The organism is Allorhizobium sp. GW101-3B10 (assembly GCF_059424725.1).
Genome location: NZ_JBWKZR010000001.1, coordinates 3811109 through 4015000, shown reverse-complemented (window position 1 = coordinate 4015000; position 203892 = coordinate 3811109). Strand labels below are relative to the sequence as shown.

The 203892-nt window shown below is 61.8% G+C and carries 171 protein-coding genes, 2 tRNA genes, 2 rRNA genes, 9 pseudogenes, 1 riboswitch and 1 other annotated feature (1 of these 186 running past the window's edge); of the genes and pseudogenes, 107 read left to right on the top strand and 77 right to left on the bottom strand.

Annotated elements, in window-relative coordinates; translation table 11 throughout:
* The 3 genes from AC07Y0_RS19825 to AC07Y0_RS19815 all read left to right on the top strand — a co-directional run.
* Positions 1-2248 (top strand): 23S ribosomal RNA (locus tag AC07Y0_RS19825) (it extends 554 nt beyond the left edge of the window).
* 237 nt (positions 2249-2485) lie between these two features.
* Positions 2486-2600: ribosomal RNA gene (gene rrf / locus AC07Y0_RS19820) — 5S ribosomal RNA — on the top strand.
* 194 nt (positions 2601-2794) lie between these two features.
* Positions 2795-2871 (top strand) — tRNA-Met (locus AC07Y0_RS19815).
* 229 nt (positions 2872-3100) lie between these two features.
* Here the strand turns inward: AC07Y0_RS19815 and AC07Y0_RS19810 are convergent.
* From AC07Y0_RS19810 to AC07Y0_RS19800, 3 genes and pseudogenes are all read right to left on the bottom strand, one after another.
* Positions 3101-4200 (bottom strand): IS3 family transposase gene (locus AC07Y0_RS19810; protein ID WP_498675171.1). Its coding sequence is split into 2 segments (ribosomal slippage): positions 3101-3948 and positions 3948-4200, totalling 1101 coding nucleotides; the frame shifts between segments, so codons are not numbered across the junction.
* 85 nt (positions 4201-4285) lie between these two features.
* Positions 4286-4718, bottom strand: a pseudogene (locus tag AC07Y0_RS19805) (transposase); the annotation flags it as partial.
* Positions 4319-4437 (bottom strand) — a sequence feature (AL1L pseudoknot). It overlaps the preceding pseudogene by 119 nt.
* 50 nt (positions 4719-4768) lie before the next feature.
* Positions 4769-5320 (bottom strand): TetR/AcrR family transcriptional regulator, encoded by a 552-nt coding sequence (locus tag AC07Y0_RS19800; protein WP_498679393.1) that lies wholly within the window; start codon positions 5318-5320, stop codon positions 4769-4771.
* A gap of 174 nt (positions 5321-5494) precedes the next feature.
* On the opposite strand from AC07Y0_RS19800, the gene AC07Y0_RS19795 reads away from it, so the two are divergent.
* The 4 genes from AC07Y0_RS19795 to AC07Y0_RS19780 all read left to right on the top strand — a co-directional run bounded on the left by AC07Y0_RS19795 (position 5495) and on the right by AC07Y0_RS19780 (position 11460).
* The gene (locus AC07Y0_RS19795) at positions 5495-6148 is read left to right on the top strand and encodes a DUF3313 domain-containing protein (protein ID WP_498679392.1); all 654 of its coding nucleotides are present in this window, start codon (positions 5495-5497) and stop codon (positions 6146-6148) included.
* A 95-nt stretch (positions 6149-6243) separates the two neighbouring features.
* Positions 6244-7311, top strand: coding sequence for an efflux RND transporter periplasmic adaptor subunit (locus tag AC07Y0_RS19790; protein WP_498680286.1), 1068 nt, complete (start codon positions 6244-6246; stop codon positions 7309-7311).
* 70 nt (positions 7312-7381) lie between these two features.
* Positions 7382-8404: an efflux RND transporter periplasmic adaptor subunit gene (locus AC07Y0_RS19785; RefSeq protein ID WP_498679391.1), complete on the top strand. Its 1023-nt coding sequence runs from the start codon at positions 7382-7384 to the stop codon at positions 8402-8404.
* On the top strand, positions 8401-11460 hold the full coding sequence (locus tag AC07Y0_RS19780; RefSeq protein WP_498679390.1) for an efflux RND transporter permease subunit: 3060 nt from the start codon (positions 8401-8403) through the stop codon (positions 11458-11460). Before AC07Y0_RS19785 ends, AC07Y0_RS19780 begins: the two co-directional genes overlap by 4 nt.
* Before the next feature lie 91 nt (positions 11461-11551).
* Here AC07Y0_RS19780 and AC07Y0_RS19775 read toward each other — a convergent pair whose 3' ends face one another.
* Positions 11552-12214, bottom strand: coding sequence for a GntR family transcriptional regulator (locus AC07Y0_RS19775; RefSeq protein WP_498679389.1), 663 nt, complete (start codon positions 12212-12214; stop codon positions 11552-11554).
* A gap of 107 nt (positions 12215-12321) precedes the next feature.
* Here AC07Y0_RS19775 and AC07Y0_RS19770 point away from each other — a divergent pair, with 107 nt between their 5' ends.
* The gene (locus tag AC07Y0_RS19770; RefSeq protein ID WP_498679388.1) at positions 12322-13785 is read left to right on the top strand and encodes an FAD-binding oxidoreductase; all 1464 of its coding nucleotides are present in this window, start codon (positions 12322-12324) and stop codon (positions 13783-13785) included.
* 57 nt (positions 13786-13842) lie between these two features.
* On the opposite strand, the gene AC07Y0_RS19765 is transcribed toward AC07Y0_RS19770, so the two are convergent.
* From AC07Y0_RS19765 to AC07Y0_RS19735, 7 genes are all read right to left on the bottom strand, one after another.
* Positions 13843-14883, bottom strand: a complete 1041-nt coding sequence (locus tag AC07Y0_RS19765) for an MBL fold metallo-hydrolase (protein ID WP_498679387.1) — start codon at positions 14881-14883, stop codon at positions 13843-13845.
* Between the two features lie 29 nt (positions 14884-14912).
* Entirely contained in the window at positions 14913-16544 is a 1632-nt protein-coding gene (locus tag AC07Y0_RS19760) for a thiamine pyrophosphate-dependent enzyme (RefSeq protein ID WP_498679386.1), read from the bottom strand.
* Positions 16545-16569: 25 nt separating this feature from the next.
* Positions 16570-17985, bottom strand: coding sequence for an aldehyde dehydrogenase family protein (locus AC07Y0_RS19755; RefSeq protein WP_498679385.1), 1416 nt, complete (start codon positions 17983-17985; stop codon positions 16570-16572).
* Positions 17986-18044: 59 nt separating this feature from the next.
* Positions 18045-18512, bottom strand: coding sequence for a DUF3237 domain-containing protein (locus AC07Y0_RS19750; RefSeq protein ID WP_498679384.1), 468 nt, complete (start codon positions 18510-18512; stop codon positions 18045-18047).
* A 10-nt stretch (positions 18513-18522) separates the two neighbouring features.
* Positions 18523-19821 (bottom strand): TRAP transporter large permease, encoded by a 1299-nt coding sequence (locus tag AC07Y0_RS19745; RefSeq protein WP_498679383.1) that lies wholly within the window; start codon positions 19819-19821, stop codon positions 18523-18525.
* Positions 19818-20306, bottom strand: a complete 489-nt coding sequence (locus AC07Y0_RS19740) for a TRAP transporter small permease (RefSeq protein ID WP_498679382.1) — start codon at positions 20304-20306, stop codon at positions 19818-19820. The genes AC07Y0_RS19745 and AC07Y0_RS19740 overlap by 4 nt, the downstream gene beginning before the upstream one ends.
* Positions 20307-20372: 66 nt before the next feature.
* Positions 20373-21407, bottom strand: a complete 1035-nt coding sequence (locus tag AC07Y0_RS19735) for a TRAP transporter substrate-binding protein (RefSeq protein WP_498679381.1) — start codon at positions 21405-21407, stop codon at positions 20373-20375.
* Positions 21408-22369: 962 nt separating this feature from the next.
* Between AC07Y0_RS19735 and AC07Y0_RS19730 the strand changes: the two genes are divergently transcribed.
* A complete protein-coding gene (locus AC07Y0_RS19730) occupies positions 22370-23443 on the top strand; it encodes an MBL fold metallo-hydrolase (RefSeq protein ID WP_498679380.1) in 1074 nt (357 codons plus the stop codon).
* A gap of 193 nt (positions 23444-23636) precedes the next feature.
* Here AC07Y0_RS19730 and AC07Y0_RS19725 read toward each other — a convergent pair whose 3' ends face one another.
* From AC07Y0_RS19725 to AC07Y0_RS19695, 7 genes are all read right to left on the bottom strand, one after another.
* A complete protein-coding gene (locus tag AC07Y0_RS19725) occupies positions 23637-24413 on the bottom strand; it encodes an SDR family oxidoreductase (RefSeq protein ID WP_498679379.1) in 777 nt (258 codons plus the stop codon).
* Between the two features lie 18 nt (positions 24414-24431).
* Positions 24432-25580 (bottom strand): galactonate dehydratase, encoded by a 1149-nt coding sequence (gene dgoD / locus AC07Y0_RS19720; RefSeq protein WP_498679378.1) that lies wholly within the window; start codon positions 25578-25580, stop codon positions 24432-24434.
* Between the two features lie 66 nt (positions 25581-25646).
* Positions 25647-27275 carry a GMC family oxidoreductase gene (locus AC07Y0_RS19715; protein WP_498679377.1) on the bottom strand — a complete coding sequence of 543 codons (1629 nt, stop codon included), beginning with the start codon at positions 27273-27275 and terminating at the stop codon, positions 25647-25649.
* A gap of 3 nt (positions 27276-27278) precedes the next feature.
* Complete coding sequence (locus AC07Y0_RS19710; RefSeq protein ID WP_498679376.1) at positions 27279-28217, bottom strand: aldose 1-epimerase; 939 nt, start codon at positions 28215-28217, stop codon at positions 27279-27281.
* A gap of 5 nt (positions 28218-28222) precedes the next feature.
* Positions 28223-29224: an ABC transporter permease gene (locus AC07Y0_RS19705; protein WP_498679375.1), complete on the bottom strand. Its 1002-nt coding sequence runs from the start codon at positions 29222-29224 to the stop codon at positions 28223-28225.
* Between the two features lie 12 nt (positions 29225-29236).
* Positions 29237-30763 (bottom strand): sugar ABC transporter ATP-binding protein, encoded by a 1527-nt coding sequence (locus AC07Y0_RS19700; protein WP_498679374.1) that lies wholly within the window; start codon positions 30761-30763, stop codon positions 29237-29239.
* Between the two features lie 121 nt (positions 30764-30884).
* Positions 30885-31835 (bottom strand): substrate-binding domain-containing protein, encoded by a 951-nt coding sequence (locus tag AC07Y0_RS19695; RefSeq protein ID WP_498680285.1) that lies wholly within the window; start codon positions 31833-31835, stop codon positions 30885-30887.
* 409 nt (positions 31836-32244) lie between these two features.
* Here AC07Y0_RS19695 and AC07Y0_RS19690 point away from each other — a divergent pair, with 409 nt between their 5' ends.
* Positions 32245-33009, top strand: coding sequence for a FadR/GntR family transcriptional regulator (locus AC07Y0_RS19690; protein ID WP_498679373.1), 765 nt, complete (start codon positions 32245-32247; stop codon positions 33007-33009).
* Between the two features lie 489 nt (positions 33010-33498).
* Here AC07Y0_RS19690 and AC07Y0_RS19685 read toward each other — a convergent pair whose 3' ends face one another.
* The 5 genes from AC07Y0_RS19685 to AC07Y0_RS19665 form a co-directional block, all read right to left on the bottom strand.
* Positions 33499-34284: an SDR family NAD(P)-dependent oxidoreductase gene (locus tag AC07Y0_RS19685; protein ID WP_498679372.1), complete on the bottom strand. Its 786-nt coding sequence runs from the start codon at positions 34282-34284 to the stop codon at positions 33499-33501.
* Positions 34285-34335: 51 nt separating this feature from the next.
* Positions 34336-35286 (bottom strand): sugar-binding transcriptional regulator, encoded by a 951-nt coding sequence (locus AC07Y0_RS19680; RefSeq protein WP_498679371.1) that lies wholly within the window; start codon positions 35284-35286, stop codon positions 34336-34338.
* 22 nt (positions 35287-35308) lie between these two features.
* Positions 35309-36775 carry an FGGY family carbohydrate kinase gene (locus AC07Y0_RS19675; protein WP_498680284.1) on the bottom strand — a complete coding sequence of 489 codons (1467 nt, stop codon included), beginning with the start codon at positions 36773-36775 and terminating at the stop codon, positions 35309-35311.
* A gap of 70 nt (positions 36776-36845) precedes the next feature.
* A complete protein-coding gene (locus AC07Y0_RS19670; protein ID WP_498679370.1) occupies positions 36846-37814 on the bottom strand; it encodes a transketolase family protein in 969 nt (322 codons plus the stop codon).
* A complete protein-coding gene (locus AC07Y0_RS19665) occupies positions 37814-38623 on the bottom strand; it encodes a transketolase (protein ID WP_498679369.1) in 810 nt (269 codons plus the stop codon). Before AC07Y0_RS19665 ends, AC07Y0_RS19670 begins: the two co-directional genes overlap by 1 nt.
* Positions 38624-38827: 204 nt before the next feature.
* On the opposite strand from AC07Y0_RS19665, the gene AC07Y0_RS19660 reads away from it, so the two are divergent.
* From AC07Y0_RS19660 to ribB, 5 genes are all read left to right on the top strand, one after another.
* Entirely contained in the window at positions 38828-39802 is a 975-nt protein-coding gene (locus AC07Y0_RS19660; protein WP_498679368.1) for an ABC transporter permease, read from the top strand.
* 118 nt (positions 39803-39920) lie between these two features.
* The gene (locus AC07Y0_RS19655; RefSeq protein WP_498679367.1) at positions 39921-40856 is read left to right on the top strand and encodes a substrate-binding domain-containing protein; all 936 of its coding nucleotides are present in this window, start codon (positions 39921-39923) and stop codon (positions 40854-40856) included.
* A gap of 21 nt (positions 40857-40877) precedes the next feature.
* Positions 40878-42371: a sugar ABC transporter ATP-binding protein gene (locus AC07Y0_RS19650; RefSeq protein WP_498679366.1), complete on the top strand. Its 1494-nt coding sequence runs from the start codon at positions 40878-40880 to the stop codon at positions 42369-42371.
* An 18-nt stretch (positions 42372-42389) separates the two neighbouring features.
* Positions 42390-43178: an SDR family oxidoreductase gene (locus tag AC07Y0_RS19645; protein ID WP_498679365.1), complete on the top strand. Its 789-nt coding sequence runs from the start codon at positions 42390-42392 to the stop codon at positions 43176-43178.
* Positions 43179-43342: 164 nt separating this feature from the next.
* A riboswitch (FMN riboswitch) is annotated at positions 43343-43487 on the top strand.
* Between the two features lie 114 nt (positions 43488-43601).
* Positions 43602-44237 carry a 3,4-dihydroxy-2-butanone-4-phosphate synthase gene (ribB, locus tag AC07Y0_RS19640; protein ID WP_498679364.1) on the top strand — a complete coding sequence of 212 codons (636 nt, stop codon included), beginning with the start codon at positions 43602-43604 and terminating at the stop codon, positions 44235-44237.
* Between the two features lie 541 nt (positions 44238-44778).
* On the opposite strand, the pseudogene AC07Y0_RS19635 reads toward ribB, so the two are convergent.
* Positions 44779-45212, bottom strand: a pseudogene (locus tag AC07Y0_RS19635) (transposase); the annotation flags it as partial.
* A 172-nt stretch (positions 45213-45384) separates the two neighbouring features.
* Here AC07Y0_RS19635 and rfbC point away from each other — a divergent pair.
* From rfbC to AC07Y0_RS19610, 5 genes and pseudogenes are all read left to right on the top strand, one after another.
* Positions 45385-45948, top strand: a complete 564-nt coding sequence (gene rfbC / locus AC07Y0_RS19630; RefSeq protein WP_498679363.1) for a dTDP-4-dehydrorhamnose 3,5-epimerase — start codon at positions 45385-45387, stop codon at positions 45946-45948.
* 8 nt (positions 45949-45956) lie between these two features.
* Positions 45957-47018 carry a dTDP-glucose 4,6-dehydratase gene (gene rfbB / locus AC07Y0_RS19625; protein ID WP_498679362.1) on the top strand — a complete coding sequence of 354 codons (1062 nt, stop codon included), beginning with the start codon at positions 45957-45959 and terminating at the stop codon, positions 47016-47018.
* The gene (gene rfbD, locus AC07Y0_RS19620; protein ID WP_498679361.1) at positions 47015-47923 is read left to right on the top strand and encodes a dTDP-4-dehydrorhamnose reductase; all 909 of its coding nucleotides are present in this window, start codon (positions 47015-47017) and stop codon (positions 47921-47923) included. The genes rfbB and rfbD overlap by 4 nt, the downstream gene beginning before the upstream one ends.
* A gap of 27 nt (positions 47924-47950) precedes the next feature.
* Entirely contained in the window at positions 47951-48823 is an 873-nt protein-coding gene (gene rfbA, locus AC07Y0_RS19615; protein WP_498679360.1) for a glucose-1-phosphate thymidylyltransferase RfbA, read from the top strand.
* A 310-nt stretch (positions 48824-49133) separates the two neighbouring features.
* Positions 49134-49941, top strand: a pseudogene (locus AC07Y0_RS19610) (IS5 family transposase).
* Positions 49942-49992: 51 nt separating this feature from the next.
* On the opposite strand, the gene AC07Y0_RS19605 reads toward AC07Y0_RS19610, so the two are convergent.
* Both AC07Y0_RS19605 and AC07Y0_RS19600 read right to left on the bottom strand, forming a co-directional pair.
* Positions 49993-51027: an NAD-dependent epimerase/dehydratase family protein gene (locus tag AC07Y0_RS19605; protein ID WP_498679359.1), complete on the bottom strand. Its 1035-nt coding sequence runs from the start codon at positions 51025-51027 to the stop codon at positions 49993-49995.
* A gap of 924 nt (positions 51028-51951) precedes the next feature.
* Positions 51952-52053 (bottom strand): annotated as a pseudogene (locus AC07Y0_RS19600) (IS6 family transposase); the annotation flags it as partial.
* Between the two features lie 223 nt (positions 52054-52276).
* On the opposite strand from AC07Y0_RS19600, the gene AC07Y0_RS19595 reads away from it, so the two are divergent.
* From AC07Y0_RS19595 to AC07Y0_RS19555, 9 genes are all read left to right on the top strand, one after another.
* Positions 52277-52951: an SGNH/GDSL hydrolase family protein gene (locus tag AC07Y0_RS19595; protein WP_498679358.1), complete on the top strand. Its 675-nt coding sequence runs from the start codon at positions 52277-52279 to the stop codon at positions 52949-52951.
* Between the two features lie 251 nt (positions 52952-53202).
* Positions 53203-54054, top strand: coding sequence for a class I SAM-dependent methyltransferase (locus tag AC07Y0_RS19590; protein WP_498679357.1), 852 nt, complete (start codon positions 53203-53205; stop codon positions 54052-54054).
* Between the two features lies 1 nt (position 54055).
* Complete coding sequence (locus AC07Y0_RS19585) at positions 54056-55105, top strand: hypothetical protein (RefSeq protein ID WP_498679356.1); 1050 nt, start codon at positions 54056-54058, stop codon at positions 55103-55105.
* Between the two features lie 18 nt (positions 55106-55123).
* Positions 55124-56386: a KpsE/RkpR family capsule polysaccharide export protein gene (locus tag AC07Y0_RS19580; protein WP_498679355.1), complete on the top strand. Its 1263-nt coding sequence runs from the start codon at positions 55124-55126 to the stop codon at positions 56384-56386.
* Between the two features lie 10 nt (positions 56387-56396).
* Positions 56397-57050, top strand: a complete 654-nt coding sequence (locus tag AC07Y0_RS19575; protein WP_498679354.1) for an ABC transporter ATP-binding protein — start codon at positions 56397-56399, stop codon at positions 57048-57050.
* A gap of 35 nt (positions 57051-57085) precedes the next feature.
* Entirely contained in the window at positions 57086-58348 is a 1263-nt protein-coding gene (locus tag AC07Y0_RS19570; protein WP_498679353.1) for a KpsE/RkpR family capsule polysaccharide export protein, read from the top strand.
* An 80-nt stretch (positions 58349-58428) separates the two neighbouring features.
* Positions 58429-59172 (top strand): ABC transporter permease, encoded by a 744-nt coding sequence (locus tag AC07Y0_RS19565; RefSeq protein WP_498679352.1) that lies wholly within the window; start codon positions 58429-58431, stop codon positions 59170-59172.
* Positions 59173-59177: 5 nt separating this feature from the next.
* The gene (locus AC07Y0_RS19560) at positions 59178-61361 is read left to right on the top strand and encodes a glycosyltransferase family 2 protein (RefSeq protein WP_498679351.1); all 2184 of its coding nucleotides are present in this window, start codon (positions 59178-59180) and stop codon (positions 61359-61361) included.
* Positions 61362-61829: 468 nt separating this feature from the next.
* Positions 61830-62929 (top strand): IS3 family transposase gene (locus tag AC07Y0_RS19555; protein ID WP_498675171.1). Its coding sequence is split into 2 segments (ribosomal slippage): positions 61830-62082 and positions 62082-62929, totalling 1101 coding nucleotides; the frame shifts between segments, so codons are not numbered across the junction.
* 582 nt (positions 62930-63511) lie between these two features.
* On the opposite strand, the gene AC07Y0_RS19550 is transcribed toward AC07Y0_RS19555, so the two are convergent.
* Positions 63512-64627 (bottom strand): IS110 family RNA-guided transposase, encoded by a 1116-nt coding sequence (locus AC07Y0_RS19550; RefSeq protein ID WP_498675509.1) that lies wholly within the window; start codon positions 64625-64627, stop codon positions 63512-63514.
* Positions 64628-65022: 395 nt separating this feature from the next.
* On the opposite strand from AC07Y0_RS19550, the gene minC reads away from it, so the two are divergent.
* The 3 genes from minC to minE are packed head-to-tail and all read left to right on the top strand — an operon-like array spanning position 65023 to position 66859.
* Positions 65023-65757: a septum site-determining protein MinC gene (gene minC / locus AC07Y0_RS19545; protein WP_498679350.1), complete on the top strand. Its 735-nt coding sequence runs from the start codon at positions 65023-65025 to the stop codon at positions 65755-65757.
* Positions 65758-65786: 29 nt separating this feature from the next.
* Positions 65787-66602, top strand: coding sequence for a septum site-determining protein MinD (gene minD, locus AC07Y0_RS19540; protein WP_028737575.1), 816 nt, complete (start codon positions 65787-65789; stop codon positions 66600-66602).
* Positions 66599-66859, top strand: a complete 261-nt coding sequence (gene minE / locus AC07Y0_RS19535; protein WP_498679349.1) for a cell division topological specificity factor MinE — start codon at positions 66599-66601, stop codon at positions 66857-66859. Before minD ends, minE begins: the two co-directional genes overlap by 4 nt.
* A 161-nt stretch (positions 66860-67020) precedes the next feature.
* On the opposite strand, the gene AC07Y0_RS19530 is transcribed toward minE, so the two are convergent.
* The 8 genes from AC07Y0_RS19530 to AC07Y0_RS19495 form a co-directional block, all read right to left on the bottom strand.
* Positions 67021-68412 carry a mannitol dehydrogenase family protein gene (locus AC07Y0_RS19530; protein WP_498679348.1) on the bottom strand — a complete coding sequence of 464 codons (1392 nt, stop codon included), beginning with the start codon at positions 68410-68412 and terminating at the stop codon, positions 67021-67023.
* A gap of 5 nt (positions 68413-68417) precedes the next feature.
* On the bottom strand, positions 68418-69614 hold the full coding sequence (gene uxuA, locus AC07Y0_RS19525; RefSeq protein WP_498679347.1) for a mannonate dehydratase: 1197 nt from the start codon (positions 69612-69614) through the stop codon (positions 68418-68420).
* Between the two features lie 12 nt (positions 69615-69626).
* Complete coding sequence (locus AC07Y0_RS19520; protein ID WP_498679346.1) at positions 69627-70688, bottom strand: L-idonate 5-dehydrogenase; 1062 nt, start codon at positions 70686-70688, stop codon at positions 69627-69629.
* 55 nt (positions 70689-70743) lie between these two features.
* Entirely contained in the window at positions 70744-72150 is a 1407-nt protein-coding gene (locus tag AC07Y0_RS19515; RefSeq protein ID WP_498679345.1) for a TRAP transporter large permease, read from the bottom strand.
* A 3-nt stretch (positions 72151-72153) separates the two neighbouring features.
* Positions 72154-72729: a TRAP transporter small permease gene (locus AC07Y0_RS19510; RefSeq protein WP_498679344.1), complete on the bottom strand. Its 576-nt coding sequence runs from the start codon at positions 72727-72729 to the stop codon at positions 72154-72156.
* A gap of 70 nt (positions 72730-72799) precedes the next feature.
* On the bottom strand, positions 72800-73774 hold the full coding sequence (locus tag AC07Y0_RS19505; protein ID WP_498679343.1) for a sialic acid TRAP transporter substrate-binding protein SiaP: 975 nt from the start codon (positions 73772-73774) through the stop codon (positions 72800-72802).
* 63 nt (positions 73775-73837) lie between these two features.
* A complete protein-coding gene (locus AC07Y0_RS19500; protein WP_498679342.1) occupies positions 73838-74551 on the bottom strand; it encodes a FadR/GntR family transcriptional regulator in 714 nt (237 codons plus the stop codon).
* A gap of 186 nt (positions 74552-74737) precedes the next feature.
* A complete protein-coding gene (locus AC07Y0_RS19495; RefSeq protein ID WP_498679341.1) occupies positions 74738-75775 on the bottom strand; it encodes a Gfo/Idh/MocA family protein in 1038 nt (345 codons plus the stop codon).
* Between the two features lie 234 nt (positions 75776-76009).
* Here AC07Y0_RS19495 and uxaC point away from each other — a divergent pair, with 234 nt between their 5' ends.
* From uxaC to paaZ, 16 genes are all read left to right on the top strand, one after another.
* Positions 76010-77416, top strand: a complete 1407-nt coding sequence (gene uxaC / locus AC07Y0_RS19490) for a glucuronate isomerase (protein ID WP_498679340.1) — start codon at positions 76010-76012, stop codon at positions 77414-77416.
* A 49-nt stretch (positions 77417-77465) separates the two neighbouring features.
* On the top strand, positions 77466-78443 hold the full coding sequence (locus AC07Y0_RS19485) for a TRAP transporter substrate-binding protein (protein WP_498679339.1): 978 nt from the start codon (positions 77466-77468) through the stop codon (positions 78441-78443).
* 127 nt (positions 78444-78570) lie between these two features.
* Positions 78571-79185 carry a TRAP transporter small permease gene (locus AC07Y0_RS19480; protein ID WP_498679338.1) on the top strand — a complete coding sequence of 205 codons (615 nt, stop codon included), beginning with the start codon at positions 78571-78573 and terminating at the stop codon, positions 79183-79185.
* Positions 79186-79188: 3 nt separating this feature from the next.
* Positions 79189-80469, top strand: a complete 1281-nt coding sequence (locus tag AC07Y0_RS19475) for a TRAP transporter large permease (protein WP_498679337.1) — start codon at positions 79189-79191, stop codon at positions 80467-80469.
* A gap of 9 nt (positions 80470-80478) precedes the next feature.
* Complete coding sequence (locus AC07Y0_RS19470) at positions 80479-81252, top strand: FadR/GntR family transcriptional regulator (protein WP_498679336.1); 774 nt, start codon at positions 80479-80481, stop codon at positions 81250-81252.
* A gap of 25 nt (positions 81253-81277) precedes the next feature.
* Positions 81278-82111, top strand: coding sequence for a 5-dehydro-4-deoxy-D-glucuronate isomerase (kduI, locus tag AC07Y0_RS19465; RefSeq protein WP_498679335.1), 834 nt, complete (start codon positions 81278-81280; stop codon positions 82109-82111).
* Complete coding sequence (gene kduD / locus AC07Y0_RS19460) at positions 82108-82869, top strand: 2-dehydro-3-deoxy-D-gluconate 5-dehydrogenase KduD (protein WP_498679334.1); 762 nt, start codon at positions 82108-82110, stop codon at positions 82867-82869. Before kduI ends, kduD begins: the two co-directional genes overlap by 4 nt.
* 2 nt (positions 82870-82871) lie before the next feature.
* Positions 82872-83216: a cupin domain-containing protein gene (locus AC07Y0_RS19455; RefSeq protein ID WP_498679333.1), complete on the top strand. Its 345-nt coding sequence runs from the start codon at positions 82872-82874 to the stop codon at positions 83214-83216.
* A 348-nt stretch (positions 83217-83564) separates the two neighbouring features.
* Positions 83565-84440, top strand: coding sequence for a PaaX family transcriptional regulator C-terminal domain-containing protein (locus AC07Y0_RS19450; protein ID WP_498679332.1), 876 nt, complete (start codon positions 83565-83567; stop codon positions 84438-84440).
* A gap of 172 nt (positions 84441-84612) precedes the next feature.
* Positions 84613-85818: a 3-oxoadipyl-CoA thiolase gene (pcaF, locus tag AC07Y0_RS19445; RefSeq protein ID WP_498679331.1), complete on the top strand. Its 1206-nt coding sequence runs from the start codon at positions 84613-84615 to the stop codon at positions 85816-85818.
* Positions 85819-85835: 17 nt separating this feature from the next.
* On the top strand, positions 85836-86834 hold the full coding sequence (paaA, locus tag AC07Y0_RS19440; protein ID WP_147181586.1) for a 1,2-phenylacetyl-CoA epoxidase subunit PaaA: 999 nt from the start codon (positions 85836-85838) through the stop codon (positions 86832-86834).
* Between the two features lie 63 nt (positions 86835-86897).
* Entirely contained in the window at positions 86898-87182 is a 285-nt protein-coding gene (gene paaB, locus AC07Y0_RS19435) for a 1,2-phenylacetyl-CoA epoxidase subunit PaaB (protein WP_028737551.1), read from the top strand.
* The gene (gene paaC / locus AC07Y0_RS19430; RefSeq protein ID WP_498679330.1) at positions 87182-87958 is read left to right on the top strand and encodes a 1,2-phenylacetyl-CoA epoxidase subunit PaaC; all 777 of its coding nucleotides are present in this window, start codon (positions 87182-87184) and stop codon (positions 87956-87958) included. Before paaB ends, paaC begins: the two co-directional genes overlap by 1 nt.
* 10 nt (positions 87959-87968) lie before the next feature.
* Positions 87969-88490: a 1,2-phenylacetyl-CoA epoxidase subunit PaaD gene (gene paaD, locus AC07Y0_RS19425; RefSeq protein WP_498679329.1), complete on the top strand. Its 522-nt coding sequence runs from the start codon at positions 87969-87971 to the stop codon at positions 88488-88490.
* Between the two features lie 20 nt (positions 88491-88510).
* Positions 88511-89587, top strand: a complete 1077-nt coding sequence (paaE, locus tag AC07Y0_RS19420) for a 1,2-phenylacetyl-CoA epoxidase subunit PaaE (RefSeq protein ID WP_498679328.1) — start codon at positions 88511-88513, stop codon at positions 89585-89587.
* 70 nt (positions 89588-89657) lie between these two features.
* Complete coding sequence (gene paaZ / locus AC07Y0_RS19415; protein WP_498679327.1) at positions 89658-91721, top strand: phenylacetic acid degradation bifunctional protein PaaZ; 2064 nt, start codon at positions 89658-89660, stop codon at positions 91719-91721.
* Positions 91722-91815: 94 nt separating this feature from the next.
* Here paaZ and AC07Y0_RS19410 read toward each other — a convergent pair whose 3' ends face one another.
* The 4 genes from AC07Y0_RS19410 to paaG all read right to left on the bottom strand — a co-directional run bounded on the left by AC07Y0_RS19410 (position 91816) and on the right by paaG (position 95079).
* The gene (locus AC07Y0_RS19410) at positions 91816-92415 is read right to left on the bottom strand and encodes a TetR/AcrR family transcriptional regulator (RefSeq protein WP_498679326.1); all 600 of its coding nucleotides are present in this window, start codon (positions 92413-92415) and stop codon (positions 91816-91818) included.
* Between the two features lie 97 nt (positions 92416-92512).
* On the bottom strand, positions 92513-93823 hold the full coding sequence (paaK, locus tag AC07Y0_RS19405) for a phenylacetate--CoA ligase PaaK (RefSeq protein ID WP_498679325.1): 1311 nt from the start codon (positions 93821-93823) through the stop codon (positions 92513-92515).
* 27 nt (positions 93824-93850) lie between these two features.
* Complete coding sequence (paaI, locus tag AC07Y0_RS19400; protein ID WP_498679324.1) at positions 93851-94288, bottom strand: hydroxyphenylacetyl-CoA thioesterase PaaI; 438 nt, start codon at positions 94286-94288, stop codon at positions 93851-93853.
* Positions 94285-95079, bottom strand: a complete 795-nt coding sequence (paaG, locus tag AC07Y0_RS19395) for a 2-(1,2-epoxy-1,2-dihydrophenyl)acetyl-CoA isomerase PaaG (RefSeq protein WP_498679323.1) — start codon at positions 95077-95079, stop codon at positions 94285-94287. Before paaG ends, paaI begins: the two co-directional genes overlap by 4 nt.
* 107 nt (positions 95080-95186) lie before the next feature.
* Between paaG and paaN the strand changes: the two genes are divergently transcribed.
* From paaN to AC07Y0_RS19320, 15 genes are all read left to right on the top strand, one after another.
* The gene (gene paaN / locus AC07Y0_RS19390; protein ID WP_498679322.1) at positions 95187-96839 is read left to right on the top strand and encodes a phenylacetic acid degradation protein PaaN; all 1653 of its coding nucleotides are present in this window, start codon (positions 95187-95189) and stop codon (positions 96837-96839) included.
* A gap of 38 nt (positions 96840-96877) precedes the next feature.
* Complete coding sequence (locus AC07Y0_RS19385; RefSeq protein WP_498679321.1) at positions 96878-98020, top strand: ABC transporter substrate-binding protein; 1143 nt, start codon at positions 96878-96880, stop codon at positions 98018-98020.
* Between the two features lie 101 nt (positions 98021-98121).
* Entirely contained in the window at positions 98122-98994 is an 873-nt protein-coding gene (locus AC07Y0_RS19380) for a branched-chain amino acid ABC transporter permease (protein ID WP_028737540.1), read from the top strand.
* Between the two features lie 2 nt (positions 98995-98996).
* Entirely contained in the window at positions 98997-99953 is a 957-nt protein-coding gene (locus tag AC07Y0_RS19375; RefSeq protein ID WP_498679320.1) for a branched-chain amino acid ABC transporter permease, read from the top strand.
* Positions 99950-100735: an ABC transporter ATP-binding protein gene (locus AC07Y0_RS19370; protein WP_498679319.1), complete on the top strand. Its 786-nt coding sequence runs from the start codon at positions 99950-99952 to the stop codon at positions 100733-100735. The genes AC07Y0_RS19375 and AC07Y0_RS19370 overlap by 4 nt, the downstream gene beginning before the upstream one ends.
* Positions 100722-101423, top strand: a complete 702-nt coding sequence (locus AC07Y0_RS19365) for an ABC transporter ATP-binding protein (protein WP_498679318.1) — start codon at positions 100722-100724, stop codon at positions 101421-101423. The genes AC07Y0_RS19370 and AC07Y0_RS19365 overlap by 14 nt, the downstream gene beginning before the upstream one ends.
* Before the next feature lie 6 nt (positions 101424-101429).
* A complete protein-coding gene (locus AC07Y0_RS19360; RefSeq protein WP_498679316.1) occupies positions 101430-103376 on the top strand; it encodes a 3-hydroxyacyl-CoA dehydrogenase NAD-binding domain-containing protein in 1947 nt (648 codons plus the stop codon).
* Positions 103377-103760: 384 nt separating this feature from the next.
* Positions 103761-104630 carry a MurR/RpiR family transcriptional regulator gene (locus AC07Y0_RS19355; RefSeq protein ID WP_498679315.1) on the top strand — a complete coding sequence of 290 codons (870 nt, stop codon included), beginning with the start codon at positions 103761-103763 and terminating at the stop codon, positions 104628-104630.
* Between the two features lie 53 nt (positions 104631-104683).
* Complete coding sequence (locus AC07Y0_RS19350; protein WP_498679313.1) at positions 104684-106270, top strand: ABC transporter substrate-binding protein; 1587 nt, start codon at positions 104684-104686, stop codon at positions 106268-106270.
* A gap of 19 nt (positions 106271-106289) precedes the next feature.
* Positions 106290-107219 carry an ABC transporter permease gene (locus AC07Y0_RS19345; RefSeq protein ID WP_498679312.1) on the top strand — a complete coding sequence of 310 codons (930 nt, stop codon included), beginning with the start codon at positions 106290-106292 and terminating at the stop codon, positions 107217-107219.
* The gene (locus AC07Y0_RS19340) at positions 107216-108079 is read left to right on the top strand and encodes an ABC transporter permease (RefSeq protein WP_498679311.1); all 864 of its coding nucleotides are present in this window, start codon (positions 107216-107218) and stop codon (positions 108077-108079) included. The genes AC07Y0_RS19345 and AC07Y0_RS19340 overlap by 4 nt, the downstream gene beginning before the upstream one ends.
* Positions 108079-109041, top strand: a complete 963-nt coding sequence (locus tag AC07Y0_RS19335; protein ID WP_498679310.1) for an ABC transporter ATP-binding protein — start codon at positions 108079-108081, stop codon at positions 109039-109041. Before AC07Y0_RS19340 ends, AC07Y0_RS19335 begins: the two co-directional genes overlap by 1 nt.
* Positions 109038-110030: an ABC transporter ATP-binding protein gene (locus AC07Y0_RS19330; protein ID WP_498679309.1), complete on the top strand. Its 993-nt coding sequence runs from the start codon at positions 109038-109040 to the stop codon at positions 110028-110030. The genes AC07Y0_RS19335 and AC07Y0_RS19330 overlap by 4 nt, the downstream gene beginning before the upstream one ends.
* Positions 110020-111510, top strand: coding sequence for a M81 family metallopeptidase (locus tag AC07Y0_RS19325; protein WP_498679308.1), 1491 nt, complete (start codon positions 110020-110022; stop codon positions 111508-111510). The genes AC07Y0_RS19330 and AC07Y0_RS19325 overlap by 11 nt, the downstream gene beginning before the upstream one ends.
* 23 nt (positions 111511-111533) lie before the next feature.
* Positions 111534-112661: an NAD(P)/FAD-dependent oxidoreductase gene (locus AC07Y0_RS19320; protein ID WP_498679307.1), complete on the top strand. Its 1128-nt coding sequence runs from the start codon at positions 111534-111536 to the stop codon at positions 112659-112661.
* A 397-nt stretch (positions 112662-113058) separates the two neighbouring features.
* Here the strand turns inward: AC07Y0_RS19320 and AC07Y0_RS19315 are convergent, their stop codons facing one another.
* From AC07Y0_RS19315 to AC07Y0_RS19290, 6 genes are all read right to left on the bottom strand, one after another.
* The gene (locus AC07Y0_RS19315; protein WP_498679306.1) at positions 113059-113898 is read right to left on the bottom strand and encodes a GNAT family N-acetyltransferase; all 840 of its coding nucleotides are present in this window, start codon (positions 113896-113898) and stop codon (positions 113059-113061) included.
* Complete coding sequence (locus AC07Y0_RS19310) at positions 113895-114641, bottom strand: aspartate/glutamate racemase family protein (protein ID WP_498679305.1); 747 nt, start codon at positions 114639-114641, stop codon at positions 113895-113897. Before AC07Y0_RS19310 ends, AC07Y0_RS19315 begins: the two co-directional genes overlap by 4 nt.
* On the bottom strand, positions 114641-115459 hold the full coding sequence (locus AC07Y0_RS19305) for an ABC transporter permease (RefSeq protein ID WP_498679304.1): 819 nt from the start codon (positions 115457-115459) through the stop codon (positions 114641-114643). The genes AC07Y0_RS19310 and AC07Y0_RS19305 overlap by 1 nt, the downstream gene beginning before the upstream one ends.
* A gap of 2 nt (positions 115460-115461) precedes the next feature.
* The gene (locus AC07Y0_RS19300; protein WP_498679303.1) at positions 115462-116367 is read right to left on the bottom strand and encodes an ABC transporter permease; all 906 of its coding nucleotides are present in this window, start codon (positions 116365-116367) and stop codon (positions 115462-115464) included.
* Between the two features lie 117 nt (positions 116368-116484).
* Positions 116485-117774, bottom strand: a complete 1290-nt coding sequence (locus AC07Y0_RS19295; RefSeq protein WP_498679302.1) for an ABC transporter substrate-binding protein — start codon at positions 117772-117774, stop codon at positions 116485-116487.
* Positions 117775-117810: 36 nt separating this feature from the next.
* On the bottom strand, positions 117811-118899 hold the full coding sequence (locus tag AC07Y0_RS19290) for an ABC transporter ATP-binding protein (RefSeq protein ID WP_498679301.1): 1089 nt from the start codon (positions 118897-118899) through the stop codon (positions 117811-117813).
* Between the two features lie 253 nt (positions 118900-119152).
* On the opposite strand from AC07Y0_RS19290, the gene AC07Y0_RS19285 reads away from it, so the two are divergent.
* The gene (locus AC07Y0_RS19285; protein WP_498679300.1) at positions 119153-119863 is read left to right on the top strand and encodes a GntR family transcriptional regulator; all 711 of its coding nucleotides are present in this window, start codon (positions 119153-119155) and stop codon (positions 119861-119863) included.
* A 154-nt stretch (positions 119864-120017) separates the two neighbouring features.
* Positions 120018-121877: a DNA helicase RecQ gene (gene recQ, locus AC07Y0_RS19280; RefSeq protein ID WP_498679299.1), complete on the top strand. Its 1860-nt coding sequence runs from the start codon at positions 120018-120020 to the stop codon at positions 121875-121877.
* 56 nt (positions 121878-121933) lie between these two features.
* Here recQ and AC07Y0_RS19275 read toward each other — a convergent pair whose 3' ends face one another.
* Entirely contained in the window at positions 121934-122344 is a 411-nt protein-coding gene (locus AC07Y0_RS19275; RefSeq protein ID WP_498679298.1) for an acyl-CoA thioesterase, read from the bottom strand.
* 109 nt (positions 122345-122453) lie between these two features.
* On the opposite strand from AC07Y0_RS19275, the gene AC07Y0_RS19270 reads away from it, so the two are divergent.
* The gene (locus AC07Y0_RS19270) at positions 122454-123407 is read left to right on the top strand and encodes a LysR family transcriptional regulator (protein ID WP_498679297.1); all 954 of its coding nucleotides are present in this window, start codon (positions 122454-122456) and stop codon (positions 123405-123407) included.
* A gap of 76 nt (positions 123408-123483) precedes the next feature.
* On the opposite strand, the gene AC07Y0_RS19265 is transcribed toward AC07Y0_RS19270, so the two are convergent.
* From AC07Y0_RS19265 to AC07Y0_RS19250, 4 genes and pseudogenes are all read right to left on the bottom strand, one after another.
* Positions 123484-124512: a histone deacetylase family protein gene (locus tag AC07Y0_RS19265; RefSeq protein WP_498679296.1), complete on the bottom strand. Its 1029-nt coding sequence runs from the start codon at positions 124510-124512 to the stop codon at positions 123484-123486.
* A 128-nt stretch (positions 124513-124640) separates the two neighbouring features.
* Positions 124641-125570 carry a 3,5-dioxohexanoate:acetyl-CoA acetone transferase gene (gene kce / locus AC07Y0_RS19260; protein WP_498679295.1) on the bottom strand — a complete coding sequence of 310 codons (930 nt, stop codon included), beginning with the start codon at positions 125568-125570 and terminating at the stop codon, positions 124641-124643.
* Between the two features lie 13 nt (positions 125571-125583).
* Complete coding sequence (locus AC07Y0_RS19255; RefSeq protein ID WP_498679294.1) at positions 125584-127227, bottom strand: N,N-dimethylformamidase beta subunit family domain-containing protein; 1644 nt, start codon at positions 127225-127227, stop codon at positions 125584-125586.
* Positions 127228-127242: 15 nt separating this feature from the next.
* A pseudogene (locus tag AC07Y0_RS19250) lies at positions 127243-127527 on the bottom strand (polar amino acid ABC transporter ATP-binding protein); the annotation flags it as partial.
* Between the two features lie 474 nt (positions 127528-128001).
* Here AC07Y0_RS19250 and AC07Y0_RS19245 point away from each other — a divergent pair.
* From AC07Y0_RS19245 to glpK, 11 genes are all read left to right on the top strand, one after another.
* A complete protein-coding gene (locus tag AC07Y0_RS19245) occupies positions 128002-128925 on the top strand; it encodes a sugar kinase (RefSeq protein WP_498679293.1) in 924 nt (307 codons plus the stop codon).
* Positions 128926-129081: 156 nt separating this feature from the next.
* A complete protein-coding gene (locus AC07Y0_RS19240; protein ID WP_498679292.1) occupies positions 129082-129366 on the top strand; it encodes a YARHG domain-containing protein in 285 nt (94 codons plus the stop codon).
* Positions 129367-129553: 187 nt separating this feature from the next.
* Positions 129554-130345, top strand: a complete 792-nt coding sequence (locus tag AC07Y0_RS19235; RefSeq protein ID WP_498679291.1) for a DeoR/GlpR family DNA-binding transcription regulator — start codon at positions 129554-129556, stop codon at positions 130343-130345.
* Between the two features lie 106 nt (positions 130346-130451).
* Positions 130452-131963, top strand: coding sequence for a glycerol-3-phosphate dehydrogenase (glpD, locus tag AC07Y0_RS19230; RefSeq protein WP_498679290.1), 1512 nt, complete (start codon positions 130452-130454; stop codon positions 131961-131963).
* A gap of 55 nt (positions 131964-132018) precedes the next feature.
* On the top strand, positions 132019-133095 hold the full coding sequence (locus AC07Y0_RS19225) for an ABC transporter ATP-binding protein (RefSeq protein WP_498679289.1): 1077 nt from the start codon (positions 132019-132021) through the stop codon (positions 133093-133095).
* Between the two features lie 12 nt (positions 133096-133107).
* A complete protein-coding gene (locus AC07Y0_RS19220; RefSeq protein WP_498679288.1) occupies positions 133108-134178 on the top strand; it encodes an ABC transporter ATP-binding protein in 1071 nt (356 codons plus the stop codon).
* A gap of 2 nt (positions 134179-134180) precedes the next feature.
* A complete protein-coding gene (locus AC07Y0_RS19215; RefSeq protein ID WP_498679287.1) occupies positions 134181-135050 on the top strand; it encodes a carbohydrate ABC transporter permease in 870 nt (289 codons plus the stop codon).
* 11 nt (positions 135051-135061) lie between these two features.
* Positions 135062-135874, top strand: a complete 813-nt coding sequence (locus tag AC07Y0_RS19210; protein WP_498679286.1) for a carbohydrate ABC transporter permease — start codon at positions 135062-135064, stop codon at positions 135872-135874.
* Between the two features lie 17 nt (positions 135875-135891).
* Entirely contained in the window at positions 135892-136173 is a 282-nt protein-coding gene (locus AC07Y0_RS19205) for a DUF2160 domain-containing protein (protein ID WP_115668935.1), read from the top strand.
* A gap of 80 nt (positions 136174-136253) precedes the next feature.
* Positions 136254-137975 carry an ABC transporter substrate-binding protein gene (locus AC07Y0_RS19200; protein WP_498679285.1) on the top strand — a complete coding sequence of 574 codons (1722 nt, stop codon included), beginning with the start codon at positions 136254-136256 and terminating at the stop codon, positions 137973-137975.
* Between the two features lie 77 nt (positions 137976-138052).
* Positions 138053-139549 carry a glycerol kinase GlpK gene (gene glpK, locus AC07Y0_RS19195; protein ID WP_498679284.1) on the top strand — a complete coding sequence of 499 codons (1497 nt, stop codon included), beginning with the start codon at positions 138053-138055 and terminating at the stop codon, positions 139547-139549.
* Between the two features lie 49 nt (positions 139550-139598).
* Here the strand turns inward: glpK and AC07Y0_RS19190 are convergent, their stop codons facing one another.
* From AC07Y0_RS19190 to AC07Y0_RS19130, 13 genes are all read right to left on the bottom strand, one after another.
* Entirely contained in the window at positions 139599-140057 is a 459-nt protein-coding gene (locus tag AC07Y0_RS19190) for an SRPBCC family protein (protein WP_498679283.1), read from the bottom strand.
* Positions 140058-140075: 18 nt separating this feature from the next.
* On the bottom strand, positions 140076-140909 hold the full coding sequence (locus AC07Y0_RS19185) for an XdhC family protein (RefSeq protein ID WP_498679282.1): 834 nt from the start codon (positions 140907-140909) through the stop codon (positions 140076-140078).
* Positions 140910-140920: 11 nt separating this feature from the next.
* Complete coding sequence (locus AC07Y0_RS19180) at positions 140921-142126, bottom strand: vWA domain-containing protein (RefSeq protein WP_498679281.1); 1206 nt, start codon at positions 142124-142126, stop codon at positions 140921-140923.
* Positions 142123-143001, bottom strand: a complete 879-nt coding sequence (locus AC07Y0_RS19175) for an AAA family ATPase (protein ID WP_498679280.1) — start codon at positions 142999-143001, stop codon at positions 142123-142125. The genes AC07Y0_RS19180 and AC07Y0_RS19175 overlap by 4 nt, the downstream gene beginning before the upstream one ends.
* Positions 143002-143222: 221 nt before the next feature.
* Positions 143223-145643 (bottom strand): aerobic carbon-monoxide dehydrogenase large subunit, encoded by a 2421-nt coding sequence (locus AC07Y0_RS19170; protein WP_498679279.1) that lies wholly within the window; start codon positions 145641-145643, stop codon positions 143223-143225.
* On the bottom strand, positions 145640-146140 hold the full coding sequence (locus tag AC07Y0_RS19165; protein WP_498679278.1) for a (2Fe-2S)-binding protein: 501 nt from the start codon (positions 146138-146140) through the stop codon (positions 145640-145642). Before AC07Y0_RS19165 ends, AC07Y0_RS19170 begins: the two co-directional genes overlap by 4 nt.
* Before the next feature lie 14 nt (positions 146141-146154).
* The gene (locus AC07Y0_RS19160) at positions 146155-147021 is read right to left on the bottom strand and encodes an FAD binding domain-containing protein (RefSeq protein WP_498679277.1); all 867 of its coding nucleotides are present in this window, start codon (positions 147019-147021) and stop codon (positions 146155-146157) included.
* 161 nt (positions 147022-147182) lie between these two features.
* On the bottom strand, positions 147183-148397 hold the full coding sequence (locus AC07Y0_RS19155) for an MHYT domain-containing protein (protein ID WP_498679276.1): 1215 nt from the start codon (positions 148395-148397) through the stop codon (positions 147183-147185).
* Positions 148398-148542: 145 nt separating this feature from the next.
* Complete coding sequence (locus tag AC07Y0_RS19150; protein ID WP_498679275.1) at positions 148543-150156, bottom strand: cisplatin damage response ATP-dependent DNA ligase; 1614 nt, start codon at positions 150154-150156, stop codon at positions 148543-148545.
* A gap of 6 nt (positions 150157-150162) precedes the next feature.
* Positions 150163-151173 carry a ligase-associated DNA damage response exonuclease gene (locus AC07Y0_RS19145; protein WP_498680283.1) on the bottom strand — a complete coding sequence of 337 codons (1011 nt, stop codon included), beginning with the start codon at positions 151171-151173 and terminating at the stop codon, positions 150163-150165.
* 45 nt (positions 151174-151218) lie between these two features.
* Positions 151219-151620 carry a DUF2177 family protein gene (locus AC07Y0_RS19140; protein WP_498679274.1) on the bottom strand — a complete coding sequence of 134 codons (402 nt, stop codon included), beginning with the start codon at positions 151618-151620 and terminating at the stop codon, positions 151219-151221.
* Positions 151621-151666: 46 nt separating this feature from the next.
* Positions 151667-152329, bottom strand: coding sequence for a ChrR family anti-sigma-E factor (locus AC07Y0_RS19135; RefSeq protein ID WP_498679273.1), 663 nt, complete (start codon positions 152327-152329; stop codon positions 151667-151669).
* Positions 152326-152898 (bottom strand): sigma-70 family RNA polymerase sigma factor, encoded by a 573-nt coding sequence (locus AC07Y0_RS19130; RefSeq protein WP_498679272.1) that lies wholly within the window; start codon positions 152896-152898, stop codon positions 152326-152328. Before AC07Y0_RS19130 ends, AC07Y0_RS19135 begins: the two co-directional genes overlap by 4 nt.
* A 227-nt stretch (positions 152899-153125) precedes the next feature.
* Between AC07Y0_RS19130 and AC07Y0_RS19125 the strand changes: the two genes are divergently transcribed.
* Genes AC07Y0_RS19125 through AC07Y0_RS19115 form a run of 3 tightly spaced genes read left to right on the top strand, consistent with a single transcriptional unit; the run spans position 153126 to position 156486 of the window.
* Positions 153126-154484 (top strand): NAD(P)/FAD-dependent oxidoreductase, encoded by a 1359-nt coding sequence (locus tag AC07Y0_RS19125; RefSeq protein ID WP_498679271.1) that lies wholly within the window; start codon positions 153126-153128, stop codon positions 154482-154484.
* Complete coding sequence (locus tag AC07Y0_RS19120) at positions 154481-155272, top strand: DUF1365 domain-containing protein (RefSeq protein ID WP_498679270.1); 792 nt, start codon at positions 154481-154483, stop codon at positions 155270-155272. The genes AC07Y0_RS19125 and AC07Y0_RS19120 overlap by 4 nt, the downstream gene beginning before the upstream one ends.
* Positions 155269-156486, top strand: coding sequence for a class I SAM-dependent methyltransferase (locus AC07Y0_RS19115; RefSeq protein ID WP_498679269.1), 1218 nt, complete (start codon positions 155269-155271; stop codon positions 156484-156486). Before AC07Y0_RS19120 ends, AC07Y0_RS19115 begins: the two co-directional genes overlap by 4 nt.
* 3 nt (positions 156487-156489) lie before the next feature.
* On the opposite strand, the gene AC07Y0_RS19110 is transcribed toward AC07Y0_RS19115, so the two are convergent.
* Together AC07Y0_RS19110 and AC07Y0_RS19105 are read right to left on the bottom strand one after the other, a co-directional pair.
* Positions 156490-157290, bottom strand: a complete 801-nt coding sequence (locus AC07Y0_RS19110) for an SDR family NAD(P)-dependent oxidoreductase (RefSeq protein WP_498679268.1) — start codon at positions 157288-157290, stop codon at positions 156490-156492.
* Between the two features lie 79 nt (positions 157291-157369).
* Positions 157370-158533 (bottom strand): dihydrodipicolinate synthase family protein, encoded by a 1164-nt coding sequence (locus AC07Y0_RS19105; RefSeq protein WP_498680282.1) that lies wholly within the window; start codon positions 158531-158533, stop codon positions 157370-157372.
* A 293-nt stretch (positions 158534-158826) separates the two neighbouring features.
* Between AC07Y0_RS19105 and AC07Y0_RS19100 the strand changes: the two genes are divergently transcribed.
* The 14 genes from AC07Y0_RS19100 to AC07Y0_RS19035 all read left to right on the top strand — a co-directional run bounded on the left by AC07Y0_RS19100 (position 158827) and on the right by AC07Y0_RS19035 (position 175062).
* Positions 158827-159906: a LacI family DNA-binding transcriptional regulator gene (locus AC07Y0_RS19100; protein WP_498679267.1), complete on the top strand. Its 1080-nt coding sequence runs from the start codon at positions 158827-158829 to the stop codon at positions 159904-159906.
* A gap of 48 nt (positions 159907-159954) precedes the next feature.
* Positions 159955-160956, top strand: coding sequence for a Gfo/Idh/MocA family protein (locus AC07Y0_RS19095; protein ID WP_498679266.1), 1002 nt, complete (start codon positions 159955-159957; stop codon positions 160954-160956).
* Positions 160957-160964: 8 nt separating this feature from the next.
* A complete protein-coding gene (locus AC07Y0_RS19090) occupies positions 160965-162575 on the top strand; it encodes an acyl CoA:acetate/3-ketoacid CoA transferase (RefSeq protein ID WP_498679265.1) in 1611 nt (536 codons plus the stop codon).
* Entirely contained in the window at positions 162568-163347 is a 780-nt protein-coding gene (locus AC07Y0_RS19085) for an enoyl-CoA hydratase/isomerase family protein (RefSeq protein WP_498679264.1), read from the top strand. The genes AC07Y0_RS19090 and AC07Y0_RS19085 overlap by 8 nt, the downstream gene beginning before the upstream one ends.
* Complete coding sequence (locus AC07Y0_RS19080) at positions 163341-164855, top strand: aldehyde dehydrogenase family protein (protein WP_498679263.1); 1515 nt, start codon at positions 163341-163343, stop codon at positions 164853-164855. Before AC07Y0_RS19085 ends, AC07Y0_RS19080 begins: the two co-directional genes overlap by 7 nt.
* A gap of 198 nt (positions 164856-165053) precedes the next feature.
* Complete coding sequence (locus AC07Y0_RS19075; protein ID WP_498679262.1) at positions 165054-166304, top strand: ABC transporter substrate-binding protein; 1251 nt, start codon at positions 165054-165056, stop codon at positions 166302-166304.
* Positions 166305-166482: 178 nt separating this feature from the next.
* Complete coding sequence (locus AC07Y0_RS19070; RefSeq protein ID WP_028737482.1) at positions 166483-167361, top strand: carbohydrate ABC transporter permease; 879 nt, start codon at positions 166483-166485, stop codon at positions 167359-167361.
* The gene (locus tag AC07Y0_RS19065; RefSeq protein ID WP_028737481.1) at positions 167361-168242 is read left to right on the top strand and encodes a carbohydrate ABC transporter permease; all 882 of its coding nucleotides are present in this window, start codon (positions 167361-167363) and stop codon (positions 168240-168242) included. The genes AC07Y0_RS19070 and AC07Y0_RS19065 overlap by 1 nt, the downstream gene beginning before the upstream one ends.
* A gap of 5 nt (positions 168243-168247) precedes the next feature.
* Complete coding sequence (locus tag AC07Y0_RS19060; RefSeq protein WP_498679261.1) at positions 168248-169363, top strand: ABC transporter ATP-binding protein; 1116 nt, start codon at positions 168248-168250, stop codon at positions 169361-169363.
* 8 nt (positions 169364-169371) lie between these two features.
* Positions 169372-170880 (top strand): FAD-dependent oxidoreductase, encoded by a 1509-nt coding sequence (locus tag AC07Y0_RS19055; protein ID WP_498679260.1) that lies wholly within the window; start codon positions 169372-169374, stop codon positions 170878-170880.
* A complete protein-coding gene (locus tag AC07Y0_RS19050) occupies positions 170877-171650 on the top strand; it encodes a 3-ketoacyl-ACP reductase (RefSeq protein WP_498679259.1) in 774 nt (257 codons plus the stop codon). The genes AC07Y0_RS19055 and AC07Y0_RS19050 overlap by 4 nt, the downstream gene beginning before the upstream one ends.
* A gap of 147 nt (positions 171651-171797) precedes the next feature.
* Positions 171798-173453, top strand: coding sequence for a GMC family oxidoreductase (locus tag AC07Y0_RS19045; RefSeq protein WP_498679258.1), 1656 nt, complete (start codon positions 171798-171800; stop codon positions 173451-173453).
* An 8-nt stretch (positions 173454-173461) separates the two neighbouring features.
* The gene (locus AC07Y0_RS19040; RefSeq protein WP_498679257.1) at positions 173462-173788 is read left to right on the top strand and encodes a Dabb family protein; all 327 of its coding nucleotides are present in this window, start codon (positions 173462-173464) and stop codon (positions 173786-173788) included.
* Positions 173785-175062, top strand: a complete 1278-nt coding sequence (locus AC07Y0_RS19035; RefSeq protein WP_498679256.1) for a glycerate kinase type-2 family protein — start codon at positions 173785-173787, stop codon at positions 175060-175062. Before AC07Y0_RS19040 ends, AC07Y0_RS19035 begins: the two co-directional genes overlap by 4 nt.
* Here the strand turns inward: AC07Y0_RS19035 and AC07Y0_RS19030 are convergent.
* Entirely contained in the window at positions 175059-176489 is a 1431-nt protein-coding gene (locus tag AC07Y0_RS19030; protein WP_498679255.1) for a phosphomannomutase, read from the bottom strand. The two genes, AC07Y0_RS19035 and AC07Y0_RS19030, sit on opposite strands and share 4 nt — an antisense overlap.
* A 141-nt stretch (positions 176490-176630) precedes the next feature.
* Positions 176631-177137: a GNAT family N-acetyltransferase gene (locus AC07Y0_RS19025; protein ID WP_498679254.1), complete on the bottom strand. Its 507-nt coding sequence runs from the start codon at positions 177135-177137 to the stop codon at positions 176631-176633.
* 680 nt (positions 177138-177817) lie between these two features.
* Between AC07Y0_RS19025 and AC07Y0_RS19020 the strand changes: the two genes are divergently transcribed.
* From AC07Y0_RS19020 to AC07Y0_RS19010, 3 genes are all read left to right on the top strand, one after another.
* Entirely contained in the window at positions 177818-179320 is a 1503-nt protein-coding gene (locus tag AC07Y0_RS19020) for an alkaline phosphatase family protein (protein WP_498679253.1), read from the top strand.
* A 110-nt stretch (positions 179321-179430) separates the two neighbouring features.
* Positions 179431-180057 (top strand): ribonuclease D, encoded by a 627-nt coding sequence (locus AC07Y0_RS19015; RefSeq protein WP_498679252.1) that lies wholly within the window; start codon positions 179431-179433, stop codon positions 180055-180057.
* Positions 180058-180150: 93 nt separating this feature from the next.
* A complete protein-coding gene (locus AC07Y0_RS19010) occupies positions 180151-181206 on the top strand; it encodes a hypothetical protein (protein WP_498679251.1) in 1056 nt (351 codons plus the stop codon).
* Between the two features lie 7 nt (positions 181207-181213).
* On the opposite strand, the gene AC07Y0_RS19005 is transcribed toward AC07Y0_RS19010, so the two are convergent.
* A complete protein-coding gene (locus tag AC07Y0_RS19005; RefSeq protein ID WP_498679250.1) occupies positions 181214-181549 on the bottom strand; it encodes a DUF6665 family protein in 336 nt (111 codons plus the stop codon).
* On the opposite strand from AC07Y0_RS19005, the gene AC07Y0_RS19000 reads away from it, so the two are divergent.
* On the top strand, positions 181509-182036 hold the full coding sequence (locus tag AC07Y0_RS19000; protein ID WP_498679249.1) for a hypothetical protein: 528 nt from the start codon (positions 181509-181511) through the stop codon (positions 182034-182036). The genes AC07Y0_RS19005 and AC07Y0_RS19000 overlap by 41 nt on opposite strands.
* Positions 182037-182039: 3 nt before the next feature.
* Here the strand turns inward: AC07Y0_RS19000 and AC07Y0_RS18995 are convergent, their stop codons facing one another.
* Positions 182040-183440, bottom strand: a complete 1401-nt coding sequence (locus tag AC07Y0_RS18995; protein ID WP_498679248.1) for a nicotinate phosphoribosyltransferase — start codon at positions 183438-183440, stop codon at positions 182040-182042.
* Positions 183441-183720: 280 nt separating this feature from the next.
* Between AC07Y0_RS18995 and AC07Y0_RS18990 the strand changes: the two genes are divergently transcribed.
* Positions 183721-185517, top strand: a complete 1797-nt coding sequence (locus tag AC07Y0_RS18990) for a hypothetical protein (protein WP_498679247.1) — start codon at positions 183721-183723, stop codon at positions 185515-185517.
* Positions 185518-185619: 102 nt separating this feature from the next.
* Here AC07Y0_RS18990 and rpsA read toward each other — a convergent pair whose 3' ends face one another.
* Together rpsA and cmk are read right to left on the bottom strand one after the other, a co-directional pair.
* Complete coding sequence (gene rpsA / locus AC07Y0_RS18985) at positions 185620-187323, bottom strand: 30S ribosomal protein S1 (protein WP_498679246.1); 1704 nt, start codon at positions 187321-187323, stop codon at positions 185620-185622.
* 159 nt (positions 187324-187482) lie between these two features.
* Positions 187483-188124, bottom strand: coding sequence for a (d)CMP kinase (cmk, locus tag AC07Y0_RS18980; protein ID WP_498679245.1), 642 nt, complete (start codon positions 188122-188124; stop codon positions 187483-187485).
* Positions 188125-188542: 418 nt separating this feature from the next.
* Here cmk and AC07Y0_RS18975 point away from each other — a divergent pair, with 418 nt between their 5' ends.
* The 5 genes from AC07Y0_RS18975 to cysN all read left to right on the top strand — a co-directional run bounded on the left by AC07Y0_RS18975 (position 188543) and on the right by cysN (position 193008).
* Entirely contained in the window at positions 188543-188929 is a 387-nt protein-coding gene (locus AC07Y0_RS18975; RefSeq protein WP_028737463.1) for a TIGR02300 family protein, read from the top strand.
* Between the two features lie 152 nt (positions 188930-189081).
* Positions 189082-189157: transfer RNA gene (locus tag AC07Y0_RS18970), tRNA-Ala, on the top strand.
* Between the two features lie 721 nt (positions 189158-189878).
* Positions 189879-190139: a hypothetical protein gene (locus tag AC07Y0_RS18965; protein WP_498679244.1), complete on the top strand. Its 261-nt coding sequence runs from the start codon at positions 189879-189881 to the stop codon at positions 190137-190139.
* Positions 190140-190219: 80 nt separating this feature from the next.
* Complete coding sequence (gene cysD / locus AC07Y0_RS18960) at positions 190220-191119, top strand: sulfate adenylyltransferase subunit CysD (protein WP_498679243.1); 900 nt, start codon at positions 190220-190222, stop codon at positions 191117-191119.
* A complete protein-coding gene (gene cysN / locus AC07Y0_RS18955) occupies positions 191119-193008 on the top strand; it encodes a sulfate adenylyltransferase subunit CysN (RefSeq protein ID WP_498679242.1) in 1890 nt (629 codons plus the stop codon). The genes cysD and cysN overlap by 1 nt, the downstream gene beginning before the upstream one ends.
* On the opposite strand, the gene AC07Y0_RS18950 is transcribed toward cysN, so the two are convergent.
* Both AC07Y0_RS18950 and AC07Y0_RS18945 read right to left on the bottom strand, forming a co-directional pair.
* Positions 193000-193356, bottom strand: a complete 357-nt coding sequence (locus AC07Y0_RS18950) for a transposase (protein ID WP_498679241.1) — start codon at positions 193354-193356, stop codon at positions 193000-193002. The genes cysN and AC07Y0_RS18950 overlap by 9 nt on opposite strands.
* 64 nt (positions 193357-193420) lie before the next feature.
* Positions 193421-193660: pseudogene (locus AC07Y0_RS18945) on the bottom strand (Tn3 family transposase); the annotation flags it as partial.
* Between the two features lie 137 nt (positions 193661-193797).
* On the opposite strand from AC07Y0_RS18945, the pseudogene AC07Y0_RS18940 reads away from it, so the two are divergent.
* The 3 genes and pseudogenes from AC07Y0_RS18940 to AC07Y0_RS18930 form a co-directional block, all read left to right on the top strand.
* Positions 193798-194242: pseudogene (locus AC07Y0_RS18940) on the top strand (IS5 family transposase); the annotation flags it as partial.
* A gap of 21 nt (positions 194243-194263) precedes the next feature.
* Positions 194264-194407: pseudogene (locus AC07Y0_RS18935) on the top strand (IS6 family transposase); the annotation flags it as partial.
* A 699-nt stretch (positions 194408-195106) separates the two neighbouring features.
* Positions 195107-200590 carry a glycosyltransferase gene (locus AC07Y0_RS18930; protein WP_498679240.1) on the top strand — a complete coding sequence of 1828 codons (5484 nt, stop codon included), beginning with the start codon at positions 195107-195109 and terminating at the stop codon, positions 200588-200590.
* Between the two features lie 90 nt (positions 200591-200680).
* Here AC07Y0_RS18930 and AC07Y0_RS18925 read toward each other — a convergent pair whose 3' ends face one another.
* The 4 genes and pseudogenes from AC07Y0_RS18925 to AC07Y0_RS18910 all read right to left on the bottom strand — a co-directional run bounded on the left by AC07Y0_RS18925 (position 200681) and on the right by AC07Y0_RS18910 (position 203878).
* Positions 200681-201175 (bottom strand): IS630 family transposase, encoded by a 495-nt coding sequence (locus AC07Y0_RS18925; protein ID WP_498680281.1) that lies wholly within the window; start codon positions 201173-201175, stop codon positions 200681-200683.
* A 6-nt stretch (positions 201176-201181) separates the two neighbouring features.
* Positions 201182-202281 (bottom strand): IS3 family transposase gene (locus tag AC07Y0_RS18920; RefSeq protein ID WP_498673386.1). Its coding sequence is split into 2 segments (ribosomal slippage): positions 201182-202029 and positions 202029-202281, totalling 1101 coding nucleotides; the frame shifts between segments, so codons are not numbered across the junction.
* 220 nt (positions 202282-202501) lie between these two features.
* A pseudogene (locus AC07Y0_RS18915) lies at positions 202502-202765 on the bottom strand (transposase); the annotation flags it as partial.
* 150 nt (positions 202766-202915) lie between these two features.
* Positions 202916-203878 (bottom strand): hypothetical protein, encoded by a 963-nt coding sequence (locus AC07Y0_RS18910; protein WP_498679239.1) that lies wholly within the window; start codon positions 203876-203878, stop codon positions 202916-202918.
* Positions 203879-203892 lie beyond the last annotated feature (14 nt).

Here is a 203892-nt window from a genome sequence, read left to right as displayed (position 1 = left end):
AAACCGGTTGCCTACAAACAGTCGGAGGGCGCAAGCCTGACGGCGTACCTTTTGTATAATGGGTCAACGACTTAGTGTAACTAGCAAGCTTAAGCCGGTAGGTGTAGGCGCAGCGAAAGCGAGTCTGAATAGGGCGACCATAGTTAGTTGCATTAGACCCGAAACCGAGTGATCTAGCCATGAGCAGGTTGAAGGTTGGGTAACACCAACTGGAGGACCGAACCCGCATCTGTTGCAATAGATTGGGATGACTTGTGGCTAGGGGTGAAAGGCCAATCAAACTCGGAAATAGCTGGTTCTCCGCGAAAACTATTTAGGTAGTGCGTCGACCGAATACCCTCGGGGGTAGAGCACTGGATGGGCTATGGGGACTCACCGTCTTACTGATCCTAACCAAACTCCGAATACCGAGGAGTACTAGTCGGCAGACACACGGCGGGTGCTAACGTCCGTCGTGAAGAGGGCAACAACCCTGACCTCCAGCTAAGGTCCCCAAGTCATGGCTAAGTGGGAAAGGATGTGAGGATCCCAAAACAACCAGGATGTTGGCTTAGAAGCAGCCATCATTTAAAGAAAGCGTAACAGCTCACTGGTCTAAATAAGGGTCTTTGCGCCGAAAATGTAACGGGGCTAAAGCCATGCACCGAAGCTGAGGATACGTCGCAAGACGTGTGGTAGCGGAGCGTTCCGTAAGCCTGTGAAGGGGTACCTGTGAGGGGCCCTGGAGGTATCGGAAGTGCGAATGTTGACATGAGTAACGATAAAGGGAGTGAGAGACTCCCTCGCCGAAAGACCAAGGGTTCCTGCTTAAAGTTAATCTGAGCAGGGTTAGCCGGCCCCTAAGATGAGGCAGAAATGCGTAGTCGATGGGAACCACGTTAATATTCGTGGGCCTGGTGGTAGTGACGGATCGCACAAATCGTACATTCTTATTGGATTGAATGTGCGGTGGAGCGGTTCCAGGAAATAGCTCCACCCTATAGACCGTACCCGAAACCGACACAGGTGGTCAGGTAGAGTATACCAAGGCGCTTGAGAGAACTATGCTGAAGGAACTCGGCAAATTGCACGCGTAACTTCGGAAGAAGCGTGACCCTTATGTACGCAAGTATGTGAGGGTGGCACAGACCAGGGGGTAGCGACTGTTTATCAAAAACACAGGGCTCTGCGAAGTCGCAAGACGACGTATAGGGTCTGACGCCTGCCCGGTGCTGGAAGGTTAAGAGGAGAGGTGCAAGCTTTGAATCGAAGCCCCAGTAAACGGCGGCCGTAACTATAACGGTCCTAAGGTAGCGAAATTCCTTGTCGGGTAAGTTCCGACCTGCACGAATGGCGTAACGACTTCCCCGCTGTCTCCAGCATAGACTCAGTGAAATTGAATTCCCCGTGAAGATGCGGGGTTCCTGCGGTCAGACGGAAAGACCCCGTGCACCTTTACTATAGCTTTACACTGGCATTCGTGTCGGCATGTGTAGGATAGGTGGTAGGCTTTGAAGCAGGGACGCCAGTTTCTGTGGAGCCATCCTTGAAATACCACCCTTATCGTCATGGATGTCTAACCGCGGTCCGTTATCCGGATCCGGGACAGTGTATGGTGGGTAGTTTGACTGGGGCGGTCGCCTCCGAAAGAGTAACGGAGGCGCGCGATGGTGGGCTCAGACCGGTCGGAAATCGGTCGTCGAGTGCAATGGCATAAGCCCGCCTGACTGCGAGACTGACAAGTCGAGCAGAGACGAAAGTCGGTCATAGTGATCCGGTGGTCCCGCGTGGAAGGGCCATCGCTCAACGGATAAAAGGTACGCCGGGGATAACAGGCTGATGACCCCCAAGAGTCCATATCGACGGGGTTGTTTGGCACCTCGATGTCGGCTCATCGCATCCTGGGGCTGGAGCAGGTCCCAAGGGTTTGGCTGTTCGCCAATTAAAGCGGTACGTGAGCTGGGTTCAGAACGTCGTGAGACAGTTCGGTCCCTATCTGCCGTGGGTGTAGGAATATTGACAGGATCTGTCCCTAGTACGAGAGGACCGGGATGGACATATCTCTGGTGGACCTGTTGTCGTGCCAACGGCATAGCAGGGTAGCTATATATGGAATGGATAACCGCTGAAGGCATCTAAGCGGGAAACCAACCTGAAAACGAGTGTTCCCTATCAGAGCCGTGGAAGACGACCACGTTGATAGGCCGGGTGTGGAAGTGCAGTAATGCATGAAGCTTACCGGTACTAATAGCTCGATTGGCTTGATCGTTCTCATTGACCATGCTCATCAGCGCGCCTCAAGGCGCGATGATGATGCTGTTCTTCTGTCCTGACGCTGTCGTGGCTTTGCCGCTTCGCTCCGGACGGGCCGCACCATCAGGTGCGACGGCCGCTTGGCCTTGCGGAGCTTCGCTCCGACGCCCGATCAGAAGAAAAAAGACGTGTTCACAAAAGACAAACGAGGCGAAAGCCTCTACCAGCTTCTCAATGTTTTGCCCTTAGCCGACCTGGTGGTCATGGCGGGGCGGCCGCACCCGTTCCCATTCCGAACACGGCCGTGAAACGCCCCAGCGCCAATGGTACTTCGTCTCAAGACGCGGGAGAGTAGGTCGCTGCCAGGTCTGCTAAGCGCAAAACAAACATCTTCTCATCACAACCAATCGGCCCTGCCGAAACCAAAGGGCCGCATCAAGCGGCCTTTTTGCATTCATACAATAACGCGGGGTGGAGCACCCCCAGCCGACCCGCAGAAGGCAAAAGCCTTCGAGGACCGGCAAAACATAAAACCGGCCAATGACCGGCGCTCGAACAATAACGCGGGGTGGAGCAGCCCGGTAGCTCGTCAGGCTCATAACCTGAAGGCCGCAGGTTCAAATCCTGCCCCCGCAACCAGTTCAAACATAAATCAATAACCGCCTCGGTCTAACCCGGGCGGTTTTTGCCGTTTAAGCCGGCCTAAGCTGGCAGGGAAGCAGGCCAGCGCACAGGCGAAGCTCCTCGGCTTCAGCCGTGGCACTGTCAATTATCTGCCTCGTCCAGTGCCTGATGGCGATCTTGCCCTGTGACCTGAGACCCACTTTCCCTCCAGTTTTCGGGAGAGTCTTGGGTTTTTAATCTGGCCTCATGCGGCCTGTTTTTCCATAGCCATTTTCATTGCGAACTCGCTGGGGGTGATATTGCCCAGCGACGAGTGGGGTCTGCTCCTGTTGTAATCCTCCTTCCATGCGTTGATGGCGGCTCGGGCCTGAGTGAGCGACGAGAACAGGGTCTCGTTGAGGCACTCGTCACGGAAGCTGCCGTTGAAGCTTTCGACGAAGCCGTTCTGCATCGGCTTGCCTGGGGCGATGTAGTGCCATTCGACCTTTGCTTCCTGGCACCATTTGAGGATGGCCATACTGGTCATCTCCGTGCCGTTGTCCGAGACAATCGTCCTCGGCTTTCCCCGTCTGGCGATGAGACTATCCAGTTCGCGGGCAAGCCGTGCCCCCGACAGGGATGTGTCGGCGACCAGGCACAGGCATTCACGGGTGAAGTCGTCGACCACCGCCAGAACACGGAACCGGCGGCCGTCGGTGAAGGCATCGCTGACGAAGTCCAGGCTCCAGCGCTCGCCCGGACGCGACGGCAGAGCCAAAGGACGTCTCGTCCCCAAGGCCCGCTTTCGGCCGCCGCGCTTGCGCACCGTCAGCTTCTCCTCCCGATAGAGACGTCGAAGCTTCTTCAGGTTCATGACGATCCCCTGCCGGTCGAGCATCACGTGGATACGGCGATAGCCGAAGCGACGACGCTCGGACGCCACCTTCTTCATCGCCTCGCGGATGGACGCATCGTCCGGCCGCACGCTCCGATATCGCATGCTCGAACGATCCACCGATAGAACCTCGCACGCCCGACGCTGGCTCACCCCGTGCTGCGCACAGACGTGAGCCACCGCATTCCGCTTCACATCGGGCGTCACCATTTTTTTGCAGCGACATCCTTCAGGATCGCATTGTCCAGCATGGCCTCGGCGAGCAGCTTCTTCAGCTTGGCGTTCTCGTCCTCGAGCGCCTTCAGCTTGCGGGCATCGGACACGTCCATGCCGCCGTACTTCGCCTTGTATTTGTAGAAGGTTGCATCCGAGATGCCGTGCCTGCGGCAGACATCGACTGTCTTCGCGCCCGCCTCCTGCTCCTTCAATATTCCGATGATCTGTTCTTCCGTGAACCGTGAACGCTTCATTCGTCCGTCTCCTTGATGTGACGGACTCTACCAAATTCTGGAGGAAGTTCAGGGTCTCAGGTCAGTGGGTCTCAGGTCACACGTCTAGGCGTTTGGCAACGTTCTCGTAGTAGGTTGATGGGGCAATCGGCAGCAGCCTGTGAGAAACGGCTCGACCCCGAACACCGAGCGGTGTTCGTCGATAAAGGAGATCAGCGCTTCAATGGGCGGTCGAGCTCCGCCATAGCGAAATATGCGGACGCTTTGCGCAGCATTTCATTGACCTGCCGAAGCTCGCGGTTCTCCCGCTCCAGAGCCCTCATCTTCTCGGCGACTTCGCTTGGGAGCCCAAGCCGGGAACCATCGTCCACTTCCGCCTTCTTCACCCATTCATTGAGCGTCTGCGCCGTGCAGCCGATCTTGGCGGCGATCGAGGAAACCGCTGCCCATCGCGAGGAATATTCGCCTTGGTGATCCAAAACCATCCGCACCGCACGGGCGCGGACTTCAGGTGAAAATTTGTTCGTCGTCTTGATCATATCGGCCCCATTTTCTCAGACGTTGGAGCCTCCGGCAAACCCGGCGCGGCTCAGTTGATCTCACAGGCATTCATCAAAAGCCTTTTCATAACGTTCGGCTCCGCGTTCCTGAGAGCATCCAACCCAACCACGTCGCGCAGGATCGCGAAGCCGAACAGCATCGACAATGTCAGTGCAACCTTCGCCTCAGATCCCTGACCAGCGGCTTTGACAAGCGGCGGGACAACCATCGAATTTGTGATGTCCCTGATAACAGTCGCGGCTTCGGGGCTGGACAAAGATCGCACAAAGATATCGATGAGGCGGAGTTCGCCCGGCGCCCGATTCCGCACCACCTGCTCAAACAGGCGGTCGAACTTGTCAGGCTCGACGTCGGACAGCACGGTGTCAGACGCTAGTGACACGCGCACACATTCCTCAAAGAGCTTTTCTTTCGAGCCAAAGCATCGGTGGACCCAGGCGACGTCAGCGCCCGCATCAGCCGCAATCTCCCGCAAACCCGTCGTCTCGTAGGACTGCGTTGAAAATCTCGCGGTCGCACATCGAAGAATACGGTCTCTTGCCGGCTCCTTTGGCGGAGACTTCTTTTGCCGTTCCCCCATAGCCCAAATCCTCCATTGCAGGTCCACACCCGCCGACCATTTTGAAGCTATCAACATCCGTTGACAATTCAAGTCAACAGATGTTGACAAATAGAGTCAACGGATGTTGACTTGATTAGTCCAGCATGTTTCTGAAGCCCCGGGCAAACGCCCAAAATGCCAGACGGAGTTGAAATGCGCGCCACCCTGCCATGGTTTCCGCTAGGAATGATGATGGTGCTGCTGAGCGCCTGCGCCACGGTCACGCCTCGGCCTACCAACCTCGCATCATCGGCACTGTTAAGGCCGACACGTGTCACGGATACGCCCTATCACTATCGTCGACCGGGCATCAATTTTACCACCTATGACAGCGTGTTGATGGCGCCTGTGAAGTCCGCGGTCGACTCGTCCTCGGCCTCGCTGCTGCCCGCTGAAGCGCTGCAGCTTACCGACGAGCTGCAGCGGCAGTTCACATCCGCCTTGTCGCAAAGATTCCGGATCGTCGCCGCGCCAGGATCAAGAACATTGATGGTGCAATTGACCCTGATTGATGCTCGCAAAAGCAATGCGGCTTTGTCGACAATAACGCATGCCCTGCCTGTCGGGATCGTCGTCAATGCAGGCGCTCAGATAGCAGGCAGGCACGGCACTTTCACCGGTTCGGTTGTCTACGCAGTCGAGGCTCGGGACGCCCAGAGTGGCGACATCCTCTACGCCGAGGTCGCTCATCGGAGTGCGGACGCTCTCAACATAGCCGCAGGTTTCACACCCTTGGCAGCAGCGAAAGCGGGCATCGAACATGGTGCCAGGAGCTTTGCCAAAGTCATGACGGAGAGTACACCGTGATAAAGCTCAATCGCCGCCGCGCGATGCGCCGTCCGGCGCCGCAATGTGATGGGCTCTCACCAAAGGTGCAACGCCACGGGCCTTTGCGAACCCGGTTGCGGCCGATGCTGCTGATGATGGCCATTCTGCCGCTGGCCGGCTGCGACCGGGAAGCGGGACAGGCCCAGACCCAGCCACAGCCACAGCCACAGCCGGTGCGAGCCGTCTCCGTGTCGGTAACCAATTACCAGCCTGTCGCGACGATTACCGGCGAGGTTCAAGCCCGCGTTCAGGCGGATCTTGCGTTTCGGGTCAGCGGCAAGGTGATCGAGCGGCGCATTGACGTTGGGGCGCATGTGAAGGCGGGCGACCTGCTCTTGCGACTGGACGATACAGAACAGCAGGCCGATGTGCAGATTGCCGAGGCCTCGCTGCGGGCGGCCCAGGCAGATGTGAAGCAGAAGACGCTGGCCTATCAGCGCTACCGGACACTTCTGGACACGCAGGCCATTGCGCAACAGGTGTTCGACCAGGCGCAGCAGCACCTGGCAACCAGCCAGGCAACGCTGGAATCTGCCGAAGCCACGCTCGCCTCCGCAAAGGACTCGCTCTCCTACACCACCTTGCGCGCCGATGCGGACGGCATCATCACGGCCCGAAATGTCGAGGTGGGTTCGGTGGTATCCGCAGCCCAGGCGGCACTCACCATCGCCCATGACGGGCCGCGGGACGCCGTCTTCAATGTCTATGAAGCGTTTTTCCTGAAGGGCGAACCCTCGCAGAATGTCGATGTCTGGGCGATAAGCGCGCCGACACAAAGGGCAAGTGCGGTCATTCGCGAAACCTCGCCGGTCATCGATCCGAACACCGGCACGATCCAGGTCAAGCTGACACTGCCGAACGAGGCGACATGGCCGCTTGGAACGCCGATCCTCGGCGCGTTCCTCGCCGCGCAGGACAAGGGCGCGGCTCTGCCCTGGAGCGCAATGTCCTCGCTGGACGGCAAGCCGGCAGTCTGGGTCATCGACAAGGAGAGCCGCACCGCAACCCTTCGGCCCATCAAGATCGCGCTCTACAGGTCTGGAGATTTCATCGTCGCCGATGGGCTTACGCCCGGCGATCTGGTGGTGACGGAAGGTGGCAAGATTATCAGGCCCAACGAAACGCTGACATGGGAGGGCTGATCCGTTGCATCACCATCGAAAATTGACCACCATCTCGCTCGCCGTCATGGCATTTCTCCTGCAATCGAGCATGCCGCGCGCCCAGGATGCAGAGGCACGCTCGGTTCTCTGGGTCACCGCGAGAGCCGAACACAGCGGCCTTCTCGATTTCGCCGGCAAGATCCAGCCCCGAGTGGAAGCCGATCTTGCCTTCCGGACGTTGGGGCGGGTCATCTCACGAAACGTCAGGCTGGGCGATATCGTGCGCAAGGGCGACATCCTGATGGCCCTCGATCCACTGGCCCTCAAGCTCTCCATGCGCAGTGCGGAAGCGGAAGTGCGCTCGGCGCAAGCACAGCTTCAGAATGCGCAGACCGTTGCTGAGAGAAACCAGATCCTGGTGACCAGCAAGAGTGCAAGCCAGGCCGATCTCGAAGTGGCAGAGCAGTCGCTGATTGCCGCGCAGGCGAACCTCGACCGGGCAAATTCCAGCCTCGACAAGGCGCGCGAGCAGCTAACCTATACGACGCTCAAAGCCGATTTCGATGGCGCCATCACCGCAACGGCTGCAAATGTCGGCCAGACCGTGGCTGTTGGCCAGACAGTGCTGACGCTGGCCGGCCTCGAACAGCGCGACGTCCTGGTCGATGTGCCGGAAGCACTGCTTACGCCCATCCGCGCAGCCCCCGATATTTCCGTGGAGCTGCAGCTTGACCCGACCATCTCGACGCGCGGAACCCTGCGGGAAATCGCACCGGAGGCGGATGCAACGACGCGCACCTATCGGGTCAAGATCGCTGTCGACCAGGCGCCACCCTCTTTCCGGCTTGGCTCAGTCGTCACGGTTCGCTTCTCGGCCGATGCCCAGTCAGAAGACATTCGCCTGCCGGTCTCCGCCGTCTTCGATGAGGACGACAAGCATTTTGTCTGGCTGATCGACACCGCCTCCAATGCCGTACGCAAGACCGAGATCGGCATCGCGTCGCCAGCAGGTCAAACTTTGCTCGTGACGGTCAAGTCTGGACTGTCGCTTGGCGACCGCGTCGTCGCCGCTGGCGTAGATCAGATCAAGGATGGGCAAATCGTCAAACTCGGACAGGAACGCCGCACGTGAACAAGTTCAATCTCTCGGACTGGGCGCTCGAGCATCGCTCCATCGTCTGGTACTTCATGATCGCCTTTTCGCTGGCCGGCATGTTTGCCTATCTGCAGCTTGGCCGCGAAGAAGACCCCTCCTTCACGGTCAAGACGATGGTCATCCAGGCGCAATGGCCGGGCGCCTCCGCCGAGGAAGTGACAGAGCAGGTCACCGACCGGATCGAGAAGAAGCTCCAGGAACTGGCCTCGCTCGATTATACGCGCAGCGTCACCCAGGCCGGCCAGACAACGGTCTTCGTCAACCTGCTGGCCTCGACAAAGGCAAAGGACGTTGCCCCGACATGGCTTGTCGTGCGCAACATGATCAGCGACATCCGCGGCAACTTCCCGACCGGCGTGCAAGGCCCCTTCTTCAATGACAAGTTCGGCGACGTTTACGGGAATATCTATGCCTTCACCTCCCGCGGCCTCAGCCAGCGCGAACTGCGCGATCGGGTCGAGGATGCCCGCACAAAAATCCTGGCTGTGCCCGATGTCGGCAAGGTGGATGTCATCGGCGCGCAAGACGAGGTCATCTATCTCGAATTCTCGCCGCAGAAACTGGCAGCGCTCGGCATCGACAGCTCGATCGTCATCTCCACCCTACAGGCCCAGAATGCCGTTACCCAATCCGGCATGATGCAATCGGGACCGGAGCGGATCGCGCTGCGCGTGGGCGGCAGCTTCACCTCGGAAGAGAGCCTGAAGGCCGTCAATCTGCGGGTCAATGACCGGTTCTTTCCGCTGACCGATGTTGCCGAGATCAGGCGCGGCTATGTCGATCCCGCGACATCGCTGTTCCGCTACAACGGCCAACCGGCCATTGGATTTGCTATCGGCATGAAGCCGGGGGCAAATCTGCTCGCCTTTGGCAATGCGCTGGATGCCAAGGTTGACCGGATCGCCCAGCAGATGCCGGTCGGCGTATCCATCTCGCATGTCTCCGATCAGCCGGCCGTGGTGGAAGAGGCTGTTTCCGGCTTTACCCGCGCATTGTTTGAGGCCGTCGTCATCGTTCTGGCCATCAGCTTCATCAGCCTTGGCATCCGGGCCGGCCTGGTCGTGGCCATTTCCATCCCCCTCGTTCTCGCCATCACCTTCCTGGTGATGCAGTATTCCGGCATTTCGCTGCAGCGCATCTCGCTTGGCGCGCTGATCATTGCGCTCGGCCTTCTGGTCGATGATGCGATGATCGCCGTCGAGATGATGATCGCCCGCATGGAAGTGGGCGACAGCCTGCGCAAGGCGGCAACCTATGTCTACACATCGACCGCCTTTCCCATGCTGACCGGTACCCTGGTTACCGTGGCAGGCTTCCTGCCGATTGCCTTCAACAGCAGCAGCGCCGGCGAATTCACCTTCACTTTGTTCGTGGTGCTGGCAACCTCCCTGCTTGCCTCCTGGGTGGTAGCCGTCGTCTTTACGCCGCTTCTCGGCGTCACGATCCTGCCGAAGACGCTCAAGAAGCATCACAATCACAAGGGGCGCATCGAACGGGTCTTTTCCGTCGCACTGCGTTTCTGCCTGCGCTGGCGCTGGCCGACGATCATCGCTACCCTTGCGCTGTTTGCGACATCCATCATTGGCCTGTCTGCGGTACAGCAGCAGTTCTTTCCCAGCTCCGACCGCCCGGAACTGATCATCGACTGGAACCTGCCGCAGAACAGCACGATTACTGAAACCGGCCGGCAGATGGCGAAATTCGAAACGGACAAGCTGGCCGGCAACCCGGATATCGATCACTGGTCAAGCTATGTCGGCCAGGGCGCACCGCGCTTCATCCTCTCCTACGATGTCCAGGACCCCTCGCCGGCGTTCGGGCAGACCGTGATCGTCACCAAGAGCCTGGAAGCCCGGGACCGGATCAGGACCGATCTGCAGGCTTATCTCAAGACAACTTTCCCCGGCACCGACGCCTTCGTGAAACTTCTCGATATCGGCCCGCCGGTCGGCAAACCTGTCCAGTATCGTCTTTCGGGGCCGGACCCCATTGAAGTGCGTGACCATGCCCTCAGGCTCGCAACCCTGATGGGTGAAGACCCGTCGCTTGCCAGCATCGTCATGGACTGGAATGAACCGGCCCGCGTCGTCAAGATGGAGGTCCTGCAGGATAAGGCCCGCGAACTCGGCGTCACCTCTCAGGATATCGCCAATGTCTTGAACGGTGTCGTGCAAGGCACCAACGTGACGCAGGTTCGCGATGGCATTTACCTCGTCAATGTCGTCGGGCGTGCGCAAGATAGCGACCGCTCGTCCGTCGACACACTGCTGAACCTGCAGATCCCCAACAGTTCCGGGCAGTCCATTCCGCTCTCGTCTGTCGCGACCTTCCACTACGATCTGGAACAGCCGAGCATTTCACGCCGCAACCGCATCCCGACCATCACGCTGAAGGCAGGCGTTGTCGGACCAAAGCAGCCGGCAACAGTGGTCAAAGAATTGCAGCCGAAGATCAATGCCTTCGTCAAGGAACTCCCGGACGACTACATCGTCGCGGTCGGCGGCGCAGTCGAGCAGAGCGCGCAATCGCAGGCGCCGATCATCCAGGTCGTGCCTGTCATGTTGTTTGTCATGGCAACCCTGTTGATGATCCAGTTGCAGAGCTTCCACCGGCTGTTTCTGGTGTTCTCGATTGCCCCCCTTGCGCTGGTCGGCGTGGTGGCCGCACTCGTGCTCAGCCGCGCACCGCTCGGTTTCGTCGCCATTCTGGGCATTCTGGCGCTGGTCGGCATCCTCATTCGCAATTCGGTCATCCTGATCGTGCAGATCGAGCATTTGCGGGGGGAAGGCGTGTCGCCTTTCAAGGCCGTGATCGAGGCGACCGAACACCGGATGCGGCCAATCATGCTGACCGCAGCAGCCGCCACGCTCGGCCTCATCCCGATTGCCCACGAAATCTTCTGGGGACCCATGGCCTATGCGATGATGGGAGGCATCGTCGTCGGAACCCTGCTCACGCTGCTGTTCCTGCCGGCCCTCTATGTGACCTGGTTCCGCATACTAGTCGAGGCAAATGAAACAACTTCCGCCTGATCGCTTCGTCAACCGGAAACAGCAGCCGGAACGTCAGATCTTCAGGAGGAAGAACACCTGTAGCGCTTCCGGGCATAGCCAGAACGGGTGATCAGCTATCGGCCATCGAGCGGGTAAAGTCCTCGTCGAGGCGGTGAATGTGCATCTCCAGCAACCGGCAGGCTTCACGGTGGTCCCCAGCCTCGCAGGCTGCAAAAATCTGGTGATGTTCAGCCATCGACCGCTTGGAATGCGAGCTCCCCGACTGGAACACATGGGTGCGTACGCCAATCACCAAGCCGATCGTGCGGGCATAGGCCAGTTCCAGCCGGCTGTTTGCGCAATGCGTCAGGAATGCAAGGTGAAATGCCATGTCATGGCGGGAATAGGCCTGCAGATCATTGGCTCGCAATGCTGTTTCCATGGCCTGCAGTGCTGCGCGCAAGCTGGCGAGCAATGCTTCCATCTGGCGTTCCAGCGACAGCGTCAGGGCTGCGGTTTCCAGAATAGAGCGATATTCGCAAAGTTCGCTCACATCGCGTGCGTCGGGCATGTACACGTAGCTGCCGCGCTTCGGATAGACCTCGACCAGCCCTTCCGTCTTCAGGATCGCCAGCGCCTGGGCGACGGGAGAGCGACTGACACCTAGCATGTCGGCTAGCCTTTGTTCGGAGAGCTTAGAGCCTAGCGGCAACTCGCCGCTCAGGATCGCTTCGCGAATGCGCGCGGTCGTCTCTTCGATCAGCGACTTCGGAATCTCGATTGCCTTCATCATTCCCCCACCCCAGTCCGAGGTTGCCTTGACAGTCACACTACCATGTAACATGTTACGTTCACCACAACGATCAGCCGACTGACAAGTGCCGGCACAAGAGGCCCTATATGACCGCTGCCATACAGTCGAACGAACGCCAGACGGATCATTCCGATTTTCTGACTGCCTGCCGACGCATCGTAGGCGACGGCAATGTCTTAACGGGAGAACAGTCCACCGCAAGCTATACTGTGGATTGGACAGGCAAATATAGAGGCAAGGCGCTGGCCGTCATCCGGCCTTCAACGACGCGGGATGTGGCGCAGGTGGTCAAGCTTTGTGCCGCACAAGATATCGCGATCGTACCGCAAAGCGGCAACACCGGCATTTGCGGCGGGGGTGTTCCATCGGATGGCCAGACCTCTGTCATCCTGTCCCTGTCACGCATGAACCACATCCGCTCCATCGATACCGGTGCCCGCACGGCAACGGTGGATGCCGGCGTGATCCTGGAGACGCTACAGAATGCCGTTCAGGAACACGACCTCATTTTCCCGCTGATGTTCGGCGCGCGCGGCAGCGCCATGATCGGCGGCAATCTGTCGACCAATGCCGGCGGCTCGAATGTCGTGCGCTATGGCAATACGCGCGACCTGTGCCTCGGCATCGAAGCCGTGCTCGCCGATGGCAGCATCGTCAACGGACTGACCGGGCTTCGCAAGGACAATACCGGCTATGATCTCAAGAACCTATTGATCGGCGCAGAAGGCACGCTTGGCATCATCACCGGCGCCGTGCTGAAGCTTTACCCGCAGCCGAAGGTGCGCGCCACGGCCTTTCTGTCGGCAGCATCGCTGTCGGCGGCGCTGGAGATCCTCAATATCGTTCAGGACAGGCTGGGCAATACGGTGGAAGCCTTCGAATATGTGCCGCAGCCGGTGGTCGAGATCATCCTCAAGCATGTCCCGCAAGTCCGCCAGCCCCTGGCCGATGCGGCCGAGGTCGGCATCCTGCTCGAAGTCGCGTCCAGCCGCATGGATGATGCACAGGAGGCAAGCGATGGTGGCAAGGCCCTGCAGGAAGGGCTGATGATCGTGCTTGCCGATCTCATGGAAACCGGACTGGTTCTGGATGCCATGTTTGCCACCTCCGACAGCCAGCGCGCCGCCCTCTGGAAATTGCGCGAATCCGTTCTCGAATCCATCAATGCCCATGGACCGGCCTATCACCTCGATGTGGCGCTGCCGCTCTCGCGTGTCGCCGATTTCGTGCGCATCATGGACGAGAAGGCCGCAGAGCTGGGTTTCCGCCCGTTGACCATCGGGCATCTGGGAGACGGCAACCTGCATTACGCCATCAGCGCGGCAGACCCGGCCAGCTGGGACAGCCTGCCGCTTGCGCAGATGACGGAATTTGCCTTTGACCTGCTCGGTGAACTCAACGGCTCCTTCAGCGCCGAACACGGCATCGGCCAGAGCAAGGCAGCACTTCTGAAGGCCCGCAAGGAGCCGGCGCAGGTTGCCATGATGCGCTCGATCAAGCAGGCGCTCGACCCGAAGAACATTCTCAATCCGGGCAAGATGCTCATCTGAAGAGGCAAAGGACCTGCCCGGACCAAACGGGTCCGGGCTGGTCGATCACAATAGTCTTTAGGCCTTCCAGACCTCGAACGTCGCCTTGGCGCTTTCGTTCATGACGGTCAGGGCCCGCACTGTCGTCTCGGTGCCGATGACGAAGGGATTGGCGCCACCCGTCTTCAGACGATCGATCTTGGCGACGGCCCCATCGAACAGGTCATGGTTGGAAATGAACACATCGACCGATTGCTGGCGGGCAAGCTCGCGCACGCGTTCCGTGGCATCGATATAGGTCTGGAGGCGCGGCAGGCGATCGGGACGCCGACCGAAGTTGAAAGCGGTTCCTCCCCAGAGCAGGGCGCGGTGGACCTTGCCCATGTCCATCACGTCAAAGGCCAATGAGATGGTTCCGGGCGTATGGCCGGGGGTCAGCAGAATGTCGATCTTCGTGTCGCCGAGCGCCACGACGCTGCCATCCACGACGGAGATATCGCGGGCGGGCGGGCGGCCCCAATCCGGCCGGTCGAATTCCAGACCGGTTTCCATCATCACCCAGTCGGCTTCCGACAGCACGACGCGGCTGCCATATTTGCCCTTCAGATAGCCGACGCCACCATAATGATCGCCATGGCCATGCGTGACAATGATTGTCTTGATGGTCGAGGGATCAAGCCCGAGGGTCTTCAGCCCGGCCTCGATGATGGTTTTCGCCTCGTCATCATTGTCCATCGCGTCGATGAGGATAATGCCGTCGGAGGTGGTGATCGCCCAGCAGCTTACCCATTTGTTGCCCACGAAATACAGGTTGTCGAACACCTTGGCCGGGGCTGGCGTCGGCATTTTCATCAGCTCGTCCGGGGCAACCGGCGGCAGGCCCGAAACCGGGGCCACGACATCGGCCAGCCGCAGATAGGACACGAGATCCTGTCCTGCCGCGGTCTTGGCAGCCTGAAGATGCGCTTCCGCCGCCGGAGACTGGGCCAGCGCCGTGTCTGGCACGTTGAGCGCCAGCATGGCGCAGCAGGCGCAGCCCAGCGTCAGGAATGTTCGGCGGTCAAGCGTGATTTCCTCGGCCTTGAAGCCGGATGATTTTGGTTTTCTGCCAAACAGCATGTCAAATCTCCTTGAGTATGAAGTGTGTATCAATCAGGCGCAGCCGGATGAATGAACGGCCAGGGTGATGTGTCCGCCCCGGTTGCGACAGGCACTTCGATCAGCGCCGGTGCATTGGATGCCAATGCGGCGCTCAATGCCGCTTCCAGTTCGTCCGGCGTTTCCACACGCATGGCTTCGACGCCGAAGCTCTGGGCCAGCGCCACGAAATCCGGGTTGACCAGATCGGCGCCGAGCAGCCTGTTGCCATAGACCTGGCTCTGGTCGCGCCGAACATTGCCATAGGCATTGTTGTTGAACACAACAGCCACGACATTGATGCCGAACTGCCTCGCGGTGGCCAGTTCCTGCACGCCAAACAGAAAACCGCCATCGCCGGAAATCGAAACGACCGCCTTGTCGGGATGCGCCACCTTGACGCCGAGTGCCGTATTGAAGCCGAAACCGAGATTGTCCTGATAGCCGCAGGTCACATACTGACGCGGTTCATAGACCGGAAAGCACATGCGGGCGGTGAAGCCGACCTGAGAAACTTCCTCGACAAAAAATCCGTCGCGCGGCAGTGCCCGGCGAATGGCTTTCAGGTAGCCTTCCTGCGGTTGAACGCCGGTCAGGGCTTCGGCGGCCTCGTCTTTCAGCGCACGGTATTCCGGCGTGCGGCTCTCGCGTTTGGAAAGCTTTGGTTCGAGCGCCGCAATGAGGGCTGCAAGCCCGGCCTTCGAATCCGTCACCAGCCCGAGATCCGGCTTCAGGCGCACCATTTCGGTCGGATCGATATCCAGCCGCAGCACCTTCAGCCCCTTGGGGAACCAGCGCCAGCGGAAATACTGAAGCTCCAGCCGGCTGCCGATGCCGATCAGGAGATCGCATTGGGGCCAGAACTTCCAGGCGGCCGGCGGCAGCATCGCCAGGTCATTGTCATCGCTGACAATACCTTTGCCGCTGCGATGGGCCGTGACCGGCGCCTGGAGAAGTTCGGCCAGCCGCAAGACCGCGGCACTTGCATCAATGGCGCCGGAACCGACCATGATCAGCGGGTTTTTCGCGCTGGCGATCATCTGCGCGGCTTTTTCCACCAAATCCGGGTCCGGGCGCGGCGGGGCCAAAGGCTCGGCGGCCACCGGCTCATGCGCCTCGATGCTCATGCCGAAGACATCCCACGGCGCTTCCACGCCAACCGGGCGTTTGCGACCGGAATGCATGACGGAAAAGGCCTGGCGCATCACCTCTGCCGCCTCGCTCGGGTGGTTGATCCGCTCGGCCCATTTCGTCAGGCCACGCAGCGTGCCCAGATGATCGGGAAGTTCATGCAACTGCCCGCGGCCCTGGCCGATCAGGTGCGACATGATATTGCCGGTGACGCAGAGCACCGGCGCATTGCCGCCGTAAGCCGTGCAGAGGGCAGCGCCGGAATTCAGAAGACCCGGCCCCGGCACGACCGTATAGACACCCGTGCGACCGGTGGATTTCGCATAGCCATAGGCCATGTAGCCGGCGCCCTGCTCATGGCGGGTATGGATGAAGCGGATCTTGCCGCCCTCACGCGCCAGCGCATCGTTGAAATCATACATATGCGCGCCGGGAATGCCGAACACGGTATCCACACCATTGGCAATCAACGACCTGGTCATCAGGTCTCCGGTTGTCAGTCTGGCCATCATATCTCCTTGCCCTACAATCGGGCGCTTACTTTGCAATGCTGAGGATCTGGACGCTGGTATATTCCTTCAAGCCTTCCGATCCGAATTCGACGCCGATACCCGATTGCTTGACGCCGCCCATCGGCACGGTCGGGTTCAGCACGCCATGCCGGTTGACCCAGCGGGTGCCGGCGTCGAGGCGTTTTGCCACGGCGGCGGCCTGCATCGCATCATTGCCCCAGACGCTGGCGCCAAGGCCAACCTCCAGCGCGTTGGCAGCCGTGATGGCCTCTTCGAGATCGCCGTATCGGATGAGCGGTATGACCGGTCCGAACTGCTCTTCCGCGACGACCCGCATGCCCGCCGTCGCATCCGCAATCACCGTCAGCGGGTAGATATAGCCGGGACCTTCGCTCGGCATGCCTCCGGTCAGGATACGGGCGCCCATGTCCCGCGCATCCTCCACCAAGGCGCAGACCTTGTCATATTGCATGCGGTTGGACAGAGGGCCGATCAGCGTGCTGGGGTCTGCGCCGTCACCGACGGGAACGCCTGACACATAGGCGGCCAGCGCACTCGCCACTCTCTCGTAATCGTCCTCATGCACATAGAGGCGTTTCAGGCAGGAGCAGGTCTGTCCGGCATTGATGAAAATGCCCCAGAACAGCGGCTCCATCAGCCTGGAGAGATCCGTGCCGGGCAGGATGATGCCCGCATCATTGCCACCGAGTTCCAGTGTCAGGCGCTTCAGCGTCGCGCCTGCACGCTCCATGATGCGCCGACCGGTGGCTGTAGAGCCGGTAAAGGCGATCTTGGCGATATCGGGATGGCTGGAAATGCGGTCACCGACATCCGCATCGCCCGTCACGACATTCAGCACGCCGGCCGGCAGGATGCCCGCCTCGTGGATCAACTCGACCAGACGCAGCGTTGAGACCGGAGTAAAGGGCGATGGCTTCATCACCACGGTGCAGCCGGAACGGATGGCCGGCATGATGTGCCAGATGGCAATCATCAGCGGCCAGTTCCACGGCGTGATGGAGGCCACCACGCCCAGCGGCACGCGGTGCAGTTCCACGCGCTCCTCGGCCGTATCGACCAGGGTTTCCACCGGCAGATCGAGTCCCTGGGTCACGCGCGTCCAGGCCACGCAACCACCAAGCTCGAACGGCGCGCCGGGGCCTGACTGCGGCTTGCCCTGTTCGGCTGTCACGAGAGCGGCAAGCTCGCCGCTGTTGGCTTCGATCAGATCGGCAAGCCGGCCAAGCGCGTCCCTGCGTGCCTCATCGGCAAGGCCGGACCAGAGGGGAAATGCCGCCTTGGCGGCAGAAACCGCCGCGTCGACATCGTCCGGTGTGCCCAGCGGGCATGCGGCGACAACGGCACCCGTTGCCGGATTGATCACATCGAAGCTCTGGGCCGTCGTCACCGGCTTTCCGGCAATGTAGAGGTGATAGGTCATGGTCATTCTCCCAAAATGGACGGGCGGCATAGGGCACACAGGTGAAAAACCGGTGCCGGCTACCGAAGAGCAAAAAGCGAGACGACGACCGGCGAGGCGAGACGCCGGCCACTGCCGATGAAGAGGGTGCGGTTGACCCAGCGATAGCGGTCGTCGCCGGTTTCCAGCCGCGCCTGTGTTCGCATGTAATAGGACGATGGATCCACGGCCTCGCCACGCGCCAGCGCGGCAAGCACGTCCGGCGGGCGGTGGCGATAACCGTAATTGCGGATTTCGATCGTCGCGCCATCATGGGTTTCCAGCCCATAGCGCGTGTCGAGTTCCGATAGGCCATCCGCCCAGCCGGTCTGCCAGTCGACACCGATGCCCAGCACCTGGCTGTTGAGCAGGGGCCCTTCGAAATGTCCGCCAACAATCGGCACGATGCGTCGCATGCCCTCGCGCCCCCGGCCCATCTCGCGGATGGGGCCAAGTTCGACATGAAGATCGCAGGCATGGTCCAGAACCGGTGGCGGATTGTGAATCATCACTATGCCCTCACCGCATCATCATCGGCAGAAACAGCACGATGGCCGGAAATGCCAGGAACAGAAACACTCGCAGCACATCCGCCATGACAAACGGAAGAATGCCGAAAATGATGTCTCTCTGGCTGACCTGCGGCGCCACATTCTGCACGACAAACAGGTTCATGCCGATCGGCGGCGTGATGAGGCCGATCTCGGCCACCGAGACGATGATGATGCCGAACCAGATGGGATCGTAGCCGAGGTTGATGACGATCGGATAGACGATCGGGATGGTCAGCAGGATCATGGACAGCGAATCCATGAAACATCCGAGGATCAGGTAGAAAACGATGATGAGGATCATGATCATCGTCGGCGACAGGCCGGACTGACTGATCCAGTCGCCGATCACCGTCGCAAGACCTGTGCCTTCGATGAAGAAATTGAACAGCGCCGCACCGATCAGGATCATGAACATCATGGCCGACGTCTTGGCGGTTTCCAGCGATGCCTCGATCATGCCGCTCATCGGCGTCTTCATGACGACGGCGAGGATGGCTGCGCAGAAGGCGCCGACGGCCGCAGCTTCCGTGGCCGAAAAGAAACCGGAATAGAGCCCGCCGATAACGATGACAAACAGCGAGATGGCCGCAACCACGGACTTGTCGAGCTTGGCCTTCGGTGCATCCTTGCGGCTGTTGACCGGCGGGGCAAGCTCCGGGTTGACCCGTACGGCGATGACGACAGCCGCAATGTAGAGAAAGGTCGCCAGCAAGCCGGGGAACAGGGCCGCGGCAAACAGCTGGCCGATCGAATTTTCAGTCAAAAGCGCATAGATGACCATCAGCACCGAGGGCGGAATGAGAACCCCGAGCGTGCCGGCAGCGGCCACGGAAGCGCCGGCAAGGCTTGGCCTATAGCCGGCGCGGATCATTTCCGGCACGGCGATGCGCCCCATGGTAGCCGCCGTTGCCAGGGACGAACCGCAGATGGCGCCGAAGATCGCGCAGGCACCGACAGAGGCCATGGCAAGACCGCCGCGAAACCGCCCGAACAACCCGTTCATCGCGCCGAACAGGCTGGACGACAGGCCCGCATGCGAGGAAAACACGCCCATGGCGACAAACAGCGGAATGACGGAGAGGCTATATGGAAACACCGCCTCGAAGGGCGCGGAACTGAGCACATAGATGGCGCCCCCCGTGCCGTTGATCAGCGCAAAACCCGCAACACCGGTGATCGCCATGGCGATACTGACGGGAACGCCGGCAAAGGTCAGCAGCATGGCAAAGACGAACCCGAGAAGTCCGATGACAGGCGTACTCATGCAACACCTGCCGGACCGGTGTTCTGTGCGGACAGCGCATCGACGATGTTGAAGCCGACGGCGAGCGTCGATACCAGCATGCCCAGCGCAAAGGGCAGCCAGTAAAGGCCCATGGGAAGCCCGATATTCATCGAGATATCACTGCTTTGCAGCATGTCGACGGCGGAGACCGAGGTATAGAAGGCAAGAAGCGCGCAAAATGCCAATGTGAGAAACAGAGCGACAATGGCGAGCATCCATTGGCTGTGCGGTGACAGCAGCGCCGAGACCAGATCCAGCGTCACATGCGCATTGACGCGGAAGGCGTAGGGCATGGCCAGAAATGCGCCGGACATGATGAAAAGCTGGACATAATCCACGGCGCCCAGAACACCGCTGGCGAACTGGCGCAAGACGACATCGGCAACGGTAATGCAGGTGGCAACAGCGAATGAACCAGCGCCCACAAGGGCGAGGTAACGGAATGCGGAATCAAAAATCCTCATGGGACAGCTTCTTCAATGGGGCAGGAACAAGAGCGGCACGGAGAGCATCCGTGCCGCCGGCGACCATTACTTCCGCGAGAGATACTCAGCTTCGAATTGCGGCACGAGCTGCAGCGCCCGCTGGTAGACTGCCTCCGCATCGGCGAAACCGTCCTGCTTCAGTGAAGCGAGATAGCTCACGATGACCGGTTTCATCGCCTCCTGCCAGGCGGCCTGTGCCGCAGCATCCGGCTCGATGATTTCGTTGCCGGCAGCCTTGGTCTGTTCCAGGCCCGGCTTGTCCCACTTGGCCCAGTAGTCACCGGCCTTCTTCACCAGCGGCTCGTAGGAGGCATCATCGATGCATTTGCGCTGTGCGTCGCTCAACGACTTGTATTTGTTCTCGTTCATCGCAAACCAGAAGGATGCGGCGTTGAGCTTCAGGTCCGACGAATAGTCCAGCACTTCGGCAAGCTTGAAGCCGGCAACGCCTTCCCAGGGAAAAATCGTGCCATCCGCCGTGCCTTTGGAGATCGCCTCATAGGTTTCTCCCGGCGGCAGGCCAACCGGCACGGCACCCAGTTCCTGCAACATCAGGGCAGCGGCCGGTGAGGGTGAACGGATGCGCATGCCCTTCAGATCTTCCGGCAGACGAACGGCCTTGCCCTTGGTGTGGATGAGCCCCGCCGCATGCGCGTGCAGGGCCAGCACCTGCAAGCCTTCATAGGGCTTGGAAATCGCGCCTTCTTTGTAAAGGGTCCAGAGTGTCATGGAATTGGCATAGGCGCTTTTCGACAGAAGCGGCGTATCGATAGCGGTGGCCTGCGTGAAGCGATTGCGTGGCAGATGGTTCAGGCCATGGGCCAAATCCACAAGCCCGGCGCGCAACTCGTCCTCGAGCTTCGTCACATTGCCGAGCTGCGTGCCGGCCGTATAAAATTCAAAGGTGATGTCACCGCCCGAGCATTTCGTGACCTGATCGGCCCAGCCGAGCGCGAAATCCTGGTGCGGACCAGAATTTGCACCCCAGAAATGCGCGAATTTTAGCTTGACTGGCGCGGCCTGGGCCAGGGTTGTCGTCAGCATCAAGGCGGCAAGGGCCGCAGTCAGTGTCAGCTTCATGGTTTTCCTCCCGAATGAAAAGTACCCCGTTTAAGGCAACTAACGATCCAGCAGCCTCCGTACCCGGATATGGCAATGCTTGCCGTCCACCGACTCTCGCAACTAACATGTTACATGTCAACCGACTCATGACCCAGTGAAATCACCCCTGCCCCTCAGTGAGGACGTCAATGAGCCTCGCATCCATTATGTCCTTGGTTACCGCGCTGAGCGAAGCTGCGACGACTTTCAACGCAGAGATGCAGTAGCTTGTTCTCACCCAGCCTGTCGCCCTCACGGCGCTGGCCGCGCCAGCGACCGCGCGATGTCAATGATCTCGTCACGCGCCACCGTCGGGGGCTTCCTTGTTCCAGGCAATCCCAAGCCTGATCCGAGATCGGTCCCCCTCACCTTCTTCAGGACGATATCGCGATCGGGAAGTTCAGCCGCCAGTTCCGGGGGCAAAACCCACACTCATACCGGGCGAATGAAGTCCAGGTTGACGCGTCCGCATCACAGCTGGCGAATGATGTCGCTGTTATAGCGCATTGGAGACATTCAGGCGGATGTCGGATGCTTCCAGCCAATGCGAGAGAGAAACACCGGCAATACACCAGTGTCGCCGGATAGATGGTGCCGATCATGAGCCCGCGCAACGTCTTGCCGGCAACCGCGCGCACGATCTCGGCCGATAGCTCCAGACCCTGCTGAGTTGGATCAATGGCACGACGTTCCCGCGGTCAGAACCACAGCCCGATTGGCGCCGGTGTGGATCACCGTCTCGCACCAGACCATTCGTCTCTAAGCGAGAATATTCGGTCGGCACATTGCCTACGAAACCTGTAGGCGGTCCGCCGGCCGGCTTGGCGACAAACCTGTTGCGGGCCTCGCAACGTCGTTGGCCCACGTCATTGAGCGATGGACAAAGATAGATACGCCTGACATGTTACATGGCAAATTCCATCCATTGTCAGGATACTGAAATGCATAATGATAAACAATGGATTACCGCTATAGCTGCGCTGGTGGTCTTTGGTCTGGACTTGCCTGCACGCGCGCAGGACAAGACGACACAGGACAGTCCTGCGATCAACATCCCTTTGCAAGCGGCAAGGCTTCTCGCTGGCAATGATCCGTCTCTGCGTCAGATTGAGAGATTGCAGTGCCATGAGCCCGGCGCGGACGGACGGCCGCTAACAACAAGTTCCTTTGATGAAACCGCCTTTGTGCCACCCACCCGGATCTTCGATAACCTCTATTACATTGGAAACTCAGGCACCGGCAGCTTTGTCGTGACCACATCGGACGGCTACATCATGATTGATTCCGGCTATGGCAATGGTCCGGAAACGCTGATCGTGCCGGGAATGAAGGCGCTTGGATTGGATCCGGCCCAGATCAAGTACATTTTGATCACCCATCCCGGTCCGGATCACCTTGGCGGCGCCAAGTACTTTCAGGAGGCCTATGGTACCCAGATCGTCATGACCGCATCGAACTGGGACAGTGTGCTCAATGCCCCGGCGGATTCCTGGATAAACAGTCATTTGCCGGGTGGTGAAAGCTATAAATTCTGGGTGGGGCCTCCAGCGCGCAGTTTGACGGCGCAGGATGGACAAACCCTGACGCTTGGCAGCACGACTGTGACGATGGTGGAGACACCGCGCGTGCCGGGAAGTGGTGCCTTGTCCTACATTCTTCCGGTGACGGACCATGGCCAGCCGCATATGTGGGCGACCTATGGTGCCACAGGCGCGCCGCCCACGCTTGAAGGGAAAAAGCTCTACCAACAATCGGTCAAACATCTGTTCACTTACATGGAGGCATTGAAAGTTGATTCGATGATCAGCAATCACCCCTTCGTTGATGGGTCCGTGGATCGCATGAAGGATCTTGCGTCGCGCAAACAGGGGGAAGCCAACCCCTTTGTGATTGGCACTGACGGGGCTAGACGATATGTCCAAATCCTCGGAAATTGCGCGGAAGTCTGGGTGGCGCGCAATGCGGCCGGCCTTGATGATCTAGGGCAGCCGCTCCAGCAGAAGACTACGCCCTGAGGGAGCACCCGCCGCGTGAAGGCTTCGCGGCTATGACCTTTATGGAACACCTTAGAAGCAGGCCATGGTGAGCATGGGGATGACGAGGCTCCCAGCTTGTCGGGATGGGTGATCTATGTGTTCTGGATGCTAGAGGTCCCAAACCTTGGTGCCGCGTTTTGGCCTCGCCGAGCGATTGCGTGGACACAGAGTTCTACGAATGCTGCTGCACGCTCAACCCGCCATCGATGGTCAGGCAGGTGGCGTTCATGAAGGGGCACTCGTCGGAAATCATGAACACGGCCGCCAGCGCGATCTCCTCAGGCGTTGCAATGCGACCGCCCGGATGCAGTTTCATCGTCTCGGCCTTCGCAGCCGCCGGATCGGCGAAGCTGTTCCAGTAGTCGATGACCTTCTGGGTCGCGACATAGCCCGGCGCAAGCGCGTTCACCCGCACGCCCTTCGCGGCATATTCCAGCCCGAGCGACTTCGTCATGCCGAGCAGCGCATGTTTTGCCAGCGGATAGGGAAATGTCTTCGGGATGATCGTGAAGGCGTGCGTCGACGCAATATTCAGGATGGCACCGCCGCCCGCTGCAATGAGACCGGGAAGAACCGCCTTCGTGCAGTTCCAGGCGCCCTTCAGGTTGATATCGAAACAGCGCTGCCATTCCTCGTCGCTGGTCTCCAGCGGATCATGGAAGACATTGACGCCGGCATTGTTGATCAGCGCATTGACCCGGCCGATGTCCGTTGCCGCCTGCGCCACGGCCGCCGATATTGCCGCGGCATCGGCAACATCGGCGGCAGCAAAGCTCAACGTGGCGCCGCCGTTCTGCAACGCCCGCGCCTCTATTTCCAGTAAGTCCGCATCGAGATCGATGAGAAACAGGCTTGCACCTTCCGCGGCACAGGCCTTGGCAATCGCCAGACCAATGCCTTGCGCGGCCCCCGTGATCATGATGCGCTTGTTCGTCAGCCGGCCTGTCATCGTCTCAATTCCTCTTCTTCACCACTCGGCAAGGCTGCCGTCTTCATGGCGCCAGATGGGATTGCGCCAGCGATGGCCTTCCTTGGCGCGCTCGATCACATAGGCCTCGTCCACGTCAATGCCGAGACCCGGCCCCTGCGGAATGGACACGAAGCCATCGGCATAGCGAAAGACATCCTTGTTGGAGATGTAGTCGAGGATGTCATTGCTCTTGTTGTAATGAATGCCGAGGCTCTGCTCCTGGATGAAGGCGTTGTAGCTGACGGCATCGACCTGCAGGCAGGCGGCAAGCGCAATCGGCCCCAGCGGACAATGGGGGGCGAGCGCCACATCATAGGCCTCCGCCATGGCTGCGATCTTGCGGCATTCGGTGATTCCGCCGGCATGCGAGAGATCAGGCTGGATGATGTCGACGAAGCCATCGGACAGAACCTGCTTGAAATCCCAGCGCGAATACAATCTTTCGCCCAAGGCAATCGGTATCGATGTGTGGTTGACGATGTCGCGTAGCGCTTCCCTGTTTTCCGAGAGGACCGGCTCTTCGATGAACAACAGCTTGTAGGGATCGAGTTCCTTTGCCAGCACTTTCGCCATCGGCTTGTGGACACGACCATGGAAATCGACGCCAATGCCGATATAGGGGCCAACCGCCTCGCGGATCGCCGCAACGCTCTGAACGGCCTTCTCCACCTTGTCATAACTGTCGACGATCTGCATTTCCTCGCAGCCATTCATCTTGATCGCCTTGAAGCCACGCGCAACCACCTCGCGGGCATTGTTGGCGACATCTGCCGGCCGGTCGCCCCCGACCCAGGAATAGACCTTGATCTTGTCGCGCACCTGGCCGCCCAGCAGCGAGTGGATGGACTGGCCGAGCGCCTTGCCCTTGATATCCCAAAGCGCCTGGTCGATGCCGGAAATCGCGCTCATATGCACGGCGCCGCCGCGGTAAAATCCGCCGCGATACATGACGTTCCAGTGATCCTCGATGAGAAAGGGGTCCTTGCCGATCAGATAGTCTTCCAGCTCATGGACTGCGGCCTGCACGGTCAGCGCACGCCCCTCGACCACCGGTTCGCCCCAGCCGACAATGCCCTCATCCGTCTCGACCTTCAGGAAAAGCCAGCGCGGCGGGACGATGTACGTGCTGAGTTTGGTAATTCTCATCGGCTCATGCCTTGTTGCTGGATGCAGACTGAAACGGTCTGGACGGATGCGCGCATTGTCCGGCCATCATGAGAGAAGGAGGTCGGCGGCCTTGGCGGCCGCGCCGAGAACCGCGGCATTGGTATTGCCGCTGACGATGGTAGGCATGATCGACGCATCGATGATCCGGAGGCGCTCGACGCCGCGCACTTTCAAATCGGGCGTCAGGACCGCGCCCTCATCCCCGTCATGGCCCATTTTGCACGTGCCGACTGGATGATACCCGGTCTTGACCGTGCGCCTGCAGTGATTGGCGATCGCCTCGTCGCTGGTGACATCAGTTCCGGGGAAGATCTCCTTGTCGATCAGCTCGCGCATCGGTGAGGCGACAAGCACCGAGCGGGCAAACCGGAAGCTGGCGATCGTCAGGCGCAGATCGTCCGGATGAGTGAATATCTGTGTATCGACCACCGGATTCGCCAAGGGATCGGCGGAAGCGAGCGTAACGCTGCCGCGCGCCTTGGGCCGCAACAGCAGCGAGTTGATGGTGACGCCATCGCCCGGATCGGTGCCCATGACGTCGCGGTCGAGATAGACGGTCGGAACACAGAACATCTGGATCGTCGGCTCGGCATTGTTGCCGTCCGGATCATAGAAGGCGCAGGTTTCAACACCGGTCGTTGTGACGGGACCCGTCTTGAACAGCAGATATTGCAGCCCCGCCTTGATCATCGGCCAGCCGCGATCGGCACCGTAATAGCCGAAGGAGCCTTTCGTGGTCGCCACGACCGGGCATTCATAGTGGTCCTGCAGGTTCCGGCCGACGCCCGGCAGAGAAACCGCCGTCCTGATCCCGTGGCGGGCAAGCTCGTCCTCTGGTCCGATCCCCGACAGCATCAGCAGTTTCGGCGTCTGATAGGCGCCGGCTGCAAGAATGACCTCGGCACCGGCAAGTGCCTGTTTCTTCGAGCCGTTCTGAAGATAGTCAACACCAACCGCCTTGCCATTGTCCATGAGGATGCGCGTCACGATCGCCTCCGTTTCGACGGTCAGCAGCGGATCGTTCATCACCGGCGCCAGAAAGGCATCGACCGCGCTGCAACGGCGGCGGGTTTCCCAGTCCATGGTGTGCTGCATGAAGCCGACACCGAACTGTTCGGCACCGTTGAAATCCGGATTAAATGGAATGCCCATAGACTGCAGGGTCTTGATATAGGTGCGCGTCATCGGGCTGGTGTGACCAAGATTGGAAATCTTCAGCGGGCCACCGACACCGTGAAATTCGCCCCCGAGATGATCATTGTCTTCCTGCGCCTTGAAATAGGGCAGAAGATCCCGATAGGACCAGGCACCGGTATTCACCGATCCCGGCCGGGTGACCGCCGCGTTCCAGCGATCATAATCGGCGGCCTGGCCGCGCATGTAGACCATGGCATTGACGGTGCTGCCGCCGCCCAGAACCTTGCCCTGCGGCACGATCGGACCACGACCGTTCAACTGCTCCTGCGGCTTGGTCTGATGCATGGACAAATAGGTGTCCTTGGCCAGAAACTTCATGTAACCGGCTGGAAAATGCATGATCGGGTTGGCCTTGCGCGGACCACGCTCCAGGATCAGCACGCGCGCCCTGCCCCTCGTAACCAGCTGGGCCGCCACGACGCAGGCGGAACTGCCGCCGCCGATAATGATATAGTCGTAAGTCTTTCCTGCAGCCATGTCTCAGTCTCCAGCCAACGCAAAGGCGGTGCTGTCTTCATTCAATAAAAGCGGAATGGCTTTGAGGCGGATACCGCCTTCGAGCGTCTCGCCCGGCGACAGGACTTTCAGGTCGCCGAGTTCCGGTAGCTGATGGCCGTTGGCCAGATGCGACATTGGTTCGAAACAGAAATAGTCCCGCTGGAAAGCCGGATCGAAGCTCGTGTCAGACACGAAGACGAAAGCATGGCGAAACAGCGGATCAGCCGTCAGGGAGAGCTTGACGCCACGCTCCGGCCAGGTGACTTCGGCTTCGCCGCACCACTCCTCAAAGCCGTTATTCACCCAATGATGCGGCAAACCCATCGGCTCACTGAAATCGACATCCCCTGGAATTGTGGTAGCTTCGCCGGGCAGCCAGTCCGCCACTTCCGTCCAGTATTTGCGCGCCGGCGCAAACAGCGTGGTCATCGGCGTCATCGGGAAATAGGGATGCCAGCCGAGGCCGAAGGGCAGCGCCTCCTCGCCCGTATTGGTGACGGATAAGCTGAGAGCCAGGGCATCATCCTCCTGCAGGGTGAAGCACTGTATCGCCGAATAACTATAGGGCGTCGTAGCACTGGCCGTCTGGTCAAAGGCAAGCGCGACGGACCGCGCATCCTGCCTTTCAATGCGCCACTCCCCCTGCCAGCCATCGCCATGCAGATAGTGCCTGTCCCAGTCCGTATTCGGCTCGAAGCGATAATCGCGCCCATCAAAACGAAATTGGTTGTCCTTCACCCGGTTACCGAACGGCACGAGCGGATAGCAACCCACCTGCAACGGCCCCGCATCATCGCCCGGCGCTTCCCGCAGGAGCGGCACGCGCGCACCCTCGCGCTCCCACCAGAAACCAAGAACGATGCCGCCCTTGGTGGAGATACGCGCTGACATGGTGCGGGTGTTCAGATCGACCATGGACATGGTCTTCACCCCTTGTTGCGCATGGCACTGCGCTTGATCGCCTGGATATTGGCGAGCACCGCGACGACGATGATGAGACCGCGCACGACCTGCTGGAAGAAGGGGTTGATGCCCAAAAGCACGAGGCCGTTTCCGATCAGCGTGATGACGAGCACGCCCAGCAGCGTGCCCAGCATGGAGCCGCGACCACCAGAAAGCGCCGTGCCGCCAACGACCACGGCTGCGATGACATCGAATTCGAGACCACTGGCCGCCGTTGCATTTCCCGATCCCAGGCGCGACAGGAGGAGGATGCCGGAAATGGCAGCCATGGCACCGGCAATGGCAAACAGGGCGACGCGGATACGGGCGACATTGATGCCGCTCAGGAACGCGGCATGCGGATTGCCGCCGATGGCAAATACCGAGCGACCAAACGCGGTCTTGCGGCTGACAAAGGCGAAGACGGCAAACAGCACCAGCATGACGATGGCCGCCGGCGGAACGCCGAGGATCGGCCGATCCAGCATATCGACGATATCGTTTCGGCCAATCGAAACCGGCAAGGCATCGGTGACGAACAGCGCCGTGCCGCGCAACGCACTCCAGAGGCCCAGCGTGCCGACAAAGGAGGGAACATCAAAATAAGCGCGCAGGATGCCGGCAATCGACGCCAGCGCCGCGCCGATGGCAATCGCGAAGACGAAGGCGGCGGGCGTCGGGACACCCCATTGCAGCAGATAGGCAAGCGCTACCGAGATGAAAGCCACCATCGGACCGACGCTCACGTCGATTTCGCCAGAAATGATGATCAGCGTTGCCGCCCAGGCTGCGATGCCAATCGTTGCCGCATCGCGCAGGATATTGATCTGGTTGTTGAATGTCATGAAGCCGCCGGCAGTCGCCGTAAAGACGATGTAAAGCAGGGCAATCGCGACGAAGAGGCTCACTTCGTTCATATGCTGCGCAAACCCGCCGCGTCGCCGCGGTGCGGATTGAAGCGTCGTGACTGCCTTTTCGAAGGACATGCGTATTCTCCGTCAATGACCGGCGATGCAGGCGGCCATGACGGCGTCCTGATCGATATCGGGCGATGTAAACTCTTCCTTCAGCGTGCCCTCGCGCAGCACGACGACACGGTCGCAGACAAGCGGCAGTTCTTCGATCTCGCTGGAGACGAAGATGATGCTGCGCCCTTCGGCGGCAAGCTGGCGGATGATGGCGTAGATCTGGGCCTTGGCCTCGACATCGACGCCACGCGTCGGCTCGTCGAGGAGAAGAATGCGGCTGTCGGCATGAACCCAGCGCCCGATGACGACTTTCTGCTGGTTGCCGCCAGACAGTGTACCGATCGGCGTATCGGTCTGCGCCGTTTTCACGTGAAGACGCTGAATGACCTTGCGGGTCGCATCGGCCATGCGCCGCGCCGACAGGACGCCATAGCTGCTGACGGCCGAGAAATCCGTGGAAACCGTGTTCTCATCGACGCCCAGAAGCGGCACAATGCCCTCTTCCTTGCGGCTTTCCGGCGTATAGCCGAAACCGGCATCGAGCATCTGGCGATAGTTCGGCCGCCTGGCAGGCTTGCCATCGACCATCACCGTGCCGGCATCAAAGCTGCGAACACCGATGATCGACTGCAGGAGTTCCGTGCGCCCGGAGCCCAGCAATCCGGCAATTCCCAAAACCTCGCCCTGGTGTAGCTTGAAGGAGATCGATGACAGCTTGGGCGGCAGGGAGAGGTCAGAGACTTCAAGAACGACGGTCTTTCGTGTCCTGGTTTCAAGAGGTGCGACCTGCCCGGCCTCCGAACCCAGCATAAGCCGGACGATGTCGCGGGTATCGGCACCGGCGACATCCATGGTGTCGATAATGCGTCCATCACGCATGACCGTCGCCGACCGGGCGATCTGACGGATCTCATTCATCCGGTGGCTGACATAGATGACAGCGATCCCCTCGCTGGCGATCCGCTTGACGGCAGTCATGACCTTTTCGGCTTCGGCGGCAGCCAGCGAACTGGTGGGCTCGTCGAGAATGACGAGTTTCGGCTTTCCAAGCAGCACGCGCGCGATTTCGAGCAATTGGCGTTCGGCGGGGCTGAGACCGGCCACAAGCCGTGAGGGCGACAGGTCGAGACCGAGCCTTGCCATGGCCTCCGCTGCCTGCGCTTCCATGTCGGCGTAACTCAGGACACCGGCCTTGGCTGGCCAACGCCCGAGAAACAGATTTTCGGCAAGAGACATGCCGGGTACGAGGCTGAGTTCCTGATAGACGACGCGCACGCCGAGTTCGAAGGATTCCTGTGCACGCGCTGACCCTGCCTGCGTGAGCTCCGCGCCGCCAATACGAACCGAGCCGGTGTCTGGAACTTCGGCACCTGTGAGCAAGCGGATAAGCGTGGATTTTCCGGCACCGTTTTTGCCGAGCAGAGCACGAACTTCACCAGCAGCGACGTCAAAGCTGACATTGTCGAGCGCCAGTACGCCGGGATAGCGCTTGGTACAGCCTTCGATCGAGGCGATAATCGCCCGGGCAGAGCCTTGGCTGGCCGCAGAATACGTCATGACTGAGCCTGTTCAGGAATTGATCGGCTAATACACTGGAAGAAAGGCCCGGCCAGCCGGACTAAAAGTCCGTCTGGCCGGGTAGGTCAAGCACATCGCCACACGAGCGACGCTTGGGAGATCAGGGGATGCCGTCAGCATGGGCTTCAAGCCATGCCTTGCCGGATTCCGACGTGCGATAGAGATCGATGTCATATGGCACCTTGATTTCAGCAGGAGCCTGCCCGTCGATCGACTTGATCGCCTGTGCGAGCGCCAGCTTGCCAAGGCCCTGGCCGGAGATATCGACGACGGCCTTGATGACTGTAAAGTCAACAAGCTCCTGGGCAATCTCGGCAGTCATGTCGCCACCGAAGACCACAGTCTTGCCAACGTGGCCTTGGCTTTTCACTGCCCGCGCTGCGCCCAGCGTGGCACCACCGGCTTCACCGAAGAAGGCATCGAGATCCGGATGGGACGACAGCATGGTACTGGCAACGGAGACGGCCTTGTCGAGCGTCGCGCCTTCCTGATTGTCAACGATCTTGGCGCCCGGCACCTTGGCCATCAGCGCCTCCTCGAAGCCCTTGCGACGAATGACGCAGACTTCGACGAATTCGCAGTTGAGGACGGCGATTTTCGGCGCATCCTTCTTTTCCGCAAGGAAGTAGTCGGCAGCCGCATCGCCCAGCTTGAAGCCAAAGTCATAGGGGTCGCCGACGGCATAGGCCGAGACGAATTCCTTCATGTCCTTTTCACCAAGGCAGGTGTTGTAGCAGACAACGGGAATGCCGGCGTCATGGGCGCGTTGAATCGCGCGGTATGACCCATCAGCCGAAACCGGCGAAACGATGATTGCCTGGACGCCCGCGGAAATCAGCGAGTCGATGAAGGATGACTCCTTGCCAACGTCACCTTGCGCATTGGTCTCGATGATATCGAGCCTTCGGCCCGCATCCGCAGCGCCGGTCTGGATGCCTTTGCGAACGCCGGCATAGAAGCCCTGCGCATCCATATAGATCGCACCCACCTTCAGGTCTTTATCCTGCGCCGAAACAGGCCCGGCAACCAGCCAAACGGCGCCGAGCGTCATTGCCGTCAAAGCGGCAGTCTTTATGAGCTTCATGTGCTCCTCCCAATGAAATCGAATTTCAAGATGCGCAACCGGGACCGGCGGCAATCCCGCGCCTCAAGCGGAACACATGCAAAATATCGTTCGTATTACCATTGTCAATATAAATAGGATTTATTTTTTTTCAACGACCGCAAGGCGCATGCCTTTCAGCTTGGGTCATCACTTGATGTTCAGCAGAACCTTTCCCATTAAACCCAATTTTTCAATATTTTGGATCGCAGAATGCTGGATGGAAATCCACGCGGCCGCCCACAAAACCTCTTGATATAAATAGTATTTATTTTAGAATGACCGCCATTGCGTCACCATGTGCGTCGATGGACGGACCTTTCGAGGTCGATCGCCAGGCCGACTAAAGGAGAATCGAATGACAGTTGCACGAACGGCGGGGATGGTGTCGGCCAACGGCTTTCCCATTGCCGACAGCGGCAAGCGAAGCGTTCGCGAAGCTCTGCTCCAGCAGCTCGTGGACATGATCGTTTCCGGTGAGATGGCTGAAGGATCGATTTTGCCCAACGAGACGGAACTGACCGAAAAATTCAACGTCAGCAGGACGACGTTGCGGGAAGCCATGCAATATCTGTCTGCGCTTGGCATTGTCCGCTCGCGCACCCGTGCTGGCACGACGATCCTGCCCAGGGAAAACTGGAATTATCTGGATCCGCTGGTGCTGGATGCCACGCTCAAATTCGGGGCCGACGAGCATTTTTACCTGTCGCTGATCGATGCCCGCCAGTTGCTGGAGCCCGCCGCCGCCGCCCAGGCAGCCGCCAATGCAACGGCACGCCAACTTTTCCAGATATCCAAGGCCTTCGAGGAAATGGTGGAGGCCAATGCGCGCGATACCGAAGAGTGGAGCCGCGCGGATCTCGACTTTCACACCGCCATCATCAATGCGAGTGGAAACTGGGTCTACCGGCAGTTTGCAACAGCAATACGCGCCGCATTGCTGGCCAGCTTCCGATTGACCAACCGCGCCAGCCAGTCCCATGAACAAGCCATCATCAAGCATCAGGATGTGCTGGAGGCCATCAGAATGCGTCAACCGGAAGCTGCTAAACATGCCATGGAGCAGCTTATTGGAGTTGCGCGAATCGAGATCGCCGAGGCTTTGCGAAACATTCGTTTGTGAGCCCCGGTAGCCAAGACACTGAGACGGTGGTTACCGAGTCCATCGCCTGACAAATGGCGTAGCGTGGAGCCCGAGAGTCTGCGTTTCCACGTTGCCCGCCTTGAAAGGATATGAACCATCGACCAGGTCGTGGGGATGTGCGAGGCGTTGAAACAACTAAACAAATTCCTCGGCGATCGACATAAAACGCAGCCGCTTCAGGAAGCCGGCCTGGCCCTGCTCCAGAGAGTGTTCCCAGCGCGGTTTGTAAAGAAGACAGATTCCGGGGCGCCAGGAGCTGTGTGGAAAGATAGCTGGGGACCCCGCGATCAATGACAGTTTCGGGGCCGGGGAGCGGAATGGCAAACTTAAGGAAGCAAAGCGGGATTGTCATCGTGCTCGGCAACCAGCAGACCGGCTATTCCAAGCCCACAACTGCGAAACGGCGCATCAGACCAGCCCCTTGGCATTGCGCTGTAAGACAGAACACTGCGCCTGCCGACGGTCTCTTCACGACATGATGAGCCCACCGTCGACGTTGATCGTCTGACCGGTGATGTAGGCAGCATCGGCAGACGCCAGGAAGGCGACGAGTGCGCCGACTTCGGCGGGCGTGCCGGCGCGGCCCATCGGGATGCCCTCGACCCATTCGGCCATCAGTTCGCCCGGGCCATAGTCGCCGAGCATCTTGCCCCAGACACGATCGTTATAGTCCCACATTTCGGTATGGATGATGCCGGGGCAGATCGCGTTGACAGTGATGCCTTCCTTCGCCAGTTCCTTGGCGAGGCTCTGGGTCAAACCGACAACGCCGAATTTCGACGCGGCATAATGGGGCGTGTAGATGAAACCCTGACGGGCCTGGCCGGATGCCGTGTTGATCAGGCGTCCGTTCGTGCCACTGGCGCGAAAGCGCGCGACCGCCTCCTGGCAGCAGAGGAAGACGCCCTTGGTGTTGACGTCGAGATTGAGGTCCCATTCGGACTCACTCAAATCCTCGATTTTCGCGATGGTGATCACACCGGCATTCTGTACCGAGACGCTCAGCGGTCCCAGGCGTGCTTCCGCCTCGGCATAGGCCTCCCGAACTGCGGAGGCCTTCGTAACGTCGAGTTGGAGTCCAAGGACTTGGGCGCCGGTCTCTCCGGCGAGCCGCAAGGCCACCTCGGCTGTATCAGCCTCAATCGCCGCAATCGCGACCTTCGCCCCCTCTTCGGCGAAACGCCGGGCAATGCCCAGCCCGATTCCCTTGTTGCCACCGGTGACGAAAACGGCCTGTCCGGAAAAACGCTGCATGGTCGACTCCTCCTGTTTGCAGTCGTTCCGACAATCCGCCCCTACGGAGCATCAGGCTGTCAGTCGCGCTGCCGTAAACTTGTCCGTGACGAAGACGTTTATGATGCCCATCCTGAGAGCACCTGCGATCGCCTCTGTCTTCGATTCGCCGCCGGCCAAGGCCATGACGCGATCGGCCTTGCGCAAATCCTCGAGCGAAATGCCGATGACCCGTTCGTTGAGCGGGGTCTCGACCGGCCTGCCCTCGCGGTCATAGAAGCGGAACGAAATCTCGCCGACGGCGCCGGCATCGTGCAGCATGGCCATTTCCTGGCGGGAGAAGACGTTGCCGGAGCGGGCCAGCAGTTCCGAGGGTTCGACGGCACCAATGCCGATGATCGCCAGCGTCAGACGGCCGAAGAGATCCATCGTGCCGCGGACCACGGGGTCGGCCAGCATTACCAGTTTCGCCTCCCGCGATGAGGTGATGCCCTGGACGAGGAGCAATCGCGGCTCGCCACCAGTCAGCTTCGCAAGCCGGGCGGTCAACTGGGTCGCATGCGTCTGGACCGAGGCCTCGCCCATGCCACCGAGGATCTGGACAATGTATTTGGCGCGGCCGGTCTTCAGCGGGTGGATATTGTCCACCATGCGCAGGATGGTCTGGCTCCAGCTTGAGACGCCGATGATTTCGTCCTGCTGCAGAGTGACCTCGACGAAATGCGCCGCCGCCTCGCCGATACGGGCCATGATCGCGCCGTCGCGATCCTCGGAACAGTCGATGACAATTGCCTCGGTCAGGCCGTAGCGTTCACGCAGAGCCGTTTCCAGGTCTGCGAAGGTTCCCGGTGGCGGAATGATCGTGGTGCGAACAATCCCTTCCATCTCGGCACGCTTCAACATCCGCGAAACGGTTGCCTGTGACATGTGCATGATCTCTGCGATTTCTGCCTGCCGCTTGCCCTCGGCGTGATACATCTGCGCGACGCGGGCGATAAGTCGAAGCTCGTTGAGTCGTCCCATGAACCCTCCAATGGGTGAATTTTTATTCACCCATAGATGAAGTCACGGGAACGGTCGAGCGGAAGATTGCGTCCTGCCAGGTGGCAAGACGTGTCGCGGTGTCCGTTGGCTTCGGCTCGAGCACCGCAGTCTTCCGGGGTAACGCCCTGACGGTGTCCAGACCATCCCAGAGACCGAGGGTGAGGCCCGCGAGATAGGCGGCCCCGAGCGCCGATGCTTCGGCGGCGTCACACTGGATCACCGGATGCCCCAGTGTGTCTGCAACGCACTGCATCAGGAAGCTATTCTTACTCGGTCCACCATCGACAAACAGGCGACCTAGCGCAGTCGGCGACTGGGCCGCCATGGCCTTGAACACGTCATGAACCTGGAAGGCGATCGAGTCGGTCACCGCACGCGCCATCTGCGCCCGTGTCGTGTTGAAGGTGATTCCGGAGAAGAGCGCCCGCGCATCGGCATGCCAATAGGGCGCACCGAGACCGACGAAGGCCGGGACGAAGCCTGGGCCCTGAGGTTCCGCCGTCTCGGCAAGCTCAATCAGCGTCTGCACGTCCGGCAGGCCGAGGATGTCCGCCATCCACGGCAGCGAGGCGGCCGAGACCAGAATGTTCCCCTCGAATGCGTAGGTAGGCTTGCCACCGAGCGACCAGGCGATCGTCGTGGTGATGCCGTTCTGCGGCGCTATGAAGTGCGGCAGGGTCGTCATGATCGATGAGCCGGTGCCGAAGGTGACCTTTCCGTCGCCGGGCGCAAAGGCACCATGACCGAAGAGAGCTGCGTGGCTATCTCCGATCGCTGCGGCGATCGGGATGCCGTCCGGCAGGCCGGGGACACCGAAGATTTCGCCAAATCGGCAGGCACTGTCGCGAACCTCCGGCAAGAATGCCTTCGGCACCCCGAACAGATCGCAGAGTTCGTCACTCCAGGCCGAGCGCGTCAGGTCGAGGAGCTGGCTGCGAGCCGCGTTCGAGGCGTCACAGGCGTGCACCCGTCCGCCTGTGAGCCGGTGGATCAGCCAGGAATCGATCGTACCGAGACGCACCTGCCGACCGCGAGGGGCACGGTCGAGCAGCCATCTCATCTTCGGTCCCGGGAACATCGGATCGATCGGCAAGCCGGTGAGCGCTTCGACGCGTGCGGAATGTCCGGCGGCATTGAGCTCGGCGCAGACGGGGGCGCTGCGGCGGCACTGCCAGCTGATGACCGGGCCGAGCGGCTCCCCGGTTTCACCGTCCCAGATGGTCACCGATTCACGCTGGTTGGAAATGGCAATCCCGGCAATGGTCGCGGCAGGCGCGGCGGCGAGACATGCGGCAATCGCCTCCAACACGGATCCCCAGACGCGCTCGGGGCTCTGTTCGACCCAGCCTGGCTGGGGATGGGAAATCCCGACGGGAGAAGTGCCGCGCGCCACGATCTCGCCCTCGGTCGAGACGAGCACGGCCTTCGAGTTGGTGGTTCCCTGGTCGATGGCGAGAATGGCGGTGATCATGTGGGCTCCGAATGCTGCAGGATGCCGCCCATCATCATGGCGGCATCCCAATATCTTTTGGCAGCTGTTAGCTGCGGCCGCTCTTACGCACCAGCAGTTCTTCCGCTGCCGTGGCCATCGCCTCGGGCGACATGCCGAATTCGTCGAGCAGGAACTCTGCCGATCCGGTCGGCGCGAAGATGCCCGGCACACCGAGGATCTTCATCGGCACGGGCGCCTCCGCCACGACGACTTCCGCCACGGCGGATCCGAGGCCACCATAGACCGAATGTTCCTCGGCCGTCAGGATCGCGCCCGTGTCGCGCGCGGCGGATACGATGCTGTCGACATCGATCGGACGCACGGTCGCCATGTTGAGAACACGCGCCTCGATACCGCGGGCGGAAAGGATTGCGGCAGCCTTCATCGCCCGGTGGGTCAGGGTGCCATTGGCAATCAGGGTCACGGCATCTCCGTCGCGCAGGCGGTTCGCCTTGCCCAGTTCGAAGACGTGGCCCGGCTGCAGCAGATCCGGAACACCCACGCGCGACAGCCGGAGAAAAACCGGCCCCTCGTAGCGGGCGGCCCATTCGACGGCCGCTGCCGTCTCGATCGAATCGCAGGGCGCAACTACCGGAAGATTGGGCAGCACCCGCATCCAGGCGAAGTCTTCGATCGAATGATGCGTCGGGCCCAGTTCGCCATAGGCCATGCCCGACGAGATGCCGACCAGTTTCACGTTGGCGTTCGAATAGGCGATGTCGGCCTTCACCTGCTCAAGCGAGCGACCGGTAAGAAAGCATGAAGCGCCGCAGACGAAAGGCAGGAGACCGCCGTTCGCAAGTCCGGCGCCGACGCCGACCATGTTCTGCTCGGCGATGCCGACATTGACCAGGCGTTCGGGCCATTTGGACTTGAAGCCGCCGAGTTTCGAGGAGCCGACGGAGTCATTGCACACGGCGACGACTTTCGAGTTTTCGGCACCCAGGCGCTCCAACACCGCCACGAAGGCGTCGCGGCAGTCATGCAGTTTTTCTGTGATGGTCACGGCGTTCATCAAAGCACCTCCGAGAGCTCGGCCAAGGCGATCTTGTATTGTTCGGCATTCGGCACCTTGTGATGCCAATCCACCTTGTCCTGCATGAAGGAAATCCCATGCCCCTTGTTCGTGTGGGCGACGATGCAATGCGGGCGAGCAGACCGATGCTGAAGTGCCGGGACGATTTCGGCCATCGCGTTGCCGTTGATTTCCGTGACATCCCAGCCGAAAGCCGAAAGCTTGGCGCCGAACGGCGCCATGTCGTTGGTGTCGCTCAGGGCGGCACCCTGCTGGAAACGGTTGTGGTCAATGATCAGGGTCAGGTTGTCGAGGCCGAACTGGGCGGCTGACGAAATCGCTTCCCAGTTGGAGCCCTCCTGCATCTCGCCGTCACCGGTCAGCACATAGGTGTGGTAGGCGGCGCCGGTGAGCTTGGCGGCCTTCGCCATCCCGACCGCGACCGGCAGGCCATGCCCGAGAGGCCCGGTGTTGGTCTCGACGCCCGGAACCTTGTTGCAGTTCGGATGTCCATTGAGACGCGAATGAGGCTTCAGGAAGGTTGATATCTCGTCCTCAGGAAAGAAGCCGCGTTTCGCGAGCGTCACGTAAAGTGCCAGGGCGACATGCCCCTTCGACAGCACGAAGCGGTCCCGTTCCGGGTGTTTGGGCTGATCGGGCCAGATTCTCAGAACCTGGAAAAACAGCGCCGTCAGGATGTCGATCGCCGACATCTCACCGCCGATATGGCCAGCGCCAGCTTCGTAAACCGCCTGAAGATCGCGCAGGCGTATCTGCCTCGCAATGCGGTCGAGATCATTTGGCTGCATGGAAACCTCATCGTGAATAAATATACCGTACGTCATATAATTGCATCTCATCTTCTCCTGTCAAGCCGGGCGCCGGGAATTAATTCTCGGACGCATCGAGAATCGACAGTTGACAGCCCAAGGATCCTTGCGATACGAATTTACACACAGTAGTGAATATTTATACCGTCGATCGACAAGCCGGTATCAGCATGGGAGGAGTGGATGTCGGTATCAGCGACAGACCAGGAGCGCGGCGCAGGTGCGAATGCCCTGTCGGCACTGAGGGGGACGACCGGCCCGTTGATCGGGCTCATCCTCCTGTGCATCTTTCTCTCGTTCGCCACCGACAAATTCATGTCGGCCCGTAACCTTCTCAACGTCCTCGACCAGATCACCGTCCTCGGCATCATGGCCGTGGGGATGACCATGGTGATCCTGATCGGCGGCATCGACCTGGCCGTTGGTTCGGTTCTCGCCCTGACGATGATGGTGATGGGCTATCTGGCCAATCAGGTGGGCCTTCCTTTACCCGTGGGCATCCTGATCGCCTTGGGAGTTGCAGCCGCAACGGGCGCAATATCCGGCATACTCATAACGGCGCTCGGGGTGCCGGCCTTCATCGCCACGCTTGCGATGATGTCGGTGGCGCGCGGCCTCGCCAACATGATCACCGACGGACAGCAGATCGTCGGCTTCCCCTCATGGTTCAGCCTCCTGGCCTATACCCGTTACGGCGGCTTCCTGACACTGACCGTGGCCGTGATGCTGGTCGTCTTCGTGCTCGGCTGGATCTATCTGCGCTACACCTCGGGCGGTCGCTCGCTCTACGCGATCGGCGGCAACCAGGAAGTCGCCCGACTCGCCGGCATCAGCGTCAGCCTCTACACGATCGGCGTCTATGTCGTCTCCGGTCTGCTTGCGGGTCTCGCGGGCGTGGTTCTCGCCATGCGCCTCGACTCGGTCCAGCCGACTGCCGGCGTCTCTTATGAACTCGACACCATTGCAGCCGTCGTCATCGGCGGAACGAGCCTCAGTGGAGGCAAAGGCGGCATTCTCGGAACCATCATCGGCGTCTTGATCATCGGCGTGCTGCGCAACGGCCTGAACCTTCTCGGGGTCTCGCCCTTCACGCAGGCCGTCGTCATCGGCGTCGTCATCGCACTCGCTGTCGCGGCTGAAGCCATCAAGAGGAAGTGACGCTTCGGCGACGCATCAGTTTGGCGGCAATGCCGCCAGTTCACCGCCGGGCAAATGCCAGGCAAACCTTCGGTCCTGCGATGGTAGCGGGGTCCCGAAACAACGGAGGAGATCTACCATGAAACTCAAGACCATGCTTCTGGCCGCCGCAGCGCTGGCGACGACTGCCCTGAACCCGCTCGGCGCGTCCGCCGAGGAGGTGAAGAAGATCGGGCTCGCCGTCTCGAACCTGCAGGCCGACTACTTCAACCAGATCAAGATCGGAGTCGAGGCCTATGCCAAGGAGAAGGGCATCGAGGTCATCACCGTTGACGCAAAGAACGACAGCGCGACCCAGGTCAGCCAGGTGCAGGACCTGTTGACGCAGGAAATCGACGCCTTCATCTATATTCCGGCTGGTGCTGCCGCTGCCGCCGTTCCAACGCGCCTTGCCAAGGAAGCAGGCATCCCGGTCGTCAACGTCGACCGCAATGCCGATGAAGCTCCCGGCGACACTTTCATCGCGACCGACAACGCCACCTCGGCTTATGAAGTCTGCAAGCACATCATCGGCCTTGCCGGTGGCAAGGGCAAAATGCTGATGATCCACGGCCAGAAGGGCACGACGCCGGAAGTCGAGCGTACCAAGGGCTGCCAGAAGGCGATCGGCGAAAACGCCGGCGTCGAACTCGTCGCCGAGCAGTGGAGCGAGCAGTGGTCGCAGGCCGAGGGCCTAAACATCGGCCAGAACCTGCTCCAGGCCCATCCGGACGTTTCGCTGATCTTCGCCCAGGCTGATGGTCTCGCACTCGGTGCTGCGCAGGCCGTGAAGGTGTCCGGCGTCTCGCAGCGCGTCTATGTCGGCGGCTTCGACGGCGACACGACGGCCCTGCCGATCCTTGCCCAGGGCGGCTTTGACGCGACCGCGACGCAGCAGGTCCGGGGCATCGGCCGTCTGGCCGTTGACAGTGCCATCAAGCTCGCAGCCGGCGAGAAGCTCCCAGCCGAACAGTTGCTTCCGGGCTTCCTGACCACGCCGGAAAACGCTGCAAAGTTCGTCGCCGAGCATCCCTGATCACGACCGGAAGACAGCGCCATGACTGCCAATGACCTGCCTCCCATCCTCTCGCTCCGGCAGATCCGCAAGGTCTACGGATCGCTCGAGGTCCTGCACGGCATCGACCTCGATGTGAGAGCGGGTGAAGTCGTGGCGCTGCTGGGTGAAAACGGTGCCGGAAAATCGACCCTTTCGCGGATCATTTCCGGCGCCGTTGAGCCTACCTCAGGCCAGATGACATGGTTCGGCGCGCCGTACGCGCCGGCCACCCCACGCGCCGCCATGGATGCGGGCGTCGGCATGATCCATCAGGAACTGAAGCTCCTGCCGCAATTGTCCATCGCCGAGAATGTCTTTGTCGGTCGCTACCTGACCAAGGGTGGACGCGTCGATCGCCAGGCCATGGAGGAACGGGCCCATGCCGGTCTCCAACGGCTCGGGCTCGACGTTTCACCGCGCCGTTTGGTCGAGGGATTGTCGACCGCCAAGCAACAACTGATCGAAATCGCCAAGGCAATGACCCTGAATGCCCGGTTGCTCGTTCTCGACGAGCCGACCGCCGCCTTGGGGGGCGAAGAGACCCAGCTTCTCTTCAGGCAGATCGAGCGCCTGAAGGCCGACGGCGTCGGCATCATCTACATATCCCACCGCTTGGAAGAGATCCGGCAGATCGCCGACCGCATCGTGGTGATGCGCGACGGCGCCAAGGTACAGGAATTCGATCGCGGCGACGTACCCGTCCGCACCATCGTCGAGGCCATGGTCGGCCGGTCGCTGGACCGGATGTTTCCGGCCGTCCCTGTTCCCGGTGAAGATGTCATGCTCGAGGTCCGCGGCCTCTCGTCCCCATCCGGGACGTTTCGCAATATCGACTTCGCGGTGAAGCGGGGCGAAGTCTTCGGGATTGCCGGCCTCGTTGGGGCCGGCCGCACCGAGCTCGTGCGCGCGATCACCGGCGCGGACCCGATCGCCACCGGTGAGGTCGTCCTCAATGGCAAGGTCATCACGCCGCGCTCACCGCGCGATGCGATCCGCAACGGCGTGGTTCTCGTGCCGGAAGACCGCAAACTCCAAGGCCTCGTCCTCGAACACTCGATCACGGAAAACATCGGCTACGCCAATTTTGATGCCGTTTCGAAGACGGGATGGGTGACGTCCAGGCGGCTTGGCGATTTCGCCGCCACCTACGTCAAGAGATTCGGGGTCAAGGGCCGCGGCGAGCAGAATGCCGGAGAACTCTCGGGCGGCAACCAGCAGAAAGTCGTGCTCGCCAAGTGGCTGGCGCGAAACCCCAAGGTGGTGGTTCTCGACGAGCCGACGCGTGGCATCGACGTCGGCGCGCGCTCCTCGATCTACGACACCATCATGGAACTGGCCCGCCAGGGCATCGCCGTCATCGTGGTCAGCTCGGATCTGGAGGAGGTCCTCGGCGTCTCCAACAGGATCATGGTGATGGCACAAGGAAAACAGGCGGGTATCCTCGACCGCGCCGACGCCAACGACGTGTCGGTCATGGAACTGGCCACGATCTGATTTGCAGGAGAAACATCCATGTCGGACATGACTTTGAACGCGCCGAAGCTCTTCGATCTTTCGGGCAACGTGGCGCTGGTGACGGGAGCCGGGAGCGGTATCGGCCAGCGGATTGCCATCGGCCTGGCACAATGCGGGGCGGATGTGGCACTTTTGGACCGCCGTACGGATGACGGCCTTTCGACGACCGCGCGTCATGTTCAGGCCGCTGGCCGCCGCAGTATCGAGATAGCGGCCGATGTCACCCAGGCAGCCGCGCTCAACGAAGCCGTTGCCCGGACGGAGGCAGAACTCGGGCCACTGACGCTGGCCGTCAACGCCGCCGGCATCGCGAATGCGAATCCGGCCGAGGAGATGGAAGAATCCCAGTTCCAGACGATGATGGACATCAATCTCAAGGGCGTCTTCCTGTCGTGCCAGGCCGAAGCGCGCGCCATGCTGAAGAACGGTCGCGGCTCGATCGTCAACATCGCCTCCATGTCGGGCGTCATCGTCAATCGCGGTCTGAACCAGTGCCATTACAACGCCTCGAAGGCCGGCGTGATCCACATGTCGAAATCGATGGCGATGGAGTGGGTGGGGCGCGGCATTCGCGTCAACACGATCAGCCCCGGCTACACTGCAACGCCGATGAACACGCGTCCGGAGATGGTGCATCAGACGAGACTGTTCGAAGAGCAGACCCCGATGCAACGCATGGCGACCGTCGACGAAATGGTCGGACCCGCCGTCTTCCTGCTTTCGGGCGCCGCGAGCTTCGTCACCGGGGTCGATCTCCTCGTCGACGGTGGTTTCTGCTGCTGGTGACAGCCCATCATAACGAAGGCCTCCCTAGCCTGCACGGTGCGTCATGCACCGTGCTTTTTTTTGTTTCGCGACGATCATCGGCGATGATTGCGACATCCAGCCGGCATTTTGCTGCGTTTGCCTAGTTTGCGCTTGAAAAACCGGTGGCTTCTCCCCTACCTTACCAGGGTTCTCAGGGCGGGGCGAAATTCCCCACCGGCGGTATCCGGCAATGCCGGGAGCCCGCGAGCGCTTTCACCTCGGTGAAAGGCAGCAGATCCGGTACGATGCCGGAGCCGACGGTTAAAGTCCGGATGAAAGAGAGCATCGGCATTGAGGCTCCCGTCGCGGGGGACCAATGTGCTGTGTTCGCCCAAGGGATGGATGGCGACCGCAAGGTCGTGGTTTGGCCGCAAATGCGGTAACCCTTGAAAGGCACTTGGAATGACACTTTCGACAATTGAAGACGCATTGGAAACCCTGGCGCAGGGCGGCATGGTCGTGGTCGTCGATGACGAGGATCGCGAGAACGAGGGCGACGTTATCGTCGCTTCCGATCATGTGACACCCGAGACCATCGCATTCATGATGAAGCATGCCCGCGGGCTGGTCTGCATCGCGATGGAAGGAGATCGGCTGGATGCGCTCGGCATCCCGCTGATGGTTCCGAACAACACGGAATACCTGAAGACGGCCTTCACCGTCTCAGTCGATTACATTCACGGCACGACGACGGGAATTTCCGCCGCCGATCGGGCCGCGACCGTGCGGGCATTGATGGACGAGACCTCGGCTCCAGACGATTTCGCCCGACCGGGGCACATTTTCCCGTTGCGTGCTCATCCGTCCGGAGTATTGGGACGCCCTGGACATACGGAGGCCGCGGTCGATCTCGCACGTCTCATCGGCACCAGACCGTCCGGCGTGATCTGCGAGGTCGCGAACGACGACGGCACCATGGCTCGTCTGCCCGACCTGATCGAGTTCTGCAAACTGCACGGTCTCCCCCTCATCTCGATTGAGGACCTCATCCGCTACAGGGCTCGCAACAATTTATCTGCGTCCGCTGTTGCCGCCTGAAACAGGGCTGCGTTGCTGTAGCAACCGTCAGAAGACTTCACTCTGTTCCGGCGACGCATGACACGAGTGAACTCTTCCGCGGAGGGAGTACTAAGCGTGGTGCGGCCCGTTAGCTTGTCCGGCCGCATGTGTTTCCATGCCTCACACGCAAGAGTAGCCATGCCAAAGCAGGTTGCGCTGCTTTGGCATCCATTGTCATCGGTTGCTGCTGCATCCACGGTTAGATCGCCTCCGCCCAAGAAGACGACGTCTGCTTTCTGCACTCGACCGTGGAAAGCTGAGCGACCGCAATGGTGAAGGGTTTCGGGTGCCGTCAGGCGTACGAAAGCCTCTCATGCAGGAACCCGCGGTATCGGCCGCGTCGTCTGTGAGCGACGGAGTGGAATCAGTCCACTGGGCGGCGCAAATTCAAGCCACGTGGCAATCTCTTCCGGCTATCCTCAAATGCGGAAAGTGGCGTCCTTCCAAACGGATACATCTGCTCCTACTTCCCGTTCGTCCTTTGGGAGGAGGGAACAGAGGCGGAACATAAATGGCTTGATTTTATTCCGCCGCTTTCGGTCGTTTTGGCGCTCTGACTGTCGATCACCCCAGCCGTCGGCGAGGCTTCCTTTCCTTCCAGTTCTCGCGTCTCCATATCGAGGTGATGGTTGGTCCGCAGCCACAAGCCAGTCGTCCGCCATTCGTAGAAGTAACCCTGCACGGTTGAATAGGGTGGAAAATCCTTCGGCGGCATCCGCCATTGGCATCCGGTCGACGCGATATAAAGCAGTGCGTTCACAACCTCGCGCAATTCCGTCTTGCGCGGTCGACCGAGCCTGCGTGGCGTCGGCATGAACGGGGCGATCAACGACCACTCCCTGTCCGTCAGATCACTTGCATCACGCTCTGTCCATCGGACATATTGGCGACGGGTGAAATCAGTTCAGCCCATTGCGGTCCCCATCGAATCCTAAGCAAATCCGAAGGAATCACAACTGGCTGATTTCACTCAATTTTTTTTTGGTCAGGCGCGAAGGCAATTGAGGCTACTCAGCTAAAATTCTTAACTTTGGACGGTTTTGAACTTGCAGCAAAACCTCTTCAGATTTAACAGTGCTTTAACGTTGGAGTGACGCCTGATTCCCCCTAAAGTTGTAGAGGTCTTATGCTGTTCAATAAACTCGCCATTCCAGATGTTATTTTGATCATTCCGAAAAAGTTCGGCGACAACCGCGGCTACTTCATGGAGACCTTCAAGGAGTCTCTATTTCAGGAACATGCAGGTCCCATCAGGTTTGTTCAGGACAATCGGTCGTTTTCTGCTGAAGTCGGGACGGTGCGGGGTCTTCATTTCCAGCTGCCGCCAAAGGCGCAAGGGAAGCTGGTGTCATGCACTGTTGGTGCGCTTCTGGATGTCGCAGTGGACATACGTCAGGGATCGCTGACCTATGGCCAATATGTTTCGGCCGAACTGACGGCGGAGAATGGTGAGCAGCTCTGGGTTCCGGCTGGCTTCGCCCATGGCTTCTGCACCCTCGTGCCTGATACGATCATCAGCTACAAGGTAACAGATTATTATAGCCCCGAGCATGATCGGGGTCTGTTGTGGAATGATCCGGCCATAGGTATCGACTGGCCTGTATCTGGCGAAAGTGCTATATTATCGGATAAGGATAAACGTCAGCCTGTTCTGGCAGATTTGCCTGCGTCATTTGTCTTCGGGGAGTAGAAGTTCGTATGCGTGTTATAGTCACCGGTGGTGCCGGTTTTATTGGTTCTGCGGTTGTGCGCCATCTGGTTCTCGATAAGGGCTATGACGTCCTTAACATCGACAAGCTGACCTATGCCGGAACGCTGACTTCGTTAACCTCCGTCCAAGGTAACAATCACTATCGCTTCCTCAAGGCCGATATCTGCGACGGCCGCGCGATCAGCGAAGCCTTCGAGAGCTTCAAGCCTGATCGCGTCATGCATCTGGCGGCCGAAAGCCATGTCGATCGCTCGATCACCGGCGCTGAGGATTTCGTCGAGACGAATGTATTGGGCACCTTCACCATGCTGGAAGCGGCCCGCGCCCACTGGCAGCGCCTGTCCGGCGAGACGAAGGAGAACTTCCGCTTCCTGCATGTCTCCACTGACGAGGTCTATGGGTCGCTGGGAGATGATGGCCTCTTCACCGAAACCACGCCGTACGATCCAAGCTCACCCTATTCCGCGTCTAAGGCGGCCTCTGATCATCTGGCTAAGGCCTGGGCACGTACCTACGGCATGCCGGTGGTGGTGTCGAATTGCTCCAACAATTACGGCCCCTTCCATTTCCCGGAAAAGCTCATTCCGCTGGTCATTCTCAATGCACTGCACCGCAAGGCTTTGCCGGTCTACGGCAATGGCGCCAATATCCGCGACTGGCTGTATGTGGAAGACCATGCCCGCGCGCTCGACATCATCGCCAAGCGGGGTCGCATCGGCGAGACCTACAATGTCGGTGGACGCAACGAGCGGCGTAACATCGACGTTGTCAAGCGCATCTGCAGCCTGATGGACATGTTGCGTCCATCAGACATGCCGTATGAGAGCCTGATTCAGTACGTGACGGATCGTCCCGGCCATGATGCGCGCTACGCCATTGATGCAACAAGGCTGGAGACGGAACTCGGCTGGAAGGCGCAGGAGAACTTTGACACAGGCATCGAGAAGACGGTGCGTTGGTATCTGGAGAACGAATGGTGGTGGGAGCCTTTGCGCCAGGGGTATGCCGGCCAACGGCTTGGCATCGTCAAAACGGATGCCGGTGAATGACCCGCACGTTACGCTATCTGGTTACCGGACGTGAAGGTCAGGTCGTCCAGTCGCTCTTGGAGCAGTGCCGGCGTCCCGAGCACGCGCATCTAGAACTCATTGCCATGGGGCGCCCTGACTTGGATCTGGCGGATCCGGATAGCGTTCGCCGGAGCGTGGAAGCCGTAGCACCAGATCTTGTCATTTCGGCCGCCGCCTATACAGCGGTGGACCAAGCGGAAAGCGACGAGGAGATAGCACGGCAGGTGAATGCACTGGGGCCGCAGGCGCTGGCGCAAGCTGCAGCCTCCCGCAAGATTCCGATCGTGCACCTGTCTACCGATTACGTCTTCGACGGAGATAAGGCCGAGCCCTATAAAGAAAGCGATCCGGTAGGGCCGGTGAGCGCATATGGGCGAACCAAACTGGAAGGCGAGCGCCTGCTGCTTGAGGCTAGCCAGAACGTCACGATCCTGCGTACGGCGTGGGTTTACAGCCCCTTCGGCAAGAACTTTGCCAAGACGATACTGCGCCTGGCCGAGACGCGAGACAGGCTGGGCGTGGTAGCGGATCAGGTGGGCAATCCGACCTCCGCGTTAGACATCGCCGACGGTATCTTGAAGGTTGCTCACAACCTGATCAGTGATAGTGATCCTTTTCTGCGCGGTATTTTCCATATGACCGGGCAGGGGGAGGCCAGCTGGGCACAGTTCGCCGGAGAGATCCTGCGCATATCAGCCGAATGCGGCGGTCCGACGGCAGACGTCAGGCCCATCACCACAGCCGATTATCCGACGCTGGCCCGGCGCCCGGCCAATTCGCGATTAAGCTGCATTAAGCTACGGTCCATCCATGCGGTGGAGCTTCCCAATTGGGAAAGGTCCACCAAATACATAACCGAGCGGCTGGTTGCCACCAGAGCCTAGCTGTAAAAATTTGGGGAAGTGAAAGAAATGAAGGGAATTATTCTGGCTGGCGGAAGCGGAACGCGCCTACATCCCATGACCCTGGTGACGTCAAAGCAGTTGATGCCGGTTTACGACAAGCCGATGATCTATTATCCGCTGTCGACGCTGATGCTGGCAGGCATCCGCGATATCTTGATTATCTCGACGCCCAAGGATCTGCCAAACTTCCAGGCTCTGCTGGGTGATGGTTCGAAGTGGGGAATCTCCCTTTCCTATGCCGAACAACCATCACCAGATGGCTTGGCACAAGCCTATATAATCGGCGCTGACTTCGTTGGAGATAGCCCGTCCTGCCTTATCCTCGGCGATAACATCTTTTACGGGCACGGCGTTACAGATCTTTTTTCATCTGCGATTACCGGAAACGATGGCGCAACTGTTTTTGCCTACCATGTTAGTGATCCGGAACGTTACGGTGTAGTCGAATTCGACAAGGACAAGAAGGCGATCTCGATTGAAGAAAAGCCGGTACAGCCGAGATCCAACTGGGCTGTGACGGGCCTCTACTTCTACGATCGGGAGGTTGTGGATATTGCCGCCAACCTCAAACCGTCGGCGCGCGGCGAACTTGAGATCACCGACGTCAACCGCATCTATCTGGAGCGCGGCAAACTTTCGGTGCAGGAGTTGGGACGCGGCTATGCTTGGCTCGATACCGGAACGCCCGACAGCCTGCTAGAGGCTTCCGAGTTTGTAGCCACACTGGAGCGACGCCAAGGGTTCAAGATTTCCTGCCCTGAAGAAATTGCTTTCAATCTCAAATTCATTACGGAAACTCAACTCTCAGCAATTGCGCAGTCTTACGGGAAAAGCACGTATGGCAAATACCTAATCCAAGTTTTGAATCAGAATGGTTAGGTTAAAAAGAATCTCGGGGATCCGATTGTTGCCGCATGGTAATAAAAAAATTTTAGATCAATTGAAAATTAAAGGCTGTCGTTTGCTCTTTCTCTTAGAGGAAGAAACAACGCTACGCGCGCGGTGGTGCTGCGTGACATGCGTACGAGATTCGTCAATCACGGATTCGGTTTCCTTTTGGTATCGATTTGGCCGCTTGCCCACGTTTTACTATTACCTGCAGTGTATAAGAGCCTGACCGAGAAAGAATTGAGTGAAATCAGCCAGTTGTGATTCCTTCGGATTTGCTTGAGATTCGATGGGGACCGCAATGGGCTGGACTGATTTCACCCGTCGCCAATAGGGCCGACGGACAGGGCGTGGTCGTTGATCGCCCCGTTCATGCCGACGCCACGCAGGCTCGGTCGACCGCGCAAGACGGAATTGCGCGAGGTTGTGAACGCACTGCTTTATATCGCGTCGACCGGATGCCAATGGCGGATGCCGCCGAAGGATTTTCCACCCTATTCAACCGTGCAGGGTTACTTCTACGAATGGCGGACGACTGGCTTGTGGCTGCGGACCAACCATCACCTCGATATGGAGACGCGAGAACTGGAAGGAAAGGAAGCCTCGCCGACGGCTGGGGTGATCGACAGTCAGAGCGCCAAAACGACCGAAAGCGGAGGGATTGCGGGCTATGACGCGGGCAAAAAAATCAAAGGCCGCAAGCGCCACATCGTCGCCGTCACGCTCGGTTTGATGGTGGGGTTCGTCGTTCACGGTGCTGACATTCAAGACCGCGATGGTGCCGCGGCGGCTCTCAAAGCCATCGTCAGACACTTGGCCGTGGCTCAGGCACATCTTTGTCGATGGCGGTTATGCCGGTCCGACACTGCGGGGCGCATTGCACAAGGTTGCGAAGTTCACGCTCCAGATCGTCAAGCGAACAGACAAAGCAAAAAGACTTTGAAGTTCTGCCGCGTCGCTGGGTCGTGGAGCGTAGGTTCGCCTGGCTTGGCAGATGCAGGCGACTGGCCAAGGATTGGGAGAAATCAATCGCTTCCGCTGAAGCCTGGATGCTCATCGCCCACACCCGCATTCTCACCCGAAGGCTCGCAAAGTACCATGTCTATTGAACTCTTTTCGAGTCAGGCTCTTAAACTAATAATAGTTATATTGGCATACATTTATATTATATTGCGACTTGAAGTGAGCCATTTGTATGTCTTTTGTAGTCCATGTTCGAAACTGGTAGCTGGTTCCCAGCCCATCACTTCTCGAGCTCGGGTAATGTCAAGGACACTCACTGGGACATCTACCAACCGCCCTTCTCGATTTACAACCTCGCAGCGCAACCCGGTTGCCCGCCTTAAACTATCAATCACATCGTTGAGAGAACGACCTACACCGCTTCCGATGTTAAATATCCGTTCGGAACTCATGTCCAAGGCAGCCTTTTCGAAAGCGTCGACTACGTCACCAACATAAATATAGTCTCGTTTAACGGATCCATCGCCCCAGATCTCGACAGGTTGCCCAGCCTGCATGCGCCTAAGAAATGCACCAATTACACCTTGATTCTTAGAAGCCAATTGAAGAGGCCCATACGGGTTAGAGATTCTCAATACACGGTATTCAATATTGTGTAGATATTCGTATAACCGAAGAAATCTTTCAATTGAAAGCTTCGATATTCCATAAGAGGTTATGGGCCAGCATTCGCTCTCTTCGGGCGTGGGTATAAAATTTGGAATTCCATAAACAGTTCCGCCGGATGAGGCGAATATTATCCTTTTAATATTATGCAGTCTGCATAATTCTAGTAATTCGAGAGACGCCACAACATTCAGCTGGACATCAGCCACCTTATCCTCATTTGCGCTGGACGGCGTTGTAGCGTTTACCAAATGGAATACCGTATCACAGCCTTCCAAAGCAGAGGATAATTTCGATTTTTCGCTGAAATCGCCAGTAACCCAGTTAATACCTTGCAACTCCTCTGGAAAACTCTGGCGCCTGCCGAACGCCCGCAGGTCCGCCACTCGTCCTTTTAGGCGACGAGTCAAGTGAGTACCGATAAAACCTCCACCGCCAAGCACCACACAGCGTAGGTCAGATAGATGCTTCTTTTCCATAAGGCTCGCTACTAATAAATCTGGAAACACCGACAAGCTGGCGATCCATTTGTTGAACCCTTCTTTGTGCTCGACAGGTCGAGCCATGAAGCGGATCCTTTATGGAAAAAACGGTCCAAAGTCAAAGCAAATAAAAACTGGCTTATTCGTATCAGTATGCATCACAAATTTCATGAAGAATAGAAAGACTCATGATTCGTCACTGTAGATCAATTAGACATTCACAAAAGTGTGAAATTACCTTATGTGCAAATTGATGGGTGGAAAAATATCATTCTTCATAATGCTACGTCAATAGTATGACATACTAATTAGTATATAGCTTCTGCTGTTACGTTCAACACAATCGTAGTGGAATCATCTATTTTGTAATATAAATTTCAACAAAGTGATCGTTGTTCCTTACGTTCATAGAACATGATATTTTATCACTCTGATCAGAATATCTCTAAATTTTAGTATCGTCCATTTTATCTATATAATGGTAATGCAATGCTAATAACGTATTTGATATACTACTATTAGTAATATTTTGCATTTTATTTGCACGGCAAAACAACCACAGATATAAATGGTAGGTAGAGGCTGAACTTTGCCGAGCACTGCTGATTTCCACTGATGCGTTAGATGCTTGCTCCTGTGTGGGTGACGTAACGCATCACCATCTTGACACAATGTGATGCCGATGGGAGGGGCATCCAACGCATCAGTGGAAATCAGCACTGCTCCGCAAGTATAGCGTAAATCGCCTATTTCTGACAACATTGTACAGCAGCGGCAGGAATGCCATCCCCAAGGAGTCGTAAAGTCCATGGCGAGATGGGTATTCGTCTCATGTAGCGGTGTGCCGCCGTCTGGCGCTCAGAACAAAGTAGGGCTCGTTAAACTCATGGCTGCTGTTGATTACTCCCTGTGGTTTTGCTGATATTGAGAGACAATGCGCGAAACGGGCCTGCTGCAAACTTTCTTCCAAGTCAGAATGACCCCTATCGTGCCAGCCTTTATGCTTTTAACCTTCCGCAATCCGAAGAGGTGCGTGAGCCAATCGTTCTGATCATTGACGGTCCAACCGCCGGCGAGGCCGAAGCCTTTTCTGAGCCAGAGCATCGCTTCGATGCGGGTTTCGCTAATTCCCGGACAGTTTTTTCGGCGACAAAAGATCGACTTTCGCCCGCGCCATCTTTATCATTCTGGACCTCGAATTGAACGAAGTGCGGAGAATGGCGAGCTAGAGCCCGGCTCCCTTTCCGAAGCGCAATCGAAATCAAATAGGCTCTGTTGGGCGTCCCACGCTTCTGCTACTCACGATAGCGAAGTGAGGGTTGGGGCAGGGAAGGTGAACGGTTTGCAAGTGAATTTGCTCTTCCTGGGCGACAGCCACGTACAGACCATTCGCTGGGCGGGCGAGAACAAGTTGCTCTCGTTAGACGCCGAATTCGTGTCGGTTGGCGGAGCAACTGCTGTCGGTATGCGAAACCCGAATAGCCTCACCAACGCTGTGCAGATTTTCGAGGAAGCAGCGATTCCTCTTCGGCCTAAGTCGATCCCCGTCATCCATCTCGGCGAGGTGGATTGTGGCTTCGTCATCTGGTGGCGGGCCAACAAGTACGGGGAGACGATCAACGCGCAAGTGGCAGCCTCGATCGACGCCTATTTCTCGCTCGTCGATAAGCTTCTTGCCGCCGGCTACCCAACCGTCATCATCACCGCTGCTTCTGTCCCGACGATCAGGGATGGTCAGAACTGGGGAGCCATCGCAAACTTGAGGAGGGAGATCTCTGTCTCGATCCGAGATCGAACTGCGCTGACGTTGCGATACAACAGCTTGCTAAGTGCCGAAGCGACCAAGCGAGGGCTGCCATTCGTCGATCCTAGCGCCACCTTCGTTGATCCGGCGACCGGCGTGATCCGCGATGTCTTCCGCCATTCCGACCCGTTGAACCATCATCTAGCGCCGGAAACCGCCGGACCCGTTTGGGCGGAGGCCCTGAATAAGGCGATAGGTTACTAGCGTCTGGCCTTCGGCACACCCTTCTCAAACGGCAAAATGATTAAGTGGCCTGACTCCGTCAGGCTGAGCAAATTTGAGCCGGAATCCTCAGATCACGCTCCCCCCGGGGAGGAGAAGAAGACGAAGGCGCAGAGGTTCCAAAGGCCAGCAGCAGGCCGCAACCCTTCGATGGATATTCAGGTTGCGTTCGCCTAGAGGGGGCATTATAGACTTGCTCCGCTAGCGATACGTGATGATTGGCGGTAGGTGCAATGCGGTTTCTTGAGAAGATCTTCGATCGTAACTCCGCTCAGAGGCGGCAGGAGACCGACACCTTCTTCGACCAGTACTGTAACGACAAACCCAGCCATCAGAACGCAGTTGATATCCTCCCCGGATGGAATTCGGCATTCCCCGCCGCGACCCAGCTGAAGGCCGGCAGTCATGCGCTGTTTGCGGACCCGCGGATCGACTGGGCGGTGCAGCAGGCCGGTTCGATCCAGGACCGGAAGGTCCTTGAGATTGGGCCGCTCGAAGGGATGCATACCCATATGCTGAATAGCCATAGACCGGCTTCCATTGACGCTATCGAGGCCAACAAGCAGTGTTTCCTGCGGTGTCTCGTGACGAAAGAGATCCTCGGTATCGACCGTGCGCATTTCTATCTGGGTGATGCGCTGAAGTGGCTTGAGACGGAAGAGCGTCATTACGATCTCGCCATAGCCTCCGGGGTTCTTTATCACATGGCTGACCCCGGACATTTTCTGTCCCAACTGACCCGGCGATGTGATCAGCTTTTCATATGGACGCACTATTTCGACGAGACGGCGATGCCGACCGACGATCCGCGCCGTCAGGCGTTTAACGGCAAGATAGAGACGCGGCCCTTTGCCGGTGTTCCTGTTCGCTATTACGAACGTCACTATTTCAACGCCAACGTGACCAAAGAATTCTGTGGCGGCATGAAGGACCGACACTACTGGATGCACCGTGACGATATCCTCAACCTGATTCGGGCCTTGGGTTTCAGTGACATCAGCATCACGCAGGAAGATCCTAGCCACCGGGGCGGTCCTTGCTTCTGTCTCTTCGCAAAGCGGGATGCCCTAACGATGCAGGCGTGACTTGCTTTTCAACATTCAACGCGACATAGGAGATCTAGTCGAGGGATATCTTATCCCCGACGGATTTTCGGATGTTCCAGTCGTCTTGGTTTCTGATGCTGAGGGGCGGATCGCCGAAATTGAGTGTGATCAGTTACATAGCGCCGTCGTGGCAAGCGGGCGCCACAACACGGGACTGGTCGGCTTTAAGCTGACAAATCAGAACGTTCCCGGACTGAAAGTGCGCTCGACGCTCGTAATTCAGGATGCCAAAACGGGACTTTTGATCTATCGTCGCCCGCTTCCTTCGCGACAGATAAATCGGAAAATCTTGCGCATCGAGACGCAACTCGTTCCTCATGCCGCGCTTGATCGAGAAATGAGGAAACACTTCCAGTACGCGCTTCCTTCCATAGAGCGCTATGGATATGAAACAACACTGCAGGTCTTCCTTCTCGACAAGCTCGAGTCGATTTATCTGAGTGGTCGCTTGCAGGTGCGAAATCATCAGGACTTTTTCGACAAGGGGTTTGCGGGTGTCGCGCTACTGACGGAACCTTACTACGAGATGGCGCTCCGTCTTATGACGCTGAAGCTGTGTTCGACGACCAAACCGCCTTTTCTCGGGGAGCGCGACTTGATGTCCCTGTCTCCGGCCATCGCCTATTTCGGCGACCTGAATTTCAAGGACACTGGCGCGGTCGCGAAAGCGCTTAAGAGAGCGCCACCGCGGGTTCGAACCGTCCTGATGTCTCCGACTACGCGGCAGTTTGCCTGCGCAGATCCCGAACAGCCGTCAACTCGACGGGATATCGCCATCGTTATGGACATCATTTCTCGCCTAGAAGTCATTGGGCATATTAATGACACACTTTCATTCGCTTCGTCCTTGGGCGAGCTGCTGAACATTGATATAGACAGAATACCGATTCTTCAGCGAGGCGACGCGGTCAATCGGCTCGCCACCGAGCTTCGTACCATTGCCGTGGCCGAGGCCTATCTGGAGGATGATCTCATCCTCGACTACTACGTGCGCAAGGCGATCGATGATGCCGCCGTGCAGAAGAGTTGACGAACGGAACGTCGGACGATGACTGAGAACAAGTTCAGGCCAAGCGAATCCGAACCGCCATTCCGTCCGCGCTACAGCCTAATCGGAAGACTGTCGCGTCAAGCCTTCCCGGTTCAAAGAAGTAGTCGAGCTGTGGTTTCGCTGGAGGCTGAACCAACGCACGGGGACCAAGTCGGCTTGAAGACAAGCTCGCGCATGCCTTTTGCTTTCATCAGTTTCATCGCCGTCGTCATTTTGCCGGTAGCTGCCAGCATCTTTTATTATGCCTTCATGGCAACCGATCAATATATTGCCGAGGCCCGCTTCGCAGTTCGTTCTCTTGCTGAGGACCAAAACAAAGATTCGCTCGACAGTGACGTTGTTTCCATGAACGCCGCGTCCCAGGACGGATTTGTCGTCACAAGCTTTATCCACTCGTCCGAAATTCTCGAACGACTGGAAAAGAAGATCGATTACCGCCGTATGTTCACTCGAAGCGATATCGATTTCCTGTCTCGCTTCGACGAGACCAGGTCGAACGAGCGCTTCCTAAAATACTGGGTCAATCAGGTGTTGACTTACGTGGACGGCCCTTCAGGTATCATCACGCTTAAGGCCAGAACGTTTTCTCCCGAGGACTCAAAAGCTTTGGCTTCGGCGATCATTGAGGAAAGTGAAACGCTGATCAACGAGCTATCGGAGCGCGCGCAACACGACATGATCGCTCGTTTCGCGGCCGAGTTGCAGAGAACGGCTGAGCGTTACCGTGCGGCGCTGGAGGCGATGAAATCGTTTCAGAATGCTTCGGGCCTCTTGACGCCCGAAGCCCGGGCCACTGAGGCAGGAACACTGTTGTCCGCGCTTTTGGCCCAGAAGCTTGAACTTGAGACCCGCCTGTTCGTCTTGAAGGAATCGAATGTTGAATCCTCGCCGGTTCGCCAGCAGCTTCTACTCGCAACACAGAGTTTGGGAGAGCAGATTGACAAGCTGAAGGAAGAATTGGCGGGAAATTCCGGTTCAGCGGCGAGTGTAGCCAGTGTCATACAGAGCTTCTCGCGCATTGAAACTGACCGCCGCGTGGCCGAGAGCCTTTACGAAGCGGCACGAAAGAACCTTGAAATGGCACAGGCCGAAGCCATGAGGAAAAGCCTGTACTTAGTCGTTTTCGTGCCGCCGACCGTGCCGGAAGAATCGCTTTATCCTCATAGGGTTTCAACACCCCTGTTGATCTTGCTGGCACTTGTGGTGCTTTGGAGTACCGGAGCCCTTTTGTGGGCTTCGATCGAGGATCACAAGCTTTGAGGAGGCGGGGATGATCCGTTTCAAGAAGGTCTCCAAGCATTTCAAGACCGAAGGTCACAAGAAGGTGATCCTCGACAACTGCAATATGGAGTTCTTGCCTGGCTACTCCTATGCGCTGCTCGGGGTAAACGGAGCTGGAAAATCAACGACAATGAAGATGATCGCGGGGTCGGCGCTACCGAACTCGGGAAGCATCGTCAAAGATCTGCGTGTTTCCTGGCCGCTTGGTTTTGCGGGGGTATTTCATCCGCAAATGTCGGGACGGGAAAATCTCGCTTTCGTTGCGCGTGCCTATGGTGAAGACGTCCGCCGCGTGTCCAGTTTCGTGGAGGACTTCGCAGAGCTCGGTGACTACATCAATGCGCCGGTGCGTACCTACTCATCAGGAATGATGGCGCGTCTGGCTTTTGGGCTTTCTATGGCTGTGGAGTTTGATTGCTATCTCATCGATGAGATTACGGCCGTCGGTGACGCGCGCTTCCAGAAGCGGTGCAAAGACGCCTTCGAAAGCCGTCGTAAACATGCGGACTTAATCATGATTTCGCACAGCATGCCGACGATCGATGCCTATTGCGACAAGGGAGTAGTGCTCGTGGACGGTCAGATGCTGCTGTATGATAAAGTGGCGGACGCAATCGAAACCTACTATCGCTTGAATCGCTGATCGTATTTCGAGAGTCGGAAGGTCAAATCGAAACCATGATGAAGCTTGATCAAGACATGCCGAGGTCATTGGCTCTCGAAAAGAGCCGTCAGGCGACAAGGGCGTTGTCGGCAACAGCACGGAAGCTTCGCTTCTCGACATCGAACCGTAGCGACCTCTACAAAGCCGTTGGTCTCCGGCCGCGCCTCATTGATCGCGTATTTCGCTGGATGTTTGTATTCAACACCGTGTTCTTGTTGATCGTGCCCGTCATCAGCGCCTTTCTCTATTTCGGGTTGATCGCATCAGCTCAGTATCAGTCGGAAACCCGCTTCGTTGTGCGGACGTCGACTCCAGCGATCGGCAAGGACCAGCTTGGAAAAGTCACAGGACTACCATCGGCGAAGATCGCGCAGGACACGCAGATCGTCATAAACTTCATCCACAGTCGCACAATTCTCGAGGAGCTTGAGAAAAGCTTAGACATTCGTTCGCGTTTTTCACGTTCAGACATAGATTTCGCGGCGCGGTTGAGGCAAGACGTCGCCTACGAGGAATTCCTTGATTACTGGAACCGGATGGTCAGAACCTCGGTGAGCCCTTCCAGCGGCATCATTACCGTGACTGTGGACGCCTTCTCGGCGGAAGACGCTCGCGATATTGCCGCGGGTATCACCGCGGCGTCCGAAAGAATGATCAATCAGCTCAGCGAACGTATCTGGCAGGATGTTACCAAGTCTGTTCAAGTCAATCTTGAACGGGCCACGGACAAATTGAGGGAGGTGCGCGAACGCGTCGCCACGCAACAGAACGAAACCGGCGTCCTAACGGTGGAAGGCGCCTCGGCGATGCTTTCTTCGTTGCTCACCAGCCTTCAACAGGAGAAGCTCGCGCTGGAGCAATCCTACACTGTGAAGCTTGAAAGCATAGCCAGCACGGCGCCACAGATGAAGATTCTCGCTCGAGAGATAGATAGCAAACAAGCGCAGATAGACGGTCTTCAACGTCAGATCGCCAGCCCCGGGGGCGATGGTGTCGGAAACCTGGCCAGTGTGTCGGCAGAGTTATCTGGCCTGAAGTTCGAAACCCGCCTTGCTGAGGAGCAGTTCGCCGCAAGCATTCGTACGTTCGAACAGGTGCAGTTCGCCAGCAAACAGCAACTCATGTATCTCGATAGTTTCTTGCCTCCAAGCTTGCCTGACGACGCGCTTTACCCTCGGCGCGGCCTTTCGATGGGCCTTACAGCGCTTGGGTGCTTGTTCGTTTGGCTGGTATCGACAGGTCTCCTGAAATTGGCCAGAAGCAAGGTTGACGTCTGATGATACGAACAATCACACAATATGATCCCGGTCATGATCCCCGGTCGACACGCTACGCCTTGAAGCAGAAAGGGCACGTCATGCAGGCCGTGATCCTGCGTGACGTAAGGACTCGCTTCTTCAATCATGGACTAGGCTTTCTGCTCGTCCCGCTCTGGCCGCTTGCCCATATGTTTGTTCTATTGTCGATCTACACGTTCATAGGACGAAAGGCTCCATTCGGAGACAGTTTGCGGCTGTTTTTCGCAACGGGTCTCCTGCCTTGCCTCACGTTCATGTATGTGTCGCGATTCATGGCACTGTCGATCGTGCTCAACCGTCCGATGTTGGCAATACCGGCCGTGAAAGTGCTCGATATCCTGTTTGCGCGTGCGTTCCTGGAGGTTATTGCGGCTTTCTTGATGGTCTTCCTGACCTTCACCATCTTGCTTGCTCTCGGCGATAGCCCGTTCCCTCATGATTGGGAACAGGCCACATTTGCGTTCCTGTCGACCATCCTGCTAGCCATCGGAGTGGGGGTGTTGGTGGGTGTTATCACTTCTATGTTCACGTTTTTTGCGACAGTTTATGCTTTGACGCTTGTCCTAGTCTATATTACTTCAGGTACGCTTTTCGTGGTCTCTGTTCTCCCGAGTCAAGCTGCATATGCACTTTCCTGGAATCCGGCCCTGCAAGCCGTCGAATGGATGCGGTCGGCCTTCTTCCCGACCTACAACAGCTCTGTACTCGACAAGTACTATCTCTTGTCGTTCGGACTTGGAGCTCTGTGCATCGGTCTGGTGTTGGAGCGAAGCGTCCGCCGCGTCGTTTTGGAAGGAAAGTAGCTCTAGTGCTTGAAATCATTGCACAGAATGAGCTGTCTGCCGACGCTGCCAATCCTTCCCTTTGGCTGGCAGAAGGTGACGACCCGTTTTTTCTCGTCCGCTTTCCATTTATCCGCAAGCGGTTCCTAGCCATCCGCCTGACGGCCTGTGACGGCGAGATCGAACCAAAGATCTACGTCAACAAAGGGCACGGCTTTCGCGAAGAGGATAGCCAGGAGGTCGGTCGCAGTAGCGACATCCTCGTCATCGCGGATATCGGACGTTTCGGAACCATCGGGACCTTGCGCCTTGACCCGGCAATCGAACCTTGCCGCTTCTCCATGAGAATTGAGGAATTTGACACGAGGGCCGCTATCGACCGCCATGTTTTAGAACAGAAGAGTCGATCTCGGGGTCTGAAATGTGTGTATCTTGCCAAGCAGCCGCGCTTCTGGAAGAAGTTGCCAGCTTTGTCATTTCGGCGAAAGAACAATGCCTTACAGGCCTATATTGAGAAGGCAGCCGATCTGGCAGGCGAGATTTCGCTAACGACGGCAACGTCGCCGGATCACATATGGATTAGCATTGTTGTGCCCGTTTACAACGCTCCGGCACGATATTTGAACGAGCTGGTGGCCTCGTTTCTACAGCAGGATATCGCCGGAACTGAACTTATCCTGTCGGACGACGGCTCAACGTCGGAGGAGACGCTCGGCTGGTATGCAGTGCGCAAACACGATCCGCGCGTCAACTGCCTCCTCAACAGGGTCAATGGCGGGATCGCGCATGCCACCAATGCAGGCCTTGCTATAGCCAAGGGCGAGTGGGTCACTTTCCTGGATCATGATGACGTCATCGCACCGCATGGGCTGAAGGTCATTCGTCAGGCGATAGACACGTCACCCAATGCCGGCTTTTTCTACACCGACGAGCTCGTCGTCAACGATGTTCTCAAACCGACCGGCCTTCTGCTAAAACCTGCCTATGATCCCGTTCTCCTGTCTGGGGTAAACTACATCAACCACTTCTCCATCTACCGCCGCGAGCGGTTGAATGACTTAGGGTTTATTCGCCTGAACTTTGATGGCTCGCAGGATTACGACCTCCTGCTGCGCTATCTGGATGGTTTGAAAGACTCAGAGATTCTCCATATTCCCTATCCTGCCTATTGGTGGCGGCGCAACGGCGAGACGTATTCGCGGAGATATCTGGAGAAGGCGACTGAAAATGCACGCCGTGCTTTGCAGGAACACTTCGAACGAAAACGCAAGTCAAATTCGGTTCTTCCGGCACTGACTGAAACCCTTCATCGAGTAAACTTTCGGAATGAAGCTACCGTGAGCCCTCCGAAGATTTCGATCATCATTCCCAACAAAGATTCATATAACCTGATCTCAACCCTTCTGCGGGGGATCTATGAAGACACAGACTACTCCAATCACGAGGTGATCATCATCGACAACGGCACGACAGAGGCCGCCACGATCGAACTCTACGAAGAATATGCTCGTCGCTATCCCACTTTCCAATTTCATGTGAATGCTGCTCCCTTCAACTTCTCTCGGGCGATCAATGAAGGAATGGCGCGTGCAGGCGGTGACCATTTCCTCCTCTTGAACAATGATGTCGAGATCATCAGTAGCGACTGGCTCGATGAAATGGTGCAGTGCCTAAATTTCGAAAACGTGGGTATTGTTGGGGCAAAGCTTCTCTACCCGGATAGGAAACTTCAGCACGCGGGCGTGATTGTCGGTTTCGGGGGGTTGGCCGGTCACTGGTATCTGAATAAGCCGGAGACGTTCGGAGGCCCGATGAATCGACTTCACCTGCGTAACTCGATGGCATGCGTTACCGGCGCCGTCATGCTGATCACCAGAGAATGTGCACAGGAGATCGGGCGCTGGGATGAAGAAAACTTCGCCGTTGCCTATAACGACGTAGATTATTGTTGTCGGGCTTACAAGGCTGGCTACCGGATCGTGTGGACACCCTTCGCTTGCCTGATTCATCACGAATCCGTTTCGCGCGGATCCGACAAATCCGGCGACCGTCGCGCGAGGTTCGAGATGGAGAAAGAAAATCTTCGCAGGCTACATGGGACTCAGGATTTTATCGATCCCGCCTGTCATCCCGGTTACAGTCGGGATCGCTCCGATCCGAGAGTGCTCTCTCTGCACCACTTGCCGAGGGGGCGTAGTTGGTTCGCTTAGCCAAACGCTGGGCGATCTTCAGACACCGCTGCGATGCTGATGCTCAGGGCAACTGCACCGGAAATGGTGCAGGTCGAAGAGGCAGCGGCCAGGCAGCCTGAACCTCAGGCGTGAAGACACGGCCGTGAGCCCCAGGAGGCGCGATCGCTGCGCCTGGCTGGTCGGCGCGAGAACAGATCGGCACCAGACGGCCGACAGGCTCAAGCGGGCCGCATGCGAAAAGATCTTCGACCTTCCGCGGCGGCGTACCCATGCAGCCCTGCAGCATTGTCGTCACGCGATCAAGTTGATCGGTAAACGCTGTTTTCCTCGCGCATTGACCAAACGCGTTGGGCCGTTCCGAACACTACCTCTCTGACGGATGGCAAGAATCCTTCAAAAGCGGTCGTGCGAGATGTAACTGCTGACCTGAGACCCTGAACTTCCTCCAGAATTTGGTAGAGTCCGTCACATCAAGGAGACGGACGAATGAAGCGTTCACGGTTCACGGAAGAACAGATCATCGGAATATTGAAGGAGCAGGAGGCGGGCGCGAAGACAGTCGATGTCTGCCGCAGGCACGGCATCTCGGATGCAACCTTCTACAAATACAAGGCGAAGTACGGCGGCATGGACGTGTCCGATGCCCGCAAGCTGAAGGCGCTCGAGGACGAGAACGCCAAGCTGAAGAAGCTGCTCGCCGAGGCCATGCTGGACAATGCGATCCTGAAGGATGTCGCTGCAAAAAAATGGTGACGCCCGATGTGAAGCGGAATGCGGTGGCTCACGTCTGTGCGCAGCACGGGGTGAGCCAGCGTCGGGCGTGCGAGGTTCTATCGGTGGATCGTTCGAGCATGCGATATCGGAGCGTGCGGCCGGACGATGCGTCCATCCGCGAGGCGATGAAGAAGGTGGCGTCCGAGCGTCGTCGCTTCGGCTATCGCCGTATCCACGTGATGCTCGACCGGCAGGGGATCGTCATGAACCTGAAGAAGCTTCGACGTCTCTATCGGGAGGAAAAGCTGACGGTGCGCAAGCGCGGCGGCCGAAAGCGGGCCTTGGGGACGAGACGTCCTTTGGCTCTGCCGTCGCGTCCGGGCGAGCGCTGGAGCCTGGACTTCGTCAGCGATGCCTTCACCGACGGCCGCCGGTTCCGTGTTCTGGCGGTGGTCGACGACTTCACCCGTGAATGCCTGTGCCTGGTCGCCGACACATCCCTGTCGGGGGCACGGCTTGCCCGCGAACTGGATAGTCTCATCGCCAGACGGGGAAAGCCGAGGACGATTGTCTCGGACAACGGCACGGAGATGACCAGTATGGCCATCCTCAAATGGTGCCAGGAAGCAAAGGTCGAATGGCACTACATCGCCCCAGGCAAGCCGATGCAGAACGGCTTCGTCGAAAGCTTCAACGGCAGCTTCCGTGACGAGTGCCTCAACGAGACCCTGTTCTCGTCGCTCACTCAGGCCCGAGCCGCCATCAACGCATGGAAGGAGGATTACAACAGGAGCAGACCCCACTCGTCGCTGGGCAATATCACCCCCAGCGAGTTCGCAATGAAAATGGCTATGGAAAAACAGGCCGCATGAGGCCAGATTAAAAACCCAAGACTCTCCCGAAAACTGGAGGGAAAGTGGGTCTCAGGTCATGTTCTCAACGTTCATGCCGCGACGTGATCTGCCACCTTTCTCAGAAGAAGGGCGTCCAGCCCCGCCGGATGGTAGGGCGGGAACAAAGCAGCATTTTGGGCGACGATCAAAATCATAGGCCAATGTTCAGTAGCGTCGTCAGAACAGCCAGTAAGGCACCCATGGAAAACGCCTTGTCGCTTGTCCATGGAATATCGATTACAGATTAGACTGTGGCGACAAGGTGGGCTCAGGACACCGCTCTGATGTCCGTTGTCAATGCGTTGGGCGCGAGGAAGCTACCGTTCCGGAGAAACGGCTGTTCATGATGATGATCGCGTATGGGTGGAGGCGGAACTCAAGGACGTCGGTGATCAAGCTCTGATGCGCGGGTTGGCTACCGCATTCCCGATTGTGCGTCCGGGGCTATTCCGATCTTACTGCGGGCGTCGGTCGAATGCCGGCCACAAAGCGTCTGACGGGTGTTCCCCTGCCGTTGTTCCGCCCCCGCCCATGCGCGAGATGCAAGTTCGATGCGGCGATCTACGATCTGATCGACTGCGCCTCCCTTGCAACGGCCCACATGAAGCCACTCAACTCGCGGGCAATGGCGGTACAAACCACCGTCGTTCGCTTTCCTCGTCCGGTCAGCATTCGATAACGAGCCGTCAACCGGCTCTGAGCCTTCCATGCTATCTCCCGCACTTTCGGCGGCGCTTGCTCCATACGGTACAGCTTCCTCGCGCCAACCTTCGGCGGATGGCGATATGTCCAGGCGCTCTCGACCAGCATGTGCCGAACACGCCCATTGCCTGCCTTGGTGATTGAACCCCGTCTGACTATCTCACCCGTTGATCGCTCACCAGGAACCAAGCCGAGATAGCCCATCAATTGGCGGGGGCTCTCAAATCGGGTGACGTCACCGACCTCTGTTGCGAAGGTGACGGCGACGATCAAATCGACCCCTCGTAACGTCTGTAGAGCTCGAACGACGGGCGCGAGAGACCAAGTGGGGATAAACTCCTCAATCACCTTGTCCAGTCGTTCGACGCGCTCCTTCGAGAGGCGCACCGCCTCGACCATTTCCTGCAAAGCGATCTGATGCGCGGGGTGATCGAACTGTTGCTCCTGCAGCCAGCACAGATATCGCATCGTCCAGCCCTTCTTGCGTGGATAGATGCGACTATGCTTGAGCATAAAGGCACTTACCTGTTGCCGATGAACCCGTAATGTCTCGACCGCAGCAGCTCGAGCACGAACAAGATCGCGCATAGCCTCATGGCCCTCGTCGGGAACCCACACTGCCGTGAGCTCGCCGGCCCTCAATAGCCGGGCGAGCGCGAGCGCGTCTCGACGGTTCGTCTTCACCCTGTCGCCAGGCTTCCTCGGGATCAATGACGGGGCGACAACCATGCATTCATGGCCAAGGGATTTGATCAGCCGATGGAGGCCATAACCGGTCGGGCCGGCTTCATAGCAGAAATGCACGTGATCAAACTTCGCGGCTATTCGCTGAATTATGCGACGCATGCTGACATCGGATGCATCAACCTCGCCGAAATAGCGTACCTCTCCGTCCCGGCCAGATTCGGCAACAGCAATCGCATTCTTCAGCTTGGCGACATCGATTCCGACAAAAGCTTCTCTATAATCTGCCACGGCTCGTCCTCCTGTGATGAGGATCGGCTCGGCCCGTCCGAGCAACCCTCGGAAGACCAGTGTAGGGCGAGCCACCTCAGGCGCGAAGACGGACATACGGTCTTACGGTGTACCCATGCAGCCCTGCAGCATTGTCGTCACGCGATCAAGTTGATCGAATCGGCCTCGTCCCTTCACGATGCCACGCGACCGCGTGCATCGAGGATGACGAGATCGGACGGGTGGCCAAGCTTCCCGGGCGTGGCATCCTGCTGAAAAAGCGGCTACGCGAAAAAACGCAACACGTCCGTTGCCGTTGGCCCTTGAGTGTCCCCATTCGGAGATCAGATCCGTGGCAGCGTTAACGCTTTGTTAACCATGGAGAGGCTAGCAAGGGTTACCAATCATTAACCCAGATGACCAAAGTGCTAACAGACGCCCGCTCGATCCGCATCAAGGGCCGCTCCTTCATGGCGGTCGTACTGTCGCCCGATCTGCCGCTCGACGAGTGGCTGGAAAGGCTCGACGATCTCGCCGCACGTTCGGCGGGCTTCTTCCTCGGTCGCCCCGTGGTTCTCGACGTCACCGATCTGGCGATCGATCGCCCCCAGCTGAAGGACCTGCTGGCGGCGCTTCGCACCCGCAATGTCAGCGTCATGGGGATCGAGGGCGGACGGCCTTCGCTGATCGAACCCGGAATGCCGCCGGCCCTGAAGGGCGGACGCCCGGCCGCCGATTTCGAGGTGGCGACGAGCGAACGGACGGAAGTCCCGCGCAACGAGGAAACGAAGGCCGAAGAACCGGTCGCCACGCGACAGGCGCTCCAGTCGCTGATCATCCGCGAACCGGTGCGTTCGGGCCAGTCGGTCACTTTTGCCGACGGCGACGTGACGGTGATCGGCTCGGTCGCCTCGGGCGCCGAGGTGATCGCCGGGGGGTCCATCCACATCTATGGCGCGCTGCGCGGTCGGGCCATGGCCGGCTCGCTCGGCAACCAGACCGCCCGCATTTTCTGCCGCAAGCTCGAAGCCGAGCTGGTGGCGATCGACGGCATCTACAAGATGGCCGAGGACATGCCGCCCGAGCTTCGCGGACAACCCGTCCAATGGTGGCTCGACGACGAAACGCTGAAGGCAGACAAACTCAAATGAACCGAGATGGCCAGGAACAGGAGAACAAGATGGGGAAGGTAGTCGTCGTCACGTCAGGCAAGGGCGGGGTTGGCAAGACAACCTCCAGTGCGGCGCTGGGTGCAGCCCTGGCGCAGAGAAACGAGAAGGTCGTGGTCGTGGACTTCGACGTCGGCCTGCGCAATCTCGACCTCGTCATGGGGGCGGAACGCCGGGTGGTCTACGATCTGGTCAATGTCATCCAGGGCGACGCCAAGCTGCAGCAGGCGCTGATTCGCGACAAGCGCGTCGACACGCTCTTCCTGCTGCCCGCCTCCCAGACCCGCGACAAGGACAACCTGACGCCCGAGGGCGTGGAACAGGTGATCAACGATCTGCGGCGCTATTTCGACTGGGTCATTTGCGACAGCCCGGCGGGCATCGAGCGTGGCGCGACGCTGGCGATGCGCCACGCAGACGTGGCGGTCGTGGTGACCAATCCGGAAGTCTCGTCGGTCCGCGACTCCGACCGCATCATCGGGCTGCTCGACGCCAAGACCGTCAAGGCCGAACGCGGCGAACGCATGGAAAAGCACCTGCTGCTCACGCGCTATGACGCCCAGCGGGCCCAGCGCGGGGACATGCTGAAAGTCGAGGACGTGCTGGACATTCTCTCGATCCCGCTTCTCGGCATCATTCCGGAAAGCATGGACGTGCTGCGCGCCTCCAATATCGGCGCGCCGGTCACGCTTGCCGACGCCCGCAGCGCACCGGCGCTTGCATATTTCGACGCCGCGCGCCGCCTCTGCGGCGAGCAGTTGCCCATCGAGATCCCGGGCGAGAAGCGGGGGCTCTTCGGCAAGATTTTCGCGCGGAGGGCAGCATGAGCATCTTCAAACTGTTCCGCAAACAGAGGTCGGCCCCGACCGCGCGGGAGCGCCTCCAGGTTCTTCTTGCCCACGAACGGGCGTCGGCCGGTTCCGATCTCGTCGCCGTGCTGCGCGAGGAGATCCTCGCCGTGATTGCCAGGCACGTCCAGGTCGACGGCGAAAAGGTGCATGTCACCATGGAGCGCGACAAGCATGTGTCGATCCTCGAGATCGAAGTGGAGATACCGCTGGAGGGCTCCAGGCTCGCCGCCTGAGGCGAGACCGCATTGCATCAGCCGTCAACGGACATTGTGGGTAATGCCCCAAGTCCAAAGGGCGAATAGACAGGACACCGCCAGGGAATGGCGGTGTCCGAGACGCGTCAATCGGATGGCGGCCAGGGTCATCCTCACCGCCGGGCCTAGTCGACCCTTGTCTACAGTTCGCCGTTGACGAGGTCGCGCCAGGCTCTGGCTGCGACCAGCTCCGGCGGGAACAAGCCGTTTATGGCAAAGAACGAGGCGGAAGGATCGGCCGGATCGACCGTGCGCGCCGCCGCCAGGATCTCTTCGCGGCGGGGATCGTCGCAATCCATGCGCTTGCGCACCACCGTGATCCACAGCGCGACGACATGGGCGAACTCGGCCGCATTGCCGCCGGCGGCGAGCGTCTCGACCGCCGCGGCAAAAATGCGCTGAGGCAGCTTCTGGCTGCAGTCCATGGCAATCTGGATGTTGCGGTGGGCGATCGCCTTGTTGGCGAAACGCTCGATCAGCTGGCGCTGGTACTGATCGAGATCGATGCCGGGAACCGGATCGAGCGTTGGAACGACCGCTTCCATGTGCCGGTGCACCTGATCGACGAGTTCCGGCACGGCCATGACGTCGCGCACATATTCCAGGCCGTTGAGCAGGCCGAGATGGGCGATCAGCGTATGCGAACCGTTGAGCAGCCGGAGCTTCATTTTCTCGTAGGGTTCGACGTGGCTGGCAAAGATCGCGCCGCCGGCCTCCCAGGCGGGGCGGCCGGAGACGAAATTGTCTTCGATGACCCATTGCAGAAACGGCTCGGTCTCGAGCGCAAGGCGATCCTCCACGCCGAGGAGCGCGCCGGCCAGCGAACGGGTGGCGTCGGTTGCAGCCGGAACGATGCGGTCCACCATGCTGCAGGGGAAGGCGCCGTTGTCCGCGATCCAGCGGGCAAGATCCGGATCGCGCCGCTCGGCCATCTCCAGCACCAGCCGCCGGACGATCCTGCCATTCGAGGGAAGATTGTCGCAGCAGAGCACCGTGTAGGCTGGAATGCCCTTTGACCGGCGCAGCGCCAGCCCCTCGACCAGGAACCCGAGGACGCCGGTCGGCGCATGCGGATGGGCAAGATCGGCGGCAACGGCCGGATGGCCGAGGTCGAGCCCGCCGGTGGCCGGGTGGAGGCCATAGGCCTTTTCCGAGACGGTCAGCGTCACCACGCGAATGGACGCGTCGGCGAGGTAGTCGAGAACCTTTTGCCGGTCCGTGGCGGCGCAGACCCAGTCCACCGTCGCGCCGATCACTTCGGCCGTGTCGCCCGCGGATCCGCGCACCACGACGGAATAGAGACCGTCCTGCGCCTGAAGGGCTTCGACGGGTTCGGCCGACCGCAGGTTGACGGCAACGATGCCCCAGGCGCCGAAATCCTTCGACAGGGCGCGCTGGGTGTAGACGGCCTGATGGGCGCGGTGGAAGGCGCCGAGCCCGATATGGACGATGCCGGGGCGAAGCGCTGCGCGGTCATAGGTCGGTCCGGCGACGGAGGCCGGCAGCTTGGTCGAGTGAGAGAGACGTTCCATGGGCGTCAGGCCAATCCGTATTGGGGGTGAAGCAGGGTGCGTTCGATGCCGCGCAGTTCGGCCAGTCCCTTCAGCCGGCCGATCGCCGGATAGCCGGGCTGGGCGCCGCGCGTCAGGTCGTCGAGGATCTCCTGGCCGTGGTCGGGGCGCATCGGGATGCGGTGATCCTCCCGGCCTTCGGCGCGCCGGCGCTTTTCCTCGCCAAGCAGGGCGGCAATCACGGCGACCATGTCGGTGCCACCTTCCAGGTGTTCGTCCTCGAAGAAGGAGCAGGGCACGGTGTCGGTATCGCGCGTGACATTGCGCAGGTGCACGAAATGGATGCGTTCGGCGAAGCGGTGGGCGATGAAGGGCAGGTCGTTGTCGGCGCGGGCGCCGAGCGAACCGGTGCAGAGCGTAACGCCATTGGCGCGGCTGTCCACCTGCCCCAGCATGTGGGCATAGTCGGCCTCGGTCGAGAGGATGCGAGGCAATCCGAGAAGCGGCCATGGCGGATCGTCGCCATGCGCGCAGATGTTGATGCCGACCTCTTCGGCGACCGGCGTCACCTCCGAGAGGAAGTCGACGAGATTCTGTTGCAGCCGCGTGCGGTCGGTGCCCCGGTAGGAGCGCAGCTTTTCCAGCAGCTGATCGAGGGTGTAGCCATCGGCGGAGCCGGGCAGGCCCGCACCGATATTGCGACCGAGGGCCCCAATCTTTTCATCGGGCATCTCGGCAAACCGCCTGGCGGCCGCTTCGACCAGCCATTCCGGATAGTCGGCCTTGGCGGCGGGTCGCTTCAGGATATGGATGTCGAAGGCGGCGAAATCGCTAAGATCGAAGCGCATGGCCTTCGCGCCGTGGCGGGTCTCCCAGCGCAGGTCGGTGCGGGTCCAGTCGAGCACCGGCATGAAGTTGTAGCAGACGGTGCGGATGCCGCAGGCCGAAAGTCGGCGCAGCGTTTCCTGCCAGTTGGCGACATGGGTGCGCCATTCGCCGGTTTGGGTCTTGATGTCTTCCGACACGGGCACGCTTTCCACCACGTCCCAGTAGAGGCCGCCGGCCTTGATCTCGTCCTGGCGCTTACGGATCTCGTCCATCGTCCAGGCCGTTCCGGTCGGGACGTGGTGCAGGGCACTGACGATGCCTTCCGCTCCGGCCTGCGCGGCATCGCGCACCGTCACCTTGTCGACAGGGCCAAACCACCGCCATGTATGTCTCATCGTTTCCGTCCTCTATCGTCTGTGGGCGTCGCCGAAGGTGATCTGGACCTTGCAGGCGACGCTGCGGTCGCCGGCCTGTTCGAAGGCCTCAACCGCCTGTTCGAGCGGGAATGCGTGGGAAATGATCGGCCGGACGTCGATGCCCCGTCTGGAAATGAGCGCCACGGCGTCGGCGAATTCGCGGTCGAATCGCTGCGAGCCGCGCCAGACGATTTCCTTGCCGACCAGGGCGTTGAGCGGAATGGTGATGTCGCCGGTCACGCCAACCTGCACGATGGTGCCGCGCGGCTTAAGGGCGGCGAAAGCCGAGCGCAGGGCGGGACCCGCCGCCGAGCAGTCGAAGACCACGTCGAACTGTCCCTTGTCCCTTTGCCAGGGGGCGAGACCGTCGGGGTCGCTCGCCACGTTGAGCGTGGCGGTCGCGCCCATGGCCGGGGCCCGGGAAAGGGCCGCGTCGCTCAGATCGGTGACGACGATTTCGGCAGCGCCTGCATGGCGGACCGCCGCGACGGTCAACAGGCCGATAGGTCCGGCGCCGGTCACCAGGACCTTTGTGCCCGCCAGCGCACCCGTCTGGGCCACGGCATGCAGGCACACGGCCAGCGGCTCCGCGCAGGCCGCTTCCGCCGGCGTCACAGGACCGGAGACGGGATGGCACTGGATCGCCGGCACGATCATCCGGTCGCGAAACATGCCCTGCTCATGCGGCACGCGCATCGCACTGCCCATGAAGCGCATGGACAGGCAGTGGATGGGCTGGACCAGCCGGCAATAGTGGCATTCGCCGCAGGGTTGCGACGGATTGACGGCGACCAGCATTCCGGGTCCGATCGCGGCAGGATCGACGTCTTCGCCGACCGCTTCGACATAACCCGACGCCTCATGGCCGGCGATGATCGGCTCGCTGACGCGCACCGGACCGAAGCCGCCGTCCTGGTAGTAATGCAGATCGGATCCGCAGATTCCGCCGGCGGCCATGCGCAGCAGCACCTCGCCCGGTCCGAGCGGCGGCATTTGCTGCGTCTCGACCCGCAAGTCGCGTGTTCCGTATAGGCGTGCCACCCGCGTCAGCATGGTTTCTCTCTGTTCATGGCAATAGGCCCGCGCGCCGAAGCGCGCGGGCAGTCGGTCAACGGATGAGGCCGAGCTGCGTCGGTAGCCAGAGCGTCAGCGCCGGGATGAAGGTGATCAGCAAGAGGGCGACGAACAAGGGGATCATCCAGGGAAGGATGGCCATGGTCGTGCGTTCCACCGACAGTTTCGAGATCCGCGACAGGACGAAGAGGACCATGCCGACGGGCGGGGTCAGGAGCCCGATCATCAGGTTCAGCGTGATGATGAGGCCCAGATGCACGGGGTCAATGCCATAGCGGGCGGCGATCGGCAGCAGGATCGGCACCAGGATGCTGATCGCGGCGATCGTGTCCAGGAAGGCGCCGATGATCAGCAGCAGCACGTTCACCAGGATGAGGAAGGTCCACCAGTTGTCGGTCAGCGCGAACATGAAGTCCGAGAACAGCTGCGCTGCCTGGCTCACCGTCAGCAGCCAGGCGAAGATCGACGCCGCCGTGACGATGAAGAGCACCGAAGCTGTGGTCTCGATCGTGTCGAAGGAGGCCTTGGCCAGCGCCCGGAAGGTCATGGTGCGGTAGCGCACCAGGCCAAGGAACAGCGACCAGATCACCGCGGCGACCGCGGCTTCGGTCGGCGTGAACCATCCCATCGTCATGCCACCAATCAGCAGCACCGGCGTCATCAGCGCCATGACGGCGTGAAAATCGAAGTACCAGTCGAGCGCCACGAGGAGGACCAGCCCAATCAGCACTGCGACATTGACGGAGAGGCCGGCCATGACCAGCAGATAGATCGCCGCGGGGAAACAAAGCACGACGACCACTTCCAGCGATGCGCCGGCCAGCCGCCGCAGCTCGAACGGCGTGTCCGAACCCCAGCCGTTGCGCCGGGCGAAGATGTAGACGGTGATCATCAGAAGCGCGGTGATGACGATGCCGGGCAGGATGCCGGCCATGAACAGCGCGCCGATCGAGGCATTGGCCATCATGCCGTAGATGACGAAGGGCAGGGACGGCGGGAAAATGGGGCCGAGCGTCGCCGAGGCTGCGGTCACGCCGACGGCGGCCTCGACCGGATAGCCGTGATCCTTCATCGCCTTGATCTCGATCGTGCCGATGCCCGCCGCATCGGCAAGGGCGGTGCCGGACATTCCGGAGAACACCACGGAACCGATGATGTTGACCTGGGCCAGCCCGCCCTTCATCCAGCCCACCAGCGACAGGGCGAAATGGTAGATGCGGCCGGTGACGCCGGCGATGTTCATGAGATTGCCGGCGAGAATGAAGAAGGGCACGGCGATCAGCGGAAAGCTTTCCACGCCGGCAATCATGCGCTGGGCGGCGATGATGTCGGGCGCGACGCCATAGACCAGGAGATAGGACAGCGACGCCACGCCCATGGCAACCGCGACCGGCGTACCGAGGATCATGAGAAGCAGGAATGCACCAATGAGAAGCAGCACTGTTCAAACTCCTGTCGGGATGTCGGCTTCTTCAGCCTGCTCGCGAACCGTTTTCGCGCTCGTCATGTCCTTGACGAGGTTCTGCACCGAACGCACGAACATCAGGGCGAAGGCGGCCAAAACCGTGTAGAAGACGATGCCGCGCGGCAGGTCCACTGTAACCATGCGTTCGCTTCCGACCACCGCCACGTAGCGCCACATCAGCCATGTGGTGTAAGCGAAGAAACCGATGACGATCAGGTCCACGGCACCTTGCAGAACGCGAGCGGCGCGCTTCGACATCAGTCGGTAAAGCAGATCGACCTGGATATGCCGACACATGCGCACGCACATGACCGAACCGAGAAAGACGATGACGACAAGGCAGTTGGCGGCGATCTCTTCCGTCCAGGCCAGGCTGTTGTTCAGGGCATAGCGGGTGAAGAACTGCAGGAAGACGCAAAGGGCCATGCCCCAGAAGATCGCCAGCGTCAGCCAGTCCTCGATCGCATAGCGCGACAGGTCGGCCGGGCCTGTCTCTTCCTCGAACGCATGCGCCATCTCGTCCACGCTGATCGGCGCGTGTTTTTGGTCTGTCATTTGAAAGCTCCAGCGAGCGGAATTCACCAGGGTGAAACCCGGCGCCGCGGGGGCGCCGGGAGACGCGCGTTTACTTCACGGCGCGGATCGCTTCCCAGTCGGCCTTGTCGTAGCCGAATTCCTCGAAGGTCACCTTTTCGAGCACGGTCTTTTCGAAGTCGGACCTATCCACTTCGACGACATTGATGCCCTTCTCCTTGAAGGTACCGACCAGCTTGTTCTCACGCTCCTCGATGATCTTCGTCGCCCGGGCGGAGGCTTCCTGCATGACCTCGGTGAAGATCGCCTTGTCAGCGTCCGAGAGATTGCCCCACAGGGTCTTGGAGACGACCGTGTTCAGGTGGTCGACGATGTGACCGGTGAGCACGATGTTCTTCTGCACTTCGTAGAACTTCTTCGCTTCGATGGTGGTCAGCGGGTTTTCCTGGGCTTCGACGGTGCCATTCTGAAGCGCAAGATAGACTTCGGCAAAGGCGATCGGCGTCGTGTTGGCGCCACAGGCGCGGGGCATGGCGAGATAGGCCGGGACATCCGGAACGCGGATCTTCAGGCCGGCCATGTCGGCGCATTTCTCGATCGGCTTGTTGGAGGTCGTGTGGCGGGTGCCGTAGTAGGTGACCGCGGTGATGTGGTTGCCGGTGGCATCCTCGTAGCCCTTGGAGAGCCGCTTGAAGATGTCGCTCTTGGTATAGGCCAGGAGATGGCTCGGATCGCGGAAGATGTAGGGGAAATAGGTCACGCCGATCGGCTTGAAGTCGCGCGCGGCGAAACTCGAGCCGGAGATGATGATGTCGACGGTGCCGAGCTTCAGGCCCTGGTTGATGTCGGCTTCCTTGCCGAGCTGCGAGGCCGGAAAGACGTCGATCTTGTAGCGGCCTTCGGTGCGCTTGGCGATTTCCTCGGCAGCCCACACCGACTCGGTGTGGAAGGGCTCCGACGTTTCATAAACATGCGCCCATTTGAGCACGGTTTCGGCCTTCGCGGCCAGCGCCGAGACCAGGACAAGGGCGGTTGCGCCCAATACGGTTGTCAATCTGAATGTCATTCTTTCCTCCCGAATAGATTTCAGACTTCTGTCTCCCGATCCTCCGCCTCAAGGGCGCCAGGATCAGTCTTCTCTCACCGGCTCCTCCCCGAAGCTTTCTGAGAATCTCTTCTGCGCCAGCGTCAGATGCCGACGCATGGCTTCGCGCGCCGCAGACGGATCGCCGGCGGCGATGGCGTCGCGGATGGCCTTGTGTTCCTCGACGGCCCGCTGCCAGGTGTGCGGACCTTCGAAATAGCTCGCCAGCTTCTCGAAATAGGGCGAAGTCCGCTTGTCGATCAAAAGGCTGATGAAATGGCGCAGGGCCGCATTGCCGACCATGTCGACGATGGCGGCATGAAAGGCGAGGTCGGCGGCGATGGCGCGCTCCGGCTGGTCGAGCGAATCCTGCATGCGCGCCAGCATCTCGTCGAGACGGGCGATGCCTTCGGGCGAGGGATGCCGGGCAGCCTCCTCGGCGATGGCGCTCTCGACGATGCAGCGGGCCTGAAGGATTTCAAACGGGCCGTCGACTTCCTCGGCTGGCAGGATCGTGGGTATGCTCGCCGGCTTCTGGGCAATGTACACGCCCGAGCCCATGCGGATCTGGATATAGCCTTCGACCTCGAGCACGATCAGCGCCTCGCGCACCGTCGGACGGGAAACACCAAACCGTTCGGCGAGATCGCGCTCCGCCGGCAGCCGTCCGCCGACAACCAGCTCGCCCGCCTCGATCAGCACGCGTATCTGGTCCGCGACCTGCCTGTACAGGCGACGCGGCTCCAAGGTCACAAACATCTAGCGAACTCCCTCAACACGCATCTCCTCATGCATGCGGTAAGGTGGCCTTACCAATTTCTCCATAAGAGCGTAAAATTTCCTGAAGTCAACCCCACTCGGTTGTGCCGTTGCCGGTCCAGGCTCCGTTCGAGCCATGGCAGGCCATGACTGAAGCCGTCCTTCCTCGACCGCGCACCGCCTTCGTCAGACATCCACAAGCTGGCCGGTCGCCGCGGCGCGCAAGATGGCGTCGATCAGGCGGTGGGCCTTCAGCGCTTCGCCGCCGGAGGCGCGCGGCTGCCGGTTCGTGGTGATGGCGTCGAGAAAATCCTGGTGCACGGCGCGGTGGTTGCCGTGGGAAAAGGCCATGGGGTCCGCGCCGCTGCCGCCATCGGCCGAGTCGTCGTGCAGGTCTACCCTGCGTCCGTCCGTCAGGTGGATGACGCCATCGTCGCCTTCGAGCCGCGCCGTGCCGCGCGTGCCGATGATCTCGATCAGATCGGGGAAGCCGGGATAGGCCGCCGTGGTTGCGCTCAAGGCGCCGAGCGCACCATTGTCGAAGCGAAGGGCGGCGTGGACGAGGTCTTCGGTTTCCATCCTGTGCACGCGGCTGGTCGCGGCGAAGCCGGTGACCTGGGTGGGCAGACCTGCCAATGCGATCAGCTGATCGATGGTGTGGATGGCCTGGGTCAGCAACACGCCGCCGCCGTCCCGCGCCAGTGTTCCGCGGCCGGGCGCGTCGTAGTAGCTCTTATCCCGCCAATTGCAGAGCCGCACCGAGGCCGAGACGATCTCTCCCAGCGTACCCTCGCCGATCAGCCTTGCCGTCTCCGTGAAGACGGGCCGAAACCGGCGTTGCAGCACGATGCCGAGCTTGATGTCGGCACGCTCGGCCGTTTGGACGACCTGTCGCGATCGCTCCAGCGAGATCTCCAGGGGTTTTTCCAGCAGCACGTGCTTGCCGCTCGTCGCGGCGCGCTCCACCAGGGCCAGATGCGTGTTGGGCGGCGTCAGGACGATCACGTAGTCAATGGACGGATCGTCGAAGATGCGGTCGGCATTGTCGACGACGGGCAGCCCGAACCGATCGGCGAAAGCCTTGCGCCGTGTCTCGGTCGGGCTGAAGGCGCCGACCACCTCGACCCGGTCCTGCAGGTCGAGCAGGCTCAGGGCGTGCGGCCCCGAGGCCATTCCGAGGCCGATGATGCCGGCCCGCAGTCTTCGGGGTTGGGCGACCGTCAAGGCAAGTTCCTCCAGGGTGCAAGCGACCCTGGTTTCGCGACTTCAGCGGCAGGGCGATCGCAGTATCGATGATCGGCGGCGAGGCTCCTCCCGCCCGTCCGGAGCCCTATCAGTGCGCAAGCGAGCCTACGCGGTCAAGCAAAAGTCATCATACGACTGATGTTTTTTTGTATGTTGACATGACGTCTAATTGATTTTACCCCTTTGTCGACCGAAGGAGGAGCGGTCTATCTCATGAGCCTTGTCGCCCCGGATTTGCTGTTTCCCGCCGACCCGGCGTCCCGCGCCATTGCGGCTGACCTCTATGCCGCGGTGAAGGATCTGCCGATCGTCAGCCCGCACGGCCACACCGATCCGCGCTGGTATGCCGAGAATGAGAACTTTCCAGACCCGGCCCAGCTGCTGATCGTTCCCGACCACTATATTTTCCGCATGCTGTTCAGCCAGGGGATCCGTCTGGAAGACCTCGGGGTGCCCACACTGGACGGCTCGCCGGTCGAGACCGACGGCCGCAGGATCTGGCGGTTGTTCGCCGAGAGCTACTACCTGTTTCGCGGCACGCCGACCCGGCTCTGGCTGGACTATACGCTGGAGAACCTGTTCGGCATCACTACGCCGCTGACCGCCGACAATGCCGACGCCTGTTACGATGCGATCGCCGCCCAACTGGTGACCGACGCCTTCCGGCCGCGCGCCTTGTTCGAGCGCTTCAATATCGAAGTCATCTCGACCACGGACGGTGCCCTCGATCTCTTGCCCTGGCATGCAAAGATCCGCGACAGCGGCTGGAAGGGCCGTGTCGTCCCGGCCTACCGGCCGGATTCGGTGATCGATCCGGACTTCGAGGGCTTCCTCGATGGTCTCGACACGCTCGGCGATATCAGCGGCTGCGATACCGGCCGCTGGCAGGGCTATCTGGACGCGCATCGCAATCGCCGCGCCTATTTCAAATCCTTTGGCGCGACCGCCACCGACCACGGTTTTGCCTCGGCCCAGACCGCCAATCTTGGTACCGGCGAAGCCGAGATCCTTTTCGGCAGGGTGCGGACCGGAAAGGCGGATGAGAACGAGCGCGCGCTGTTTCGGGCGCAGATGCTAACCGAAATGGCCAGGATGAGCATCGAGGATGGGCTCGTCATGCAGATCCATCCCGGCTCATGGCGCAACCATTCCCCTGCCATCTTCCGCAAATTCGGTCGTGACAAGGGCTTCGACATTCCCACCCGCACGGACTATGTGCGCGGGCTGAAGCCGCTGCTCGACGCCGTCGGCACCGATTCCCGCGCCTCGATCATCCTGTTTACGCTCGACGAGACGAGCTATGCGCGCGAGCTGGCGCCGCTCGCCGGCGTCTATCCGGCGCTCAAGCTCGGGCCGGCCTGGTGGTTCCATGACAGCCCGGAAGGCATGCGCCGGTTCCGCGAGATGACCACCGAGACCGCCGGCTTCTACAACACGGTCGGCTTCAACGACGATACCCGCGCCTTTCCGTCGATCCCGGCGCGCCACGACGTCGCCCGCCGTGTCGACTGCGCCTTCCTCGGGCGTCTCGTCGCGGAGCATCGGCTGAGGGAGGACGAGGCGCACGAGTTGGCGCTCGACCTGGCCTACGGCCTGGCGAAGAGGGCGTACAAAATCTGACTTTATGACTGCAACAGCGGGCACAATGCCCGCCAACTGGGAGGAGAAAATGTTGCAAATGACCAAACTGTGGGCCGGTGTCGCGCTTGTCTCGATGCTTTTCGCCAGCGCCGTCTCGGCCGAGACCGTGCTGAAATCGTCCGATACCCATCCGGACGGCTACCCGACCGTCGAGGGCGTCAAATATTTCGGCGAACTCGTCAAGGAGCGCACGCAGGGACGCTATGCCGTGGAGGTCTATCACTCGGCCCAGCTCGGCGAGGAAAAGGACACGATCGAGCAGGTCCGCTCCGGCGTCATCGAACTCAACCGCGTGTCCATGGCGCCGTTCAACGGCACCGTGAAGGAGACGATCGTTCCGGCTCTGCCTTACATCTTCCGCTCGGAAGATCACATGCACAAGGTGATGGACGGCGCCGTCGGCGACCAGATCAAGGCGGCTTTCGAGCCAGCCGGTCTCGTGGTGCTTGCCTTCTATGATGCGGGCGCGCGCTCGTTCTACAACTCGAAGAAGCCGATCAAGACGGTCGACGACATCAAGGGTATGAAGTTCCGCGTCATTCAGTCGGACATCTTCGTCGACATGACCGCCGCACTCGGCGCGAACGCCACGCCGATGCCCTATGGCGAGGTCTATTCCTCGCTCGAGACCGGCGTCATCGAGGGTGCCGAGAACAACTTCCCGAGCTACGACACCGCCAAGCATTTCGAAGTCGCCAAATACTACTCGATGGACGAGCACACGATCCTTCCGGAAGTGTTCGTCATGAACAAGGCGGCCTTCGACAAGCTGACGCCCGAGGATCAGGAGATCTTCAAGCAGGCGGCCAAGGACAGCGTCGCCAAGCAGCGCGAATTGTGGGCGGCGAAGACCGCGGAATCGCGCGCGCTGGTCGAAAAGGCCGGTGCCCAGATCAACGAGGTCGAAAAGCAGGGCTTCATCGATGCCATGAAGCCCGTCTACGAAAAGCACATCACCGACGAGGTTCTGAAGAAGCTCGTCTCCGACGTGCAGGCGGTGCAGTAAACGTAGCGCCCAAGCCCCTCCGTCTGGCCACGGCCACGGAGGGGCAAGCGCTGTTTTCGACAGATTAGTTCGCGGACCCATGGTCCGGCCCTTCCGACAGTCGAAGGGTCAGGAGGCACCAAACCCCATGTCCACCCAACTCCGACTAGGCCTGCCCATCCTGTCCAGGCTCAATACCGTCGCCCTCTATTGTGCCGGCACCGGGCTCGTGGTCATGACGGCCATCGTCGCCTGGCAGGTCTTCTGCCGCTATGTGCTCAACGATTCGCCGAGCTGGACCGAACCTGGCGCGGTCATCCTGATGAGCTGGTTCATCTTCCTCGGCGCCGCCGTCGGCGTGCGGGAAAACAATCATATGGGCTTCGACGTGCTGCTCTATGCGCTGCCGCCGGCCGCGAAGAAGTGGCTGCGGATGATCTCCGACATCGTCATCTTCGCCTTCGGCCTCGGCATGGTCTGGTACGGCAGCAATCTGGTCACGCTGACCTGGGGCACGACGCTGCCGGCTCTCGGTATCTCGGGTGCCTGGGACTACATACCGCTGATGGGCGGCGGAGTCCTGATCGCGCTCTTTTCCCTCGAGCGCATGGCCATGCGCGTGCTTGGCGCGCCAATCGACGACATTCTCGACGGGATCGCTCCGACGGAAGTGGCCGTCGAGCTCGAAAACATTCCTGACGTTCAGAAAGACGCGGCCGACTTCGTTCAAGGCGTCGCCGAGCATGCAGGCAAGAAGGGTTAAGCGATGGAACTCTGGATCCTCTTTGGAACGTTTACCTTCCTGATGCTGATCGGCACGCCGATCGCGTTCTGTCTCGGTGTGTCGAGCCTGGCGACGGTCCTCTACATGGGCTTGCCGCCGCTGGTGGTGTTCCAGCGCATGAATTCGGGCATGAGCGTGTTCTCCATGCTCGCGATCCCCTTCTTCATCTATTCCGGCGACCTGATGGTTCGCGGCGGCATTGCCGGGCGCATCGTCGCCTTTGCCGCGACCGTCGTCGGGCACCTGCGCGGCGGGCTTGGCCAGGTCAACATCCTCACCTCCACCCTGTTCGGTGGCATCTCCGGCTCGGCCGTGGCCGAGGCCGCAGCCGTCGGCAGCCTGATGATCCCGCAGATGAAGGCGCGCGGCTACGGTGCCGACTATGCCGTCAACGTCACCTCGATGGCCGCACTCATCGCGCTGCTGCTGCCGCCGTCGCACAACATGATCATCTATTCGATCTCGGCGGGCGGCACGATCTCCATCGCCGACCTGTTCACCGCCGGCATCATCCCCGGCCTCCTTTTCGCCGGCGTGCTGATGGTCACCGCCTATATCGTCGCGCGCAAGCGTGGCTATCCGACCGAGCCCTTCCCGGGCTTCGTGGTGGCGCTGCATCTCTTCGCCGCCGCCATCCCCGGCCTGCTGCTCATCGCCATCATTTTCGGCGGCGTGCGTTCGGGTATCTTCACAGCGACGGAAAGCTCCTGCATCGCGGTCATCTATGCCCTGCTCATCACCGTCTTCGTCTACCGGCAGCTGCGCTGGCAGGATTTCGTCCACGCCACCATGGGGGCGGTGCGCACGACGGCGATGGTACTTCTGATCATCGGCTGCGCCGCGGCGTTTTCCTGGCTCATGGCCTTTCTCAAGGTTCCGGCGACCCTGGTCGCCTGGATGCAGACGCTCTCCGAAAATCCGATCGTCATCCTCCTGCTGCTCAACGTGCTGATGCTGGTGCTCGGCACGTTCATGGACATGGGGCCGACGATCATCATCACCACGCCGATCTTCCTGCCCATCGCCATGGCCTATGGGATCGATCCAGTGCATTTCGGCGTGATCATGATCCTCAACTACGGGATCGGCCTCAACACGCCACCGGTCGGAGGGGTGCAGTTCGTGGCCTGCGCCGTCGGCAAGATAACGGTGTGGGAAGCCATGCGTTCGATCTGGCCCTTTTATGGCGCCGGCATCGTCGTGCTATTGATGGTCACGTATATCCCGTCCCTGTCGCTCTGGCTGCCGGGGGTCTTCAAGTAGGAAATGGCCATGACTGAAAATCTGTTGGATGCAAAAGTGGAGCGCAAGCCGAAGCTGTTCGAGACCGTGGTGCAGACGCTGCGCAGCCAGATCCTCGCCGGCGAATTCGCCGTCGGCGAAAAGCTGCCGACCGAATCGCGCATGACGGAGATTTTCGGGGTCAGCCGCACGGTGGTACGCGAAGCCGTGGCGGTGCTGGCGGCCGAAGGGCTGGTCGAGGCGCGGCACGGTGCGGGCGTCTTCGTGCTCGACCATCCGACGCGCAAGATCAGCGCCATCACCGCCGACATGGGAAACCGCATCAGCCAGGCCGTCAACGTTCTGGAAGTGCGGATGGGCATCGAGATCGAAAGCGCCGGGCTTGCCGCGCAACGTCGTAGCCCCTCCCAGGAGGCCAGCATCCAGGAGGCCTTCTTCGAATTCGAACGCTTGCTGCATCGTGGCGAGCCCACCGGAAAGGCCGACTTCGCCTTCCATCGCGAAATCGCTGCGGCGACCAACAATCCGTTCTACGTCGAAATTCTCGACGCGCTCGGCGACCGCACCATCCCGTGCGACCGCAATTCGCCCTGGTTCTCGATCGAGGTGCTGTCGGAAGACTATCTGAGCCGCCTGCAGCGCGAGCATCTTCTGATCCTGCAGGCGATCTCGGCCGGCGACGCGGATGCCGCGCGCGATGCGATGCGCGCGCATCTCACGGCAGCACAGGATCGTTACCGGCAACGCCTGACCGGCCAGCAGGCCGGTTACCAGCAACGCGCGTCGAGCGAGACGCAGACTTGAAATTTCCAAACGAAAGCAAAGCTACATGACGATCGAATTCACCTCCCGCTTCGCCATCGATCCCGCCGCCGCTGCCGCGATGGGCACCGATGAGCTGCGCCACAATTTCCACCTCGCCAACCTTTTCGAGCCGGGCAAGATCAGCCTCACCTACACGCATTACGACCGCATGGTCGTCGGCGGTGCGGTTCCTCTCGGGCAGCCGTTGACGCTGGAGGCGATCAAGCCGGTCGGCACGCAGTCCTTCCTCGAGCGCCGTGAACTCGTCGCCGTCAACATCGGCGGCGAAGGCACCGTCGTCGTCAGCGGCGAGCCGCACCGGCTGAACTCCCGGGACATGCTCTATGTGGGCCTCGGCGAAGAGGTGAGCTTCACGTCTGCCGACGCGGGGAAGCCGGCGAAATTTTACCTGCTGTCGGCGCCGGCGCACCGCAAGTGCCCGACGCGGCCGATCACGCTCGACAAGGCCAAGCGTCTCGACCTCGGCAGTCCTGAAACCTCTAACGAGCGTTCGATCTTTCAGTTCACCACGACGATCGAAACGTGCCAGCTTGTCGTCGGCATGACGCAGCTCGCCAAGGGATCAGTGTGGAACACCATGCCGGCGCATGTGCACGACCGTCGCATGGAAGCCTATCTCTATTTCGATCTCGCCGAGTCGGCCCGGGTCTTCCACTTCATGGGCGAACCGTCCGAGACCCGCCACATGCTGATTGCCAACGAGGAGGCCGTGCTGTCGCCCGCCTGGTCGATCCACTCGGGCTGCGGCACGGCCAATTACGCCTTCATCTGGGCGATGGCGGGCGACAATGTCGACTATACCGACGTGGATCCCATTGCCATTGGAGAGCTGCGGTGACCGACCTTTCCGCCTTCGAACTGGTGGGCAAGCGGATCGCGATCACCGGTGCCAATACCGGCATCGGACAGGGCATTGCCGTGGCGGTGGCGCGCGCGGGCGGCGCCGTGGTCGGCATCGGCCGCTCGGCGATGGACGAGACGGCGAGGTTGGTGGCGGCCCAAGGGGCAGAGTTTCTGTCGGTCAAGGCAGACATCAGCGACACGAAAGCCGCGGTCGCCATGCTGAACGACCTGATGGCCGACGGGCCGCTGGACGGGCTCGTCAACAATGCCGGCATCATCCGCCGGGCCGACAGCGTCGACTTCACCGAGGAGGACTGGGACGATGTGATGGATGTGAACCTCAAGTCGTTGTTCTTCCTGTCGCAGGCCTTTGGCCGAAACTGCCTGGCGGCGAAGCGTGGAGGGCGGATCGTCAACCTCGCCTCGCTGCTCTCCTTCCAGGGCGGCATCCGCGTGCCGTCCTATACGGCGTCCAAGCACGGCGTTCTCGGGCTGACCCGGCTATTGGCCAATGAATGGGCGGCGAAGGGCATCAACGTCAACGCGATTGCTCCCGGCTACATCGAGACGAACAATACCGAGGCCTTGCGCAATGATCCGGACCGGAGCAAGGCCATCCTGGAGCGCATTCCGGCTGGGCGCTGGGGCGTGGCCGACGATATCGGCGATGCCGCGGTTTTCCTGCTCGCGCGCGCTTCCAACTACATGCACGGCGCCGTCATTCCAGTCGACGGCGGCTGGCTGGCGAGGTGACCATGACCAAGGAAAGAGACATTTTCGTTCGCGCCTCCGAGGGAGCGTGGACCGCGACTCCCGACGGCAACCGGCGCCGCGTGGTCTGCTTCACCGACGAACTGATGATGGTGGAGTTCGCCTTCGAAAAGGGCGGCGAGGGCTGGCTGCATTCCCATCCGCATGTGCAGTCCAGCTATGTGGCCGAAGGCGCCTTCGAGGTGACGATCGACGGCCGGACCGAGACGCTGGAAGCCGGCGACAGCTTCATCGTCCCTTCCGGTTTGTTGCATGGCGTGAAGGCGCTGGAAAAGGGCCGGCTGGTCGATTGCTTCACCCCGCACCGCGCAGACTTCCTGGAGCAATAGGCTCAGACGGAATGCGGCGTCGTCTCAACGGACCGGCGGCACTTTGGGCCGGGAGGCGCACGGATGTGCGCGGGGAGGGAGCGGCTCAGGCTCGCAGAGGCGCGTGAGATGGAGGCAAAGCCCCTTTTGCCGCCAGGATGAAATGCCGGACAGAGAGCAGCGCTACTTATCTCCGCCGCGCGCATTGACGAAGCGTCGCCGGGCGGTCAGCGACGCCGAATCGCGTTTCGGGCAAGATTGCCTGAGGATTTGACATTCAAATGTCACGGCCCTACCTCCTGCTGCCCCAATGCTGCAATATTTGCCGGGTGAGCAAGCCTGCTCGCGGGACCGGGTCTAGGAGGCGGAATGACCGTAGCTGCACGCGGATTCGACGGGTTCTCACAGATCCAGCAGCAGTTCACGGTGCGTGCCCCGGCGATGATCGTCACCATATACGGCGATATCGTCGTGCCGCGTGGCGGCGTGTTGTGGATGGGCACGCTGGTGGAGATCTGCGCTAGGCTGGGGATCAGCGAAACGTTGGTACGCACGGCGGTCTCGCGTCTGGTTGCGGCCGAGCAACTGGTGGGGGAGCGGGATGGCCGACGGTCCTACTATCGGCTGGCCTCCGGTGCACGGACGGAATTTGCTGCCGCAGCAAGACTTCTCTACGGCCCGCAGATCGAGGCCGACGGCTTCCTCATCCATCATGCGCCGGGTCTTTCCGACGAGATCGCCCGCCGTGCCGGACTCGGCCGCATGGGGCCGGACCTCTATCTGCGCCCCAATCATGTGGGAAATGTCCCTGTTCCGGGGCTCACCTTCCGGGCCGAAGTGATGAAGGATGGCGAATTGCTCGCCGACTATGCGGCAACGCTGTGGAACCTTCAGTCCTTCGCCGACGAATACCACGCGATGATCGATCTCTTCTCGCCGCTCGCGGCGGCGCTGGAGCGGGGCGAGGCATTGCTTCCGGCCGATGCGGTGAGCGCGCGGCTTCTGTTGGTCCAGGCCTATCGCGCCGTGCTGCTGCGCGATCCTCGACTGCCGGTCGAGGCGCTTCCCGAGGACTGGGCGGGTGCTGCGGCGCGCCGTCTCTTTGCCCGGCTCTACCGCGCCCTCTCGCCTCTGGCCGATGCCTATATCGCGGCGCAGTTCGAGGGCCGCGATGGCCCTCTGCCCGCCGAAACCGCCGAGACCGCGGCGCGGCTGGAATCTCTGGCGCTTGAGGGCGGTCGCTAAGTAACGGAAAATGCAGTGGATATTGGCAGTCGGTTCGATCCGAAACTCTAAACATCACGCCAACATCAAAAAAGCGCTTTTCTGTGTGATGTTTTGGCGCTATAAGTTGACCGATCGGTTGGCGAATTGAAGACAAGCCGGCCGCGTCTGATGTTCGAGGAGGAGTCGATCAATGCAGCAAGCCTTCATCTGTGATGCCGTGCGCACGCCTGTCGGCCGTTATGGCGGGGCCCTCGCATCCGTGCGGGCCGATGATCTTGCTGCCTTGCCGCTTGCCGCGCTGATGGCGCGCAATCCCGGCGTCGACTGGTCCAAGGTCGATGACCTGATCTACGGCTGCGCCAACCAAGCCGGCGAAGACAATCGCAATGTCGGCCGCATGGCCGTGCTCCTGTCCGGGATGCCGATCAACGTGCCGGCAACCACGGTCAACCGTCTCTGCGGTTCCGGCATGGACGCCGTCGGCATGGCGGCACGGGCGATCCGCGGTGGCGATTGCGATCTGGTGATCGCCGGCGGCGTCGAGAGCATGACGCGCGCGCCTTTCGTCATGCCCAAGGCGGATGCGGCCTTTTCCCGTTCGAACGCGGTCTACGACACGACGATCGGCTGGCGCTTCCCCAATCCCGAACTGAAGAAGAAGTTCGGCACCCATTCCATGCCGGAAACGGCCGACAATGTCGCCGAGCAGTACAATGTCAGCCGCGCTGACCAGGACGCCTTCGCAGCCCGCAGCCAGGACCGCTGGGCCGCCGCCCAGGCCGCCGGCGTCTTTGCCGACGAGATCGTGCCCGTCATGATCCCGCAGAAGAAGGGCGAGCCACTGGTCGTCTCGGTCGACGAACATCCGCGTCCCGGCACCACCGCCGAGCAGCTGGCGAAGCTGAAGGGTGTCAACGGCCCGGACCTCAGTGTCACGGCCGGCAATGCCTCGGGCGTCAACGACGGTGCGGCGGCTCTGGCGATCGCGTCGGAAGCCATGGCCAGGGAACAGGGCCTCGTGCCGCGCGCCCGGGTGGTCGCCATGGCTGCGGCCGGTGTCGAGCCGCGCATCATGGGTGTCGGCCCGGTGCCGGCGGTTCGCAAGGTTCTCGCCCGCGCCGGCCTGTCGCTGTCGCAGATGGACGTCATCGAGCTCAACGAGGCTTTCGCCGCCCAGGCGCTCGCCGTCCTTCGGGAACTCGGGCTTGCCGACGATGCCGCGCATGTCAATCCGAATGGCGGCGCCATCGCGCTCGGCCATCCGCTCGGCATGTCCGGCGCCCGCCTCGTCACCACCGCCATGTACCAGCTGCACCGCACCGGCGGGCGCTACGCGCTCTGCACCATGTGCATCGGGGTAGGCCAAGGCATCGCCATCATCATTGAACGGATCTGAGCAGGGAGGAAACCGCCATGTATGCGCAAATGGTCAAGACCGACAGTGATCGGGTGAAGTCGCTGAACGAGATGTCGCCGGAGGAGCGGGCCTTTCAGGAGCGCATCGACCGCGGCGAGAAGATCGAGCCCAAGGAGTGGATGCCGGAGAGCTATCGCAAGACGCTGATCCGCCAGGTCGGCCAGCACGCCCATTCCGAAATCGTCGGCCAGCTGCCGGAGGGCAACTGGATCACCCGTGCGCCGACGCTCGAACGCAAGGCGATTCTTCTGGCCAAGGTGCAGGACGAGGCGGGCCACGGCCTCTATCTCTATTCCGCCGCCGAGACGCTCGGCGTCAGCCGCGACGAGCTTCTCGCACTGCTGCATTCCGGCAAGATGAAGTATTCGTCGATCTTCAACTACCCGACGCTCAACTGGGCGGATATCGGCGCGGTCGGCTGGCTGGTCGATGGTGCGGCGATCATGAACCAAGTGCAGCTGCAGAAGACCTCCTACGGTCCCTACAGCCGCGCGATGATCCGCATCTGCAAGGAAGAGAGTTTTCACCAGCGCCAGGGCTACGACATCATGATGAAGATGGCCGCCGGCTCGCCGGAGCAGAAGGCCATGGCCCAGGATGCGCTCAACCGCTTCTGGTATCCGTCGCTGATGATGTTCGGACCGTCCGACAAGGATTCGGTGCATTCCGCGCAGTCGATGCAGTGGAAGATCAAGATCAACACCAATGACGAACTGCGCCAGAAATTCGTCGACCAGACGGTGCCGCAGGCGAAGTATCTCGGGCTGACCATTCCCGACGAGAACCTGCGCTGGAACGAGGAGAAGGGCGGCCACGACTTCTCCGAGCCGGACTGGGAAGAGTTCTTCAACGTCATCGCCGGCAACGGACCCTGCAATGCCGAGCGCCTCGGCGCCCGCGTCACCGCCTGGGAAGAGGGCGCGTGGTTCCGCGACGGCCTGATGGCCCATGCCGAAAAGCAGGAAGCGCGCCGGGCCGGTCGCAAGGCTGCCTGATCGATCCAATTCGGGAACGGCTCACCCGTTCCCATCCGTCACCTGAACTTGGGAGGAATAGCAATGTCCAGCGAATGGCCCCTTTGGGAAGTCTTTATCCGCGGTCAACATGGCCTCAACCATCGCCATGTCGGCAGCCTGCATGCCCCGGACGCCGAGATGGCGATCCGCAATGCCCGTGACGTCTACACCCGTCGCAACGAAGGCGTGTCGATCTGGGTGGTGAAGTCGGTCGACATCACCGCGTCGTCGCCGTCGGAAAAGGGCCCGCTGTTCGAACCGTCGAACTCCAAGGTCTACCGTCACCCGACCTTCTTCGACATCCCGGCTGAAGTGGGGCACATGTGATGGCGACCGCAAATCCGACGGTCGATCAGGCCGCATTCTTCGAATGGCTCCTGAGGATGGGCGACAACACGCTGATCCTCGGGCACCGCGTGTCCGAATGGTGCGGTCACTCGCCCGTGCTGGAAGAGGATATCGCGCTCGCCAATGTCGCGCTCGACCTGATCGGCCAGACCCAGTTCTGGCTCGGTCTTGCGGGTGAGGTCGAAGGCAAGGGGCGCACGGCGGACAATCTCGCCTATCTGCGTGATGCCGCGGCCTTCCGCAACGTGCTGCTCGTTGAGCGTCCGAACGGCGATTTTGGCAAGACGCTGATGCGGCAGTTCCTGTTCGATGCCTTCCACATCGAAATGCTCCGCGCGCTCGTCGCCTCGAGTGATCCGCGCGTCGTGGAAATCGCCCAGAAGGCGCTGAAGGAAGTGTCCTACCACTTCGAGCGCTCGGCCGACCTCGTCATCCGTCTCGGTGACGGTACCGAGGAAAGCCATCGCCGGATGCAGAAGGCGCTCGATGATCTCTGGCCCTATACGGCCGAGATGTTCCTCGCCGATTCTGCCGACGAGGCGGTCGCGGCAGCGGGCATCGCTCCGCTTCCCTCGGCGCTCAAGGCGGCATGGGACAGTTCGGTGGGCGAAGTCCTCGCCGAGGCGACGCTCGCCATTCCCGAGGGCAGCTACCAGCACAAGGGTGGCAAGCGCGGGGTCCATACCGAGCATCTGGGCTACATCCTCGCCGACATGCAGTTCCTGCAGCGGGCCTATCCGAACTCGGTCTGGTGAGGGTCATGCCATGGACGCCAGGACATTGCCCGAACCGGAAGAGGTCTGGCGCTGGCTGGGCGAGGTGCCGGATCCGGAAATTCCCGTCATCAGCCTGATCGATCTCGGCATCATCCGGGACGTCGCCTGGGACGGGGATACCCTCGTCGTTGCCGTCACGCCGACCTATTCGGGGTGCCCGGCAACGAGTGTGATCAATCTCGACATCGAGGCGGCGCTGAAGGCCCGTGGCATCGACAAGCTGCGCCTCGAACGACGGCTGTCGCCCGCCTGGACCTCGGACTGGATCAGCGCCGAGGGGCGCGACAAGCTCCGCGCCTATGGGATCGCGCCGCCGATCGACGGCACTGCCGCCGACGGGCGACTGATGGCGCGGGCCAACCGCCTTGCCGGCTCCAATCTGGCCGTCGCCTGCCCGCGATGCGGCTCGACCAGGACCGAGAAAGTCAGCCAGTTCGGCTCGACACCGTGCAAGGCGAGCTATCGATGCCGCGACTGCCTGGAACCCTTCGACTATTTCAAGTGCATCTGAGGATGCGGAGGACATAACGCATGGCACGCTTTCATCCCCTGACCGTGACCGACATCCGCCACGAGACCCGTGATGCGGTGGTCGTGACGCTCAAGCCGCGCGAGGAGGATCGCGCAGCCTTCGACTTCACCCAGGGCCAGTACCTGACCTTCCGCCGCGATTTCGAGGGCGAAGAACTACGCCGGTCCTACTCGATCTGTGCCGGCAAGGACGAGGGTGTCCTGCGCGTCGGAATCAAGCGCGTCGACGGCGGCGCGTTCAGCAACTGGGCCAATGGCAATTTGGCGCCGGGCGATGTGATCGAGGCCATGCCGCCGATGGGCCGCTTCTATATGGACATCGATCCGGCTGCCGGGAAGCAGTATCTCGGTTTCGCCGGCGGTTCCGGCATCACGCCGCTGCTGTCCATCATCAAGACGGTCCTGGCACGCGAGCCGAAGTCCCAGTTCACGCTGGTCTATGCCAACCGCCAGATTAACTCGATCATGTTCCGCGAGGAGCTGGAGGACCTGAAGAACACCTATCTCGGCCGTTTCTCCGTCCTGCATGTGCTGGAAAGCGAAGTGCAGGAGATCGATCTGTTCACCGGCCGTCTCGACGAGAACAAGCTTTCTGCGCTGTTTTCTACCTGGATCGACCCGAAGTCGATCGACGCCGCCTTCATCTGCGGGCCGGAGCCGATGATGCTCACCATCGTCGCCAGCCTCAAGGCGCATGGGCTGAAGGACGAGCAGATCAAGTTCGAGCTGTTCGCTTCGGGCCAGCCGGGCCGCGCCAAGAACCGCGTCGCCTCGGTCAGCGCCGAGGAGGCCGCGGCCGTGGTCGAGGCGACCATCACGCTCGACGGCACGACGCGGACCTTCAACATGCCCAAGCACGGTGTCAGCATTCTCGAGGCCGCGATCGCCCAGAGCATGGACGCGCCTTTCTCCTGCAAGGCGGGCGTCTGCTCCACCTGCCGGGCGAAGGTGCTCGAAGGCGAGGTCGAGATGGACACCAACCATGCGCTTGAGGACTACGAGGTCGAAGCCGGCTACGTATTGACCTGCCAATGTCACCCGCTGACAGAGAAGGTCGTGCTCTCCTACGACGAATAACCTCCCAGGAGGCGGGGCCGTGGCGCCCCGCCGACCGCACTGAATAAACCGATCCAGGAAGGATGACTTCATGAATGTTTCGGCTCGCGTTCCGCGCCGTCTCGAAAGCTATGTCTGTGGCCGCTGGACACCCGGCGAAAAGCAAGGCGTACCGCTGCTCGATGCCTCGACGGGTGCCGCAATCGCATTCATCGACTCGACCGGCATCGATTTCGCCGCAGCACTCGCCTATGGCCGCGAGGTCGGCGGACCGAACCTGCGCGCCCTGTCGTTTCACGAACGGGCGCAGATGCTGAAAGCCCTCGGCCAGGTCCTGATGGACATGAAAGAGGAATTCTACGCCGAGAGCGCCCTGACCGGCGCCACCCGTGCCGACGGCTGGGTCGACATCGAGGGCGGCATCGGCACCATGCTCTCCTATTCCTCCAAGGCCCGGCGTGAGCTGCCGAACACCCGCGTGCTGCTCGACGGCGACGTGGAGCTGCTATCGAAGGACAACAGCTTCTCCGCCCAGCACATCTTCACCCCGCTGCACGGCATCGCCGTCCACATCAACGCCTTCAACTTCCCCGTCTGGGGCATGCTCGAGAAGATCGCCCCGACGCTGATCGCCGGCGTGCCGTCGCTGGTCAAGCCGGCAAGCCAGACTGCCTATCTGACCGAACTCGTGGTTCGGCGGATCATCGAGACCGGCATCCTGCCGGAAGGTGCGTTGCAGCTGGTGTCCGGCTCGGTCGGCGATCTGCTTGACCATGTCGGGGGACAGGACGCCGTGACCTTCACCGGCTCGGCCTGGACAGGCCGCAAGCTCAAGTCGCATCCCACGGTGGTTGCCAACTCGGTTCGCTTCACCATGGAGGCCGACAGCCTGAACGCGTCAATCCTCGGGCCTGATGCCGGTCTTGGCACCGAGGAGTTCGATCTCTTCGTCAAGGAAGTGGCCCGCGAAATGACCTCGAAGGCCGGCCAGAAATGCACGGCGATTCGCCGTGTGTTCGCACCCAAGGCCCATGTCCAGGCCTTGATCGCCGCACTCGACGATCGCCTTTCCAAGACCACGCTCGGCAACCCCTCTGACGAGGGTGTGCGCATGGGACCGCTGGCAAGCCTTGCCCAGCGCAACGAAGTACGTGAACGCATCCGCGACCTGTCCGCCGATGCCGAGATCGTCGCCGGCGATCCAGACAATGTCCGCATCGTCTCCGGCGATACCGAGAAGGGCGCCTTCCTCAATCCGGTGCTGCTCTACTGCGACAAGCCGTTTACCGCGTCTGCCGTCCACGATGTCGAGGCGTTCGGCCCGGTCTCCACCGTGATGCCCTATGAGGGGATCGAGGAAGCGATCGCGCTTGCCCAGATGGGCAAGGGCTCGCTGGCGGCGTCGGTGTTCACCAATGATCCGAAGGTCGCCGAAGAGATGGTGATCGGCATGGCACCGTATCACGGCCGTATCCTGATCGGAAACCGCGCCTCGGCCAAGACCTCGACCGGCCATGGATCGCCGCTCGCCGGCCTGGTGCATGGCGGTCCCGGTCGCGCCGGCGGCGGCGAGGAAATGGGCGGCATGCGCGGCGTGAAGCACTACATGCAGCGCACGGCCGTGCAGGGCACGCCGCGGCTGCTTTCGGCCGTCACCGGCCGCTGGCTCGAAGGGGCCGGCGCCGGCGACACCAGCGTGCATCCATTCCGCAAATCCCTGGCGGAGCTGAAGATCGGCGATCAGATCGTCACGGCGAAGCGGACGGTGACGCTTGAGGACATCGAGCATTTCGCTCGCTTCACCGGCGACACCTTCTATGCCCACATGGACGAGGCGGCGGCCAAGGCCAATCCGTTCTTCGACGGGCGCGTCGCCCATGGCTACCTGATCGCCTCGTTCGCGGCCGGCCTGTTCGTCGACCCGGATCCGGGCCCGGTGCTCGCCAATTACGGCGTCGATAACCTGCGCTTCCTCACCCCGGTTAATCCGGGCGACACGCTGCAGGTTCGATTGACCTGCAAGGAGATCAATCCGCGCGCCAATGCCGATCATGGCGAAGTACGCTGGGATTGCCAGGTGACGAACCAGAATGGCGCGGTCGTCGCGCAATACGACGTGCTCACCATGGTCGCCAAGACCTGGAAGGCGGCCTGACCACAAACGAAAACCGACGGCGGGCTTTAGGCCGGCCGTCGGTTTGAGAAATGCAGCGAGTGCAGGCCTTTCGGCATGATGTCGGGGGCAGGGTCTAGCGAACCGCCTTGATGCCTTCCAGAATCAACGTCGTCGCGACGTCGGCATAGTCTTCCCGCGTGATGCGCCCGCCGTCGCGGAACCACATGTAGACCCAGTTCATCATGCCGAACAGCGACATGGTGACGGGCATCAGCAGGGGTCTTTCCTTGCTGTCGAGCTCTGGATTGATTTCTCTGAGCACGTTCGAAAACCGGCGCACGATCCGCCGTTCAATCGCGGTGATGCCTGCCTTCTGCTCGTCGGAGAGGGCCGAGGTGGCGTTGAGCTGCACCTTGTGCTGGTTGTCGGCACCGCGATAGTTCTCCAGCACCACGCCGATCAGCCGCCGAAGCCGCTTTTCCGGCGCCTCGTTCGCGTCGTCCGCCGCCTGGATCGCCTCGTCGAGCTCCTCCAGATGGGTGATGATGATCGCGTAGATCAGCGCATCCTTGCTCGGATAGTAGTGATACAGCAGCGCCTTGGAGACGCTCGAATGGGTTGCGATCTGGGACATGGATGCCTTTTCCATGCCCTGTTCGGCAAATACGGCTGCGGCATTGTCGAGAATGCCGCGGCGTTTTTCCTCAAAGTCGGTTGCCCGGGTCCGAGCCATGTTTTCGCTTTCCTGCTTGCAGAACGTCTGCAAAAGGGGGGCATCTACGCCCCCGCTTCACTATAACAATTGCCTTTGCGCTGTCACGGGTGGCCGTTCAGCTCTTGGGGCGGTTGTCCACCACGCGCTTGGCCTTGCCTTCCGAGCGGGCGATGGAAGTCGGGTCCTGAACCTCGATCTTGGTGGTGATGCCCACCACGCTCTTGATGTGGTGTGCCAGTTCCCTGGCCGATTGCGCGCGAGCCGCCGCATCGGTGTAGTTGGCCGCGCATTCGACGTGGACGGTCATGTTGTCCATACGGCCGGCGCGGGTGAGTTCGATCTGGAAGTGCGGGGCAAGTCCGCCGCATTTCAGGATCTGTTCCTCGATCTGCGTCGGGAAGACGTTGACGCCGCGCAGGATGATCATGTCGTCGCTGCGGCCGGTGATCTTTTCGATGCGCCGCATCGATCGCGCCGTGCCCGGCAGAAGACGGGTCAGGTCGCGGGTGCGGTAGCGCACCATCGGCAGGCCTTCCTTGGTGAGCGTGGTGAAGACCAGTTCGCCGAGCTCGCCGTCCGGCAGCACGGCGCCCGTAACCGGGTCGATGATTTCCGGATAGAAATGGTCTTCCCAGACGTGCAGGCCGTCCTTGGTCTCCACGCATTCATTGGCGACGCCCGGCCCCATGACCTCGGAGAGGCCGTAGATGTCGACGGCATGCATGTTGAAGGCCTGCTCGATCTCGCTGCGCATGGCATTGGTCCAGGGCTCCGCGCCGAAGATGCCGACCTCAATCGAGCTTTCGCGCGGATCGATGCCCTGGCGGCGGAACTCGTCGAGGATCGACAGCATGTAGGAGGGCGTCACCATGATGATGCGCGGCTTGAAATCGTTCATCAGCGTGACCTGGCGCTCGGTCATGCCGCCGGAGATCGGCACGACGGTGCAGCCGAGCCGCTCGGCGCCGTAGTGCGCGCCAAGGCCGCCGGTGAACAGGCCGTATCCATAGGCGACATGCACGATGTCGCCGGGACGGCCGCCCGACGCCCGGATCGAGCGGGCGACGACGTCGGCCCAGACATCGATGTCATGCTTGGTATAGCCGACGACCGTCGGCTTGCCGGTGGTGCCGGACGAGCCGTGGATACGGACCAGCTTTTCCCGGGGAACGGCGAACATGCCGAAGGGATAGGTGTCGCGCAGATCGGTCTTGGTGGTGAAGGGAAACTTGGCAAGATCCGACAGGGTCTTCAGGTCTTCCGGATGCACGCCGTGCTCGTCGAATCGCTTGCGATAGAACGGCGAGTTCTCGTACGAGTGCTTCAGCGAGCGCTTCATCCGGTGAAACTGGAGCGCCGAGATTTCATCCCGCGAGGCGATTTCGATCGGGTCCAGATCTTGGGGACGGGTTACAAAGTCGAGCATGATTTCCTCCCTGGAATACGTCTTGGTTCAGGCGGGATCGGGCAGGTGCGTGCCCTTCACCGTTCGCGACAGACCGCGAAACTCGGCGACCAGGTCGCCGCTCTGATTTGAAATGCGAATGTCGTAGATGCCGGACCGGCCCTTGCGCGAAATCTCGCGCGCCTCCGCCGTCAGCCGGTCGCCGATCCTCCCCGGGCTGATATAGGTGATCGAGCAGTTCTGCGCGACGGTCAGCTGATTGTAGCCGTTGCAGGCAAAGGCAAAGGCGCTGTCGGCGAGGGTGAAGATATAGCCGCCGTGGCAGTTGCCGTGGCCGTTGGACATGACTTCGGTGATGTCCATCGACAGCGTCGCCTGTCCGGGCGCGATGTGCTCGATGCGCATGCCGAGATTTTGCGATGCCGTGTCGAGGTCCCACATCGCCTTGGCGCAGGCTTCTGCCATTTCCTGTGCGTTCATCGTCATTTGCCCGAAAACTCCGGCTTGCGCTTTTCGAGGAACGCGGTGACACCTTCGGCATAGTCGGCCGTGCGGCCGGCTTCGCGCTGGCAGTCGCGCTCCATGTCGAGCTGTTCGTCGAGGCTGTTGGTGGCCGCGGCCTGGATGAGCCGCTTGGTGAGGCCGAGGCCCCGTGTCGCGCCTTCGGCCAACGAGCTGGCGAGCGTCTCGGCCTCGCCGATCAGCTGCTCGTCGTCGACGGCCTTCCAGATCAGGCCCCATTCGGCGGCGCGCTCCGCCATCAGCGGCTCGGCGGTCATCGCGAGCGCCTTGGCGCGCGGCTCGCCGAGAATGCGGGCAAGGCTCCAGCTGCCGCCGGCATCGGGGATCAGGCCGATCTTGGCGAATGCCTGGATGAACTTTGCCGAGCGGGCGGCCAGCACGATGTCGCAGGCAAAGGCGATATTGGCGCCGGCACCGGCCGCCACCCCGTTGACCGCGCAGATGACAGGCTTTTCGAGCGATCGGATCAGCCGCAGCGTCGGATTGTAGAAGGTTTCGAGCGTGTGGCCGAGATCGGGGGCAGGGCCGCCCTTGCGCGGATCGCGGTCGCCGAGATCCTGGCCGGCGGAAAAGCCACGGCCCGCCCCGGTCAGCAGCACAGCGCGCACGTCCGCGTCGTCGTGGGCGCGCTGAAGCGCCGCGCGCAACGCGATGTGCATTTCCTCATTGAACGAATTGAGTTTGTCCGGCCGGTTCAGCGTCAGCCGCAGAACCCCGTGATCGATCGTCACCAGAACGGTGTCGGATTGGTGCATCGCTCTCTCCCTGGTCCCCGCTCCGAATTTTCCCGGGGGCGTAAAAAGATCTTGCATAAACCGACCGGACGGTCAATGATAAAGGCAGGAGTAGGGAGGATTTTGCCATGGAAGACCTGTTCGGCCGTCATCGCGGTCTGCTGGAGACGGCTGTCAAAGCCTTGTCCGACCGGGGTTTCTGGTCGCCCTTCCCGGAAGTTCCGAGCGGCAAGATCTATGGCGAAACCGCCAAGGACGACGGCGAGGCTTCCTTCAAGGCCCTGCTCGGTACACAGTTCGAACTGCCCGGCCATCCGGAAGACAGGCGCCTCGGTTCCGAAGTGTCGCCCTGGGGTCCCGACCTCAGGATCCTCTATCCGGCGACCGATTCCGCAACGCTGGTTGCCGCCTCGAAGGCGGCCGGAGACGCCTGGGCCGATGCTTCGCCGGAGCTGCGCGTCGGAGTCTGCCTCGAAGTCCTGACACGTTTGAACCGCATCAGCTTCGAAATGGCCAATGCCGTGATGCACACGACCGGCCAGGCCTTTCCGATGGCCTTCCAGGCCGGCGGCCCGCATGCGCAGGACCGTGGACTTGAAGCGGTTGCCACGGCATGGGTGGAAATGACGCGCATACCCGGCCAGGCCACCTGGGAAAAGCCGCAGGGCAAGGCGGCGCCGATCGTTCTGGAAAAGAACTGGCAGATCGTGCCGCGCGGCGTCGCCCTCGCCATCGGTTGCCAGACTTTCCCGACCTGGAACACCTTTCCGGGCCTTTTCGCGAGCCTCGCGACCGGCAATACCGTGATCGTCAAGCCGCATCCCGGCGCCATCCTGCCGCTTGCACTGACCGTGAAGGTGGCGCGCGAGGTGCTGGTCGAGGCAGGCTTCCCGGCTGACGTGGTCCTGCTGGCTGTCGATCAGGCCGGCGCCGAAATTACCAGGGAACTGGTTACCCACCCGGACATCGGCATCATCGACTACACCGGTTCCAGCGCCTTCGGCGAATGGGTGCGCGACAATGCGCGTTCCGCCCAGGTCTTCACCGAGGAAGCCGGGGTGAACTCGATCGTCGTCGCCGCGACCGACGACTTCTCCGGCATGTGCGCCAACATCGCCTCCTCGCTGTCGCTCTATTCCGGCCAGATGTGCACCGCCCCGCAGGACATATTCGTGCCCCGCGCCGGCATCGCGACCGATGAAGGGCACAAGAGCTTCGACGAGGTGGCAACCGCGATCAGTGCTGCGGTCGACGCGCTGCTGAGCGACCCGGCTCGCGCTTCCGGCGTCTGCGGCGCGATCGCCAATCCGGCGACGTTTGCGCGGATCGACAAGGCGCGCGGCTTCGGCCGCATCGTCCGCGATTCGCAGCCGCTGGCCTCCGCTTGCAGCGCCACCCCGCTGATCGTCGCCGTGGACGCCGCCGAGACCAAGGTCCACGAGGACGAGTGCTTCGGACCGGTTGCCTTCATTGTCGCTGTCGACAGCGCCGAAGCGGGCATCGATGCCGCAGCCAACCTTGCCCGCCGCAAGGGCGCCATCACCGCCGCGCTCTACGATACCGATGAGGCGCGCATAGCTTACGCGGTCAAGGCCTTCGCCCGCGCCGGCGTCAACCTGTCGATCAACCTGACCGGCAACATCTTCGTCAATCAGTCAGCTGCGTTTTCCGACTTTCACGTCACCGGCGGTAATCCCGCCGGCAATGCCAGCCTGACCGACACCGCCTTTGTTACCAACCGGTTCCGGCTGGCGATGTGGCGCCGCCCGAAAGCGGCGTAATCGACTTCTCAATTCAACGTTCTCAGGGAGGAGACACAATGAAAATCACGACGACAACTGCACTTGCCACGCTGATGGCACTGGGCATCGCAACCGCAGCCCAGGCCGAGATCAAGGTCGGTGCGACCGTATCGGCAACCGGCCCCGCCTCGTTCCTCGGCGACCCGGAAGCCAAGACGCTCGAAATGCTGGTGGAGGAAATCAATGCCGCCGGCGGCGTCAATGGCGAGCCGCTCAAGCTCGTGCTTTATGACGACGGCGGCGACCCGAACAAGGCGCGCACCTTCGCGACCCGCCTCGTCGAGGACGACGAAGTCGTCGCCATCATCGGCGGCACGACGACCGGCACGACCATGTCGATCATTCCGGTCGCCGAAGACTCCGAAGTTCCGTTCATCTCGCTCGCCGGCGCAATCGAAATCATCGATCCGGTCAAGCACTGGGTCTTCAAGACCCCGCATACCGACCGCATGGCCTGCCAGAAGATCTTCGAGAACATGAAGAAGAACGCGATCACCAAGATCGGCGTGATTTCCGGCACCGACGGCTTCGGCGCTTCGATGCACAAGCAGTGCGTCGCCGTCGCCGGCGACTACGGCATCGAGATCGCCGCCGACGAAACCTACGGCCCGCAGGACGCGGACATGACCCCGCAGCTGACCAACATCAAGGGCACGGCCGGCGTGCAGGCCGTGCTGAATGCCGGCTTCGGCCAGGGCCCGTCGATCGTGACGCGCAACTATTCGCAGCTGGCCGTCGGCCTGCCGCTCTATCAGTCGCATGGTGTCGCCTCTGACGGCTTCATCGAGCTGGCCGGCGCAAAGGCCGCCGAAGGCGTGCGCCTTCCCGGAACCGCCCTTCTGGTCGCCGGCATCCTGGCGGATGGCGATGCCCAGAAGGCTGTCGTTACCGCCTACAAGACGGCCTACGAGAAGAAGACCGGCTCCGCCGTCTCGACCTTCGGCGGCTACGCTCACGACGCGCTGCGCATCCTGGTCGATTCGATCGGCCGGGCCGGCTCGGCCGAACCCGAAGCGATCCGCGACGCGATCGAATCGACCAAAGGCCTGGTCGGCACCACCGGTGTCGTGACCATGACGGCGGAAGATCACCTCGGCCTCGATCTCTCGGCATTCCGCATGCTGGAGATCAAGGACGGCGGCTGGACGATCATCGAATAAGCACCCGCGGCGCCCCGCCTCGGGGCGACGGCATTGGCGTGGAGCCTGCCTGTGACAGCCAGGCTCCACCTCAAGAACAATCGGCCACAGTGGGGTCTTCGATGCCTGAACTGATGCAGTTCCTTCTTTCCGGCCTGACGGTCGGGGCAGTCTATGCGCTGGTCGCGCTGGGCTTCACCATCATCTACAACGCCTCGGACGTGGTGAATTTCGCCCAGGGCGAGTTCGTCATGCTGGGCGGCATGATCACGGTGTTCGCCTTCGACGCCGGCCTGCCGCTGCCGCTGGCCGCGCTGATCGCCATCACCGTGACCGCAGCGATTGGCGTCGCGCTGAACAAGCTGGCGATCGGACCGGCGCGGGGCGCGCCCGTGGTCTCGCTGATCATCATCACCATCGGTGCGTCGATCTTCATTCGCGGCGTGACCCAGCTGGTCTTCGACAAGCAGCTCCATCGTTTTCCCGCGTTTACCGGCGACGAACCGATCCAGATCCTCGCCGCCACCATCCTGCCGCAGAGCCTGTGGGTCATTGCCGGCGCCGTCGTCGTCTTCGTCGGTCTCTGGCTCTTCTTCACCCGCACCCTGACCGGCAAGGCGGTGCTCGCCACGTCCAACAATCGCCTGGCGGCCCAGCTCGTCGGCATCAACACCAACTGGGTGATGACGCTCTCCTTTGCGCTTTCGGCTGCCATCGGCGCGCTCGCCGGCGTGCTCGTCACCCCGATCACGCTGACCAGCTACGACCTCGGCATCGCGCTGGCGCTCAAGGGTTTTGCCGCAGCCATGCTCGGCGGCATGGGCAATCCCAAGGGTGCGCTCGTCGGCGGCATCCTGCTCGGCCTGTTCGAAGCGCTGACGGCCGGCTTCATCAGTTCGCAATACAAGGATGCCGTCGCCTTCGTCGTCATCCTCGCCGTCCTCTTCGCCATGCCGCAAGGCCTGTTCGGACGCAATTCGGTCAATCGGGTGTGATGATGCGGCTCACGACAAAACAGACCACCCTCCTGGTGCTGGCGCTGCTGATTGCGGCGACACCCTTCTTCTTTCCCTCGGCCTTCTATTTCCGCGTCGGATCGCTGCTCTTCGTCAATGGCGTGGCGGTGCTCGGCATCGTCATCCTGACGGGCTTTGCCGGACAGATCAGCCTTGGCCATGCGGGCTTTGCCGGCATCGGCGCCTATGCCTCGGCGTTGGCGCCCGTGCATCTTGGCCTGCACCCGGCTTTCGCCGCTGTTCTCGGCGCGGCGCTTTCGGCTGCGATCGCCTATGTGGTCGGCCGGCCAATCCTGCGGCTCAAGGGCTACTATCTTGCCGTCGCATCGCTCGGCTTCGGCATCCTGGTCTCCATGGTGCTGTCGAACGAGGCCTGGCTCACCGGCGGGCCGGACGGCATCGCGGTGGCCGATCTCGGCCTGCGCCAGGCGCTCGCTGCGCTGGGGCTCAAGCTTTCGGCGCCGGAGTTCTGGTACTTCTTCTGCGGCCTCTGCCTGCTGGTCGGCGCCTGGCTCGCCCTCAACCTCTATGACAGCCCGACGGGCCGGGCGCTTCGGGCGCTGCATGGTTCGGAGATCGCCGCCAGCACGGTCGGCGTCGACGTGCCCCGGCTAAAGCTGCAGGCCTTCGTTATCTCGGCGGTGTATGCCTCGGTGTCCGGTTCGCTGCTGGCCCTGCAGAACAAGTTCATCACGCCGGATGTCGCGGGCTACATGCACTCGATCGAGCTTGTCACCATGGCCGTGCTCGGTGGCGCCGGCTCGGTGCTGGGCGCGATCCTCGGCGCCGGCATTCTCACCCTCCTCCCGCAGGTGCTCACCGTGTTTGCCGAATACGAGCAAGTCATGCTCGGGCTGGTGATGATGCTGGTCATGATCTTCCTGCGCGAAGGCCTGCTGCCGTCGCTGCTGCGTCAATTTACCGGGAGGGGAGCATGAGCCTTCTCAGCGTCGAGGGATTGGGAATTGCCTTCGGCGGCCTGAAGGCCGTCGACAATGTCAGCTTTTCCGTCAATCCCGGAGAAATCGTCTCCGTCATCGGGCCGAACGGTGCCGGCAAGACCACCCTGTTCAACATGATCTCGGGCGTCTACATGCCGAAATCGGGCAAGGTGCGACTGAACGGCGAAGAGGTGACCGGCTTCTCGCCGCATCTTCTCGCCCGCCGCGGCATGTCGCGCACCTTCCAGAACCTGCAGATCTTCCAGAACATGACGGTGCTGGAAAACGCCATTGCCGGCTTCCATCTGCGGGAAAAGGGCTCGGTATTCGCCGACCTGCTCGGGCTGCCGGCGTCGCGCCGGCGCTCCAGGGAGGCGCAAGCCGGGGCACGCGAACTGCTGGCCCGCGTGGGCCTTGCCAACGCCGCCGAACTCGAAGCCGGCAACCTCTCCTATGGCGCGCTGAAGCGGCTGGAGATCGCCCGGGCCCTTGCCCTCGACACCAAGGTCCTGCTGCTCGACGAGCCGGCTGCCGGCTGCAACGCCGTCGAGACCGAGGAGATCGACCACCTGATCGCCGAGGTGGCGGCCTCCGGCGTCGCCATCCTTCTGGTCGAGCACGACATGAAGATGGTGATGCGCATCTCCAACCACATCGTCGTCCTCGATCATGGGGTGAAGATCGCCGAGGGCGACCCCGCCGCCGTCGCGCGCAATCCGGATGTCATCGCGGCCTATCTCGGAACCCAGGCACAGGAGGCGTCCCATGCTCACAGTTGAGGGCCTGCGGTCGCGCTACGGCCGCATCGAAGCGCTGCACGGCATCGACCTGCACATCGATTCCGGCGAGATCGTCACCATCGTCGGTGCCAATGGCGCCGGCAAGACGACGCTGCTGCGCTGCCTGTCCGGTCTGCGGCCGATCAGCGCCGGCCAGATCATCTTCCGCGGCGAGGCGCTGGCCACCACGCCCGCCTACAAGCGGCTGAGACGCGGCCTTGCCCAGTCTCCCGAAGGCCGGCAGATCTTCACCAACCTGACGGTGGAGGAAAACCTGCGCCTCGGCGCCTTCCTCTTCACCGACGACCGGGTCGACCGGGACATGGAAAACGCCTTCCAGATGTTCCCGATCCTCAAGGAGAAGCGCAACCTCGCCGCCGGCGGCCTGTCGGGCGGCCAGCAACAGATGCTGGCGATCGCCCGCGCGCTGATGGGGCGCCCCTCCTGCCTGCTGCTCGACGAGCCCTCGATGGGGCTGGCGCCCATTCTCGTCCAGCAGATCTTCGACGTGGTGAAGAGCATGCGCGATCTCAAGGTCACCGTGCTGCTGGTCGAGCAGAACGCCTTCGGTGCCCTGTCGGTCGCCGACCGCGGCTATGTCATGGAAACCGGCAAGATCACCATGGAAGGACCGGCCGGCGAATTGCTCGCCGATCCCCGCATTCGAGAAGCCTATCTGGGAATCTGATCATTCATGTCCGTCGTCACCATCGCCCGTGAGGGTAACATCGCCGTCGTCACGATCGACAACCCGCCCGTCAACGCTTTGAGCCAGGCCGTGCGCCAGGGTCTCGTCGATGCGGCGAGCGCGCTGGACGGCGATCCCGAGGTCTCGGCCGTGGCGCTGGTCTGCACCGGGCGCACCTTCATCGCCGGCGCCGACGTCAGCGAATTCGACAAGCCGCCGCAGCCGCCGCATCTGCCCGACGTCGTCTCGGCCATCGAGCTCGCGGCCAAGCCCTGGATCGCGGCGATCCATGGCTCTGCCCTCGGGGGCGGCTTCGAAATCGCCGTCGGTTGCCTCTTCCGGCTTGCGACGGCGGATGCCTCGGTCGGCCTCCCGGAAGTGACACTCGGGCTCGTTCCGGGCGCCGGCGGAACGGTGCGCACGCTGCGGCTCGTCGGCGTCGAGACGGCCGTCGATCTGGTGACCACGGGCAAGCCTGTGCGCGGGCCGCGGGCGCTGGAGCTCGGCCTCATCGACAGGATCGTCGAGGGCGACCTGCGCGCCGCCGCCATCGGCTTTGCGCGCGACGCGCTTTCCCATCCGCTGCCCCAACCGCTTTCGCAGCGCCCCTTATCAGAAGTGCCGGAAGCCTTCTGGACCGAGACCGCAGCCGCCATCGCCAAGCGCGCCAGGGGCGAGGTTGCGCCCCTCAGGGCTCTTGCCTGCCTGCGCAGGGCAAGCGAGGCCGATTTTGCCGCCGCGATGCAGTTCGAGCGCGCCACCTTCCTGGAACTGCGGGGCTCCGAACAGGCGGCGGCGCTGCGCCACGTCTTCTTCGCCGAGCGGGCAGCCCCGCGGCCGGCGGCCCTGTCCGGCGTTCAGGCTCTGCCGCTTCGGAATGCCGCGGTGATCGGCGGCGGCACCATGGGCGCGGGCATTGCCGCGGCTCTGCGCGATGCAGGCCTGCCGGTCATCCTGATCGAGCGGGACGATGCGGCCGTCGAGCGCGGCATTGCCAATCTGAGAGACATCTTCGCCGGCGCCGTCAAGCGCGGGCGCCTCACCGAAGCGGCCGCCGAAACGCGGCTTGCCGGCGTGACGGGTTCGACGGACTATGCAGCCCTTGCCGATACTGACCTCGTGATCGAGGCCGTGTTCGAGGAGCTTTCCGTCAAGCGACAGGTGTTCGAGCAACTCGGCCGTGTCTGCCGTCCCGATGCGGTGCTGGCGACCAACACCTCCTATCTCGATCCGCGCGCGATCGCCGAGCGCCTGCCCAATCCGGCCCGGTTCATCGGCCTGCATTTCTTCAGCCCGGCCAATGTCATGAAGCTCCTGGAGATCGTGCCGACGCCGCAGACCGCCGACCAGACGCTCGCCACGGGTTTTGCGCTCGGGCGAATGCTTGGCAAGGTGCCGGTGCGCGCCGGCATCTGCGAAGGCTTCATCGGCAACCGCATCCTCAAGCGCTATCGCGCCGAGGCGGAAGCGCTGGTCGGCCAAGGCGTGGCGATTGTCGCCATCGATGCGGCCATGCGCGGCTACGGCTTCGCCATGGGTCCTTTCGAAGCGCAGGACCTCGGAGGGCTCGACATCGCCTTTCTGCAGCGCGAGGGCGCGCGCGCGGCGGGCCAGGATGTGCCGGAAACGCTCGGCGACATTCTGGTGCGGGCCGGACGCAAGGGCCAGAAGACCGGTGGCGGCTGGTATGACTACAAGCCCGGCGATCGCCGGCCGCTTCCCTCGGAGGAGGTCACCCGCCTTCTCGGCGCTCTGATCCAACCCGGCCCGGCACTGGATGCCGAGGCGATCGCCGATCGTCTGGTCGGCGCCATGGCCCGCGAAGGCGAAGCCATTTTGGCGGAGGGCATCGCCGAAAAGGCAGCCGACATCGACCTCGTGGAAATCCACGGCTACGGTTTCCCGCGCTGGCGCGGCGGTCCGATGTTCAGCACCCGGACGACCTCAGCCTGATAAGTTGCCACCGGCATTCCCAGCTGAATGGTTTTGTGCTCCACCGCCGCGACGGTGGAGCATCGTAGATTCTGTAAATTTATTCTTTGATAGCCGGCTAATCGAAACCTTGTGGTGCTATGCCCACTTGCGCCTCGCTTTCGCCACCGGCCGTGCGAGCTCGGCCCCGCCGCCGCCGCCGATCATGATTTCAAGACATCCCGGGACCCTCTGTCGGCGCGCATCCCCCGTGAAGGGCGCGCGGTCGCCATGTCGATGCAAGCGCGGTTCCGCTGTCCGGATTGTCTGCCGCAACTTTTTCGTAAGCACCCTTGACGCGATGGTATTTAAATATACCGTAGGCGCAGCGAGATATAAAAATAACATTTTTGATGTGGGAACGGAATGGCGACGGTCAAGGAACGCTTGCTCGACAGCATGGAAAATTCGACGGCCGCCGGCCGGGCGATCGCCACCTATATGTTGTCGAACCTAAGCGAACTTCCCTTCGAGACGGCCGCCAGCATTGCGGCCAAGGTCGGCGTCGGCGAAATGACGGTCGGACGCTTCTGCCGCTCGCTGGGCTACAATCATTTCAAGGAACTGAAGGTTGACCTGAAGGACGACTTCGGCGACAGCCCCTGGCTGGTCGGCGACCGGCTGAAGGATTTTGCCGCCCGCGCCCGTTCGGGAAACGACCAGCTGGCCGCCGGCCTCGAGATGGAAATCGGCGCGCTGGTGCGGGTCTATGAACTGGCCCAGACGCCGGAATTCGACCGTTTCATCACGCGCCTCAGCACCGCACGCAAGGTTTACTGCGCCGGCTTCCAGACCGAGCGCGGCGTCGCATCCGTGCTCGCCCACCAGCTCCAGTATCTGCGCGACGAGGTCCATGTCGTCGACGTCGCCGCCGGCAATTTCGTCGACGTGCTGCTCACCGACCCGACCGGCATCATGCTGGTGGTGATCGATACCCGCCGCTATTCGCGCCAGAGCAAGCTTCTGGCCGAGGCGGCCCATGCCAGGGGCATTCCGGTCACCATTATCACCGACACCTACTGCGATTGGGCGACTTCCGTCTCCAGCGAGGTCTTCGCCGTGCCGACGGCGCTGAACCAGTTCTGGGATTCTCTGAGCCCCCTGGTCTCGCTCGTGCAGCTCGCCATCAACGGCGTCTTCAGCCAGCTGGGCGCCGAGGTCGAGAACCGGCTCGGCCAGATGTTCAATTGTTACAAGACCTTTACGGGCTATGCCGGAGGCACCCCGGAAGACTGACAAGGCCTAAACCTCCTCCCGTCATGCAAAGCTAAAAAAGGGGAACGCAGACGATGACCAAGATGAAGTGGGAATTCAAAGGTGCGATGATCGCGCTGACACTCGCCTGCGCCGGCACCATGCCGGCATCGGCGCTGCTAGCGGCGGAGGCCGTCTTCGTGCTGCCGTCGTCGGAAGCCGGCGCGGCCAACCACGATCCGATCCGCGGCACGCTGATGACGCTCGCCGATGCGCTGATCTACGACCGGCTCGTCGTCCAGGGCGCCGACCAGGGCTATTATCCGCACCTGGCGTCCAGCTGGGAAACCTCGCCCGACGGCATGAGCTGGACCTTCCACCTCAAGGAAGGCGTCAAGTTCCACGACGGCGAGCCCTTCAACGCCAAGACCATCGAATGGTGGATCCCGAAATTCGCCGGCACCGAGAACGAGTATCTCGTCGGCGGCATCGACAAGGTGGAAGTGGTCGACGACCTGACCGTGCGTTTCATCATGAAGCACCCGGACGCCAACCTGCTCTACAACCTGTCGAGCGCCTTCATGGGCGTTCCGAGCCCCAAGGCCTTTGATGCCGAGGGCACCAATTACGGCGTGACGGTTGCCGTCGGCACCGGCCCCTACAAGCTCGAAAGCTTCACCACCGGTGTCGAATCCGTGCTCGTGCGCAACGAGGACTACACCTGGGGCAGCGCCGCGTCGGAAAACAAGGGTCCGGCCAAGATCGACCGCCTGACGCTGCGCGAAATCGCCGATTCCTCGACCAGCTTCCTCGAGCTGAAGACCGGCGGCGTCGACGCCGTACTCGACGTTCCAAGCGACATCCTGCCGCAATATGCGACGCTCGAAAATGCCACCGTGCAGAGCATGCCCGGCTTCGGCACCTTCTACATGCCGATCAACACGACGGTCGAGCCCTTCACCGACCTCAAGGTCCGCAAGGCCACCGCGCTTGCCGTCAACCAGCAGGAGATCCTCGACAAGCTGTTCGGCGGCAGGGGACTTGCAGCCCACAACTTCCTGATCGCCTCGCTGCCGGAATCCAAGGTCGACCCGAAGTTCGACATCTCCTACGATCCCGAACAGGCCAAGGCCCTGCTCGAGGAAGCCGGCTGGAAGGCCGGTCCCGACGGCAGTCGTTCGAAGGACGGCAAGCCGCTGACGGTCACGCTCTGGACCCAGAGCGACACCGAGTTCAAGCGCCTTTCCGAAGTCATCCAGGCACAGTTGAAGGCCGTCGGCATCAACGCCGAAATCACCGTCTTCGACACGAGCTCGATCCGCGCCGAATACAAGAAGGGCACCCAGCAGCTCGCGGTGCGCAGTTATGGCTGGAACAATGCCGACATTCTCGACTGGTTCTTCTCCGGCGAGCGTCTGGGCTATCCGAACGTTTCGATGTGGAAGGACCCAAAGGCCGAGGAGCTGCGCGTCAAGGCCCTGACGGCGTCGAAGACCCCGGAAGAGCGCGTCGCCAACTTCATCACCTATCATGAATATGTGCTGAGCCAGGTTCCCTTCGCGCCGATCTACGAACCGGTCCAGACGGTCGTCTTCAACAAGGAGCGGCTGAGCGTGCCGGCCAAGATCAACGGCCCGCAGTTCTCCGCACAGACCGTCCTCGACATCGACGTAAAGGAATGATGGTTCGGGGACGACGGATATGATGGGTTATGCGCTCAGGCGCCTTCTTGCGATGATACCGGTCTTCTTCGTCGTCTCCGGCGTGGTCTTCCTGATCGTCCATCTCGTGCCGGGCGATCCGGTGGACAATCTGATCAGGACCGGCTCCTCACCCGACCAGCGGGCGGCGATCATCGCCCGCTACGGGCTGGACCGGAGCATTGTCGAGCAATATCTCACCTGGCTCGGCAATGTCGCCCAGGGTGACCTCGGGACGGCGATCGTCATGCGCCGCCCCGTGGCCGACCTCATCCTCGCCAACCTGGCTCCGAGCCTCGCGCTCGGAACCTGGGCGCTCGCGTTCTCCGCCGTATTCGGCATTGTCGCCGGCGCGCTCGCCGCCACCTATCGCGACCGTTTCGTCGACCATTCGCTGATGGGATTGTCACTGCTTGGCTCCACCGTGCCGACCTTCTGGCTCGGCCTGCTGATGATCATGCTGTTTGCCGTCCAGCTCGGCTGGGTCCCGGTCTCCGGCGCGCGTCACTGGACCTCTCTCATCCTTCCGGTCCTGACCGTCGGCCTCGGCGGCATGGCGCTCGTCGCCCAGGTGACGCGTGTCGCCATGATCGAGACTTCGCGCGAGGATTTCGTCATGCTGCTGCATGCCAAGGGCCTGTCGCGTTTCCGCATCCAGATCGCCCATGTGCTGCGCCATGCGCTGATCCCGGTCGTCACCATCCTCAGCCTGCGCATCGGCCTGATCGTCGGCGGCTCGGTGACGGTCGAATATGTCTTCGCCCGGCCCGGTCTCGGCTCGCTGCTGATCCGCGCGCTCGGCCAGCGCGACTATCCCCTGATCCAGGGCTGTCTGCTGTTCCTCGCCATGGCCGTCATGCTCGGCACGCTGCTCGGAGATCTGCTGCAGGCCGCCATGGACCCGCGCCAGCGGGAGGAAGCCGCGGCATGACCTCGCACACCCGTCAGGCCTCCTTCCTGTCGCGCCTCGCGGCACTCGCCCCCACGCCCGGCGCTGCCCTCTCCGGCGTCGCGCTTGCGGCCCTCGCCATCGCCGCGATCGGCGCCCCCTGGCTGTCGCCCTATGCCTATGACGCGCAGAACCTGTCGATCGCCAACCAGGCGCCCTCCGCCCTGCACTGGTTCGGCACGGACGAATTCGGCCGCGACATTCTCTCCCGCGTGATCTACGGCGCACGCACCTCGCTCAGCGTTTCCGTCGTGTCGATCACCCTGTCGCTGCTCGGCGGCATCCTGATCGGCTCCGTCTGCGGCTATCTCGGCGGCCGCTTCGACCGCCTGATGATGTCGGCCGTCGACCTCACCTGGTGTTTCCCGGAAATCCTGCTGGCGCTGCTGATCGTCGCGATCCTGGGCCCTGGATCTGGCAGCACGGTGCTTGCCATCGCGATCGCCTATCTCGCCCAGTTCACCCGCCTGACCCGCACCCAGATCATCACGCTGAAGCGCCAGACCTTCGTCGAGGCGAGCCGCAGCATGGGCGCCGGCCCGCTGCACATCATGATGCGCCGGCTCTTGCCCAATGCGATCGCCCCCGTCGTCGTCGTCGCCATGCTGTCGACCGGCAACGCTATCCTGCTCGAGGCGACGCTCGGCTTCTTCGGCATGGGCGCCCAGCCGCCGGTGCCGAGCTGGGGCGGCATGATGAGCACGGGCTCGGCCCAGCTCTTCAACGCGCCCTGGGTCATCCTGTGGCCGGGCATTTTCGTCGCCGCTTCGGTGATCTTCATCAATCTGTTCGGTCAGGGAGTGCTCAAGTCCCTCGACGTCAAGGCGAGGATGAGAAGCTGATGGCGCCCCTCCTCAAAGTCGAGCAGCTGCATATCGGCTTCGGCCCGCTCGAACCGCTCGCCGGCGTCGATATCGCTGTCGATCGCGGCCGCATCCTCGGTCTGGTCGGCGAATCCGGCTCGGGCAAGTCGATGACCGCCATGAGCGTCATGGGGCTCCTGCCGCTGATGGGCGGGCGCATCACCTCCGGCCGCGTCATGTTCGACGGGACGGACCTGACGACGATCAGCGAAAGGGACTACCGCAACCTGCGCGGCGGGCGGATCGCCCTCATCACCCAGAACCCGATGACATCGCTCGATCCGGTGATGCGCGTCGGCCGCCAGATCGACCAGGTCGCCGAACTGCATCTGAAGCTCGACCGCAAGGCGGCCAAGGAAAAGACCATCGGCCTGATGGCGCGCATGCGCATTCCTTCGCCGGAAATGACCTATGACCTCTTCCCGCACCAGCTGTCCGGCGGGCTTCGCCAGCGCATCGTCATCGCCATGGCGCTGGCCGGCGATCCGGATCTGCTGATCGCCGACGAGCCGACCACGGCGCTGGACGTCACCGTCCAGGCGCAGATCATCGCGCTGCTCTCGGAGCTGGTCCGGGAAAAGGGTCTGGGCCTCATCCTCATCACCCATGATATGGGCGTCGTCGCCCAGACCTGCGACGAGGTGGCGGTCATGTATTGCGGCAAGGTCGTCGAATACGGCCAGGTCAACGCCATCTTCGATGCGCCCCGCCATCCCTACACCCGCGCGCTGATCGGCTGCATCCCGCAGCCCGGTATGGCGCCGCGCAGTCTCGCCGGCATCCCCGGCATGGTACCGCCTGCAAGCGCCATGCCGGCCGGCTGCCGCTTCAATCCGCGCTGTCCACTGGCGATCGAGGTCTGCCACAGCGCAAGCCCGCCGAGTGTGATTGAGGCCGGCCGCTCGGTTGCCTGTTTCCTCGCCGAAGGAGAAAGCGCATGACGCCGCTTCTTTCCATCCGCTCGCTCTCGCGCGTCTTTTCCAGTGGCGGCGGCCTGTTTGCCAAGAAACGCCGCTTCCGTGCCATCACCGACGTGTCCTTCGATCTTGCGCGCGGCGAAATCCTCGGCGTCGTCGGCGAGTCCGGCTGCGGAAAGTCCACGCTCGCCCGTCTCGTCTCCCGCCTGATCGAGCCGAGTGCCGGTGAAATCCTGTTCGATGGCCAGGACATCCGTCCGCTGAAGGGCCGCACGCTTGCCCGGTTGCGCCGCCGCTTCCAGATGGTGTTCCAGGATCCCTATTCCTCGATCGATCCGCGGCAGTCGATCCGCGACGCTTTGCTCGAACCCTTCGATGTCCAGGGCATCGCCATGAGCCGGGCCGAGCGCGGCGCGAAAGTGGCCGAACTGCTCGCCATGGTCTCGCTGCCGGCCCATCTCGCCGACAGCTACCAGCACCAGCTGTCCGGCGGGCAGAAACAGCGCGTCGGCATCGCTCGGGCGCTGGCGCTCAATCCCTCCCTGGTGGTGCTCGACGAACCGACCGCCTCGCTCGACGTCTCGATCCAGGCGCAGGTCATCAACCTGCTGCAGGATCTGCGCGACCGCCTCGACCTCACTTACATGTTCATCTCGCACGACTTGGCGCTGGTCCAGTATTTCTGCGACCGCATCCTCGTCATGTATCTCGGGCGTATCGTCGAGGTCCTGCCGCGGGGAGCGACGCCCACCCATCCCTATACGGTGGCCCTGCTCGACAGCGCCTTCGTACCCGATCCGCACAATCGCCGCGACATTCCCCGCATCCGCGGCGAGATTCCGAGCGGCTATGACGAACCCAGGGGCTGCGCCTTCGCCAGCCGCTGTCCCCTCGTCGAGGATCGCTGCCGCAGCCAATTGCCTCACCTGAAATCCCTGTCCGGAACCCATGCCGTGGCCTGCCACGTCAAGGGTATGGCGCCCATCATACTGGAGACCGAGAATGCCGTTTAAAGTTTTGACTGCCGAATTCATGCACGAATCCAATACGTTCAGCATTCGCAAGACCGGCATTCCGGAGTTCCAGCGCGAGACCCTTATGTTCGCCGACGAAGCGATCGCCAAACGCAGCCAGTCGAACACCGGCCTTGCCGGCGCGCTGGTGTGCCAGAAGGAATTCGGCTGGGACATGCGCCATTCGGTCAGCGCCTGGACAGAGCCGTCGGGCCCGGTAACCGTCGAGGCCTATGAATACCTGACCGGCAAGATTGTCGAAGCCGCCAAGGCGGAAAAGTTTGACGGTATCCTGCTCTGCCTGCACGGCGCCATGGTGGCGGAACACACGGACGACGGCGAGGGCGAACTGCTGGAGCGCCTGCGCGCCGTCGTAGGTCCCGATCTGCCGATCGCGGTGACCCTTGATCTGCATGCCAACGTGACAAAACGCATGTGCGCGCTGGCGCAGATCCTCGTCTCCTACAAGACCTACCCCCACATCGACCTGCGCGAAACGGCCTATCATGCCGGCACGCTGCTCAACCGCACCATGAAGGGCGAGATCGCCCCGAAGACGCTGCGTATCCAGCTGCCCATGCTGGAAGAGGCAAACGGCGGCCGTACGGACGTCGGCGCCATGGTCGAGCGCATCGCCAAGGCCCGTGCCTACGAAAAGAACGAACCGGGCGCGCTCGCCGTCAGCATCAACGGCGCCTTCCCGGAAGCCGACATTCCGGAAGTCGGCCCGACCGTGCTCGTCACCTATGACGGCGATCCGGCCCGCCACCAGGCCTTTGCCGAAACGCTCGCCGCTGACATTTGGGAAAAGCGCAACGAGGTGATGAACACCTTCCACCCGGTCGAAACGGTCGCCGACATGGCGCGCACCTATCCGAAGTCGAACGGCCCGCTGATCATCGCCGACTATGCCGACAATCCGGGCGGCGGCTCTTACGGCGATTCCACCAACCTGCTGAAGGCCATGCTCGAAGCCGGCGTCGATGACGCTGCCTTCGGCCCGATGGTCGACCCTGAGGCTGCAGCGGAACTTGCCGCCAAGGGCGAGGGCGCCACGGTGACGATCGCCATCGGCGGCAAGACCGATCCGCGCTTCGGCGGCGAACCGCTGACGGTGACCGGCACCATTCGCCTCGTCAGCGACGGTCATTTTGTCGGCGACGGCCCGATGGTCGGCGGCCTGGAACAGAGCTTTGGCACCAGCGCAGTGCTGGTCGTCGACGGAATCGAGGTGCTGGTGACCAGCGTGCCGCTGCAGATGCTCGACCTGCAGCAGTTCCGCGCCTTCGGCATTGATCCGGCAAAGAAGCGCGTGGTCGGCCTCAAGTCGATGCAGCATTTCCGCGCCGCCTTCGAGCCGATCGCCAGCAAGGTCGTGGTCTGTGACAGCGGGGCGCTCTGCACGCTCGACTATGCCCGACTGCCCTACAAGAAGATCCCGCGGCCGATCTTTCCGCTCGACAGGGACGTGGCGCGCTGATCAACAGCGCCGGAGGAAACGACATGGAGATTTTCGACGTTGCCGTCGTGGGAGGCGGCATCGCCGGTGCATCTTTCGCCTATCGGGTGGCCGGGCATCGTTCGCTCGTGCTGCTCGAGGCGGAAGCGCAGGTGGGCTATCATTCGACCGGCCGCTCGGCCGCGGAGTTCTCGCGGCAGTTCCAGAACGAGACGACCGGCCTGCTTGCCGACGCGTCCTATGACCTCCTGGCCAATCCGCCTGAGGGCTTCGCCGATGTGCCGCTGTTGATCCCTCGCGGCAATCTGGTGATCGCCAGCGAGGACCGACTGCCGAAGCTGGATGCCGCCTTCCGGGAAGTCATCGCCACTTCGGCGCAATCGCGACCGGTCTCCGTCGAGGAGGCGATCGCCATGGTGCCCTTCCTCCGGCCCGACTACATGGCGGGCGCCTTCTACGATCCCGCCTGCTGGGACATGGAGGTGGAGAGCATTCTCCAGGGCTATTTCCGCGGCGCGCGCCGCAACGGTGCCGACATCCGCACCGGCTCGCCGGTTTCTGCCGTCGAGCGGGACGGCGGGATCTATCGGCTGCAGACGCCGCAGGGCCCGATCCTCGCGCGCCGCATCGTCAACGCGGCCGGGGCCTGGGCGGATCGGCTGGCGGTGCTCGCCGGGCTGGCGCCGCTCGGCATCGTGCCGCATCGGCGGACCGCGATCACCGTCGACGTGCCGGCGGACTACGACTTGGCGCCCATGCCGGGCGTCAACGAGGTCGACGAGGATTTCTACTTCAAGCCGGAAGCAGGCAAGCTGATGGTATCGCCGGCCGATGCGACCCCGAGCGATCCTTGCGACGCCCAGCCGGAGGACATCGACGTCGCCTATGCCGCGCACTTCCTCGAACAATCGACGACGCTTCCGGTGAAGACCATTTCGCACAAATGGGCGGGGCTGCGCTCCTTCACGGCCGACAAGCTGCAGGTCGTCGGTTTCGACCGCAGGGACCCGGACTTCTTCTGGCTGGCCGGCCAGGGCGGCAGCGGAATCCTCACCTCGCCGGCGCTGTCCGAATGGGCCGCGGGCCTGTTCCTCGACGGTCATCCACCCGAGCGACTCGTCGGTCTCGGTCTGGAGCCGGAGATCTTCTCTCCCCGCAGATTGGCGAGTTGATCGTCGATCACGGAGGCGGCGCTTGCGCGAGACACTTGTCATCCGGGTGGTAGAGAAAGCCCGTGTTGATTCCAAAACCATGATTCCGGCTATGTGTTGCGCGCATAGCTGCACTGCAACAAAATGCCTATAAAATGCGCATGAATCGGATATAGTCGTTTTCAACGAAGCGATGCACCTCCTCCCGCAAAGCTTCGTGTTTCAGATGGCCCGCTCCTCCTCCCAAGGGCCGTTTGTCAGAGCAGCGACACTCCTCCTCCCAGTCGCTGTTCGGTTCTTTTCGAAAAGCCTGCCGCACCTCCTCCCGCGGCAGGCTTTTTCGTTTTGGCGTCCGAACGGCAGGACAACTGCCCGGAAGAGCCGGCCAGAGAAAACCCGCGCAGCCGCAGATCCGCCGCTAACCCAGTTCAAGCGTGGTTATCGCGAAGATACCTGCCGTGTGCACCCGTGGCGCGGGGCCGCGGTACATCCGCGCCGTTGTGAACCCCCGGCTGAAACCCCGCTCGCGCAGATATTCGGCGAAACCGCCCTGTTCATCGGGAATGTCGAGATGCAGTACGGCTCCGCCCGCCTCTTCGGCGCAGGCGTCCAGCAGGGTTTCCGCCTCGTCGAACGTCCCGGCGAAGAGCGGGCCGATCTTGAAGCCGTCATGGCATCGCCGCATCACGGCATAGCCGCGTATCGCGCCGTCGCGGATGACGGCGTGGGCAGACCTCGGGGACCGGAGCCATTCTCTGAGGAATGACGAACGCTCGGCGGGAAAATGGCGGGCGTCGAAGGCCAGGAGGTCGTCGAGCAGATCCTGGGGGACGTGGACGGTGCCGCGGTTTCCCGCCACGACATCCAGCCGGCCGCTCCAGCGTGATGTCTGGTACGCCGGGACGAAACCCATCGAGCGGTAGTTCTCCTGCTGTTGCGGCACCCCGTCCAGTCCGATCGTCCGGCCTTCGAGGTGGGCCATGCCAGCATCCCAGACCAGGCGGCCGAACCCTTTTCCTCGATGGGCCGGATGACAGATGTAGAGGCCGATAAATCCGAACGCGGAACCGTACCGTACGGCCGAGATGCCGGACACCATCTCGGGCCCGACGAAACAACCGATAAAACCGGAGGGATCAGCCGCGCGGAAGGGCTCGGCATCCGCCAGCCCCGGATTCCACCCCTCGATCCGTGCCCAGTCGATGAGCCGTTCAATCTCTTCGGGCGACAGGGTTCGAATGATCGGTGGAGACGTCATGGCAACGAATGGGTTCGGGGTTCGAAGATGTCGAGCAGGCCAGTGTAGCGTTTGGCGATCGGCGCAGCATAGGCGCCGCGCTTGGCAGTGGACAAGCCCAGCGCGACAAGGGTCTCGGCATGCTTGACCGCGGCGGCCACGCCGTCGACGACCGGTACGCCGAATTCGCGCCTGAGATCCAGCGTCAGGTCTGCCATTCCGGCGCAGCCGAGCACGATGGCCTCCGCCCTGTCGTCCCGCAGCGCTGCCGCGATCTCGTTGCGCAGCCGGTCCCTCGCATTCGACTGCGGATCCTCGAGTGACAGGACGGGCACGTCGGCGGCGCGCACATTGCAGCGGCCGGCCATGCCGTAGCGCTGGACCAGATGCTCGATCGGCAGACGCGAGCGCTCCATGGTCGTGACGATCGTGAAGCGCTGGGCGATGAAGGCGGTGGCGGCGAGCGCCGCCTCGCAAATGCCGATGACCGGGATGTCGGCCATGGCCCGGGCAGAATCGAGGCCCGTATCGTCGAAGCAGGCGATGACGGCCGCGTCTGCGCCGGCGCTTTCGCCCCTAGCGATTTCAAGCAGCAGGCCGGGTACGGCAAAGGCTTCGTCGTAATAGCCCTCGATCGAGGCCGGACCCATCGAGGAGGTGACGGCGACGATCTCCGTTGCCGGACCTGCGATGCGCCTGGCGGCATCGGCGATCGTCGCCGTCATACTGGCAGTCGTGTTCGGATTGACGACGAGGATGCGCATCAGCCACGCATCCGCCGACGGTTCATCGTGACGATCAGGCCGAGCGTGGCGCCGATGACGACCAGCGAGAACACAGTGGTGACGGTGCCGAGCGCGTAGAGCACCGGCGTCGTCACATTGGTGGTCATGCCGTAGATTTCCAGCGGAAGCGTATTGAAGGTGCCGGCCGTCATCAGCGTCCGGGCAAATTCGTCGTAGGACAGCGTGAAGCCGAACAGGCCCACCCCGATCAGGCTGGGCGCGATCATCGGCAGGACGACATGGGCAAAGGTCTGCCAGGAGGTCGCCCCGAGATCGCGTGCAGCCTCCTCATAGGCCGGGGAGAAGCGGTTGAAGACGGCGAACATGATCAGCACGCCGAAGGGCAGGGTCCAGGTCAGGTGGGCACCGAAACCCGACGTGTACCAGGCGGGCTGAAGACCGAGCTGCTGGAACACCACGCCGATGCCGAGCGAAATGATGATGGACGGCACGACGAGACTGGCCACGGCCAGATAGAAGAGCGCCGTCGATCCGGCAAACCGCCTGCGGAAGGCAAGGCCCGCCAGAAGCGAGACGACGACGGTGACGACCATCACCATCAGGCCGAGCATCGCCGAGCGGCGGAAACTGCCGCCGAAATCGCCGACGGCCTGGGTTTCGAACAGGTTGGCGAACCAGCGCAGCGACACGCCGTTGAGCGGGAAGGTGAGCCCGCCATTCGGTCCCTGGAAGGAGAGGATGACGATGGCCGAGAGCGGTCCGTAGAGGAAGACGACGAAGAGAGCGAAGAAGGCGGCGAGGATGTAGAATTCGCGCCCGCGCTTGTCGGCATGCATGGTTACAGCTCCTTGCGAATGTCGACGATGCGCAGGATGCCCGCGACCATCAGGAGAACGAGCACCAACAGCACCACGGCATTGGCGGCGGCGGCGGGGTATTGCAGCAGCGACATCTGGTTCTTCATCATCAGCGCGACCGAGGCGCTCTGGCCGCCGGACATGACCTGCACGGTCGAGAAGTCCGCCATCACCAGCGTGACCACGAAGATCGTGCCGATCGCCATGCCGGGCTTGGCGAGCGGCAGGATGACGTTGGTGAGGATCTGAAAGCTCGAGGCGCCGGCGTCGCGCGCCGCTTCGACGAGCGATTTGTCGATGCGCATCAGCGTGTTGAAGATCGGCGTCACCATGAACAGCGTGTAGAGATGGACCATGGCCAGGACCACGGCGAAATCGGAATAGAGCAGCCATTCGATCGGCTGCGACACGATGCCGGCATCGACCAGCGCGGTGTTGACCAGCCCGTTGCGGCCGAGCACCGGGATCCACGAGATCATGCGGATGATGTTCGAGGTGAGGAACGGCACCGTGCAGACGAGGAACAGCACCATCTGCATGGCCGAGGTGCGAATGTGGAAGGCGAGGAAATAGGCGACCCAGAAGCCGACGAAGAGGGTGATCGCCCAGACGACGAAGGCGAATTTCAGCGTGTTGAGATAGGTCTTCCAGGTGACCCAGGAGCCGAGCGTTTCGGTATAGTTGAAGGTCACGAAGTCGGGATACATCTGGGCGAAGTCATAGTCCCAGAAGCTGACGACCGAGATCATCAGGATCGGCAGAAGCAGGAAGGCGCCGAGAATGATCGCCAGAGGCGCCGCCTGGACATAGGAGACCAGCCAAGCCGGCAGCCGGATGACGCGTTTCGGCCTCGGCGCGCCGATGCCCAGGAATCGCACTGTCACCATGAGCTGTTTCCTTTACCCGTCAATTGTCGAAATGGCCCCTCATCCCCCTGCCGGACCTTCTCCCCGTGCGCGGGGAGAAGGAGCAAGCACCTCCCCCTTGAGGGGGAGGGTGGGAAATCAAGCCGCAATGAATTCGTTCCAGCGGCGGACCATGTAGCGGTCTTCGTCCATCACCGAGTTCCAGCAGGCGACCTTGCCCATGCGTTCCTCGAAGGAACCGCCGTCGCGCACCGCGCCCGCCTTTTCCATGACCTTGCCGTCCGGAGCGACGATGTCGCCCTGGGCCGCCTTGCCTTCGATCCAGTAGCCCCATTCGTCTGCGGACATGTGTTCCTTGGCGGTCTCCATCGCGGCGGAATAATAGCCCTGGCGGTTGAGATAGGCGCCGACCCAGCCGGACGTGTACCAGTTGATGTATTCATAGGCCGCATCGAGCTGGGCGCCCGACAGATGCGAGGCAAGGCCGAGACCGCCGCCCCACGAACGGTAACCTTCCTTGAGTGGCTGGTACTTGCAGGCGATGCCCTTGGAGCGAACGGCGGCAACGGCCGGCGACCACATCGACTGGATGACCACTTCGCCGGAGGCCATCAGGTTGACGGATTCGTCGAAGCTCTTCCAGAAGGCGCGGAACTGGCCGTCCTGCTTGGCCTTGATCAGGAAGTCGATCGTGGTGTCGATCTCGGCCTGGGTCATGTTGCCCTTGTCGGCATATTTGATGATGCCCATGGCCTCGCAGATCATCGCGGCATCCATGATGCCGATCGACGGGATGTTGAGGATCGAGGTCTTGCCCTTGAAGGCCGGGTCCATGATGTCGGCCCAGGAGGTGATCTCACGGCCGACCAGGTCCGGACGAATGCCGAGCGTGTCGGCATTGTAGATGGTCGGAACCATGGTGAACCACTGGGTTTCTTCCTTGGCGAAGGTCTTGTCGCCCGGCTTTTCGACGAAGCCGACGGTGTGCGGCGCGGTGCCCTGGGCGATCACGCTGTCGGGCGTCAGCTTGCCGGTTTTGAACAGCGGCACGATCTTGTCGTAAAATTTCAGCTTGGTGACGTCCATCGGCTGGATGACGCCGGCCGGGAAGACCTTCTTCAGGATCCAGTATTCGATGTCGGCAATGTCGTAGGAGTTGGGCTGGGTCACGGCGCGCTGGGCGGCAGCGTCCGAATCGGTTGCGGTCATCTCCAGCGTGATGCCGAGGTCCGCCTTGCACTTCTCGGCGATGGCATTGAGGTTCGAGACGCCGGTGCCGAATTGGCGAAGCGTGATCGGGTTCTGCGCCCAGATCGTCGGGAAACCGGTGATGGCCCCGGAGCCGGCGGCAAGACCGGCTGCGGCGGAAGCGGTCTTCAAAAGCGTACGGCGCGTGACGCCGCTGGTCTTCTTGTTGGCATCGGTCATTGCTGTTCTCCTCTGGTGCTCTTGTTTGAGGTTGGTTCAATGCGGGATGCGGCCGAGAACGATCGCATCATCTGCTCTCCACGAGAGCGGAACGGCATCGCCGACCTTCACCGGGTTGGCGAAGAAATCGGCGTCGCTGAGAATGGCGGTGAAGTCCTCGATGCCGGCGCCCGTCACGGAGAGCTTCACGGACGAGCCGCGATACTCGACATTCGAGACGATGCCGTTGAAGCCGAGGCCTTCGGTTTCGCCTGCGCCGAGGCGCACGTAGTCGGTGCGCACGGCGATATCGACCGGCTCCCCGGCCTCGACCGGCGTACCTTTGGCGGTGAAGCGGCCGCCGCCGGCCACCTCCAGCGTGACGGTGTCGAGCGTGCTCTCGACGGCGCGGCCGGACACGACATTGTGGTCGCCCATGAACCTGGCGACGAAAGCGGTCGCCGGCCGCTCGAAAACGACGCGCGGCGGCGCGGCCTGCTCGATCCGGCCATCATTCATGACGACGATCAGGTCGGCCAGCGCCATCGCCTCTTCCTGGCTGTGCGTCACGTGTACGAAGGTGATGCCGAGCGTCGTCTGCAGCTTCTTCAGCTCGGCGCGCATACGGATTTTCAGGAATGGGTCGAGCGCCGAAAGTGGTTCGTCGAGCAGCAGCGCCTCCGGATCGGTGATCAGCGCGCGGGCGAGCGCAACACGCTGCTGCTGGCCGCCGGACAGCTGCGCGGGCCGACGGCTGGCATAGCCCTCGAGCTGCATCAGCCGGAGCATCTCCATCGCCTTGGTACGCCGCTCCTCCTTTTCGACCCCCTTCATCTTCAGGCTGAAGGCGACGTTGTCGACCAGGTCCAGATGCGGGAACAGGGCATAGGACTGAAACATCATAGCAGTGCCGCGCCGGGCGGGCGGAAGGTCGGTGACGACCGTGTCGCCGAGAAGCACGTCGCCGGAGGAGATGCTCTCGTGACCGGCGATCATTCGAAGCGTCGAAGTCTTGCCGCACCCCGACGGACCGAGCAGGCAGCAATAGGTGCCGGCCGGTATTTTCAGGCTGATCGCATGGACCGCGGTCATCGTGCCATAGACCTTGGAGACGCCTGCGATCTCGATTGTTGCTGCTTTGCTCATGGAGTTTCTCCTGCTTCCACATCAAAGCAGGGATCGTGCCAGTTCGATTCTGGCGCCCTTTGTGCCCATCCGAGGCGGGAAATGAACGGACGGCAAACATGGCATGCATCAATTTCCGCCACGCGCTGCATAAAAAGAATGCGATTGCGCGCGATATAGCCGCATGATTGTATGCAATTTGCCGGCCGATAAGAAACAGAAGGCTTGGCATCTCGACCGCGAACGCGTACAAGACCGAAGATCGGATCGGGCAATGAACATCAACGACAAAATCATCCTGAAGGAGTCCGCGCAGGAGGATCGTACCCTTGTGATCAGGGACGCCTTGCGCAACGCCATTGTCGACCGCCGTCTATCTCCCGGCACCAAGCTGTCGGAGAGCGAGGTCGGCTCTCTGTTCGATGTCAGCCGCACCGTCGCCCGCGCCGCCCTCCAGATGCTGGCCTTCGAAGGTCTGGTGCGCACCGAGCGCAATCGCGGTGCCTTCGTTTCCCATCCGTCGCCGGACGAGGCGCGCCAGGTCTTCGCCTCGCGCCGGCTGATCGAGCCCGGCCTCATCTCCGCGGCCATCGGGCGGATCACCCCGGAAGACATCGCCGCGTTTCGTCAGCAACTCGAAGAAGAGGGCCGCTTCATGAACGAGCGTGGCCCGGCCATGCGGCGCGCCGAGATCAAGGCGTCGGGCGACTTCCACCTGATGCTGGCCTCGGTCGCGGGCAACGCCATCCTGCAGCGGTTCATGGAGGAGCTGGTCGCCCGCTCCTCGCTGGTCATCGCGCTCTATGGCCGATCGGGCGTCTCCAGCTGCGGCCATAGCGAGCATGCGGCCCTGCTCGACGCGCTCGAAAAGGCCGACGAGAAGCGGGCGAGGGACCTGATGCTGCACCACATCGACCATATCGAGGCCGACCTGGACCTTCAGGTCAAGGACGAGATGAGCCTCAAGGACGCGCTCGATCTCTGAGGTCTGTCCTGCCGGTTGATCGGCCCTCCGGCGGGCGCACCGTAGTCGGCTCTGGGGCCTTTTCCTTGCCCATCACCGTGGACTTGTCCGGCCGGCCCTCGCGGTGGCAAGTCGATCCGTGCCATAGTGCGGCGCTGAAATTGAGAGTGATTCCGTGCCGCAGACCGACCGCACCACCGATGCCCTGTTCGACATCAACGAGAGGAAAGATCCGCTCGCGGTGCTGAGAAAGGTCTATGGCTACCCGGCTTTCCGCGGCAAGCAGGCTGCCGTCGTCGAGCAGGTCGTTTCGGGTGGCGATGCGGTGGTGCTGTTTCCCACAGGAGCCGGCAAGTCGCTTTGTTTCCAGATCCCGGCCCTGTGCCGCGAGGGTGTCGGGATCGTCGTGTCGCCGCTGATTGCGCTCATGCGCGATCAGGTCGAAGCGCTGAAACAGCTCGGCGTGCGGGCCGCGGCGCTCAATTCCTCGCTGACCCGCGAAGAATTCGTCGAGGTCCGCCGGGCGATCGGCAACGGCGCTCTCGATCTTCTTTACGTCACGCCGGAGCGCATCGTCACGCCGGGATTCCGGGAGTTGATCGCAGATGCCCGGATAGCGCTCTTTGCCATCGACGAGGCGCATTGCGTCTCCCAGTGGGGCCATGATTTTCGCCCGGAATATCGCGAGCTCGGTCAGCTTGCCGAGCTTTATCCGGGCGTGCCGCGTCTGGCGCTGACGGCAACCGCCGATCCGCACACCCGCGAAGACATTATCGACAAGCTCGGCCTCCGCTCCGCCGAGGTCTTCACTACCTCCTTCGACCGTCCGAACATCGCCTATGAGATCGTCGAGCGCGACCAGCCGCGCCAGCAGCTGCTGCGCTTCCTGTCGCGCCACAAGGGGTCGAGCGGCATCGTCTACTGCTTGTCGCGCGCCAAGGTCGAGGACACGGCCGAATGGCTGAACACCCAAGGGGTGCGGGCGCTCGCCTATCACGCCGGCATGGACCGCGCCGTGCGCGACGCCAACCAGGATGCCTTCCTCAAGGAAGAGGACCTGTGCCTGGTCGCCACTGTCGCCTTCGGCATGGGCATTGACAAGCCGAACGTGCGCTATGTCGCCCATCTCGACCTGCCGGGCTCGGTCGAGGCCTATTATCAGGAGACCGGCCGCGCCGGCCGCGACGGCCTGCCTTCGGATGTCTGGATGGCCTATGGCATGGCCGATGTCATCCAGCGGGGCCGGATGATCGACGAGGGTTCCTCGGGCGACGATATCAAGCGCGTCGAACGGGCCAAGCTCAACGCGCTGCTCGCCATCTGCGAAACCCCCGGCTGCCGGCGGCAAGCGATCCTCGCCCATTTCGGCGAGGCGCATCCCGGCCATTGCGGCAATTGCGATACCTGCCTGAAACCCGTTGAGACCTGGGACGGCACGGATGCGGCGATCAAGGCGCTCGCGGCCATCTACCGCACTGGCGAGCGCTTCGGCACCGGCCACCTGATCGACGTGCTCATCGGCACCGAAAACGAGAAGACCGCCCGCTTCCGCCATGTCGACATGCCGGTCTTCGGCGCCGGCAAGGACATGCCGTCGAAAACCTGGCAATCGGTTTACCGCCAGCTGCTCGCGGCCGGCCTCGTCAGCGTCGATCATTCCGCCTTCGGCGCACTGAAACTGGAACCCGCGGCGCGCGCCGTCTTCAAGCGTGAACGCGAGGTGCGTTTCCGCAAGGATCGCCCGACGACGGGCAAGGCCTCGAGAGGCGCCTCGTCGAGCTCGGCCAATGCAAGGACGGCTCTGGAAGGTTCCGACATGGAGCTGTTCGAGGCCCTGCGCTCGGCGCGCATGGCGATCGCCAAAGAACTCTCGGTTCCGCCCTATGTAGTCTTTCCCGACACCACACTGGTCGCCTTCGCCACCGAACGACCGACGAGCCAGGATGCGCTGCTCTCGATCTCCGGCGTCGGGCAGTCGAAGCTGGAGCGCTATGGCGATGCCTTCCTGGCCGTGATCCGGGCGCACCAGCGCTAGCTTCGCGGCCGACGGCAGCGGGTTTCAAAGCTCGCGTCACCCACAGGAACTCGGCGTCAATCAACGAGACCGGTGGCGCCGTCGACGATGACCTGCGGCAGGGGCAGGGACTGGCGGCCTGCCAGGTCGAAATAGACCGATACGGCGAGAAGCTCGGCGCAAAGCTCGCCGTCGGCCTTGTTGGTCAGGCGGTGATGGGTGGAGAGCGAGGTGCGGCCGACCTTGACGACCGAGCTGTGGATCTCGAACAGGCTGCCGACCGGGAGCTCCTGGCGAAAATCGATCTCGTAGCGACGATCGGCCCAGCCTTCGCGACGCTCCTTGATCCAAGACGCCGAATAGCCCGCCGCGGCCATCAGATGCCACAGGGACTGGTCGAAGGCGGCGATATAGAACTGCACGTTCATGTGGCCCATCGCATCGCATTGAGCGGGGTAGACCACCCCTTGATAGGTCAGGATTGCCATTGCTTGTTCATCCTCCGCTTGTTCGTCCGGCCCAGGCTTCGGCTTTGACGATAAATCAAATCGTGTAATAGCTACAGCCACATGCATTCACTTTGGGAATGATCTGGCGATGGTGGGTCCGCGACGACGTTTCGTTTGGGAATTGGACTGGAACCTGCTGCGAACCTTCATGGTGATCGTGCAGGAAAAGGGGCTGACGGCTGCGGGGGAAAAGCTCTCGCTGAAGCAGCCGACCATCAGCAATGCGCTCAGGCGCCTGGAAATCCACATGGATTGCCGGCTCATCGAGCGCAATGCCTCCCATTTTGCCGTGACGCCGGCCGGCCAGCGCCTGTTCAGCGAGTGCGTCGCCCTGTTCGACATCGTCTCCGGCCTGCCGCAGCACATGGAGGAACAGCCGGGCGACGTGACCGGTCATATCGATATCGCGCTCGCAAGCCATGTGGTCTGCCCCTTCTTCGACGAGGTGCTCGCCGCCTTCCATCGCGCCTTTCCGCAGGTGACGATGTCGATGACGGTCGCGTCCAGCCGGGAGGCCGCAGCGGCGGTCGCCAATCGCGACGCCTGCTTCGGCGTCTGCCTGATGGAAGAGCGTCATCCCAAGCTCGAATACGAAGTCCTCTATCGCGAGGGCTTCGGCTACTTCTGCGGTGTCCGCCACCCGCTGTTCGGCAAGGCCGGCATCGCGCTTTCCGACCTGCGCAACGAGCCCTATGTGTCGTTCAAGACCGACCAGATGTCCGGCGCGCTTTGGCCCGTCGCCCTGCTGCGCCAGCAGGAGGGTTTCGAGGGTGCGACGATCGGCACCTCCTCGCATCTGGAGGAGGTCAAGCGGCTCATCATCGCCGGCTTCGGTTTCGGTCCCCTGCCGATCCATGTCGTCGAGGACGACGTGCGCGCCGGCAGGCTCTGGCGGCTGCCGCCCTACGAGGCGGTGCCGATGGTCGACGTTCATCTCGTCCATGACCGTTCGGCGCGCCGCGGCCGGGCGGAGAGTATTCTCGTCGCCGAACTGCGCCAGGCGATCGCTGCCCGACCGATCGAGACGCGCACCTATCCCTGAGGCGACTCCACGGGGCGGGCGAGGCCTCCTTTCGCCCGGGATGGCGCCGGGGCGGCGATGCCTCCGCCGCGACCGGTCAGCGCGCCTTTGATCCATAGCCGTTGAGAAAGGACGTCAGGTTATCGCCGAGCTCGTCGCAGAGATAACCGCCCTCCTGGACAATGACCGCCGGCCGGCCGAGCCTGGCGATGGCCTCGCCGATCAGCGCAAAGCCCGGTGTCGACACCGAAAGCCCGCCGAAAGGATCCTTTTCGAAGGCGTCGAGCCCGAGCGCGATGACGACCGCATCCGGGCTGAAGGCCTCGACCCGGCGGAGCGCTGCGGACAGGGCTTCCAGATAGGCCGCGTCGTTCGACTTGCGGGCCAGCGGCAGGTTGAAATTGTAGCCGAGACCGAGGCCTTCGCCACGTTCGTCGGCATGGCCCCAGAAGAACGGATAGAAGCGCACCGGATCGGCATGGATCGACACCGTCAGCACGTCGGCCCGCTCGTAGAACACGCCTTGCGTGCCGTTGCCGTGATGCAGGTCGACGTCGATGATCGCCACGCGTTCGGCGAAGCGGCGAAGCCGCTGCGCGGCGATCGCCGAATTGTTGAAGAAGCAGAAGCCGCCGGCGACGTCGCGGAAGGCATGATGGCCCGGCGGGCGGCAGAGCGCGTAGGAGGCGCTCTCGCCCGCCATCACCGCGTCCGCGGCCGAGACCGCGCTCCAGGCGCTCCAGCAGGCGCTGTCCCAGGTCCCTGCCGAGATCGGGCAGGAGGTGTCGGCCATGTGATAGCCCGCCTGGCCGACCGCCGAGGCCGGATAGGTTCCCGTGCGGGCGATCGGATGGATGTTCGGTATCACCTCCTCGGAGGCACCCTCGATGTGCTGCCAGCGCTGGTAGATGCGCTTCAGGAAGTCGAGATATTCCGGCGTGTGGATGGCCGAGATCGGCCCAAGGCCATGATCGATCGGCCGGGCCACGGTGAGGCCCGCGGCGCGGGCGCCCTCGAGCAGCCTCTCGACCCGTTCCGGCTGCTCCGGATTGGGCTGGCGGCCGCCGCTCGACAGGAAGAATTTCGGATCGTGGTGTTTCTGTTCTTCAGCGTAGAAGACTTTCATTCGGTCGACTTCCCTTCGCGGGCGAGGGCTTCGGGCCCTTCACCTCGTATCATCTGCAAGAGCTGGCCGGCGCCGCCTTCGCCACCGGCAAAATCGCGGGCCGCATAGGCTTCACCCGAGGCGGCCTCCTAGAACGCCACGCGGTCGCCGCCCTTGAGGCCGAGCATGGCACGCGCCTCGTCCGGTGTCGCCACGTCGAGCGACAGGCCTTCGAGAATCGAGCGGATCCGCTTGACCTGCGCCGCATTGGACCTAGCAAGTTCCTTGCCGTCGTAAAGGCTGTCTTCCAGGCCGACGCGAACGCTGCCGCCCATGGTCGCGGCCATGGTGATCATCGGCATCTGGTGGCGGCCGGCGGCGAGCACCGAGAAGCGATAGTCTTCGCCGAACAGCTTGTCGGCAATGCGCTTCATGTGGACGAGGTTTTCCGGGTCGGCGCCGATGCCGCCGAGAACGCCGAAGACGAACTGGATGAACAATGGCCCGGAGACCAGCCCGCGGTCGCGGAAATGGGCGAGCGTATAGAGGTGGCCGACGTCATAGCACTCGAACTCGAAGCGCGTGCCGCAGCCTTCGCCCAGCCGCTTCAGGATCGCCTCGATGTCGGCGAAGGTGTTCTTGAACAGCGTGCTGCGGGTCGCTTCGAGCAGTTGCGGTTCCCATTCGTGCTGCCATTCGCGCGGCCGGTCGAGCGCCGGGTAAAGGCCGAAATTCATCGATCCCATGTTGAGCGAGCACATTTCCGGCTCGGCCGCGATGGCCGCTTCCAGCCGGTCGTCGAGCGTCATCAGCGACGAGCCGCCGGTCGAGATGTTGATGACAGCATCGCAGGCCTGCTTGATCACCGGCAGGAAGCGCATGAAGACGGCCGGATCGGCGGTCGGTCGTCCGTTTTCGGGATCCCGGGCGTGCAGATGCAGGATCGAGGCGCCGGCCTCGGCGGCTTCGATCGATTGCGCTGCAATGTCTTCCGGCCTGTAGGGCAGGTGCGGCGACATGGACGGCGTGTGGACCGAGCCGGTAACGGCGCAGGTGATGATGACTTTCTTCGATTTCATGATGTCCACGTGGTCAGTTGGAGGAGCCAAGGGCGCGGCTGAGCACATTGTGCGTCACCTTCTCGACCATGGCGTCGGAACGCAGCAGCCCGGTCACCCATTCGCAGGTGCCGGCGTGGAAGACCTCGCCTTCACCCTTGCGGAAGCTGACGATCATGCCGTTGCTGTAGCGGACCTTTTCGAGGTTTTCGTCGCTCGCCTCGCCGTAGAGCGTCTCGGCGATGAACCGGCCGTCCTCGTCGCCGAAGAAGCGGTCTTCGGGCGCCAGCACGTCGTTTTCCTCGACCGAGCTTGCCATGCCGAGCGCCAGGATCTCGAGGCCTGCCGGCGCGCCGCTGGCGGCGGTCGGATAGGGCCGGCCGTAGCGGATCTCGTAGTCCAGCCCATCGACCTCGTAGCCGTAGATGTGGCTTTCGGCGCCGAGCAGGTCGCCATAGAACAGGCCGGTGCCGGCAAAGGCCCAGTGTTCCGGGCGGCAGATCGGAAAACCGCGCGCGCCGCGCGGCGAACATCCGCCCCAGCCGGCATAGACGCCATTGGTGGAATTGAGACCGAAGGTCATGGCTCCCGGGCGACCGATTTCCGGCGCTTCCCAGCTGTTGGTGGCGCGCGTCAGGTCGCCGGTCTGGTAGACGGGGTCTTCGGCGCGGGCCCGGTACTTGTAGCAGACCTGGGCGCGCCCATCGTCTTCCAGCCGCGTCTGCCACATGAAGTTGCCGGCGAAGCGCGCGGCAAAGCCGCCACGCTCGATGAAGTGATCGACGGTGTCGCGCATTTCCCAGGTCCAGTATTCGTCGTGGCCGACGAAGACGACGCAGTCATAGCCGTCCAGCAGTTCCGGATGGAACTGCAGTTCGTGCTGGCTGGCGAGATCGATGCCGTAGCCGGCGCTCTCCGCCCAGCGGAAGAAATGGCTGTCATAGCTCGCCCAGCCGGAGGACGCGTATTTCTTCGAATGGCCCGTCGCATAGGCCCATTCCATGTGCGGATAACGCGGCACGGTTCCCGGCGGCAGGCCGACCTCGACCGGCACGCGCGGCGCATCCTTCGGCAGCACCACGAAGCCGCGGCACCACGGGCGCTGCGTGCTGACGCGCGTCGCATACTGGTCCCGGTTCGCCCCGGTGATCCCCTGGTAGTGGTTCGAGCCGCCCCAGGTATTGTAAGCCGTCCAGGTGCCGGTCGCGGCGACCTGCAGGATGCGGCACGGCCTTACGCCGACCGCAGGACACAGGATGAAGAGGTGGTGGCTCTCGATCGGCTGTCCGTCGCGCCTCTCGGCGGTCAGCGTCAGCTTGTAGGCGCCGGACGCCCAGTCGGACGGGATGCGGAAACGGTGGCTCGGCTTCCAGCCGCAGCCCTCGACGGAGCACTGGTCCGGCGTCTCCTGCCAGAAGGTGGGGATGCCGCAAAGCGACAGCGCATGCTCTTCGCTTGCGCCGTCACGCACGATCTCGATATCGCAGAACGGAGCCGTCGAACTGATGAATAGAGTCACTTCGTCGCCGGGATGGTAGGAGAACCGGTTCGAATAGCACCAGATCTCGCCGCGCTCGCCGTCCATGCCGGGATATTCATAGTAATGCCCTCTCACGGCCTCGCGGCGCTGTGCCTGCGTCAGGCCGAAGTCGGGGAACTGATCTCTTGCCATGGTCATTCGTCTCGTCTCCTGTCAGGCATTGAGAAACTTCCGGAGGAATGTGCGCGTCCGTTCCTGCTTCGGCTGCGCGAACAGCGCATCGGGCGTTCCTTCCTCGATCACGATGCCGTCGGCCATGAACAGCACACGGTCGGCAACTTCCGCGGCGAAACGCATTTCGTGGGTGACGATCGCCATCGTCATGTGCTCCCTCGCCAGCTGTTTCATCACCAGGTTGACCTCGTCCACCAGTTCCGGGACGAGCTCGGGCCTGTCGGAAGCGGCCACGGACGGCAGTACGGCCACGGCAATCGCAAGGCCGGCAGCGGGCGCGCACGACAAAATGGCTTTCAACATGATCGTTGCCCCTATCTGGTCAGCGCGACCGCCTGCCTCAAGCAAGACGATTGGCCATCAACAGGAAGGATCTCCCGACATTATGCATCAATCAAATAGATAGAGGAAATAACAAGCATAGTTTCAGGGAATGATGGCACTCATCCGTGGGGGTAGCTGCGTCGAGCGCATTCGCCGGCCGGCCGGGGGGCGATCACTTGGGCCCCGGCCTCGTCCGGCCGACGCTGCGTCCAGCCCATTTGCCTTTGCCGTCGGCGCCCGGATGCGCTATTGCCTCGACGCTCCCATGCGGGCGAGGCCCATGCCCTGCGTGATCCCTGATCCGGGGAAATCGCGTTCGCACCGGTGAGCTTATGACACCGGGAGGTCAGTCAGGCTCCCGGCCGCATGCCTGAAACGCGGCATGGAGGACGTGGTCGCGGAGGAGGTGAATGGATGAGTGAAAAGCTGTTTCTCGCGATCGGCGAGGCCATGGTTGAACTGTCGCAGGCCGAGGGCGGCCTGTGGCGCATGGGCTTTGCCGGCGATACGCTCAACACCGCCTGGTACGTGCGGGCCTGCCTGCCGTCGGACTGGCGGGTGTCCTTCTTCACCCGGCTGGGAACGGACCCGTTTTCCGAGCGCATGCTCGAATTCCTCGGGTCGAACGACATCGACACGCAATTCATCGCCCGCGACCCGGACCGCACGGTCGGTCTCTACTCGATCGAGCTTCACGACGGTGAGCGCAGCTTTTCCTATTGGCGCGGCCAGTCCGCTGCCCGCCGGCTGGCCGACGACGATGCCGCGCTCGAAGCCGCAATCGACGTGGCCGACGTGGTCTATTTCTCCGGGATCACACTCGCCATCCTCGAGCCGGACCGTCGGGCAGCTCTGCTGCGTCTCGTCGGCAAGGCACGCGCCGAGGGCAAGCTGACGGTATTCGACCCGAATATTCGGCAACGCCTCTGGGAAAATGCCGAGGCGATGCGCACCTGCCTCACGGACGCGGCGGCGACGGCGGCGATCGCGCTGCCCAGCTTCGATGACGAGGCGTCGGTTTTCGGCGACGCCGACCTCGAGGACTGTGCCGCACGGTGGCTGAAGTCGGGCGCCGGCGAAGTGGTGGTGAAGAATGGCGGCGGTCCCGTTGCCGTCTCCATGCCGGGCGGCGCGATCAAGGTCCTGACCTTTGAAAGTGTCAAGCCGCTCGACAGCACGGGAGCGGGCGATTCCTTCAACGGCGGATATCTCGCAGCCCGTCTCGGCGGTGTCGCGCCCGATGAGGCCGCCAGACAAGGCCATGCGGTCGCGGCCCGCGTTGTCCGGCATCCCGGCGCCCTCATGCCGCGCGACCAGATCGCACCCACACGCCGGTAACCGCGAGGTCTGCGTCATCCCTCACGACAGGGGCGGTGATTGGTCCTCCGCCCCCTGTCTCCGGGGCCGCGAGTCCCAATAATGATCTTGACATGAGTCAATTGCGCTTCGCGGCCCTGTGCTAGATTGGTGGCGTGGAAACAGGAGGACTTCGACGTGGGGCATTTGAGGATACTGATCGCTGCGATCATCACCGTCGTTCCGATGATGCTCGCCATGGGAGCCGCCGCGCCGGCGGCGGCGCAGAGCGGGATGACCTGCGAACAGTTGTGGTATGAACGGAACGCCATCTATGCGGCCAAGGGCTTCTGCTTCAAGACACAGCGCGCGCGCAACGTCTTCGGTCGCGCCTGCTTTCCGCCCTACGGCAAGTTGACGCCGGCTGAACAGCGCCGCGTCAACAATATCGAGCAGTGGGAAGTCTATCAGGGCTGTCGTTGAGTTCGCGCCACCGGCAGTTTCGAAATCCAGATCGGCGGGGGCCTCTCCCCGGGTCGCCAGATGGCGGTCCGGGGAGTTTCTTGGCGGTTAAGCGCGACCGAGGCGCAATTGCGTCGCGACCAGGTGAGCCTATTGCCGGACTTTCATTTTTCCCTAGGATGAAAGAAAACGAAAAGGGGAGGTGCGGATGCTGTTTACCAGCCGTCAGGTGGAAATCATGGCTCTCGCCAAGGCGGAGGGCCGCGTGCTGGTCGATGAGCTGGCGACACGGTTCGCCGTCACGCCGCAGACCATCCGCAAGGATCTGAATGACCTCTGCGACGGCAAGGCCCTGACGCGCATTCATGGCGGTGCGATCTTTCCGAGCGGCAACGAGAACGTCAAATACGAGGCGCGCCGTTCGATCGCCGCACCGGAGAAACAGGCGATCGGCCGCGCCGCGGCGGCCCTCATCCCCGACAATTCCTCGCTGTTCATCAATATCGGCACGACGACCGAGGCCGTCGGGGAGGCCTTGGTCGATCATCGCGAATTGATGGTGATCACCAACAATATCAATGTCGCCAATCGCTTGCGAGTGTTCCCCTCGATCGAGGTGGTGATTGCTGGCGGGGTGGTTCGCGGATCGGACGGCGGTATCGTCGGCGAGGCGGCGGTCGATTTCATCCGCCAATTCAAGGTCGATTTCGCCGTCATCGGCGTTTCGGCGATCGACGAGGACGGCGCGCTTCTCGACTTCGACTATCGGGAGGTCAAGGTGGCCCAGGCGATCATCGCCAATGCCCGCCACGTCATCCTGGTATCGGACGCCTCCAAGTTCGAACGCACGGCTCCGGTGCGCATCGGCCATATTTCCCAGGTCCATACCTTCATCACCGACCATTGTCCCGTCGATGCGATTCGGCGGATCTGTGCCGAAAGCGACGTGCATCTGGTGGAAACGCAAAGCCAGCAGGGTGACATGGACGAAAGCCGCTAGTTTTTCGCTAATCTTCGTTTGACATTCGATTCGCTTTCAATTTAGATGCCTTGACTTTCGCAATTGCTCTAAATTGTGCAATGCGAAAAGGAGGAGCGGGGAGCGAATGTCGGTCGAGACGGTTTTCGACATCTTTGTCATCGGTGGCGGCATCAACGGCTGCGGCATCGCGCGTGATGCGGTCGGTCGCGGCTACTCCGTGGCACTCGCCGAAATGAACGACTTCGCCTCGGGCACGTCCTCCGGTGCCACCAAGCTGATCCATGGCGGCCTTCGCTATCTCGAATACTATGAGTTTCGCCTGGTGCGCGAGGCGCTGATGGAGCGCGAAGTGCTGTGGGCCATGGCGCCGCACGTCATCTGGCCGCTGCGCTTCGTCCTGCCCTTCCAGAAGGGCGGCGTGCGCCCGGCCTGGCTGATCCGGCTCGGCCTCTTCCTTTATGACCATCTCGGCGGCCGCAAGCTTCTGCCAGCGACCAAGACGCTGGACCTCCGCCGCGACCCGGCGGGAAAGCCGCTGAAGCCGGTGTTTTCCAAGGCTTTCGAATATTCCGACGGCTGGGTCGACGATGCCCGCATGGTGGTTCTGAATGCCCGGGATGCGGCTGATCGCGGAGCGACGATCCTGAGCCGGACCCGGGTCACCTCGGCCCGCCGCGAGAACGGGCTTTGGACCGTCACGGTGCGAGACCAGGCGACCGGCCAGACGCAGAGCTTGAAGGCGCGCATGCTGGTCAATGCCGCCGGTCCCTGGGTCGACCAGGTGCTTTCCGGCGCCTTCGGATGCAACAATGTCCACAATGTGCGGCTCGTCCAGGGCAGCCATATCGTGGTGAAGAAGAAGTTTTCCGACAAGCGCGCCTATTTCTTCCAGAACCCGGACAATCGCATCATTTTCGCCATTCCCTACGAGAATGATTTCACGCTGATCGGCACGACGGATCGTGACTATACGGACGATCCGAAAAATGTGAAAATAAGCGAAGAGGAAATCGCGTATCTCTGCAACGCAGCCAGCGAATATTTTGCAGAACCGGTGAAGAAGGACGACATCGTCTGGAGCTATTCGGCCGTGCGCCCGCTTTATGACGACGGCGCCTCGAAGGCCCAGGAAGCGACGCGCGACTACGTGCTGAAGCTCGACCGCCAGGCGGAGGAAGCGCCGCTTCTCAACGTCTTCGGCGGCAAGCTGACCACCTATCGGCGGCTGGCGGAGAATGCGCTGGAGAAGATCGGCGAGGCGATCGGCGCCAAGGGAAGCGCATGGACGGCGAAGAGCAGACTGCCGGGCGGTAATTTCGAAGCGACGGCCTATGCGGCAGAAGTCGATGGCTTGCTCAAGGCGCATCTGTTTCTCGATCGCGGCCATGCGGAGCGGCTGGTCCGCTGCTACGGCACCGATGCCAGGACCATTCTGTCCGGCGCTGCCCGCGCCGAGGACATGGGAAGGCATTTCGGCGGCTCGCTCTACGAATGCGAGGTCCGCTGGCTGATCGAGCGGGAATGGGCCTGCAGCGCGGAAGACGTGCTGTGGCGCCGCACCAAGCAGGGTTTGTTCCTGACGGCCGATGAGGCCGCGGAACTGGAGACATACATGGCAGTCGCGGTCGCCCGCTAAGGGTCAGGCGCCTGCTGGAAGATAGCCGACGGTTCGGAGGAGGCCCGAGGAATAGATGCTTGAATTGCGCAATGTCTCGAAGATGGTTGCCGGCGAATATCATATTCGCCCGACCGATCTCGTCTTGCAGCGAGGGTCGCTGAACGTCCTGCTGGGGCCGACGCTCTCCGGCAAGACCTCGCTGATGCGCTTGATGGCCGGTCTGGACAAGCCGACCGGTGGGTCGATCCATTTCGACGGCGTGGACGTCACCGGCGTGCCGGTGCAGAAGCGCAATGTCGCCATGGTCTATCAGCAGTTCATCAACTATCCGGCGTTGACCGTTTACGAGAACATCGCCTCGCCGATGCGGATCGCCGGCAAGGATTCCGCGACCATCGACCGCGAGGTGAAGAAGGCCGCCGAGCTTCTGCGGCTGACACCCTATCTCGACCGCACGCCGCTCAACCTTTCCGGCGGCCAGCAGCAGCGCACGGCACTGGCGCGCGCCATCGTCAAGAACGCCAATCTCGTGCTGCTCGACGAACCGCTCGCCAACCTCGATTACAAGCTGCGCGAAGAACTGCGCGAGGAACTGCCGAAGATCTTCGCCCAGTCCGGCGCGATCTTCGTCTATGCCACGACCGAACCGTCCGAAGCGCTGCTGCTCGGAGGCAATACCGCGACTTTGAGCCAGGGCGCGGTCACGCAGTTCGGCGAAACCATCCAGGTCTATCGTCACCCGCTCGATCTCCTGACCGCGCGCACTTTCGCCGATCCGCCGCTCAATACGATCGATCTGGTGAAGTCCGGCGGTCAGTTCCTGCTCGCCGGCCGGCCAATCCTGCCGGTGCCGGCGCATCTGGCCGCCATTGCCGACGGTCCGGTGACGATCGGCTTCCAGCCGCATCACCTTTATCTCAAGCGCAACGACCATGCGACGACCGCGCTTTCGGCCACGACGCTGGTGTCGGAAATCGCCGGTTCGGAGAGTTTCATCCACCTGCACTTCGCCGGCGCGCGCTGGGTCATGCTGGCCCACGGCATCCACGACATCGATCCGGATCACGAGCTCGAAGTCTTCATCGATACGCGCCACCTGATGGCGTTCGGCTCCGACGGGCGCGCGCTCGTCGACGTCGCCGCGGCGTAAGGGGAAGAGACCATGGCACGCATCAATCTCGATCATATCCGCCACGCCTACAGCCCCAAGGCCAAGGCCGCCGGCGATTACGCGCTGAAGGAAGTCCATCACGAATGGGCCGACGGCGGCGCCTATGCCCTGCTGGGTCCATCCGGCTGCGGCAAGACCACGCTGCTCAATATCATTTCCGGGCTCATTCATCCCTCGGACGGCCGGATCCTGTTCGACGGCGTGGATGTCACCGCGCTGTCGACCGAGGCGCGCAACATCGCCCAGGTGTTCCAGTTCCCGGTCGTCTACGACACCATGACGGTCTACGACAATCTCGCCTTCCCGCTGCGCAACCGCCATGTGCCGGAAGCGGAAGTTGATCGCCGGGTGAAGGAAATCCTCGAGATGACCGATCTCGCCGGCATGGCCGGCAGGCGCGCGCAGGGGCTCACCGCCGACCAGAAGCAGAAGATCTCGCTCGGCCGCGGCCTCGTCCGCTCCGACGTCAACGCGATCCTGTTCGACGAGCCGCTGACCGTCATCGACCCGCACATGAAGTGGGTTCTGCGCTCGCAGCTGAAGCGGTTGCACCGCCAGTCGGGCTTCACCATGGTCTACGTCACCCATGACCAGACCGAAGCGCTGACCTTCGCCGACAAGGTCGTCGTCATGTATGACGGCGAGATCGTCCAGATCGGCACGCCCGCCGAACTGTTCGAGCGTCCGAGCCACACCTTCGTCGGCTATTTCATCGGCTCGCCGGGCATGAATTTCATGCCGGCCGCAGTGAACGGATCCACGGCCGTGGTCGGCGAGCAGACCATTGCGCTGAGCGGAGCGCCGACATTGGCCAAGGGCGCCAGGATCGAGCTCGGCATCCGGCCGGAATTCGTCCGCCTCGGCCGCGAGGGCATGCCGGTCACGATCACCAAGGTCGAGGATACCGGCCGCCAGAAGATCGTCCGGACCCTGTTCTGCGGTAATCCGCTGTCGATCGTCGCGCCCGAGGACACCGAGATCCCCAGCGAGGCACGTGTCACTTTCGAAGCCCAGGCGATCGGCATCTATGCCGACAGCTGGCGCGTCGGGCAGGAGGGCTGATCATGGAAAAGACCTTCAACAACAAGGCCTGGTTCCTGGTCCTTCCGGTTCTCCTGCTGGTGGCCTTCTCGGCCGTCATCCCGCTGATGACCGTGGTCAACTATTCGGTGCAGGACACTTTCGGCAACAACGAATTCTTCTGGGCCGGCACCGACTGGTTCACGGACATGCTGTCTTCCGACCGCTTCTGGAACGCGCTCGGCCGCAACCTGATCTTCTCCATGGTGATCCTCGCCATCGAGGTGCCGCTCGGAATCCTGATCGCCCTCAACATGCCGAAAAAGGGGCTGGGCGTGCCCGTCTGCCTCGTGCTGATGGCACTGCCGCTGCTCATTCCGTGGAACGTGGTCGGCACGATTTGGCAGGTCTTCGGCCGCGTCGACATCGGTTTCCTCGGCCACTACCTGACCGTCCTCGGCATCGACTACAACTATACGCAGGATCCGGTCGACGCCTGGGTGACGGTCATCGTCATGGACGTCTGGCACTGGACGAGCCTCGTCGTGCTGCTGTGCTATGCCGGCCTCGTCTCCATCCCGGATGCCTATTACCAGGCCGCCAAGATCGACGGCGCCTCGCGCTTCTCGGTGTTCCGCTACATCCAACTGCCGAAGATGAAGCGCGTGCTTCTGATCGCCGTGCTTCTGCGCTTCATGGACTCCTTCATGATCTATACCGAGCCCTTCGTCGTCACCGGCGGCGGCCCGGGCAATTCGACGACCTTCCTGTCCATCGATCTGGTCAAGATGGCGGTCGGCCAGTTCGATCTGGGCCCGGCGGCTGCCATGTCGATCATCTACTTCCTGATCATCCTGCTCATGTCGTGGGTCTTCTACACGGTCATGACCAGCCATGACGCCCAGGCCAAGTGAGGGACACGAAGATGAACCATGACAAGAGCCGCTTCTCCTTCCTGATCCCGACGATCTACATCCTCTTCCTGCTCCTGCCGATCTACTGGCTGGTCAACATGAGCTTCAAGGAAAACAACGAGATCCTCGGGGCCTTCTCGCTGTTTCCGCAGAACCCGACGCTCCGGAACTACATGGTGATCTTCACCGACCCGTCCTGGTACAAGGGTTATATCAACTCGATCATCTACGTGGTGATGAACACGGTGATCTCGGTCGCGGCGGCCCTGCCGGCGGCCTATGCCTTCTCGCGCTACCGGTTCCTCGGCGACAAGCACCTGTTCTTCTGGCTCTTGACCAACCGCATGGCGCCGCCGGCCGTGTTCGCGCTGCCCTTCTTCCAGCTCTATTCCGCCTTCGGCCTGATCGACACCCACATCGCCGTGGCTCTGGCACACTGCCTGTTCAACGTGCCGCTGGCGGTCTGGATTCTCGAAGGCTTCATGTCGGGCGTGCCGAAGGAGATCGACGAGACGGCCTATATCGACGGCTATTCCTTCCCGCGCTTTTTCGTGAAGATCTTTATGCCGCTGATCGCGAGCGGGATCGGTGTCGCCGCCTTCTTCTGCTTCATGTTCTCCTGGGTCGAACTGCTGATCGCCCGTACGCTGACCACGACCGACGCCAAGCCGATCGCCGCCATCATGACGCGCACGGTCTCGGCCTCGGGCATGGACTGGGGCGTACTGGCCGCCGCCGGCGTGCTCACCATCATCCCGGGCGCGCTCGTCATCTATTTCGTCCGCAACTACATCGCCAAGGGCTTTGCCCTGGGCCGCGTCTAAGGAAAGGGGGGCTCAAGATGGACTTCTCGTGGATGGCATGGACGCTGCCGACGGCGCTGTTCTTCATCGGCATCTTCACGCTGATTGCCTGCATGGCGGTCTGGGAATATTTCTCGCCGGGCGGCAATCCGCGCATCGGCGTCTTGCGGTTCGAGACGACGCGAGGCGATCGCCTGTTCATCTCGCTGCTCGGCTCCGCATTCATTCATCTCGCATGGTTGGGGCTGGGAGGTCCGAACCTGTGGTGGGCTCTTGCCTTGTCGGTGGTCTACGCGATCGGCGTATTCCGTTTCGTCTGAGGCTTGAAAAACGGATGGCGGTCAGCTCCGCCATCCCGGACTACGAAGAGACTGCAATCGCAACCTTTGGGAGGAAAATCATGCGAAAGCACCTTTTGACGACGACCGCAGCCATGCTGCTGGCGATGACCGGCTCCGCCTTTGCCGGAATGGATGAGGCCAAACAGTTCCTGGACAAGGAGGTCGGTGACCTTTCGACGCTGTCCCGCGCCGACCAGGAAAAGGAAATGCAGTGGTTCGTCGATGCCGCGAAGCCTTTCGCCGGCATGGAAATCAAGGTGGTGTCGGAAACCATCACCACGCACGAATACGAATCCAAGGTTCTGGCCCCGGCCTTCGAAGCCATCACCGGCATCAAGATCACCCATGATTTGATTGGCGAAGGCGACGTCGTCGAAAAGCTGCAGACGCAGATGCAGTCGGGCGAAAACGTCTACGACGCCTATGTCAACGACTCGGACCTGATCGGCACCCATTGGCGCTACCAGCAGGCCCGCTCGCTCACCAAGTGGATGGCAAACGAAGGCAAGGACGTCACCAATCCGGGCCTCGACCTCGACGACTTCATCGGCATGAAGTTCACCACCGCTCCGGACGGCGACCTCTACCAGCTGCCCGACCAGCAGTTCGCCAACCTCTACTGGTTCCGGTACGACTGGTTCAACGACGAAAAGAACAAGGCCGACTTCAAGGCGAAGTACGGCTACGACCTCGGCGTTCCGGTCAACTGGTCGGCTTACGAGGACATCGCCGAATTCTTCACCGGTCGCGAGATCGACGGCAAGAAGGTTTTCGGTCACATGGACTACGGCAAGAAGGACCCGTCGCTCGGCTGGCGCTTCACCGATGCCTGGCTCTCCATGGCCGGCAACGGCGACAAGGGCCTGCCGAACGGTCTGCCGGTCGACGAATGGGGCATCAAGGTTGACGAGAACTCCCGTCCGGTCGGCTCCTGCGTTGCCCGTGGCGGCGACACCAACGGCCCCGCTTCGGTCTACGCCATCCAGAAGTACCTCGACTGGTTGAAGGCCTATGCACCGGCATCCGCCCAGGGCATGACCTTCTCGGAATCCGGTCCGGTTCCGTCGCAGGGCGAGATCGCCCAGCAGATGTTCATGTACACCGCCTTCACCGCCGACCTCGTGAAGGACGGCCTGCCGGTGGTCAACGCGGACGGCACGCCGAAGTGGCGCTTCGCTCCGAGCCCGCATGGTGTCTACTGGAAGGACGGCATGAAGCTCGGTTACCAGGACGTAGGCTCCTGGACGCTGCTGAAGTCCACCCCTGACGATCGCGCCAAGGCAGCCTGGCTCTATGCCCAGTTCGTCACCTCCAAGACGATCGACGTCAAGAAGAGCCATGTCGGCCTGACCCTCATCCGCGAGTCGTCGATCCAGCATCCGAGCTTCACCGAGCGCGCTCCGAAGCTTGGCGGTCTGATCGAGTTCTACCGTTCGCCGGCCCGCGTCCAGTGGTCGCCGACCGGCACCAACGTTCCGGACTATCCGAAGCTGGCCCAGCTGTGGTGGCAGGCGATCGGCGACGCATCCTCGGGTGCGAAGTCGGCGCAGGAAGCCATGGACTCGCTGTGCGCCGAGCAGGAAAAGGTGCTGCAGCGCCTGGAACGTGCCGGCGTTCAGGGTGACATCGGCCCGAAGCTCGCCGAGGAAAAGACCCTCGAAGAGTGGAATGCCGATGCTGTTGCCAAGGGCAACCTTGCGCCGCAGTTGAAGGTCGAGAACGAGAAGGAAAAGCCGATGACCGTCAACTACGACGAACTGGTCAAGAGCTGGCAGAAGTAATCTTCCCTCGTTAGCATGGCAAAGGACCGGGGCGCGAAACACGCGCCCCGGTCTTCATCCAAGGAGACGAAAGCCCGATGAGCGGATATATTCTGGCAATCGACCAGGGAACCACATCGACCCGGTCCATGGTGTTCGACCAGGACATGCAGATCGTCGGGGTCGCCCAGCAGGAATTCACCCAGTTCTTCCCCGATTCAGGCTGGGTCGAGCACGATGCCGAGGAAATCTGGCAGAGCGTGATTTCGACCACCCGCATGGCGGTCGCCAAGGCGGGGATCACGCTGCGCGACATCACTGCGATCGGCATCACCAACCAGCGCGAAACCGCCGTGGTCTGGGACCGCAAGACCGGCGAACCGCTGCATCGCGCCATCGTCTGGCAGGACCGCCGCACCGCCCGTTTCTGCGAGGAGCTGAAGGCCAAGGGCCTGGAGCCGCTCTTCACCACCAAGACCGGCCTGCTGCTCGATCCGTATTTTTCCGGCACCAAGCTCGCCTGGATGCTGAATTCCGTTGAAGGGCTGCGCGCCCGCGCCGAAAGGGGCGAGGTCTGCTTCGGCACGGTCGATAGCTGGCTCATCTTCCGGATGACGGCCGGCCGCGTACACGCGACCGACGCCACCAATGCCTCGCGCACGCTGATCTACGACATCGGCGAAAACCGCTTCGACGACGAGCTTCTCGACATCCTCGCCATCCCGCGCGCCATGCTGCCCGAGGTCAAGGACTGCGCCGACGATTTCGGCGTGACCGATCCGGAGGTCTTCGGCGCCGAAATCCCGATCCTCGGCGTTGCAGGCGACCAGCAGGCGGCCGTGATCGGCAATGCCTGTTTCGAACCCGGAATGATGAAGTCGACTTACGGCACGGGGTGTTTTGCGCTCCTGAACACCGGAACCGACCGCGTCGCATCCTCCAACCGGCTGCTGACGACGATCGCCTATCGGCTGAACGGCGTGACGACCTATGCGCTGGAGGGCTCGATCTTCATTGCCGGTGCTGCCGTGCAATGGCTGCGCGACAGCCTGGGTTTCATCGGCAGTTCGGCCGAAACAGACGGCCTGGCCGCCAAGGCCGATCCGCACCAGCGCGTCTATCTCGTGCCCGCCTTCACCGGTCTCGGCGCGCCCTATTGGGATGCCGAGGCCCGCGGCGCGATGTTCGGCATGACCCGCAACACCGGCCCCGCCGAGTTCGCCCGCGCCGTGCTCGAAAGCGTTGCCTACCAGACCTATGATCTGCTCGAGGCGATGAAGAAGGACTGGGAGGGCGCGAGCGACAAGACCGTGCTGCGTGTCGACGGCGGCATGGTCGCGTCGAACTGGACCATGCAGCGTCTCGCCGACATCCTGGCCGCACCGGTCGACCGTCCGCAGATCCTCGAGACCACGGTTCTCGGTGCCGCCTGGCTCGCCGGCTCCCGCGCCGGCATCTGGCCGGACCAGAAGGGCTTTTCCGAGCATTGGAAGCGCGATCGCCGCTTCGAGCCGGGCATGGACGACTCGGAGCGCCGGCTGGCGGTCGCCGGATGGCACGATTGCGTCGCGCGCTGCCTTACGAAACGCGATTGAGAATCGCGCGCCGCAAAGGCTCGAAGGCCACCGCGGCGCGCCAACCCGCTCAGGCGGCAGCGACCGAATTGCCGACCAGCTGGCCGAACTTGGCGAAGAACTCGCCCGCCAACTTCTTCGAGGTCGAATCGATCAGCCGGCTGCCCAGCTGGGCGATCTTACCGCCGACCTCGGCCTTCACCGTGTAGGTGAGGATCGTCGCATCCGGCCCTTCGGCTGCAAGCGACACGTCGGCGCCGCCCTTGGCAAAGCCGGCAAGCCCGCCTTTTCCCTCTCCGGCAATGGTATAGGAATGCGGCGGGTTGAGGTTCTGCAGCTCGACCGCACCCTCGAACTTCGCCTTGATCGGCCCGACCTTCAGCACGACCTTGGCCGTCATGGTGGTGTCGGAGGTCTTGTCCAGGCTCTCGCAGCCGGGGATCGCCTGGCGCAGGATCTCCGGGTCGTTCAAGGCCTGCCAGACGGTCTCCACCGGTGCTTCGATCCGTTCGCTGCCACTCATGTCCATGATATGCTTCCTCTTCCCTTAAGCCCGTTGTGCCGTTTCGCCGCGCTGGCCGCGACGACGGATCGAAATGATTTCCGCGAGTACCGAGAGCGCGATCTCCTCCGGGGTGATCGCGCCGAGATCGAGCCCGGCCGGCCCCTTGACCCGATGGAGGGCGGTGGGTTCGACGCCGGCCTCGGCAAGCTCCTGCTTCAGCGCCGCCATCTTCCGATGGCTGCCGACGAAGCCGATATAGTCGGCCTTGGCGGCGATGGCGGCCTTGAGCGCCGCCTCGTCGCCCCGCCCTTGCGTCGAGACGACGAGATAACGTTCGCCCCTGGTCTCGGGCTCGATGGCGAAACCATCGACGAGATGGTCCACGTCCGGCGCCTCGCCGAGATCGTCCGCAGGCGCCGCCAGCGTCACGTTGAAGCCGAGCGGGTGGGCCTGCGCCGCGAGCGCCAGGGCCACCGGGCTTGCCCCGAACACGATGAGAGACGGTCGTGGCAGCACCGGCTCGACGAAAACGTCCATGGTCCCCTGGCTCGGGCACATGTTGCGGGCGAACTGTACGCCGCCGCGCGCTTCGCCGGGCTTCACGCCGAGATCGGCCAGCAGGTCGCCGGGCTGGATCGAAACGAGCCGCGCCTTGCCGTCGCGCAGCGACTGGGTCGCCGCCCGCAGCACCGCGCCGCGGGCGCAGCCGCCGCCGATCCAGCCGGCGGCGATCGTACCGTCCGGCCGGATGATCGCCTTTGCCCCGGCCTTCGCCGCCGTCACGGAGACCGTCCTGACCACGGTGGCCAGCACGAAGGCCTCTTCCGACGATTTGAGTTTCGCCATGAGATCCATCACATCGACATGTATGGTCATGCTCGCCTCCTTCACAATCTGGCCAGATAGGGTTCGAGCGCCGCGAGGCTCTCCAGCGAATGGGCCGGCGCATGAAGATCGACATGCGGCAGGGCGGCCTTGATGCCGGCGGCCTCCGGTGCATAGCCGTCCCAGCCCATCATCGGATTGAGCCAGACGATCCGCCGGCAGCGTCGGCCGAGCGCTGCCATCTCCGCGCCGAGCTTTGCCGCGTCGCCGGTCTCGTAGCCGTCGGACACGATCATCACGCAGGTGCGCGAATGGATGACGCGGGCGGCGTGGTGACGGTTGAACGTGGCAAGGCAGTCGCCGATCCGCGTCCCGCCGCCGGACCCTTGCGCCATCATCGACAGCCGGTCGAGCGCACGCGCCGGATCGCGCTCCTTCATCGCGTCGGAGACATGCGCGAGATGCGTGTGGAACAGGAAGGCCTCGGCCTCGCGAAAATTGTCGAGAACGCCATGGATGAAGCGCAGGAAGACGCCGGTATACATGCTCATCGATCCGGATGCGTCGAGCAGCAGCACCAGCCGCAGCGGCTTCTGGCGGCGCTCGCGCATGACCAGCGACACCGGCACTCCGCCATGGCCGATATTGCGGTGGATCGTGCGGCGCAGGTCTATGCGATAGCCGTGTCTGCGGGCCAGGTCGCGCCGCGTCAGGCGGGCCTGCATGGCGCGCGCCAACTGGGCGGCGACGGCATGGGCGCGCTCGATCTCTTCCGGGTTGGCAAGCTTGCGGAAATCGGTCCTGGCAATGTTCTCGATGACCGAGGCGCCTTCCATCCGGCCTTCGCCGGACTGGTCCGCGCCGTCTTGGTCGGAGAAGGGGACCTGGTCGGTCGCCTCGCTGCCTTGATGCGATGCCTGTGAGGCCTGCAGGCCCTTGAGCGCGGGATTGGCGGACGGCGCCGGCGAACCGGAGACGACGGAGCGTCCGCGCACCCGTTTGGCCAGCCAGAAGGCGTCGAACAATCCGTCGAACCGCTGCCATTCGCTCTTGCGGGCGCAGAACAGCTGCTTGAAGGCCTGCCGCATCAGCGATGGACGGGCCGCATAGCCCGCCGCCATCAGCGCGGCCGCATCCTTGCCCTCGGAGAGCCCGACGGCGAAGGCATTGTCGCGCAGCGTCTTGAGAAAAGCCACGAGCTTCTCCGACACCAGCCCGGAGACGGCGTCCATTTCGTCCTGGTTCATCGGCTGGCCGCAACAGCTCATGCGACCCTCCCGAGCAGGCGTTCGGTGACCTCGCGGCTGATCCGTGTCCGGTCCTCGCGGGTCTTCAGCAGGCAGAGCAGCGTGTCGTGCAAAGCCTCCGGATCGTCGTGCAGGTCGCGGAGATTCAGGCCCACCAGCGCTGCCGCCCAGTCGAGTGTTTCGGCCACGCCCGGAACCTTCCGCAGATCCTCCTTGCGGATCGCCTCGACCATCCGGGCGATCTGCAGCGCCAGCGAGGCGCCGATGCCGGTGAGATGCGCCATGATGATGCGCGCCTCGCGGTCGGGCTCGGGATAGTCGACATAGTGATAGAGGCAGCGGCGGCGCAGCGCATCGGAAAGCTCGCGCGTCCCGTTCGAGGTCAGCACCACATGCGGGATGGTCGTCGCTGGGATCGTGCCGAGTTCGGGAATGGAGACCTGGAACTCGGAGAGCACCTCCAGCAGGAAGGCCTCGAACTCCTCGTCGGCCCGGTCCACTTCGTCGATCAGCAGGACCGGCGCCTTCGGCTGGCGGATCGCCGCCAGCAGCGGCCGTTCCAGCAGGTATTTTCCCGAAAAGATCTCGTCCTCGATCTCGACCGCGCCCCGGCCCTGATGCGCCTGGATCGCCAGCAATTGCCGCTGGTAGTTCCATTCGTAGAGCGCCGCCGACTGGTCGAGCCCCTCATAACATTGCAGCCGGATGAGCCTGGTGTCGTAGAGGTCGGCAAGGGCAGCCGCCACTGCCGTCTTGCCCACGCCGGCCTCGCCCTCGAGCAGCAGGGGCCGCTTGAGAAAGGTCATGAGCGAAATCGCCGTCGCCAGCTCGCCGTCGGCGATATAGCCGACCCTGGAAAGTCCTGATGCGATTTCATCGCGGTTGAGCTTGCTCATGGTTCGTATCGCTTCTTTCGACGGTCACAGAACGCACGGCCTGACTGCCGGCTTGCCCCACAGGACGGGAAAACACTCCCCTCCCAACCCTCCCCACAAGGGGGAGGGCTTAACCCAGCCGAACCCTCGGCGGATAAAAGCGAGCGCTTTCGGCTCGGTCTTCTCCCCCTTGTGGGGGAGATGGCCGGCAGGCCAGAGACGGCCTTTTCTCGTCGCGTCCCTCAGCCGGTGACGCCCAGCCGCTTGGCCGTTTCCCAGTTGCGCCAGAAGTCGTGGGGCATCTGGATATGCGTCGACCCGAGGAAGGAGAAGGCGTCGTTGACGGCATTGGAGAAGGCCGGCACGCCGCCGACATTCGGGCTCTCGCCGACACCCTTGGCGCCGATCGGATGATGCGGCGAGGGGGTGACGGTATGGTCGGTTTCCCAATGGGGCGTCTCGACCGCGGTCGGGATGAAGAAGTCCATGAACGAGCCGCCGAGCACGTTGCCGGTGGCGTCGTAGCGGATCTCCTGGCCCATCGCGATGGCGAAGGCTTCAGTCAGCCCGCCATGCACCTGGCCCTCGATGATCATCGGGTTGATGCGGGTGCCGCAATCGTCCAGCGCGTAGAAGCGGCGGATCTTGTAGACCCCGGTATCGACATCGATGTCCATGACGCAGAAATAGGCGCCGAAGGGATAGGTCATGTTTGGCGGGTCATAGTAGCTGACCGCTTCGAGGCCCGGCTCCATGCCCGGGGGGACGGAGTTGTAGGCCGCCCAGCAGATGTCCTTCATCGACTTGAACTTTTCCGGCAGGCCCTTCACCCGAAAGCCGTCGACGTCCCATTCGAGGTCGCCCTCGTGCACTTCGAGCAGATAGGCCGCGATCATCTGCGCCTTGGCGCGGATCTTGCGGGCGGCCAGCGCGATCGCAGCGCCTGCGACCGGCGTGGAGCGCGAGCCGTAGGTGCCGAGACCGTAGGGCGCCGTATCGGTATTGCCCTCCTCGACCATGATGTCGTCGGCCGGGATGCCGATCTCGGTGGCGATGATCTGTGCCCAGGTCGTCTCGTGGCCCTGGCCCTGGCTCTTGGTGCCGACGCGGGCAATGCCCGAGCCGGTCGGATGTAGGCGGATCTCGCAACTGTCGAACATGGCGATGCCGAGAATGTCGCAATTCTTAGACGGGCCCGCACCGACGATTTCGGTGAAGAACGAAACGCCGACGCCCATGATCTCGCGGGTTTCGCCGCGCTTGAAGGCTTCGCGCTTTTCCGCCTGTTCGCGCCGGAGACCCGCGTAGTCGATGGTCTCCATGCCCTTCTGCATGGCGGTGTGATAGTCGCCCGAATCATATTCCCAGCCGAGCGCCGAGTGATAGGGAAACTGCTCCGCCTTGATGAAGTTCTTCAGCCTTAGTTCGGCCGGATCCATGCCGAGCTTCTGCGCCAGGATGTCCATGCCGCGCTCGATGCAATAGGCCGCCTCGGTGACGCGGAAGGAGCAGCGATAGGCGACGCCGCCCGGCGCCTTGTTGGTGTAGACGCCGTCGACGGCCAGATGGGCGACCGGGAAGTCGTAGGAGCCGGTGACGATGTTCATGAAACCGGCCGGCCACTTGGACGGGTCGGCGCAGGCGTCGAAGGCGCCATGGTCGGCGAGCACATGGACGCGAAGGCCCGTCACCTTGCCTTCCCTGGTGGCGGCAATTTCCGTCGTCATGTGATAGTCGCGGGCAAAAGAGGTGGTGGTGAGATTCTCCATCCGGTCCTCGACCCATTTCACCGGCTTGCCGGTGACGATGGTGGCGACCGCCGCGCAGATATAACCCGGATAGGCGCCGACCTTGTTGCCGAAGCCGCCGCCGATATCCGGCGCGATGACGTGGATCTTGTGCTCGGGGATCTTGGAAATGAGCGCCACGACCGTGCGGATGACGTGCGGCGCCTGGAACGTGCCCCAGATGGTCAATTCGCCCTTGATCTTGTCGAAGGAGCAGACGCACTGGCAGGTTTCGAGCGGCGACGGGTGGGTGCGGTGATAGGAGATCATCTCCTTGATAGTCACGTCCGCCTTGTCGAAGGCGAGATCCGTCAGTTCCCGGTCGCCGACCGTCCACTCGAAGATGTGGTTGTGATGCTTGCGGGGGCCGTGCGCCCCTTCCGTCTTGCCGGCAAGATCCTCGCGCAGGACCGGCGCATCGGCATCCATGGCGGTGAAGGGATCGATGAGGGGAGGCAGTGCCTCGTACTCGACCTCGACCGCGCCGATGCCGTCATCGGCGGCATAGCGGTCGGTGGCGACGACGAAGGCGACTTCCTGGTTCTGGAACAGAACCTTGCCGTCGGCCAGCACCATCTGCACGTCGCCGGCGAGCGTCGGCATCCAAGCGAGGTTGACGGTCTTCAGCGTTTCGGCGGTCAGGACCGCAAGCACGCCCGGCACTTTCAGCGCCTTCTCGACATTGATCGACTTGATGCGCGCATGGGCGTGCGGCGAGCGGACGAAATCGCCATGCAGCATGCCCGGCAGCTTCACGTCGTCGACGTAATTGCCCTTGCCCTGGGTGAAGCGAATGTCCTCGACGCGCTTGCGCTTGCAGCCCATGCCTTCGAGGCGGGCTTCTCTCTGTTCCCGCGTGGGGGTCATGTCGTTCATTCTGCTGCCTCCTGGAAATCGGTACCGTTGATCTTGGCGGCGGCGTACTGGATCGCCTTGATGATGTTCTGGTAGCCGGTGCAGCGACAGAGATTGCCGGCGATGCCGAAGCGGATCTCTTCCTCGGTCGGGTTGGGATTTTCCTGCAGCAGGCGGTGCGCCCGTACGATCATGCCGGGCGTGCAGAAGCCGCATTGCAGCCCGTGCATCTGCCGGAAGCCTTCCTGCAGCGCCGAAAGCGTGCCGTCGGCATTGGCAATGCCCTCGATCGTCGTGATGTCGGTGCCGTTCGCCTGCACGGCGAACATGGTGCAGCTCTTCACCGAACGCCCGTCGATGTCGACGGTGCAGGCGCCGCAATGGGTCGTCTCGCAGCCGATATGCGCGCCGGTCAACAGCAGCTGTTCGCGGATGAAATGGATGAGGAGAGTGCGCGGCTCGACGAGGCCTTCGACCTCCGCTCCGTTCACCATCATCTTCACATGGGTCTTCGCCATCGTCTTTGTCCTCCTCAGGCCGCTGCACGGGACGCGGCGCGCTGCAGCGCCCGCATGACCATGACGCCGCCGACATGGGTGCGATATTCGCTGGTGCCGCGCGCATCGGCCGCCGGGTTCATCACGGCGCGTGCCGCTGTTGCCGCCGCCTTCAGTGCCGCCTCATCGAGGCTCGTTCCGATCACTGCCCGGGCCGCGGTCTCCGCCAGCAGAGGCGTCTCGGAGAGATTGGTCAGGGCGATGGAACAGGCCGAGACCTTGCCGCCAGCCATGGTAAGTGTCACGGCCGCAGCCGCCGTGGCATAGTCGCCGACCTTGCGCTTCAGCTTCTCGTAGGCATAGCCGTGGCCGGCCGGCGGAACCGGGATGGAGATGGCGGTGAGGATCTCGCCGGGCTCGAGCGCGGTGAAATAGGCGCCCTGGTAGAAATCGGTAGCCGGCACGTCGCGGGTGCCGTCCGGTCCTTCCAGACGATAGCTGGCGCCGAGCGCCATCATCACGGCCGGCATGTCGTTGCCCGGATCGCCATTGGCGACATTGCCGCCGAGCGTGCCGACATAACGAACCTGGGGATCGGCGATCATCAGCGCGGTCTCCTTCAGGATCGGCAGATGAAAGGCGATGTCCGCGGAATTGATGAGATCGTGCTGCGTGGTCATCGCGCCGATGACGAGCGCATTGCCGTCGCGGCAGATGCCCTTGAGCTGGCCGATGCCGCCAAGATCGATCAGATGCTCGGGCGTTGCGAAGCGCAACTTCATCATCGGGATGAGGCTATGTCCACCGGCGAGAGGCCTGGCTTCCTCGCCGAGCTCGGACAATAGTTTCACCGCATCGGCGAGCGTTGCTGGCCGATGGTATTCGAATTCGCCTGGTATCATGGTCTCCTCCCATCCGTCGGTCTGGCGTTGACACGAACGATGGAGGAAGGGTGTTCGCGCTTTTGATGATGCGCAAGCGGCGGACCCAAATCCCGTCACGAAGCTCGCCGTTTCGCACGAATTGCGGCGATTGCCGCACGAACTGCGTCAGGCGTTCTGACTTACTGGCGCATGGCGGCGCGGCGAACCAGTCCGAGCCGTGCCTTGACCTCGGCGATCTTCGCCCGGCTGACTGGAACCACGTGCGGCACGGCGCCGTCGAGTTCGATAATGGCGCCGTCGCCTTCCTTGCGCAGGAAGCTGACATGCGGCAGCGCGACGATGTGGCTGCGGTGGACGCGGGTGAAGAGGGCGGGATCCAGTCGCGCTTCGGCCTCGGAAATCGACCAGGGACACATGCGTTCCCGCTGCCCGTCGTGGATCAGCGTGTAGTGGGCGTCGGCACGGATGCTGCGGATGTCGGAAATGTCGATCAGCAGGGTTCCCTCGGTGCTGACCACGGGAATACGGCTGACCGGCATCTGCTTCGGCTGGCCGATCCCGCCCAGCGGTAGGGCGCGTGAAGCGGGCTGATCGGCGAGGCGGGGCGGGCGGTCGTGCGGGTCGGCCGGTAGATCGATGAGGCCCATATCGGTTTCGTCGGGCCCGAGCGTTGCCAGTCTCTGCCGCTGCTCCGGGACGAGGAACAGCAGGAAGCCGGCGGCGATGACGAAACAGAGAAGCGCGACCGCAAGCGAGAGCAGTTGCGGGGACGCGACCAGCCCGCCGAACTCACGGTGATGGCCGGCCGCCGCGGGGACGAAATGCATGCCGTACATGGCAGTATAGTGCATTCCCGAGACCGCGATGCCAAAGGCGATGGCGCTCAGGGCCAGCCGCAGGCCGCCCTGACGGGCGAGATAGATCTTCAAGCCGCCATAGGCGGCGGCAACGGCGATGGCCACCGACAGCACGAGCATGCCGTAGTCGTGCTGGATGGAAAAATCGCCGGCAAGTCCGTGGATGCCGACGTAGTGCATCGAGGCGATGCCCAGCCCGAGAAGCAGGGCCGAAGCGCTGACCCGCCCCTCGGACGGCTTGCCGATGCTCACGAAGAACAGCGAGATCCCGACCACCAGGGCGCACAACAGGAAGGAGATGACGGTCGGCAGGACGAGGTAGCTGGCATCCGCCGGGATCGGCGCCGCCAGCATGCCGACGAAATGCATGGTCCAGATACCGATCGCCAGAAAGGCGGCCGCGCCGGTCAGAAGCAGGCGCGGATTGGCGTGCGGTGCCGTGCGGATGCGGGCTGCGATGCCGAAGCCCGTATAGCCGCCCAGTATCGCGACGGCGACCGAAAGCGCCACGAGAAATGGATCGTGTCCTGCGAACATCGACTCTTTGGCCGCCGCGTTCCTCCGCCGGCAACCGCCTCCTGCCGGAAAGGTACAACTGCGGCGCCGAGATTGGCAAGCCAGGCGTGCGCGCCGGGCACATCATACCGGCGGGGGCTGATCGGGCGAGCGCTTGGCGCCGCGCTCAGTCGATCATGGCGAGAAGCGTGTCGAGGCGGTCGGCCTCGCGCGGCAGCTTGTCCTGCCGCAGCCTCGCGATGCGCGGAAAGCGCATGGCGACGCCGGACTTGTGCCGCGTCGAGCGCGCTATGCCTTCAAAGGCGACCTCGACAACGAAACCATGCTCCGGCTCGGCCCTGAGCGCCCGGACCGGACCGAAGCGGTCGACGGTATTGTTGCGCACATAGCTATCGAGAATTTCAAGCTCGGCATCGGTGAAGCCGAAATAGGCCTTGCCGACCGGCACCAGCACGTCGCCGTCCTCCCCTTTCGTCCACACCCCGAAGGTGAAGTCGGAATAATAGCTGGACCGTTTGCCGTGCCCGCGCTGCGCATACATCAGCACCGCATCGGCATTGAACGGCTCGCGCTTCCATTTGAACCAGGGACCCTTGGCGCGACCCGCCTGGTAGACGCTGTCCAGCCGCTTGATCATCACGCCTTCGATCACCGGATCGGGCGGATCGGTGCGCAGGCGTTCGAGTTCGTCCCAGCTGGAAAACGGCACGAGCGGCGAAAGGTCGAAGCGGGTGGGCTGGCTGGCGCCGATCAGTTCCGCGAGGCGCTCGCGGCGTTGGACGAAGGTCTGCCCGCGCACGTCTTCCTCTCCCTGGAAGAGAATGTCGTAGGCACGCAGGAAGGCCGGATATTCCCCGAGCATCCTCGACGACACCGCCTTGCGGTTCAGCCGCTGCTGCAGGTCGGAGAAGGTGCGGGTGGGCTCGTTGGAGCGCAGCGTGCCGCCGATCAGGAGTTCTCCGTCGATCACGGCCTCGAAATCCGCCGCCTCGACGACATCCGGGAAGGCGTGGGATATGTCGTCGCCAGAGCGCGAATAGAGCCGCGTGCGGTTGCCGGAGCGCGAAAGCTGGACGCGGATGCCGTCCCACTTCCATTCGGCAGCGAAATCACGGGGATCGAGGGCGCCGAGATCGCCCTCGCCGACCGGCGTCGACAGCATGACCGAATGGAAAATCGCCGGGCTGGCGAGGGCGGGCATTTCTTCCGCGCCGTCCAGCCAGGCAAACAGGGTCTCATAGGGCGGTGCAAGACCGTGCCAAAGGGTCTCGATCTCGGTGATGTCCTTGTTCCCCAAGGTCGCCAGAGCCTGCTTGGCAAGGCGGGCGGACACCCCGATCCGCATTCCGCCGGTGACGAGCTTGAGGAAGGCGAAGCGGCCCGAACCGTCGAGCCGGTCGAGCAGATCGCGCACCGCGCCACGGACTTCCGTCCGTCCGAGCGACCGCATCTTTTCCACTACGGTCGAAAGTCGCGGCTCGTCGGCTCCGATGTGCGGCGTGTCCTTTTCGCCGTCCCAGACGAGTGCGATCGTTTCCGCGAGATCGCCGACATAGTCGTAGGAGTAGCGAAACAGGACCTCGTCCATCCGTTCGAGCACCAGTTCGCGCAGCATGGCCGGCTTGACCACGCCGATATCGAGCGTGCCGGCCAGCGCCGCCAGCGCATAGCCGCGATCGGGATCCGGCGTGGCGCGGAAGTAGTCGATGAGCAGGGTGAGCTTGCCGTTGCGGCTCGGCGTCAGCACCAGGCGGTCGAGGAGATCGGCAAAGGCCTTCATCCGGCGTCAGTCCCCCTCGTCCTCGTAGCCGACCAGATGCAGCGGCCGCGCGGCAATGCCCTGGAGCTCGCACCACCTGACCAGAGCCTCTTCGCGGCCATGGGTGACCCAGACCTGCCCGGGCTTCAGTTCCGAGATCGTCGCCGTCAGTTCCGGCCAGTCGCAATGGTCGGAGATGACCAGCGGCAGTTCCACGCCGCGCTGCTTGGCGCGCTGGCGCACCATCATCCAGCCCGAGGTGAACACCGAAAGCGGATCGGCAAAGCGCCGTGCCCAGCGGTCGTTGAAGGCCGATGGCGGCCCGACGATCACGGCGCCGCGGAAATCCTGCACATCCTGGTTATCGTCGGTGGCGGGCCGCAGATCGCCGAGATCGATGCCCTGGCTTTCATAATAGGTGCAGAGCTTCGACAGCGCGCCATGGATATAGATCGGCCGGTCATAGCCTGAGCGGCGCAGCAGCGAGATGACCCGTTGCGCCTTGCCGAGCGCATAGGCACCGACCAGATGGCTGCGTTCGGGAAACTGGCGAAGCGAGGTCAGCAGCCTGGCGATCTCGTCGGCCGGGTCGGGATGGTGAAACACCGGCAGGCCGAAGGTCGCCTCGGTGATGAACACGTCGCAGGCGACCGGCTCGAAGGGCGTGCAGGTCGGATCGGGGCTGCGCTTGTAGTCGCCGGAAACGACGATCCGGGTTCCGTCCTTCTCGATAGCGATCTGTGCCGATCCGAGCACATGCCCGGCCGGATGGAAGCTGATACCGACACCGTCGAGACTGAGGCTCTCGCCGAACGCGACCGCCTGTTCGCTGCCGCAGAAATCCGTCCCGCAGCGAATGCGCATGATGTCGAGGGTCTGGCGTGTCGCCAGAACCCTGCCGTGTCCCGGCCTGGCGTGGTCGGAATGCCCATGGGTGATCAGCGCCCGTTCGGCCGGCTTGATCGGATCGACGTAAAAATCGCCCGCCGGGCAGTAGAGACCCGCCGGGGTCGGATAGAGCAGGGTTTCGGGCTTCATCATCAGGCTTCAGATAGGGCGATGGCACGCACCCTACCAGAGGTCTCATGCCGAGAGTCGCGTCACGGCGAAGTAGCCGGCGGTCGCGGCGGCGGCGGTGAGGAAGCTGCCCCAGGCCATGTCGACGATGCTGACCGGAAGAGACCAGTCCTTCAGCGTCGCGAGATTGGTCATGTCATAGGTGCCGTAGGCGATCAGGCCGAGAAATGCGCCACCCGCCAACGCCGCCAGCCACCCCCCGCCGGACACGGCCGGCATCACGGCGAAATAGACAATGCCGGCTATGTAAAAGAGATAGAAAAGGCCGGCTGCGGCGAAGTTGGGCGTCGCGAGAAGCAGTTCGCCGATGTGGCGCCGGTAGAAGCCGATGGCAATCCGCGACAGCCACAGATAGTCCAGCCCAAAGAACACGACGGCGGTGGCGACATAGGCAATGGCATAGGTCATCAGGGTCTGCTCCAGGCTCGGTGCGGGGGTAGCGCCGTTTCGGTCTTCAGATGCCGAGCATCGGCTGCACCAGCCGCACCAGCAGGCTGCGGAATTTCAGCGGCGCGTCGGTCACGGCGAGGCAAATGCAGTCCTCGTCCGGCGTCGCCACCGGCTGGTGCTGCAGGTTTTCGTCGGCTTCCTCCAGATCGCCGCGCTTGAACAGCGACCCGCCGTCCTGGAAGCTGCCCTTCAGCACCAGCGTCAGCTCCCGTCCACCATGCGAATGCTCGGGCACCGGCTTGCCGGCCGGGATCTTCAGAAGCCGGACGCTCGTTTCGCGATCGCCCGTCGGGATGCGGATGTGATAGGCGCCGCGGCCGAGCGCCTTCCATTTCAGCTCGGCCAGATCGCCGCCGAGATAGGAGCGCAACGGCTCGGGAATGACGATATCGCCGGACGTTGCGGCCGGCTTGGCCGCCGCGCGCGTGGCCGATGGCGTGCCGCCGGCAAGGCGCGCCTTCATCGCATCCCAGCTCGTATCGTCCGCTTCTTCGCTGCAGACCATTTCCAGCATCTCGCCGCCGGCATGCTCCATGAAGTCGAGCCGGCGCCGACAGGAGGGGCAGAGCGCCAGATGGGTGGCAATGGCAATGCTCCAGCCCTCGGCGAGGTTGCCGGCGGCATAGGCGAGCAGGAGTTCGTCGCTGATATGGTGTTGAATGCTCATGCGCGTTCCTCCAGCGCGGCGCGCAGTTTGGCGAAGGCGAGACGGATACGTGATTTCACCGTTCCCATCGGAAGGCCGAGTTTCGTGGCGATCGCGCTGTGCGATGCCTCGTTGTAGAAAGACAGCTTCAGCAGTTCCAGCTGTTCTGCCGGCAGTGTCTCCATGGCGCGTCGAAGCCGATCGGCGTCCTGGCGTCCTTCGAATTCGACATCGGCCGGTGGCACGTCGTCGGCCACGAAGGCCGGATCGGTTGGATCGAAGGCCGGCCGCTTTTCCTTGCGATAGGCGTCGATGCGCAGGTTTCTGGCAATCGTGAAGATCCAGCTCGATACATTGCCTCTGGCCGGATCGAACTGATGCGCCTTGTTCCACACCGCCAGCATGGTTTCTTGCATCAGCTCTTCCGCGCCCTGACCGTCGCGGGCGAGCTTGGCCATGTAGGCGCGAACACGCGGACCGTAGTGGCGGAACAACGCCTCGAAGGCTTCGATGTCCCTGTCCTGCCCCACGGCCGCCAGCATCTGTGAAAGGCTGCGTTGTGAAATCTCGTCGTCGGTATCGCGCGCCAAAGCCGATTTCTTCCCGTGATTGAGCGACGCGGCACTCGTTTGCCGCGCATAACGCCTCATAGCATTGTGGCAAGGATCCGCCGAGATGAAAACTGCTCTTGTCATGATTGCCGTTACGGGCCTCGCCGCGGGCCGGATCACCGGCCGCGAATTTTTCGCCCCCGATCGATCCGGTTCGCGTCGCTGCCCGTAGTGTGGCGCAGTGAACAGGAAACGAGGGTCATTCCATGGATACCGGCTTGGGCAAGGTGGCAGTATCGGGCAGGCGCAGGATTGCAGTGGTCGGGTCCGGGATTTCGGGCCTGTCCGCAGCCTGGCTTCTCAGCCGTAGCGCCGACGTCGTGCTCTATGAGGCGGAAGGCCGGCCGGGCGGTCACTCCAATACCGTCCTTGCGCGCTCTGGCGATGGCGATGTTCCCGTCGACACCGGTTTCATCGTCTACAATGACCGCAACTATCCGAACCTGGTCGCCTTGTTTGACCATCTGTCGGTGCCGACCCTACCCTCCAGCATGTCGTTTGCCGCATCGATCGACGGCGGGGCCTTCGAATATTCCGGCTCCGGCCTGAAGGGACTGCTGGGCCAGAAGTCCAACCTGCTGCGGCCCCGCTTCTGGTCCATGCTGAAGGATGTCCTGCGCTTCTACAAGGAGGCGCCGGCCCTGCTTTCGCGCCCCGAACTCGCATCGGTCAGCCTCGGCGACTACCTCGCCTCGAGCGGCTACGGCGCGTCCTTCATCGAGGACCACCTCCTGCCCATGGGCGCGGCGATCTGGTCGACGACGGCCGGCGAGATGCGGCTCTATCCGCTGCATGCCTTCATCCGCTTCTTCGCCAATCATGGCCTTCTGTCGTTCGACGACCGGCCCCGTTGGCGGACCGTGGCCGGCGGTAGTCGCGAATATGTGAAGCGCATCCTCGCCGATTTCTCCGGAGAGCTGCGCCTTGGACAGCCGGTGCAAAAGATCCGCCGCGATACCTTCGGCGTCGAACTGACCGATGCTTCCGGCCATGCCGACAGGTTCGATGACGTCGTGCTGGCGACCCATGCCGACCAGTCGCTGAGACTGCTCGGCGATGCGGATGTCGCCGAACAGGAGACGCTCGGCGCATTCGAGTACACCCGCAATGTCGCCGTGCTGCATTCCGATCCGCGATTGATGCCGAAACGCCGCCAGGTCTGGTCGAGCTGGAATTACATCGCCGAACGTGACGACGCTGGCAACAAGGCCCTGTGCGTCACCTACTGGATGAACCACCTGCAGTCGCTCGATCCGGCCCGGCCCTTGTTCGTTACGCTCAACCCCTGCCGTGCCATCGATCCGGAACACGTCATCCAGACATTCGACTACGAGCATCCGCTGTTCGATCTCAAGGCCAATGCCGCCCAGCGGCGCCTCTGGCAGCTGCAGGGTCGCCGCAATACCTGGTTCTGCGGCGCCTATTTCGGCAGCGGTTTCCACGAGGACGGTCTTCAGGCGGGCCTTGCCGTGGCGGAAGCGCTCGGCGGCGTGCGCCGGCCATGGTCGGTCGAGAACGAATCCGGACGCATCGACCACGTGCGTCAACTCGAGGCGGCGGAATGACCCTGGCATCGGCCATCTATACCGGTCACGTATCGCATGTCCGGCACAGGCCGCGGCAGCACAAGCTGCGCTACAGCGTGTTCTCGCTGCTGATCGACCTCGATGAACTGCCGCGGCTCGATCAGAGCCTCGGCCTGTTCGGCCACAACCGGCGCGCCGTCTTCTCGCTGCGCGATACCGATCATGGCGATGGAATCGTCGGCGGGCTCCGCGCCTGGGTCGAGGGACACCTCGAGCGCGCGGGGGTGTTCGAACCCGGCATGGCGATCCGCATGCTGTGCTATCCGCGCATCCTCGGTTTCGTCTTCAATCCGCTGACGGTCTATTTCTGCCACAGGGCCGACGGTTCCCTTGCGGCCATCCTCTACGAGGTCTGCAACACCTTCAAGGAGCGGCACACCTACGTCATTCCGGTTACCGGCGACGGGCAGGCCGTCACCCACGCCTGCGCCAAGGAAATGTATGTCTCGCCGTTCATTCCGATGGAATGCACGTACCAGTTTCGCATTCTGCCGCCCGGCCCCTCCGTCACGGTCAATATCAGCGAGAGCGACGGCGAGGGTCTCCTGCTCTTTGCGTCCTTCGCGGGCAAGAGACGCGAGCTTTCGACGCGCTCCCTCGCCGCCATGCTGGTCGCCTATCCGCTGATGACGCTCAAGGTGCTGGCCGGAATCCACTGGGAGGCCCTGCGTCTCTGGCTGAAGCGTGTGCCGATCCATCGTCACACGCCCGCGAACGCGCGGATCGCCAGCACTGTCGTTTTCAAGAATGGGATGGAAAAACCATGAGTCATGCCGAACAGGGAATATCGACGGTCGCCGCGGCGCGCCCGATCTGGCAGCGGATGTTGTGCCACTGGGCCGACAGGATCGTCGTCGGGCGCCTTGTCCTGCAGTTCGAGGGCGGCGGGGAGCATGTCGTGAAGGGTGGCGCGCTGGGTCCCTCCGCGGTGCTGATGGTGCGCCGGCCGCGCGTGCTGCTGCGGCTGATGGCCGGCGGCACGCTGGGCTTTGCTCGCGCCTATATCGACGGTGACGTCGACAGCCCCGACATCGGCGCCGTGCTGGAACTGGCGGTCGCCAACGAGAAGGCCTTTTCCGGACTGATGGCGCCCTCGGCTTTGATCGGCGGGATTGCCCGCCTGCGCCACCGGCTGCGGCGCAATTCGCCGAAGGGTAGCCGGAGAAACATCTCCTTCCACTACGATCTCGGCAACGACTTCTACAGACTTTGGCTCGACCGGACGATGACCTATTCCTCGGCCCTGTTCGATGCCCACACGCAGAGCCTCGCCGAGGCGCAGGAGGCGAAATACGCGCGCATCGTCGAGGAGCTGGAGATCAGCCCGGACGACCACGTGCTGGAGATCGGCTGCGGCTGGGGCGGCTTTGCCGAATATGCGATCCGTGCCACCGGCTGCCGCGTGACGGGCCTGACGCTTTCCGTCGAGCAGGCGAAGTTCGCCGAGGATCGGCTGGAGCGCGCCGGCCTTTCCGATCGTGCCGATATTCGCCTCGAAGACTACCGCCACTGCCAAGGCCGTTTCGACAAGATCGTCTCGATCGAGATGTTCGAGGCTGTCGGCGAGGAGAACTGGCCGGTCTATTTCGAAGCGGTGCGCGACCGGCTGAAGCCGGGCGGCAGTGCCATGGTGCAGTCCATCACCATCCACGAGGACCGCTTCCACAGCTATAGGCGCAATGCCGACTTCATCCAGACCTACATCTTCCCCGGCGGCATGCTGCCCTCGGTCGAGGCCTTCAACGAAGGCGCCCGGCAGGCCGGCCTCACCGTCGGGCACATGCTGGCCTTCGGCCGGGACTATGATCGCACGCTGATCGCCTGGGACCACGCCTTCGTCGCCAACTGGCCGTCCATCGAGACGCTCGGTTTCGACCGCAAGTTCTACAAGCTCTGGCGCTTCTACCTTCACTACTGCGCCGTGGGCTTTCGAACGGGACGGATCGACGTCGTCCAGTTCCGTCTGGACAAGACCAGATAGCGCTCAACCCGGCGATCGAAGCATCCGGCGCGTCAGCCTGAACCGCAGGCGCGCCGGCAGCGCGTGCAGGAGCTTCATCGCGACCGCCATTTTCCACGGGAAGACGATCTCGTATTTGCCGGCCGCCAGTCCATCGGCGATCGAGTCGGCCGCCGACTCGGCCGAGACGAGGAACGGCATGGGGAAATCGTTCTTGCGGGTGAGCGGCGTGTCGACGAAGCCCGGATTGACGATCGAAATCCGCACGCCATGGGCGGCGAGCTCCGGCTGGAAGGCTTCGCACATGACATTGAGCGCCGCCTTCGTCGCCCCATAACTTGCCGCACCCGGCAGGCCGACATAGCCGGACACCGAGGCCACGACGGCGATCTGTCCGCTCTCGCGCGCAATCATCGCGGGCATGACGGCCTCCAGGCACTGCGCCGTGCCGATCAGATTGAGGCCGACCATCGTGCCGAAGCGTCCGCTGTCGAAATCCGCCGCATAGTCACGAAAATAGGTGCCGGCGGCGAACACCGCGAGATCCACGGGGCCGAGGTCCGTCCCGATCGCCCGGAAGGTGGCCTTCACCGCTTCGCCGTCCGTCACGTCGAGCGGGAGGGCGACGATCCGACCTCGGCCCTCGGCGGCCAGCGAAGCGAGCTCGTCGACGCCGCGGGCGCTCGCGGCAATGGTCCAGCCATCGCGGGCGAGGCGCAAAGCCAGAGCGCGGCCGATGCCGGAGCTGGCGCCGGTGATCCACGCAATGCGGCGCGGTGCCGTTTTGTTCGCGTCCGCCTGCTGAGTGGTGCTGATCGCTTCCATGAAAACCTCTCGAACCGTTTGCCCTATCCTCGGGATACGGCAAACGGCTTCGATCGGTTCAGGTCCGCGGACGCGGCGTTCAGCGTCCGCCGTTGACGGCGACGAAGCTTTCCATGCGCAGCAGCGCCAGTTCCGGCTGGTCGAGCACATTGGCCTGGTCGGCGAGGCGGAAGACGTCGCAATAATGCAGGATGCCGCGGGCCGACTGCATGCCGGCCGGCATGGTGAAGTGGTCCTGATGGCCGTTCAGCCAGGCGATGAACACCACGCCCGCCTTGTAGTACTGCGTCGGCGCCTCGAAGATCTTGCGCGACAGCGGAACGGTCGGCGCCAGAACCTTGCGGAACTCCTCGCGATCGCCCCTCGCCAGCGCTGCGAGCGCATGCGAGGCCTGCGGGGCCACCGCGTCGAAGATGCCGAGCAGGGCGTGGCTGTAGCCGTCCGGCCCGTCCTCGATCAGGTCGGCATAGTTGAAGTCGTCGCCGGTGTAGCACAGCACCCCTTCGGGCAGCCGTTTGCGCAGCGCGATCTCCTTGGCATTGTCGAGCAGCGAGATCTTGATGCCTTCGACCTTGTCGCGGTTCTCGCCGATGATCGAGATCACGGTATCAAGCGCCTCGTCGAAGCTGTCGCTGCCCCAGTAGCCAGCGAGCTGCGGGTCGAACATGCTGCCCAGCCAGTGCAGGATGACCTTGTCCTTCGCTTGGCGCAGGATACGGCGATAAACGGCGCGGTAGTCGTTCGCCGATCTCGCCACCCGCGCCAAAGCCCGGCTGGCCATCATGATGGTTCGGCCGCCATTGGCCTCGACGAAACCCATCTGGGTCTCGTAGGCGCGGATCACGTCGTCGAGCGAGCGGGCGTCGGCAGGCGCGAGATGATCGGTGCCCGCGCCACAGGCGAGGTCGGCGCCGGGTACGTGGTGTGCTTCGGCCAGCGAGCGGCGGATGAGTTCCTGCGCACCCGCCCAGTCGAGCCCCAGGCCGCGCTGCGCCGTATCCATGGCCTCGGCGATCTTGAAGCCGAAGCTCCAGAGATGATGGCGGAAGGCCATGGTGCGATCCCAGTCGATCACCGGTGCGCCCCAGGGGTCGCTATCGCGAAACGGGTCCGAGACGACGTGCGCGGCGGCATAGGCGATGCGGTTGAAGCGCGGCGGCTCTGTGGGCCGTGCCGTGGGCGTGCCGACCAGGCGATAGTCTTCGATCGTACCGTCCATCTTCGGCAGGGTAATGGTCTGCATCATGGCTTCCTCCTCCATGTTTCGATTGCTCAATAATTTAGATCGTTCCAAATGACAAGTGCTGGCAGTGGCGTATTTCGGCGTATTGGAGCGCCGCTTGAGCCGACATAATAGAGAAGGCGTCCGACAAAATGATCAGAAAAAGCAATTTAAACAGTTGGAGTGGCGCGAAAATGGTCGCGTGCGGCCGTGCCATCCATCACGATTAAAGGAAATTCACCTTTCCCGCTTGACAGATTTGGATCGTTCCAATTATGAGTCCAATCCAGATTGAAATTCGGGAGGATCTGCAGATGGGAGAAAGGGTGACGGTCATCGACATCGCACGCGCCGCTGGCGTGTCGAAGTCGACGGTGTCTCTCGTCCTGCAGGGTAGCCCGCTGGTCAACGAGGGAACGCGCGCCAGGGTCAATGCGGCGATCCGCGAACTCGGTTACGTCTATAATCGCGGCGCGGCCAATCTGCGCCAGTCGAACGCGAAGTCGAAGATCATCGGCGTGGTCGTCAACGACCTGACCAACAGCTTCTTCGCCGAGCTTGCCGTCGGCATCGACATGACGGTCCAGTCCGCCGGCTTTGTCCAGTTCCTCGCCAATTCGGCGGAAAGCCCGGATCGCCAGCGCGAGGTCGTCAACTCGATGCGCGAGCATGGTATTTCCGGCCTGATCATCTCTCCGGCGCGCGGCACGGCCGCCGCCGACCTAAAGCCGCTGGCTGCGGCCGGCATTCCGGTGGTCGCCGTGGTGCGCAACGTGCCGGGCGCGCGGGTCTCCTCGCTGCTGTCGGACAATGCCGCCGGCGCCAGGGCCGCGGTCGAACATCTGATTTCGCTTGGCCATCGCCGCATCGCTTTCCTGGGTGGTTTTCCGGACACGACCGTCTTCTCCGAGCGCCTTGGCGGCTATCGCGAGGCGCTGCGTGCAGCCGGTCTCGATTGCGGCGACGATCTGGTCATGGCCTCCGCCCCTTCGCGCGTCGGCGGCATGGTGGCGATCGAGCGCTGTCTGGCTCTCGCCAATCGCCCGACGGCGGCGCTGTGCTTCAACGATGCGGTTGCCTTCGGCGTCTGCGACGGCCTGCGCAAGGTCAGGCTCGATCCGGGCGCGGATTTCGCCGTCGTCGGCTTCGATGACGTGATCGAGGCAAAGACGGCGGTGCCGGCGCTGACCACGGTATCGATCGACCCGCAGGGCATGGGCCGACGCGCGGCGCAGCTGCTGCTGAAACAGATCAATGCCGGAAAGGTGGAGCCCGAGGCCGTCATCAGCCCGGCGCACCTGGTGGTTCGCCGCAGTTGCGGCGCAGAGGATGCCCTGGGAGAGGGCCATATCGGCGGCTTGACAATGGAGGGCGCGGCGACCGTCGCGCTTTGAGGAAATGAAATTCGGCGCGGCCGGGAGGCCGGCGCGGGAGGAGGAAGCATGGTTCGCTGGGGCCTGATCGGCGCAAGCACGATCGCACGCGAATGGGTCATCGGAGCAATCTGCGCCAATGGCGGCGAATTGGCATCCGTTCTGAGCAGCAATGCCGAACGCGGCAGCGCCTATGCCGCGGAAAACGGTATCGCCCGTGTCGCTGCGACACTCGGCGAGATCGTCAATGATCCGGCGATCGACGCCGTCTACATTTCGACCACCAACGAACTGCATCGCGACCAAGCCATTGCGGCTGCCCGTGCCGGCAAGCACGTGCTTTGCGAAAAGCCGCTGGCGCTCTCCCTCGACGACGCGCGAATGATGATCGCCGAGGCCCGCAAGGCCGGTGTCGTTCTCGCCACCAATCACCATTTGCGCAATGCCGCAAGCCACCGTGCCATGCGCGCGGCGATCGCCGAAGGGCGGATCGGGAGGTCGCTGGCCGCCCGCGTCTTCCATGCCGTCTATCTGCCGCCCCACCTGCAGGGCTGGCGGCTCGATCGGCCGGAGGCCGGCGGCGGCGTGATCCTCGACATCACCGTGCATGATGCCGACACCCTGCGTTTCGTCCTCAACGACGACCCGGTGGAAGTGACCGCCTTCAGCCAGTCGGCCGGCATGGGCCAGTCCGGCCTCGAAGATGGCGTCATGGGTGTCATGCGTTTCAAGTCGGGACTGATTGCCCAGTTCCACGATTCCTTCACGACGAAATTCGCCGAAACCGGCTTCGAGGTGCATGGCACGGAAGGATCGCTGATCGCCCGCAATGTCATGACCCAGCGCCCCGTCGGCAGCGTCGTGCTGCGCAATGCCGAGGGCGAACGCGAACTGCCGCTCGACCAGCAGGATCTCTACTCCCGGGCGATTGACAATTTCCATGCCGCGATCGCCGGCAAGGGCAAACCATCGGCCACGGGCGAAGATGGCCTCTGGTCGCTGGCGACCGGTCTCGCGGTGGTCAAGTCGGCCGCCAGCGGCGCGGCTGTCAAGATTGAAACCGGACTTTGAGCAGGACCATGAGCAAGCAGATCACCCCGGCCGAAGCCGCCGCCCTGATCCCCGATGGCGCCATCGTCTCCGTCTCGTCGTCGAGCGGCCTCGGCTGCCCGGACCTGATGCTGAAGGCGATCGGCGAACGCTTCGAAGCGACCGGCCATCCGCGGAACCTGACGACGCTTCATCCGATCGCCGCCGGCGACATGAGCGGCATCAAGGGCATCGACCATATCGCCCGCAAGGGACTTCTGGCGCGCATCATCGGCGGCTCCTATCCCTCCGGCCCTTCGACCTCCGAACCGCCGCTCATCTGGCAGATGGTCAGCGGAAACGAGATCCCCGCCTACAACATCCCCTCCGGCATCCTGTTCGACATGCACCGCGAGGCGGCCGCCAAGCGGCCGGGCGTGATCACCAAGATCGGTCTCGAAACCTTCGTCGATCCGGACCGCCAGGGCTGCGCCATGAATGCGGCCGCGGCCGAGAAGCCGGTCGTCAGGAAGATCGAGTTCGAAGGCGAGCAATGGCTCTATTTCCCGGCGATCGTTCCGCAGGTCGCCATCATTCGCGCAACGACCGCCGACGAGCGCGGCAACCTCACCTATGAGCACGAGGGCGCCTATCTCGGCGGCCTCGACCAGGCGCTCGCCGCCCGCAACAATGGCGGCATCGTCATTGCCCAGGTCAAGCGTTTGACCAAGGACGGCTCGCTGAAGCCGCATGACGTGCGCGTGCCCGGCATGCTCGTCGACTATGTCATCGTCGATCCGGACCAGAAGCAGACGACTCAGACGCTCTACGATCCGGCGATCTCGGGGGAGATCTTCCGCCCGCTCGACAGCTTCCATCTGCCGGAATTCGGCATCCAGAAGGTCATTGCCCGCCGCGTGGCGCAGGAGCTGGAAGCCGGAAGCTGCGTCAATCTCGGCTTCGGCATCTCCGCCAACGTGCCGCGCATCCTGCTCGAAGAGGGCCTGCACGGCGCGGTCACCTGGGTGATCGAGCAGGGTGCCGTCGGCGGCGTGCCGCTTCTGGATTTCGCCTTCGGCTGCGCCTCGAACGCCGACGGCTACATGCCGTCGCCCTACCAGTTCACCTACTTTCAGGGTGGTGGCTTCGACGCCTCGCTGCTCTCCTTCCTCGAGATCGGCCGCGACGGCTCGGTCAACGTCTCCAAGCTCGCCTTCCGCCCGCATGTGACGGCCGGCGCCGGCGGCTTCGTCGACATTACGGCCCGGGCCAGGAAAATCGTCTTCTCGGGCATGTTCAATGCCGGCGCCAAGCTCTCGCTCGAGGATGGCCGCCTGGTCGTCGACAAGGAAGGCAAGCTGAAGAAGCTGGTCAACGAGGTCGAACACGTGACCTTCTCCGGCCATCGTGCCATCAGCCAGGGCCAGGACATCACCTATGTCACCGAGCGCTGCGTGATGAAGCTGACGCCGGACGGCATCGTGCTCACCGAAATCGCGCCGGGCATCGATCTCGAAAGCCAGATCCTCGCCCAGTCGGAATTCCCGCTGATCATCTCGCCGGATCTCAAGGGCATGGATCACGAGCTGTTCCGCGATGCGCCGATCGGCCTGACACTTCCGCAAAAGCCGAGGCGGGTGCTGGAGGTGTCCCATGACTGAACCCCGCATCCGGCTTGCCGTTGACGATTCCATCGCCACCATCACATTGGCGCGCGCCGACAAGCTCAACGCGCTCGACCTCGACATGCTCGCCGAGCTTTCGGCCATTCTCGATCGCGTCGAGGCCGACAGTGCCGTTCGCGTTGTCATCCTGACCGGCGAGGGCAAGGCCTTCTCCGCCGGTGGCGACATCGCCGCCTGGGGCGGCATGCAGCCCGAACAATTCGGCCATCGCTGGGTGCGCCATGGCCACCGGATCTTCGACCGGCTGGCGACGCTGCGCATGCCGGTGATCGCCGCGATGAACGGCCATGCGCTGGGCGGCGGGCTGGAACTCGCCGGCGCCGCCGACATCCGCATCGCCGAACGCCAGGCGAAGATCGGCCTGCCGGAAACGTCCCTGGGCATGGTGCCTGGCTGGTCGGGCACGCAGAGGCTGGTGCGCCGCTTCGGCGCGCAGATCGTGCGGCGCATGGTGCTGGGCGGCGAAATGTTCGTAGCCGAAGGGGCGCGCGCCAACGGTCTGGTCGACCTCGTGGTCGATACCGGCGAAGCGCTGAACGCCGCCAAAGACTATGCCGCGCGGATTGCGGCACGCGGCCCCGCGGCCGTCGAGATTTCGAAACTCATGCTGTCCATCGCCGGCGGCGAGGACAATGGCGCGGCCGTCGAGGCACTGGGGTCGATCCTGGTGGCCAAGACCGGCGACCTGAAGGAAGGCGTGTCCGCCTTCAGGGAAAAACGCGCCGCCGAATTCAAGGGAGAATGGTAATGCCGGTACTCGTCACGCCCAGGACGATCGAAGACGCGACGGTTCGCGAATTCTCCATGCTGATCGACGGCAAATGGGGCGCCGGTACCGACGGCCGCACGCTGGAGCGCGTCGCCCCCGGCCACGGCGTGGTCGTCAGCCGCTACCAGCAGGCAAGCGCCGCGGACGCGGAGCGTGCCATCCTTGCCGCCCGCAAGGCCTTCGACGATGGTCCCTGGCCGCGCATGACGGCCGCGGAACGCTCCGGCATCCTGCTGAAGGCGGCCTCCCTGATCGAGGAACGGCTGGACGAGATCGCCTATCTCGATGCCGTCGAAGCCGGCAAGCCGATCACGCAGGTCAAGGGCGAGATCGCCGGCGCCGTGGACATCTGGCGCTATGCCGCGGCCCTTGCCCGCGACCTGCACGGCGAAAGCTACAACACGCTTGGCGACGGCACGCTTGGTGTCGTGCTGCGCGAGGCGATCGGCGTGGTATCGATCATCACACCGTGGAACTTCCCCTTCCTGATCGTCGGCCAGAAGTTGCCCTTCGCGCTTGCGGCTGGCTGCACCTGCGTCGTCAAGCCGTCCGAACTCACCTCCGGCTCGACCCTGGTGCTCGGCGAAATCCTGATCGAGGCCGGCGTGCCCGCCGGCGTCGTCAACATCGTGGTCGGCACCGGCCCGGAGGTCGGTGCGCCGATGACCACCCATCCCGCGGTCGACATGATCTCGTTCACCGGCTCGACCGGCGTCGGCCGTCTGACCATGGCCAACGCGGCCCAGACGCTGAAGAAGGTCTCGCTCGAACTCGGCGGCAAGAACCCGCAGATCGTCTTTCCCGACGCCGATCTGGAGGCTTTCATCGACGCCGCCGTGTTCGGTGCCTGGTTCAATGCCGGCGAATGCTGCAATGCCGGCTCGCGCCTCATCCTGCACAGGAGCATCGCCGACGATGTGGTGGCCCGGATCGCCGAGCTTTCCAATGCCGTCAAGGTCGGCGATCCGCTCGACCCGACGACCCAGGTCGGCGCAATCATCACCCCGCAGCATCTGGAAAAGATCTCCGGCTATGTTTCCGGGGCTGCGGCCGGCGGCGCCAACGTCGCCTATGGCGGCTCGACCATCGATTTCGGCATGGGCCAGTTCATGACTCCGACCATCCTAGACAAGGTGACCCCGGACATGGCGGTCGCCCGCGAGGAAGTCTTCGGTCCGGTCTTGTCCGTCCTGACCTTCGAGACCTCGGACGAGGCGATCCGCATCGCCAATGCCATCGACTACGGCCTGTCGGCCGGGGTCTGGAGCCGCGACTTCGACACCTGCTTGACGGTCGGCCGCAAGGTCCGCGCCGGTACGGTCTGGATGAACACCTTCATGGATGGCGCCTCGGAACTGCCCTTCGGCGGCTATCGCCAGTCGGGGCTGGGACGTGAACTCGGCCGCCACGCGGTCGAGGACTACACCGAGACCAAGACCCTCAACATGCATATCGGCGCGCGCACCGGCTGGTGGATGCCCCGGTGAAAAAGGCCCGGAATACAGAGTGTTCAATCGATTTAAAAATGTGTTTCGGTGTTCTTGACGTTGGTCAAGTTATGACTTCTTAAATACCCCCTGCGGTGGGAGACCGCATGAAATACCGGACCTGGCGCGAAGATGCCTGATCCATCCAAACGGCGGGGAGGAGTTCCGCCGCATCGACTTGCAAACGGGAGGAATACGATGCGCAAGTTCTTGACTACCACGACTGCAGCAGCCCTGATCGCCACGATGGCAGCCGGCATTGCCCGGGCCGCCGACAATGTCGAAGTCCTGCATTGGTGGACTTCGGGCGGCGAAGCCGCGGCCCTCGACGTCCTGAAGAAGGATCTTGAAAGCAAGGGCATTTCCTGGACCGACATGCCCGTCGCCGGTGGCGGCGGTACGGAAGCGATGACGGTGCTTCGTGCCCGCGTCACGGCCGGCAATGCGCCGACCGCCGTGCAGATGCTCGGCTTCGACATTCTCGACTGGGCCAAGGAAGGCGCACTCGGCAATCTCGACGAAGTCGCTGCCAAGGAAGGCTGGGACAAGGTCATCCCGACCGCCCTGCAGCAGTTCTCCAAGTATGACGGCCACTGGATCGCCGCCCCGGTCAACGTCCACTCCACCAACTGGCTGTGGATCAACAAGGCCGCACTCGACAAGGCCGGCGGCAAGGAGCCGACGAGCTGGGAAGAACTGGTGGCATTGCTCGACAACTTCAAGGCGCAGGGCATCACCCCGGTCGCCCATGGTGGCCAGCCCTGGCAGGACGCGACGATCTTCGACGCCGTCGTGCTTTCGCTCGGCAATGATTTCTACAAGCAGGCCTTCATCGATCTCGACCCGGCAGCACTTTCCGGCGACAAGATGAAGGAAGCCTTCGACCGTCTGGCGAAGCTGCGTTCCTACGTTGACGACAACTTCTCCGGCCGTGACTGGAACCTCGCTTCCGCCATGGTTATCGAAGGCAAGGCCGGCGTTCAGTTCATGGGCGACTGGGCCAAGGGCGAATTCATCAAGGCCGGCAAGAAGCCGGGCTCCGACTTCGTCTGCATGCGCTTCCCCGGAACGCAGGGCTCCGTCACCTTCAACTCCGACCAGTTCGCCATGTTCAAGGTCGCCGACGACAAGGTGCCGGCACAGCTGGCCATGGCATCGGCCATCGAGAGCCCGACCTTCCAGTCGGCCTTCAACGTGGTCAAGGGTTCGGCCCCGGCCCGCACCGACGTGTCGGACGAAGCCTTCGACGATTGCGGCAAGAAGGCGATCAAGGATCTGGCGGAAGCCAACACCAACGGTTCGCTGTTCGGTTCCATGGCCCATGGCCACGCCAACCCGGCCTCGGTGAAGAACGCCATCTACGACGTCGTCACCCGTGCGTTCAACGGCGAACTCAACTCTGACGAAGCCGTCAAGGAACTGGCGGCTGCCGTCGAGGGCGCAAAGTAAGCCACGGGTTGTAGGGGCATGTGCCCCTCATCCGCCTGCCGGCACCTTCTCCCCGTAAACGGGGAGAAGGACAGATGCCGCAGCGTCTCCGTCCCCTCTCCCCGCTTGCGGGGAGAGGGTTAGGGTGAGGGGCAAGCCCCCGCAGTTCACAACCTGATAGTCAACGGTGGTAACGACCATGGACAGCCGCAGCCGGCTGCAGGAGCTTTTGCCAAAGCTCGTGCTGGCACCCAGTTTCCTTATCGTGCTCGTCTTCGTCTACGGCTTCATCGCCTATACGGGCTTCCTGTCGATGACGGACAGCAAGATGCTGCCGTCCTACAATTTCGTCGGCCTCGCCAACTACACCAAGCTCTGGGCGCTGCCGCACTGGTGGCGTGCGCTCGGCAATCTCGGCATTTTCGCCTCGCTCTACATCGTCATCTGCTCGGTGCTGGGCCTCGGGCTTGCCATCCTGCTCGACCAGAAGATCCGCGCCGAGGGGCTTCTGCGACCGATCTATCTCTATCCGATGGCGCTTTCCTTCATCGTCACCGGCACGGCGTGGAAGTGGTTCCTCGATCCGGGTATCGGGCTGGAGAACACCATGCACCTCTGGGGCTGGGAAAGCTTCGCCTTCGACTGGATCAAGGATCGCAACTACGCCATCTACTGCGTGGTGATCGCCGCCGTCTGGCAGTCTTCCGGCTTCGTCATGGCCATGTTCCTGGCGGGACTTCGCGGCGTCGACAATGAGATCATCAAGGCCGCGCAGATCGACGGCGCCTCCACCGCCACCGTCTATCGCCGCATCATCATCCCGCTGATGCGCCCGGTCTTCCTTTCGGCCTTCGTCGTGCTCGCCCATCTCGCCATCAAGGCCTACGACCTCGTCGTGGCGCTGACCGGCGGCGGGCCGGGGCAGGCGACCGAGGTGCCGGCCACCTTCATGTATTCCTATACCTTCACCCGCAACCAGATGGGCATCGGCGCGTCCTCGGCGATCATCATGCTGATCATGATCTTCTCGATCATCGTGCCTTACCTCTATTCCGAAATCCGCGGAGGAAAACGCTGATGAGCGCGTCGAGCCCCGACAATGTCATCTCGCACGGCCGCCTGACGCGGGCGCTGATCTACACGGCGCTCATCCTGTTCGCCGTCTACTACATGCTGCCGCTCTACGTGATGGTGGTGAATTCGCTGAAGCCCCTGGAGGAGATCCGCCAGGGTGGCATGCTCAACCTGCCGAAGGTCTGGACGATCGAGCCCTGGCTGTCGGCCTGGTCGACCGCGCAGATCGGCGTGCAGCCGACGGGCCTCAAGCCCTTCTTCATCAACTCGATCCTGATGGTCGTGCCGGCCGTGGCGATCTCGACGATCATTGGCGCGCTCAACGGTTATGTGTTGACCAAGTGGCGCTTCCCGGGCTCCAACGTCTTCTTCGGGCTGCTGCTCTTGTCCTGCTTCATCCCGTTCCAGATCGTGCTGATCCCGATGGCCCGCATCCTCGGCATCCTGGGCCTCGCCGGATCGATCTGGGGCCTGATCATGGTGCATGTGATCTACGGCCTGGGCTTCACCACGCTCTATTTCCGCAACTATTACGAGGCCTTCCCGACCGAGCTGGTGCGAGCGGCACAGATCGACGGCGCGAGCTTCTTCCAGATCTTCCGCCGCATTCTCCTGCCGTCCTCCGGCCCGATCATCGTCGTTTCGGTCATTTGGCAGTTCACCAATATCTGGAACGACTTCCTGTTCGGCGCCTCGTTCTCCGGCGCCTCCTCGACGCCGATGACGGTTGCGCTCAACAACCTCGTTTCGTCCTCGACCGGGGTCAAGGAGTATAATGTCCACTTCGCGGGCGCGATCCTCGCTGCCCTGCCCACCCTCATCGTCTATATCGTTTCCGGGCGATATTTCGTGCGCGGCCTGATGTCCGGCGCCGTGAAAGGATAACCATCATGTCGTTTCTGCAGATTTCTCACCTCCGCAAGTCCTACGGCGCGCTCGAGATCCTGAAGGACATCAATCTCGAGATCGAGGAGGGCGGCTTCCTCGTGCTGGTCGGCCCGTCCGGCTGCGGCAAGTCGACCCTGCTCAACACGATTGCCGGGCTGGAGCCGATCACGTCCGGCGAAATCTCCATCAATGGCCGCAACGTCGCCGGCCTGCCGCCGTCGAAGCGCGACATTGCCATGGTGTTCCAGTCCTACGCGCTCTACCCGAACATGACGGTGGCCGGGAACATCGCCTTCGGCATGGAGATCCGCAAGGTTCCAAAGGAAGAGCGCGAAAAGGCGATCGCCGGCGTGGCCGAGATGCTGCAGATCGGCCATCTGCTCGACCGCAAGCCGAGCCAGCTTTCGGGCGGCCAGCGCCAGCGCGTCGCCATGGGCCGCGCCCTGGTGCGCAACCCGCAGGTCTTCCTGTTTGACGAGCCGCTGTCCAATCTCGATGCCAAGCTGCGCGTCGACATGCGCACCGAGATCAAGCGCCTGCATGCCCGCATGAAGACCACCATCGTCTACGTCACCCACGACCAGATCGAGGCGATGACGCTGGCGACCAAGATCGCCGTGCTGAAGGACGGCGTATTGCAGCAGTTCGGCTCGCCGGCGGAAATCTACAACAACCCCGCCAACATGTTCGTCGCCGATTTCATGGGGTCTCCGGCGATGAACCTGCTGACGGCTAGAGTCGAAAATGGCGCGGGTGGCCTGGCGATCACGCTCGACCGTCCGGGCAGCACGCCGCTGTCCCTGCCGCTTGCTGCCGACAAGGCGGCGCTCGCCGCCCATGCCGGCCGTGACGTGGTGTTCGGCATCCGCCCGGAGGCGCTGACGGACCCGGACGGTTCCGACCGCAACGCCCGGACCCTGGTCGAGGGCGAATGCCTGATCGAGGTGGTGGAACCCGCCGGTTCCGACACCTTCGCCGTCACCAAGCTCGGCGGCAAGGAAGTCGTCGCGCGTCTGAGGGCCGATGCCCGCATCGCCGCCGGCCAGATGGCCAAGCTCGCCTTCAATCTCGACAAGGCGGTCTTCTTCGATCCGAAGACGCAAAGCCGGATCGCCTGAGCACGGCCATGACAACCACGCCCGACATCGTCATCATCGGCTCGGGGATCGGCGGCTCGACGGTTGCCGCCGGGCTTGCGTCGTCCGGCGCCAGGATCCTGATCCTCGAGGCCGGCGACCATATTGCCGACCGGCCGGAAAACCGCGACCAGCGGGCGATCTTCCAGCGCGGCCATTTCCGCCCGAAGGAGATGTGGTACGAGGCCGACGGCACCGCCTTCAATCCCGGCAACTACTACAATGTCGGGGGCAATTCGAAATTCTATGGCGCGGTTCTGGTGCGCTACCGCGCCGAGGACTTCGCCGAGATGAAGCATCGCGAGGGCGTCTCGCCGGCCTGGCCCTTCCCTTACGAAGAGCTGGAGCCCTGGTACACCGAGGCGGAGCGGCTCTATCAGGTGCACGGTGCGCTCGGCGAGGATCCGACCGAGCCCGTACATTCGGCGCCCTATGCCTTCCCGCCGGTGCCCGACGAACCGGCCATCGCCGCGGTGCGCCGGAAGCTGAAAGACAACGGTCTGCACCCCTATTCCCTGCCGCTCGGCCTCGATCTCGACCGCTGGCTTGCGAAGGCGAAGACCCCGTGGGATGCGCATCCGAACGCCCAGGACGGCAAGATGGATGCAGAGACGACGGCGCTGGCCATGGCGCTCCAGCACGCCAATGTCACGCTGCAGGTCCGCTCGCGCGTCACGCGGCTGGAAACCTCCGAGGACGGCCGCCGCATCGTCGCCGTGCATGTGCTGCGCGATGGCGTCGCGGAACGGATCGCCCCCCGCCTCGTCATTCTTTCGGCCGGCGCCGTGCAGTCGGCGGCCCTCCTGCTGCGCTCGGCGAACGATCGCCATCCGCGCGGTCTGGCGAACTCCTCCGACCAGGTGGGCCGCAACTTCATGAACCACAATTCGAGCGCCGTGCTGGCGATCTCGCCCCTCTACCGCAACACCTCGGTCTACCAGAAGACCTTCGGCTTCAACGATTTCTATCTCTCGGACGGCAAGGGCGGGGCGCCGCTCGGCAATGTCCAGCTGCTCGGCCGCGTCTCCGGCCAGATCCTCAAGGCCAACATGCCCAAAGTGCCGGAATGGTTGCTGGACAGCGTGTCCCGCCACGCCATCGACTTCTACGCCATGAGCGAGGACATTCCCCATCCGGAAAGCCGCGTTATGGTCGATGGCGAGCGGATCATCCTCAAATGGCACCGCACCAACTGGGATGCCCATCTCGATCTCGTCGCCCACCTGAAACGCGCCCTCAAGGCGGCCGGCTTCCCGATCGTGCTGTCGCGCCCTTTCGACAAGCGCACACCCTCGCATCAATGCGGCACTGTGCGGATCGGCGATGATCCGGCGAAAGCCCCGCTCGACGTCTGGTGCCGGGCTTGCGATCATCCCAACCTCTTCGTCGTCGATGCCGCCTGCCTGCCGACCTCGGCAGCCGTCAATCCGGCCCTGACGATTGCCGCCCAGGCGCTGCGCGTCGCGACCCATATCCGCAGGGAGGACCTTGCCGCATGACCCGTTCCCGTCCTCTCGCCATCGTCACCGGCGGCCGGCGCGGCATCGGCCTCGGCGTCGCCCGGGCGCTGGCTGCCGATGGCTTCGACCTTGCCGTCACCGGGCTCGGGCCGCTGGCCGCGGAAGACGGCGTGCTGGTCGATCTCGAAACAAGGGGCGTCGAGGCCGCCTATTTCGAGGCCGACCTCGCCGAGGCCGCCGGCCATGCGACGACGGTCGAGAAGATCATGGCCCGATTCGGCCGGATCGACTGCCTCGTCAACAATGCCGGCATGGGTTCGGTCGTGCGCGGCGATTTCCTCGGGCTGACGCCGGAGAATTTCGACCGCATCATCGCCACCAACCTGCGCGGCACGGTGTTCTTCACCCAGGCGGTGCTGAAGGCCATGCTGGCGCAGGCGGCACCTGCCGCAGCGCGCGCGATCGTCAACATCACCTCCGTCTCGGCGGAACTCAGTTCACCGGAACGCCTCGACTACTGCATGAGCAAGGCCGGCCTTTCGGCCTTCAGCAAGGGGCTTGCCCTCTATCTCGCGGAAAAGGGCATCGGCGTGTTCGAGATCCGCCCCGGCATCATCCGCACCGACATGACCGCCGGCGTGGCCGGCAAGTATGACGCGCTGATCGCGGACGGCCTGGTGCCGATGAAGCGCTGGGGCGAACCGGACGACATTGGCGGCGTGGTCTCGGCGCTTGCCTCCGGCCGCTTCGCCTTTGCCACGGGCTCGGTGATCGATCTCGATGGCGGACTGTCGATCGGAAGGCTGTGATTTTGCCTCTCCCTTGAGGGGCGAGGTCGCGGCGTAGCCGCGGGTGGGGGTGACCGTCCGATTGCGTGTGCGTTCACCCCACCCCGGCACTACGTGCCGACCCTCCCCCTCAAGGGGAGGGTGGACGAATGACTTGAGGAAGATGCGATGACCTACGACTACATCATCACCGGCGCCGGGCCGGCCGGCTGCGTGCTCGCCAACCGTCTGTCGGAGGACCCGGATGTCAAGGTTCTGTTGCTCGAGGCGGGCGGCGGCGACTGGAATCCGCTGTTCCATATGCCGGCGGGCTTTGCCAAGATGACCAAGGGCGTCGCCAGTTGGGGCTGGGAAACCGTGCCGCAGAAGCACATGAAGGGCCGCGTGCTGCGCTATACCCAGGCCAAGGTCATCGGCGGCGGCTCCTCGATCAACGCCCAGCTCTATACCCGCGGCAACGCCGCCGACTACGATCTTTGGGCATCCGAGGACGGCTGCGAGGGCTGGGACTATCGCTCCGTACTGCCCTATTTCAAGCGCGCCGAGGACAACCAGCGTTTTGCCGACGACTTCCATTCCTATGGCGGCCCGCTCGGCGTCTCCATGCCGGTTTCGGCCCTGCCGATCTGTGACGCCTATATCCGCGCCGGCCAGGAACTCGGCATCCCATACAATCATGACTTCAATGGAAAGCAGCAGGCCGGCGTCGGCTTCTACCAGCTGACCCAGCGCAATCGCCGCCGCTCCTCCGCCTCGCTCGCCTATCTGTCGCCGATCAAGGATCGCAAGAACCTGACGATCCGCACCGGCGCCCGCGTCGCCCGCATCGTGCTGGAAGGCACGCGCGCCGTCGGCGTCGAGGTTGTCACCGGCCGGGGTGTCGAGACGATCCGCGCCGAGCGGGAGGTGCTGGTTTCCTCCGGGGCTATAGGCTCGCCGAAACTGCTCCAGCAATCGGGCATCGGCCCGGCCGATCAGCTGAAGTCTGTGGGCGTCGATGTCCGGCATGACCTGCCGGGCGTCGGTTCCAACATGCAGGACCACCTCGACCTCTTCGTCATTTCCGAATGCACCGGCGACCACACCTATGACGGCGTGGCGAAACTCCATCGCACGCTATGGGCCGGCATCGAATATGTGCTGTTCCGCACCGGGCCGGTGGCCTCCTCGCTCTTCGAGACGGGCGGCTTCTGGTATGCCGATCCGCAGGCGCGCTCGCCGGACATCCAGTTCCATCTCGGTCTCGGCTCCGGCATCGAGGCAGGCGTCGAAAAGCTGAAGAATGCCGGCGTGACGCTCAATTCCGCCTATCTCCATCCGCGCTCGCGCGGCACGGTGCGTCTATCATCCTCCGACCCGGCGGCAGCGCCGCTGATCGACCCGAACTACTGGGAGGACCCGCACGACCGCAGGATGTCGATCGAGGGGCTGAAGATCGCCCGCGAGATCTTCCAGCAGGCGGCGCTGAAGCCTTACATCATGGCCGAGCGCCTGCCCGGTCCCAAGGTCATGACCGACGAGGAACTGTTCGACTACGGTTGCGCCAATGCCAAGACCGATCACCATCCGGTCGGCACGTGCAAGATGGGCAGCGACGCCATGGCGGTGGTCGGGCTGGACCTCAAGGTGCACGGGCTTGAGGGCCTTCGCGTCTGCGACAGTTCGGTCATGCCGCGGGTTCCCTCCTGCAATACCAATGCGCCGACCATCATGGTGGGCGAAAAGGGTGCCGACATCATCCGCGATCGCGCACCCCTGCCGCCGGCGGTCTTCACCCATGAACGCAACGACCAGCGCCCACGGGCGCGGGCGAACATCCGATAGGGCCTTCCATGATCCGGCACTGCGTCTTCATCCGCTTCAAGCCCGAAACGACGAAGGAAACCAAGGCGGCAATCTATGCCGAGATCGCCGCGCTGAAATCGCGGTTGCCCGGCTTTCTGGCCGCCCATATCGGCGACAATGTCAGCCCGGAGGTCGGCATGGACAAGGGCTATGGTGAGGGCTTTGTCGTCGATTTCGATGGACCGGCGGCGCGGGACGCCTATCTTGCCGATCCGGAACACCAGAAGACCTGCGCCAGGATCGTCGACAACGCCGTCGGCGGCCTCGACGGCCTTCTGGTCTATGACATCGAGATAGCGGACCAGAATTCGTGACCCTGACCGACCCACGCGCCTTCCTGACATCGCTTTTCGAGGCGGCGGTCCATGCCGCCGACCCCTATGCGGCGATCAGGGCGCATCTTCCGGAAAGACCCAAGGGCCGCACGATCGTCATCGGCGCCGGCAAGGCGGCGAGCCAGATGGCGGCTGCCTTCGAGAAGTTGTGGGATGGCCCGCTCAATGGGCTGGTGGTCGCGCGCCACGGCCCTGTCGAACCGTGCCAGCGCATCGCGGTCCTGCAATCGGCGCATCCGGTTCCCGACGAGGCCGGATTGCGGGCGTCGGATGCCCTGTTGAAGAGGGTCGAAGGCCTCAGCGAGGACGATCTCGTCGTCGCGCTGATCTCTGGCGGCGGCTCTGCGTTGCTGCCCGCCCCGCCGAATGGGCTGACGCTCGCCGACGAGATCGCCGTCAACAAGGCGCTGCTCGCCTCCGGCGCACCGATCTCGGCGATGAACGTGGTGAGAAAACATGTCTCGCGCATCAAGGGCGGACGCCTGGCCGCAGCCTGTGCGCCGGCCCGCGTCGTCAGCCTGATCGTCTCCGACGTGCCCGGCGACGATCCCGCCTTCGTTGCCTCGGGGCCGACCGTGCCGTCGAAATCCTCTGCCGCGGAGGCGCTGGCGATCGTCGCCGAATATGGGATGCATCTCCCCGCGGCCGTCGTGGCCCATCTGAAAACCGAAGCCGCCGACGCGCCGGATCCGGCCGACCCGGTCTTTGCCCGCAACCAGGTCCACGTGATCGCCTCCGCCCGCGTCTCGCTGGAGGCGGCCGCGCACAAGGCGGAAGACCTCGGCGTCCCCGCCGTCATCCTCTCCGATGCCATCGAGGGCGAGGCCCGCGACATCGGCCGTATGCATGCCGCGATCGCGCGGGAGGTGAAGGAGCGAAACCGCCCCTTCGCCCGGCCGGTGGTGATCCTCTCCGGTGGCGAGACGACGGTGACGATTTCCAATGACCGCTACGGCAAGGGCGGGAGAAACAGCGAACTCATGCTGTCGCTGGCCCTCGATATCGACGGGACCGCCGGCATCCATGCGCTGGCGGCCGATACCGATGGCATCGACGGTTCGGAGAACAATGCCGGGGCCTTCGCCGACGGCACGACGGCGGCACGGATCCGCGCTGCCGGCGGCGATCCGCGGACGTTTCTTGGCGGTCATGACGCCTGGTCGGCCTTCTCGCTGGCCGGCGGCCTGTTCGTGCCGGGTCCGACCGGCACCAATGTCAATGATTTCCGCGCGATGCTGGTGACCGACGACTAGGCAGTCGGCGTCCACGCGGCCAGAGTGGCAAGTCCCTTGGCCAGCAGCGCTTCGGCCGCCGCCTGGTCCGTGGCCTCGACATAACAGCGCATTTCCGGCGCATTGCCCGAAGGGCGGAAGTGGACGACGCTGTCGTCGGCAAGGGTGACCCGCAGCCCGTCGATGTCGCTCACCGACTTGACCTGGCCGAGCGGCGCGACGAATTCCGTAAGATTGTCAACCGAAGCTCTGAGGTGCGCCATCAGCGCAGCGCTGCGCTCGACGGCAAAATTCTCCAGCCGGTCGCTGAGCGCGATCGGCAGGCTGTAGGCCGTCGCCAGCGCCGAAAGCGACTCGCCGGCCTTCGCCGCCGTGCCGAGCACGGCGAGCGCCGGCAGGAAACTGTCGCGGGTCGGAAGCGCCTTGAGCACGCCGGTCCCGACGGAAAAATCCGAGCCGAGCATCAGGCCGCCATTGGCCTCGAAGCCGATCACACCCTCCTTGCCAGCAGCCAGCGCTTCCTCCATCGCCGCAATCACGAACGGCGATCCCACCCGCGTGCGCACCACGTCGAAGCCGCCGGCGGCTTCCAGCCCGGAGTTCGAGGTCACCGGCGTCGCCACCAGCTTTGCCCCGAGGAAACGGGTGGCGACGAGGCCGAGAAAGTCGCCGCGCAGCGGCTGGCCGTGTTCGTCGGCCACGAGTGGGCGGTCGCCGTCGCCGTCCGTGGATACGATCGCGTCGAGGGACAGCTCGTCCGTCCAATGGGCCATCAGCCGGATGGTCTCGTCTGACACGGCTTCGGTGTCGACCGGGATGAACTGTTCCGAACGGCCGAGCGGGAAGACTGTCGCGCCATAGTGCTGGAACACCTTGACCATCATGTCGCGCGCGACGGTGCTGTGCTGGTAGATGCCGATGCGCAGGCCCTTGAGAGCCTCCGCCGGCAGTACCGCCGTGTTGCGCGCGAGAAAAAGGTCGGTTGCTGCCTGTTCGTGGTTCTCGCCCGAACCCGCCTCGACAAGATTGGCAGCCGGATCGCCGGAAAGTGTGTCGGCGAGGGCGGTGATCGCGGTTTCATCCGTCTTGGTGATCTCTTCGCCCGGGCGGTAGAACTTGATGCCGTTGCGATCGGCCGGGATGTGCGAGCCGGTCACCATGATGCCCGCCGCACCGATCTTGCCGCCATAGAGCGCGAGCGCCGGTGTCGGGATCGGCCCGCAATCGATCGGCGTCAGGCCGGCACGCTTGAGCGCGGCCATGACGGTTGCGACGATTTCGGGGCTCGAGGGGCGAAAGTCCTGGGCGACGACGACCGGGCTGCCAGGGATGGCGAGTCTCTGATCGAGCAGGAACCGGGCAAACGCCGTGGCGTAGAGCGCAGACACGCTGCCCACCAGCTCCGTGGAAAGTCCGCGCAGGCCGCTCGTGCCGAATTTCACTGCCATGTCGTCAAGCTCCCGTTCCTGCCGCAAGAAATGCTGTCGGTGGCATAGGTAGAGTGACAATAGAGTTCAGGCAATGGCGGCGCTTCGCCAAGGTATCTGCGGGGCGGCAGCGCGGAACCCAGGATTGCCGTCCGCTGCGCGTCACTCCGCCGGCATGCCTTGGCGCGCGAAGGCTTCGAACCGTTCGCCGCGCATCATGTGGATCTGCTCGTCGCGCGAATGCGTGATGCCGACACGCTCGTAGAAGGCCTGGGCCGACAGATTGGCCTGATCGACCGAGAGCCTCAGATAGCGGGCGCCGCTGGCATATCCGCGGGCGGCGGCGGCCTGCAGCAGGCGTTCGCCGATCCGTCTTCCCCGAAACGTGGCGTCGACATAGAGATCCTGGACATAGATCCCCGGCTGGCCGCGCCAGGTGGAAAAGCTCGGAAAACTCAGGCACATGCCGGCGAACGCTCCGTCGACCTCGGCGATCAGGGCTTCGAAGGCCGGCTGTTCGCCGAAGCCGAAGGCGAGCAGGTCTGCCGGCGTGCTTTCGATCTTGTGCTCGTCGCTGGTATGGCGCGCGAGCGCCAGCAGCGCTTCGTGCAACGCCCCGACATCGTCGGCCAGGGCTTCGCGGATCGTGACATTTGCTGAATCGGCCATTTGAATTCCCTTTGACGGAGCCGGAAGCCACAAACTGGCACCATGGTTCTCCGCTTTCGCTGAGGGGAACATCCTCCAAGTCGGGAGAAATTCCAAATAGCGCCGAGCAATGTCAGGCATAAATAAATTTCGGAAATGGGAAACAGAGGCCTTGGCCCGAAACGAAAAGAGCCTGGCGCGGGAGGAGGTGCGCCAGGCTCTTGAACTTGATCGGCAATTGGGAGGAGGAGGAGTATTGCCGATCCTATCTGGCGGCACTGGGAGGAGGAGTGCGCCGCTTCGATGGTTTTAATATATTCCGATTCTCATGGATTGCTATCTCGATTGCCGCAACGCAGCAGTGCGTTTTTCGCATGGCTCGCAGCAGCTCGATCCTCCCCATTGGCCGAAATCCCTTGAAATTTTGGGCGAAAGTGGCCGACAGCTTCCTAAGTTGGTCATTTCTTGGGCGAATTCGCGTGCCGCTTGTCGCCGGAACGCAGAGGCGGACGGCACATGCTTGTACGAGGTTCTCCTGGCGGCAAGCCATCGATCAAGCGGGGTGACTCTTTCATCCCGTCCAGCTTGTCGGCAATCTCGGATTTTTCCTTTGCATAACGCAGCGGAGCGGGGAAACTGCGCGCCGGACGGTCGAAACCTCGACCGAAACCACAGACGATTTCCCGCCGGAGCCGCATCGCATGAAGCCGAACATCCTGCTGATCACCGCCGATCAATGGCGCGGCGACTGCCTGTCCGCGATCGGCCATCCGACGGTGCGGACGCCGAATGTCGACGCACTGGCCAAAGAGGGCGTGCTGTTCCGCCGCCACTATGCCGGGACGGCGCCCTGTTCGCCGGCCCGCGCGACGCTCTATACCGGCCTCTACCAGGCGAATCACCGCGTTTGCCAGAACGGTTCGCCGCTCGATGCCCGCTTCGACAACATTGCGCTCGCCGCGCGCCGCGCCGGCTATGATCCGACCCTGTTCGGCTATACCGACGTCTCGCCCGATCCGCGCGCGGTCGATCCCCACGACCCGGTACTCACCAGCTACGAAGGTGTGCTGCCCGGCTTCACCGTCGGCCAGATCCTGCTCGAGCACGAGAAGCAATGGCTTTCCTGGCTGCGCTCGAAGGGCCGGACCGAGGCCTTCACCCGCGACGTCCACAGGACGGAACACCTCCACGCTCCGCCCGCCTATTCGAGCGAGGAGACGCAGACCGCATTCCTGACCGAGGCCTTCCTCGGCTGGCGGGAGATCCAGGATCGCCCCTGGTTTGCCCATATCTCCTTCCTGAGGCCCCACCCGCCGTTCTGCGTGCCGGAACCCTATGCCAGCATGTTCGCGCCCGGCGACGGGCCGGCCTATGCCCGCGCCGCCGATCGGCACGCTGAGGCGGATGTGCATTCGTTCCTGCGTTTCGCCATGGCCATCCAGCAGAAATCGAGCTTCGTTTATGGCGTCGAAGGGCCGGTCAGCGACTGGACCGCGGCGGATCTCGATCGCATCCGCGCCACCTATTTCGGCATGGTCGCCGAGGTCGACGCGCAGTTCGGCCGGATCGTCGCCGCACTTCGCGACAGCGGCGAGTGGGACAACACCATCATCGTCTTCACCTCCGACCATGCCGAAATGATGGGTGACCACTGGAGCCTCGGAAAGGGTGGTTATCACGACGGCAGCTACCACATCCCGCTCGTCATTCGCGATCCCGCGGCGTCCGGGGCCGCCGGCAGGCAGGTGGACGCTTTCACCAGCGCCGCCGACATCATGCCGACGCTCTGCGAACGGCTTGGCCTCGTGCCGCGCAATCACCAGGACGGCCGCTCCCTCCTGCCATTCGTCGCCGGCCGCGAACCGGAGCACTGGCGGGATGCGGCCTTCTTCGAATTCGATTTCCGCGACGTGGTGAACGGCGCGCGGGAGGCGCAGTTCGGCCTGCGTTCCAATGAGTGCAACCTGTCGGTGCTGCGTGACGAGGCGTTCAAGTATGTGCATTTTTCCGGACTGCCGCCCTTGTTGTTCGATCTGAAGGCGGATCCGATCGAACTGCGCAACGTCGCGGAAGACCCGGCCTATCTCCCGGTTCGCCTGCGCTATGCGGAAAAGCTGCTGGCGCTACGGGCCGCCCATCTCGACCAGACCCTGGCCTTCACCGAGTTGACGGCCGCAGGCCCCGTCAGCCGGCCGACGTTGTAGCCTACGTAGTCAGTCGGCGATCACCAGGGCTCGGGCAAAAGCGGTAGTGCTTTGCCCTGCTTTCGGTTATAGCCGGCCGCAACGACATTCATCGCGATCTGGAGACAATGATGGCAGCGACGATCCGCTATCACGAAGGTGACATTTCCGCAGCCGACGCGGCCCGCTATACGGGGGCGATCGCCATCGACACCGAAACCCTGGGCCTCGTGCCGCGGCGCGACCGCCTGTGCGTGGTGCAGCTGTCGCCGGGTGACGGCACGGCCGACGTGATCCGCATCGCTGCCGGCCAGAAGGACGCGCCGAATCTGGTCGCCATGCTGGTCGACCAGAGCCGCGAGAAGATCTTTCATTTCGGCCGCTTCGACATTGCCGTGCTCTTCCACACCTTCGGCGTGACCACCACCCCGGTCTTCTGCACCAAGATTGCCTCGCGCCTCAGCCGCACCTATACGGACCGCCATGGCCTGAAGGACAATCTGAAGGAAATGCTGGAGATCGACATCTCCAAGGCGCAACAGTCTTCCGACTGGGCCGCCGAGATGCTGTCGCCGGCGCAACTCGAATACGCCGCCTCGGACGTGCTCTACCTGCATGCCCTGCGCGACAAGCAGACCGCGCGGCTTGTGCGCGACGGACGGATCGAGCATGCCAGAGCCTGCTTCGAATTCCTGCCGACGCGCGCCAAGCTCGATCTGCTCGGCTGGGAAGAAACCGACATCTTCGCCCACAGCTGATCCCGCTTACTGGTCATTCGTCCTTTACGCGCCGTTAAACATCCGGAGGCAGACTTCCGGTTGTTTTCCGTGCGCCGATTAAAGGACAAGGCGATGTTGCTTCCGACACAACAGGCTTTCGGCCAGGCCGCCACTAGCCTCATGCAGTCGATGCTCGACGAGATCGAGGAACGGCGCAAGCAGCAGGAAGAGAAGCGCGCCGGAAAGACTACCAACGATCCGATGGTCGAGGCACGGATCTCGGCCAGCGAAGAAGCCCGGCGTGCGCGGGAAAACATCGCCGAAGCCTTCTTCAACGGCGGCGCGAAGAGCGTCACCGAGCAGAAGGTCGAGCTGATGGACCAGCTCGGCAAGGAACTGGGAATCAGCCGCGACGACTTCGGCTCGTCCTACGGCTATGGCAAGGCGATCGAGGATGCGATCGCAGCGCTCGATCCGGCCTCCGCCATCGATCTCAAGGACAAGCTTGCCCTCGACGAACTGGGCATCTCGCTTGCGGAACTGGTCGCGGCGATCAAGAACCCCTATGGCGACGAGGATACTAAACTCGAAACCGCCCTCCAGAAACGTTCCGGCGACGGCAAGCACAGCAATGTCGAGATCGCCAAGATCGTGCAGCGTCTCGAAGACACCGCCGATCCGAAATCGCTGGAAGAGCTGAAAGCCGGCCCTCAGGGATGGGACCCGACCAGGGTCGAGGATGCCGAGACGCGCGCCGAGCGCGACGCCGACATCCTCGCGGCCGAAGCCTCCAAGAAGCTGGAGGACGTCCAGGAGATGCACGAGGCTCTTTCGGAATCGCGGGAGAACGGAGCCACCGGGAGTGATGGAGACGGGCAGGCGTCACGCGCCGCCGATGCGTTGATGCTGCAGGTGCTCGCAGCCGGCGTCGAAACGCAGGAGCCGGTACCGACCGATGAGGAGACCGCCACCCCGCGCGCGGAAGATGGCGAGACGAGCGTGCCGCTCGAGGCCGGCCCGACCTTGCGCGAGGCACAGGAGGCCGCCAAAGCCGAGGCCGTCGGCGAGGCGGAACTGGATGCCGATGTCGCCGACGCGGCGAACGACAACGAGGCCTCCGGCATTGTTGCGGTCTATCTCGACGAATCCGGGATCTATTCCTTCCTGAAGGAAAAGCGCGCAGCCTGACCCGGGATTAGGGCTCGGCCTTCCGACGCCCGACGCCCACCCTGATCAGCACGTCGTGCGGGATCTGGTAGCGCTCGACGGCGTCGGCCTGGCTGCGGAAGCCGCAGATCTCCCGCTGTACGAGAAGCGCCCAGACGAACTCCGCGGCTTCGTCCGCCAGGTGCGTGCAATGCGCCGTGGCCGCGCCCTCTGCCTTCGCCTTTGCCAGCGCGGCGAGAGCCGCTTCGACCTTCCTGCCGGCGCGCCCGAGCGCATCGGCCTTCTCCGCGGCCAGTTCGTAGTCGAGCGCCAGCAGCGCCGTATTGCTGGACGAAGTGAAGGAGGAGGGTGGGCGAAAGCTCATGTCATCCGGTCGCGCTGTGGTCCTGCCAAAAACATGGGGCTTCCTGCCGGTTCAGGCAATACCAGGCGCCTCGGCAGGTTTTGTTAACGAATCCGGCGCATCCTGTTCCTCCAAAGAATTGACGACCGAAGACATGAATGCGGCCATGATGGAAGCATCGACAAAACCTGTAGAGGCGGCAACCCGCACGCCTCCTGCGCAGACCGAGGTCCGCGCCGTCGCCGAAGATGCCGCTGTCGGCGAGATCTTCAGCCAATGGCTCGAGCAGGCCGGCAGTGCGACACCTTCCGCCGCGGTCGGCATCCAGTGGGATGATGATGATTTTGACGCGCCGGCGGAAGTCCCCGAAGCGCATGTTCCGGCCAACTGGCTCGATGCCCTCGGCAAGGACCATTCCGAACCGCGCGCCGACCGTTCGGACGAGATTTCCGCGGTCAATTCCGACGACAACGGCCTCTACCGCATGTTCCGGAACGTTTCGCCCTGAGGCCTAGCGCTGCATCGCCGCATCGGCATGGGCGCGGATCTCGGCAAAACCCCAATCCTTCAGGAGCCGCCCGTCCTGCCAGACGGGTTGCAGCACATTTTCGCGCCGCCCGAGTTCGGCAAGGGGCAAGGCGAGGATATCCGTCCCCTCCCGGATGACGGCCTGCCTGCCGGAGGCGAGCGGACGCTCCCTTGCGGGATTTGCCGGCCGCCGGCCGATATCGTGCCAGGAGCCGCTGTCGTCCTCAATGGCACTCGCCAGCATGGTGAAGGACAGCGTGTCGCGGCTGAGCTTCTGCAACAAGGTCGAGCCGACGCCGAAGGAGACATTTTCTGCGGCAAAGCCCATGCCTTCCAGGCGACCGAGGATCATCTGGATGTCCTGCAACGTCACGCCGTCCGACTGGATGACCCGCACATGGTCATCGAGCACCTTGAAACCCTTGCCGTTCAGGCGGGTGCCATAGGCATAGGCGAGCTGGGCGACAACCTGGACCGGCGTATCGATCGGATCGCCGCTGTCGGGGCGCACGATCAGGGTGGCTCCGGCGGCCCGCACCCTGGTTTGCAGCGTCTTTCCCCAGATCTCGGCAACCGCATTGTGCAGGTCGTAGCTGTCGGAGACGACCGAATAGGCACCGAAACGCCCGAAGCGGTCGATCATGTTGGCATAGGCCTCCGATTCGCGGCTCTGCCCCCAGGCGGTCATCGTCGTATGCTCCGAGGCGGGCACGGAGCGGCCCGCCATCAGCGCGCCATAGTGGCGGCGGGCCTGGCGGATGGCCGGCAGTGAATCCGACAGGTGGAAATGCACCAGATGGGCGACCCCGCCGATGGCGGCCTGCTCCTGGCTCGTCGTGCTGCGGGCGCCGAAATCGCTGACCATGGTCGGCATGCGTTCATCGGCCTGATCGCAGGTCCGCTCGAGAAAGGGCTGTATCGTCTGGCGCAGGCGCCACGACAGCGTCGCCACGGTCGACGGATACCAGACGGCGCGCAAAAGTGCCGTCTCCATGTAGGAGGTGAGCCATGGCAGCTGCGGATCGGTATTCGCCAGCTGCACCACCGGAACGCCGCGACGAACAGCGATCCCTTCCGGCAAGGCTTCGATCCTCAGCGGCAGATATCCGCCATGAGCATTCAGGACGCGGGTCCAGCCGGCGCGGTCGAAGGGTTGGCCGTGCAGCGCGGCAATTTCCTCGGCCTCATCGATGTCGGCCATGGCGATCGGTTTGGCGAGATATTCCTTGAGGAACATCTGCAGGCCGAAGAACATCACTTCGGGCCGTGAGGAATGGCCGCGCGTCGTGATGTAGCTGGAGATCGCCCGGGCGCCTTCCGGATATTGCAGATAGTGCCCGAGCTTGTAGCTGTCGGTGTTCAGAATGAGATTCTGGTTGTTCATCGTGCGGCATCCGGCGATCGGTTGTCGGGGGGGCGTCAAGACCCGCACGGGCGGGAATTGCTTTGGTCAAAAGCTGTACGTGAGCCCTCTTGGAGCGGCAAGGCGCCTAATCGCAAATATGGTTAACGCATAATTAACGTTTCTGTCGCAGGATACGGGATCATTGATAAGGCAAATGCCTTCGTGAGGGCTCCGTCGGTTTCGACGGGAAATATCCGGTCGCATGAGCGGCACGCAATTGCCAGTGATTCTTCAGCCATTTGCAGGATGGGGAGCTGCCATGCTGCCTCCGGTCAACGCCGTCGCCAATTCGTCCATCGCCTTCCAGGATCCGCGTGCCGCGCAGGACGGCGCGACCGAGACCCATGCCAGGCCCCAGGGAGCGCTGCCCCAGGCCGCAAACGGGCTGGAACAAAACGCCGCGATCGCCGGCCGCCTCAACCTTCTGCTGCTGACGGGCCAGGAGCGGATGTCGGACAATCTCGCCATCCTGGTCAACCTGCTGGGCAGCCGCCTCGGCATGGAGCGGGCTGACGGGGAGAGCCTCAGCGCCTATGCCGGACGTCTCGTCCAGGCCCTCGGCGACCTGACGCCCCAGATGCGTCAGTCGATACAGCGCCAGCTGTCGCAGATGTTCGGCGGCCTGCAATTGCGCACGCTGATGGACGCCTTCCGCAATCCGGTCGGGCCGGAAGCCGCGACCCTTTCGATCTATCTCGAATTGTATCGCGTCAAGGACAAGGATCTCGCCGCCCGGACCGTGGTGACCTCCTATCGCCAGAATGGCGGAGAGACGCGCGCCAACGTCCTTCCAGCGTCAGCGCCGACGGTGCCCGGACGGACGAGCGCCGGTGCTCCGGCGGCATCGACACCGGCGACAGCCTTGCCCCTTCGCACCGAGCAAGGGACGCAGCCGCTCACCGAGACCGCCGTAGACCCGGAACTGATCGGCGGCGATACGATCGATGATCCGATGGCGCCTGTCGCCAAGGGCCGGCTGTTCAGCATGCAGGACGAGCAGTCGCGCAAGATGCTGAAGCTCGCCGCTGCACGGGCCCTCCAGGCAACGATGTCCTATGGCGCCGAGCCTGTGAGCCGCAATGCCGGCGTCGAGCCCCTGGCCGCCGGAGCGCCGCTTGAGGCGAGTGAAACGATCGAGATCGCCGATGATCGCCAGCCTCACCGGGACGTTGACATTGCCGGCGAGCCGGCAGCCGCCAAGGTCTTGGTGGCGCGCGCGGCCGACGCCCCTGCGTCCAGTGCCCGCGTCATGCTCGAGGCAGTGCCTAACGCCGGGGAAGACATCACGGCCGAAGCCACCCATGCCGAAACGGGATCGCGCGCCGACAAGTCCGATCCTGCAACCACGCAGAACCCGGCGATGGACGGCGACGGAAACGCCGGCGACAAGACGCAGACGCTTTTCGTCCTGAAGGGCTGGCAGGAAGACGCGGCCCGCGACGTCGAGGCGGCGATCCCGGCGCCCATGCCTGTGCCGGAGGACATTCTCCCCGATCCGGCGCGGCTGCTCGGCTTCTCCGGCATTGACCACGCTGCGGACGAGAACGAGCCGGGCGCGCTCCCCTTTGAAGCCGATGAGCGTGACACCGTCGCCGAAGAGGCGCAGTCCCCGGCGGATCACGACGCCGCGGCGCTCGAACAGCTGGACGATCCCGCCGCCAATCCCGCAGGCGCGGAGCCGTTGCCGGAACGGGCAGACGCGCCCCACGACCTGCCGGATGCCGAGACCGCGCTGCTGCGCCAGCAGGTCGCCGGTCGTGAAGGTATTCCGTTGCCGCTGGTCAACTATCTCTTTGCCGCCGACGACATTGCCGAGCAGAAGGGATTGAAGCACCGCTTCAGCCAGGAAGGCGAGGCCGGTGGAGAGGATGCCGAAGGCTCTGGCAGCGAAAGCGGCGAGGGCGGCGCGGATGCAGGCGAGAGCGAAGGCGAGATGTCTGACGAGACCGCCGAGCAGCAGGCCCTGGTCGACGACCAGGAGCAAGACCCGACTGGGGCTCCCGTCGAGGGCGAAACGCCGAACGACCTCTATTGGCGCATGGCCGGCTGGTCCTGAGTCAACCTGCGGCCACGGCGCGCCTGCCGCGCTTCCTAAATCCCAAAGAAAAGCCCGCCGGTCGATGACCGGCGGGCTCTTTCATTTCAGCGGTGTCGGGGCTTATTCGCCGCCGCGGTTCTTCAGAGCCGCGCCGAGAATGTCGCCGAGCGAAGCGCCCGAGTCGGACGAACCGAACTGTGCGACGGCTTCCTTCTCTTCAGCGATTTCCAGAGCCTTGATCGACAGCATGACCTTGCGATCCTTCTTGGAGAAGTTGGTCACGCGGGCATCGACGATCTGGCCGACCGAGAAGCGTTCCGGACGCTGCTCGTCGCGGTCGCGGGAGAGATCGGCGCGACGGATGAACGAGGTGATGTCTTCGTGGTTCACGAGCTTCACTTCGATACCGCCATCGTTGATGCCGATGACTTCGCACGAGACGACGGCGTTCTTGCGCAGGTCGCCCGAGGCGGCTGCATCGCCGACGGCATCCTTGCCGAGCTGCTTGATGCCGAGCGAGATGCGTTCCTTCTCGACGTCGACGTCGAGAACGACAGCCTTGACCACGTCACCCTTGTTGAACTCCTCGATGACCTGTTCGCCCGGGCGGTTCCAGTCGAGGTCGGAGAGGTGAACCATGCCGTCGACGTCGCCTTCGAGGCCGATGAACAGGCCGAATTCGGTCTTGTTTTTGACTTCGCCTTCGACTTCGGTGCCGGCCGGGTGGCTGTAGGCAAAGGCCTGCCACGGGTTCTCGAGGGTCTGCTTGAGGCCGAGCGAGATACGACGCTTGGACGGATCGACTTCGAGAACGACCACGTCAACGTCCTGCGTGGTGGACAGGATCTTGCCGGGGTGAACGTTCTTCTTGGTCCAGGACATTTCCGAGATGTGGATCAGGCCTTCGATGCCCGGCTCCAGTTCGACGAATGCACCGTAGTCGGTGATGTTCGTGACGGTACCGGAAATCTTCTTGCCGACCGGGTACTTGGCGGCAATGCCATCCCACGGATCCGACTCGAGCTGCTTCATGCCGAGCGAGATGCGGTGGGTTTCCTGGTTGATGCGGATGATCTGAACCTTGACCTGCTGGCCGATGGACAGGATTTCCGACGGATGGTTGACGCGACGCCATGCCATGTCGGTGACATGGAGCAGACCGTCGATGCCGCCGAGGTCGACGAACGCACCGTAGTCGGTGATGTTCTTGACGACGCCGTCGACGACCTGGCCTTCTTCGAGGTTCTGAACGATTTCAGAACGCTGCTCGGCGCGGGACTCTTCGAGGACCGTACGGCGCGAAACGACGATGTTGCCGCGACGCTTGTCCATCTTGAGGATTTCGAAGGGCTGCGGGTTGTGCATCAGCGGGGTCACGTCGCGGATCGGACGGATGTCCACCTGCGAACGCGGCAGGAAGGCTACGGCGCCGTCGAGATCGACGGTGAAGCCACCCTTGACCTGGTTGAAGATGACGCCTTCGACGCGCTCGCCAGCTTCGAACTTGGCTTCGAGCTTGATCCAGCTTTCTTCGCGACGAGCCTTCTCACGCGACAGAACAGCTTCGCCGAGAGCATTTTCGATGCGCTCGACATAGACTTCGACTTCGTCGCCGACCTTCAGCGAACCGTCCTTGGCCTTCGCGCCGAATTCCTTGAGCGCGATGCGGCCTTCGACCTTGAGGCCGACGTCGACGATCGCGACGTCCTTCTCGATGGCCGTGATGATGCCCTTGGTTACATAGCCTTCTGCCAGATCGGTCTTGGCAAAGGACTCTTCGAGCATTGCTGCGAAATCGTCGCGCGAGGGAGTAGAAACAGACATGAAATCTCCTAAACGCATCCAAAAAAGGACGCGGTATGCGCCGGGGGTTCGAGTTGTACGAAGCCTGACAGATCGTCCGCCCTTCAAAGGGCTGTCCGGCGCGGGGACGATCGTATCGGCTGGTTTGATCGAGGACCCCGGCGAGCCGGGTTCCGCAGTTCAATCTTTCTTCAAGGCGGCATCGATGAGTTCGCAGGCCGCCCGGAATGCCGCGTCTATACTCATTTCCGACGTGTCTAGCAAGTGCGCATCGTCCGCAGGTTTCAACGGGCTGTCGGCGCGCCCCATGTCGCGTTCGTCGCGCTTCCTCACGTCGGCGAAAACCGCGTCGAAATCGGCAGAGGCTCCACCGGCGACGATCTCGTCGTAGCGGCGCCTGGCGCGCACGTCGGGCGAGGCGGTGACGTAAAGCTTCACCGGCGCGTCGGGGCAGACGACCGTGCCGATGTCGCGCCCGTCGAGCACCGTGCCCGGCGCCTTGGCGGCGAACTTGCGCTGGGCGGCGACCAGCGCACGGCGCACGGAGGGCATAACGGCGATCTTCGACGCGGCCTCGCCGATGTAATGCTGTGCCAGGACCGAGCGGTCGAGGCCGGCAAGCTCGATGTCGAGTGCGGTCCGTTCGGCGACGGCCTCGTCGTCGAGCGGCAGGCCGGCATCGAGCAGCGCCTTGGCGACGGCGCGATAGGTAAGGCCGGTATCGAGGTGATGAAAGCCATAATGCGCGGCGATGAGCCTGGACAGCGTTCCCTTGCCGGCAGCGGCCGGACCGTCGATGGCGATGATGAACGAATTGGTCATGCGGCCTTGCTTTCCTGCACTTGCATATTGTCACCGAGTCCGGCGATCAGGTCCCTGAATGTCCGGGAGCCGATGGCGATCGCATGCCGGAAAGGGCGGGCACATTTCGCGCGGCGTCCGGTTTCCGCAGGGCTCCGTGCGACATGCGCGTTATCCTCTGATGGGCGTCTTCCGAAGCGCCAGAACGTCTTGTGGGAGCTCCATACCGGTGTCGTCGGCATCATTTTCGCGCTCGTTAACACAAAGCGGTTATAGGGTCATCCCTTGGCTGTCAAAAAGCCCGGCGGGTGGGTGCGAAGTTTGCCTTTGACAGAAGAGATTGCAACGACTATGGGGACCCGCTAACAGTTTGACCGGGTAAAGACCGGATTGGCCGCACGCGCCGGTATATTCTTCAGGACTTCAAGAGGCTTTGACAGTGGCGAAAGCAGAACTTGGCACCAAACGCACCTGCCCGGACACGGGGAAGAAATTCTATGATCTGAACAAGGATCCGGTCGTATCGCCTTACACCGGCAAATCCTGGCCGCTTTCCTATTTCGAGGAGACCTCCGTCGCCACGATCATGGAGAAGGCCGAAGAGGAGGAAGTCGCCGAAGTCGACACCGAGAACACCGAGGTCGAGCTCGTCTCGCTCGAGGATGCGGACGACAATGACGGCAATGACGACATCCCGGATATCGGCGACGACGACGTCGAACTCGACGACGATGACGACGACACCTTCCTCGAAGCCGACGAGGACGATGACGACGACGACATGACCGGCATCATCGGCGTCACCGGCGACGACGACGAAGTCTGATCGAACGCTATCAGGCTCGGAAAAAACGAAAAAATTTCCGAGCCTGCAATTTTCGGCTTGCCATCTCCGACCACCGGAAGTAATAAGCCGCCACCCCGCCGGACAGGTTGTTCGGCAGGTTCCCGGAACCGGCACTGCCGGACCCATGGTTTGGGGCTATAGCTCAGCTGGGAGAGCGCTTGCATGGCATGCAAGAGGTCAGCGGTTCGATCCCGCTTAGCTCCACCAAATCTCTCAAGTATTCCAGTTGTTTGCCTGGTACAATTTCGATTGGCGGCGCATCGGATATTGTTCGTGTAGCCCCGTCAGGATCACAATCACCCGCACTTGGCCTACCCTTTGCAGCCCCGACCAGCGTCGAGCAGACCAAGTGCTGATCGTCCTTGGGTCTCAGAACCGGCCAACCGAAATTTGTCTCTTGCATCACGTCAGTTGAGTCTTCCTGCATAGGAGGAACGCCATGAAACATGTACCCACTACTGAAGGAACACAAAAAACCTGGAATGAAACCGAAGCCTGACGGAAGCGGCCGCGCGAGCGAGACGAGGAGTATCGTCGTCGCCTAGAGGGAATACGTCGTCAAATCGAAGCGGCGCGAAAACGTCATCAGCGATTGCGGTTGCTGATCCTTTTGATGTTGCTGGCCTTACTCATTTCAATGCGTCACACGTGTTTCTGGTTAGCTGGTGACCAGCAGGATGAGAACCCGGCCTCGTCACCCCAGCGTCTATTCCCTGTTGATGAGGTTTGTATGGTGGCAGGGTGGATGCCGTCGCCGGAAGCCGATTACGCTCCGAGTTCCGGCGAGGAGAATTATTGCGACGGCTATAGCTTCCAACAGTGGACAAAGATGGCCGCGCGCGCGGGATCAACATAAGTAGTCGAGCCGCAAAAAAACGAAGGTGGGACACGAGGTTCATCTATCTACACGCTGAAGCAAGTCGCCGGCATGATCGGCGAGAACCTCGAACTGATCGAGGATGTGACCGCCAACTCGGACAGCCTCTCCGAGGGCGGCCTGGTTTACGTCAGCGACGGCAGTAAAGATGGCACGAAGGGCATAACCGAGAATGGAATTGACGAACGTCAAAACCTACTCGCCGACATAAGGACATGGGACGGCGGAATCCGCCAGTTCCTCGTCGACGAGCAATGCGATCATGAAATGATCGAGCGTGTCATGGCAGATGAGGTTAAGCTCGGCCTATAGCTTCGGCCGATCAAGCCCACTAAAATACGTTCGCCGGACGCTCACGGCAAAGAAGCAGATCAGCGAGGCTCACTATAATCATGACCCTTTCCCATCTTCAGCATCTAGAGGCCGAATCGATTCACGTGATGCGGGAGGTGGTGGCGACGTTTTCCAAGCCGGTGATGCTGTATTCGATCGGCAAGGATTCCTCGGTGATGATGCACCTTGCGATGAAGGCCTTCTATCCCCGCAAGCCGCCCTTTCCCTTCCTGCATGTCGACACGACGTGGAAATTCCGCGAGATGATTAGCTTTCGCGACGAGATCACGCAACGCCTCGGCATCGATCTCCTTGTTCACCAGAACCCGGACGGGATTGCCCAGGGCATCAACCCGTTTACCCATGGCTCCAGCCTGCATACCCACGTCTGGAAGACGCTCGGCTTGCGGCAGGCCCTCGACTTGCATGGTTTCGATGCCGCCTTTGGCGGAGCACGGCGCGACGAGGAAAAGTCGCGCGCCAAGGAGCGCATCTTTTCCTTCCGCAATGCCCAGCACGCCTGGAACCCGAAGGCACAACGGCCGGAGATGTGGAAGACGTACAATACGCGCGTGTCGCTTGGCGAATCGATCCGCGTCTTTCCCATCTCGAACTGGACCGAAGCCGATATCTGGCAATACATCCAGCAGGAGGCGATCCCGATCCTCCCGCTGTATTTTGCGGCCCGGCGCCCGGTCGTCGAGCGGGACGGCACGCTGATCATGGTCGATGACGAGCGGATGCCGCTTCGCGATGACGAGGTCGTCGAGGAGAGACTGGTCCGCTTCCGCACGCTTGGCTGCTACCCGCTGACGGGCGCGATTGAATCGTCCGCCGACACGCTGGATGCCGTGATCCGCGAGGTGCTGGGCGCGCGAAGCTCCGAACGCCAGGGTAGACTGATCGACAGCGACGAGGCAGGCTCGATGGAGAAGAAGAAGAAGGAGGGGTATTTTTGATGGCGACCGTTTTCTTGCAGGCAGCTGCGACCCGTCAGAACTCCCTTCTCCGCTTCCTCACCTGCGGTTCCGTGGATGACGGCAAATCGACGCTGATCGGCCGTCTTCTCTTCGACACGAAGACGATCTTCGACGATCAGATGACGTCGCTCGATCGCGATTCCACGCGCTTTGGCACCACGGGCGGCAATATCGACTTTGCGCTCCTCGTCGATGGTCTGGAAGCCGAACGCGAACAGGGGATCACGATCGACGTCGCCTACCGGTTCTTTGCCACGGACCGGCGCAAGTTCATCGTGGCGGATACGCCCGGACACGAGGAATATACCCGCAACATGGCAACCGGCGCCTCGACGGCCGATCTGGCAGTTGTGCTTGTCGATGCGCGCCAGGGCATTCTCGCCCAGACCCGGCGCCACAGCTTCATCGCCTCACTCCTCGGGATCCGCCACATCATCCTTGCGGTCAACAAGATCGATCTGGTGGATTTCGATGAAGCGGTCTTTTCCGCGATTGTTGCCGATTACCTCGCCTTCTCGAAAACGCTGGGCTTCGAAAGCGCCTGCGCCATCCCGCTGTCGGCACGCTTCGGCGATAATGTCTGCACCCGATCCTCCCGCATGCCCTGGTATGAGGGCAAGACGCTGATCGAGCAGTTGGAGACTGTGGAGGTCGAAAAGGACCTGACCACCAGACCGTTCCGCTTTCCGGTCCAGCTCGTCTCTCGGCCCGACGACACGTTCCGCGGCCTTTCCGGCGAAATCGCCTCCGGATCGATCCGGGTGGGCGAGGACATCGTGCTGGCGAAATCGGGGCAGACCAGCCGTGTGCAGCGGATCGTGACCATGGACGGCGACCTTGCCGCTGCCGAAGCGGGCCAGGCCGTGACGCTGGTGCTGGACGACGAGGTGGATGCCTCGCGGGGCGACATCCTCTCGCAGCCCGACAACCGCCCGACGGTTGCCGATCATTTCCAGGCCAAGCTGATCTGGTTCGATGCGAGCCCGCTGCTGCCGGGGCGCTCCTATATTCTGCGGACGGAGAACCATTCGACAAGCGCGACAGTTACGACACTGAAGCACCAGATCGACATCCACTCGTTCGCGCACGAGGCGTCGAAGATCCTGCAGATGAACGAGATCGGCGTCTGCAACATTTCCACGCAGGCACCGATCGCCTTCGATCCCTACAGCGAAAACCGGGTGACCGGAAACTTCATCCTGATCGACCGGATGACCAATGCCACCGTTGCGGCGGGCATGATCGACCATCCGCTGCGCCGAGCGCTCAACGTTCACTGGCAGTCGCTGTCGGTCGACAAGAAGGTTCGCGCCGAACTGAAGGCACAACGGCCTGCGGTGCTCTGGTTCACCGGGCTGTCCGGGGCCGGCAAGTCGACCGTCGCCAATGCGCTGGAGAAGATGCTGACGGCCGAAGGGCGCCATACCTACATGCTGGATGGCGACAATCTTCGCCATGGCCTCAACCGGGATCTCGGCTTTACGGCCGAAGATCGCGTCGAAAACATTCGCCGCACGGCGGAAGTGGCCAAACTGATGGCGGATGCCGGTCTGATCGTCCTCGTCTGCCTGATCTCGCCGTTCCGCGCCGACCGGGAAACGGCGCGCGCCATGATGCCGGACGGCGAGTTCATCGAGATCTTCATCGACACGCCGATCAGCGTCTGCGCCGAACGCGACCCCAAGGGTCTCTACAAGAAGGCCTTTGCCGGACAGCTTGCGAACTTCACCGGCGTCAGTTCACCTTACGAGGTGCCGGGAAATCCTGAACTTCGACTAGATACCACGGTGGGAACGCCAGAAGATCACGCAATCGAAATACTGGCGTTTCTGATGCGCAGCTGGAGTTTACCTGTGACTTCACCATAAAACTGCGGGTTTCGGTGAAGCGGGACAGCCATTGTTCGCAGCCTCGTACAGCATGGCTCTGACCATGCTGTCCCCGCTCATGGTGATACGGCCGATCTGCTCTGTTTCACCAGATGAATGGACCCTTGGCGTCAGGCCAAAGACCGCGGCAACAAACCTTGATCTGTCGAAACGGTGAACGGCATCAGCTGTGGTCCGGAATGTCAATGCGGTCACAGGTCCGACGCCAGAGGCTGTCATCAGCAAGCGGCATATCCTGTCATTCTTAACGATCCCCAGAAGCATCTTCTCGATCCTGGCCAATGCGCGCAGGCCATCTTCGTAGGCTGTCAGCAAGGGCTCGGTCATGGCTAGCAGGGTCGAAACAAGAGCAGTGCAAAATCGTGCGCTAAGGTCGTACGAACCATGAACATCACACCGCCCGAAGGATTTTTCCGGGAAGTCGCAAGGGTCTGAAGCCCTCCAACATCTGCTGCTCGGTATCGCAGGAATAGATGCCGTTGAGATTGATGTGCTCTCAACTGAGCGGTAAGACGTGCTTCAGCAGCGCGTCAGGAATATTCCGGCCCTGCTGCCGCAGATGAGCCGTTGCTCGGCCGAGATAGACGGTATTCCAGTGGACGATGGCGCTGACGACCAGGTTGATACGGCTCCTCACTAATCATAACTCATTCGCCCATCTTCTGTGTCCGATGGACATGATGCGCCCCGGCTGGCTTTCGAGCTTGCGCCAGGCATCGCAGCAATGAGCGACGATGTTGAAGACCCTGTTTGAGAGCCAGTTCTGTTGCGGGCTATGACGCGGGCAAGAAAATCAAAGGCCGCAAGCGCCACATCGTCGCCGTCACGCTCGGTTTGATGGTGGGGTTCGTCGTTCACGGTGCTGACATTCAAGACCGCGATGGTGCCGCGGCGGCTCTCAAAGCCATCGTCAGACACTTGGCCGTGGCTCAGGCACATCTTTGTCGATGGCGGTTATGCCGGTCCGACACTGCGGGGCGCATTGCACAAGGTTGCGAAGTTCACGCTCCAGATCGTCAAGCGAACAGACAAAGCAAAAGGCTTTGAAGTTCTGCCGCGTCGCTGGGTCGTGGAGCGTAGGTTCGCCTGGCTTGGCAGATGCAGGCGACTGGCCAAGGATTGGGAGAAATCAATCGCTTCCGCTGAAGCCTGGATGCTCATCGCCCACATCCGCATTCTCACCCGAAGGCTCGCAAGGTACCATGTCTATTGAACTCTTTTCGAGTCAGGCTCTAACACGGCACGCCGAACTATTGCCGGTTTCGAAGCGATGCTCTGGCTCAGAAAAGGCTTCGGCCTCGCCGGCGATTGGACCGTCAATGATCAGAACGACCTGCTCGCGCACCTCTTCGGATTGCAAAAGGTTAACAAAGCATAAAGGCTGGCACGATAGGGGTCATCCTGACTCGGAAGAAAGTTTGCATCAGGCCCGAAAGAGAACTCAAATCAGCCTTGCCCAATCTGCCAAAGTAGTGCTAGGCGCGCAGGATGGCCTCGAGCTTGTCAAAAGCGTTTTCGATGGGGTTGAAGTTGGGCTGAATGTCGGGAGATAAAGCAGCCGGCCTCCATGGTGCGCTATGTCTGGCTGACCGGAACGCCACAGACCGCGCGATGCGCGGTCGCCGAAAGACTGGAATGCACGCCGCCAAGGCGGCAACTGTTGACCAAACCAATAGCTTGCCTCCCGGGTTCACCATGGAAATGCCCTTGTGGGCTCTTCCAAACGTCGATGCCGGTAAATAGGGGTGTTCAGGTGGGGGCAAGATTTGCTAAATAGCCCGCGAAGATGATGACTGCTTTCTCTTGAAACGGTCTTGACAGCCGTTTGCAGGGGCAATTGCATGGCCTGATGAAAGTTTGATAGCATGCCTGTATAAGGCCAGTGGGGTGTACGGTTCCAACCGAGGAGGATCTGAATAGGTATTTTGGCTCCTAACAATGAAGCTCTTTTATCGAACAAAATATGTTCAGTCAGGGGTACGGTCTGTCTTGCGGATGGCGTTGAAGTTCCTGAGCCTCCTCATTGACTGAGAGGCGTTTTGACGATCAGGCAATCAGATCTCAAGGAAAGACAGAAATGAAAAACTACATTAAATATGGCCCTGACGAAGATAAGCTTTTCAGCTTTTTGAAGTGGAATAGCTATCTTTCATCGAGGCACAAGCTATTTTATGTGGGAACACCGAAGGCTGCATGCACTTCCTTAAAATGGTGGTTTGCTTCAATTGAGGGCTACACAAATATATTGAGAAATTCGAGCGGCAGCTCGGAATCCGACCCGGACTTAACGATACATCAACTCTTTAGCAGGGTAGCTCCAGAAGTTACAGGGCTTGAATTTGTTGATCTTGAGAAAGCGTTAAACGCAGAAGACATATATCGGTTTGCTGTTGTGCGTAATCCCTACAAGCGGATTTTTTCTGCATGGCAATCGAAGCTTCTGTTAAGGGAGCCGTTGCAAATTGGACCTTACAAAGATCAGGCATTCTTTAACCGTCCCTTTGAAACTTGGGATGACATTGCTGCGGGCTTCGAAGCATTTTTAGTTCACTTGGTAAATAATGAGGCGCCTAGTTACTGGGATATTCACTGGTGCCCTCAGGCAAAACTGTTGCGTCCTGATTTTGTATCCTACAACCGAATTAGTCAATTAGAAAATTGTGAAGAATTAGTATCTGACCTTGAGGGCTGGTTGGGTAAAGGCGTGCCTAGTCCTTTCCTTGCACGTCGTGCAAATGAAAGCATCATCCCCTATCAGCGGGAATTCCTAACAGCGATTAGTGTAAATCTTATGCAGCAGTTGTACGCAGAAGATTTTGATTCTTTCCAATATGCAGTCGACCCTCCTGAGACGAGTGTTCCCTTCTCCAGGGAGCAACTTGAAGTAGCGTTGCTTGGAGTTGAAGCGCTGCGGAAGCGGCATAAGCGTATGGGAGACCAGCTTGAAGAAACGCAGCGCCTTTATGTGACGGTCAAACAGCGTGATGATGAGATACAGAGTCTGCAGGTTTCTGAAAGAAATCTGGGATCAGAAGTCCAGACATTGCTTCAAAAGATAGGCCTACAAAACACGCAGCTTGAGGAGATAACCGCAGCATTGCGCTCCGAACAGCTTGAACTGAGTTCCGCTAAAGCTGAGGCTAAAGAGTCGCATAAGCGGTCCCTTGAATACGAGCGCGAACTCCAGGAGAGCCAGGCGGAGCGCGCGTCGTTGCGTGCCAAGATCAGCCAGCTGATCGAAACCCACAGCGCCGAGCTGGAGGCACTACAAGGTACGATCCAGGAGAGCCAGACGGAGCGCGCGTCGCTGCGTGCCGAGATCAAAGCTTCACAAGAAGAGCGCACCAAAATTCTAAAAACAGCAAACTTGTATAATTCGGAAAATGAAACATACAGGCTCGAAAACTCTGACCTAAGGTTGCAAATATACAACTTGCGAAAGGCTCTGCCGGCAAACAAGAAAATGGGCATATATGAGCATGTCAAGTCTTTTTTTGCGTATAATTCTATCAAGAGGGACTGTATAGCTATAAAGAAGAGCGTATTTTTTGATGGAGAATTTTATCTTTCAAAAAATCCTGACGTAGCATCTTCCAGCATGGATCCGGCGCTTCATTATACATTATATGGTTGGCGAGAAGGACGTGACCCTTCGTCCATTTTTTCGACTTCAGGGTATATAAATGCTTATCCGGATGTTGCCAAGGCTGATGTTAATCCTCTAATTCATTACATCCGGCACGGCTTAAAAGAAAATAGAGGAACGGGTAAAGATCTAGTTGAAGACAACAAGACGCTTGCCGCAGAGCTGGAACTTATAAACAATAGCAAATTGTTTGATCCTGAATATTATATTCGCCAAAATCCTGACGTTAATCTGTCTAATCGTAACCCAGCTATTCATTATCTGTGTTTCGGTTGGCGAGAAGGGCGTGACCCTTCAGCTGATTTTTCAACGCAGGGTTATCTCGATACCTATCCTGATGTTTTGTACGGTTCAATAAACCCGTTGGTTCATTACTTGCGGTGCGGTGTACGCGAAAACCGTGGAACTGGCAAAAGTTTCGCGGCTAAGGGAGCTGATATTTCTGCAGAAGTTAACGTACTTAAGGACAGTGAGCTTTTCGATCCTGATTTTTACCTAGAACGTTATCCGGACGTAGCTGCCTCAAAGATAGATCCTGCAGTTCACTATCTCGTTTTCGGCTGGAAAGAGGGCCGTGATCCTTCAGCTGGATTTCATGCCGCCAGCTACTTGGCACGAAACCCAGATGTCGCCTCCGCAGCTATAAATCCGCTTATACATTTCCTACGATGTGGGCGGTATGAAAACCGGGAAGCTACGTCAATTGCATCCTTTGAATCAAACCTTGTGGCTTCTCGCCCCGTCAAAACGGGACCTAAGGTGGTTTTCGTTGTACATGATATGAATATTGGCGGCGCTCCGGTGCTGCTTGCAAACATAGCGCGCTGGTTTCAAAACAGCACAAACTACGACGTCCGTATCGTCGCGATGACGGGAGGTCCTCTAAGTGTCGTGTTAGAAAAGATCGCACCTCTCTATGTGGTCGGCACGTGGCACATTGCTGACAGCGCGGTAGGTGACCTTAAAAGAAAGCTCTATGAGTTTATTGGCGATGAGCCAGCATTCACGTTTTTGAATTCTGTAGCATCCGGAGGGTATGCAAGGATAAACCCCTACAGCACACCTGTATTTTCATATATACATGAAATGCCAGCTATATTGGATATGTTTCAAGACCAGCTGAGTGATATCATCAATCACTCTGATCATATATTCTGTGGTGGAGATAGGGTTTATGATCATTTCCACCTTAACAAAAATATTGACGCCAACAATCTAACCAATGTTCCTGCATTCGTCGATGAACCTAAGGATTCTAGATTAGTCAACGCGGCCGAAAAATCAAAAATTCGCCAGGAGATGGGGATATCCAATGCTTCTCGGCTGGTGGTGGGGTGTGGGGTGGCGCACTGGCGTAAACAGCCCGAAGTTTTCGTTCGTATGGCGGTGGATATCGTCCTAAAGCGCGGACATGACGCGCACTTTATCTGGGTCGGAGATGGAGAAGATATTCCGGAACTAGTCAGACTTGCCCGGGAATTAGGTGTTGACCACATCGTAAATTTTGTGGGGCATAAGGAGAATTTCCGAGACTACCTTGAAGCAGCGGATATTTTTGCGCTGCCCTCATTGGAGGATCCGTTCCCACTCGTTTGTTTGGAGGCCGGACTTGTCGGAACCCCATCTGTTGTCTTCCGCGAAGCTACAGGTATGACCGCAATGATCGAGCCAGAAGGCGAGCCACTGGCTGGACTGGCTGTGCCTCTGGGCGACGAACAGGCATTTTTTGATGCTATTGACCAATTGCTGGTTGATGAGGACATGCGTACGCGAATGTCCATTGTCGCTCGAGATCGTATTCGTTTGTTATATTCTTTGGAGACTGGGTGCTCCCGAATTTTGTACACCATCAGACGGATCGCGAAGCTTAGGCCTATGGTTTCAGTGGTTGTGCCGACTTATAACTCGGGGCCGTATTTGAAGCAGCGCCTGTCGAGTATCGGTGCTCAGACGTTCAAGGATATTGAAATATTACTTCTAGACGATGCGTCGACGGACGATAGTGTAGAGATCATTTCTGAATTTGCAAAAAGTAATATTTTTGCAAAAATTTATCTGTCTGACTCCAATAGCGGATCTGTTTTTAAAGCATGGAATCGCGGTATTGATTTGGCGGAAGGCGAGCTGATTTGGGTAGCTGAAGCGGACGATTGGTGTGAGGCGGACTTCCTACATACTGCTATCAGCGTCTTCTCGCAGACAGGCGTAAGACTTGTGCATGGCAGGTCTATCCCCGTGACCTCAGAAGGTGAGATTGCAGGTGACTGGAACCAGCTCTATCTCAACAGAATCTCACCTGGAAGATGGACTAGATCTTTCGTAGCCCCGTCCTTCAAGGAAGTGAATGCGACTTTGGGGAGAGCTAATACCATCCCAAATGCAAGCGCAGTCGTGGTCCGACGTGAAAGCGCCAAAAGAGCGATACGGATAGCTACTCAGTTCAAGCTAGCAGGGGACTGGGCGTTCTATCTAACCGCAATAGCTGGAGGTAAGATAGCTTATTGCCATGAGGCAGTAAATTTTCATCGTCGCCACGGAGCGAGCGTTACCTCTGGCATTGAAGGTAAAGAAGCCTATTTCCAGGAGCTGCAAACTGTCGGCGCATTAGTCGAGCACATATATGGCGAGAATCTTGAACGGCGCGCTGCATTTGAAGAACACCTCTCTCAGGAGGTTAAGCGGTTTGGATGGAACAAGAAACTGCCAGAGGCGATTTGCCCTGAAGGTATTGCAGGTTATAATCATCCAGGCGTCATTTATGGCGTAGGCGATCTATCCGCCGGCGGCGCCCAGATGTTTGCAGTTCGATTCGTCAATTGCTGGACGAAACGTCTCGGACGGGCAGTTCTATTCATCGCTGAGCACGAACAGAACAATCTATCCACCATCAAGGCACTTTCGCCTGAGGTAGCTGTAGTGACAGCGCGTGAGGTGGAGGCTGCCGGCGGGTTAGAAAACTTCATGAACGATTGGGGTCTGAATCTCGCGATGAGCGGCCACTGGTGGGGCGATCGTGCAATAAGTAAAATGATAGAATCCTCTAAATCAAAGATTCCTTGGATTATTGTCATGCACGGTTGCTACGAGAACGTGCTAGGCAACAAAAAAATGTTCCCGACGGCAGATGATGATTTCCGTCGTGCTGAGAAATATTGTGACCACTGGGTTTGGACCGCCGAAAAGAATAAAATTGTTTTCCGCAATGGACACATTAATCCAAAAGCAACATCACACATTGTCAATGGCTTTAGTCCTGTTTATGATTTCAGGTTGAAGAGATCTGATCTTAATATAAGTGACGAATCTCTAGTTTTTACGATTGCGAGTCGTGCTATAGAGTCAAAGGGCTGGGGTGCTTCCCTTAGTGCGTTTGAAATATTGAAAGAAAAGTATTCTGCAGATGCGGATATTCATCTACTAATGATAGGCGACGGTCCTGAAAGTGAGGCAATCAGGCTACAGCCACCGATCTCAGGCGTTCATCTTATTAACCATACGTCGAGACTGGCGGACTTTATCAACATCAGTGACGTGTGCCTGCTGCCTAGCTGGTTTCCTGGAGAATCTTTACCATTGGTTTTGCTTGAGTTTTTGGCCCAAGGAAAACCTGCCATAGTATCAGATATTGGAATGTGTCCTTGGGCAATTGGCGAAGGGACATTGGAACCACCTGCTGGATTTGTTGTGCCACGTGGCGCCAGCGGGAGGGTAGCCTATGAGGCCTTAGCATCCGCCATGGAGAAGTTCATAATTGACCCGCGCCTAAGAGAGACATTGAGACCTACAGCACTTGAAGCTTTCAAAAAATTCGACATGGATCAGATGATTGCGGCGTATCAAGAACTGTCAGCGACAGTTGTCCAGTCGGATGGAGTGCTCCCCGTTTCACCGGACAAATCGGCTAGGTCATGTTGACAAAGTGCCTTTTCAAATCCGGTAGGGTCTGATTCAAGGCTGCTTTTTAGGAGGCAGCGATGGCACTTGGAGACCTAGAGCGCATCCACTTTACTCGGGGTCATATCCGCAGGATTTGAAGTAGTTGGCGCACTCCTGCGGCTCGAACATAGTGACAATCTGGCCGACGGTGTCCCATAACGCCTCGACGGTTCGCTCGGCTTTGGCGCGCAACACCGCCTTCAGTTTGGCGAATGCCTTCTCGATGGGATTGAAGTCCGGGCTGTAGGGCGGGAGATAAAGCAATCGGCATCCCGCATTTTCGATCGCATGCCGCACGCCTTCCGCCTTGTGTGCGGGCAGGTTGTCCATGACCACAATATCGCCTGGTGCCAAGGTTGGAATGAGAACCTGTTGCACATAGGCCTGGAACGCGACCCCGTTCATCGCACCGTCGAGGACCATGGGCGCGGTCATGCCCGAGAGCCTGAGCGCTCCGGTAAACGTCGTCGTCTTCCGATGCCCGTGTGGGATCGGGGAGCGGCATCGCTCTTGACCTGAGACCCACTTTCCCTCCAGTTTTCGGGAGAGTCTTGGGTTTTTAATCTGGCCTCATGCGGCCTGTTTTTCCATAGCCATTTTCATTGCGAACTCGCTGGGGGTGATATTGCCCAGCGACGAGTGGGGTCTGCTCCTGTTGTAATCCTCCTTCCATGCGTTGATGGCGGCTCGGGCCTGAGTGAGCGACGAGAACAGGGTCTCGTTGAGGCACTCGTCACGGAAGCTGCCGTTGAAGCTTTCGACGAAGCCGTTCTGCATCGGCTTGCCTGGGGCGATGTAGTGCCATTCGACCTTTGCTTCCTGGCACCATTTGAGGATGGCCATACTGGTCATCTCCGTGCCGTTGTCCGAGACAATCGTCCTCGGCTTTCCCCGTCTGGCGATGAGACTATCCAGTTCGCGGGCAAGCCGTGCCCCCGACAGGGATGTGTCGGCGACCAGGCACAGGCATTCACGGGTGAAGTCGTCGACCACCGCCAGCACCCGAAAGCGACGACCGTCGGTGAAGGCATCGCTGACGAAGTCCAGGCTCCAGCGCTCGCCCGGACGCGACGGCAGAGCCAAAGGACGTCTCGTCCCCAAGGCCCGCTTTCGGCCGCCGCGCTTGCGCACCGTCAGCTTCTCCTCGCGATAGAGACGTCGAAGCTTCTTCAGGTTCATGACCATCCCCTGCCGGTCGAGCATCACGTGGATACGGCGATAGCCGAAGCGACGACGCTCGGACGCCACCTTCTTCATCGCCTCGCGGATGGACGCATCGTCCGGCCGCACGCTCCGATATCGCATGCTCGAACGATCCACCGATAGAACCTCGCACGCCCGACGCTGGCTCACCCCGTGCTGCGCACAGACGTGAGCCACCGCATTCCGCTTCACATCGGGCGTCACCATTTTTTTGCAGCGACATCCTTCAGGATCGCATTGTCCAGCATGGCCTCGGCGAGCAGCTTCTTCAGCTTGGCGTTCTCGTCCTCGAGCGCCTTCAGCTTGCGGGCATCGGACACGTCCATGCCGCCGTACTTCGCCTTGTATTTGTAGAAGGTTGCATCCGAGATGCCGTGCCTGCGGCAGACATCGACTGTCTTCGCGCCCGCCTCCTGCTCCTTCAATATTCCGATGATCTGTTCTTCCGTGAACCGTGAACGCTTCATTCGTCCGTCTCCTTGATGTGACGGACTCTACCAAATTCTGGAGGAAGTTCAGGGTCTCAGGTCAAACGCGCCGACATGCCATTCCGTGACGCAGCCAGGACGCGGCTACGCAGATCATCGCTGAACGCTCGGGTCATATTGCCTCCGACCAAATCACCAGTCGGAGCGATGGAATCAGAATTCGGACAGTAAGGGAATCCTCAGCCCGATTCCGCGTTCATCGGACGCGCTCTAGGATATCGCGCTCCGCCTTCAGCTTGGCGACTTCACGACGGAGCCGCTCGATCTCAAGCTGCTCCGGCTTCATCTGGCCTTTTCCAGGAAAGGACTGGCTGGGATCGTCACCGTACTCCCGGACCCATTTGCGCAACACATTCTCGTGGACATCAAGGTCACGGGCAGCTTGGGCAACAGTGACCCCACGTTCCCTGACCAGCTTCACCGCTTCAAGCTTATACTCGCGGCTGAATATTCGTCTTTGCATTCATACTCTCCGGCTTCAGGAGGAACACCTTAACTCGATGTCCATGAAACCGGCAGCAGGCCAGAAGACGTAGCGCTGATCCGTGGTCTCTTCCCCAAGGTATGGGCACCGGTCGTTGTGGCCCGCGCGGCTAAGGTGCTGGACGGCTGATTATTTTGCGACTGCTAAAACTAGCTTGGCCAGTATGGCGGCTGCGGATCGTTCAAAATCAGAAATGGTCTCCTCATCACGATGTTCTGCTGTTCGATCAGCAACGACAGTTGGGCGGCCACGGACAATCCTGTTCACATACTCGATTGATTCTCGGAAGCGCTGCTCCAGCAGGTATGCTTCTTCGCTGGTAAGTGTCATTTTTGTCTTGTCGGATGTCTGAACAGACATCAACGCATCGCTAATGAAGGCGGCGAACCGCATATCGTTTGGGGCGGCGGAGTTCATCATCCTCTGGAACTCCAATTCCTTGGCCGTGAGTGATCGATTGATCACGTGTTTCTCGCCTGGAAAAAACTCTGTACCTAATACATTCCGGAAAAAGAACGCCGCCAGACCGTCAAGATATTCTTCGTAGTTGTATACCTCCACGTTTTTTTCCCCGAATGAATCGCAAGCCTGCTTGATCGTGTTGTGATAATGCGGATCCCACGATTCGATGAACTCGGAAAGACTGCGGATTTCGCCGGCCCTTTTTACCTCTTGGGAATATGTGGCGATGAGCGCGGAGCCAATGTCGCGTATGAAGTAAACGTAACGAATTCGATATCCATATCTGCGCGCAACATCGACTATTGCGGATATCCTGTCGCCGGGCGGAGTCATTAGGAATTCTGACGAATAGAGAACATGATTTTCGCCGGCGCCAGATAGGGTTTCGCCAAACTGGCCGATGAACGCATTCTTATCGGGGATGTCATGCGGGAGCCATGGCCGGATGTAGTTTGCCATCTCGACGCCATTACCAGAGGTGATTACTCCGGCTTTGGCCTGATCGAACATATGGCCGCGTGGATAGAGAACGCCATTCTCAGCCATCTGATCCGCGTAACGGGCAAACAGCACTTGCAGAAATGAAGTTCCAGTCTTCGGTGCACCGCCGTGAAGTATCAAATCGGGCATCTTTCACTATCCCA

Bases quoted from the DNA above. Each gene is read 5' to 3' on its own strand.
- AC07Y0_RS19750 (WP_498679384.1), bottom strand. From the start codon at position 18,512: ATGATTCACAATCCGCCACCGGTTCTGGACCATGCCTGCGATCTTCAT.
- AC07Y0_RS19570 (WP_498679353.1), top strand. From the start codon at position 57,086: ATGATGAAGCTTGATCAAGACATGCCGAGGTCATTGGCTCTCGAAAAG.
- AC07Y0_RS19505 (WP_498679343.1), bottom strand. From the start codon at position 73,774: ATGACATTCAGATTGACAACCGTATTGGGCGCAACCGCCCTTGTCCTG.
- AC07Y0_RS19175 (WP_498679280.1), bottom strand. From the start codon at position 143,001: ATGAGCAAGCTCAACCGCGATGAAATCGCATCAGGACTTTCCAGGGTC.
- AC07Y0_RS19330 (WP_498679309.1), top strand. From the start codon at position 109,038: ATGACGCCGCTTCTTTCCATCCGCTCGCTCTCGCGCGTCTTTTCCAGT.
- cmk (WP_498679245.1), bottom strand. From the start codon at position 188,124: ATGACCAATTCGTTCATCATCGCCATCGACGGTCCGGCCGCTGCCGGC.
- AC07Y0_RS19690 (WP_498679373.1), top strand. From the start codon at position 32,245: ATGACAGTTGCACGAACGGCGGGGATGGTGTCGGCCAACGGCTTTCCC.
- AC07Y0_RS19700 (WP_498679374.1), bottom strand. From the start codon at position 30,763: ATGACGTATTCTGCGGCCAGCCAAGGCTCTGCCCGGGCGATTATCGCC.
- AC07Y0_RS19730 (WP_498679380.1), top strand. From the start codon at position 22,370: ATGCATAATGATAAACAATGGATTACCGCTATAGCTGCGCTGGTGGTC.
- AC07Y0_RS19205 (WP_115668935.1), top strand. From the start codon at position 135,892: ATGGACTTCTCGTGGATGGCATGGACGCTGCCGACGGCGCTGTTCTTC.
- AC07Y0_RS19740 (WP_498679382.1), bottom strand. From the start codon at position 20,306: ATGAGGATTTTTGATTCCGCATTCCGTTACCTCGCCCTTGTGGGCGCT.
- minC (WP_498679350.1), top strand. From the start codon at position 65,023: ATGACCAAAGTGCTAACAGACGCCCGCTCGATCCGCATCAAGGGCCGC.
- AC07Y0_RS19220 (WP_498679288.1), top strand. From the start codon at position 133,108: ATGGCACGCATCAATCTCGATCATATCCGCCACGCCTACAGCCCCAAG.
- AC07Y0_RS19235 (WP_498679291.1), top strand. From the start codon at position 129,554: ATGCTGTTTACCAGCCGTCAGGTGGAAATCATGGCTCTCGCCAAGGCG.
- AC07Y0_RS19605 (WP_498679359.1), bottom strand. From the start codon at position 51,027: ATGGCTCGACCTGTCGAGCACAAAGAAGGGTTCAACAAATGGATCGCC.
- uxaC (WP_498679340.1), top strand. From the start codon at position 76,010: ATGAGCCTTGTCGCCCCGGATTTGCTGTTTCCCGCCGACCCGGCGTCC.
- AC07Y0_RS19530 (WP_498679348.1), bottom strand. From the start codon at position 68,412: ATGGAACGTCTCTCTCACTCGACCAAGCTGCCGGCCTCCGTCGCCGGA.
- AC07Y0_RS19670 (WP_498679370.1), bottom strand. From the start codon at position 37,814: ATGAACGCCGTGACCATCACAGAAAAACTGCATGACTGCCGCGACGCC.
- paaG (WP_498679323.1), bottom strand. From the start codon at position 95,079: ATGCACCAATCCGACACCGTTCTGGTGACGATCGATCACGGGGTTCTG.
- AC07Y0_RS19145 (WP_498680283.1), bottom strand. From the start codon at position 151,173: ATGAAGCCCGAAACCCTGCTCTATCCGACCCCGGCGGGTCTCTACTGC.
- AC07Y0_RS19510 (WP_498679344.1), bottom strand. From the start codon at position 72,729: ATGACAGACCAAAAACACGCGCCGATCAGCGTGGACGAGATGGCGCAT.
- AC07Y0_RS19290 (WP_498679301.1), bottom strand. From the start codon at position 118,899: ATGAGCAAAGCAGCAACAATCGAGATCGCAGGCGTCTCCAAGGTCTAT.
- paaI (WP_498679324.1), bottom strand. From the start codon at position 94,288: ATGACGATGAACGCACAGGAAATGGCAGAAGCCTGCGCCAAGGCGATG.
- minD (WP_028737575.1), top strand. From the start codon at position 65,787: ATGGGGAAGGTAGTCGTCGTCACGTCAGGCAAGGGCGGGGTTGGCAAG.
- cysN (WP_498679242.1), top strand. From the start codon at position 191,119: ATGGCGACCGTTTTCTTGCAGGCAGCTGCGACCCGTCAGAACTCCCTT.
- AC07Y0_RS19370 (WP_498679319.1), top strand. From the start codon at position 99,950: ATGAGCCTTCTCAGCGTCGAGGGATTGGGAATTGCCTTCGGCGGCCTG.
- AC07Y0_RS19245 (WP_498679293.1), top strand. From the start codon at position 128,002: ATGAGTGAAAAGCTGTTTCTCGCGATCGGCGAGGCCATGGTTGAACTG.
- AC07Y0_RS19270 (WP_498679297.1), top strand. From the start codon at position 122,454: ATGGTGGGTCCGCGACGACGTTTCGTTTGGGAATTGGACTGGAACCTG.
- AC07Y0_RS19285 (WP_498679300.1), top strand. From the start codon at position 119,153: ATGAACATCAACGACAAAATCATCCTGAAGGAGTCCGCGCAGGAGGAT.
- AC07Y0_RS19365 (WP_498679318.1), top strand. From the start codon at position 100,722: ATGCTCACAGTTGAGGGCCTGCGGTCGCGCTACGGCCGCATCGAAGCG.
- AC07Y0_RS19025 (WP_498679254.1), bottom strand. From the start codon at position 177,137: ATGGCCGATTCAGCAAATGTCACGATCCGCGAAGCCCTGGCCGACGAT.
- AC07Y0_RS19340 (WP_498679311.1), top strand. From the start codon at position 107,216: ATGACCTCGCACACCCGTCAGGCCTCCTTCCTGTCGCGCCTCGCGGCA.
- AC07Y0_RS19120 (WP_498679270.1), top strand. From the start codon at position 154,481: ATGACCCTGGCATCGGCCATCTATACCGGTCACGTATCGCATGTCCGG.
- AC07Y0_RS19080 (WP_498679263.1), top strand. From the start codon at position 163,341: ATGGTAATGCCGGTACTCGTCACGCCCAGGACGATCGAAGACGCGACG.
- AC07Y0_RS19735 (WP_498679381.1), bottom strand. From the start codon at position 21,407: ATGAAGCTGACACTGACTGCGGCCCTTGCCGCCTTGATGCTGACGACA.
- AC07Y0_RS19710 (WP_498679376.1), bottom strand. From the start codon at position 28,217: ATGTCCATGGTCGATCTGAACACCCGCACCATGTCAGCGCGTATCTCC.
- AC07Y0_RS19050 (WP_498679259.1), top strand. From the start codon at position 170,877: ATGACCCGTTCCCGTCCTCTCGCCATCGTCACCGGCGGCCGGCGCGGC.
- rfbB (WP_498679362.1), top strand. From the start codon at position 45,957: ATGCGTGTTATAGTCACCGGTGGTGCCGGTTTTATTGGTTCTGCGGTT.
- AC07Y0_RS19070 (WP_028737482.1), top strand. From the start codon at position 166,483: ATGGACAGCCGCAGCCGGCTGCAGGAGCTTTTGCCAAAGCTCGTGCTG.
- kduI (WP_498679335.1), top strand. From the start codon at position 81,278: ATGACGATCGAATTCACCTCCCGCTTCGCCATCGATCCCGCCGCCGCT.
- AC07Y0_RS19410 (WP_498679326.1), bottom strand. From the start codon at position 92,415: ATGGCTCGGACCCGGGCAACCGACTTTGAGGAAAAACGCCGCGGCATT.
- AC07Y0_RS19450 (WP_498679332.1), top strand. From the start codon at position 83,565: ATGACCGTAGCTGCACGCGGATTCGACGGGTTCTCACAGATCCAGCAG.
- AC07Y0_RS19190 (WP_498679283.1), bottom strand. From the start codon at position 140,057: ATGGACATGAGTGGCAGCGAACGGATCGAAGCACCGGTGGAGACCGTC.
- AC07Y0_RS19650 (WP_498679366.1), top strand. From the start codon at position 40,878: ATGACTGCCAATGACCTGCCTCCCATCCTCTCGCTCCGGCAGATCCGC.
- AC07Y0_RS19065 (WP_028737481.1), top strand. From the start codon at position 167,361: ATGAGCGCGTCGAGCCCCGACAATGTCATCTCGCACGGCCGCCTGACG.
- AC07Y0_RS19660 (WP_498679368.1), top strand. From the start codon at position 38,828: ATGTCGGTATCAGCGACAGACCAGGAGCGCGGCGCAGGTGCGAATGCC.
- AC07Y0_RS19310 (WP_498679305.1), bottom strand. From the start codon at position 114,641: ATGCGCATCCTCGTCGTCAATCCGAACACGACTGCCAGTATGACGGCG.
- AC07Y0_RS19105 (WP_498680282.1), bottom strand. From the start codon at position 158,533: ATGCAGACCATTACCCTGCCGAAGATGGACGGTACGATCGAAGACTAT.
- paaC (WP_498679330.1), top strand. From the start codon at position 87,182: ATGGCGACCGCAAATCCGACGGTCGATCAGGCCGCATTCTTCGAATGG.
- AC07Y0_RS19060 (WP_498679261.1), top strand. From the start codon at position 168,248: ATGTCGTTTCTGCAGATTTCTCACCTCCGCAAGTCCTACGGCGCGCTC.
- AC07Y0_RS19685 (WP_498679372.1), bottom strand. From the start codon at position 34,284: ATGCAGCGTTTTTCCGGACAGGCCGTTTTCGTCACCGGTGGCAACAAG.
- AC07Y0_RS19095 (WP_498679266.1), top strand. From the start codon at position 159,955: ATGGTTCGCTGGGGCCTGATCGGCGCAAGCACGATCGCACGCGAATGG.
- AC07Y0_RS19125 (WP_498679271.1), top strand. From the start codon at position 153,126: ATGGATACCGGCTTGGGCAAGGTGGCAGTATCGGGCAGGCGCAGGATT.
- AC07Y0_RS19385 (WP_498679321.1), top strand. From the start codon at position 96,878: ATGAAAATCACGACGACAACTGCACTTGCCACGCTGATGGCACTGGGC.
- minE (WP_498679349.1), top strand. From the start codon at position 66,599: ATGAGCATCTTCAAACTGTTCCGCAAACAGAGGTCGGCCCCGACCGCG.
- AC07Y0_RS19485 (WP_498679339.1), top strand. From the start codon at position 77,466: ATGTTGCAAATGACCAAACTGTGGGCCGGTGTCGCGCTTGTCTCGATG.
- AC07Y0_RS19015 (WP_498679252.1), top strand. From the start codon at position 179,431: ATGGCAGCGACGATCCGCTATCACGAAGGTGACATTTCCGCAGCCGAC.
- paaE (WP_498679328.1), top strand. From the start codon at position 88,511: ATGGCACGCTTTCATCCCCTGACCGTGACCGACATCCGCCACGAGACC.
- AC07Y0_RS19715 (WP_498679377.1), bottom strand. From the start codon at position 27,275: ATGGCTGCAGGAAAGACTTACGACTATATCATTATCGGCGGCGGCAGT.
- AC07Y0_RS19320 (WP_498679307.1), top strand. From the start codon at position 111,534: ATGGAGATTTTCGACGTTGCCGTCGTGGGAGGCGGCATCGCCGGTGCA.
- AC07Y0_RS19045 (WP_498679258.1), top strand. From the start codon at position 171,798: ATGACCTACGACTACATCATCACCGGCGCCGGGCCGGCCGGCTGCGTG.
- AC07Y0_RS19180 (WP_498679281.1), bottom strand. From the start codon at position 142,126: ATGAGCTGTTGCGGCCAGCCGATGAACCAGGACGAAATGGACGCCGTC.
- AC07Y0_RS19695 (WP_498680285.1), bottom strand. From the start codon at position 31,835: ATGACGCTCGGCGCCGTTTGGCTGGTTGCCGGGCCTGTTTCGGCGCAG.
- AC07Y0_RS19775 (WP_498679389.1), bottom strand. From the start codon at position 12,214: ATGATGAAGGCAATCGAGATTCCGAAGTCGCTGATCGAAGAGACGACC.
- AC07Y0_RS19055 (WP_498679260.1), top strand. From the start codon at position 169,372: ATGACAACCACGCCCGACATCGTCATCATCGGCTCGGGGATCGGCGGC.
- AC07Y0_RS19075 (WP_498679262.1), top strand. From the start codon at position 165,054: ATGCGCAAGTTCTTGACTACCACGACTGCAGCAGCCCTGATCGCCACG.
- AC07Y0_RS19275 (WP_498679298.1), bottom strand. From the start codon at position 122,344: ATGGCAATCCTGACCTATCAAGGGGTGGTCTACCCCGCTCAATGCGAT.
- AC07Y0_RS18995 (WP_498679248.1), bottom strand. From the start codon at position 183,440: ATGAACAACCAGAATCTCATTCTGAACACCGACAGCTACAAGCTCGGG.
- AC07Y0_RS18910 (WP_498679239.1), bottom strand. From the start codon at position 203,878: ATGCCCGATTTGATACTTCACGGCGGTGCACCGAAGACTGGAACTTCA.
- AC07Y0_RS18990 (WP_498679247.1), top strand. From the start codon at position 183,721: ATGCTGCCTCCGGTCAACGCCGTCGCCAATTCGTCCATCGCCTTCCAG.
- dgoD (WP_498679378.1), bottom strand. From the start codon at position 25,580: ATGAGAATTACCAAACTCAGCACGTACATCGTCCCGCCGCGCTGGCTT.
- AC07Y0_RS19345 (WP_498679312.1), top strand. From the start codon at position 106,290: ATGATGGGTTATGCGCTCAGGCGCCTTCTTGCGATGATACCGGTCTTC.
- AC07Y0_RS19760 (WP_498679386.1), bottom strand. From the start codon at position 16,544: ATGATGGCCAGACTGACAACCGGAGACCTGATGACCAGGTCGTTGATT.
- AC07Y0_RS19755 (WP_498679385.1), bottom strand. From the start codon at position 17,985: ATGACCTATCACCTCTACATTGCCGGAAAGCCGGTGACGACGGCCCAG.
- AC07Y0_RS19010 (WP_498679251.1), top strand. From the start codon at position 180,151: ATGTTGCTTCCGACACAACAGGCTTTCGGCCAGGCCGCCACTAGCCTC.
- AC07Y0_RS19020 (WP_498679253.1), top strand. From the start codon at position 177,818: ATGAAGCCGAACATCCTGCTGATCACCGCCGATCAATGGCGCGGCGAC.
- rfbC (WP_498679363.1), top strand. From the start codon at position 45,385: ATGCTGTTCAATAAACTCGCCATTCCAGATGTTATTTTGATCATTCCG.
- AC07Y0_RS19315 (WP_498679306.1), bottom strand. From the start codon at position 113,898: ATGACGTCTCCACCGATCATTCGAACCCTGTCGCCCGAAGAGATTGAA.
- AC07Y0_RS19765 (WP_498679387.1), bottom strand. From the start codon at position 14,883: ATGCTGTTTGGCAGAAAACCAAAATCATCCGGCTTCAAGGCCGAGGAA.
- AC07Y0_RS19200 (WP_498679285.1), top strand. From the start codon at position 136,254: ATGCGAAAGCACCTTTTGACGACGACCGCAGCCATGCTGCTGGCGATG.
- cysD (WP_498679243.1), top strand. From the start codon at position 190,220: ATGACCCTTTCCCATCTTCAGCATCTAGAGGCCGAATCGATTCACGTG.
- AC07Y0_RS19655 (WP_498679367.1), top strand. From the start codon at position 39,921: ATGAAACTCAAGACCATGCTTCTGGCCGCCGCAGCGCTGGCGACGACT.
- AC07Y0_RS19140 (WP_498679274.1), bottom strand. From the start codon at position 151,620: ATGACCTATGCCATTGCCTATGTCGCCACCGCCGTCGTGTTCTTTGGG.
- paaD (WP_498679329.1), top strand. From the start codon at position 87,969: ATGGACGCCAGGACATTGCCCGAACCGGAAGAGGTCTGGCGCTGGCTG.
- AC07Y0_RS19305 (WP_498679304.1), bottom strand. From the start codon at position 115,459: ATGCATGCCGACAAGCGCGGGCGCGAATTCTACATCCTCGCCGCCTTC.
- AC07Y0_RS19150 (WP_498679275.1), bottom strand. From the start codon at position 150,156: ATGAAGGCCTTTGCCGATCTCCTCGACCGCCTGGTGCTGACGCCGAGC.
- AC07Y0_RS19040 (WP_498679257.1), top strand. From the start codon at position 173,462: ATGATCCGGCACTGCGTCTTCATCCGCTTCAAGCCCGAAACGACGAAG.
- AC07Y0_RS19800 (WP_498679393.1), bottom strand. From the start codon at position 5,320: ATGGGGGAACGGCAAAAGAAGTCTCCGCCAAAGGAGCCGGCAAGAGAC.
- uxuA (WP_498679347.1), bottom strand. From the start codon at position 69,614: ATGAGACATACATGGCGGTGGTTTGGCCCTGTCGACAAGGTGACGGTG.
- AC07Y0_RS19160 (WP_498679277.1), bottom strand. From the start codon at position 147,021: ATGATACCAGGCGAATTCGAATACCATCGGCCAGCAACGCTCGCCGAT.
- AC07Y0_RS19090 (WP_498679265.1), top strand. From the start codon at position 160,965: ATGAGCAAGCAGATCACCCCGGCCGAAGCCGCCGCCCTGATCCCCGAT.
- AC07Y0_RS19135 (WP_498679273.1), bottom strand. From the start codon at position 152,329: ATGAGCATTCAACACCATATCAGCGACGAACTCCTGCTCGCCTATGCC.
- AC07Y0_RS19170 (WP_498679279.1), bottom strand. From the start codon at position 145,643: ATGAACGACATGACCCCCACGCGGGAACAGAGAGAAGCCCGCCTCGAA.
- AC07Y0_RS19745 (WP_498679383.1), bottom strand. From the start codon at position 19,821: ATGAGTACGCCTGTCATCGGACTTCTCGGGTTCGTCTTTGCCATGCTG.
- AC07Y0_RS19300 (WP_498679303.1), bottom strand. From the start codon at position 116,367: ATGGTGACAGTGCGATTCCTGGGCATCGGCGCGCCGAGGCCGAAACGC.
- AC07Y0_RS19265 (WP_498679296.1), bottom strand. From the start codon at position 124,512: ATGAAAGTCTTCTACGCTGAAGAACAGAAACACCACGATCCGAAATTC.
- AC07Y0_RS19215 (WP_498679287.1), top strand. From the start codon at position 134,181: ATGGAAAAGACCTTCAACAACAAGGCCTGGTTCCTGGTCCTTCCGGTT.
- AC07Y0_RS19185 (WP_498679282.1), bottom strand. From the start codon at position 140,909: ATGACCATACATGTCGATGTGATGGATCTCATGGCGAAACTCAAATCG.
- AC07Y0_RS18965 (WP_498679244.1), top strand. From the start codon at position 189,879: ATGATCGGCGAGAACCTCGAACTGATCGAGGATGTGACCGCCAACTCG.
- AC07Y0_RS19360 (WP_498679316.1), top strand. From the start codon at position 101,430: ATGTCCGTCGTCACCATCGCCCGTGAGGGTAACATCGCCGTCGTCACG.
- glpK (WP_498679284.1), top strand. From the start codon at position 138,053: ATGAGCGGATATATTCTGGCAATCGACCAGGGAACCACATCGACCCGG.
- rfbA (WP_498679360.1), top strand. From the start codon at position 47,951: ATGAAGGGAATTATTCTGGCTGGCGGAAGCGGAACGCGCCTACATCCC.
- AC07Y0_RS19770 (WP_498679388.1), top strand. From the start codon at position 12,322: ATGACCGCTGCCATACAGTCGAACGAACGCCAGACGGATCATTCCGAT.
- ribB (WP_498679364.1), top strand. From the start codon at position 43,602: ATGACACTTTCGACAATTGAAGACGCATTGGAAACCCTGGCGCAGGGC.
- AC07Y0_RS19380 (WP_028737540.1), top strand. From the start codon at position 98,122: ATGCCTGAACTGATGCAGTTCCTTCTTTCCGGCCTGACGGTCGGGGCA.
- AC07Y0_RS19005 (WP_498679250.1), bottom strand. From the start codon at position 181,549: ATGAGCTTTCGCCCACCCTCCTCCTTCACTTCGTCCAGCAATACGGCG.
- AC07Y0_RS19455 (WP_498679333.1), top strand. From the start codon at position 82,872: ATGACCAAGGAAAGAGACATTTTCGTTCGCGCCTCCGAGGGAGCGTGG.
- glpD (WP_498679290.1), top strand. From the start codon at position 130,452: ATGTCGGTCGAGACGGTTTTCGACATCTTTGTCATCGGTGGCGGCATC.
- AC07Y0_RS19475 (WP_498679337.1), top strand. From the start codon at position 79,189: ATGGAACTCTGGATCCTCTTTGGAACGTTTACCTTCCTGATGCTGATC.
- AC07Y0_RS19210 (WP_498679286.1), top strand. From the start codon at position 135,062: ATGAACCATGACAAGAGCCGCTTCTCCTTCCTGATCCCGACGATCTAC.
- AC07Y0_RS19375 (WP_498679320.1), top strand. From the start codon at position 98,997: ATGCGGCTCACGACAAAACAGACCACCCTCCTGGTGCTGGCGCTGCTG.
- AC07Y0_RS19165 (WP_498679278.1), bottom strand. From the start codon at position 146,140: ATGGCGAAGACCCATGTGAAGATGATGGTGAACGGAGCGGAGGTCGAA.
- AC07Y0_RS19480 (WP_498679338.1), top strand. From the start codon at position 78,571: ATGTCCACCCAACTCCGACTAGGCCTGCCCATCCTGTCCAGGCTCAAT.
- paaK (WP_498679325.1), bottom strand. From the start codon at position 93,823: ATGCTCGACTTTGTAACCCGTCCCCAAGATCTGGACCCGATCGAAATC.
- AC07Y0_RS19100 (WP_498679267.1), top strand. From the start codon at position 158,827: ATGGGAGAAAGGGTGACGGTCATCGACATCGCACGCGCCGCTGGCGTG.
- AC07Y0_RS18950 (WP_498679241.1), bottom strand. From the start codon at position 193,356: ATGACCGAGCCCTTGCTGACAGCCTACGAAGATGGCCTGCGCGCATTG.
- AC07Y0_RS19155 (WP_498679276.1), bottom strand. From the start codon at position 148,397: ATGTTCGCAGGACACGATCCATTTCTCGTGGCGCTTTCGGTCGCCGTC.
- AC07Y0_RS19255 (WP_498679294.1), bottom strand. From the start codon at position 127,227: ATGACCATGGCAAGAGATCAGTTCCCCGACTTCGGCCTGACGCAGGCA.
- kce (WP_498679295.1), bottom strand. From the start codon at position 125,570: ATGAAATCGAAGAAAGTCATCATCACCTGCGCCGTTACCGGCTCGGTC.
- AC07Y0_RS19580 (WP_498679355.1), top strand. From the start codon at position 55,124: ATGACTGAGAACAAGTTCAGGCCAAGCGAATCCGAACCGCCATTCCGT.
- paaA (WP_147181586.1), top strand. From the start codon at position 85,836: ATGTATGCGCAAATGGTCAAGACCGACAGTGATCGGGTGAAGTCGCTG.
- AC07Y0_RS19795 (WP_498679392.1), top strand. From the start codon at position 5,495: ATGCGCGCCACCCTGCCATGGTTTCCGCTAGGAATGATGATGGTGCTG.
- AC07Y0_RS19355 (WP_498679315.1), top strand. From the start codon at position 103,761: ATGGCGACGGTCAAGGAACGCTTGCTCGACAGCATGGAAAATTCGACG.
- AC07Y0_RS19225 (WP_498679289.1), top strand. From the start codon at position 132,019: ATGCTTGAATTGCGCAATGTCTCGAAGATGGTTGCCGGCGAATATCAT.
- AC07Y0_RS19470 (WP_498679336.1), top strand. From the start codon at position 80,479: ATGACTGAAAATCTGTTGGATGCAAAAGTGGAGCGCAAGCCGAAGCTG.
- AC07Y0_RS19335 (WP_498679310.1), top strand. From the start codon at position 108,079: ATGGCGCCCCTCCTCAAAGTCGAGCAGCTGCATATCGGCTTCGGCCCG.
- AC07Y0_RS19725 (WP_498679379.1), bottom strand. From the start codon at position 24,413: ATGACAGGCCGGCTGACGAACAAGCGCATCATGATCACGGGGGCCGCG.
- AC07Y0_RS19325 (WP_498679308.1), top strand. From the start codon at position 110,020: ATGCCGTTTAAAGTTTTGACTGCCGAATTCATGCACGAATCCAATACG.
- rpsA (WP_498679246.1), bottom strand. From the start codon at position 187,323: ATGTCTGTTTCTACTCCCTCGCGCGACGATTTCGCAGCAATGCTCGAA.
- AC07Y0_RS19575 (WP_498679354.1), top strand. From the start codon at position 56,397: ATGATCCGTTTCAAGAAGGTCTCCAAGCATTTCAAGACCGAAGGTCAC.
- AC07Y0_RS19680 (WP_498679371.1), bottom strand. From the start codon at position 35,286: ATGGGACGACTCAACGAGCTTCGACTTATCGCCCGCGTCGCGCAGATG.
- AC07Y0_RS19085 (WP_498679264.1), top strand. From the start codon at position 162,568: ATGACTGAACCCCGCATCCGGCTTGCCGTTGACGATTCCATCGCCACC.
- AC07Y0_RS19565 (WP_498679352.1), top strand. From the start codon at position 58,429: ATGCAGGCCGTGATCCTGCGTGACGTAAGGACTCGCTTCTTCAATCAT.
- AC07Y0_RS19350 (WP_498679313.1), top strand. From the start codon at position 104,684: ATGACCAAGATGAAGTGGGAATTCAAAGGTGCGATGATCGCGCTGACA.
- pcaF (WP_498679331.1), top strand. From the start codon at position 84,613: ATGCAGCAAGCCTTCATCTGTGATGCCGTGCGCACGCCTGTCGGCCGT.
- AC07Y0_RS19030 (WP_498679255.1), bottom strand. From the start codon at position 176,489: ATGGCAGTGAAATTCGGCACGAGCGGCCTGCGCGGACTTTCCACGGAG.
- AC07Y0_RS19295 (WP_498679302.1), bottom strand. From the start codon at position 117,774: ATGACCGATGCCAACAAGAAGACCAGCGGCGTCACGCGCCGTACGCTT.
- paaN (WP_498679322.1), top strand. From the start codon at position 95,187: ATGGAAGACCTGTTCGGCCGTCATCGCGGTCTGCTGGAGACGGCTGTC.
- AC07Y0_RS19110 (WP_498679268.1), bottom strand. From the start codon at position 157,290: ATGGAAGCGATCAGCACCACTCAGCAGGCGGACGCGAACAAAACGGCA.
- AC07Y0_RS19645 (WP_498679365.1), top strand. From the start codon at position 42,390: ATGTCGGACATGACTTTGAACGCGCCGAAGCTCTTCGATCTTTCGGGC.
- AC07Y0_RS19520 (WP_498679346.1), bottom strand. From the start codon at position 70,688: ATGCTGACGCGGGTGGCACGCCTATACGGAACACGCGACTTGCGGGTC.
- paaZ (WP_498679327.1), top strand. From the start codon at position 89,658: ATGAATGTTTCGGCTCGCGTTCCGCGCCGTCTCGAAAGCTATGTCTGT.
- paaB (WP_028737551.1), top strand. From the start codon at position 86,898: ATGTCCAGCGAATGGCCCCTTTGGGAAGTCTTTATCCGCGGTCAACAT.
- AC07Y0_RS19785 (WP_498679391.1), top strand. From the start codon at position 7,382: ATGCCGCGCGCCCAGGATGCAGAGGCACGCTCGGTTCTCTGGGTCACC.
- AC07Y0_RS19705 (WP_498679375.1), bottom strand. From the start codon at position 29,224: ATGTCCTTCGAAAAGGCAGTCACGACGCTTCAATCCGCACCGCGGCGA.
- AC07Y0_RS18930 (WP_498679240.1), top strand. From the start codon at position 195,107: ATGAAAAACTACATTAAATATGGCCCTGACGAAGATAAGCTTTTCAGC.
- AC07Y0_RS19590 (WP_498679357.1), top strand. From the start codon at position 53,203: ATGCGGTTTCTTGAGAAGATCTTCGATCGTAACTCCGCTCAGAGGCGG.
- rfbD (WP_498679361.1), top strand. From the start codon at position 47,015: ATGACCCGCACGTTACGCTATCTGGTTACCGGACGTGAAGGTCAGGTC.
- AC07Y0_RS19665 (WP_498679369.1), bottom strand. From the start codon at position 38,623: ATGCAGCCAAATGATCTCGACCGCATTGCGAGGCAGATACGCCTGCGC.
- AC07Y0_RS19500 (WP_498679342.1), bottom strand. From the start codon at position 74,551: ATGTTTGTGACCTTGGAGCCGCGTCGCCTGTACAGGCAGGTCGCGGAC.
- AC07Y0_RS19115 (WP_498679269.1), top strand. From the start codon at position 155,269: ATGAGTCATGCCGAACAGGGAATATCGACGGTCGCCGCGGCGCGCCCG.